This is a genomic window from Streptomyces albus subsp. albus (assembly GCF_000719865.1).
GTDB lineage: Bacteria > Actinomycetota > Actinomycetes > Streptomycetales > Streptomycetaceae > Streptomyces > Streptomyces albus_E.
Map to the genome: position 1 here is coordinate 1 of NZ_JOID01000014.1, position 165,124 is coordinate 165,124.

The 165,124-nt window shown below is 74.2% G+C and carries 169 protein-coding genes, 1 rRNA gene, 1 pseudogene and 3 riboswitches; of the genes and pseudogenes, 94 read left to right on the forward strand and 77 right to left on the reverse strand.

Annotated features, from left to right (window positions below):
• The 11 genes from rrf to IF83_RS0115080 all read left to right on the forward strand — a co-directional run.
• Positions 1-77 (forward strand): 5S ribosomal RNA (gene rrf, locus IF83_RS0115030); the annotation flags it as partial.
• Positions 78-228: 151 nt separating this feature from the next.
• Positions 229-837: a CDP-alcohol phosphatidyltransferase family protein gene (locus IF83_RS0115035; protein WP_030544678.1), complete on the forward strand. Its 609-nt coding sequence runs from the start codon at positions 229-231 to the stop codon at positions 835-837.
• A 129-nt stretch (positions 838-966) separates the two neighbouring features.
• Positions 967-3,462: a mannose-1-phosphate guanyltransferase gene (locus tag IF83_RS0115040; protein WP_030544679.1), complete on the forward strand. Its 2,496-nt coding sequence runs from the start codon at positions 967-969 to the stop codon at positions 3,460-3,462.
• A 109-nt stretch (positions 3,463-3,571) separates the two neighbouring features.
• Positions 3,572-4,504 (forward strand): DUF881 domain-containing protein, encoded by a 933-nt coding sequence (locus IF83_RS0115045; protein ID WP_030544680.1) that lies wholly within the window; start codon positions 3,572-3,574, stop codon positions 4,502-4,504.
• Positions 4,501-4,833, forward strand: coding sequence for a small basic family protein (locus IF83_RS0115050; RefSeq protein ID WP_030544681.1), 333 nt, complete (start codon positions 4,501-4,503; stop codon positions 4,831-4,833). Before IF83_RS0115045 ends, IF83_RS0115050 begins: the two co-directional genes overlap by 4 nt.
• A 5-nt stretch (positions 4,834-4,838) precedes the next feature.
• Entirely contained in the window at positions 4,839-5,819 is a 981-nt protein-coding gene (locus IF83_RS0115055; RefSeq protein ID WP_078843496.1) for a DUF881 domain-containing protein, read from the forward strand.
• A gap of 154 nt (positions 5,820-5,973) precedes the next feature.
• On the forward strand, positions 5,974-6,849 hold the full coding sequence (locus tag IF83_RS32090; RefSeq protein ID WP_394297326.1) for an FHA domain-containing protein: 876 nt from the start codon (positions 5,974-5,976) through the stop codon (positions 6,847-6,849).
• A 17-nt stretch (positions 6,850-6,866) separates the two neighbouring features.
• Positions 6,867-7,607: a transcriptional regulator FtsR gene (gene ftsR, locus IF83_RS0115065; protein ID WP_030544684.1), complete on the forward strand. Its 741-nt coding sequence runs from the start codon at positions 6,867-6,869 to the stop codon at positions 7,605-7,607.
• A gap of 62 nt (positions 7,608-7,669) precedes the next feature.
• The gene (locus IF83_RS0115070; protein ID WP_030544685.1) at positions 7,670-8,143 is read left to right on the forward strand and encodes a bifunctional nuclease family protein; all 474 of its coding nucleotides are present in this window, start codon (positions 7,670-7,672) and stop codon (positions 8,141-8,143) included.
• Positions 8,144-8,307: 164 nt separating this feature from the next.
• Positions 8,308-8,919, forward strand: a complete 612-nt coding sequence (locus IF83_RS0115075) for a MerR family transcriptional regulator (protein WP_030544686.1) — start codon at positions 8,308-8,310, stop codon at positions 8,917-8,919.
• A 78-nt stretch (positions 8,920-8,997) separates the two neighbouring features.
• Entirely contained in the window at positions 8,998-10,608 is a 1,611-nt protein-coding gene (locus tag IF83_RS0115080; protein WP_051722794.1) for a DNA polymerase IV, read from the forward strand.
• Here IF83_RS0115080 and IF83_RS0115085 read toward each other — a convergent pair.
• A complete protein-coding gene (locus tag IF83_RS0115085) occupies positions 10,521-10,901 on the reverse strand; it encodes a PRC-barrel domain-containing protein (RefSeq protein WP_030544688.1) in 381 nt (126 codons plus the stop codon). The genes IF83_RS0115080 and IF83_RS0115085 overlap by 88 nt on opposite strands.
• Positions 10,902-11,015: 114 nt before the next feature.
• Positions 11,016-11,114: riboswitch (glycine riboswitch) on the forward strand.
• A riboswitch (glycine riboswitch) is annotated at positions 11,115-11,239 on the forward strand.
• Positions 11,240-11,304: 65 nt separating this feature from the next.
• Here IF83_RS0115085 and gcvP point away from each other — a divergent pair.
• On the forward strand, positions 11,305-14,199 hold the full coding sequence (gene gcvP, locus IF83_RS0115090; protein ID WP_030544689.1) for an aminomethyl-transferring glycine dehydrogenase: 2,895 nt from the start codon (positions 11,305-11,307) through the stop codon (positions 14,197-14,199).
• 173 nt (positions 14,200-14,372) lie between these two features.
• Here the strand turns inward: gcvP and IF83_RS0115095 are convergent, their stop codons facing one another.
• Positions 14,373-14,579 carry a DUF5999 family protein gene (locus IF83_RS0115095; RefSeq protein WP_030544690.1) on the reverse strand — a complete coding sequence of 69 codons (207 nt, stop codon included), beginning with the start codon at positions 14,577-14,579 and terminating at the stop codon, positions 14,373-14,375.
• Positions 14,580-14,918: 339 nt separating this feature from the next.
• Complete coding sequence (locus IF83_RS0115100) at positions 14,919-15,506, reverse strand: hypothetical protein (protein WP_030544691.1); 588 nt, start codon at positions 15,504-15,506, stop codon at positions 14,919-14,921.
• A gap of 485 nt (positions 15,507-15,991) precedes the next feature.
• Between IF83_RS0115100 and IF83_RS0115105 the strand changes: the two genes are divergently transcribed.
• Positions 15,992-17,494 carry a glutamate-cysteine ligase family protein gene (locus tag IF83_RS0115105; RefSeq protein ID WP_030544692.1) on the forward strand — a complete coding sequence of 501 codons (1,503 nt, stop codon included), beginning with the start codon at positions 15,992-15,994 and terminating at the stop codon, positions 17,492-17,494.
• A gap of 95 nt (positions 17,495-17,589) precedes the next feature.
• A complete protein-coding gene (locus tag IF83_RS0115110; RefSeq protein WP_030544693.1) occupies positions 17,590-18,399 on the forward strand; it encodes a CPBP family intramembrane glutamic endopeptidase in 810 nt (269 codons plus the stop codon).
• Positions 18,400-18,505: 106 nt separating this feature from the next.
• Here the strand turns inward: IF83_RS0115110 and IF83_RS0115115 are convergent, their stop codons facing one another.
• Entirely contained in the window at positions 18,506-19,330 is an 825-nt protein-coding gene (locus IF83_RS0115115; protein WP_030544694.1) for a PhzF family phenazine biosynthesis protein, read from the reverse strand.
• Between the two features lie 349 nt (positions 19,331-19,679).
• On the opposite strand from IF83_RS0115115, the gene IF83_RS0115120 reads away from it, so the two are divergent.
• Entirely contained in the window at positions 19,680-20,225 is a 546-nt protein-coding gene (locus IF83_RS0115120; protein ID WP_037680096.1) for a Clp protease N-terminal domain-containing protein, read from the forward strand.
• Between the two features lie 221 nt (positions 20,226-20,446).
• Here IF83_RS0115120 and IF83_RS0115125 read toward each other — a convergent pair whose 3' ends face one another.
• Positions 20,447-20,821: a hypothetical protein gene (locus IF83_RS0115125; protein ID WP_030544696.1), complete on the reverse strand. Its 375-nt coding sequence runs from the start codon at positions 20,819-20,821 to the stop codon at positions 20,447-20,449.
• Between the two features lie 323 nt (positions 20,822-21,144).
• Between IF83_RS0115125 and IF83_RS0115135 the strand changes: the two genes are divergently transcribed.
• Complete coding sequence (locus IF83_RS0115135; protein ID WP_037680098.1) at positions 21,145-22,146, forward strand: EamA family transporter; 1,002 nt, start codon at positions 21,145-21,147, stop codon at positions 22,144-22,146.
• Positions 22,147-22,365: 219 nt separating this feature from the next.
• Positions 22,366-23,376, forward strand: a complete 1,011-nt coding sequence (locus IF83_RS0115140) for a DMT family transporter (protein ID WP_244177085.1) — start codon at positions 22,366-22,368, stop codon at positions 23,374-23,376.
• Positions 23,377-23,418: 42 nt separating this feature from the next.
• On the opposite strand, the gene IF83_RS0115145 is transcribed toward IF83_RS0115140, so the two are convergent.
• Positions 23,419-24,081, reverse strand: a complete 663-nt coding sequence (locus IF83_RS0115145) for a pyridoxamine 5'-phosphate oxidase family protein (RefSeq protein WP_030544699.1) — start codon at positions 24,079-24,081, stop codon at positions 23,419-23,421.
• 37 nt (positions 24,082-24,118) lie between these two features.
• Here IF83_RS0115145 and IF83_RS0115150 point away from each other — a divergent pair, with 37 nt between their 5' ends.
• Positions 24,119-25,450 carry an aminotransferase class I/II-fold pyridoxal phosphate-dependent enzyme gene (locus IF83_RS0115150; RefSeq protein ID WP_030544700.1) on the forward strand — a complete coding sequence of 444 codons (1,332 nt, stop codon included), beginning with the start codon at positions 24,119-24,121 and terminating at the stop codon, positions 25,448-25,450.
• Here IF83_RS0115150 and IF83_RS0115155 read toward each other — a convergent pair.
• The 3 genes from IF83_RS0115155 to IF83_RS0115165 form a co-directional block, all read right to left on the reverse strand.
• Positions 25,441-25,830, reverse strand: coding sequence for an EamA family transporter (locus tag IF83_RS0115155; RefSeq protein WP_078843498.1), 390 nt, complete (start codon positions 25,828-25,830; stop codon positions 25,441-25,443). The genes IF83_RS0115150 and IF83_RS0115155 overlap by 10 nt on opposite strands.
• 28 nt (positions 25,831-25,858) lie before the next feature.
• Positions 25,859-26,326, reverse strand: coding sequence for a pyridoxamine 5'-phosphate oxidase family protein (locus IF83_RS0115160; protein ID WP_030544702.1), 468 nt, complete (start codon positions 26,324-26,326; stop codon positions 25,859-25,861).
• 368 nt (positions 26,327-26,694) lie between these two features.
• Positions 26,695-27,210 (reverse strand): Rieske (2Fe-2S) protein, encoded by a 516-nt coding sequence (locus IF83_RS0115165; RefSeq protein ID WP_030544703.1) that lies wholly within the window; start codon positions 27,208-27,210, stop codon positions 26,695-26,697.
• Between the two features lie 163 nt (positions 27,211-27,373).
• Between IF83_RS0115165 and IF83_RS0115170 the strand changes: the two genes are divergently transcribed.
• The 7 genes from IF83_RS0115170 to IF83_RS0115200 all read left to right on the forward strand — a co-directional run bounded on the left by IF83_RS0115170 (position 27,374) and on the right by IF83_RS0115200 (position 32,712).
• On the forward strand, positions 27,374-28,156 hold the full coding sequence (locus tag IF83_RS0115170; protein WP_030544704.1) for a HipA family kinase: 783 nt from the start codon (positions 27,374-27,376) through the stop codon (positions 28,154-28,156).
• Positions 28,153-28,542: a DUF3037 domain-containing protein gene (locus IF83_RS0115175; protein WP_030544705.1), complete on the forward strand. Its 390-nt coding sequence runs from the start codon at positions 28,153-28,155 to the stop codon at positions 28,540-28,542. The genes IF83_RS0115170 and IF83_RS0115175 overlap by 4 nt, the downstream gene beginning before the upstream one ends.
• Before the next feature lie 510 nt (positions 28,543-29,052).
• Positions 29,053-29,814, forward strand: a complete 762-nt coding sequence (gene fabG, locus IF83_RS0115180) for a 3-oxoacyl-ACP reductase FabG (protein ID WP_030544706.1) — start codon at positions 29,053-29,055, stop codon at positions 29,812-29,814.
• A gap of 33 nt (positions 29,815-29,847) precedes the next feature.
• The gene (locus IF83_RS0115185) at positions 29,848-30,597 is read left to right on the forward strand and encodes an SDR family oxidoreductase (protein ID WP_078843514.1); all 750 of its coding nucleotides are present in this window, start codon (positions 29,848-29,850) and stop codon (positions 30,595-30,597) included.
• Between the two features lie 145 nt (positions 30,598-30,742).
• On the forward strand, positions 30,743-31,159 hold the full coding sequence (locus tag IF83_RS35650) for an aldo/keto reductase (RefSeq protein WP_030544708.1): 417 nt from the start codon (positions 30,743-30,745) through the stop codon (positions 31,157-31,159).
• A 197-nt stretch (positions 31,160-31,356) separates the two neighbouring features.
• Positions 31,357-32,025, forward strand: a complete 669-nt coding sequence (gene ung, locus IF83_RS0115195) for a uracil-DNA glycosylase (RefSeq protein ID WP_030544709.1) — start codon at positions 31,357-31,359, stop codon at positions 32,023-32,025.
• A gap of 216 nt (positions 32,026-32,241) precedes the next feature.
• A complete protein-coding gene (locus tag IF83_RS0115200) occupies positions 32,242-32,712 on the forward strand; it encodes a hypothetical protein (protein WP_030544710.1) in 471 nt (156 codons plus the stop codon).
• On the opposite strand, the gene IF83_RS0115205 is transcribed toward IF83_RS0115200, so the two are convergent.
• Together IF83_RS0115205 and IF83_RS0115210 are read right to left on the reverse strand one after the other, a co-directional pair.
• Entirely contained in the window at positions 32,700-33,152 is a 453-nt protein-coding gene (locus IF83_RS0115205) for a hypothetical protein (protein WP_051722795.1), read from the reverse strand. The two genes, IF83_RS0115200 and IF83_RS0115205, sit on opposite strands and share 13 nt — an antisense overlap.
• A gap of 104 nt (positions 33,153-33,256) precedes the next feature.
• Complete coding sequence (locus tag IF83_RS0115210) at positions 33,257-33,889, reverse strand: TetR/AcrR family transcriptional regulator (protein WP_030544712.1); 633 nt, start codon at positions 33,887-33,889, stop codon at positions 33,257-33,259.
• Between the two features lie 92 nt (positions 33,890-33,981).
• On the opposite strand from IF83_RS0115210, the gene IF83_RS0115215 reads away from it, so the two are divergent.
• Both IF83_RS0115215 and IF83_RS0115220 read left to right on the forward strand, forming a co-directional pair.
• On the forward strand, positions 33,982-35,364 hold the full coding sequence (locus IF83_RS0115215) for an FAD-dependent monooxygenase (protein WP_078843499.1): 1,383 nt from the start codon (positions 33,982-33,984) through the stop codon (positions 35,362-35,364).
• Complete coding sequence (locus IF83_RS0115220) at positions 35,358-36,299, forward strand: Gfo/Idh/MocA family protein (RefSeq protein ID WP_244177086.1); 942 nt, start codon at positions 35,358-35,360, stop codon at positions 36,297-36,299. Before IF83_RS0115215 ends, IF83_RS0115220 begins: the two co-directional genes overlap by 7 nt.
• On the opposite strand, the gene lnt is transcribed toward IF83_RS0115220, so the two are convergent.
• The 3 genes from lnt to IF83_RS0115235 form a co-directional block, all read right to left on the reverse strand.
• Entirely contained in the window at positions 36,205-37,812 is a 1,608-nt protein-coding gene (gene lnt / locus IF83_RS0115225; RefSeq protein ID WP_030544715.1) for an apolipoprotein N-acyltransferase, read from the reverse strand. The genes IF83_RS0115220 and lnt overlap by 95 nt on opposite strands.
• 164 nt (positions 37,813-37,976) lie before the next feature.
• Positions 37,977-38,888: a DMT family transporter gene (locus IF83_RS0115230; RefSeq protein WP_051722797.1), complete on the reverse strand. Its 912-nt coding sequence runs from the start codon at positions 38,886-38,888 to the stop codon at positions 37,977-37,979.
• 209 nt (positions 38,889-39,097) lie between these two features.
• Entirely contained in the window at positions 39,098-41,725 is a 2,628-nt protein-coding gene (locus tag IF83_RS0115235) for an ATP-dependent Clp protease ATP-binding subunit (RefSeq protein ID WP_078843500.1), read from the reverse strand.
• Positions 41,726-42,182: 457 nt separating this feature from the next.
• Between IF83_RS0115235 and IF83_RS0115240 the strand changes: the two genes are divergently transcribed.
• Both IF83_RS0115240 and IF83_RS0115245 read left to right on the forward strand, forming a co-directional pair.
• A complete protein-coding gene (locus IF83_RS0115240) occupies positions 42,183-43,709 on the forward strand; it encodes a BNR repeat-containing protein (RefSeq protein ID WP_078843515.1) in 1,527 nt (508 codons plus the stop codon).
• A 185-nt stretch (positions 43,710-43,894) separates the two neighbouring features.
• Positions 43,895-45,352: a benzaldehyde dehydrogenase gene (locus IF83_RS0115245; RefSeq protein ID WP_030544719.1), complete on the forward strand. Its 1,458-nt coding sequence runs from the start codon at positions 43,895-43,897 to the stop codon at positions 45,350-45,352.
• 112 nt (positions 45,353-45,464) lie between these two features.
• Here IF83_RS0115245 and IF83_RS0115250 read toward each other — a convergent pair whose 3' ends face one another.
• The 6 genes from IF83_RS0115250 to IF83_RS0115275 are packed head-to-tail and all read right to left on the reverse strand — an operon-like array spanning position 45,465 to position 50,768.
• Positions 45,465-46,598, reverse strand: coding sequence for a cytochrome P450 family protein (locus IF83_RS0115250; protein ID WP_244177092.1), 1,134 nt, complete (start codon positions 46,596-46,598; stop codon positions 45,465-45,467).
• Positions 46,580-48,031 carry a cytochrome P450 gene (locus IF83_RS0115255; RefSeq protein WP_244177087.1) on the reverse strand — a complete coding sequence of 484 codons (1,452 nt, stop codon included), beginning with the start codon at positions 48,029-48,031 and terminating at the stop codon, positions 46,580-46,582. The genes IF83_RS0115250 and IF83_RS0115255 overlap by 19 nt, the downstream gene beginning before the upstream one ends.
• A complete protein-coding gene (locus IF83_RS0115260; RefSeq protein ID WP_030544722.1) occupies positions 48,028-48,627 on the reverse strand; it encodes a GTP-binding protein in 600 nt (199 codons plus the stop codon). The genes IF83_RS0115255 and IF83_RS0115260 overlap by 4 nt, the downstream gene beginning before the upstream one ends.
• Positions 48,605-48,931, reverse strand: a complete 327-nt coding sequence (locus IF83_RS0115265) for a DUF742 domain-containing protein (RefSeq protein WP_037680103.1) — start codon at positions 48,929-48,931, stop codon at positions 48,605-48,607. Before IF83_RS0115265 ends, IF83_RS0115260 begins: the two co-directional genes overlap by 23 nt.
• 29 nt (positions 48,932-48,960) lie before the next feature.
• Positions 48,961-49,386, reverse strand: a complete 426-nt coding sequence (locus tag IF83_RS0115270; RefSeq protein ID WP_030544724.1) for a roadblock/LC7 domain-containing protein — start codon at positions 49,384-49,386, stop codon at positions 48,961-48,963.
• Complete coding sequence (locus tag IF83_RS0115275; protein WP_030544725.1) at positions 49,383-50,768, reverse strand: ATP-binding protein; 1,386 nt, start codon at positions 50,766-50,768, stop codon at positions 49,383-49,385. Before IF83_RS0115275 ends, IF83_RS0115270 begins: the two co-directional genes overlap by 4 nt.
• Positions 50,769-51,247: 479 nt before the next feature.
• On the opposite strand from IF83_RS0115275, the gene IF83_RS0115280 reads away from it, so the two are divergent.
• Positions 51,248-51,877 carry a flavin reductase family protein gene (locus IF83_RS0115280; RefSeq protein ID WP_030544726.1) on the forward strand — a complete coding sequence of 210 codons (630 nt, stop codon included), beginning with the start codon at positions 51,248-51,250 and terminating at the stop codon, positions 51,875-51,877.
• Between the two features lie 133 nt (positions 51,878-52,010).
• On the opposite strand, the gene IF83_RS0115285 is transcribed toward IF83_RS0115280, so the two are convergent.
• The 3 genes from IF83_RS0115285 to IF83_RS0115295 all read right to left on the reverse strand — a co-directional run bounded on the left by IF83_RS0115285 (position 52,011) and on the right by IF83_RS0115295 (position 55,228).
• On the reverse strand, positions 52,011-53,162 hold the full coding sequence (locus IF83_RS0115285; RefSeq protein WP_030544727.1) for an N-acetylmuramoyl-L-alanine amidase: 1,152 nt from the start codon (positions 53,160-53,162) through the stop codon (positions 52,011-52,013).
• A 251-nt stretch (positions 53,163-53,413) separates the two neighbouring features.
• The gene (locus tag IF83_RS0115290) at positions 53,414-54,289 is read right to left on the reverse strand and encodes an undecaprenyl-diphosphate phosphatase (protein WP_030544728.1); all 876 of its coding nucleotides are present in this window, start codon (positions 54,287-54,289) and stop codon (positions 53,414-53,416) included.
• Between the two features lie 237 nt (positions 54,290-54,526).
• Entirely contained in the window at positions 54,527-55,228 is a 702-nt protein-coding gene (locus IF83_RS0115295) for a TVP38/TMEM64 family protein (RefSeq protein ID WP_030544729.1), read from the reverse strand.
• 364 nt (positions 55,229-55,592) lie between these two features.
• Between IF83_RS0115295 and tuf the strand changes: the two genes are divergently transcribed.
• Entirely contained in the window at positions 55,593-56,765 is a 1,173-nt protein-coding gene (gene tuf / locus IF83_RS0115300; RefSeq protein ID WP_030544730.1) for an elongation factor Tu, read from the forward strand.
• A 134-nt stretch (positions 56,766-56,899) separates the two neighbouring features.
• Positions 56,900-57,763, forward strand: a complete 864-nt coding sequence (locus tag IF83_RS0115305; protein ID WP_030544731.1) for a spermidine synthase — start codon at positions 56,900-56,902, stop codon at positions 57,761-57,763.
• Positions 57,764-57,798: 35 nt separating this feature from the next.
• On the opposite strand, the gene IF83_RS0115310 is transcribed toward IF83_RS0115305, so the two are convergent.
• Together IF83_RS0115310 and IF83_RS0115315 are read right to left on the reverse strand one after the other, a co-directional pair.
• The gene (locus IF83_RS0115310) at positions 57,799-59,187 is read right to left on the reverse strand and encodes an MFS transporter (protein WP_030544732.1); all 1,389 of its coding nucleotides are present in this window, start codon (positions 59,185-59,187) and stop codon (positions 57,799-57,801) included.
• Positions 59,188-59,294: 107 nt separating this feature from the next.
• Positions 59,295-60,326 (reverse strand): membrane protein, encoded by a 1,032-nt coding sequence (locus tag IF83_RS0115315; RefSeq protein ID WP_030544733.1) that lies wholly within the window; start codon positions 60,324-60,326, stop codon positions 59,295-59,297.
• Positions 60,327-60,518: 192 nt separating this feature from the next.
• Here IF83_RS0115315 and IF83_RS0115320 point away from each other — a divergent pair, with 192 nt between their 5' ends.
• Together IF83_RS0115320 and IF83_RS0115325 are read left to right on the forward strand one after the other, a co-directional pair.
• Entirely contained in the window at positions 60,519-61,079 is a 561-nt protein-coding gene (locus IF83_RS0115320; protein WP_030544734.1) for a gamma carbonic anhydrase family protein, read from the forward strand.
• A 131-nt stretch (positions 61,080-61,210) separates the two neighbouring features.
• Positions 61,211-62,038, forward strand: coding sequence for an acyltransferase (locus IF83_RS0115325; RefSeq protein ID WP_078843501.1), 828 nt, complete (start codon positions 61,211-61,213; stop codon positions 62,036-62,038).
• 432 nt (positions 62,039-62,470) lie between these two features.
• Here IF83_RS0115325 and IF83_RS0115335 read toward each other — a convergent pair whose 3' ends face one another.
• Positions 62,471-63,343, reverse strand: coding sequence for a DMT family transporter (locus IF83_RS0115335; RefSeq protein WP_030544736.1), 873 nt, complete (start codon positions 63,341-63,343; stop codon positions 62,471-62,473).
• A 101-nt stretch (positions 63,344-63,444) separates the two neighbouring features.
• Between IF83_RS0115335 and IF83_RS0115340 the strand changes: the two genes are divergently transcribed.
• Positions 63,445-64,017, forward strand: a complete 573-nt coding sequence (locus IF83_RS0115340) for a helix-turn-helix domain-containing protein (RefSeq protein WP_030544737.1) — start codon at positions 63,445-63,447, stop codon at positions 64,015-64,017.
• Positions 64,018-64,080: 63 nt separating this feature from the next.
• On the opposite strand, the gene IF83_RS0115345 is transcribed toward IF83_RS0115340, so the two are convergent.
• Positions 64,081-64,494, reverse strand: coding sequence for a CoA-binding protein (locus tag IF83_RS0115345; protein WP_030544738.1), 414 nt, complete (start codon positions 64,492-64,494; stop codon positions 64,081-64,083).
• Between the two features lie 57 nt (positions 64,495-64,551).
• On the opposite strand from IF83_RS0115345, the gene IF83_RS0115350 reads away from it, so the two are divergent.
• Complete coding sequence (locus tag IF83_RS0115350) at positions 64,552-65,178, forward strand: YigZ family protein (protein ID WP_030544739.1); 627 nt, start codon at positions 64,552-64,554, stop codon at positions 65,176-65,178.
• A 382-nt stretch (positions 65,179-65,560) separates the two neighbouring features.
• Entirely contained in the window at positions 65,561-66,373 is an 813-nt protein-coding gene (locus IF83_RS0115355; RefSeq protein ID WP_078843502.1) for an HAD-IA family hydrolase, read from the forward strand.
• A gap of 140 nt (positions 66,374-66,513) precedes the next feature.
• On the opposite strand, the gene dhaL is transcribed toward IF83_RS0115355, so the two are convergent.
• Entirely contained in the window at positions 66,514-67,194 is a 681-nt protein-coding gene (gene dhaL / locus IF83_RS0115360; protein ID WP_030544741.1) for a dihydroxyacetone kinase subunit DhaL, read from the reverse strand.
• A 23-nt stretch (positions 67,195-67,217) separates the two neighbouring features.
• On the reverse strand, positions 67,218-68,216 hold the full coding sequence (locus tag IF83_RS0115365; protein WP_030544742.1) for a dihydroxyacetone kinase subunit DhaK: 999 nt from the start codon (positions 68,214-68,216) through the stop codon (positions 67,218-67,220).
• Positions 68,217-68,490: 274 nt separating this feature from the next.
• Here IF83_RS0115365 and IF83_RS0115370 point away from each other — a divergent pair, with 274 nt between their 5' ends.
• The gene (locus IF83_RS0115370; RefSeq protein WP_030544743.1) at positions 68,491-69,654 is read left to right on the forward strand and encodes an exonuclease SbcCD subunit D; all 1,164 of its coding nucleotides are present in this window, start codon (positions 68,491-68,493) and stop codon (positions 69,652-69,654) included.
• A complete protein-coding gene (locus tag IF83_RS0115375; RefSeq protein WP_030544744.1) occupies positions 69,651-72,662 on the forward strand; it encodes an AAA family ATPase in 3,012 nt (1,003 codons plus the stop codon). The genes IF83_RS0115370 and IF83_RS0115375 overlap by 4 nt, the downstream gene beginning before the upstream one ends.
• Positions 72,663-72,689: 27 nt before the next feature.
• Here IF83_RS0115375 and IF83_RS0115380 read toward each other — a convergent pair whose 3' ends face one another.
• The 5 genes from IF83_RS0115380 to IF83_RS0115400 all read right to left on the reverse strand — a co-directional run bounded on the left by IF83_RS0115380 (position 72,690) and on the right by IF83_RS0115400 (position 76,918).
• On the reverse strand, positions 72,690-73,061 hold the full coding sequence (locus IF83_RS0115380) for a hypothetical protein (RefSeq protein WP_019708304.1): 372 nt from the start codon (positions 73,059-73,061) through the stop codon (positions 72,690-72,692).
• 2 nt (positions 73,062-73,063) lie between these two features.
• On the reverse strand, positions 73,064-73,315 hold the full coding sequence (locus IF83_RS0115385) for a hypothetical protein (protein WP_030544746.1): 252 nt from the start codon (positions 73,313-73,315) through the stop codon (positions 73,064-73,066).
• A 45-nt stretch (positions 73,316-73,360) separates the two neighbouring features.
• Entirely contained in the window at positions 73,361-74,272 is a 912-nt protein-coding gene (locus tag IF83_RS0115390) for an ATP-grasp domain-containing protein (protein WP_030544747.1), read from the reverse strand.
• Positions 74,273-74,614: 342 nt separating this feature from the next.
• On the reverse strand, positions 74,615-76,303 hold the full coding sequence (locus IF83_RS0115395; RefSeq protein ID WP_030544748.1) for a DUF885 domain-containing protein: 1,689 nt from the start codon (positions 76,301-76,303) through the stop codon (positions 74,615-74,617).
• A gap of 141 nt (positions 76,304-76,444) precedes the next feature.
• Positions 76,445-76,918, reverse strand: a complete 474-nt coding sequence (locus IF83_RS0115400; RefSeq protein WP_030544749.1) for an Lrp/AsnC family transcriptional regulator — start codon at positions 76,916-76,918, stop codon at positions 76,445-76,447.
• Between the two features lie 60 nt (positions 76,919-76,978).
• On the opposite strand from IF83_RS0115400, the gene IF83_RS0115405 reads away from it, so the two are divergent.
• Positions 76,979-78,190, forward strand: coding sequence for a trans-sulfuration enzyme family protein (locus IF83_RS0115405; RefSeq protein WP_051722812.1), 1,212 nt, complete (start codon positions 76,979-76,981; stop codon positions 78,188-78,190).
• Positions 78,191-78,233: 43 nt separating this feature from the next.
• Here IF83_RS0115405 and IF83_RS0115410 read toward each other — a convergent pair whose 3' ends face one another.
• The 3 genes from IF83_RS0115410 to pdxR all read right to left on the reverse strand — a co-directional run bounded on the left by IF83_RS0115410 (position 78,234) and on the right by pdxR (position 83,184).
• Complete coding sequence (locus IF83_RS0115410; RefSeq protein ID WP_051722798.1) at positions 78,234-79,694, reverse strand: GNAT family N-acetyltransferase; 1,461 nt, start codon at positions 79,692-79,694, stop codon at positions 78,234-78,236.
• A 197-nt stretch (positions 79,695-79,891) separates the two neighbouring features.
• Positions 79,892-81,472, reverse strand: coding sequence for an alkaline phosphatase D family protein (locus IF83_RS0115415; protein WP_030544752.1), 1,581 nt, complete (start codon positions 81,470-81,472; stop codon positions 79,892-79,894).
• A 191-nt stretch (positions 81,473-81,663) separates the two neighbouring features.
• Positions 81,664-83,184: a MocR-like pyridoxine biosynthesis transcription factor PdxR gene (gene pdxR / locus IF83_RS0115420; protein ID WP_030544753.1), complete on the reverse strand. Its 1,521-nt coding sequence runs from the start codon at positions 83,182-83,184 to the stop codon at positions 81,664-81,666.
• Positions 83,185-83,330: 146 nt separating this feature from the next.
• Here pdxR and IF83_RS0115425 point away from each other — a divergent pair, with 146 nt between their 5' ends.
• Together IF83_RS0115425 and sigJ are read left to right on the forward strand one after the other, a co-directional pair.
• Positions 83,331-84,326, forward strand: coding sequence for a DMT family transporter (locus IF83_RS0115425; protein ID WP_078843504.1), 996 nt, complete (start codon positions 83,331-83,333; stop codon positions 84,324-84,326).
• A gap of 371 nt (positions 84,327-84,697) precedes the next feature.
• Entirely contained in the window at positions 84,698-85,585 is an 888-nt protein-coding gene (gene sigJ, locus IF83_RS0115430) for an RNA polymerase sigma factor SigJ (protein WP_030544755.1), read from the forward strand.
• Positions 85,586-85,688: 103 nt separating this feature from the next.
• Here sigJ and IF83_RS0115435 read toward each other — a convergent pair whose 3' ends face one another.
• Positions 85,689-86,435, reverse strand: a complete 747-nt coding sequence (locus tag IF83_RS0115435) for an SDR family oxidoreductase (protein WP_030544756.1) — start codon at positions 86,433-86,435, stop codon at positions 85,689-85,691.
• A gap of 179 nt (positions 86,436-86,614) precedes the next feature.
• Here IF83_RS0115435 and IF83_RS0115440 point away from each other — a divergent pair, with 179 nt between their 5' ends.
• Together IF83_RS0115440 and IF83_RS0115445 are read left to right on the forward strand one after the other, a co-directional pair.
• Positions 86,615-87,109 carry a hypothetical protein gene (locus tag IF83_RS0115440; protein ID WP_107046776.1) on the forward strand — a complete coding sequence of 165 codons (495 nt, stop codon included), beginning with the start codon at positions 86,615-86,617 and terminating at the stop codon, positions 87,107-87,109.
• A gap of 163 nt (positions 87,110-87,272) precedes the next feature.
• The gene (locus IF83_RS0115445) at positions 87,273-87,986 is read left to right on the forward strand and encodes an LPXTG cell wall anchor domain-containing protein (protein WP_030544758.1); all 714 of its coding nucleotides are present in this window, start codon (positions 87,273-87,275) and stop codon (positions 87,984-87,986) included.
• 270 nt (positions 87,987-88,256) lie between these two features.
• On the opposite strand, the gene mug is transcribed toward IF83_RS0115445, so the two are convergent.
• The 3 genes from mug to IF83_RS0115460 all read right to left on the reverse strand — a co-directional run bounded on the left by mug (position 88,257) and on the right by IF83_RS0115460 (position 91,179).
• Positions 88,257-88,829: a G/U mismatch-specific DNA glycosylase gene (mug, locus tag IF83_RS0115450; RefSeq protein WP_030544759.1), complete on the reverse strand. Its 573-nt coding sequence runs from the start codon at positions 88,827-88,829 to the stop codon at positions 88,257-88,259.
• A 59-nt stretch (positions 88,830-88,888) separates the two neighbouring features.
• Positions 88,889-90,322 carry an adenylosuccinate lyase gene (gene purB, locus IF83_RS0115455; RefSeq protein ID WP_030544760.1) on the reverse strand — a complete coding sequence of 478 codons (1,434 nt, stop codon included), beginning with the start codon at positions 90,320-90,322 and terminating at the stop codon, positions 88,889-88,891.
• A gap of 80 nt (positions 90,323-90,402) precedes the next feature.
• Complete coding sequence (locus tag IF83_RS0115460; RefSeq protein ID WP_030544761.1) at positions 90,403-91,179, reverse strand: SGNH/GDSL hydrolase family protein; 777 nt, start codon at positions 91,177-91,179, stop codon at positions 90,403-90,405.
• A gap of 261 nt (positions 91,180-91,440) precedes the next feature.
• On the opposite strand from IF83_RS0115460, the gene IF83_RS33160 reads away from it, so the two are divergent.
• Entirely contained in the window at positions 91,441-91,575 is a 135-nt protein-coding gene (locus IF83_RS33160; protein ID WP_107046777.1) for an SCO1431 family membrane protein, read from the forward strand.
• A gap of 256 nt (positions 91,576-91,831) precedes the next feature.
• Complete coding sequence (locus tag IF83_RS31225; RefSeq protein ID WP_051722799.1) at positions 91,832-92,377, forward strand: ATP-binding protein; 546 nt, start codon at positions 91,832-91,834, stop codon at positions 92,375-92,377.
• A 202-nt stretch (positions 92,378-92,579) separates the two neighbouring features.
• On the opposite strand, the gene IF83_RS0115475 is transcribed toward IF83_RS31225, so the two are convergent.
• The 4 genes from IF83_RS0115475 to IF83_RS0115490 form a co-directional block, all read right to left on the reverse strand.
• Positions 92,580-93,596, reverse strand: a complete 1,017-nt coding sequence (locus tag IF83_RS0115475) for a hemolysin family protein (protein ID WP_030544763.1) — start codon at positions 93,594-93,596, stop codon at positions 92,580-92,582.
• A complete protein-coding gene (locus IF83_RS0115480; RefSeq protein WP_030544764.1) occupies positions 93,593-94,936 on the reverse strand; it encodes a hemolysin family protein in 1,344 nt (447 codons plus the stop codon). Before IF83_RS0115480 ends, IF83_RS0115475 begins: the two co-directional genes overlap by 4 nt.
• 189 nt (positions 94,937-95,125) lie before the next feature.
• Positions 95,126-95,554: a GNAT family N-acetyltransferase gene (locus IF83_RS0115485; RefSeq protein WP_030544765.1), complete on the reverse strand. Its 429-nt coding sequence runs from the start codon at positions 95,552-95,554 to the stop codon at positions 95,126-95,128.
• 94 nt (positions 95,555-95,648) lie between these two features.
• Entirely contained in the window at positions 95,649-96,458 is an 810-nt protein-coding gene (locus IF83_RS0115490) for an ABC transporter ATP-binding protein (protein ID WP_051722800.1), read from the reverse strand.
• A 112-nt stretch (positions 96,459-96,570) separates the two neighbouring features.
• Here IF83_RS0115490 and IF83_RS0115495 point away from each other — a divergent pair, with 112 nt between their 5' ends.
• Together IF83_RS0115495 and IF83_RS0115500 are read left to right on the forward strand one after the other, a co-directional pair.
• Positions 96,571-96,795, forward strand: coding sequence for a hypothetical protein (locus tag IF83_RS0115495; protein WP_030544767.1), 225 nt, complete (start codon positions 96,571-96,573; stop codon positions 96,793-96,795).
• Complete coding sequence (locus tag IF83_RS0115500; protein ID WP_030544768.1) at positions 96,792-97,166, forward strand: hypothetical protein; 375 nt, start codon at positions 96,792-96,794, stop codon at positions 97,164-97,166. The genes IF83_RS0115495 and IF83_RS0115500 overlap by 4 nt, the downstream gene beginning before the upstream one ends.
• Before the next feature lie 70 nt (positions 97,167-97,236).
• Here IF83_RS0115500 and IF83_RS0115505 read toward each other — a convergent pair whose 3' ends face one another.
• The 4 genes from IF83_RS0115505 to bioB form a co-directional block, all read right to left on the reverse strand.
• Positions 97,237-97,911, reverse strand: coding sequence for a class I SAM-dependent methyltransferase (locus IF83_RS0115505; RefSeq protein WP_030544769.1), 675 nt, complete (start codon positions 97,909-97,911; stop codon positions 97,237-97,239).
• A gap of 186 nt (positions 97,912-98,097) precedes the next feature.
• Positions 98,098-98,820 carry a dethiobiotin synthase gene (gene bioD, locus IF83_RS0115510; RefSeq protein WP_030544770.1) on the reverse strand — a complete coding sequence of 241 codons (723 nt, stop codon included), beginning with the start codon at positions 98,818-98,820 and terminating at the stop codon, positions 98,098-98,100.
• Positions 98,821-98,954: 134 nt separating this feature from the next.
• Positions 98,955-100,298, reverse strand: a complete 1,344-nt coding sequence (locus IF83_RS0115515) for an adenosylmethionine--8-amino-7-oxononanoate transaminase (protein ID WP_051722801.1) — start codon at positions 100,296-100,298, stop codon at positions 98,955-98,957.
• Positions 100,291-101,586 carry a biotin synthase BioB gene (gene bioB, locus IF83_RS0115520; RefSeq protein ID WP_030544772.1) on the reverse strand — a complete coding sequence of 432 codons (1,296 nt, stop codon included), beginning with the start codon at positions 101,584-101,586 and terminating at the stop codon, positions 100,291-100,293. Before bioB ends, IF83_RS0115515 begins: the two co-directional genes overlap by 8 nt.
• Positions 101,587-101,731: 145 nt before the next feature.
• Between bioB and IF83_RS0115525 the strand changes: the two genes are divergently transcribed.
• The gene (locus IF83_RS0115525) at positions 101,732-102,913 is read left to right on the forward strand and encodes an 8-amino-7-oxononanoate synthase (protein ID WP_051722802.1); all 1,182 of its coding nucleotides are present in this window, start codon (positions 101,732-101,734) and stop codon (positions 102,911-102,913) included.
• A 98-nt stretch (positions 102,914-103,011) separates the two neighbouring features.
• Here the strand turns inward: IF83_RS0115525 and IF83_RS0115530 are convergent, their stop codons facing one another.
• From IF83_RS0115530 to IF83_RS0115540, 3 genes are all read right to left on the reverse strand, one after another.
• On the reverse strand, positions 103,012-103,581 hold the full coding sequence (locus tag IF83_RS0115530; protein ID WP_078843505.1) for a C40 family peptidase: 570 nt from the start codon (positions 103,579-103,581) through the stop codon (positions 103,012-103,014).
• Positions 103,582-104,082: 501 nt separating this feature from the next.
• On the reverse strand, positions 104,083-104,391 hold the full coding sequence (locus IF83_RS0115535; protein WP_030544775.1) for a hypothetical protein: 309 nt from the start codon (positions 104,389-104,391) through the stop codon (positions 104,083-104,085).
• A 3-nt stretch (positions 104,392-104,394) separates the two neighbouring features.
• Positions 104,395-105,030, reverse strand: a complete 636-nt coding sequence (locus IF83_RS0115540; RefSeq protein WP_030544776.1) for an ATP-dependent Clp protease proteolytic subunit — start codon at positions 105,028-105,030, stop codon at positions 104,395-104,397.
• Positions 105,031-105,119: 89 nt separating this feature from the next.
• Here IF83_RS0115540 and IF83_RS0115545 point away from each other — a divergent pair, with 89 nt between their 5' ends.
• Entirely contained in the window at positions 105,120-105,425 is a 306-nt protein-coding gene (locus IF83_RS0115545; protein ID WP_030544777.1) for a type II toxin-antitoxin system Phd/YefM family antitoxin, read from the forward strand.
• 265 nt (positions 105,426-105,690) lie between these two features.
• Here the strand turns inward: IF83_RS0115545 and IF83_RS0115550 are convergent, their stop codons facing one another.
• Positions 105,691-106,389, reverse strand: a complete 699-nt coding sequence (locus IF83_RS0115550; protein WP_030544778.1) for a lysophospholipid acyltransferase family protein — start codon at positions 106,387-106,389, stop codon at positions 105,691-105,693.
• A gap of 455 nt (positions 106,390-106,844) precedes the next feature.
• Between IF83_RS0115550 and IF83_RS0115555 the strand changes: the two genes are divergently transcribed.
• The 10 genes from IF83_RS0115555 to IF83_RS0115600 are packed head-to-tail and all read left to right on the forward strand — an operon-like array spanning position 106,845 to position 112,541.
• The gene (locus IF83_RS0115555) at positions 106,845-107,186 is read left to right on the forward strand and encodes a gas vesicle protein GvpO (protein WP_030544779.1); all 342 of its coding nucleotides are present in this window, start codon (positions 106,845-106,847) and stop codon (positions 107,184-107,186) included.
• Between the two features lie 13 nt (positions 107,187-107,199).
• The gene (gvpJ, locus tag IF83_RS0115560; RefSeq protein ID WP_030544780.1) at positions 107,200-107,694 is read left to right on the forward strand and encodes a gas vesicle protein GvpJ; all 495 of its coding nucleotides are present in this window, start codon (positions 107,200-107,202) and stop codon (positions 107,692-107,694) included.
• 3 nt (positions 107,695-107,697) lie between these two features.
• On the forward strand, positions 107,698-108,438 hold the full coding sequence (locus tag IF83_RS0115565) for a GvpL/GvpF family gas vesicle protein (protein WP_030544781.1): 741 nt from the start codon (positions 107,698-107,700) through the stop codon (positions 108,436-108,438).
• 1 nt (position 108,439) lies between these two features.
• Positions 108,440-108,709 (forward strand): gas vesicle protein GvpG, encoded by a 270-nt coding sequence (locus IF83_RS0115570; RefSeq protein WP_051722803.1) that lies wholly within the window; start codon positions 108,440-108,442, stop codon positions 108,707-108,709.
• Positions 108,709-109,578 (forward strand): histone H1-like repetitive region-containing protein, encoded by an 870-nt coding sequence (locus IF83_RS34310; protein ID WP_030544783.1) that lies wholly within the window; start codon positions 108,709-108,711, stop codon positions 109,576-109,578. Before IF83_RS0115570 ends, IF83_RS34310 begins: the two co-directional genes overlap by 1 nt.
• A 6-nt stretch (positions 109,579-109,584) precedes the next feature.
• The gene (locus IF83_RS0115580; RefSeq protein ID WP_037680108.1) at positions 109,585-110,655 is read left to right on the forward strand and encodes an SRPBCC family protein; all 1,071 of its coding nucleotides are present in this window, start codon (positions 109,585-109,587) and stop codon (positions 110,653-110,655) included.
• A gap of 9 nt (positions 110,656-110,664) precedes the next feature.
• The gene (locus IF83_RS0115585; protein WP_030544785.1) at positions 110,665-111,042 is read left to right on the forward strand and encodes a gas vesicle protein; all 378 of its coding nucleotides are present in this window, start codon (positions 110,665-110,667) and stop codon (positions 111,040-111,042) included.
• A 56-nt stretch (positions 111,043-111,098) separates the two neighbouring features.
• Positions 111,099-112,016 (forward strand): GvpL/GvpF family gas vesicle protein, encoded by a 918-nt coding sequence (locus tag IF83_RS0115590; RefSeq protein WP_244177088.1) that lies wholly within the window; start codon positions 111,099-111,101, stop codon positions 112,014-112,016.
• Positions 112,017-112,047: 31 nt separating this feature from the next.
• A complete protein-coding gene (locus tag IF83_RS0115595; RefSeq protein ID WP_030544787.1) occupies positions 112,048-112,263 on the forward strand; it encodes a gas vesicle protein in 216 nt (71 codons plus the stop codon).
• Positions 112,260-112,541, forward strand: a complete 282-nt coding sequence (locus IF83_RS0115600; protein WP_030544788.1) for a gas vesicle protein K — start codon at positions 112,260-112,262, stop codon at positions 112,539-112,541. Before IF83_RS0115595 ends, IF83_RS0115600 begins: the two co-directional genes overlap by 4 nt.
• Before the next feature lie 594 nt (positions 112,542-113,135).
• On the opposite strand, the gene IF83_RS34090 is transcribed toward IF83_RS0115600, so the two are convergent.
• From IF83_RS34090 to IF83_RS0115625, 5 genes are all read right to left on the reverse strand, one after another.
• Positions 113,136-113,294, reverse strand: coding sequence for a hypothetical protein (locus IF83_RS34090; protein ID WP_030544789.1), 159 nt, complete (start codon positions 113,292-113,294; stop codon positions 113,136-113,138).
• A gap of 84 nt (positions 113,295-113,378) precedes the next feature.
• A complete protein-coding gene (locus IF83_RS0115610; RefSeq protein ID WP_030544790.1) occupies positions 113,379-114,329 on the reverse strand; it encodes a cytochrome c oxidase assembly protein in 951 nt (316 codons plus the stop codon).
• Positions 114,330-114,473: 144 nt separating this feature from the next.
• Positions 114,474-115,499 carry a 6-phosphofructokinase gene (locus tag IF83_RS0115615; RefSeq protein WP_030544791.1) on the reverse strand — a complete coding sequence of 342 codons (1,026 nt, stop codon included), beginning with the start codon at positions 115,497-115,499 and terminating at the stop codon, positions 114,474-114,476.
• A gap of 215 nt (positions 115,500-115,714) precedes the next feature.
• A complete protein-coding gene (locus IF83_RS0115620) occupies positions 115,715-116,443 on the reverse strand; it encodes a type 1 glutamine amidotransferase (RefSeq protein ID WP_030544792.1) in 729 nt (242 codons plus the stop codon).
• Between the two features lie 31 nt (positions 116,444-116,474).
• Entirely contained in the window at positions 116,475-117,713 is a 1,239-nt protein-coding gene (locus IF83_RS0115625) for a Mur ligase family protein (RefSeq protein ID WP_030544793.1), read from the reverse strand.
• 199 nt (positions 117,714-117,912) lie between these two features.
• Here IF83_RS0115625 and def point away from each other — a divergent pair, with 199 nt between their 5' ends.
• A complete protein-coding gene (gene def / locus IF83_RS0115630) occupies positions 117,913-118,503 on the forward strand; it encodes a peptide deformylase (protein WP_051722804.1) in 591 nt (196 codons plus the stop codon).
• A 40-nt stretch (positions 118,504-118,543) separates the two neighbouring features.
• Here def and IF83_RS0115635 read toward each other — a convergent pair whose 3' ends face one another.
• Positions 118,544-119,188: a TetR/AcrR family transcriptional regulator gene (locus IF83_RS0115635; protein ID WP_030544795.1), complete on the reverse strand. Its 645-nt coding sequence runs from the start codon at positions 119,186-119,188 to the stop codon at positions 118,544-118,546.
• 154 nt (positions 119,189-119,342) lie between these two features.
• Between IF83_RS0115635 and IF83_RS0115640 the strand changes: the two genes are divergently transcribed.
• Positions 119,343-120,569 (forward strand): acyl-CoA dehydrogenase family protein, encoded by a 1,227-nt coding sequence (locus IF83_RS0115640; protein WP_030544796.1) that lies wholly within the window; start codon positions 119,343-119,345, stop codon positions 120,567-120,569.
• An 89-nt stretch (positions 120,570-120,658) separates the two neighbouring features.
• Here the strand turns inward: IF83_RS0115640 and IF83_RS34095 are convergent, their stop codons facing one another.
• From IF83_RS34095 to IF83_RS0115655, 3 genes are all read right to left on the reverse strand, one after another.
• Entirely contained in the window at positions 120,659-120,835 is a 177-nt protein-coding gene (locus IF83_RS34095) for a hypothetical protein (RefSeq protein ID WP_167343588.1), read from the reverse strand.
• 199 nt (positions 120,836-121,034) lie between these two features.
• On the reverse strand, positions 121,035-121,778 hold the full coding sequence (locus tag IF83_RS0115650) for a TIGR03943 family putative permease subunit (RefSeq protein WP_030544797.1): 744 nt from the start codon (positions 121,776-121,778) through the stop codon (positions 121,035-121,037).
• The gene (locus IF83_RS0115655) at positions 121,775-122,680 is read right to left on the reverse strand and encodes a permease (RefSeq protein ID WP_030544798.1); all 906 of its coding nucleotides are present in this window, start codon (positions 122,678-122,680) and stop codon (positions 121,775-121,777) included. Before IF83_RS0115655 ends, IF83_RS0115650 begins: the two co-directional genes overlap by 4 nt.
• 561 nt (positions 122,681-123,241) lie before the next feature.
• Here IF83_RS0115655 and IF83_RS0115660 point away from each other — a divergent pair.
• A complete protein-coding gene (locus tag IF83_RS0115660) occupies positions 123,242-124,315 on the forward strand; it encodes an NAD-dependent epimerase/dehydratase family protein (protein WP_030544799.1) in 1,074 nt (357 codons plus the stop codon).
• Here the strand turns inward: IF83_RS0115660 and IF83_RS0115665 are convergent.
• On the reverse strand, positions 124,290-125,438 hold the full coding sequence (locus tag IF83_RS0115665) for a sensor histidine kinase (protein WP_030544800.1): 1,149 nt from the start codon (positions 125,436-125,438) through the stop codon (positions 124,290-124,292). The genes IF83_RS0115660 and IF83_RS0115665 overlap by 26 nt on opposite strands.
• Positions 125,435-126,178 carry a response regulator transcription factor gene (locus IF83_RS0115670; protein WP_030544801.1) on the reverse strand — a complete coding sequence of 248 codons (744 nt, stop codon included), beginning with the start codon at positions 126,176-126,178 and terminating at the stop codon, positions 125,435-125,437. Before IF83_RS0115670 ends, IF83_RS0115665 begins: the two co-directional genes overlap by 4 nt.
• A gap of 114 nt (positions 126,179-126,292) precedes the next feature.
• Here IF83_RS0115670 and IF83_RS0115675 point away from each other — a divergent pair, with 114 nt between their 5' ends.
• Genes IF83_RS0115675 through IF83_RS33740 form a run of 3 tightly spaced genes read left to right on the forward strand, consistent with a single transcriptional unit; the run spans position 126,293 to position 128,369 of the window.
• The gene (locus IF83_RS0115675) at positions 126,293-127,051 is read left to right on the forward strand and encodes a glycosyltransferase family 2 protein (protein ID WP_037680114.1); all 759 of its coding nucleotides are present in this window, start codon (positions 126,293-126,295) and stop codon (positions 127,049-127,051) included.
• On the forward strand, positions 127,048-127,698 hold the full coding sequence (locus tag IF83_RS33735; protein WP_030544803.1) for a TIGR04282 family arsenosugar biosynthesis glycosyltransferase: 651 nt from the start codon (positions 127,048-127,050) through the stop codon (positions 127,696-127,698). The genes IF83_RS0115675 and IF83_RS33735 overlap by 4 nt, the downstream gene beginning before the upstream one ends.
• The gene (locus IF83_RS33740) at positions 127,695-128,369 is read left to right on the forward strand and encodes a class I SAM-dependent methyltransferase (protein ID WP_078843507.1); all 675 of its coding nucleotides are present in this window, start codon (positions 127,695-127,697) and stop codon (positions 128,367-128,369) included. Before IF83_RS33735 ends, IF83_RS33740 begins: the two co-directional genes overlap by 4 nt.
• Before the next feature lie 251 nt (positions 128,370-128,620).
• Here the strand turns inward: IF83_RS33740 and IF83_RS0115690 are convergent, their stop codons facing one another.
• Together IF83_RS0115690 and IF83_RS0115695 are read right to left on the reverse strand one after the other, a co-directional pair.
• Positions 128,621-129,214 (reverse strand): hypothetical protein, encoded by a 594-nt coding sequence (locus tag IF83_RS0115690; protein WP_051722805.1) that lies wholly within the window; start codon positions 129,212-129,214, stop codon positions 128,621-128,623.
• Entirely contained in the window at positions 129,178-130,473 is a 1,296-nt protein-coding gene (locus IF83_RS0115695; protein ID WP_051722814.1) for a molybdopterin-dependent oxidoreductase, read from the reverse strand. The genes IF83_RS0115690 and IF83_RS0115695 overlap by 37 nt, the downstream gene beginning before the upstream one ends.
• Positions 130,474-130,690: 217 nt before the next feature.
• Here IF83_RS0115695 and IF83_RS0115700 point away from each other — a divergent pair, with 217 nt between their 5' ends.
• Entirely contained in the window at positions 130,691-132,088 is a 1,398-nt protein-coding gene (locus IF83_RS0115700; RefSeq protein WP_030544807.1) for a hypothetical protein, read from the forward strand.
• A 125-nt stretch (positions 132,089-132,213) separates the two neighbouring features.
• Positions 132,214-132,624: an SH3 domain-containing protein gene (locus tag IF83_RS0115705; RefSeq protein ID WP_037680116.1), complete on the forward strand. Its 411-nt coding sequence runs from the start codon at positions 132,214-132,216 to the stop codon at positions 132,622-132,624.
• 90 nt (positions 132,625-132,714) lie between these two features.
• On the opposite strand, the gene IF83_RS0115710 is transcribed toward IF83_RS0115705, so the two are convergent.
• Positions 132,715-132,915 carry a hypothetical protein gene (locus IF83_RS0115710; protein ID WP_030544809.1) on the reverse strand — a complete coding sequence of 67 codons (201 nt, stop codon included), beginning with the start codon at positions 132,913-132,915 and terminating at the stop codon, positions 132,715-132,717.
• Between the two features lie 249 nt (positions 132,916-133,164).
• A riboswitch (cobalamin riboswitch) is annotated at positions 133,165-133,356 on the forward strand.
• 29 nt (positions 133,357-133,385) lie between these two features.
• Between IF83_RS0115710 and IF83_RS0115715 the strand changes: the two genes are divergently transcribed.
• From IF83_RS0115715 to IF83_RS0115755, 9 genes are all read left to right on the forward strand, one after another.
• Complete coding sequence (locus IF83_RS0115715; protein WP_030544810.1) at positions 133,386-134,093, forward strand: energy-coupling factor ABC transporter permease; 708 nt, start codon at positions 133,386-133,388, stop codon at positions 134,091-134,093.
• Positions 134,090-134,623: an energy-coupling factor ABC transporter substrate-binding protein gene (locus IF83_RS32110; RefSeq protein WP_078843508.1), complete on the forward strand. Its 534-nt coding sequence runs from the start codon at positions 134,090-134,092 to the stop codon at positions 134,621-134,623. The genes IF83_RS0115715 and IF83_RS32110 overlap by 4 nt, the downstream gene beginning before the upstream one ends.
• 6 nt (positions 134,624-134,629) lie before the next feature.
• Complete coding sequence (cbiQ, locus tag IF83_RS0115725) at positions 134,630-135,379, forward strand: cobalt ECF transporter T component CbiQ (RefSeq protein ID WP_030544812.1); 750 nt, start codon at positions 134,630-134,632, stop codon at positions 135,377-135,379.
• A complete protein-coding gene (locus IF83_RS0115730) occupies positions 135,376-136,248 on the forward strand; it encodes an energy-coupling factor ABC transporter ATP-binding protein (RefSeq protein ID WP_030544813.1) in 873 nt (290 codons plus the stop codon). Before cbiQ ends, IF83_RS0115730 begins: the two co-directional genes overlap by 4 nt.
• Positions 136,249-136,504: 256 nt before the next feature.
• Positions 136,505-137,557 carry a phosphatidylinositol-specific phospholipase C domain-containing protein gene (locus IF83_RS0115735; RefSeq protein WP_030544814.1) on the forward strand — a complete coding sequence of 351 codons (1,053 nt, stop codon included), beginning with the start codon at positions 136,505-136,507 and terminating at the stop codon, positions 137,555-137,557.
• A 129-nt stretch (positions 137,558-137,686) separates the two neighbouring features.
• The gene (locus IF83_RS0115740) at positions 137,687-137,932 is read left to right on the forward strand and encodes a DUF2277 domain-containing protein (RefSeq protein WP_030544815.1); all 246 of its coding nucleotides are present in this window, start codon (positions 137,687-137,689) and stop codon (positions 137,930-137,932) included.
• A 71-nt stretch (positions 137,933-138,003) separates the two neighbouring features.
• Positions 138,004-138,780: an alpha/beta fold hydrolase gene (locus IF83_RS0115745; RefSeq protein ID WP_078843509.1), complete on the forward strand. Its 777-nt coding sequence runs from the start codon at positions 138,004-138,006 to the stop codon at positions 138,778-138,780.
• A gap of 12 nt (positions 138,781-138,792) precedes the next feature.
• Complete coding sequence (locus IF83_RS30275) at positions 138,793-139,854, forward strand: hypothetical protein (RefSeq protein ID WP_037680118.1); 1,062 nt, start codon at positions 138,793-138,795, stop codon at positions 139,852-139,854.
• Between the two features lie 283 nt (positions 139,855-140,137).
• A complete protein-coding gene (locus IF83_RS0115755) occupies positions 140,138-141,232 on the forward strand; it encodes a S1 family peptidase (RefSeq protein WP_030544818.1) in 1,095 nt (364 codons plus the stop codon).
• A gap of 170 nt (positions 141,233-141,402) precedes the next feature.
• Here the strand turns inward: IF83_RS0115755 and IF83_RS0115760 are convergent, their stop codons facing one another.
• The gene (locus IF83_RS0115760) at positions 141,403-142,257 is read right to left on the reverse strand and encodes an IclR family transcriptional regulator (protein ID WP_030544819.1); all 855 of its coding nucleotides are present in this window, start codon (positions 142,255-142,257) and stop codon (positions 141,403-141,405) included.
• Positions 142,258-142,390: 133 nt separating this feature from the next.
• Here IF83_RS0115760 and IF83_RS0115765 point away from each other — a divergent pair, with 133 nt between their 5' ends.
• The 6 genes and pseudogenes from IF83_RS0115765 (at position 142,391) to IF83_RS0115790 (ending at position 148,198) form a co-directional block, all read left to right on the forward strand.
• Entirely contained in the window at positions 142,391-143,914 is a 1,524-nt protein-coding gene (locus IF83_RS0115765; RefSeq protein WP_030544820.1) for a sodium:solute symporter family protein, read from the forward strand.
• Positions 143,915-144,033: 119 nt separating this feature from the next.
• Positions 144,034-144,978 (forward strand): 5-dehydro-4-deoxyglucarate dehydratase, encoded by a 945-nt coding sequence (locus IF83_RS0115770; RefSeq protein WP_030544821.1) that lies wholly within the window; start codon positions 144,034-144,036, stop codon positions 144,976-144,978.
• On the forward strand, positions 144,975-146,231 hold the full coding sequence (locus tag IF83_RS0115775) for a glucarate dehydratase family protein (RefSeq protein ID WP_030544822.1): 1,257 nt from the start codon (positions 144,975-144,977) through the stop codon (positions 146,229-146,231). The genes IF83_RS0115770 and IF83_RS0115775 overlap by 4 nt, the downstream gene beginning before the upstream one ends.
• A 57-nt stretch (positions 146,232-146,288) precedes the next feature.
• A pseudogene (locus tag IF83_RS0115780) lies at positions 146,289-146,993 on the forward strand (MerR family transcriptional regulator); the annotation flags it as partial.
• A 238-nt stretch (positions 146,994-147,231) separates the two neighbouring features.
• On the forward strand, positions 147,232-147,654 hold the full coding sequence (locus IF83_RS0115785) for an Hsp20/alpha crystallin family protein (protein ID WP_030544824.1): 423 nt from the start codon (positions 147,232-147,234) through the stop codon (positions 147,652-147,654).
• A gap of 154 nt (positions 147,655-147,808) precedes the next feature.
• Positions 147,809-148,198 carry a DUF2267 domain-containing protein gene (locus IF83_RS0115790; RefSeq protein WP_051722807.1) on the forward strand — a complete coding sequence of 130 codons (390 nt, stop codon included), beginning with the start codon at positions 147,809-147,811 and terminating at the stop codon, positions 148,196-148,198.
• Positions 148,199-148,283: 85 nt separating this feature from the next.
• Here IF83_RS0115790 and IF83_RS0115795 read toward each other — a convergent pair whose 3' ends face one another.
• On the reverse strand, positions 148,284-148,586 hold the full coding sequence (locus tag IF83_RS0115795) for a hypothetical protein (protein WP_158711048.1): 303 nt from the start codon (positions 148,584-148,586) through the stop codon (positions 148,284-148,286).
• 224 nt (positions 148,587-148,810) lie between these two features.
• Between IF83_RS0115795 and IF83_RS0115800 the strand changes: the two genes are divergently transcribed.
• From IF83_RS0115800 to IF83_RS0115810, 3 genes are all read left to right on the forward strand, one after another.
• A complete protein-coding gene (locus IF83_RS0115800) occupies positions 148,811-149,164 on the forward strand; it encodes a PRC-barrel domain-containing protein (protein WP_030544827.1) in 354 nt (117 codons plus the stop codon).
• 30 nt (positions 149,165-149,194) lie between these two features.
• Entirely contained in the window at positions 149,195-149,374 is a 180-nt protein-coding gene (locus IF83_RS0115805) for a hypothetical protein (RefSeq protein ID WP_030544828.1), read from the forward strand.
• 259 nt (positions 149,375-149,633) lie between these two features.
• Positions 149,634-150,020 (forward strand): DUF2267 domain-containing protein, encoded by a 387-nt coding sequence (locus IF83_RS0115810; protein ID WP_030544829.1) that lies wholly within the window; start codon positions 149,634-149,636, stop codon positions 150,018-150,020.
• Between the two features lie 70 nt (positions 150,021-150,090).
• Here the strand turns inward: IF83_RS0115810 and IF83_RS0115815 are convergent, their stop codons facing one another.
• Positions 150,091-150,864, reverse strand: a complete 774-nt coding sequence (locus tag IF83_RS0115815; RefSeq protein WP_051722808.1) for a class I SAM-dependent methyltransferase — start codon at positions 150,862-150,864, stop codon at positions 150,091-150,093.
• A gap of 175 nt (positions 150,865-151,039) precedes the next feature.
• Here IF83_RS0115815 and IF83_RS0115820 point away from each other — a divergent pair, with 175 nt between their 5' ends.
• The 3 genes from IF83_RS0115820 to IF83_RS0115830 all read left to right on the forward strand — a co-directional run bounded on the left by IF83_RS0115820 (position 151,040) and on the right by IF83_RS0115830 (position 153,299).
• Positions 151,040-151,882 (forward strand): SAM-dependent methyltransferase, encoded by an 843-nt coding sequence (locus IF83_RS0115820; RefSeq protein WP_030544831.1) that lies wholly within the window; start codon positions 151,040-151,042, stop codon positions 151,880-151,882.
• A 162-nt stretch (positions 151,883-152,044) separates the two neighbouring features.
• Entirely contained in the window at positions 152,045-152,305 is a 261-nt protein-coding gene (locus tag IF83_RS0115825; protein ID WP_030544832.1) for a DUF397 domain-containing protein, read from the forward strand.
• An 82-nt stretch (positions 152,306-152,387) separates the two neighbouring features.
• Positions 152,388-153,299 carry a helix-turn-helix domain-containing protein gene (locus tag IF83_RS0115830; protein WP_051722809.1) on the forward strand — a complete coding sequence of 304 codons (912 nt, stop codon included), beginning with the start codon at positions 152,388-152,390 and terminating at the stop codon, positions 153,297-153,299.
• A gap of 67 nt (positions 153,300-153,366) precedes the next feature.
• On the opposite strand, the gene IF83_RS0115835 is transcribed toward IF83_RS0115830, so the two are convergent.
• Together IF83_RS0115835 and IF83_RS0115840 are read right to left on the reverse strand one after the other, a co-directional pair.
• On the reverse strand, positions 153,367-155,394 hold the full coding sequence (locus IF83_RS0115835; protein WP_030544834.1) for a CocE/NonD family hydrolase: 2,028 nt from the start codon (positions 155,392-155,394) through the stop codon (positions 153,367-153,369).
• Between the two features lie 3 nt (positions 155,395-155,397).
• Positions 155,398-156,663: an ATP-grasp domain-containing protein gene (locus IF83_RS0115840; RefSeq protein WP_051722810.1), complete on the reverse strand. Its 1,266-nt coding sequence runs from the start codon at positions 156,661-156,663 to the stop codon at positions 155,398-155,400.
• Positions 156,664-156,844: 181 nt separating this feature from the next.
• Here IF83_RS0115840 and IF83_RS0115845 point away from each other — a divergent pair, with 181 nt between their 5' ends.
• Positions 156,845-157,828 carry an aldo/keto reductase gene (locus tag IF83_RS0115845; RefSeq protein ID WP_030544836.1) on the forward strand — a complete coding sequence of 328 codons (984 nt, stop codon included), beginning with the start codon at positions 156,845-156,847 and terminating at the stop codon, positions 157,826-157,828.
• A 273-nt stretch (positions 157,829-158,101) separates the two neighbouring features.
• On the opposite strand, the gene IF83_RS0115850 is transcribed toward IF83_RS0115845, so the two are convergent.
• Positions 158,102-159,691: an SDR family oxidoreductase gene (locus IF83_RS0115850; RefSeq protein ID WP_051722811.1), complete on the reverse strand. Its 1,590-nt coding sequence runs from the start codon at positions 159,689-159,691 to the stop codon at positions 158,102-158,104.
• A 500-nt stretch (positions 159,692-160,191) separates the two neighbouring features.
• The gene (locus IF83_RS30280; protein ID WP_078843511.1) at positions 160,192-160,551 is read right to left on the reverse strand and encodes an STAS domain-containing protein; all 360 of its coding nucleotides are present in this window, start codon (positions 160,549-160,551) and stop codon (positions 160,192-160,194) included.
• Positions 160,552-160,607: 56 nt separating this feature from the next.
• Between IF83_RS30280 and IF83_RS0115860 the strand changes: the two genes are divergently transcribed.
• Positions 160,608-161,198, forward strand: a complete 591-nt coding sequence (locus IF83_RS0115860; protein WP_030544839.1) for a TetR/AcrR family transcriptional regulator — start codon at positions 160,608-160,610, stop codon at positions 161,196-161,198.
• A gap of 50 nt (positions 161,199-161,248) precedes the next feature.
• Positions 161,249-161,623 carry an RNA-binding S4 domain-containing protein gene (locus tag IF83_RS0115865; RefSeq protein WP_030544840.1) on the forward strand — a complete coding sequence of 125 codons (375 nt, stop codon included), beginning with the start codon at positions 161,249-161,251 and terminating at the stop codon, positions 161,621-161,623.
• 71 nt (positions 161,624-161,694) lie between these two features.
• On the opposite strand, the gene IF83_RS34100 is transcribed toward IF83_RS0115865, so the two are convergent.
• The 3 genes from IF83_RS34100 to IF83_RS0115880 all read right to left on the reverse strand — a co-directional run bounded on the left by IF83_RS34100 (position 161,695) and on the right by IF83_RS0115880 (position 163,712).
• Positions 161,695-161,871, reverse strand: coding sequence for a hypothetical protein (locus tag IF83_RS34100; RefSeq protein WP_167343589.1), 177 nt, complete (start codon positions 161,869-161,871; stop codon positions 161,695-161,697).
• Between the two features lie 332 nt (positions 161,872-162,203).
• Positions 162,204-162,878 (reverse strand): class F sortase, encoded by a 675-nt coding sequence (locus tag IF83_RS30285; protein ID WP_244177091.1) that lies wholly within the window; start codon positions 162,876-162,878, stop codon positions 162,204-162,206.
• Between the two features lie 45 nt (positions 162,879-162,923).
• The gene (locus IF83_RS0115880) at positions 162,924-163,712 is read right to left on the reverse strand and encodes a hypothetical protein (protein WP_030544842.1); all 789 of its coding nucleotides are present in this window, start codon (positions 163,710-163,712) and stop codon (positions 162,924-162,926) included.
• Between the two features lie 323 nt (positions 163,713-164,035).
• Between IF83_RS0115880 and IF83_RS0115885 the strand changes: the two genes are divergently transcribed.
• Together IF83_RS0115885 and IF83_RS0115890 are read left to right on the forward strand one after the other, a co-directional pair.
• Positions 164,036-164,350: a DMT family transporter gene (locus tag IF83_RS0115885; protein ID WP_030544843.1), complete on the forward strand. Its 315-nt coding sequence runs from the start codon at positions 164,036-164,038 to the stop codon at positions 164,348-164,350.
• A gap of 159 nt (positions 164,351-164,509) precedes the next feature.
• Positions 164,510-164,959 (forward strand): SRPBCC family protein, encoded by a 450-nt coding sequence (locus IF83_RS0115890; RefSeq protein ID WP_030544844.1) that lies wholly within the window; start codon positions 164,510-164,512, stop codon positions 164,957-164,959.
• The last annotated feature ends 165 nt before the right edge of the window (positions 164,960-165,124 follow it).

Consider the following 165,124-nt stretch of genomic DNA (forward strand, 5'->3'; position numbering starts at 1 on the left):
CGAACCCGGAAGCTAAGCCTTTCAGCGCCGATGGTACTGCAGGGGGGACCCTGTGGGAGAGTAGGACGCCGCCGAACTCCTTGTGAAGCCGGGTTTCCCGGGCCAGTTGTGGCCGGGAAACCCGGCTTTTTGCATGTCCGGACGGTCCCGCGACCCTCCGCACTCGCCGGCGCCGCGCAACGGTAAAGTCGGGGGGTAACGTTGAAACGTCCTTCCGGGAGGCCACGGGTGGAGCTCCAGGAGACCAGGGTCCAGACAGACCGTGTCCTCACCATCCCGAACATTCTCAGCATGGCGCGCCTGCTGGGCGTGCCCCTCTTCCTGTGGCTGATTCTGCTGCCGGAGTTCGGCGGGCCCAAAGCCGACGGATGGGCGTTGCTGGTCCTGGCGCTCAGCGGCGTCAGTGACTACCTCGACGGCAAGCTCGCCCGTCGCTGGAACCAGATCAGCAGCCTGGGGCGCATCCTCGACCCGGCGGCCGACCGCCTGTACATCCTCACCACGATCGTCGGCCTGACGTGGCGGGAGATCATCCCGCTCTGGCTGACCGCGGCGCTCCTTGCCCGTGATCTGATCCTTCTCGTGATGGTGGGCATCCTCCGCCGGCACGGCTATCCGCCGCCCCAGGTCAACTTTCTCGGGAAGGCGGCCACCTTCAACCTCATGTACGCCTTCCCGTTGCTGCTGCTGAGTGACGGAAGCGGATGGCTCCCGCAGCTCGCTGCTATTTTCGGATGGGCGTTCGCGGGATGGGGTACAAGTCTCTATTGGTGGGCAGGAACTCTCTATGTGGTTCAGGTCCGCCGACTCGTGAAGGCGGATACCTCGACCGGCTGAGCCTGCCCCGACGCTGTGGCCCCGGCTGAACGCCGGGTTTCCGCGTGCCAGTGCGGTGGGTGCCATCCCGGCGGACTGGCCGAGCTCGGTCGGTGTGACCGTCGTCTCTTCAAGGAGGACGCTTCCGACATGAAGGCCGTCGTGATGGCCGGCGGCGAAGGCACACGCCTTCGCCCCATGACCTCAAGCATGCCCAAGCCACTGCTGCCGGTGGCGAACCGGCCAATCATGGAGCATGTTCTGAGGCTGCTCAAGCGGCATGGGCTGAGCGAGACCGTGGTGACGGTGCAGTTTCTCGCCTCCCTCGTCAAAAACTACTTCGGTGACGGGGAAGAGCTCGGAATGGAGCTCACCTATGCCAACGAGGAAAAGCCCCTCGGCACCGCCGGCAGCGTCAAGAACGCGGAGGAAGCCCTCAAGGACGATTCCTTCCTCGTCATCTCCGGTGACGCGCTCACCGATTTCGACCTCACCGAACTCATCAACTTCCACAAGGAAAAGGGCGCACTGGTCACCGTCTGTCTGACCAGAGTGCCCAATCCCCTCGAATTCGGCATCACCATCGTCGACGAGGAAGGGAAGGTCGAGAGGTTCCTGGAGAAGCCGACATGGGGGCAGGTGTTCTCGGACACCGTCAACACCGGTATTTACGTCATGGAGCCCGAGGTCTTCGACTATGTCGAGGCCGACGTCTCGGTCGACTGGTCCGGCGATGTCTTCCCGCAGCTGATGAAGGAAGGCAAGCCGATTTACGGCTATATCGCCGAGGGCTACTGGGAGGATGTCGGCACGCACGAGAGCTACGTCAAGGCGCAGGCCGATGTGCTCGAGGGCAAGGTCGACGTCGAGATCGACGGTTTCGAGATCTCCCCCGGTGTCTGGGTTGCCGAGGGCGCCGAGGTGAGCCCGGAGGCGGTGCTGCGCGGACCGCTCTACATCGGCGACTACGCCAAGGTGGAATCCGGGGTCGAGATCCGGGAGCACACCGTCGTCGGGTCGAACGTCGTGGTCAAGAGCGGCGCCTTCCTGCACAAGGCCGTCGTGCACGACAATGTGTACATCGGTCAGCAGAGCAATCTGCGCGGCTGCGTCATCGGCAAGAACACCGACATCATGCGGGCCGCCCGGATCGAGGACGGGGCCGTGATCGGCGACGAGTGTCTCGTCGGCGAAGAATCGATTGTGCAGGGCAACGTCCGCGTCTACCCGTTCAAGACCATCGAGGCGGGCGCCTTCGTCAACACCTCGGTGATCTGGGAGTCCCGCAGCCAGGCGCAGCTCTTCGGCGCCCGCGGGGTGAGCGGCATCCTCAACGTCGAGATCACTCCTGAGCTGGCGGTGCGGCTGGCCGGGGCCTACGCGACCACCCTGAAGAAGGGGTCGACGGTCACCACGGCCCGTGACCACTCCCGCGGTGCCCGCGCGCTCAAGAGGGCAGTGATCTCCGCCCTCCAGACCAGTGCCATCGACGTGCGGGATCTGGAGAACGTGCCGCTGCCGGTGGCCCGCCAGCAGACAGCGCGCGGCAGTGCCGGCGGCATCATGATCCGTACGACACCCGGGGTCCCGGACTCGGTCGACATCATGTTCTTCGACGAGCGGGGGGCCGACCTGTCCCAGGCGGGGCAGCGCAAACTCGACCGCGTCTTCGCCCGCCAGGAGTACCGCCGTGCCTTCCCCGGTGAGATCGGTGATCTCCGCTTCCCGGCCAGCGTGTTCGACGCGTACACCGGTTCACTGCTGCGTGCCGTCGACACCACGGGTGTCGCCGAGGCCGGGCTGAAGATCGTGGTCGACGCGTCCAACGGCAGCGCGGGACTGGTCCTTCCCAGTCTCCTCGGACGGCTCGGGGTCGACGCTCTCACGATCAACCCGGGTCTCGACGAGTCGCGTCCCACCGAGACGGCGGACGCGCGCCGTTCCGGTCTGGTGCGGCTCGGCGAGATCGTCGCCTCGGCGCGCGCCGCGTTCGGGGTGCGCTTCGACCCCGTCGGTGAGCGGCTGTCCCTGGTCGACGAGCGGGGACGGATCGTGGAGGACGACCGGGCGCTGCTGGTCATGCTCGACCTGGTGGCGGCCGAGCGGCGCAGCGGACGGGTGGCGCTGCCCGTGACCACCACCAGGATCGCCGAGCAGGTCGCCGCCTACCACGGCACGCAGGTGGAGTGGACGACGACGTCACCGGACGACCTGACCCGGGTGAGCCGTGCGGAGTCCACTGTCTTCGGCGGTGACGGCAAGGGCGGTTTCATCGTCCCTGAGTTCAGCAGTGTCTTCGACGGTACGGCGGCGTTCGTCCGGCTGATCGCCCTGGTCGCCCGGACGCAACTGACGCTCAGTCAGATCGACGCGCGGATCCCGCGGGCCCATGTGCGGCGCCGGGACATCGCCACCCCGTGGGCGGTCAAGGGCCTCGTCATGCGCCGGGTCGTGGAGGCCGCCGGGGACCGGCACGTGGACACCACGGACGGCGTGCGGGTCGTTGAGGCCGACGGCCGCTGGATCATGGTCCTCCCGGACCCGGCGGAGGCCGTCACCCACCTCTGGGCGGAAGGGCCCGACGACGCCTCCGCGCAGGAGCTGCTCGACGAGTGGGCCGCGGTGGTGGACAGCGCCGGCCGCTGAGCCGTTCCCCTCCCGGGACGCCGGGGGTGGCCCGCCGCGCGCCGGCGGGCCACCCCCGATTGTCCGTATCGGTGGGCACATTCGGCGGTGACGGCCCTCACGTGCGACGATGTGCGGCATGTCGCAGCAGTCCCCCGATCGGAGCACTCCCGCGCGCCGGTCGCGCCCCGACGCGTCCATGTCACTGCTGACGAACGTCACGGAGCACAGCCTGGACGAGGGCTACGCGGAGGCTGCCGCCCGTCGTGCGGCCGACGGCTCGGCCGGCCTGCCGAAGACCCTGCGGTCGAAGCTGGGGCTCGCGGCCGGCCTGGTGCTCGCGGCGGTTGTCGTCACCGTCGGGGCCGCCCAGGCCAGAGTGGAGGCCCCGGTCCGTGCCAAGGAGCGCGAGGAACTGATCCAGCGGATCGAGGACGGGACGGAGCGTTCGGACGCGCTGGAGGAGAGCGTCGAGCGGTTGCGCCGGGAGGTCGGCGCGGCGCAGCGCGAGGCACTGGAGAAGCACGGGGGCTCCCAGGGGGAGCTGACCGCGCTGCTGGCGGGCGCGACCCCCGTGCACGGCCCGGGTGTGCGGCTGGTGGTGAACGACGCCGAGAGCACCGAGGCGGGCGGCGACGGGCCTCGGGAGAGCAGCAGCTTCGCCGACAGCGGCCGGGTTCGTGACCGGGACATGCAGCGCGTCGTCAACGGGCTGTGGGGGGCCGGGGCCGAGGCGGTCTCGATCAACGGCCAGCGGCTCACCGCGGTCTCGGCGATCAGAAGGGCCGGCGAGGCGATACTGGTCGACAACAGGCCGCTGGCGCCGCCGTACACGGTGCTCGCGGTGGGGGACGGGCAGCGGTTGCGCCAGGCCTTCCAGAACAGTGCCGACGGCCAGTACCTGAAGGTGCTGCAGGACAACTACGGCGTCCGTGCGAGCATCTCGGCGCAGGACCGGGTCGACCTGCCGGCCGCGCCGAGCCTGATCATTCGTAACGCGAAACCGCTGGGCGGTGGCGGCGCCGAGAAGAGCACCGCCGACACAGGGAAGGGCATATCGTGATCGCCGTACTGGGCCTCGTCGTGGGAGTCGTGGTCGGACTGCTGGTCCGGCCGGAGGTGCCCGCGGTGGTGGAGCCGTATCTGCCCATCGCCGTGGTGGCCGCGCTGGACGCGGTGTTCGGCGGTCTGCGGGCGATGCTGGACGGCATCTTCGACGACAAGGTCTTCGTGGTGTCGTTCCTGTCGAACGTGGTGGTGGCCGCTTTGATCGTCTTCCTCGGTGACAAGCTCGGAGTCGGCGCGCAGCTGTCCACCGGCGTCGTCGTGGTGCTCGGCATCCGGATCTTCTCCAACGCGGCCGCCATCCGCCGCCACATCTTCCGGGCGTGAGGCCGATGAACGACGACAGGACACCGGAGCGGGACGGCGCCGGCGCGGACCGCGGCCGGTCCCCGGAGGCCGGCGCGGAGCCGCGGCGCGAGCCGGGACCGGCGCGGCAGCCGCTGCCCGAGGAGAAGGCTCCGCGCCCGGACGGGGAACCGCGGGCCGGGGAGCCCTCGGCGGCCGGTGCCCCGTCGGGCCCGACCGCCTCCGCTTCCGGAGCCGGCGCGGAAGCGTCCGCCACGGCGCCGGAGGCCCCGCCGACCGGGGAGGCCATGACGGGGCGCCGGCGTCTGCGGGCCGCCCTGTGGCCGCCGCGGTTCAGCCGGGCGCAGCTCATCGTGGCGCTGCTGCTGTGCGTGCTCGGTCTGGGCCTGGCGATCCAGGTCCGGTCCACGAGCGACGCCAGCGTGCTCCGCGGCGCCCGCCAGGAGGATCTCGTCCGGATCCTCGACGAGATCGGCGATCAGACCCAGCGGCTGCAGGACGAGAAGCAGCGCCTGGAGGAGCAGCGCACCGAGCTGGAGAACAGTTCCGACCAGGCGGAGGAAGCGCGCCGTCAGACGGAGCAGAAGGAACAGCAACTCGGCGTGCTGGCCGGGACGGTGGCCGCCGAGGGCCCCGGGCTCACCATCGTCGTCAGCGCCCCGCAGGGGGCCGTCGACGCGGACAAGCTGCTGGACGCCATACAGGAGCTGCGGGCCGCCGGCGCCGAGGCGATCCAGATCAACGACGTCCGGGTGGTGGCGGGCACGTTCTTCACGCAGGACGGCGACCGGGTCCGTATCGACGGGCAGGGTGTGGAACAGCCGTTCCGGATCAAGGCGATCGGCGACCCGCAGGATCTGGAGCCCGCTCTCAACATTCCCGGGGGTGTGGTGCAGAGCATGGAAAAGGAGCAGGCCACCGTGTCCGTCAGCCGCGAGGAGAAGATCGTCGTGGACGCCTTGCGGGCAGCGGATCGGCCTGACTACGCTCGGTCGTCACCGCAGTGAGAGGCGGCCGGTCGCCGGGGCGCGGGCGGTACGCGCGAGGGGCTCGCCGGGCCGTTGCGGCTGCGGGGGGTCGGAGCACCGGGAGAGCGGTGCGTGGTGGAAACTGTCTGGTGGGCGCGGACGTTGTCTTCATGTCCGGGTCGGCACACGAAGTGTGCAACGAGGTTTCGTCCTGCCCCACGGGCGGGTCTGTTTCGGTCAAGGGGAATCGCCCGTGAAGTTGTTCGGGAAGTTGTTCGGTAAGAGTGCTCGGGAAGAGGCGGGCGGTGCCCGTCACCGGGCCGGGGGCCCGGAGGAGAGCGGCGGCCGGCAGGCGGAGCGGCCGCTGTTCCGCGACGAGGTGGCGGGGACCGGCGATGGCGGCGGCGCGTCCTCTGTTGACCCTGCCGCGTCCGGACGCATAGGTTCATCAACCTCAAGTGCGGGTGGAGAGTTCGGGTCCGGTCCGTACGCGTCCCAGGCCCCCGGTGGGCCGTCGCAGCAGGAGGCACAGTCCATGTCGGCCTTGCCGGTTTGTACGAGGTGCGGGCACCGGAACGCCGAGGCCAGCCGCTTCTGCTCCAACTGCGGTGCGCCGCTGCGCGGTGCGCCCTCGGAGCGCCCGTCGGAGACCACCTCGACGATCTCGATCTCGGGCCTGGAGGCCTACGAGGCGGAGGCCACGGGCCAGACCGTGCCGCCGCTCTCACCGGAGGCGCAGGCCGCCGTCGACGCCCTGCCGCCGGGCTCGGCCCTGCTGGTCGTGCGGCGCGGCCCGAACTCCGGCAGCCGCTTCCTGCTGGACGGCGAGCTGACCACGGCCGGCCGCCACCCGCAGAGCGACATCTTCCTGGACGACGTGACGGTCTCCCGGCGCCATGTGGAGTTCCGCCGCGGCTCGGACGGCGGCTTCACCGTGGCCGACGTCGGCAGCCTCAACGGCACCTACGTCAACCGGGAGCGCATCGACTCGGTGCCGCTGACCAATGGTGACGAGGTGCAGATCGGCAAGTACCGGCTGGTCTTCTACGCGAGCCAGCGGAGCATCTGACCGCCAGGGAAAGGCCCATGCGTCAGACACCGTCGGGCGGCGCCGGTTCCGGCGCCGCCCCCGAGAGCCGGTTGCTCAGCATCGGCAGGGTCCTGGGCCTTCTCCGGGAGGAGTTCCCGGAGATCACCATCTCCAAGATCCGTTTCCTGGAGGCGGAGGGCCTGGTCGAGCCGCGGCGGACTCCGTCGGGCTACCGCAAGTTCAGCCCGGACGATGTCGAACGCCTCGCACGGGTCCTGCGGATGCAGCGCGACCACTATCTGCCGCTCAAGGTGATCCGCGAGCATCTGGACGCCCTGGAGCGCGGTGAGCAGCCGGAGGTCCCCGCGCCGGGCCGGGCCCGGGACCTGCTGGAGGGTGTGCTGGACTCCGGTGACGCGGAACCGGCCCCGTGCCGGACGGATCGCGCCGGGCTGCTCGCCGGGGCCGGGGTCGAGGAGCGGGAACTGGCCGAATGGGAGTCGTACGGCCTGCTCTCGCCCTTGGAGGACGGAAGCTACGGTCCCGACGCCCTCACGATCGCCCGGCTGCTCGGGGAGATCGGCCGCTTCGGTCTGGAACCCCGGCACCTGCGGGTCATGAAGGCGGCCGCGGACCGTGAGGCCGGCCTGGTGGAACAGGTCGTCTCGCCGCTGCGGCGGCACCGCAACCCCCAGACGCGCGCGCACGCCGAATCCACCGCGCGCGAGCTGGCGACCCTGTCGCTGCGGCTTCACGCCGCCCTCGTGCAGGCGTCGCTCGGGGTGCGCCTGCGCTGACTGTGCGCTTCCGCGGGGTGCCCGACTACCCAAAACGGCCGGGCAGGTCCTAGGGTTGCTGTGTGAACGAGCTCGACGTCGTGGGTGTCCGGGTGGAAATGCCCTCCAACCAACCGATCGTGCTCCTGCGTGAGGTGGGAGGCGACCGGTACCTTCCCATCTGGATCGGACCGGGGGAGGCGACCGCGATCGCCTTCGCCCAGCAGGGCATGGCCCCGGCCCGGCCGCTGACGCACGACCTGTTCAAGGACGTGCTCGAAGCGGTGGGCCAGGAGCTGACCCAGGTCCGCATCACGGATCTGCGGGAGGGTGTCTTCTACGCGGAGCTGGTCTTCGCGAGTGGTGTCGAGGTGAGCGCCCGCCCGTCCGACGCCATAGCCCTCGCCCTGCGCACCGGAACGCCGATCTACGGCAGTGACGGGGTGCTGGACGACGCCGGTATCGCGATCCCGGACGAGCAGGAGGACGAGGTGGAGAAGTTCCGCGAGTTCCTCGACCAGATCTCGCCGGAGGACTTCGGTACCAGCAATCAGTGACCCGGGCGGCAGTCGCCGCGCATTCGCTGAGCCGTTCCCCGTCCGTGGTTACGGAAAACCACCCTCGGGGTGAGTATCACCCGGCGTGCCGAGCGCGGCGATCGTTGACGCACCCCCGGCTACTGCCTACCGTCGACAAGGCAGGTCAAGGACGGGAGGTCGGCGTGAGCAGCACCGGCGACGGTACAGCGGCGGGCGGTCCCATTCCGCTCCACGCGGGTGGCTCCGCTCCCCTCCAGAAGACCGCCGCGACGGGTCCCGTGCCGTCGCCCGGTCAGCCCTCCGAGAGGATCGGCTACCGCGGCCCCACGGCCTGCGCGGCGGCGGGCATCACCTACCGGCAGCTCGACTACTGGGCCCGTACGGGGCTCGTGGAGCCGAGCGTCCGCTCCGCCCAGGGGTCCGGCAGTCAGCGGCTCTACAGCATCGAGGATGTCGTCATCCTCAAGATCGTCAAGCGGTTCCTGGACACCGGTGTCTCCCTCCAGAACATCCGCGCGGCCGTCCGCCATCTGCGCACCCGTGAACGGGCCGATCTGGCGCGGATGACGCTCATGAGCGACGGAGCGACGGTCCACGAGTGCTCCTCTCCGGACGAGGTCGTCGGCCTGCTGCAGGGCGGCCAGGGGATGTTCGGCATCGCCGTCGGCGTGGTCTGGCGCGATGTGGAGTGCGCGCTGCAGCAGTTGCACGGCGAGCGGGTGGACACGGGGGAGACCCTGATCGGGCACCATCCCGGCGACGAGCTGGCCCGCCGCCGGAACCGGGCCGGCTGAGGCCGCTCCCCGCCCGCCGCGTCCTGCGGGAGGCGGCCGCCGGAGACGTTGTCGGTGCCGTAGGGCAGCATCAGTGCCGTGAGACCCGTTCCGACGATCCTGCATCTGGACATGGACGCCTTCTTCGCCTCGGCGGAGCAGGCGTCCAAGCCCAGTCTGCGCGGGAAGCCGGTCGTCGTCGGCGGTCTCGGACCGCGCGGTGTCGTCGCCACAGCTTCCTACGAGGCGCGGGTTTTCGGCGTCCACTCGGCCATGTCCACGGCCCAGGCCCGCAGACTCTGCCCCAACGCCGCCTATCTGACGCCCCGCTTCTCGCTGTACCGGCAGGTGAGCGAGGCGGTCATGGAACTGCTGCGGGAGCTGTCGCCGCTGGTGGAGCCGCTCAGTCTGGACGAGGCCTTCGTGGACCTGGAGGCGGGCGCGGCACCCCCGGCGTCGGCCGCCGCGGCCCGGGAGACCGGCGAGCGGCTGCGGGCCGCGATCCGTGCGCGGACCTCGCTCACCGGTTCGGTCGGCCTGGCCGGCTCCAAGATGCTCGCGAAGATGGCGTCCGAGCAGGCGAAGCCGGACGGCCTCGTGGTGATCGAGCCGGGGACGGAACGCGAACTGCTCGCGCCGATGCCGGTCCGGGTGCTGCCCGGTGTCGGTCCCGCCACGGCGGAGCAACTGCGCCGGGCGGGGATCGGCACCGTCGAGGAGATGGCGGGGGCGGGGGAGGCGGAGCTGGTGCGGCTGCTCGGCAAGGCGCACGGCACCTCGCTGTACGCCCTGGCCAGCGGCCGGGACGACCGCCCGGTGGTGGCGGAGCGGGACAGCAAGTCGGTCTCTGTGGAGGACACCTTCGATGTGGATCTGCACGACCGGACCCGGGTGTACGGGGAGGTGGTGCGGCTGGCCGGGCGGTGTGTCGCCCGGCTGCGGGCCGCCGGCCGGTCCGGGCGCACGGTCGTCCTCAAGGTCCGGCGCTACGACTTCTCCACACTGACCCGTTCGGAGACGCTGCGCGGGCCCACCGACGACCTGGCGGTGATCCGCGAGGCGGCGGTGCGCCTGCTCGACGGGGTGGACACCACCGGCGGTGTGCGGCTGCTCGGCGTCGGCGTCAGCGGGCTGGCGGACTTCACCCAGGAGGATCTCTTCGCGCAGGCCGCGCTCGAGGGCACCGGCCCGGCGGCCCCGGCCGTCCGCGCACGGACCGGGCCGGGCGGGGATGCGGACGCGGAGGCGGGTATGCGGCCCGACCGGCCGGAGGAGGCGCCGGGGGAGAGTCCCGCCGCGGCGGAACCGTCACCGGCCGGGCACGAGAGGAACGCCGGAGACCCGCGGGAGGGCGCCCACCGGTGGCATCCCGGGCACGACGTGCGGCACGCGGAGTACGGGGCCGGCTGGGTCCAGGGCAGCGGTCTCGGCAGGGTGACCGTACGGTTCGAGCAGCCCTGGTCGGAGCCGGGGCGGGTGCGGACCTTCCCCGCGGACGACCCGGCCCTGGAGCCGGCCCCGCCGCCGCCCCTGGTACGGCCGGCCGGCGGCACCGATCCCGGACCGGCAGGCCGCCCGGATCCCGGCCGGGGTACGGGCCGGGCACCCGGCCCGCCGGGCGGTCAGGCGCCGGATCCGGCGATCCGGCCGGAGCCCTCCCGGCCGGGGGCCTCCTCGTCGCCGTCCGGGAGCTCCGCCTCCAGTCCGTAGTGGTGGTAGAGCTGGATCTCCTGTTCCGGTGAGAGATGCCGGCCCACGCCGAAGTCCGGTGCGCTGCGGATCAGGGAGCGGCGGTAGGGCACGTGCAGGGTGCCGTCGACGAACTCGCTCGGCTCCAGCGGCACGAAGGCGTCCCGGCCGAACAGGCCGGTGCGCACGGCCGCCCACTCGGGCAGCCCGGTGGCGTCGTCGAGATACACCTCGTCCACGGTGCCGATCTTCGTACCGTCGCTGTCGAAGGCCTTGCGGCCGATGAGGCTCCGCGGGTCGGTCCCCGTGTGCACGGTTCCTCCAACTGGTCGGCGATGTCCCCGTGGGAACCACGTAAGGCCAGATCGGGCCGGGCGGCCACTCGGGGGACCGGTCCGGGGCCCCGCTGGTACGCTGGCCGTGGCCGCAGATCCCGTGCGGGAGAGTCCTCCGCCCCTCGGGGCCGGGGGCGCCGAAGGAGCAAATCCTCCCCGGAATCTCTCAGGCACCCGTACCGCACGGGCGAGGTCACTCTGGAAAGCAGGGCAGGTGCCGGGCCGTCCGTGCCGGAACCTTTCCTCACCGACGGTGAAAGCCGGACGCCGCAGTGCGGGTCCGGCGAAGCTCTCAGGTCGACGACAGAGGGGGAGGCCCCCGTTCGGGGTACCCGTCAGGGTGCCCCTTCGCAGGTCCGCGTCGACCAGGAGGCCTCCGCAGATGACAGCACCCCGCATTCCACTCTCCCGGCTGGAGCGTGGCACCCCGTTCGCGCAGCGTCACATCGGCCCCGGCGGCGAAGCCCTGGCCAAGATGCTCGCCCAGGTCGGCTACGGCTCCCTCGACGAGCTCACCGCGGCCGCAGTCCCGGACGTCATCAAGAGCACCGGGGCGCTGGCCCTGCCCGAGGCGCGCGGCGAGTCCGAGGTCCTGGAGGAACTGCGCGCCCTGGCCGGCCGCAACCAGGTCCTCACCTCCATGATCGGCCTCGGCTACCACGGCACCTTCACCCCGCCGGTGATCCTGCGCAACGTCATGGAGAACCCGGCCTGGTACACCGCCTACACCCCGTACCAGCCGGAGATCTCGCAGGGCCGGCTGGAGGCGCTGCTCAACTTCCAGACCGTCGTCGCCGACCTCACCGGTCTGCCCACCGCCGGCGCCTCGCTGCTGGACGAGGGCACCGCGGCCGCCGAGGCGATGGCGCTCTCCCGCCGCGTGGGCAAGGTGAAGGACGGGGTCTTCCTGGTCGACGCCGACTGCCTGCCGCAGACCATCGCCGTCATCGAGACCCGCGCCGAGCCCACCGGGACCGAGATCGTCGTCGCCGATCTGTCCGGCGGCATCCCCGACGAGATCGCCGAGCGCGGGATCTTCGGCGTGCTGCTGCAGTACCCGGGGGCCTCCGGCCGGATCACCGACCCGCGGGCCGTCATCGAGCGGGCGCACGAGCTGGGCGCCGTCGTCACCGTCGCCGCCGACCTGCTCGCCCTCACCCTGCTCACCTCGCCCGGAGAGCTGGGCGCCGACATAGCGATCGGCACCACCCAGCGCTTCGGCGTCCCGATGGGCTTCGGCGGGCCGCACGCCGGCTACATGGCGGTGCGGGACTCCTACGCCCGCAATCTGCCGGGCCGCCTGGTCGGCGTCTCCGTCGACGCGGACGGCGCCCCCGCCTACCGGCTGGCGCTGCAGACCCGCGAGCAGCACATCCGCCGGGAGAAGGCGACCAGCAACATCTGCACCGCGCAGGTGCTCCTCGCGGTGATGGCCGGGATGTACGCCGTCTACCACGGCCCGGACGGACTCGCGGACATCGCGCGCCGCACCCACCGCTACGCGGCCCTGCTCGCCGCGGGCCTGCGGGCCGGCGGGGTCGAGGTCGTCCACGGGGCGTTCTTCGACACGGTGACCGCGAGGGTGCCCGGCCGGGCCGCCGAGGTCGTCGCGGCGGCGCGTGACGCCGGGATCAACCTGCGGCTCACCGATGCCGACCACGTCGGCATCGCCTGCGACGAGACCACCGGCAGGGACCATCTGGCCGCGGTCTGGGCCGCGTTCGGCGTCCCGGCCGACGCCGCCTCCGTCGACGAGCTGGACGCCTCGGTGCCGGACGCGCTGCCCGGGGGGCTGCTGCGCACCGGCGAGTACCTCGGCCACCCCGTCTTCCACCAGCACCGCTCGGAGACGGCGATGCTGCGCTATCTGCGCCGGCTCGCCGACAAGGACTACGCGCTGGACCGCGGCATGATCCCGCTCGGCTCCTGCACCATGAAGCTGAACGCGACGACCGAGATGGAGCCCGTCACCTGGCCCGGCTTCGGCGCCCTGCACCCCTTCGCACCGGCCGAGCAGGCGGAGGGCTACCTCACCCTCATCCGGGAGCTGGAGGAGCAGCTGGCGGCCGTCACGGGCTACGACAAGGTGTCGCTGCAGCCGAACGCCGGCTCCCAGGGCGAGCTCGCCGGCCTCCTCGCCGTCCGCGCCTACCACCGCGCGCAAGGCCAGGAGCAGCGCACCGTCTGCCTCATCCCGTCCTCCGCGCACGGCACCAACGCGGCGAGCGCCGTGATGGCGGGCATGCGGGTCGTCGTGGTGAAGACCGCGGAGAACGGCGAGGTCGACACCGAGGACCTGCGCGCCAAGATCGAGAAGCACGGCGACGAGCTGGCCGTGCTGATGGTCACCTACCCGTCCACGCACGGGGTGTTCGAGGAGCACATCGGAGAGATCTGCGCGGCCGTGCACGACGCGGGCGGCCAGGTCTACGTGGACGGCGCCAACCTCAACGCCCTGGTCGGCCTCGCCGAGCCCGGCCGGTTCGGCGGTGACGTCTCGCACCTCAATCTGCACAAGACCTTCTGCATCCCGCACGGCGGCGGCGGGCCCGGCGTCGGCCCGGTCGCCGTGCGCTCCCACCTCGCGCCGTATCTGCCCAACCACCCGCTCCAGCCGGCCGCCGGCCCGGAGACGGGCGTCGGCCCGGTGTCCGCGGCGCCCTGGGGGTCGGCGGGCATCCTGCCGATCTCCTGGGCGTACGTCCGGCTGATGGGAGCCGAGGGGCTGCGGCAGGCCACGCAGGTGGCCGTGCTGAGCGCCAACTACGTCGCCAAGCGGCTGGAGCCGCACTATCCGGTGCTCTACACCGGCCCCGGGGGGCTGGTGGCGCACGAGTGCATCATCGATCTGCGGCCGCTGACCAAGGCGGCCGGGGTGAGTGTCGACGACGTCGCCAAGCGGCTCATCGACTACGGCTTCCACGCGCCCACGATGTCCTTCCCGGTGGCCGGCACGCTGATGATCGAGCCCACGGAGAGCGAGGACCTGGCCGAACTCGACCGGTTCTGCGAAGCGATGATCCGGATCCGCGCGGAGATCGAGCAGGTCGCCTCGGGGGAGTGGCCGGCCGAGGACAACCCGCTGCGCAACGCGCCGCACACGGCGGCCGCCCTGGCGGGGGAGTGGGAGCACCCCTACAGCCGGGAGACGGCGGTGTTCCCGCCCGGAGTCGGGGCGGGGGAGAAGTACTGGCCGCCGGTACGGCGCATCAACAGCGCCTATGGTGACCGCAATCTGGTCTGCTCCTGCCCGCCGCTGGAGGACTACGACTCCTGACCCGGCCGCCGCCGGCCGGGTCGGGCGGCGCGGTGCCGGCGGGGGCGTGAACACGAACGGGGCCGGTCCGGCGATCCGCCGGGCCGGCCCTGTGATCTCCGCACGGTGTGACTGTGCGGTGTGATCTGCGTGGTGTGATCTCTGTGTGGTGCCCGTCGTTACCGGCCGCCGGATCAGGCAGCGGTCATCACGTGCTCGATGCCCAGTGGCCGGTGCGGAGCGATGATCTGCCCGTCGGGCAGCAGTTCACCGGTGTCCTCGAAGAGCAGGACGCCGTTGCACAGCAGACTCCAGCCCTGTTCGGGGTGGTGCGCCACCAGCTGGGCGGCTTCCCGGTCGGCGGAGTCGGCTGTCGGGCACGGTGAGGAGTGCTGGCACATGGCAGGGATCTTTCGCTGTGGTGTGAGTGTCCTGCGGCCTGACGTAGTGTTCATAACCGCCCCCCGTATTCCTTTTCCTTGGTCGGTCCCAGTGTTGCCCGCGGAATGGTGTCTCGCAGGCATTTCGCCGCACCTGGCCTTCCAGGGTGATGACGCACCACTCTTGCGGACGGTTGCCGTCAAGAGGACGGCCCCTTCGGGTGGTTCGCCATGGCCGGAGCGGACTAGTCCGGTCGGGCCGGCGCGGTGGCGCGGTGGGGGCGCACAGCGGCGCCCCGCGGCCGGGGGAGCCGCGGGGCGCGTGTGTTCGGTGACGGGCCCTGTTCGGTGACGGGCCGGTCAGGCCGCCGGTGAGGCGGTCGCGTCCAGCAGGGGTGCCACCGGGCCCAGCCGGAGGGTGAGCACCGGCAGCAGGTCCGAGACCCGGTGCGGGCGGTGCGCGGCGATGCCGGGGGGCGCGGGCGCGAGGGGGACCAGCAGATCCGTGGGTGCGGGATGGCCCTCGGCGGGGTCCGCGGCGGTGTCGCCGTGCAGCCACAGGGTGAGCATGTAGAGCTCGGGCACCGACAGCAGACGCGGCTGGTACAGGCCCGACAGCGATTCGGCCTGGCGCAGGGCCCGCTCGGTGGAGGAGAGGTACGGGCCTCCGAAGAAGTGAGAGAAGGCCCAGCCGTCCGGCCCCGGCTTGGTCTCGGCGGCGGCCACCGCGCGGCCCCCGCTCCGTACCAGGAAGCGCCACGCGGTGAGGCGGGCCGCGGGCGGACCGTCCTGCCGGGTGATGCCCTCCATGACGTGGACCGGCAAGGGCGACTCCGGAGTGAGCGGGCCCGGATGCGAGCGGAGCACCGGCGCGGCGGTCGCAGAGCCGAGCGCCGCGAGGGTGCTGCGCCGGGCGTGCACGGGGGCCTGGAGGGAAAGCAGCGGCATGATGGTCGCCTCTCACTTCGGAGACACGGGTGATGCTGGGCACGTGCGGACGACAATGTCAGCATGACGGGGCGGAAGAGGGGCCGGAGCGGGGAATGCCGGCGACACGTACTCTCTGCCCGCGTACCCGGAGTTTATACGGTGCGTGTTCACGGCGCGTTTCGGCTAGCCGACGCGCGTATTACGGGCAAGACTGAAACCGGACCGTACCGGTGGGGGAAGTTCCGCCCTTCTGTCCGTTCGCGGAACCCGTGGCCTTGTGTTATGTAACGGAGGGCGGTCGGCCGAATCCCGTTGGTGTTTTTCACCACACCTTCGCGCCGCGACCTTTGCGCGATGCCCGCCCGGGCTCTCTTTATGCCCTTGGAATGTGCCCCCGGGGTGTAGTGCGCATCCCAGCGGGCAGATGCTGTCCGCCGGGGCGTCGCGGTCCGGCCGGCCGGGCATCATCCCGGGCACCGGTGCACTGGAGGAGGGACCCTTCGATGGGCGAGAAGGTCGAGGCGGACGGGTTCGACCTGGCGGATCCGCAGCGCTACCGCGCCAAACTGCACCAGTGCCTGGAGGGTCTGGGGCGGCTGCTGGAGGAGAAGAGGTTCGATCGCCCGAGGAATCTCATGGGGGTGGAGATCGAGCTGAATCTCGCAGGGGAGGACGGGATGCCCCGGATGATGAATGCGGAAGTTCTGGAGCGCATCCGCAGCGGGGATTTCCAGATGGAGTTGGGGCAGTTCAACCTCGAAGTGAACATTGTGCCGCACCGGTTGTCGGGGCGCGTTCTGGACCAGCTGGCCGAAGAGATCCGCACCGCCCTCGCATATGCCGACCGCAAAGCCCGGGAAGTCGACGCCGGGATCGTAATGATCGGAATTCTGCCGACTCTGGCCGGTCCGGACCTCGTCTCCGCCAACCTTTCCGAGGCCGACCGCTACACCCTGCTGAACGAGCAGATCCTGGCCGCCCGCGGGGAGAACCTGGTGCTCGACATCGAGGGCGTCGAACGGCTCCATTACACCAGCGCCTCGATCGCGCCCGAAGCCGCCTGTACCTCGGTGCAGTTGCACCTCCAGGTGACCCCCGGCCGCTTCGCCGCCGTGTGGAACGCCGCCCAGGCGGCGGCCGCCGCGCAGATCGCCGTGGGCGCCAACTCCCCTTTCCTCTTCGGCCGTGAGCTGTGGCGGGAGTCCCGGCCGCCGCTCTTCCAGCAGTCCACGGACACCCGGGCCCCGGAACTCAAGGCCCAGGGCGTGCGGCCGCGCACCTGGTTCGGGGAGCGCTGGATCGAGTCGGCGTACGACCTCTTCGAGGAGAACGTGCGCTACTTCCCCGCCCTGCTGCCCATCTGCGACGACGAGGACCCGCTCAAGGTGCTGGACGAGGACGGCGTCCCCGGGCTGCACGAACTCGTGCTGCACAACGGCACCATCTACCGCTGGAACCGTCCCGTCTACGACATCACCGACGGCCGTCCCCATCTGCGGGTGGAGAACCGGGTGCTCCCGGCCGGGCCCACCGTCGACGACGTCATCGCGAACGCGGCCTTCTACTACGGCCTGGTCCGCGCCCTCGCGGAGGAGAGCCGGCCGGTGTGGACCCGGCTGCCCTTCGGGGACGCGTCGCGGAACTTCGACAGCGCCTGCCGGTACGGCATCGACGCCACCCTGCGCTGGCCGCGCCAGGGCCGGGGCGGAGCGGTGGCGGAGGTGCCCGCCCCGCGCCTGGTCCGGGAGGAACTGCTGCCGCTGGCGGCCGCCGGCCTCGACGCCTGGGGCGTGGAGCCCGCGGACCGCGACCACTACCTCGGCATCATCGAGGAACGCTGCCGGCGGCGGGTGAACGGCGCCTCATGGCAGGCCGAGGCCTTCCGCCAGGCGCGGGAGCGCGGTCTCGACCGGCAGACCGCCCTGGCCGCGACCACCCGGCGCTACGCGGAACTCGCGCGCACCGGGAAGCCGGTGCACACCTGGCCCGCCGACCTGCCGGACTGAGCCCCCGGCCCCGCCGGGCTCCCCGGCGGGGCCGCGTGGTGGCGCCGCTTCCCCGGCGTGTAGAAAAGGGGAACGCGGCGGACCGGAGGCGGGTTGTGCGGGCAGAGTCGGGCAGGACGGACGGGGTGCCGGACGGCGCGGAGAGGCCGGCGCCGCGCTTGCTGCGGCAGGAGACGCTGCTCGTCCTGGCGCTCTCCGTCGGCGCCAGCGCGCTCTCGGCGGTCATCAGCTTCACCGGCTCCGTCACCGCCCCCGGCGATCTGCAGGACCGGGCGGCCACCCTCAACGGCTCCCAGGCGCCGGGCCGTCCCTGGCTCGATCTGGCCTGGCAGCTGTTCGGCATCGCCACCGCCCTGGTGCCCGTCGCGCTGGTGGCGCATCTGCTGCTCCGTGAGGGTGCCGGGGGACTGCGGGTGATCGGGCTGGACCGGCGCCGTCCCGGCTTCGACCTCGGCCGCGGCGCGCTCGTGGCGGCGGCCATCGGCGGCACCGGGCTGGTGTTCTACCTGGCGGTGTGGGCGACGGGGGCCAACCTCACGGTGGTGCCGGAGTCGCTCCCCGATGTGTGGTGGAAGTTCCCGGTGCTGATCGCGTCGGCGGTGCAGAACTCCCTGCTGGAGGAGGTCGTGGTCGTCGGCTATCTGCTGCGCCGCCTCGGGCAGTTGGGCTGGACCCCGGCGGCGGCGCTCGTCGCGAGTTCGGTGCTCCGCGGGACGTACCACCTGTATCAGGGCATCGGCGGGTTCGTCGGGAACCTGGTGATGGGCGTCGTCTTCGTGCTGCTCTACCGGCGCTGGGGGCGGATCGGGCCGCTGGTCGCCGCGCACGCGCTGATCGACATCGTGGCGTTCGGCGGCTACGCGCTGCTCGCGGGCGAGGTCGACTGGCTGCCGACGCCGCCGTGACGGGACCCGGTCCGACCCGGTCCGACCCGGTCCGGCCCGGCGCGTCCGGGCGGCAGTACGCACGGACGGACCGCCGGGGCCGGCCGCCACGCCGGAACGCCCGGCGTCAGCCCGGAGCGGTCAGCAGCTCTCCGTCGATGACGGTGACCGCGCTGCCGGACAGCAGCGTCCGCTCCCCGCGCAGCGCCGTGCGGACCAGCCCCGTGCGGGCCGACGCCTGAAGGCCCGTCAGTTCATCCCGGCCCAGCCGGGCGGCCCAGAACGGCGCGAGTGCCGTGTGGGCGCTGCCGGTCACCGGGTCCTCGTCGATCCCGACCGCCGGTCCGAAGAAACGGGAGACGAAGTCGTGGCCCGCCGCCGGGTCCTCGGCGCGCGCCGTCACGATGACGCCGCGGTGACCGAGCCGGGCGACGGCGCGAAGGTCGGGGGCGAGGTCCCGCACGGACCGCTCGTCGGGCAGCTCCACCAGCAGGTCGCCCACGGTCGGTCCGGTGTCGTGGGCGGACAGCGGCCGTGCGCCGAGGGCGTCCGGCACGTCCGGCGGCACCTCGACGGCGGTCAGCGGGGCGGTCGGGAAGTCCAGGGTGATCAGGCCGTCGTCCCCGGCGGTGGCGGTCAGAAGGCCGCCGCGGGTGGTGAAGCGGACCGTTCCGGTGGCGGCGCCGGTGGTGTGCAGGACGTGCGCGGTGGCCAGCGTCGCGTGGCCGCAGAGATCGACCTCCGTGGCGGGGGTGAACCAGCGCAGCGCCCAGTCCGCGTCCGCGCCGGGGCCGAGGCGGTGGGCGAAGGCCGTCTCGGCGAGGTTGACCTCGGCGGCCACCTGCTGGAGCCACGCTGCGCCGGGGAAGCCGTCGCCGTCGAGAAGGACGACCCCGGCGGGATTGCCGGCGAACGGGCGGTCGGTGAAGGCGTCGACGATACGAATCCTCATGGCCCGGACCCTAGGCCCGGGCGGGGACCGCGGGCCAAGGCCAATGCGCGGCCGGTGGACCCCGGGCGGCCCGTCCCCCCGGATCCGGCCGCGCTCCCGTCGTCCTTCCGCGGCCCTTCGGCCGTCATTGCGCCGTTTCCGGCATCCCCCCGGCGGGTGTTCGCGGTGCGGAGGGCTCCCGCGTGCCGCCGTCCGCACGGCGCGTCCGCCTGCCCGGCGCGCCCCCGCCCCGCGCGGCGCTCTCATCCGTGAGGAGGAGACGGTGAACGGGGCCGCCCGTCTGAGGACGGAGGCGGAGATGAGTATTCGCGCGGATGCCGGAGCGGCCGGGACCTGATGAGGTGGGAGGGTGCACAACCGTACGCCGAAGTCCGCGCCCACCTGCCCGCTCCGCCCCGCCCGCCCGGCCGGCCCCGCCGGGCCGCGCGTCGAACCGGCGTCCGTGGCCTCCGGCGCCCGCCGGCGCGCCGTACGCGACGGCGACCGGCAGACGGACACGGCGCATCTGCTGCACAGCCTCCTGGAGTGCGACCCGGACGTACGCGCCGCGTTCGACGGCGGCCCCGCGCAGGTCCTGCGGCTGCGCGGCTACCTGGCCCAGCGCAGCATCGGCTACGGGCTGCGCTGGCGGGGCGCGCCCGAGGGCTCCGGGGCACCGTTCCGGCCCCGTACGGGGAGCGCGGCGCCGCTGTCACCGGCAGCGGCCTCGGCCGTCGAGGGTGCGCTGACGCGGGCCCTCGCCCGGGGAGCGGACCGGGCGACGGGAACGGACCTGCTGGCCGCCCTGGCCGCCGACCCGGAGTGCCGGGCCGCGGAGGTGCTGCGGCGGGTCGGGGTCGCCCCGGAGCGGCTGGCGGAGCGGCTGGAGCGCTGTCCCGTCGGGGACGGTGGCTGAGCGGCCGGACGGGTCGCGCGTCGTCGTCGTGCTCGTGGCCCGGGCGGGTGGCGGGATGGGAGGGCGTTCCCGGTGCCTCACCCGGTGCGACGGGTGGCGCTGCGGGATGGCCGAGCGGGCCGGGAGCCCAGGGCGCGGCGTGGCGGCGGCCGCGGGCGGGTCCGCGTACGGGCGTCCCCGGCGGAACGGGCCTCCGCCGGGGACGCCGGACCGACGGTGCGTCAGCAGGTGACGACCTTGCCGTAGGAGCCGCGGCCCCAGTGCCCGGTCCAGGTCTCACCGTGCTGGTAGGTCAGGCACGGCAGGTCCCGGCCGTGCTTGATGACCACCTTGACGTGCATGGTCCGGCCGCAGGTGTTGGTGACGGTGACCTTCTTCCGGTGCTTGACCACGTCCCGCCGGACACATGCCGGGGCCGTGCCCTGTGCGTCCGCCGCCGCGGCCGGAGCCATCCGCTCCGCGGCGCCGGCGGGTGCCGCGAACGCGGGGGTGGCGGGGAGGGCGAGCCCGCCCGCGAGGGCCGCGGCGGCGGCGCCGAGTGCGAGGCGCCTGCGGGCGGTCGCTGCGTGCGGGCTCGTCCTGTGTGCGTTCGTCATGGGTCCGGAGTCCTTTCCGATGGTCCGCTGGACGGACGGTCTGGAGGCCCGGCAGCCGGACGGGCTGCCGCTCGGCCGGGCCTGCTTCCGGTGACGAGCCTGGGGGTTCGAAGGCCGAACTGTCCATAATGCGCGGGGAAATGAGGTAATCATGGGACATGTGCCCCGCTGAACTGCGGGGACGACCGTCCCCGGGACGGTTTCCGGGGACGTCTCCGGTGCCGCCCGGGGCGGCGGGGTCGCGTGGGACGGCCGCGGTGCCGTCAGGTGTCAGCCGCAGTGACACTCGTGACAGGCCTGAACGGTGCTGACATCATGAGGGGATGCTGTCCCGTGGAGGATCCGCCGGTCTCGGACTCGCCCTGGTCTCGGCGCTCGCCTTCGGCGGCTCGGGCGTCGCGGCCAAGCCGCTGATCGAGGCGGGGGTGGACCCCCTGCACGTGGTGTGGCTGCGGATCGCGGGCGCCGCTCTCGTCCTGCTGCCCCTCGCCTGGCGCCACCGCGCGCTCCTGCGCAGGCGTCCCGCGCTGCTCACCGGTTTCGGCCTGCTGGCCGTCGCCGGTGTGCAGGTCTGCTACTTCGCCGCGATCTCGCGCATCCCGGTCGGCGTCGCCCTGCTCGTGGAATACCTGGCCCCGGCCCTGGTGCTCGGCTGGGTCCGGTTCGTGCAGCGGCGTCCGGTGACGCGTGCGGCGGCGCTCGGGGCCGTCCTCGCGGTCGGCGGACTGGCCTGTGTGGTGGAGGTCTGGGCCGGGCTGGGCTTCGACGCGCTGGGGCTGTTGCTTGCGCTTGGCGCGGCTTGCTGCCAGGTCGGCTACTTCGTGCTGTCGGACCACGGCGGCGGTGGCGACGACGCGGCCGATCCGGCCGGTGTCATCGCGTACGGGTTCCTGATCGGCGCGGCCGCGCTGACCCTGCTCGCCCGGCCGTGGGCCATCGACTGGCACCTGCTCGCCGGGCGCGCGGAGCTGGCGGACGCGGCGGTGCCCGCGGCGCTGCTGCTGGGCTGGATGGTGCTGGTGGCCACCGTCCTGGCCTATCTGACCGGGGTGGTGGCCGTACGACGGCTGTCGCCGCAGGTGGCCGGGGTGGTGGCGTGCCTGGAGGCGGTGGTCGCCACCGTGCTCGCCTGGGTGCTGCTGGCGGAACACCTTTCCGCGCCCCAACTGCTGGGCGGCGCCGCGGTACTGGCGGGCGCCCTCATCGCCCAGAGCTCGGTGCCCAGGGCCGACGCGGGAGTGGTGGCGGGGACGGCGGCGGCCGGTGGTGCCGGTGGTGCCGGTGCGGAGGCGGGGGGCCGGTGCGTCCGGGAGGGAACTGGCTAGAGTGCTGCCCGTGCACCTCATGGTTCTGCCGCCTCCGCCCGCGTAGGGCGGGCGGCCTCCGCCGAAGACCAGCCCGGCCGGCCGCCGGGCCGGTTGCCGCTGCCCGCGTCATGGAGTTCCGCGGCCACCGTCCTCGTCTTCCGTGGAGAACCTCACGTGCGCTCCTCCCCCCTTCTTCCCTCGCTTTCCCTCCCGTCCCCGGCGTCCTCCGGTCCGTCCGTGGGCCGGGCCCTCCTCTCCCTCGTCGTGGCCGGTGCCGCCTGGGGCACTGTCGGAGCGGTCGCCGCCCTGCTCCACCGTGCCGGTGATCTCGGCCCCGTCGCGCTGTCCTTCTGGCGCTGCGCCGGCGGGCTGCTCCTGATGCTCGGCTGGTCGGCGCTGCGTGCCGCGCGGCCCGCTCGGTCCGCACGGCGGACGCCGGCGGCTCCCGAGTCCCGGGGCCGGCGGTGGCTGCGCGTCCTCGGCACCGGGTGCGGTATGACGCTGTTTCAGACCGCCTACTTCGCCGCCGTGCTGGAGACCGGACTCGCGGTCGGCACCGTGGTGACCCTCGGTGCCGGCCCGGTGCTGATCGCCGCCGGCGCCCGGCTGCTGATGGGCGAGCGCCTCGGGCGCGGCGGCCTGGCCGCGGTGGCCGGGGCGCTCACCGGCCTCGTGGTGCTCGTGCTGGGCGGCGGCGGGGGCACGGTCCGGCCGGCGGGTGTGGCTCTGGCGCTGCTCTCCGCGACCGGATACGCCGGGGTCGGTCTGCTCGCCCGGTGGCTGGGCCGGGACGGGGCACGGGCGGATCACCGTTCCACGACGACCTGGGCGCTCGCGGTCGGCATGGTCTGCCTGCTGCCCTGGGGCCTGTCGGAAGGCCTGCTGCCGCACATGGAGGAGCCCGTGCGGGTGCTCGGCCTGCTGGGGTACATGGCCGCGGTGCCGACCGCGCTGGCCTATTCCCTGTACTTCGCCGGCGCGGCCGTCGTCCGGGCCGCCACCACCGCGGTCGTCATGCTGATCGAACCGGTCGCCGCGGCCGTCATCGCGGTGGCCGTCCTCGGTGAGCGGCTCACCGGCCCCATGCTGCTGGGCACCGGGCTGCTGCTGGCGGCGGTGGCCGGGCTGGCCGTCGCGGAGACGCGGACAGCGGCTCCGGTCCGCGGCCCGGCGGACGGCCCGGCCCGCCCGGGCGGTCCCGGACGCGGCGGGCCGCGCCGGTCCGGGACCGCCGTGCGGCGGCGGTGAGTTCCGTGCCCCCGCCGCGCGGGCGCCGCCGCCGGCGGGGGCTCAGCGGGCCGTGAGGTAGGCGGGGACAGCGACCGACGGGGCCAGGTCCGCGGACGGCTGGGGGACGCCGCGGGTGGTGGAGACCGGGACGACCCCGCTCCAGTGGGGGAGGTCCAGGTCCTCCGGGTCGTCGTTCGGCCCGCCGGTGCGGATCTTCGCCGAGACCTCCCGCAGGTCGACGGAGATGACGGACGTGGCTGCGAGTTCCTTGGCGTTCGGCGGGCGCGTGTCCCGGGAGCGGCCGGCCACGGCCTGGTCGACCAGGGCGTCCAGGGCCGCGGCCCGCTCCTCCTCGCCGAGGACGCTCCGGGCGGTGCCGTGGACCACCACGGAGCGGTAGTTGACGGAGTGGTGGAAGGCCGACCGGGCCAGCACCAGGCCGTCGACATGGGTCACGGTCACGCACACCGGCAGGCCGGTCCCGCTCTCCTCCGTCGCGCGCAGCGGGCGGGAGCCGGTCGAGCCGTGCAGATACAGGCGCTCGCCGACGCGGGCGTAGATCGTCGGCAGGACGACCGGCGCGCCGTCGCGGATGTAGCCGAGGTGGCAGACCCAGCCCTCGTCGAGGATCGCGTGCACCACCTCGCGGTCGTACGAGGCCCGGTGGCGGGCCCGGGTCGGGGTGGTGCGCTCGCTCGGTTCGTAAGGGACTGGCCCCGGCATGGTGCGCTCTCCTTTGTATTAGTGCATACTATGTTTTGTGCTAGGAGATTACCGGATCCAGGGGCGGCGCGCAGCCGAGATCGTGACGAGCGTGGAGGAGGGCGTGGGCGCCGGAGCCCTCGCCCCCGGGGAGCGGCTGCCGCCGCTGCGGGAGCTCGCCGGGGAGCTGGGCGTCAACCCCAACACGGTCGCCGCCGCCTACCGCCTGCTGCGCGAACGCGGCGTGATCGAGACGGATGGCCGGCGGGGCAGCCGGGTGCGCGCCCGCCCGGCCACCACCCCCCGGGAATCCCTCCGGGTCGAGGCGCCCCCGGGCGGGCGGGATCTGTCCACCGGCAATCCCGACCCGGCCCTGCTGCCCCCGCTGGGCCCCGCGCTCGCCGAAGCCGCCCGCCGCTCCGCGCGGCGGCCGGTCCTGTACGGGTCCCCGACCGTGGACCCGGACCTGGCCCGGGCCGCCCGCGCGCAGCTGGACGCCGACGGAGTGCCGGACGGGCCCGTCGGCGTCACCTCCGGCTCCCTGGACGCGATCGAACGCGTGCTCGCGGCCCATCTCCGGCCCGGCGACGCGGTGGCGGTCGAGGACCCCGGCTGGGGCGGCATGCTGGACCTCGTGCCGGCGCTCGGCATGCGCGCGGTGCCCGTCGCGGTCGACGACGAGGGGCCGCTGCCCGGCGAGGCGGGCCGCGCGCTGCGGGAGGGAGCGCGGGCGCTCGTCGTCACCGGCCGCGCCCAGAACCCGACCGGGGCCGCGGTGAGCGCGGCGCGGGCGGCGGAGCTGCGCGCCGTCCTCGCCCGCCACCCGCGCACCCTGCTCATCGAGGACGACCACGGGCACGGCATCGTCGACCTGCCCCTCCACCCGCTCGCGGGAAGCGTGCCGCACTGGGCCCTCGTCCGCTCCACCGCCAAGGCCTACGGCCCGGACCTGCGGCTCGCCGTGTTCACCGGGGACCCGCTCACCGTCGACCGGGTGCGGGGCCGGCAGCGGCTCGGCCCGGGCTGGGTCAGCCATCTGCTGCAGTACACCGTGACGGAGCTGTGGCGGCCCGGCGCGGTGGACCCGGCGGCCGTCGCGCGGTCCTACGGGGCCCGGCGCGAGGCCCTGGTGGCGGCGCTGCGACGGCGGGGGATCGCGGCGCGCGGCCGGAGCGGGATGAACGTCTGGGTGCCCGTCCCCGACGAGACCGGCGCGGTGGCCCGGCTGCTCCGGGCCGGCTGGGCCGTCGCTCCCGGCGCGCGCTTCCGCACGGCCTCGCCGCCGGGGGTGCGGGTGACCGTGTCGCCGCTGTCCCGGGACGAGACCGAGGAGGTGGCGGAGGCGCTGGCGGCGGCGGCCGGCCCGCCACCCGCGGGGCGCTACGCCTGAGAGCGGCGGCGGGGCCGGCTCTGCGCCGGCGCCGCCCCGGCCGGCACGACCAGCGCCCCGGCCGGCGTGTTCCGGTCGAGGCGCTCGTCGAGCAGCGCCACACCGGCGGCGGTCGCGATGACGGGGATGAAGTACGTGACCATCCGCGCGGTCGTCGGCCCCACCTCCGCGACCAGCCCGTACTGGACCAGGCAGGCCGCTCCGGTGCCGAGCGCGCCGAGCGCGGTCACGGCCGGCAGCGGCACCAGCGGGAAGGAGGACGGGGCGGAGGTGAACAGCGGTGTGACGAGCGCCGGTTGCGCGGTGCCCAGCAGCAACCGGACGCTCGGCATGGCCAGACGGGATTCGGTGCGGTCGGCCGGGCTGCGCCGGACGCGGATCCAGCCGACGGCGTAGCTCGCGGAGGCCTCAGGTCTGCGGGATCTTGCGGAAGTCCCAGGAGGCGACGGCCTCGGGGGTCAGCCGCAGCCAGCCGTGCCGCCCGTCGTGCGGCAGCTCGTCCAGTCCGAAGTACTTGGCGGCGAAAAGCCGTTCGGGTGCGTCGAGCTCGGGGCACGGCTCGCCCGTGCGCGGCACTTCCCCGACGAACTCCGCCGTCCCCGACAGCTCGGCGCCGCGCAGCTCGCCGTACTCCTCGCCGTCGTCCACGATCACGGCGACCCGCGGATCGCGGCGCAGCTGCGCCCAGCGGCGGCTGCGGGTGAGCGAGTAGAGCCAGAGGGACGTGCCGTCCCAGCAGAACCAGAGGGCGCTGACGTGCGGACGGCCGTCCGCGCCGACCGTGGCCACCCGGCAGGTGCGCTGCCCGGCGAGGAAGACGTCCAGCTCCTGCGGGCTCATCATGATCCGGCGGCCCCGCCGCTGGGTGGCGGTCATCTCGTCCGTCCTCCGTGCTGGTGGTGATCAGGGGTCCGGACAGCATGCGGTCTCGGCGCGGGGTGCGCAATGCCGGCCCTGCCGCACCGGGGGCGGGGGAGACCCGCGGCGGGGTTCGCGGGCCGAGGCGCCGGTGGCGCGGGGGTGCCGTTGGAGGGGGACGCCGTGCGGAAGCCGTGTGCGCGGGGCCGTGGGCCCGGCGACGCGACAGCGCCCGTGGCCTTCCCCTCCCTTCCCCTTCTTCTCTCGTCCGCCCTTCCGTTGCCCCTCTCCCCGGGGCGCGCCGTGCCGCACCGTGCCCTCCGCGGCCACCACGGGCGGCTTGCTCCGCACCGGCGGGTCCCCGCCCGAGGGGCGGCCGGGAGGACTCAGCCCAGCATCACCGAGTCACCCTGGACGGTGATCTTCGCCGGCGGCAGCGGCTTCGGCGCCGGTCCGCCCTTGACGCTGCCGTCGAGCGCGCTGTATTTGGCGCCGTGGCAGGGGCAGTTGATCAGGCCGTCGGTCACGTCCTTGACCGCGCAGCCCTGGTGGGTGCAGGTCGCGGAGAAGGCCTTGAACTCACCGGCGGTCGGCTGGGTCACGACCACCTTCTGGTCCGGGAAGACCTTGCCCCCGCCCTCGGGGATGTCCGCCGTCTTCGCCAATTCCGTACCGCCGCCGGCCACCTCCCCGCCGGCTTCCCCGCCCGCCTCGCCGGCACCGGCACCGGTGTCCGCGCCCGCCTCGGGCGCCCCGGCGTCGCCGGCCGGCTGCTGTGCCCCGGCCCCGGAGTCACCCGAGTCGCCGCAGGCGGCGAGGGCCGCCGTGAGACCGGCGGCCCCGGCGGCTGCGACCACGGCGCGGCGGCTGGTGCTCCGCGCGGAGCCCTGAGATCCCGTCATGGTGAGTACGTCCCTTTCGCTGAGGCGCTGTACGCGACCTGCCCCGGTGACAGCCGCTCCCACCGACCTGTACGCAGCGGGGCCGCGCGGTGTTCACCGCCCGTGCGGGCCCCGCCGCCGGGTCCGTGCCGGGCCGCCCGGGCCGGCGCCGTAATCTGGGGGGATGCTGCGCGACGTCACCGCCACCCGCTACATCGCACCGCTGCGGGAGGGCGGTTCGCTGCCGGGCCTCGTCGAAGCGGACGACACCGGCCTCTGGGTGGTGAAGTTCGCCGGGGCCGCGCAGGGCCGGAAGACCCTGGTCGCCGAGGTGATCTGCGCGGAGCTGGGCCGCCGGCTGGGGCTGCGCGTCCCGGAGCCGGCCGTCGTCCGGCTCGACCCCGTGCTCGGGCTGGGGGAGCCCGACCCCGAGGTGCAGCACCTGCTCAAGGCCGGCGGGCCGAACCTGGGGGTCCGCTTCCTCTCCGGCGCCCTCGGCTTCGACCCGCTGGGCTGGGAGATGACACCCGCCGACGCCGGCCGCGTCGTCTGGTTCGACGCGCTCGTGGGCAATGTCGACCGCTCCTGGCGCAACCCCAATCTGCTCGTGTGGCAGGGGGAACCCTGGCTGATCGACCACGGAGCGACCATGATCTGGCACCACCACTGGCCCTCGGCGCCGAAGGCCGCGGCGCGGCCGTACGACGCCTCGGACCACGTCCTCGCCCGGTTCCGCCCCGACGTCCGCGGGGCCGCGGCCGACCTCGCGCCCCGGGTCACCGCGGAGCTGCTCGCCGAGGTCACCGCCCAGGTGCCCGACGCGTGGCTGGACGGCGAGCCCGGCTTCGACGGCCCGGAGTCGCTGCGCCGCGCCTACGCCGAGATCCTGCTGCGCCGGTCCCGCACCGTCCACGAGAACCTCCTGCCCGCCCCCGCGGGCCGGGACGGCGAGAGGGCGGCCCGGTGAGCGCGGGTGCGGAGGGGCGCGACGTCTTCGAGTACGCGCTGCTGCGGGTGGTGCCGCGGATCGAACGCGGGGAGTGCCTCAACGCGGGCGTGGCCGTCTACTGCCGGGCGCGGTCCCTCGTCGTGGTCCGCACCCACCTCGACGAGGCGCGGCTGCGGGCCCTGGACCCGCTGGCCGACACCGCGGGCGTGCGGGCGGCGCTCCGCGCTGACGAGGAGTTCTGCCAGGGCGGGGCCGGGCGGGCCGCGGAGGAGGACCCGGGCCGGCGGTTCCGCTGGCTGGTGGCCCCGCGCAGCACGGTGGTCCAGCCCGGTCCGGTGCACACCGGGCTGACGGCCGATCCCACCGCCGAGGCGGAGCGGTTGCTGGAGCTGCTGGTGCGGTGAGGCCTGCGGCCGGCGTTCGTGTACGGGTGCGGGGCCGCTTCTTCGCGCTGCGCGCGGGTGCTGCCCTCCCACCCGCCCGTTACAGTCCGCATCCCGGCGGGGCGGGGCCTGCGGCCGGGATGCGTGGACGGGTGCGGGGCCCCGTCCTCGCGCTGCGCGCGGGGGCTCCCTGGAACCCTGGGACCTGAAGGTGCGGGCCGTCTTCGCGCTGCGCGCGGGGTGTTTCCCTCCCTCCCACCCGCCCGTTGCCGCTCGCTGCTCGCCGAAGCACCGGGCGGGGCCGTGCGGGTGTCCCGGCAGGGCCGGTGGGGCAGAGAGCGGCCGTTCTCCGGGCTGTGACATGCGCGCCTCGCGGCGACAGGCCGTTGACACGGAGTGCCAGGGCTTCTAGCGTTTCGCCGAAGACCTACTAAGCGGTTGCTCACCTGCTCGGCCCGCAGTGCCCGCGCCCGCCGGCGCGGCCGGCCGGCCGGTGGGCCGGACCCGCATCCGAGCGCGAGGAGAACCCGCATGTCCACCACCGAGCAGCGCGTCGCCATTGTGACGGGCGGTGCCCGCGGCATCGGCGCGGCCACCGCCGTACGCCTGGCCGAGGAGGGCCGCGCCGTGGCCGTCCTCGACCTCGACGAGGCGGCCTGCAAGGACACCGTGGAGAAGATCACGGCCGCCGGCGGCACCGCCCTCGCCGTCGGCTGCGACGTCTCCGACGCCGAGCAGGTCGAGGCCGCCGTGACGCGGGTGGCCGAGGAGCTCGGCGCGCCGGTCGTCCTCGTCAACAACGCCGGGGTGCTCCGCGACAACCTGCTGTTCAAGATGTCCGAGGGCGACTGGGACACCGTGATGAACGTGCACCTCAAGGGCGCGTTCCTGATGACCCGCGCCTGCCAGAAGTACATGGTCGACGCCAAGTTCGGCCGGGTCGTCAACCTCTCCAGCAGCTCGGCGCTCGGCAACCGCGGCCAGGCCAACTACGCCACCGCGAAGGCGGGTCTGCAGGGCTTCACCAAGACCCTGGCCAAGGAGCTCGGCAAGTTCGGCGTCACGGCCAACGCCGTCGCCCCCGGCTTCATCGTCACCGAGATGACCGCGGCCACCGCCGCCCGCGTCGGCATGGGCTTCGAGGACTTCCAGGCCGCGGCCGCCTCGCAGATCCCCGTCCAGCGCGTCGGCCGGCCCGAGGACATCGCCAACGCGATCGCCTTCTTCACCGGCGACGCCGCCGGATTCGTCTCCGGCCAGGTCATGTACGTGGCCGGCGGCCCGCTCAACTAACCAGCAGGGGAACGGAAAGAGATGACTGCCGACGTGCAGGACAGCGGAAAGACCGCGATCATCACCGGAGCGAGCCGCGGCATCGGCTACGGCATCGCCGAGGCGCTCGTCGCCCGCGGCGACCGGGTGTGCATCACCGGGCGCACCGAGGAGACGCTCAAGGAGGCCGTGGAGAAGCTCGGCGCCGACCGGGTCATCGGCGTGGCCGGCAAGGCCCACGACCCGGCTCACCAGGCGGAGGCCGTCGAGCGCACGATGGAGGCTTTCGGCCGGGTCGACTACCTCGTCAACAACGCGGGCACGAACCCCGTCTTCGGGCCGATCGCCGACCTCGACCTCAACGTGGCGCGCAAGGTCTTCGAGACCAACGTCGTCTCGGCGCTCGCGTTCGCCCAGCTCACCTGGAAGGCCTGGCAGCGGGAGAACGGCGGCGCGATCGTCAACATCGCCTCCGTCGCCGGCGTCTCCGCCTCGCCCTTCATCGGCGCCTACGGCATCAGCAAGGCCGCCATGGTCAACCTGACGCTCCAGCTCGCGCACGAGTTCGCGCCCTCCGTGCGGGTGAACGCGATCGCCCCCGCCGTCGTCAAGACGAAGTTCGCGCAGGCGCTCTACGAGGGCCGCGAGGAGGAGGCCGCGGCGGCCTACCCGCTCAAGCGGCTCGGCACCCCGGAGGACATCGGCGGCGCCGCCGAGTTCCTGCTCTCGGACCGGGCCGGCTGGATCACCGGGCAGACGCTCGTCGTCGAGGGCGGCATCTTCCTCAACGCGGGCGTCGGCTGAGACCCCCGGAGGTCCGCGGGCACGCCGTCGCTTGACCTCGTGTGCGCTCCAACCGGCACAGTCCTCGGTGCGGGCCCGTCCGGGTCCGCACCGAGGGGCTTTTCCGGCCCCCGGTCCGGCACGGTTCCCGGAGGGACACGCGCACATGCGGTACCAGAAGCCCGCCGGCGGCGCCGGGCCCGAGGCCGGCGCCCTCTGCCTGGGCGTCATGACCTTCGGCACCACCGTCGACGAGGAGACGTCCTTCGCGATCCTCGACCGGTTCGCGGAAGCGGGCGGCACCTTCCTCGACACCGCGGACAGCTATCCCTGCTGGAGCGACGGCGTCACCGGCGACGAGGCCGAACTCCTGCTCGGGCGCCTACACCCGCGAGGACAAGGAGCTGCCGCCGCAGTACGCGCACCACCCCGAATCAGGTGGTGCGGGCCTGGATGCTCGGCGGGCGCGTGCCCGTGCTGCCGGTCCTGGGGGTCAGCAGCGGTGGCCCAGCTGGACGAGCTGCTGGCCGCCGCCGAGCTGGACCCGGACCCGGAGGCGCGGGCCCGGCTGGACGCGGCCTGACGGGGGCGGGGACGGGGAGTGGGGGGACGGGGAAGCGGGACGGCGAGCGGGGCGCGGGGCGGAGAGGCCGGGGCGCCGGCCCGTTCTCCCGCCGTCCCGGGGGTCTTCTCCCGCACCCGGGCGGGGCGTTGTCAGTGCGCGCCGGTACGTTCTGGGAACCGTTCCGATCGACCCCGGAGGTTGTTGACGTGACCGACATGCTGCCCGAGTCCTGGCGAGGCGTCCTCGGCGAGGAGCTGGAGAAGCCGTACTTCGCGGAGCTCATGGCCTTCGTCGAGGAGGAGCGGGCGGCCGGGCCGGTGTACCCGCCGCGCGAGGAGGTCTTCGCGGCGCTGCACGCGACGCCCTACGACCGGGTGAAGGTGCTCGTCCTCGGGCAGGACCCGTACCACGGCGAGGGCCAGGGCCACGGGCTGTGCTTCTCGGTCCGCCCCGGGGTGCGGGTCCCGCCCTCGCTGCGGAACGTCTACAAGGAGCTCAAGGAGGACCTCGGCCACCCGGTCCCGGACAACGGCTTCCTGATGCCCTGGGCCGAGCAGGGGGTGCTGCTGCTCAACGCGGTGCTGACCGTCCGGGCCGGTGAGGCGAACTCCCACAAGAACAAGGGCTGGGAGCGCTTCACGGACGCCGTGATAAGCGCCGTCGCCGCGCGGCCCGACCCGGCCGTCTTCGTGCTGTGGGGCAACTACGCCAAGAAGAAGCTCCCGCTGATCGACACCGGGCGGCACACCGTGGTGCAGGGGGCGCATCCGTCGCCGCTGTCGGCGAAGAAGTTCCTCGGCAGCCGGCCCTTCAGCCAGATCGACAAGGCCGTCGCCGACCACGGCCACAGCCCGATCGACTGGCGCATCCCGGACCTGGGCTGAGCGCCGCCCCCCCTCCGGCCCGTCCGCTGCGCCGGGTGGGCCGGTGACCGGGCGGGGTTCCGGCGGGGTGGCTAGCGTCGGAGGGAGCGGGACGGAACGGTGGAGGACGGAGTGACGGTGGCCCAAGGGGACGACGGAGCACGGGAAGGACCGGAGGCGGCGGTGGAGGAAGAGCAGCGGGGGCGTGCCGAGCGGGAGAGCGGCGGCGAGGACCCGATGATGACGCGGATCGGGCAGGTGGTCATGCTCCTGCACGCCGGGGACCGCGAGGAGGCCCGCAACCGCTTCGCCCTCTTGTGGGAGGAGACCGGCGAGGACGGCGACGCCCTGCACCGGTGCACCATCGCCCACTACATGGCCGACACCCAGGACGATCCCGAGCGCGAGCTGGAGTGGGACCTGCGGGCCCTGGCCGCGGCGGACTCGCTCTCGGACGAGCGGGTGCGGCAGCACGACGCGGCCGTGCGGCTCCGCGGCTTCTACCCCTCGCTGCATCTCAACCTCGCCGCGGACTACGCCAAGCTGGGCCGGCCGGAGCGGGCGCGGGCCGAGCTGGCCCGGGCCCGCGCCGCCTCGGCCGTTCTCGACACCGGCGATGCCGCCACCGGCCCGTACGCCGCGGGCGTGCTCTCCGCGATCGACCGGCTGGAGACGCGGCTGGCGGACGGCGCCGGTCAGTCGCCGTAGAAGTGCCGGCAGATCCGGGCCTGCCTGCTGCCCGGCTCCCAGCGGCCGTAGCGCTCCCCGAGCTCGCAGACGCCCGCGCCGGGGCGGGGCGGCGGCGGAATCCGGGTGGCGGACCGCTGCGGTGCCGGCCGCTCGGCCGGGCGGGGATGCTCCGGCCGGGGCGGGCCGGCGGGGGACGGCCGCTCGTCGGGGCGGAGGGCTTCCGGGAGCGGCGGGCCGGGGCGGGGGCGCGCCGGCGGCGGAGCGCCGGTCCCGCGCGGCCCGCGCGGGGTGGCGTCCGGATCGGCCGTCCCCAGGGACTCACGGGGGACTGCGGGCCGTGGTGCGCGGGCCCCTGTGGGGCCGGGGCCCGGGGTCGCCGCCGCCGGATCCGCGCCGCGGCTCACGGCGGCCGTCGGCTCGCCGGAGACGGAGACGCAGCCGGCCAGAAGCGGGGTCATCAGAAGGAACGCTGCTGTTCGTGGGCGCACGGGATCAGCGTGCTGCGCCGCCCTCCGGACCGGTGCGGGGCGCCGGGAAAGGCGCCCGGTGGAGTGACGGCCCGTCACCCGTACGGCGCAGCGTCGTGCCGCGGCCCGGAGACGAGCATTCCGCCCAGCAACTCCCGGATGCTCTCCCGGAGTTCCTCCCGGTCGGGTCGGGTGGTGTGGAAGGACCCTGCCGTGCAGGAGAAGAGGATCCCGTCGCACCAGGCGACCAGGGAGAGGGCGTGGCGCCGCGGGGCGCGGGAGCCGGCGGCGGCCAGCATCCCCTCCGCCATCTCCCGGAACACCCGGCCCCGGGCGTCGTAGACGGCCCGCAGCTCCGGCCGGCGGGTGGCCTCCAGGGCCAGTTCGTAGCGGGCGACCAGCAGCCGGCGGTGCCCGGAGAGATAGCCGTCGAGGGCTGCGGCGAGTGTGTCCGCCAACCCCTCGAGGCCACCGGACGGGGAGAGCGTGCCGTCGCCCGGCACGAGGACGGCGCGCTCGCGCTCCGCCAGCCGCTGGACGGTGAGCTCCAGCAGCGCTGCCCGGGTGCGGGCGAGATTCGAGGTGGAGCCCTGCGGCAGCCCGGCCGCCTCGTCCACCGCCCGGTGCGTCAGTCCGCGCAGACCCCGCTCCGCGAGCAGGCCGATCGCCGCGTCGGCGACCAGGGCGGGGCGGGAGGCGCGGGGAGCTCCGCGTGTTCCGGTGACCATGCCGCCCAATCTACCGCTCTCACTACAGCTGTAGTACGCTCCGGCTTGTCAACTACACCTGTAGTGAAGTCGTGGGAATCCATGGAGGGACCATGTCCCAGCCCCGAGCCGTCGTCATCGGCGCCGGAATCGGCGGGCTCACCGCCGCCGCCGCACTGCACCGCCACGGCTGGTCCGTGACCGTCCTCGAACGCGGTGCCGCCCTGGAGCCCGTCGGAGCGGGCATCGCGCTCGCGCCCAACGCCCAGCGTGCGCTGGACGTCATCGGCGCGGGCGACGACGTCCGCGCGATGTCCGCGTGGCAGGCGGGCGGCGGGCTGCGGCTGCCCGGCGGCCGCTGGCTCTCCCGTACGACGAGCGACGCGGCGGCCGAGCGCTTCGGCGGCCCGGTCGTGATCGCCCACCGCGCCGCCCTCGTCGACCTGCTGCGCTCCCGGCTGCCCGCCGGTTCCGTGCGGACAGGGGTCGCCGGGGAGGTCACCGACCCCGGCGGTCCGGACCGCCCCGCCCGCGTCACCGTGACCGCCGCGGGAGCCGGCGCCGCAGCCGGCCGGGACGGCGGTAGCTCCGCCCCGGCCGGGCCCACCGGCACGGAGGCGGCATCCCCGTCCGGCGCCGCGCCCCCCGCCGCGCTGGACGCCGAACTCGTCGTCGCCGCCGACGGCATCCACTCCGCCGCCCGGCGCGCCCTCTTCCCGGACGCGCCCGGGCCCCGCTACGCGGGGTTCACCGCCTGGCGCTTCGTCGCTCCCACGCCCGAGCAGCCCTTCGAGCCCCACGAGACCTGGGGCCGCGGCCGTCTCTGGGGGACGGTCCCGCTGCACGACGGCCGGGTCTACGCCTTCGCCACCGCCGCCGTCCCGGCCGGCGGCAGGGCGGCCGACGACGAGCGGGCCGAGCTGCTCCGGCTCTTCGGCGGCTGGCACCACCCCGTCCCGGCGCTTCTCGCCGCCGTCCCGCCGGGGGACGTCCTGCGCAACGACGTGTACGCCGCCGCGACCGCACTGCCCGCGTACCACCGCGGCCGGGTGGCCCTCGTCGGGGACGCCGCCCACCCCATGACACCCAACCTCGGCCAGGGCGGCTGCCAGGCCGTCGAGGACGCCGTCGTCCTCGCGCTCCTCACCGCCCGGGCGACGCCCGGCGGCCTTGCCGGCGGCACCGGCCCGGAGGACACCGTCCGCGCCCTGGCCGCCTATACGGAAGCCCGGCTGGACCGCACGATGGACGTCGTGCGGCGCTCCGGCCGCGTCGGCCGGCTCACCACCTGGTCGTCGGCCCCCGCCTGCGCCCTGCGCTCCGTCCTCTTCGCGGCCGCCGGCAAGCTCGGCTCCCGCCTGGTCCTGCGCAGCCTCGACGGCATCGCCGACTGGAGCCCGCCGCGTCCCCCGTATGCTGACCGCCCACGGAACCCTCCGGCCGTCCGGGGCCGGCGGGACGCAGGACACGAGGGACCGGGAGCAGAGCCTTGGTGAACACCTCCCCGCTCAGAGTCGGCTGCATCGGGCTCGGGGACATCGCGCGCAAGGCCTATCTGCCGGTGCTCGCCGCCCAGCCGGGCGTCGAACTCCACCTCCACACCCGCTCCCCGGAGACGCTGGCGCGGGTCGGCGACAGCCACCGCGTCCCGGAGCGGCAGCGCCACGCCACCCTGGACTCCCTCCTCGGAGCCGGCCCGGACGCCGTCTTCGTCCACGCGCCGACGAGCGCCCACGCCGGGATCGTCACCCGGCTCGTCGAGGCCGGGGTGCCGGTCTACGTCGACAAGCCGATCGCCTACCACTACGCCGACTCCGAGCGGATCGTCCGGCTGGCGGCCGAGCGGCGGGTCAGCCTCTTCGTGGGCTTCAACCGCCGCTTCGCACCCGGCTACACGCAGTGCCGCGACCATCCGCGCGACCTGATCCTGATGCAGAAGAACCGGATCGGCCTGCCCGAGGACCCGCGGACGTTCGTCCTGGACGACTTCATCCACGTCGTGGACACCCTGCGCTTCCTGCTGCCGGGCCCCGCCGAGCACGTCGACGTCCGCACCCGGGTCCGGGACGGGCTGCTCCACCACGCCGTGCTCCAGCTGTCCGGCGACGGCTTCACCGCCCTCGGCGTGATGAACCGGATGAGCGGCTCGGCGGAGGAGATCCTGGAGGTCTCCGGGCAGGACACCAAGCGCCAGGTGGCCAACCTCGCCGAGATCACCGACCACAAGGGCCAGCCCAGTGTGCGCCGCCGCGGCGACTGGGTGCCGGTCGCCCGGCAGCGCGGCATCGAGCAGGCGGCGCTGTTCTTCCTGGACGCCGTGCGCGCGGGCGAGCTGCTCACCGCCGAGGACGCCCTGGCGACGCATGAGCTGTGCGAACGGGTGGTGACGGCGGCGTCGGGGACGGGCGGCGGCGGGACGGCCGCCGGATGACCTCCCGGAGGCAGAACAGGGCGAGCGCCAAGACGGCTCCGTACACCGCCCAGTCACCGAAGCGCACATACGGGCTGGTGCCCCGGGCGAGCGGCACCTCGTAGACGGCGGCCGTGCCGCTGTCCGTGCCGAGCCGGACGCCGATCCGCTCACCGCGCGGCCCGTGCACCGCGCTGACCCCGGTCAGGGTCGCGTGCACGAAGGGCCGCCAGGTCTCCGCCGCGCGCAGCGCCGCCAGCGAGGCGTGCTGCCGCGGGGCCCAGCTCTCCTGGAACGAGGAGGTCGCCGACTGAGCGATCACCACCTCGGCGCCCTCGTGGACCAGATGGCGGCTCATGTCCGGGAACGCCGACTCGAAGCACACCAGCGGCCCGATCCGAAGCCGCTCGCCGGAGGCCCGCACGGGCGCGGGCGTCTCCGTCACCACCGGGGCGGTGCCGCGGCGGCGGTCCTCGGTCGCGGCCTTCCCCACGGAGGTGGCCCAGCCGAGCAGGGAGCGGGCCGGGACGTACTCGCCGAAGGGAACCAGCCGCATCTTGTCGTAGCGCTCCCCGGTCACCCCGTCCGGGCCGACCAGCACCGAACTCTTGTAGATCCCCGGCCGGTCGGAGCGGCGGGCGTCCACATTGACGAGGATCCCGGCGCCCACCTCGCGGGAGAGGGCCGCCAGCCGCCGTTCCAGGTCCGGGCGGTCCCGCAGGTCCCGGCCCACGCTGCTCTCGCCCCAGACCGCCAGGTCCACCCGGCGCCCCGCCAGCCGGTGGGTCAGTCCGGCCTCCCGGTCGAAGCGCCGGTCCACACTGCCCACCCCGTCGACGATCCCCGGCTGGACGAGGCCGATCCGGGCCTGCCCCGCGCGCTCCGGCAACGGCGCCGCCACCCAGGCCGCACCGGCCATCGCCGCGCACACCAGGACGCCCGCCAGCCCCGCACGGCGGGCGCCCGGCACCGCGATCAGTACGGCGAGCGCGGTGTTCACCGCCACCAGCAGCAGGCTCACCAGCCACACCCCGCCGAGCGAGGCCAGCCGCAGGGCGGGCGGCACCTGCCACTGCCCGGCGCCGAGCAGCCCCCACGGACCGCCCAAGTACTCCCAGGAGCGCACCAGTTCCACCATCAGCCACCCGGACGGCACCAGCACCAGGGCGGCCGCCACCGGACCGGCGCCGGGCCGGCCGGCCAGCAGCCGCCGCACCAGCAGTCCCCAGGGTGCCCAGAGCAGTCCCAGCAGCCCGGCCAGCAGCAGGATGAAGACATGCAGGCTCGGCATCAGCCAGTGGTGGACCGCCAGCAGGAAACCCGCGCCGCCCAGCCAGCCGTCGAGCGCCGCGCGGCGCCCCGTGGGGGCGGAGCGGATCAGCAGCAGCCACGGCACGAGGGCGGCGTACGCGAGCCACCACAGCCCCGGCGCCGGAAAGGTCAGGGCCGGCAGTGCCCCCGCCGCCAGTGCGGCGGCCCCCCGCCACCAGGGGGAGCCGAGTGGACTCCCCTTGCCGCCGCCCGTCACCCGCATGCGTCCTCCCTGCGTACCGGCCCGCTGCCGGTGTGCGGACAGTGTCCGGCACAGCGGCGGCGGGGGACAGCCCACCGTCTCCGTCCGGGTGTTCCCGCCGTGAACGGATGCACGCGCCCGTGCCGCACGGGTAAGGGGACCGGGCCGGTCCGGGGCGCGGCGTCTCAGGGCCGGGACGCCGGTACCAGTGCGTGGGGGAGCGGGGGCCGGTCCGGCTCCGCCGCGGCCCGGCCGCCCGTCGCCCCCTCCCGGCGCACCGTGAGCACGACCAGGCCGTACACGGTGACCACGGCGGCGGCAAGCACCGGCAGGGCTCCCGCCGCCCCGTAGCGGAAACCCTCGCCCAGCAGGGCGATACCGGCCGCCGAGGCCACCACCGGATTGACGACGGTCACCGTGGCCAGCGGCGCGGCCAGCCCGCCGTCCCGGTACGACGCCTGGGAGGCCAGCAGCCCGATCACCGCGAGCGCGGCCGTCACGGCGACGGCCGGCGTCCGCTCCACCAGGGCCGCCGGGCTCCAGTCGGCGGCCACGGTCTTGGTGAACACCGAGGCGGTCCCGAAGGCCGCTCCGGCCGCCGCCGCCATCAACGCGCTCCGCACCCCCGGCCGTTCGGTCCCCCAAGCCGTCACCACCAGCGCCAGGAAGACCACCAGGGTCACCACGGCCAGGGTCAGCTGGTCCGGGCCGCTCAGCGTCCGGGCCGGCCGTGCGGCGGTCAGCGCCAGCAGCCCGGCCAGTCCGGCGGACACCAGCAGGGCCCCGCGCCACCCGGTCCGGCCCGCCCGCCGGCCCACCCAGAGCGCGGCCAGCGGCAGCACGAAGACGAGCGTCAGCACGCCCAGCGGCTGGACGACCGAGAGCGGCCCGAACCCCAGCGCCAGGACGTGCAGCACCGAGCCCGAGCCGTTGAGCGCCACCGAGCCCCACCAACGGGTGCTCCGCCACAGCGGTTTCCGCCCGGGCGGCCCCGGCCGCCGGGCGGCCGCCGCGACCCGCTCCTGGAGGACGGCCGCGGCCGCGTAGCAGACGGCCGACACGGCGGCCAGGACGACAGACAGCACCAGGTCGCTCATGCCGGCCGCCCCCGGAGCGGTCCGCCGCGCGCCTGTCCCCGTCTGCCGTTGTCATCCATGACCCAAGACTTCCGGGTCCCGGCCGCGTTGTCGTCGTCCCACCGTGGTGACCGCGTGTACCGCCGGGGGAGTACGGCCGGGGCGCCGGTCAGCCCGGAGGGGGAGACCGGCGCCCCGGAGGGAACGCGGCGCGCGGTCCGGTGGGACCCTCAGGTCTCCGTCCCGGAGCGGGAGCCGGAGCCGGAGTCGGAGCCGGAGTCCGGCCCGGCCCCGGAGCCGCCCTGCCCCGCCCCGCCGCCGGAGCGCTCGAAGACCAGGCCGCCGTCGCCGGCCGCGACCCGCACCCCGCTGTGCGGGCTGAGTTCGCCGCGCAGCAGCATCCGGGAGAGGGTGTTGTCCACCTCCCGCTGGATCGTGCGGCGCAGCGGGCGCGCCCCGTACTCGGGCTGATAGCCGCGGTGCGCCAGCCAGTCGACGGCCTCCGGCGTGAACTCGACGCCGATGTCCTGGGCGTGCAGCCGCCGCCGGGTCTCGTCGAGCAGCATGTCGGTGATCCGCCGCAGCTGCTCGTCGGCGAGCCGGCGGAAGATGACGACCTCGTCGATGCGGTTGAGGAACTCCGGCCGGAAGTGCTCGCGCAGCGGGCGCAGGACGCGCTCCCGGCGCGCCTCCTCGTCGGTGTCCGCGCCGGGGGCCCCGAAGCCCAGGGAGGTGCCCTTGGTGATCGCCTCCGAGCCGAGGTTGCTGGTCATCACGACCACCGTGTTGGTGAAGTCCACCGTGCGGCCCTGGGCGTCGGTGAGCCGTCCGTCGTCCAGCACCTGCAGCAGCACGTTGAAGACGTCGGGGTGCGCCTTCTCCACCTCGTCCAGGAGCAGCAGCGAGTACGGGTGCCGGCGCACCGCCTCCGTGAACTGCCCGGCCTCCTCGTGCCCCACGTAGCCGGGCGGCGCGCCGACCAGCCGGCTGACGGTGTGCTTCTCCTGGTACTCGCTCATGTCGAGCCGGACCATCCGGTCCTCGCTGCCGAACAGCGCCTCCGCCAGCGCGCGGGCCAGCTCCGTCTTGCCGACACCGGTGGGGCCGAGGAAGAGGAAGCTGCCAATGGGGCGGTCGGGGCTGGCCAGCCCGGTGCGGGAGCGCAGCACGGCGTCGGCGACGGCGGTGACGGCCTCGTCCTGGCCGACGACCCGGTGGTGCAGGTGCTCCTCCAGGCCCAGCAGCCGGTCCTTCTCCTCCTGGGTGAGGCTGCTGACGGGGATGCCGGTCTGCCGGGAGACGACGTCGGCGATGTCCTCGACGGTGACCTCGGGGATCCGGCTGCCGGAGGGCTGCTTCTTCTTCTCCCGGCTCCGGCCCTCGGCGATCCGGCGCTCCACCTCCGCCATCCGGTCGCGCAGCTGGGTGGCGCGTTCGTACTCCTCGGCGGCGACCGCCTGGGCCTTGTCCAGGGCGAGCTGCTCGGCCTCCCGCTCCAGGGCGCGGACGTCGGTGCCGCGGGTGGAGGAGCGCAGCCGGACCCGGGCGCCCGCCTGGTCCATCAGGTCGATCGCCTTGTCCGGCAGGAAGCGGTCGGTGAGATAGCGGTCGGAGAGTTCGACGGCGGCGACCAGGGCCTCGTCGGAGTAGCGCACCTGGTGGTGCGCCTCGTAGCGGTCGCGCAGGCCGCGGAGGATCTCCACCGCGTCGGCGGTGTCCGGCTCGGGCACCATGATCGGCTGGAAGCGGCGGGCGAGCGCCGCGTCCTTCTCGATGTGCCGCCGGTACTCCTCCAGCGTGGTCGCCCCGATGACGTGGAGCTCGCCGCGGGCCAGGGGCGGCTTGAGCATGTTGCTCGCGTCCATCGGGCCGCTCTCGGATCCGCCGCCCGCGCCGACGACGGTGTGCAGCTCGTCGATGAAGATGATCAACTCGTCGGAGTGGGCCCGGATCTCCTCGATGATCCCGGTCAGCCGTTCCTCGAAGTCGCCGCGGTAGCGCGTGCCGGCCACGACACCGGCCAGGTCGAGCTGCATCACGCACCGGCCGAGGAGGACGTCGGGGACATCGCCGTCGGCTATGCGCTGCGCCAGTCCCTCGACCACGGCGGTCTTGCCGACGCCGGCCTCTCCGACCAGCACCGGGTTGTTCTTGCCGCGCCGGGCGAGCACCTCGATGGTCTGCTCGATCTGCTCCTCCCGGCCGATCACCGGGTCGATCCGCCCCTCCCGGGCCTGCTCGGTGAGGTCGCGGCCGTACTTGTCGAGGTTCGGGGTGTTCCGTTCCTGCGGCCCCGGAGGGCTCTGGGTGTGCTCGGGGGCTCCCGGCGCGGCCGTCGCGCCGTGCTGCGCGCCGTGGTTGGGGTCGAAGTGCGCGGCGTCCAGGATCTGCCCCGCCGCGGAGTCGCGGTTGATGGCGAGGGCCATCAGGACGTGCTCCGGGCCGATGTACGAGGCCCCGGTGGACCGGGCGACCTCGTGGGCGTCGAGCAGGGCGCGCTTGACGGCGGGGCTCACCGACACGGTGTTCCGCGGCGGGCCCTCGTCGGCGATCCGGTCGATCTCCTCGACGATCTCGTCCGGGTCGGCGCCGGCCCGCGACACCATGGCGCGGGTCGGTTCGGTGGTGAGGGCCGCCCGCAGCAGATGCTCCGTGTCCAGATCGGGGCTGCCGTGCTCGGCCGCGTACGTGGCCGCGCTGGACACGAGCCGCCTGGCCGGCTCGCTCATGAGGCGGCCGAAGTCCAGATACCGGGGACCGGGCGGCCGCCCGGCCGCCGCGGCGCCGAGGAAGCGCGCGAGGAAGTCTCCGATCGGGTCCCGGCCGTAGTCCTCCGGACCCGTGTATCCGCTGGTCATAGGCCATCCGTCCCGCCGGCCCACCACGTGCGGGGCCGGTCTGTCGTCGATCAGTGCGGCTTCTGCGCGGGTTTCCCGCTCAGCCGCGCCGACACCTCCGCCGGGCCGCCGATCCCGGTCCGGCCCGGCCGGGAAGCGCCGCGGGACGCCCCGGACGAAGAGGGCGGGAGGGGGCGGGAGGGGGCGGGAGGGGGCGGCCCTCTGCCGTCGCGGGGCCGGGCGTGGAAGAGTCCGCCCGGGGCACCGCCCGGGCGCCCCGCCGGGACGGGCCCCGGCGGGTGTGGCCCGGCGGCCGTGGCCCGGCGGGCCCGGGCCCCCGGCGCCCGTGCCCGGCCCGGAGGCGCGGGTCCGGGGGCGTGGCCCCGTCCTGCGACGGACCCCGTTGCCCGCGTGCACCGGCATCCGCTCCCGCCACCCCATCACCCCCGCCCTCACCCCCCACCCCCAGGAGACCGCGATGAGGACGCCCAGGACCCCCAGGATCCCGCGAGCCGCCCGGACACCCGCCGCCCACCGCACCCGGCGGGCCGGGAGCGGGCCGAGGACGCCGCGGACCCTCACCCTCGCCACCGCCCTGCTCGCCGGGGCGCTGCTCTCGGCCGCCACCGCCTTACCCGGGGTCGCCGGCTCCGCGCGGGCCGCCGCCCCCGGCCCGTCCGTCCGGCTGATCTCGGACACCCGGCTCGACGAGCGGGCCCTCTACTTCGTGTCGTACAACGGCCTCGTCAACAACAACTCGTTCCAGAAGAACGGCCTCCTCACCCACCGCGGCCACCAGTACGCCGCCTGGTACACCGCCGACCGCAGCGCCGTCATCGCCCGCCGCGCGCTCGGCACCACCGACTGGCACACCCTGACGCTCGACCACAAGCTGACCGCCGACGACTCCCACAACGTCATCTCCATGGGGGTCTCCGCGGCCGACGGCCGGCTGCACATCCTGATGGACTCGCACAGCGACGGGCTGTACTACGTCAAGTCGGAGGCCGGCCTGATGAGCGAACCCGCCGCGCGGGCCTGGCGGCGGGACGCCCTCGGCCCCGTGCAGAGAAGCCTCGACGGGCTGCGCCTCACCGAGCGGTTCACCTACCCGCAGTTCATCGCCGCGCCCGGCGGTACGCTCCAGCTCAGCTACCGCGCCGGGGTCTCCGGCAACGGCCGCAACGGCCTGGCCGAGTACGACGGCGGAAGCTGGCGGGCGCTCGGCGAGTGGAGCAGCTCCACCGGCACGTACACCGGCGAGCACGGCTCCAGCACCACGCGCAACATGTACCTGCACGGCATCGACTACAGCGCCGACGGCACCCTGCACGCCTTCTACACCTGGCGGGAGGGGAACAGCGCCGTCCTGTGCGCCGGCGGCGGGCTCACCAACCACGACACCGGCTATGTCCGCTCCACCGACCGGGGCCGCACCTGGCGCAACGCGGCCGGCACGGTCGTGGGGACCACCGGCGGCGGCGACCGGGTCGCGGTCGGCGACCCCGGAACCATCGCCGACCCGCTGGGCCCCGACCACGCGCTGATGAACCAGGAGAGCCAGGCCACCGACTCGCGGAACCTCCCGCACGCGGTCATCAGTTACGTCCCCGGCCGGTTCGGCCGGTGCAGCACCGACTACGTCCGCGACCGGGTGGACCACGGCCGGGCCTTCCACGTCCGCCGCGACGCCGCCGGCACCTGGCACAAGACGGAGATCCCGGAGCCCCTGCGGTCCAGCCAGCGCACCAAGCTCGCCTTCGACGGCCACGACAACGCCTACGCGATCCTGCCCTTCGGCCGGATCGCCGCCGCCTCCGCCGCCTCCGGCTGGACCGACTGGAAGGTCCTGTACGACGCGAGCGGGCTGAACGCCTTCGGCGAGGTGGTCCTCGACGAGACCCGGCTCGCCCGGGACGGCGTGCTCTCCTTCCTGTACCAGGAGAGGTCCACCGGGACCACGCCCTCGCCCCTCCACGTCATCGACTTCGCCCTGCCCGGCTGAGCGGGCCCGCGCCCCGCACCGGCGCCGGAGTCCCGCAGCCCCGGACGGCGGCATCACCGGCCGTCCCGGGCCGCGCCCGGCCGGGGACCGTGAGAGCGTTGACGGGCACGGCGGGGGTACCCGCACCGTACGGCGCGCCCCCGTGCGGGCACGACACAGCCGGTCACGCGAAGGAGCGTCGGGTCATGACCCTGCTCGATCCCCTGGCCTGGAGCGGCCAGGGCTGGACCGGAAGCTGGGAACGGCTGTCCGGCGGCGAGATCCCGGTCAAGGAGCCGGCCACCGGCGAGATCATCGGCAACTCCGGCTTCGCCGACGCCGCCGACATCGGCCGCTCCGCCGAGGCCGCGGCCGCCGCGCAGCCCGCGTGGGCCGCCGCCCCGTTCCACGAACGCGCGGCGGTACTGCGGCGGGCCGGCGACCTCTTCTACTCCGGTGCCGGGGAGATCGGCGACTGGCTGGTCCGGGAGGGCGGCAACGTCCCCGGCAAGGCGGAGTTCGAGATCCATGTGGCGGCCCAGGAGTGCTACGAGGCCGGGGCCCTCGCCTCCCGCCCGCCGGGGCAGCTGCTGCCGACCGAGGTGCCGCGCCTGTCGTTCACCCAGCGCGTCCCGGTCGGCGTCGTCGGCGTGATCGCCCCGTTCAACGCGGCGCTGATCCTGGCGATCCGTTCCGTCGCGCCCGCGCTGGCGCTCGGCAACGCCGTGGTGCTGAAACCCGATCCGCGCACCCCCGTCTGCGGCGGGTTCGCCATCGCCCGGGTCTTCCAGGAGGCGGGCCTGCCGGCCGGGCTGCTGCACGTCCTGCCCGGGGCGGCCGAGGCCGGACAGGCGATGGTGGAGCATCCCCGGGTGCCCGTGATCTCCTTCACCGGCTCCACCGCGGCCGGGCGGGCCGTGGGGGAGACCGCGGGCCGCCACCTCAAACGCGCCCATCTGGAACTCGGCGGCAATTCCGCCCTGGTGGTGCTGCCCGACGCGGATCTGGACGCGGTGGTCTCCTCCGCCGCCTGGGGCTCCTTCTTCCACCAGGGTCAGATCTGCATGACCACCGGCCGCCACCTGGTCCACGAGTCCGTCTACGACGAGTACGTCCGGCGGCTCGCCGCCAAGGCCGAGGCCATGACCGTCGGGGACCCCGCCCGGGAACCGGCGGTCCACCTCGGCCCGCTGATCGACGAACACCAGCGGGACCGGATCCACGGGCTCGTGAACGACAGCGTGCGGGCGGGCGCGCGGCTCGCGGCCGGCGGCACCCACGAGGGCCTCTTCTACCGGCCCACCGTCCTCGCCGACGCCGGCGACACCCCCGCCTACGACCAGGAGGTCTTCGGGCCCGTCGCCCCGGTGCGGTCCTTCCGGGACGAGGACGAGGCCGCGGCCCTCGCCGCCGCCTCCGAGTACGGCCTGTCCCTCGGCATCGTCACCCGCGACGCGGCCCGCGGCCTGGAGCTGGCCCGCCGCATCCCGACCGGGATCGTGCACATCAACGACCAGACGGTCAACGACGAGGCCGTGGCGCCCTTCGGCGGGGTGGCCGCCTCCGGCACCGGCTCCCGCTTCGGCGGTGACGCCAACCTCGATGCCTTCACCAGCCTTCGCTGGCTCACGGTCCGCTCCACGACGGCGGCCTATCCGTACTGAACCGCGAGCCGTACCGAGCCGCGCCGGGGCGTACCGGGACGGACGACGGCCCCGTCCGTCCGGCAGGCAGCCGGACGGACGGGGCCGTCGTGGACCTGGAGGCAACCGGGCCTCAGCCCGCGCCGTTCCCGGCTCCGCCGAGCCGGACCGGCAGGCCGCGGTGGCCGTTGGAGATGAAGGACGCCACGGGCCGCAGTTCGTCCTCCGCGCAGCCGAGCTCCATCTCCGGGAAGCGCTCGAAGAGGGCCGGCAGCGCGATCTGCGCCTCCAGCCGGGCCAGCGGAGCGCCCAGGCAGAAGTGCACGCCGTGCCCGAAGGCGAGGTGCTCCTTGTCGGCCCGGGTGAGGTCGAACCGGTCGGCGTCCGCGCCGTGCGCCTTGGGGTCGCGCCCGGCCGCCGCGTAGGCGGCGAGGATCGCGTCCCCCTTCTTGATGGTGACGTCACCGGCCCGGATGTCCTCGACCGCGTAGCGCAGCGGCAGGCTCGCGACCGGGGACTCGACGCGCAGCGCCTCCTCGATCACGTCGTCCCAGGACGCCCGGCCCTCGCGGACCAGGGCCCGCTGCTCCGGGTTGGTCAGCAGCAGGTGGATCGCGTTGTCCAGGAGGTTGACCGTGGTCTCGTGCCCGGCGCTGATCACCAGCAGCAGGGTGTCGATCAGCTCCGGCTCGGTCAGCCGGGAGCCGTCCTCCTCCCGGGCGGCGATGAGCAGACTGGTCATGTCGTCGCCCGGCTCGCGCCGCTTCAGGGCGACCAGTTCGCTGAGCAGCGTGTGGACGCCCTCGAAGGTGGCGGCCACCTCCGCCGCGTCCGCGGTGGTGTTGAAGATGCTGTCCACGAGGGTGCGGAACCGCTCCCGCATCCCCTCGTCCTCGACGCCGAACAGCTCGCAGATGACCTGGATCGGGATCGGGTAGCAGTACTCCTCCCGGAGGTCCGCCACCTCGCCCGCCGGCACGGCCGCGAGCTTGTCGAGCAGACCGGAGGTCAGCTCCTCGATCCGGGGACGGAGCGCGCCCGTGCGGCGGGCGGTGAACGCCGGGGCGACGAGCTTGCGCAGCCGCCGGTGGTCGGCACCGTAGGCGGTGAACATGTTCGTCACCGCGACCCAGGTGAACAGCGGCCACTCCGGGGTTATCTCCCCGTTGATCCAGGCCGGCCAGTGCTGCCGCGGGTCCTTGGAGACCCGCGGATCGGTCAGCAGTTCCTTGAGCAGGGTGGGGTCACTTACTGCCCACGCCACCACCTCGCCAGGGAGTTCCACCAGCGCGACCGGCCCCCGCTCCCTGATACGGGCTGCCTCACCGTGGATGTCGCTGCCGGAAGGATCGATGACGACGGGGCGGGTTGTGGTGTCCATCCACTGTCTCCATTTTTCTTGTCTGCGACCGCGGGTGAGGCGACCGGAGGAAAGCGAACCGGAAGGGCGGCCAGTGCCCGGTGGAAGGGCCCCGGACGCCAACTCAACTGCTCTACCCCGACTGCGAGTTCGACATCCGGAAGACGATCGAGAAGTTTTTCGACCGCGACGGCCGCGATCAGCCGGGCCGGGTCCTTGGCCGGGCAGCCGTGCGGTCCGGCGCTCCACGCGAGATGCGCGCGGTTGCCGCCGCGGCGATCGGAGACCAGCGTGGGATCGGTGTTCGCGGCGGACAGGCTGACGAGCACGGGCTCTCCCGGGCGCAGCGTGTGACCGCCGAAGTCCTGCTCGTGCAGCGGGTAGTGGACGCAGTAGTTCGCCATGGGCGGGTCGTGCCACAGCACCTCGTCGAGTGCGTCCTCGACGGGCATGCTGCCGCCCGCGAGGTCGCCGGCGAAGCGGTCGTCGGAGAGGAGCAGCCGCAGGCCGTTGCAGATCAGGTTCTGCTGCGGCTCGGTTCCCGCGCCCATCAGCAGGATGAGCTGGTGCATCATCTCCTCGTCGGTGAGCGCCGAGGGATGGGCCATCATCCAGGACGTCACATCCGGCCCCGGCTCGGCCCGCTTGAGGGCCACCAGCCCGGCGACGGCCTCCAGGAGCAGCTGGTTGGCCTTCTCCGCGTCGGCCTCCGAGTCGAAGATCCCCGACATGCCCTCGACCAGCTTGGACCCGATGTCGGGCGGGCAGCCGAACAGCCGCTCGAAGACCAGCAGCGGGAGGCGCGCGCCGTACTCGGCCAGCAGATCGGCCTCGCCCCGGGGGCCGAAGCGGTCGATGAGGGTGTCGGCGCTGTGCTCGACGTAACCGCGCAGGGCGTTGGGGTCCACCCGGTCGAGACTGTCGGTGATCGCGCCGCGCAGCCGCGCGTGCTCCGCCCCGTCCGTCCACAGGGCGTTCGGCCGGTACATCATCATCGGGACGACCGGGCTGTCCGGCGCGACGGTCCCCTCGGCGAGGGCGCGCCAGCGCCGCGAGTCCTTGGAGAAGCGCTCCGGGCTGCGGAGCACGTCCAGGGCCCCCTCGTAGGAGGTGACCAGCCACGCCTCGACGCCCTCGGCGAGCTCCACCGGGGCGACGGGGCCGTAGGTCCGCAGCCGCGCGTAGGCGGCCTCCGGGTTGGCGGCGAACTCGGGGCCGTAGAGGCGCTCGACCCCGCTCCGGGCCCCGCCGGCGGCCGGCTTCGCGCCGGTCTCCCCGGCGTGCACCGGGCAACCGGGCGGCGGCGGCTGGGTGTCGGACCCGGATGGTTGAGTGGTCACATGGGCTCCTGCGCGAGACGGGTCTGGAGGTACTGGACGAGAGCGATCAGAGCGTGCGTGGAGGAGATCCGGTCCCGGGCGTCACAGGTCACCAGCGGGGTCTCGGGGAGCAGGTCGAGCGCTTCCCGTATCTCCGCGTCGGGATAGGAGGGGGCGTCGTCGAAGCGGTTGACCGCCACGGCGTACGGCACCGCGTGCTCCTCCAGCAGCCCCATGACGTCGAAGGACTGGTCGAGTCTGCGGGTGTCGGCGAGCACCAGCGCGCCCAGGGCGCCGTGGGTCATGTCCCGCCAGAGCCGGGTGAAGCGCTTCTGCCCGGGCGCCCCGAACAGATAGAGCACCAGCTCCTCGCTGAGCGTCAGCCGGCCGAAGTCCATCGCCACGGTGGTCGTGGTCTTCTGCGGGACCCCCGCGAGGTCGTCGATGTGGGCACCGGCCTCCGACAGCGTCTCCTCGGTGCGCAGCGGCCGGATCTCCGAGAGGGTGCCCACGAAGGTGGTCTTGCCGACGGCGAAGTGCCCGACAACGAGGATCTTGGCCGCGGTGCTGACCGTATCGGGGAGATAGACGTGGTCAGAGGCGAGCGCGGAGCCCATCGAGCACCTCCTGCAAGAGCTGGGCCTGGGGGAGTTGAGCCCTGGGGACGGGGGCCCGGGTGGTGATGTGGCCGCTGTCGATCAGATCGCTGAGCAGCACCTTGACGACACTGACCGACAGCTCCAGATGGCCCGCCACCTCGGCGACCGACAGCGCGCCGCCCCGGCAGAGCTCCATCAGGCGCTTCTTCTCCGGGCTCAGCCCGCTCAGCGGCCGGTCGTTCATCGCCATGACCAGGGTGACTAAATCCAGCGTGTTGCGCGTCGGGTGCGCCCGGCCGTCCGTCACCACATACGGGCGCACGAGTCCCCGCTCCCTCCTGCGGGGCGGGTTCACGCCGGGCCGCCGGCGTGGGAGACCGCGTCGTGCCGGGGCGGACTGGTCAGCTCCTTGCCCAGGCGGTCGACGAGCTTGTGCATGCGGTAGGTGACAGCCTCCATGTCCACGTCCGGGGAGGCGGAGACCGCGAGGTAGGCACCCGTGCCGGCGGCGATCAGGAAGACGTAGCCGCTGGAGAACTCGACGAGGGTCTGCTGCCAGGGGGATTCGTCCCGGGCGCAGAACTCGGCCGTGCTGCGGCTGATCGACTGGAGCCCGGAGAGCGCCGCGGCCTGCCGGTCGGCCTCGTCGCGGGTGATGCCCTCGGAGTGGGCCCGGAGCATGCCGTCGGCGGAGAGCAGGATGGCGTGCCGGGCTTCCGGCACCTTCAGCACCTCGTCGAGCATCCAGCCCAGTTCATTGGCCGTACGGGGGTTCATCGCTGGGGGGTCCCTTCATCGTCCGGAGAGGAGAGACGGCCGGAACGGGTGCCGCGCGCGAAGGCACCCATGCGGGAGGCGGTCTCGTGAGCCGGGCGGGCCGGGGCCGGCTCGGCGCCCGGCTGCGCCGCGACAGGGGCGCGGGTGGCGGCGACGTGCTCCGGCACGGGCTCCCGGCGGCGGCGCTTGGGCAGCCCGAGGGCCGTGGAGGCGGGCGCCGGCTCGGGCTCCTCCGGTGGTGCGGACGCGGCCGGCGCGGGTGCCGGGGCGGGGGCCGCCTCCGGCGCGGCGGGCGCGGGCGCGGCGGTGACGGCGGCGGGAGCGGCGGCCGGGGCGGCGGCCACGGGCCCGGTCCGCTCGCCCGCCGCGTCGGGGGTCTCGGTGATCACGCTGGTGAGCAGCTCCTTCGGGAGGAACAGCACGGCCCGGACACCCCCGTAGGGTGACTGGGTGTCGACGGAGACGCTGAACCCGTACCGGGCCGCGAGGACGCCGATCACGGCGAAGCCGAACTGGGGCGGGTCGCCGAGCCGGTTGATGTCGATGTCCTGGCGGCCGGAGAGCAGCAGGGTCGCCTTCTGGATCTCCCGGTCGTCCATGCCGACACCGGCGTCGTCGATCACGATGGCGGTGCCGTTGTGCGCGGCCCGGAGGGTCACCTCGACCTGGGTGTTGGGCTGTGAGTGGCGCGCGGCGTTGTCGAGGAGTTCGGCGACGGCGAGCACCACCGGTTCCACGGCCCGGCTCACCACGGCCAGGTCGACCTGCGCGTGGACCTCCACCCGGCGGTAGTCCCGGATCCGGCCCTTGGCGCCGCGGACGACGTCGACCAGCGAGGAGGCGGCGCGCTGCCGGCCCGGCCAGGACCCGCACAGCACCGCGATGCCCTGGGCACGCCGGCCGAACTGGGCGTTCGCGTGGTCGATCTCCAGCAGGTCCTGGAGGACGTGTGGATTGTCGTGGTGGTCCTGCATGTCGGTGATGGCGAGCTGCTGCTCGTTGGCCAGACCCTGCAGGGCGCGCATCGACGCCTTGAGCGCGGCCTTGGCCGACTGGTCGGCGCGGGTCCGGGCCCGGTCGGCGGCGCCCGTGAACAGGTCGATCACCGTCTGCAGGCTCTCGGCGAAGGCGGTGCCTTCGAGCCGGTCGTGGAGCAGCCCCGGCATGGGGCCCGGCTGGGCCTGGGAGGATTCCATCGCGGGGAGGCGGACCTCCACCAGATGCCGGGCCTCTTGGTCACGGGCGCGGAGACCGTCCTCCAGTGCTGTCGCGTGCCTGCGCAGGGCCTTGGTGATCCCCCGCTGGCGGACCAGCAGGACCAGGGCGGCGAGCAGACCGGCGACCAGGCACCAGAAGACCGCCTCCGGTGCGTATTGAGTCATCGGATCCTCGTTGCTTGGGGGGCGAGGGAAGACCGGGGGAGATGCGACGACGGGAGAGCCGCCGGTACGGGGTCCGTCCGGATCCGGACAGGGGCACCGGCGGTCGGCACACGGGACAGGTGGGCCCCGCAGTCGGCGTCCGCCACGGAAGCGCTGATGTGTTCATCATCTTAATCATGGATCGACGTGCCAAGTGGCCAGGGGTTTTGTAAAGTTGACGTGCAGACAGACCGTGACAGCCGGTGCTGCGACGGGGTGGTGAAGGGCCTGACCGGAGCCCTTTCCCCGGTGTCGCGACGGGATGATCCGGACGGTTCCGGGAGGAATACCGGCCACATCCGGAAGGCCGCCCTCCGGTGACGGTCACGGACGGCGAACCCCTGCACGCGGCCCCGCCGGCCGGTGTGACCGGGGACACGGAACCCCGCCGGCGGAGGCCCTCCGCGGGGCTGCCCTCCCGGACCGGGGATACTGCGCCCATGCGCATCGACTTCGATCCCGCCGCCCTCGGCAGAACTCCGTTCTACAAATTCATGAACGCGGTGGTCGTGCCCCGGCCGATCGCCTGGATCTCCACGACGTCGGCGGACGGCGTCGACAATCTTGCCCCGCACTCCTATTTCACCGTCTCCTGCATCGACCCGCCGATCGTGCAGTTCACCTCCGTCGGCCGCAAGGACTCGCTCAACAACATCGAGGCGACCGGCTCGTTCGTGGTCAACCTCGCCCCGGAGCACCTCTTCGAGCAGATCAACGCCACGTCCACCGACTTCCCGCCCGGCATCAGCGAGTTCGACGCCGTGGGCATCGCCCGTGAGCCCAGCACGCGGGTCAAGCCGCCCCGGGTGGCCGCCTCCCCGGCCGCGCTGGAGTGCGAGCTGCACAGCACCGTCCGGCTCGGCGACAGCACAGTCGTGTTCGGCCGTGTGGTGCACGCCGCGGTCTCCGACAGCGTGCTCGTCGACGGACACCCCGAGGTGACGAAGATGCGGCCGCTCACCCGGCTCGGCAAGGACGAGTGGGGAACCATGGGCGAGCTGCTGGAGATCACCCGTGTCCCCTACGCGGAGTGGCGCGACGGCGCGGGCCGCACCGGCGGCGCCGGCTGACGGCACCCGGCTTCCGCTCCGGGCGCCCGGCGTACCAGGCGCTCCGGGCGGGTCCGGACACGGTGAGGCCGTCCCGGGCGGGGCGCGGCCCGGGACGGCCTCACGTCGGGGGCGGCGGCGCGGCCGCCGGGGCTCAGCCGCCGTTCACCAGCTCCAGGTAGCGGTCCCAGTCCCAGTGCGGGCCGGGGTCGGTGTGGCTGTTGCCGGGCACCTCGGTGTGCCCGACGATGTGCTCGCGGTCCCTCGGGATGCCGTGGGTGTCGCAGAGATGAGCGGTCAGGGCGGCCGAGGCCCGGTACATGGCGTCGGTGAACCAGGTGGCGTCGGCCACGTAGCCCTCGTGCTCGATGCCGAGGGAACGGGGGTTGGCGTCGCGGGCGTGCCAGGCGGTGTCCCCGTCCCGCACCGTCTGCGTCACCTCGCCGTCCGACGAGCGGACGACGTAGTGGGCGCTGACCCGCGAGGCCGGGTTGCGGAACCAGTCGACGGTGCCGGCGTACGTTCCCTGGGCGACATGGACGACCACCATGTCGATCGCGGCCGAGCGGCCTTCGCGGTAGTTGCCGGGGTGGGCGGGGATCCAGCGGGCGGACGGGTAGTCCGGGCCGTGGGTCTCCGGCTCGTGCGAAGGCGCCTGCGAAGGCTCCCGCGAGGGCTCACGAGCGGGCGGGCGGACGTCCGTGTAGCGGCCGCGCTCGGGCCGCACCCGCTGCCCGGGAGTGATGACCGGTTCGCCCTCGCTGGTGCGGGCGCGGACCCCCTCCTCCAGGATCTCGTAGACGGTGTCGGCGTAGAAGCGGCCCAGCCGGTGGTCGTCCGGGCTGCCGTACCGGGCGACGGCCGGATACCAGGCCGCGGCCCGGTCCCGGTCGCGCTCCTCCACGCCCGTCCGGTCCGCGTACGACTCCAGCACGGCGGCGCCGCCGCGGATGTTGGCCGCGGTGTCGTGGCGCAGTTCCCGCTCGGAGGCGCCGGTGAGATCGGCCGCCTCCTGGAGGGTGTGCCGCCGGGGGCTGCTCACCAGGTGCATCACCCCGTAGCCGCCGGCGTGGCTGGGCTCGCCGTCGTGCCCGTCCAGCCGGGTCTCCCCGAAGGCGACGGCCACGAGCAGGTCGCGCGGTACGCCGTACTCCTCCGCGGCGCGTGAGAAAGCCCGGTTCACCGGCCCGGGCCCGGTCTCCGGGGCCGCCGCGGCGGAGGGAGCGGTGAGGGCGAGGGCCGTGGCGGCGGCGATGCCGAGCAGGGCCTTGCGTCCGCGTTTCCGCGGGAGGGTGCCGGGGCGCATGGGGCGTTTCCTCTCTGTTCCACCGGCCGGGCGGGAGAGGAAGGGGGAGGGCCCGCCGGGCCGGTCGGCGCGTGCGGGTCCGCACGCCGTGGCTGACGCAGGTCATTACACGACGCTTCGTCCCGGTATCGCCGGGCGGCGCGCACGGCCGCGGCCCCGGTGTCCCGCGCACGGACGCAGCACCGGGAAACGGAAACGGCCGTCCCGCGCCGGAGGGCACGGAACGGCCGCCGCTGCGCGGGCCGCGCGGATCAGCCGGCGGACTCGCCCGCGAGGGGGTCGAGGACATCGGTACCGATCAGCACGAAGAGGATGGCGCCGAGGGCTATCCGGTAGATCACGAAGGGCATGAAGCTCTTGGTGGTGATGAACTTCATGAACCAGGCGATCACGGCATAGCCGACCACGAAGGCGACGATCGTGGCCAGGATCGTCGGCCCCCAGGAGACGTGGCTGTCGCCACCGATCTCCTTCAGCTCGTAGGCACCGGAGGCCAGCACCGCCGGAATGGCCAGCAGGAACGAGTAGCGGGCCGCGGCCTCGCGGGTGTAGCCCATGAAGAGGCCGCCGCTGATCGTCGCGCCGGACCGGGAGACGCCGGGGATCAGCGCCATGGCCTGGCAGAAGCCGAAGATCAGGCCGTCGCGGACGCCGAGGTCCTTCAGGGTCTTGCGCTCCCTGGCGACCCGGTGCCGGCCGCCCGTCTCGTCGCGGGCCGCCAGCCGGTCGGCGATCCCCAGGACGATGCCGAGCACGATGAGGGTGGTGGCGATCAGCCGCAGATCGCGGAACGGCCCCTCGATCCAGTCCTTGAGGGTCAGGCCGAGCACACCGATCGGGACGGAGCCGACGATCACCAGCCAGCCCATCTTGGCGTCCTGGTCGGAACGCATCTCCTTGTCGGTCAGCGACCGGGTCCAGGCGGAGAGGATGCGCCCGATGTCCTTCCGGAAGTAGATCAGCACCGCGGACTCGGTGCCGATCTGGGTGATCGCGGTGAAGGCCGCTCCGGGATCCTGCCAGTTGGCGAAGGCCGCGGTGAGCCGCAGATGCGCACTGGAGGAGATGGGAAGGAACTCGGTCAACCCCTGGACGAGCCCGAGGATGAGTGATTCGAACCAGGACATGGAGCTTGTGCCACCCAAGGAAGGATCATGTGCTGACCGCTGGAGCCGCGGCTCGGGTCAGGAAGACGGAATGCCGGACAGGATGCGTTGCTCGATAGGCGCAGGGGAGGGCGGCGGCGACCGGTGATCGCGCGCCGACCCGGGGCAGCGTAGCGCCCCCGGGTGAACACGTGTCGGGCGGCCGGGGCCCGGGGGAGGACCGGTGGCCCCCGGTGGGAGGCGGGTGGCGCCCGCGGCTCAGGCGGAGCGCAGCCGTCCGCGTTTGCGCCAGGCGACGACCAGGGCGGTGAGCCCGCTCAGCGCGATGAACCCCATCGCGATCAGGAAGGCCGGCGAGGTCGGGGTGGCGGCACGGCTGCCGGCGATCACGTAGGCGGCGGTGTTGGGGATGCTGCCCAGACCGGTGGCGAGCAGGAACGGCAGCAGCCGCGTCCGGGACACCGCGGCGCAGTAGTTGGCCGCCGCGAAGGGCACCCCGGGGAAGAGGCGCACCGCGAGGACGGAGCGGAAGCCGTGGTCGCTGAGCTGCCGGTCGGCCGCCGCCAGCCAGCGGCCGCGCAGCAGCGGCCGCAGGGCGTCCCGGCCCAGGGAGCGGCCGAGGACGAAGGCGATGCCCGCGCCGATCACCGTGCCGGCGATGGCGGCCATCAGTCCGAACTGCGAGCCGAACAGGGCACCCCCGGCCAGATTCAGCACCGGACGGGGCAGCAGTGCCGCCGTGCACAGCCCGTAGGCGGCGGCGAAGAGCGCCACGGCGCCACCGCCGGAGACCCGCGGCGGCCAGCCGGCGGTGAGGAGTCTGTGCGGCTCCAGCAGGGCGACGGCCGTCGCGGCGCAGCCGACGATGACCACGAGCAGGACGAGCCGCGACCACGGGGAGAGCAGGACCCTGGCCGTACGAGCGGGGAGACCGAGGGGCTGTGGGGCGGGGTGGTGCATGCGGGGAGCCTAACCGAACACCCGTGGTGATCGCCTCACAAGTGTGCTCCAGGGACGGCGAGAAGAAGTGCCGTCGCCGCCAAATCCGGTGGACGGGCGCACGGTTCGGCCGGGATGCTGGTCGCATGGTCCGGCACACCTTCTTCCCGGTCGGGTCCGCGGTCGCGGACCCTCCGAAGGCTGCCGTCGATCACCTTCCTGCCGGTGCCGGTGCCGGTGCCGCGCCGGCCGTCGCGGCCCCTGCCGCCACAGCTCCCGGCGGCGCCCGAAGCTGACCCTTCCCGGATCGTCCGGCGGACCCCGCAGGGGGAGGGTCGGCAGGCCGAGGGGTCCCGCTTCCACTCCGCACATCCGGGGATGAACCATGCCCAAGCAGGCATATGTCCGCACCAAGCCGCACCTGAACATCGGCACCATGGGCCATGTCGACCACGGCAAGACCACCCTCACCGCCGCGATCACCAAGGTCCTCAGCGAGCAGGGCTCCGGCTCCTTCGTGCCGCTCGACCGCATCGACCGGGCGCCCGAGGAGGCGGCGCGCGGCATCACCATCAACGTCGCGCACGTCGAGTACGAGACCGGCACCCGGCACTACGCCCACGTCGACATGCCCGGCCACGCCGACTACGTCAAGAACATGGTCACCGGGGCCGCCCAGCTCGACGGGGCGATCCTCGTCGTCTCGGCGCTCGACGGGATCATGCCGCAGACCGCCGAGCACGTCCTGCTCGCCCGGCAGGTCGGGGTCCGGCACATCGTCGTCGCGCTCAACAAGGCGGACGCCGGTGAGCCGGAGCTGACCGACCTGGTGGAGCTGGAAGTGCGCGAACTGCTGTCCGCGCACGGCTTCCCCGGCGACACCACTCCCGTCGTCCGGGTCTCCGGGCTGCGGGCGCTGGAGGGCGACCCGCGCTGGACCGCCGCGATCGAGGCGCTCCTCGACGCGGTCGACACCTACGTGCCGACGCCGGACCGCGTCACCGACGCGCCGTTCCTGCTCCCGGTGGAGAACGTCCTGACCATCACCGGGCGGGGAACGGTCGTCACCGGCGCCGTCGAGCGCGGCCGGGTACGGATCGGGGACCGGGCCGAGGTGCTCGGCGCCGGGCTGGAGAGCGTCGTCACCGGGATCGAGACCTTCGGCAAGCCGATGGAATCGGCCGAGGCGGGCGACAACATCGCGCTGCTGCTGCGCGGGGTGCAGCGCGACGCGGTCCGCCGCGGGCACGTCGTCGCCGCGCCCGGCAGCATCACCCCGCGGCGGCGGTTCACCGCGACCGTGCGCGTGCTCTCCGCCGCCGAGGGCGGCCGCAGCACGCCGGTGACCGGCGGCTACCGGCCGCAGTTCCACATCCGCACCGCGGACGTGGTCGGCGAGCTCGGCCTCGGCGGGGCGGCCGTCGCCCTGCCGGGCGAGACGGTCACCGTGACCGTGGAGCTCGGGCGCGCGGTTCCGCTGGAGCCCGGCCTCGGCTTCGCGATCCGTGAGGGCGGCCGCACGGTCGGCGCCGGCACGGTGACGGCCGTCGCGGAGTAGGCGCCCCCGCCCGCGGGCGGATGACGGAGGGCCCGGCCCCACGGGCCGTCCGTCACCGCCCGCGGTCCGGGCCTCTCTCGCAGCCCTGGCCCGCGGCCGGAACGCCGCCGGCCGGGGGGCGGCACAATGGGCGGGTGGACGAGCCGATACCGGTGACCCGGGCCGTGGACCACGGCACGGCGAAACTCATGCCCGACACCGACCGGCCGCGCGCCTGGCTGCTCACCGTGGACGGCGCGCCGCAGTCGTACGTCGACCTCGACGCGCCCGAGCACCTGGAGTTCGAGTACGCGCGGCGGATCGCGCACGTCCTCGACACCGCCCGCGCGGGCGCGGAGGACGCCCGGGCCGGAGCGCCGCCCGACGTGCTGCACCTCGGCGGCGGCGCGCTCTCGCTGCCCCGCTACGTCGCGGCGACCCGCCCCGGCGCCCGGCAGACCGTTGTCGACGCCGACCGGGCCCTGCTCCGCCTCGTCACCGACCACCTGCCGCTCCCCCCGGACAGCGGTGTCGAACTCCACGCCGCCGACGCCCGCGCCTGGCTGGAGAGCGCACCCCCGGCGGCGTACGACGTGCTGGTCGCCGACGTGTTCGGCGGCTCCCGGGTGCCCGCGCACCTCACCTCCGTCGAATACGTCCGCGCGGCCGCCCGGGTGCTGCGCCCCGGCGGGGTCTACACGGCCAACCTCGCCGACGCGGCGCCGTTCGGCTTCCTCCGCTCCCAACTGGCCACGCTCGGGGACGTCTTCGAGCATCTCTGCCTGATCGCCGAACCCGCCGTGCTGCGCGGCCGGCGGTTCGGGAACACCGTGCTGGCCGCCTCCCGCGAGGAACTGCCGGTGGCGGAACTCGCCCGGCGCTGCGCCGCGGACCCCTTCCCCGCCCGGGTCCGGCACGGCGGAGCGGTGGCGCGGCTGACCGCCGGCGCGGCCGTGGTGCGGGACGGGGCGGCCGCGCCGTCACCCGTTCCGCCGGAGGGCGCCTTCAGCGTCGGCTGACCGCGCACCCGTGGCCGCCCGCGGTCACCGCCCCGTCACCGGGACCCGCGCTCGCCGGCCTTCCCCGTCCCGCCGGTTTCCCCGCTCTCTCCGCGGTCCCCGGCTCCGGAGCGCGGTACGGGACCCGGGACCGCCGGTACGGGACCGGCGGCCGGGCCCGCGAGGACATCCGCCGGCGGCCCGTGCCCGCCGTGTTCCCGGCGGGTCAGCCGCCGTACGTCCGGCACCGTCAGCACGGCCGCCGTCAGCAGGACGATCAGCGCCGAGCAGCCCCACAGCGCCGCGCTCCGCCCGAACACGCCGGCCACCGGGCCCGCGAGCGCCACCGCGACCGGCACCATCGCGACCGAGCCGAACATGTCGTAGGACGACACGCGCGACAGCTTCTCCTCCGGGATCTCCTGGTGCAGGGCCGTCATCCAGGTGACCCCGAAGACCTCGATCGAGATGCCCGTCACGAACATCACCGCGCTCAGCGCCGGGGCGGAGACCGGAACCGCGAGCGCCGCCGAGGGCAGGGCCAGCACGAACACCGACAGCGCCCCCGTGAGCAGCAGGCGCCGGGGTTTCCAGCGGGTCATCAGCAGGGCGCCGAGGACCGTGCCGGCGCCGAGCGCCGCCAGGGCGAGGCCCCACGGCCGGGCGCCGCCCAGATGCTCCTCGGCGACCAGCGGCCCGTAGACCGCCTCCGCCGCGCCGATGACCGCGTTGACCACCGCGAACTGGAGGACGACGCTCCACAGCCAGGGCCGCGCGGAGACCTCCCGCCAGCCCTCGCGCAGATCGGACACCAGGCCCCGCCCGGGGGCGCGTTGGGGCATCCCGCGCAGATCGAGGAAGGCGCGGAGCGCGGCGGCCACGGCGAAGGCCGCGCCGTCCAGGACCAGCACCCAGCCGGGGCCGGCCGCGGCGACGAGTACGCCGCCGAGGGCCGCGCCCCCGATGTTCGCCCCGTTCACGCCCATCCGGAAGAACGCGAAGGCGCGCCCCGCCTGTTCACCGGTAACGCTGGAGAGCAGCATGCCCTCCGCGGCCGGGGCGAAGAACGCGTGACCGGTTCCGCCGAGGGCGGACAGCAGCATCATCTGCCACAGCCCCGGCTCGCCGGTGAGCACCAGCAGCCCGAAGGCGCCCTGGGAGAGGCAGTTGAGCAGGTTGGCCGCCACCATCACCCGGTGCCGGGGCAGCCGGTCCGCCACGGCACCGCCGACGAGGAGGAAGAGGACGAGCGGGACCGTGCGGGCCGCGGCGACGAGCCCCACGTCCGTACCGCTGCCGCCCGCTTCGAGCACCGCGAACGCCGCCGCGACCAGGGCCCCTGAGCTGCCGAGGCCGGTGACCACGGCGGCTGCGGTCAGCAGGCCGTAGTTGCGGCCCGTCCACGCGGGGCGGGCGGGGCGGCGCGGTGCGCGGGGTGGCGGCATGGCCGGATCCTCGGCGTGATCGCGCCCGTCCCGCCGGTGGTTCCCACCGGCGGGACGGGCGGCGTACGGCGGGCCGCGGTCGGCGGCTCAGGACGGTTCGGGGCGGCTCAGGAGGATTTGAGCGGCCGCAGCGTTTTCATGATTTTCTTGATGGTCGCGTCCGCGAGCTCGTCCTCGACGCCCTTGGCGGCGTAGAGGCACCAGATCGCGTAGTCACCGTTCTCCGCCTTGTAGGCGACGGTGTACGCCTTGCCGTCCGAGGAGCACTTGTTCTCCTTCTTCACCCCGGTGACCGTGGCGGAGGCGGTGTAGCCCTCGAGGCCGTGCTCACTGGTGAAGGGCTCCGCCTTCGTCACCTTGCGGGTGCCGGTCTCGTCCTGGTCGAAGGCGGCGAACACCCAGACCTCGGCGGCCGTCTCGGCGGCGTTCTGCAGGCTCTTGGCGCCCTGGGCGCCCTTGGTGCCGACGCCCGCCAGATCGGAGGTGTCGTCCCCGACGGTGCACCAGTCCTCTCCGTAGAAGGCCGGCGCGCTCATCATGATGACGGGCTTGGGGATGTCTTCCTTGCTGTTGGCGTCCTCGAAGCCGATGGAGAGGGTCGGGGACTCGACCTTCCACTCCGAGGGGACGTCGAAGGCGTTCTGGCGCTTGGCGCTGACGACGGTCTGCCAGCCGTCGATCACGGGCTCGACCGCGGGGTTGCCACCGCGCGGGTTGTCGATATCGCCGCCGGGCTCCTCGCTCTCGGTGGGGGACGGCGAAGCGGACACGGACTTCTCCGGCCCCGGGTCGCCGCCCGCCTTCTGCTCGTCGTCACCGCCCAGGACCAGGAAGCCGGTGACTCCGGCGGCGATCAGGACCGCGAGTGCCGCGCCGATCGCGACGAGCTTCGTCTTCTTGCCGTCGTCGGGCGCCTTGGGAGCACCGGGCGTCCCGGGCGTTCCGGGCGCCGCCCACTGAGCGGTCGGCTGCTGGTACGGATTCGGCTGCTGGTACCCCGGCTGCTGGTACGGGCTCGGCTGCTGGAATCCCGGCTGCTGATAGGGATTCGGCTGCGGTTGCCCCGGCTGCTGGTACGGATTCGCGTTCGGGTCCTGCGGGTTCTGCTCGCCCCCGGGCGGCTGCTGTCCTGGCCACATGGCCGTAACCATAGAGCCGCCGGGCACCGGGCTGCCACGCCGGTCCGGACAACGGCACCCGCGCACCGTGCGCGGGGGCCGGTGCCGTCCGGCGGGCCGGGCCGCCGTACGGTACGCGGGACCACGCGCACCCGGCCCGCGCCGCGGTGCGCCGGAGGCGGTGCGGACGAGGCGGATGAGAGGGAGAGACCCATGGCGGAACGGGCGTTGATCGCGGCGGTGGCCGGCCGGGAACCGGAGATCCACGAGCGGGCGTTCACCGCGCCCACCTCGGTCGTCCTGGGCGAGGTGACCATGGCGGCGGGCGCGAGCGTCTGGTACCACACCGTGCTGCGGGCCGACTGCGGGCCGGTGGTGCTCGGCGCGGACAGCAACATCCAGGACAACTGCACCGTCCATGTCGACCCCGGCTTCCCGGTGACCGTCGGCGAACGGGTCTCCGTCGGCCACAACGCCGTCCTGCACGGCTGCACCGTCGAGGACGACTGCCTGATCGGCATGGGGGCCACGGTCCTCAACGGCGCGCACATCGGCGCCGGTTCGCTGGTGGCGGCGCAGGCCCTGGTGCCGCAGGGCATGCGGGTGCCGCCGGGCTCGCTGGTGGCCGGGGTGCCCGCGAAGGTGCGCCGGGAGCTGACGGCGGAGGAGCGGGAAGCCCTCCAGCTCAACGCCGCGATGTACCTGGAGCTGGCGAAGGCCCACCGCGAGGCCGCGGACGTCCCGCGCGACGGGGACGGCGGCGGCGCGCGCTGACTCGCCGCCGGGACCGGCCCGTCGGCCGCCCGGCCGGATGCCGTGGGAGCGCCGCGTGCGGGCGCCGTGTGGGGTGAAGGTCACAACCGGTTCCGGGCCCCGGCGGGGCTACCGCTGAGTACCGTGGCCGGGTGCCGAAGAAGCAGAACCTGATCTCCGCCCTCGCGGCCTGGCGCCGCCGGACGCTCTCGCGGGCCGTGCACCGCGGCGCGCGCTGGGTGCGGGAGGCCGGCGCCGTCACCGCGGACCGCCCCGGCCCGTACCGCTTCGGCCGGATCGGGGAGGGCACCCGGCTCGCCTACCCCCAGGGCACGGTGTTCGGCGAGGAGTGGATCCGCCTCGGCGAGCACTGCGTGATAGGCGAGCAGGTCACGCTGACCGCCGGGATGATGCCGGGGCTGGATCTCGGCCCCGACCCCGTGCTGACCCTGGGCAACGGCGTGGTGCTGGGACGCGGGAGCCATGTGGTGGCCTCGCGGCCGGTGGTCTTCGGCGACGACGTCTTCTGCGGCCCGTACGTCTACGTCACCAGCGACAACCACTCCTACGACGACCCCGGCACCCCGGTGGGCCGCCAGTGGCCGCGCACCGCGCCGGTCGAGATCGGCTCCGGCAGCTGGCTCGGCGCGGGCGCGGTGATACTGCCCGGGGCGCGGCTCGGGCGCAACGTGGTGGTGGCCGCGGGCTCGGTGGTGCGCGGTACGGTCCCGGACCACGCGGTGGTGGCCGGGGCCCCGGCCCGGGTGGTCCGCCACTGGGAGCCGGGCGCGGGCTGGCAGCCGCCGCTGCGGACCCCGGCGCCCGTCCCGCCGCCCGAGGACGCCACCCCGGAGCAGCTCCGGGCGCTGGAGGGGGCCACGCCCGAGCAGTTGCGCGCGCTGGCCGCGCTCGGCTCCCTCACCGGTGACCTCCCGGCCGGGGAAACGGACGCGGCGGACCGGGCCCCGGCCGGCCGCTGACCCCCGGGGCACCCGGCGCGGGTACCCGGTACGGTCACGGGCACGGGCACGGACCCACGGACCCGCGACCCCACGGGCGGGGGCCCGTGGTGCGGGAGGAGGAGGGGAGATCCGGCATGAGCAACCGCAGACTGCGGATCCTGCTGGCCGTGGCGGTCGCCGTCCAGGGGATCGCGCTGCTGCTGTACGCGCTCCGGCGCCACTGACCGGGTGCGACACCGGAACGCGTCCGCGCACCCTTGCCCCGGGACGGTTCGCGAGCGGGGGACGACCGCGGCGAACGGGACGCCCGGGGGCTCCGCGACGCCCGCACCCGTGAGGTCTGTGCCCGCGGTGCCCGTGGCCGTGGCGAACGGCGGGTCCGCCCCGAACGGCACGATCACCGCGGCCGGCAGGAGGCCCGGGACGCCCGCGGGCCCGCGCCCCGGGCCGTCAGCCCGCCGTCAGCAGCGTGGTGCCGAGCAGGGCCAGCCCCGCGCCGACCGCCTGCACCCCCAGCAGCCGTTCCTTCAGCAGCCCGCGCGCCGCCAGCGCGGTGACGACCGGGTAGAGCGAGGCGAGCACCGCCGCGACGGTGACCGGCCCGTGCTGGGCGGCGAGCGCGTACGTGCCGTTGGCCGCGACATCGGCGAGGCCCACGAACGCCAGGGACGGCAGCGCGGCGCGGACCACGCCCGCGCCCCCCTCGGCCGCCGGCGGCAGAGCCGCGCCGCCGCGCCGTACCGACACCAGCAGCGAGGTGCCGCCGACCGCGATGTTCGCCAGCCGCTGGACGAAGAGGGCGAGGAACAGGCCGTTCAGCGTCGAGGACGCCTCCGCGATCAGGGCCATCACGGCGCCGAAGCCGACCGCCGCCACCAGGGTGTAGAGGATCGCGCGCCGCTGCACCGGCGCCCCGCGCAGCTCCGGTCCGCCCGCCAGCAGCACACCGGCGACGGCGACGAGGATGCCCGCGGCCTGCAGCGGACCCGGGCGCTCGCCCAGCACCAGGCCCACCCCGACCGGCACGGCGACCCCGAGGGACCCGAGCGGCGAGACGACGCCCATCGGGCCGAGGGCGAGTGCCTTGTAGAAGGCGAACATGGCGGCGGGCCCGGCCACACCCGCGGCCACCGCGAACCACAGCTGCGGGCCGGCCTCCCGCCAGGCACCGGTGATCAGCACGATCACCCCCAGCACCAGCGCCGCGATGGTCTGGGAGACCACGACCACGGTGAGCGCGGGGATGCGGCGGGTCAGCAGCCCGCCGCCGAAGTCGGCGAGCCCCCAGAGGAGACTGGAGGCGAGAGCGAGGACCGCGGTCATGTGTTCCCCCGAAGTACAGTGCGATGGGCGTTCCGGTACACCGCACAGTAGTACAGGAAACTGAACCAAAACATCAAACAGATTGGACTCAAGGACCCGCTGTGACGGATCTCGACCACCTCACCCAGTCCCTGGCGCGCAACCTCAAGCGCCGGCGCGGCGAACGGGGCTTCACCCTCGACACCCTCGCCGCCCGTGCCGGGGTCAGCCGGGGAATGATCATCCAGATCGAGCAGGCGCGGACCAATCCGAGTGTCGGCACCACGGTGAAGCTGGCCGACGCCCTCGGCGTCAGCGTCACCGCCCTCCTCGACTACGACGAGGAACCCAGGGTCCGGGTCGTGAAGTCCGATGAGGCGGTGCGCATGTGGTCCACCGAGGCCGGCAGCGCCACCGTGCTGCTCGCCGGCGCCCAGACCCCCGGGCCGCTGGAGCTGTGGGGGTGGACGCTGATGCCCGGCGAGGGCACCACCTCCGACGCGCACCCCGCCGGCACCCAGGAACTCCTGCACGTCCGGGCGGGGGAGCTGACGCTGGTGCTGGACAAGGAGGAGTACCGGGTTCCGGCCGGATCGTCCGCCGCCTTCGAGGCCGACGTGCCGCACGTCTACCGCAACGACGGGACGGAGACCGTCGAGATGACCATGGTCGTGTCGGTCCCGCCGGTCCGCTGAGCCGCCTCCCGGGGAGGCCCGCCCCGGGCGTCCTCGCGGACCGTCCCGGGGCGGAGGAGCCGGTCAGCCCAGCCGCGGGATCTCGATCGCCGGGCAGCGGTCCATCACCATGTCCAGACCGGCGGCGCGCACCCGCTCGTACGCCTCCTCGTCCACCACGCCGAGCTGGAACCAGACCGCCCGCGCGCCGATCGCCACCGCCTCGTCGGCGACCCGCCCCGCCAGTGAGCTGTTGACGAACACGTCCACCACGTCCACCGGGAACGGGACCTCCGCCAGGGAGGCGTAGCCCCGCTCGCCGTGCACCGTCTCGGCCTTCGGGTGCACCGGCACGATCCGCTTGCCGAAGCGCTGCAGCACCCCCGCCACGCCGTGGGCCGCCCGGGACCGGTTCGAGGACAGCCCCACCACGGCCCAGGTGTCGCCGGTGCCGGTCAGGATCCGGCGGATCGTCTCCGTGTCTGCGTCTGCGTGCATGCCGTCACGAACAGGCCACGTTCCGGCGGCATTCCCGGCAGCCCGTAGGCTGACCGGATGGAGCAGCGGTACCGCACGGTGGCACGCGAGGGCGAACACGAGATCGAGATCAAGAAGTCCCGTTTTCTCACCACGCTCGCCCCCGCCGCCACCGAGGAGGACGCGCGGGCGGTGATCCGCCGCGTCCGCGAGCGGCATCCCGGCGCCACCCACCACTGCTGGGCCTATGTCATCGGCGCCTCCGGCGGCGTCCAGAAGTCGAGCGACGACGGTGAGCCCGGCGGGACGGCCGGGGTGCCCATGCTGCAGATGCTGCTGCGCCGCGAGGTGCGCGACATCGTCGCGGTCGTCACCCGCTGGTTCGGCGGGGTGCAGCTCGGCGCGGGCGGCCTGATCCGGGCCTACGGCGGCGCGGTCGGGCAGACGCTGGACGAGCTCGGCACCGTCGCCCGGCGGCCGCTGCGGCTGGCCACCGTGACCGTCGACCACCAGCGCGCCGGGAGGCTGGAGAACGATCTGCGGGCTACCGGCCGCGCCGTGCGCGAGGTGCGCTACGGCGACCGCGTCCGCATCGAGGTCGGCGTGGCCGAGCGGGACCTCGACCGGTTCCGCGGCTGGCTCGCCGATGTCACGGCCGGGACCGCCGGCCTGGAGCTCGGTGGCGTGACGTACGTGGAGGGCTGAGCTCCGCCCCGGCGGCCGGCCTCCCCGGCGCCCTGCCGGCGTCTCGCGGCCCCGGCCCGGGCTCCTCTGCAATTTCCTTTTCGGTGGAATGCTAATCGGACCTTTAGTCGCGCATTTCGCCGTGCATAGCCATATCACTTAACCTTATTTAGCCGGGGCCAATTGACGGGATCGCGGTCGGGAATTTACCGTTGTTTTTGCAATGTCCCCTCTATTTCATGGGTGACATGACAGAAGCATGGCTGCCCCATTCCGGGGCGTCAGTTCCCTGAACGCGGTGGCGGCCGACCGTGTGGAAAAATCCTTTCTGTTGACCGGGAAAGGCGACGGAGAGACCGGCCGCAGTCCACAAGACCAGACCCCCTCGAAGAAGGTCGGAAAAGTGACAGCAGACCGGATTCTCACCTGGACCCCGACGGCCGTCGTCTTCGACTGCGACGGCACCCTGATGGACACCGAACGCCACTGGCAGGAGGCCCGCCGGCAAGTGCTCCGGGAGTACGGAGTCACCCCCGGAGCCGAATTCGCCGAGCGCGCCAAAGGAATTCACTACACCGACTGCGGCCGCCTGCTGGCGGAGACCGCCGGCCGTCCGGAACTGACCGGAAAAATGACCGAAGAGTTGCTGGAAAATTTCCGGTCGCTCGTGGCCGAGGATCCCGTGACGGCGCCCGGGGCGGTGGAAATGGTGGCGCTGGCCCATGAGTTCGCCCCGCTCGCGGTGGCCAGCAACTGCCCGCGCGATGTCGTCGAGACCTGCCTGGACACGGCGGGACTGCTGCTCTATATCGACCATATCGTCGTGCCGGGGGAGGGGATGCCACCGAAGCCGGACCCGGACGTCTATCTCGCCGCCGCCGAGGCGTGCGGTGCCGATCCGAAGGCGTGCATGGCGGTCGAGGACTCCCTCTGCGGCATCCAGTCCGCCGTCCGGGCGGGCATGCGGGTCGTCGGGGTCGGTCCGCGGCCCGATGAGGAGGCCGCGGCCCTCGTCGATCTCTGGGTGCCCTCGCTCGCCGAGCCCCGGCTCGTCGCCTGGGCCGAGAGCCGTCCCGCGATCCCCGAGGGAGCGTCCGGCGGCACGCCGCCGCGCGTCGTGCCGCCCCGCCCCGCGTCATCCGGAGCCGCGGCTCCGGAGGCGGCCCCGCGGGGGAGGCCCTCTCCCGGCCGGGGCTCCTCCGGAACGGCGTCCTGACGGGCCGGGTCCGGTCCCCCGCCGTATCCGCGTCGCCCCGGCCACCCGGCCCCCACCGGCCGGCGGCCGGGGCGCCCGCGCCCCGCGCCCCGGCGACGGGGGCGGGGGCGGGGCGGCGGGCGAGACGGGCCCGGGGCCTCTCATCGCGGCCGGCGGTCCCCGAGGAACGGGGCGAGCGTGCGGACACCACCGTCCGCCGAGGCGTAGAGCAGGCCGATGCCCACCGCCCCCGGGTCCGGCACCCCGGAGACCCGGTCACCGAGGTAGCTGGCGCGCCCGCGCCGGGCCCGGAGCAGCGCGCTGGTCCGCACGCCCTCCCAGGCGCCCTCGGCGGCGCGGGCGAGGGCTGTGTCGGGGAGCACGTCCGGCGTGCAGGCGCCGAGCGCGCGGGCGGCCGGGGCCAGGGCATCGACCAGCGTCTTGTCCCCGGCCCGGGCCTCGCCGACCCGCTGGATGACCGCCAGCCCCTCCCGGGTACCGGCCGCGAGGCCGGCGGTGGTGAGGGCGGGCCCGGTGTCGCGGACGGCGCCGGCCAGCCGCTGGAAGAGCAGGCCGAACAGCGGGCCGCTCGTGCCGCCGACGCTGTCCAGGAAGGCCGTCGCCGTGGTGAGCAGCGGGGCGGAGGCGTCCTGCGGCTCCCCGTCGGCGGCGGCCTCGTCGAGCATCCGCAGCGCGGTCGTCAGCCCGGTGGAGAGGTTGACGCCGAAGTCGCCGTCCCCCGCCCGCTGGTCCAGGGCGGTGAGTTCCGGTTCGGTGGCCCGCACCGACTCGGCGAACCGCCGGATCCACCCGCCGGTGAAGGCGGCATCGTAGCTCGTCATGGGATCAGCCCCTGGGGTCGTGACTACCGGCGCCATGCCGGAGTGTGCGCGGGCGCGTCGTACCAGTCCGTGACCGCGTCGTCGGCGAGGAGCAGCGTCAGGGAGAAGCCCCGCATGTCGAGCGCGGTCACGAAGTGCCCCACGAGGGCGCGTCGCAGTTCGACGCCCTGGCGGTCCAGGAGGCGGCCGAGCTCCCTCGCGATGGCGTACAGCTCCAGACCGGTCACCGAGCCCAGACCGTTGACCAGGGCGATCACGGAGTCCCCGCGGCCCGGTGACAGGGAGCCCAGCAGGGTGTCCGTCATCAGCTCCAGCAGGTTGTCCAGCGGCTCGTGGAGGACCATGCGGTTCGCCCGTTCGCCGTGGATGCCGACGCCGAACTCCAGCCTGCCGCCGGGGATGTCGAAGGCCGGGGCGCCGTCCGCCGGCGTGGTGTGCGCGGCGGAGGCGACGGCCAGGCTGCGGCAGCGTCCCGCCAGCGAGGCGCCGAGGTCGGCCAGATCGGCCAGGCCGGCCCCGGAATCCGCGGCCGCGCCCAGAATCTTCTCCAGCAGGACGGTCGCCCCGGTGCCGCGCCGGCCCACGGCGATGTCCTCGGACTCCGAGGCGAGGTCGTCGTCGATCAGCACCCGGGCGACGGGGATGCCCTCGTCGGCCAGCCGCTCGGCGGCGATACCGAAGTTGATCTTGTCTCCGGTGTAGTTCTTGACCAGGTGCAGCACACCGTCCCGGCGGGCGACGGCCCGCGAGGCGGCGAACACCTGCCGGTTGTGGGGTGAGGTGAAGATCATCCCCGGGGTGGCGGCGTCCAGCATGCCGGCCCCGACGAAGCCGATGTGCAGCGGTTCGTGCCCGGAACCGCCGCCCGACAGCAGCCCGACCCTGCGGTCCGGGGAACCGCGCAGGGCGCGGACGAATCCGCCCTCGGCGTCGTGCTCGATCAGATCCCGGTGCGCCCGGGCGAAGCCCTCGAGGGCGTCCGACACCAGTGATTCGGGTGCTCTCGCGAAGTACGGGGCCATGGCGACTCCTGTGGTGATCACGGCCAGGATGTCCTGACGGTGCCTCCGACTCCCGCTGTCCGACCATCGTGCGGCGGCGGGTGGACCGCGGCAACTCGTGGCCGCCGCGGCACCCCGCCGCGGCGCGGCCCTACCACAACGCGGTGGTTCGCGCCCGCCGGCCGCCCCGGTGCGGGTGGGGCCACTAGAGTGTCCGGTGCCAGTGAGCCGGCCGTGGCGGCCGGTCCGACCGACGAGGACGCGGGGGACGACAGGTGCGCGTGGGGGCCCCGCTGTGAGATTCCTGCACACCTCCGACTGGCATCTCGGCCGCTCGTTCCACCGGGTCGGCCTGCTCGACGCCCAGGCGGCCTTCATCGACCACCTCGTCGGCACGGTGCGGGAGGAGCGGATCGACGCCGTCCTCGTCGCGGGCGACATCTACGACCGGGCCGTACCGCCGCTCGCCGCCGTCGAGTTGTTCGACGACGCGCTGCACCGGCTGGCCGCGCTCGGCGTTCCCGTGGTGATGATCTCCGGCAACCACGACTCGGCCCGCCGGCTGGGCGTCGGCGCCGGGCTCATGGAGCGGGCCGGGGTCCATCTCCGCACCGATCCGGCCGGTATCGGCACCCCCGTCCTCCTGGCCGACGAGCACGGCGAGGTCGCCTGCTACGGGCTGCCCTACCTCGAACCCGCCCTGGTCCGCGAGCGGCTGGACGCCGGGAAGGCCGGGCACGCCGCCGTCCTGGGCGCCGCCATGGACCGGGTGCGCGCCGACCTCGCCGCCCGTCCCGCGGGAACCCGGTCCGTCGTCCTCGCCCACGCGTTCGTCTCCGGCGGCGCGGCCAGCGACAGCGAGCGCGACATCACCGTGGGCGGTGTCGCCGCCGTCCCCGCCGGGGTGTTCGACGGCGTCGACTACGCCGCGCTCGGCCACCTCCACGGCTGCCAGACCATCACCGAGCGGGTCCGCTACTCCGGTTCCCCGCTCGCCTACTCCTTTTCCGAGGCCGCCCACCGCAAGAGCATGTGGCTCGTCGACCTCGGCGCCGGCGGCGCCCTCGCCGCCGAGCGCGTCGACTGCCCCGTGCCCCGCCCGCTCGCCCGGATCCGCGGGCGCCTCGGCGAACTCCTGGCCGATCCGCGGCTGGAGGCCGCGGAGGACGCCTGGGTCGAGGCCACCCTCACCGACCCCGTCCGCCCGCACGAGCCGATGGCCCGGCTCGGCCGGCGCTTCCCGCACCTCCTCACCCTCGTCTTCGAGCCCGACCGCGCCCCGGACGACCAGCGCGCCTCCTACGCCGAACGGCTCGGCGGGCGCACCGACCAGCAGATCGCGGAGGACTTCGTGGGCCACGTCCGCGGCGGCGGCCCGGACGAACACGAACGCGCCGTGCTCCGCGACGCACTCGACACCGTCCGGGCCGGCGACACCCTCGGCGAGGCGGCCCGATGAGGCTCCACCGGCTGCGCGTCAGCGCCTTCGGCCCCTTCGGCGCCACGCACGAGATCGACTTCGACGAACTGTCCGCCGCCGGGCTCTTCCTGCTGCACGGCCCGACCGGAGCCGGCAAGACCTCCGTCCTCGACGCGGTCTGCTACGCCCTGTACGGCGGTGTGCCCGGCGCCCGCCAGGCGAGCCTCCCGTCGCTCCGCAGCGACCACGCCGAACCCGGCACCCCGACGGAGGTTCAACTCGAACTCACGGCCGGGGGACGGCGGCTGGAGATCACCCGCGGCCCCGAGCAGCTCCGGCCCAAGAAGCGCGGCACCGGTTCCACCAAGGAGAAGGCCTGGACGTGGCTGCGCGAACGCGGCCCGGACGGCTGGAAAGGGCTGAGCCGGTCCCACCAGGAGACCGCCGAGGAGATCCACCAGCTGCTGGGGATGAACAAGGAGCAGTTCTGCCAGGTCGTGCTGCTCCCGCAGGGGGACTTCGCGCGCTTCCTCCGCGCCGACGCCGAGGCGCGCGGCAAACTGCTCGGACGCCTCTTCGACACCCGCCGCTTCGCCGCCGTCGAGGAACGCCTCGCCGAACTGCGGCGCGCCGCCGAGCGCCGGGTGACCACCGCGGACGAGCAACTCCTCGCCCTCGCCCACCGGATGGCCCAGGCCGCCGGGGAGGCCGCCGACCCGGCCGACCACCCCCTGCCGGATGCCGTCCCCGGACAGCCCGGTCTGGCGGCCGCCGTCCTGGAGTGGGCCGCCGTCGCCCGGACCCACGTCCGGGAGCGGCACGAGATCGCCGCTTCGGCCGTCCGCGCGGCCGAGGCCGCCCACCGGGCCGCGGAGCGGGAGAGCGAGAGCGCGGCCGAACGTGCCCGGCTGCAGCGGCGGCACGCCGACGCCCGGCGGCGCGCCGCGGCGCTGGAGGAGGCGGCGGCGGAGCGCGCGGAGGTACGGGCCCGGCTGGACCGGGCGCGGGCCGCCGCGCGGGTCGTCCCGGCCCTGGAACTCCGCGACGCGGCCGGACGGGACCACCGCGCCGCGAGCGAGACGGAGCGGCGGCTGCGGCGGGAACTGCCCCCCGGAGTCGCGGAGGCCGGCGCGGGCCGGCTCGCCGCCCTCGAACGGGAACGCCGGGAGGAACTCGGCCGGCTCACCGCCGCACGGCGCGCCGAGGACCGGGCCGCCGGGATCGCCCGGGAACAGCGGACGCTCGACCGGGAGGCCGAGGCCGACGACGAGGCCCTGGCGGAGACCGACGGCTGGCTCCGCGCCTGGGAGAGCACCCGGGACGCCCACCGGCGGCGGATCGACACCGCGCGGGAAGCACTCACCCGCGCCGAGACGCTGCGCGCCGAGACCGGCCCGGCCGAACGCCGGCTGGAGGCCGCCCGGCGCCGCGACGACCTCACCCTCCGCGCCGAGGCCGCCCGGGAGCGGCTCAGTGAACTCCGCGACCGGGCCGGCGACGCCCGGCAGCGATGGCTCGACCTCCGGGAACGCCGGCTGCTCGGCATCGCCGCCGAACTCGCCGCCGGGCTCGCGCCGGGGACGGAGTGCGCCGTCTGCGGCTCCACCGAACACCCCCGGCCCGCCCCGAGGACGGAGGACCACGTCGGCCGGGCCGAGGAGGAGACGGCCCACGCCGCCCACCGCGCGGCCGACGGCCGCCGGGAGGAGGCCGAACGGGACCTGCGGTCCCTCACCGAGGCGCTCGCCGCCGCCACCGCCGAGGCGGACGGGGCCGGCACCGAGGCCCTCCGGGAGACCGTCGAACGGCTGCGCCGCGACCACGCGGAGGCCCGTGCCGCGGCCGCCGGCCTGCCCGCCGCCCAGGAGGCGTTCGAGCAGGCCGAGCGGGAACGGGAACGCCGGCTGGCCGAGCAGCGGGAGACCGAGCGGCGCACCGCCGCGCGCGCCTCCCGGCGGGAATCGCTGGCCGACGAACTCGCCTCCCTGCAGGAGGAGTTGACGCGCGCGCGAGGAGAGGCCGGGAGCGTCGCCGAACGCGCAGCCGCCCTGGAGCGGGAGGCCGACGCGCTGGCCGGGGCCGCCGGGGCCGTCCGCGCCGCGGAGGACGCGGCGCGCCGGCTGAAGGAGGCCGACGCGCGCCTCGCCGACGCCGCCTACGGTGCCGGCTTCGACACCCCGGCCGCGGCCGCCGCGGCCGCGCTCGGCGACGACCGGCGCCGGGAACTCCAGGGCCGCCTGGACGCCTGGCAGGCCGAGACCGTCGCCGTCGCCGCCGAACTGGCCGACCCGGAGGTCGCCGCGGCCGCCGGCCTGCCGCCCGCCGACACCGGTGGCGCGCGCGCCGCCCTGGAGGCCGCCACCGCACGGCTGCGGGCGGCGTCCGCCGCCGAGGCCGAGGCGGAACGCCGCCGCACCGAGCTGGACCGGCTCTCCGCACAGGCCCTCGACGGGGCCCGCCGGCTCGCGCCGCTCCGCCGGGACTACGAGCGGGTGGCGCGGCTCGCCGGGCTGGCCGCGGGCACCTCCGCCGAGAACGTACGCAAGATGCGCCTGGAGTCCTATGTGCTGGCCGCCCGCCTGGAGCAGGTGGCGGCGGCGGCGAGCGTCCGGCTCCAGCGGATGTCCGCCGGGCGCTACACCCTCGTCCACTCCGACGCCCGCGCCTCCGGCCGCGGCCGCTCCGGCCTCGGCCTGCACGTTATCGACGCCTGGACGGGCCGCGAGCGCGACACCGCCACCCTCTCCGGCGGCGAGACCTTCTTCGCCTCGCTCGCCCTGGCCCTGGGGCTCGCCGATGTCGTCACCGACGAGGCGGGCGGCGCCCGTCTCGACACCCTCTTCATCGACGAGGGCTTCGGCAGCCTCGACGAGCAGACCCTCGACGAGGTGCTGGACGTCCTCGACTCCCTCCGGGAGCGGGACCGCGCGGTCGGCATCGTCAGCCACGTTCCCGACCTGCGCCGGCGCGTCCCCGCCCAGCTGGAGGTCGTCAAGACCCGCACCGGCTCGGCGGTACGGCACCACACCTTCGGGGCGGGGGCCTGACGCACCGCGCCGCGCCGGCCGGGCCGTTCAGATGCGCCAGGAGCGGATGAGCTCGGCCGCGCCGTAGACCGTGGCGTCGGCCGACTGGAGATCCTTGACCAGCTCGATCAGCGCGCCGTACGGCGGGTCGATGCCCTCGTGCGAGGCGTGCATGTAGGCGACCGCGATACCGCAGGCGAAGAGCGCGTTGCGGGACGGCAGCGGCTTCAGCTGGACGATGGTGTGGAGCAGCGCGGCGGCGCGCCAGGCCGCGTCGGCGTGCTCCCCGAGGCGGGGCGTGTTGACCCGGTGGCGGGCGACGGCCGCCGCGAGCGCGGAGTAGTCGTCGACGCCGGGGTCGGTGGGCAGGATTTCCGTCTGCCGGGCGAGAAGCCAGCGGACGTCGATGAGGAGATCCACGCTCAGGCGGCTCCCCGCCCGCTGCCCGCGGCCCCCGCCGGAGCGTCCTCCGGGAAGGCCGCGTCGAAGGCGTCGGCGTTGTTCACGACGAAGGACCGGAAGATCTGGCTCGCCTCCGACATGGCACGCCGCCGCGCCAGGTCGTCGGTCACGGCCTCGCGCACCAGGGCCTTGAGCGTGACGCCTCTCTCCCGGGCGGCCTCGCGGAGCTCGGCGAGCTCCTCGTCGCTGAAGTCAATGTTGAGTGCGGGCATGCCGCCACGGTACTGCGCCGGTACCCCAATGCACAGAGGCACAGGTCAGCGCGGTGTCGATCGGGTACCCGCGGCGTGGACCAGGGCGCGGAACAGCCGTTCGCCTCCGGCGGTTCCGGCGGTCCCGGGCGGCAGGTCGCTCACCTGCCCGTCGCCGGCCTCCACGACGTGCGGGACGCCGTCGCGGCGGAGGGCCAGATCCGTGGTCACGAAGCGGCAGCCGAGCTCCGCGACGAGCGGCGCCAGCCGCGGTCCGGCGGCGGTCAGCGCCGCGGCGGGGCGGATCCCGGGGTGGTCGGGATGGGCGGTGGTGAGGACGGGCACGCCGTCCACCCACCACATGCGGGCCTCGCCCGGGTCCGGGTATTCCTCGAAGCGGCGGATCACGACACCGCCGGTCAGAAAGCCGTCCTGCAGTTCCACCATGCGGCGGGCGACAGCGGCCAGCCGCCCGCTGTCCGACAGGTCGGGTGTGTAGCAGGCCTCGTGCCACTCGTGTTTGCGGGACTTCACGTAGTCCTTGACGATGCCGGGCCCGCCGCCGAGCGGGGCCGCGGCCGCGGCCAGCGCGGACTCGGCCGGCGGCTCGCCGGGCGTGGCGGGAAGCCAGGCGCTGCGCGGGGTGACGGCGGCGAACGTGCCGTACCAGCCGGGGAGTTCATGGGCGCGGCGGTACGCCTCCGGTCCGGTGAGCAGGGTGACTCCGCGCCCGGCGAGGGCTTCCGCCAGCTCGGCGTACCGCCCCGCGGGGATCATCCAGCCCCGGTACCAGGCGGCGCCCGCGCCGCGCGGCACCCGGGCGACCGCCGCCGCGGTGTCACCGGCCAGCAGCGCGTCGTGGTCGATCAGGGCGGTCGCGGCTCCCGCCGCGCGGGCCGCGCGCACCTCGTCCGCGACGTGCGGATCGGCGCTCCGCGGCCGGAGCGGATCCGCGCAGAAGATGAACAGGGCCCCCATGGGCGCAGGGTATCCGGCGGGCGGCGGGCGGGCCCCGGATCCCGGCCCCGGCACCCCGGATCCCGGCCCCGGCACCCCGGATCCCGGTCCGGCACCCTGGCCCCCGGTCCGGGCCCCCGGGTCCCGGATCCCCGCCCGGCACCCGGGAACCCCGCCCGGCCCCCGGAATCGACGCCGCGCACCGGCCGGGCCACGCGGCGTCCGAGGCCCGGGCCGTGCTGCCCCTGCCCCGGCCGTGCCCGGACTTCGGCGGCACGGGACTCCGGCGGCACGGGACTCCGGCGGCACCGGGCGCCGGCGGCACCGGGCGCCGGCCGGGCGGCGCCCCGCGCAGCCGTGCCGTCAGAGCCGGGCCAGTTCCTCCTCCAGGTCGTCCAGGCCCAGCGAGCCCAGGGAGAGGGCGGCCATGTGCCACCGCTTGAGCTCGAAGGCGTCCCCGTGCGCCGCGCGGGCCGCCTCGCGGCCGCGCAGCCAGGCGCGCTCGCCCAGCTTGTAGCCGATGGCCTGGCCGGGCATCCCGAGGTAGCGGATCAGCTCGCTCCGCACGAACTCCTCCGGCCGCCCGGAGTGGCGCCCGAAGAATTCCTCGGCGAGTTCCGGGGTCCAGCGCTCACCGGGGTGGAAGGGGGAGTCCGCCGGGATCTCCAGTTCCAGGTGCATCCCGATGTCGATGATCACGCGCACGGCGCGCATCATCTGCGCGTCCAGATAGCCGATGCGGCGCTCCGCGTCGGTGAGGAAGCCCAGCTCGTCCATGAGCCGCTCGGCGTAGAGCGCCCAGCCCTCCGCGTTGGCGCTGACCATGCCGATGGACGCCTGGTAGCGGGAGAGCCGGTCGGCCACGTGGGTCCACTGCGCGAGCTGCAGATGGTGGCCCGGCACGCCCTCGTGGTACCAGGTGGAGACCAGGTCGTAGACCGGATAGCGGTCCTCGGCCGTGGCCGGGAGCCAGGTCAGGCCCGGCCGGGAGAAGTCCGCCGAGGGCTGGGTGTAGTACGGGGCGGCGGCGCTGCCGGCCGGGGCGATCCGGGACTCCACCCGCTTCACCCGCTCCGCGAGGTCGAAGTGGGTGCCGTCCAGTGCCCCGACGGCCTCGTCCATCAGCTCCTGGAGCCAGCCCCGGGCCGCCTCCACGCCCTCCAGGTGCTGGCCGTGCTCGTCCAGGTGGGCGATGGCCCGCCACGGGTCCTCCGCGGCGCCGGGCAGGATCTTCTCCGCCTCGGCGCGCATCTCGCCGAGCAGCCGGTGGAACTCCGACCAGCCGTAGGCGTACGCCTCGTCCAGATCGAGGTCGGTGCCGTTGTAGTGGCGGACCCAGCGGGCGTACCGTTCGCGGCCCACGATGTCCGGGGTCCCCTCGACGGCCGGGGCGTAAGTGTCGCGCAGCCAGTCGCGCAGGTCCTCGAAGGCGGCGGTGGCGTGGGCCGCGGCCGAGTCCAGCTCGCTGCGCAGCTCCGCCGGTCCGTCGGAGACGAACGTGGCGAACCAGCTGCGGTCGGTGCCCACCCACGCGTCGAGCTGCCCGATGACGGTGGACACCTGGCGCGGACCGGCGGGGAGCTGCCGCTTCAGGCCCTCGGCCAGCGCGGCGCGGTAACCGTCCAGGCAGTCGGGCACGGCCCGCAGCCGCTCGGCGAGCCTCGACCAGTCCCCGGTGGTCTTGTTCGGTGTGACGGTGAAGATCGCACGGATGGCCTGCGGCGGCGAGAAGAGGTTGTTGAGGTTGCGCAGCCCGTCGCCCGCTTCGTGGACGGCCAGTTCGGCGGTGAGCCGCTCCCGGAGCAGGCGTGCGCAGCGGCGCTCTGCCTCGTCGTCCGCGCCCGGCAGGGCCTCCGCCCCGGCCAGCCGGTCCAGGGTGGTGCGTGCCAGATCGGCGACGGCCTCCTGGCCGGCGGGGGAGAGGTCCGGCAGACGGGAATAGCTCTCGGTGACACCGAGGTAGGTGCCCGCGAGGGGATTCAGTTCGACGAGGGCGTCGACGTAGGAGTCGGCGATCTGACGGGGTAGCGGGCTGCTGGTGGTATCGGACATGCGGCCATCCTCGTACGGCGGCGGCCGTCCCGTCACCACCATCCGGCGGCATGATCCTGTCGAGGGGTGTCCGATATTCGATACGGAAAATTCGGTAGACGGTGCTCATGGGTGCCGATCCCGCCTCCGGCGGCACCCGGCTCAGCCCGGGGGCAGCAGCGGCCCGCACTCCCACTGCTGGAAGATCAGCCGGGTCTCGACCCGGGCCACCTCCCGCCGGGAGGTGAACTCGTCCAGCACCAGCCGCTGCAGATCCGCCGTGCCCGTCACCGCGACATGGACCAGATAGTCGTCCGGTCCGGTCAGATGGAACAGCGCCCGCGACTCCGGCAGCGCCCGCACCCGTTCGACGAACGGACCGATCAGCTCCCGGCGGTGCGGACGCACCTGGACCAGCAGCAGTGCCTCCAGACCCCGGCCCAGCTTCGCCGGGTCCAGCCGCAGCGCGTTGCCGAGGATCACGCCGCTGCGGCGCAGCCGCGCCACCCGGTCCAGGCAGGTGGAGGGGGCCACGCCCACCTCGGCCGCGAGGTCCCGGTACGTGGTCCGGGCATCGTTCTGCAGCAGCCGCAGAATATGGAGATCCACCGGATCCAGAACCACCGAATCGGACATCGGCCGAACGTAGCACGGGATCCGCCCCCCAGGGCCCGGCCGGTGTTCAGTATGCGGTCCATGGAGACACCCTCCGGGCCCACCCCGCCCGTCCGCCGGTCCCTGTCCACCGAGGCCGTCCACGCCGGCCGCGAAGACCTCGCGGAACTCGGTCTGCACGCGCCGCCGCTCGACCTGTCCACCACCTACCCCTCGTACGACAGCCGGGCCGAGGCCGCCCGGATCGACGACTTCGCCACCACCGGCGCCCGGCCCGACGGCCCGCCGGTCTACGCCCGTCTGGACAACCCGACCACGGCCCGTTTCGAGACGGCCCTCGCCCGGCTGGAGGGCACCGAGAGCGCCGTCGCCTTCGCCAGCGGCATGGCCGCGCTGACCGCCTGCCTGATGGTGCGGAACAGCATGGGCCTGCGCCATGTCGTCGCCGTCCGCCCGCTGTACGGATGCAGCGACCACCTGCTGACCGCCGGGCTCCTCGGCAATGAGGTCACCTGGGTCGACCCGGCCGGCATCGCCGACGCGATCCGCCCCGACACCGGCCTCGTCCTCGTCGAGACCCCGGCCAACCCGACCCTCGCCGAACTGGACCTGGCGGCGGTCGCCCACTCCTGCGGAGCGGTGCCGCTGCTCGCGGACAACACCTTCGCCACCCCCGTGCTCCAGCGGCCCGCCGAGCAGGGAGCGCGGATCGTGCTGCACAGCGCGACCAAATACCTGGGCGGGCACGGCGACGTGCTCGGCGGCGTCGTGGCCTGCGACGAGGAGTTCGCCCGCAAGCTGCGGCAGGTGCGCTTCACCACCGGCGGTGTGCTCCACCCGCTCGCCGGGTACCTGCTGCTGCGCGGCCTGTCCACGCTCCCGGTGCGGGTCCGGGCGGCGTCGGCGACGGCCGCGGAGCTGGCGCGGCGGCTGGCGGACGACCCGCGCGTGACGCGGGTGCACTACCCGAGACTGGGCGGCGCCATGGTGGCGTTCGAGACGGCCGGCGACCCGCACGAGGTGATCGCCGGAGTCCGGCTGATCACCCCGGCGGTCAGCCTCGGCAGCGTGGACACCCTCATCCAGCACCCCGCGTCGATCAGCCACCGCATCGTCGACGCGGGCGACCGGCACGCCTCGGGGGTGAGCGACAAGCTGCTGCGGATGTCGGTCGGCCTGGAGGACGCCGACGACCTCTGGGCCGACCTCGACCAGGCCCTCGACCGCGCCGTGCGGACGGGCGGCCTGGTCTCCGGCGGCGCGGCCGGTGCGGCGGGTGACGCCGCCGGGTAGGTCAGGCGCCACCGCCGGGCGGGGCGGTGCCCGCCCGGCGGGATCAGCGCCCCGCCGGCGCGTACGGGCCGTGCGGCGGGCGCGGGCCCGGGGACTCCGGGCGGGCCGCGGTCCGGACGAGGCGGGCGGTGATGACGAGCGTGCCCTCCTCGACCTGGTAGTCGAGGGGAAGACCGAGACCGCGCATGGCGGCGACCATCCCGGTGTTGCCGGACTGGGTGACGGCGTACACGCTGTCGCAGCCCGCCTCCTCCGCCATGGCGACCAGCCGGCGCAGCAGCTCACCGCCGATACCGCGGCGCTGCCAGGCGTCCTCGACGAGCAGCGCGACCTCGGTCTCGTCCCCGTCCCACATCAGATGGCCGAGCGCCACCAGCCGGCCGGACGCCGTCTGCACGGCCAGCGTGCGGCCGAAGCGCGGGCTGAGCAGATGCCCCAGGTAGCGGTCGGCGTCCTTGACCGGGCCGTGGTACCGCTTCCGCAGGGTCTCGGGGGAGCAGCGCTCGTGCATCTCGCGGGCGGCGGGGATGTCGGCCGTGTCGGCCCGGCGCACCGTGATCTCTCTGCCGCTTGGCAGCGTCCACACATCGCGGCCGCGCGGCATCCGGGGGCCGAGCCGCGCGTCGAGCCCGACGAGCGCGCGGGCGCGGGCGAACTCGGCCGGTGTGAACGGCAGATTTGGGCGCTCGATGCTGATCGTGCCGCCCGAGGGGTCGCGCAGCCGCATGACGGTCCCCTCCAGGGAGCCCTCGCGCGCGATTTCCTCCTCGGCCCCATCGTCCCGCGAGGAGCCGGCGGACGCCCGCCGCGGCTGCGACCGGATGGTGCAGCGGCCGAGCAGTTCCCGCAGGGCGAGCGGGAGTTCGGCGGCGTCCAGGGCGGTGCGGGTGGCGAGGTTCAGCACCCGGGTGGGGGTGTCGACCAGGTCGTGGGCGTCGGCGCGCTCGGTCCAGATGTCGCGGCCGCCGGCCGCGGAGATCTCCCGGGCGAGGTCCGCGGGGGCGAGCTCCGCGGGCGCGCGGAGCAGGAACTCGTCGACGGTGCCGTCGGAGAGCGGATGCGTCTGCAGAGCCAGGATGTCCACCCGGCCGCGGGCCAGCGCGGTGCACAGCGCGGCGAGGCTGCCCGGGGTGTCCCGCACCGTCGTCCGCACCCGCCACAGGGTGGTGGCGTGCACGGCGGTGCCGTCGCCCTCGCCGTTCCCGTGGCCGTCGCCGGTGGCCGCGCCGGTGAAGGAGCCCTCCGTGCCGCCCGGTTCACCGGCGGCCGCGGTCCCCGGGGGCGAGTGGCCGTGCCGGTGGGACCACCAACTGTGGAACGCGGCCGTGGCGGCGAGGGCGACCGCCGAGGCGACGAGCAGCACCGGGCCGTCGGGGCCGTGAACGATCAGCTTCGCGATCGAGTCCGCGACCGCGACGGCGGTGAAGAGCGCGGCCAGTTCGACGAGGTCCCGCCGCCAGTGATGGGGGCGGCGGGCGGGCTTCGAGGGTGTCACATCGGTCATGGACCCACCGTGACCCATCGCTGTTGCGTGATCACGAACGAACTGTGACCGCCTGGTTAAGCCGCCTTCCGGACTTCGTACGCCGATGGCGAGGAAAGCGGCCAACGCGGCGAAACGTGCCGTTCGGCGGCCGGGGCGGTGAGCGCGGCCGGGGAGGCCGCGATCACCGCCGTGCCCGCGACGGCGCGGCTTCGCGGTTACTGGCCGACCAGGCCCGGCTGGAGGACCTTGGTGAAGTGCACCGTGCCGCCCTCCTCGATCAGCCGCACCGTCAGTTCACCGCTGTCACCGTCGATCTCCACCTCGCCGTAGTGCTGGCCGCCCTCCAGCGGCGACACGTTGGCCCGGTCGGGGGCGTTCACGAAGACCTGGTCCGGGCCGAAGGTGGCGTCCAGGCCGACCGCCGGGAAGCCGCCCGCGTTGAGCGGACCCGACACGAACTCCCAGAACGGGGCGAAGTCCTGGAAGGCGGCCCGTGACGGCTCGTAGTGGTGCGCGGCGGTGTAGTGCACGTCGGCGGTCAGCCAGACCGTCCCGGTGATCCGGTGGTGCCGGATGTGCCGCAGCAGTTCCGCGATTTGCAGCTCGCGGCCCAGCGGCGCCCCCGGGTCGCCCTGGGCCACGGCCTCGTAGTCGGCCGCGCCGTCGGCCACGACCAGCCCGAGCGGCATGTCCGAGGCGATCACCTTCCACACCGCCCGGGAGCGGGACAGCTCCCGCTTGAGCCAGGCGAGCTGCTCCGCGCCGAGGATGCCCTGCTCCTCCCGCGGCTGCCGGCCGGGGGAGTTGGCGTTCCGGTACGTGCGCATGTCGATCACGAAGACGTCGAGCAGCGGGCCGTGGCGCACCACCCGGTGCAGCCGGCCGTCACCGTCCGGGCGCAGGGTGCGCACCGGGAAGTACTCGGCGAACGCGCGCCGGGAGCGGGCCGCGAGGACGTCCACGCGCTTCTCGGTGTAGCGGTCGTCGGTGAGGATCTCGCCCGGGTACCAGTTGTTGACCACCTCGTGGTCGTCCCACTGGACGAGGCCCGGCACGCGGGCGTTGAACCGGCGCAGGTTCTCCGCCAGCAGGTTGTAGCGGAACGCGCCGCGGTACTCGTCGAGCGTCTCGGCGACCTTCGACTTCTCCTCGGTGGTGACGTTCCGCCAGATCCGGCCGTCGGGAAGGGTGACGGCCGGCTGGACCGGGCCGTCCGCGTAGACCGTGTCGCCGCTGTTCAGGAAGAAGTCCGGGTCCCGGCGAAGCATCTCGTCGAAGATCGGCAGGCCGCCCCGGTCGGGGTTGATCCCCCAGCCCTGACCGGCCAGATCGCCCGACCACAGGAACCGCACCCCCTGACGGCGGCGGGCCGGGGCCGTGCGGAAGCTGCCGTACACCGGCTCGCCGGTGCGCCGCGGGTCGTCCGGGTCGGCGAGCAGCACCCGGTAGTGGATCTCCTGGCCGGCCGGCAGCCCCTGCAGCGGCGTGGTGCCCGTGAAGTCCGTGCCGGGGCCCAGCAGCGGGCCCGTGCGGCGCCGGACGTTCCGGAACGACTCGGTGGCCGAGGTCTCGACGATCATCCGCGCCGGCCGGTCCGAGCGGACCCACACCAGCCCGGAGGAGGTCGTCACATCACCGGTCTGCACCCCCCACCGCGCGGCCGGCCGCCCCGACCGCGCCTGGGCGGGCGCCGCCGCGAGCCCGGCCGCCCCCGGCAGCGCGAGCGCGGCCGACGCGGCCGCACCCCCTCGCAGAACCGACCGCCGCCCGACGATTCCCCCGGGTTCCCGCGCCATGTGGTGCCTCCTGTCGTACCGGTCCGCCCGCCGCCTGCGGCGAACGGTGCGGTGTCTGCCGTGCAAGGGGATTGCTATCGGCGCCGGATGCCGCACGCCCGAACGGACAGTGAACAACCGGGTGCCGCCCGGCGGAAGGACGCCGCCCGGCGCGGCGGTCGCGCGCGGCCCGGCGGCTCCGCACGGGCCCGTCAGCCGGCCGGCAGCAGCCCCACCGCCCGTTCGATCCCGTCCGGCGGCAGATGCGCGTAGCCGAGCACGAGCCGGACGGCCCCGTCCCCGTCCGGTGCCGTCCCGAAGTCGGACAGCGGGCGGACCGCCACCCCGGCCGCCGCGGCCCGGGCCAGGAAGCGCGGCTGCGGGCCGTACCGCGGCGGCAGCCGGACGATGACATGCAGACCCGCCGCGATGCCGGTGACGACGGCTCCGGGGAAGCGCCGCCGCAGGGCCGCCACCAGCGTGTCACGGCGCTGCCTGTACGCGCGCTGACAGCGCCGCAACTGCCGGTCGTAGGCCCCGCAGGCGATGAAATCGGCGAGCGCGGCCTGGTCGAGCACGGGATTGCCGAGGTCCAGGGTGCGCTTGCGGGCGGTGACCTCCGAGGCCAGCCGCTCCGGGACCACGAGCCAGCCCAGACGCAGCCCGGGCGCCAGCGACTTGCTCACCGAACCGGTGTAGGCCACCCGGTCCGGGTCGAGCCCCTGGAGGGCGCCGACGGGCGCGCGGTCGTAGCGGAAATCGCCGTCGTAGTCGTCCTCGATCACCAGCCCGTCCACCGCGCGCGCCCAGCCGAGCAGCCCCGCCCGCCGGTCCGCCGTGTACGCGATCCCCGACGGGAACTGGTGCGCCGGCGTGGTGACGATCGCGCGGGCGCCCGAGGCGGCCAGCGCCCCGAGGCGGGGCCCGTCCGCGTCGACCGGGACCGCCACGGTGCCCAGGCCCGCCGCCGCGAACAGCCCCTCGGGCTCCGGGCTGCCCGGATCCTCCAGTGCCACCGCCGGCCGGCCCCGGTCGCGCAGCACCAGGCCGAGCAGCGTCAGCGCCTGCGCCACCCCGGAGGTGACCACCAGGCACGCCGGGTCGGCGGCCACACCCCGGCGCCGGGCGAGCAACGCGGCCAGCGCCTCGCGCAGTTCGGGCAGGCCGCGGGGATCGGGATAACCGAGCCCCCGGTTCGGCAGCCGCGCCAGGACCCGGCGCTGCGCGGCCGACCACCCGGCACGCGGGAAGAGCGACAGATCGGGCGTCCCGGGCCGGAAGTCCGCCACGGGCACGGACCTCCCGGCGCCGGAGGGCACCGGGCCCGCCGCGCCCGTTCCGGCTCCGCCCGGGCCCTCGGCCGGCCCGCCCCCGTCCCGCGCGCCGTGGGCGCCGGGACCCGCCGACGCCCCGACCCAGGTGCCCGAGCCCCGGCTGCCGCGCAGATATCCCTCGGCCGTCAACTGCTCGTACGCGTCGGTGACCAGACCCCGCGACACCCCGAGGTCGGCCGCCAGCGCACGGCTCGAAGGGAGCCGGGTCCCGGGTGCCAGCCGGCCACTGCGCACCGCCTCGCGCAACGCCGCCTGCAGCGTCCGGCCGCGCTGCCGGGGCGGGGCCGTCGCGGCCGGCAGCAGGAGTTCCCAGGCGGCGGTCCACGGCCGGTCGCGGCGCGGCCCGCGGCCGGACGGGACCGGGCCGCGGGAGGTGGAAGTGGTCCCCGAACCAGGCATCGGAGTGGACCTTAAACCAGTCCGGCCGGCTCCGTAGCGTCGATCCCGCGACCCGGCCCCGCGCCGGCCGGCCGCCCGGTCCGCGCGACGGCGGGTGCCGGGCCCTTCCCCTTCCTCTCGTCCAACTCCTTTTGAGGACAGAACCGTTGACCGCTTCCCCTGTGCGCGGAGCCCTGCTCGCCGCCTTCGCCTGCGTCCTCGTCGGCGCGTCGTTCACCGCCAACAGCCTGCTCACCGCATACCCGTACCCGGCGGGGCAGGCGCTCCGCTACGGCGTGGCCTTCCTCCTTCTGCTGCCCCTGTGCGGCACCGGCGCGACGGCGGCGGTCCGCCGGCTCACCGCACGCCAGTGGGCGCGGCTGGCGCTGCTCGCCGCCACCGGCATGGTCGGTTTCAACCTCGCCGTCCTGGCGGCCGAGCGGACCGCCGAGCCCGCGGTGCCCGGCGTGTTCGTCGGCTGCGCGCCGGTGGTCGTCGCCGTTCTCGTGCCGCTGCTGAGCCGGCGGCGGCCGGCACCGGTCGTCACGGCCGGAGCGCTGGTCGTCGCGGTGGGGGCCTTCACCGTGCAGGGCTGGGGCCGCACGGACGGGGCCGGGCTCGGCTGGTCGGCCGCCGCGCTGGCGGGCGAGGTCGGTTTCGCGGTGCTCGCGGTGCCGCTGGTGCGTCCGCTCGGCCCGCGGCTGCTGTCGGCGGTGGTGTGCGGCGTCGCCGCCCTGGAGGCCGGGGCGCTCGCCCTGGTGTCCGACGGCCTCGCCGCCTTCCGGATGCCGGATCCCGTCGAGGCGGCCGCGCTGCTGTGGCAGGCCGTCGTGGTCACCGTCGTCGGCTTCGTCTGCTGGTACGCGGCGATGCGCCGGATCGGCGCCGAGCGGGCCACTCTTTTCTCCGGCCTCATCCCGGTCTCCGCGGCGCTCACCGCGCCCCTCGCCGGCACCGGGGGCTACGGGGCGGCGCAGGCCGCGGGGAGCCTGCTGGTGGGGTGCGGGGTGGCGCTCGGCGCCGGGCTGCTGGGCTCCGTACGCCGTGGCCTGCCGGGCACGGGGACGCGTCCACCGGCGGTCCGCGCGGAAGGGACTGACGGGACGCCGGGGGTGGCGGTGGCGACGGCACCGGTGACGCGGACCGCGGGCACCGGCCCGTGACGGGACGGCCGTGCGGCCCGCCGGGCCGCGTCCGGCGGCTCGACGCCGGTTCCGGGAGCCGCTGAGGAGCGGTTGGACCCTTGCCGTACCGGTCACCGTGCGCACGGCAGCGCACCGCAGCGAGCCCCCACGGGGCCGCGGACCTCCGCGGCCGGACCGCGCCGTGTCCCGGCCCCGAGCCGTCGGGCACCGGAGGCGCGAGGGGACCGCCGTGACGCGCCGGCCCCTGCGCCGCCCCGTGCCGGCAGGGCACGCCGACGGACCGACCGCCCGGCACCGGCCGGCCCGGCGGGGCCGGAACCGGGGCCGGGGGAGCGGGCCACGGCCCCGGCGCCTGGACAACTCCCGTGCCCGTCCGCTGGGATGGGGCCGTGGCCACCGATACCGCGACCGATGTCTTCGAGGAGCACCGTCCGCTGCTGACCGGCGTCGCCTACCGGATGCTCGGCCGCGCCGCCGACGCCGAGGACACCGTGCAGGAGGCCTGGCTGCGCTGGTCCGCCGCCGACCGCACGGAGGTCCGCGAGCCGCGGGCCTACCTCGTCCGGGTCACCACCCGGCTCGCACTCGACCGGCTCCGCACGCTGCGCGCACAGCGCGAGACCTACGTCGGGCCCTGGCTGCCCGAGCCGGTCGGCCCCGAGTTCGCCGGGACCGTGCCGGACGCGGGGGACCGCGCGGTGCTGGCGGAATCCGTCTCGTTCGCCGTGCTCGTCGTCCTGGAGTCCCTGTCGCCGCTGGAACGGGCGGTGTTCGTGCTCCGCGAGGCCTTCGGCTTCCCGTACGCGGAGATCGCCCGGGTGCTGGACCGCGAGCCGGCGGCCGTACGGCAGCTCGCCGCCCGCGCCCGGCGCCACGTCGGCGAGCGCAAGCCCCGCTACCGGGCCGACCCGGACCGGCAGCGGGAACTCACCGAGCGGTTCCTCGCCGCGGCCGCCGGCGCCGACCTCGGCGCCCTGCTGCAACTCCTCGCCCCGGACGCTCGGCTGGTCGGCGACAGCGGCGGACGGGCCAAGGCCCCGCTCCGCGTGCTGGAGAGCGCCGGGAAGATCGCCCGCTTCCTCGCCGCCGTGGCCGGGGGGCTCGACGGCGCGGACGTGGACTTCGTACGGCGCGAGATCAACGGGGCGCCCGCGGTCCTGGTCCTGGTGGGCGGCAGACCGGACACGGTCGTCTCCGTGGACGTCACCGCCGAGGGCCGGATCGCCTGCGTCTATCTGGTCCGCAATCCGGAGAAGCTCGGCGCCGTCACGGCGTAGCCGGCGCGGGGCGGCGGGTCCGGTCCGCGGACCGGCGGCCCGGCCGTTCCCTCGCGTCCGCCCCCGCCCCCGCTGCCCCTGTCCCGGCCGTTCCACCGCCGGCTCAGAGACCGCCCGAGACACGCAGCACCGCCCCCGTCGTGTAGGACGCCTCGGGGGACAGCAGCCAGGCGACGGCGCCCGCGATCTCCTCCGGTTCGCCGGGTCGCCGCATCGGCACCCGGTCCGGGTTCCGCCAGGGACGCTCCGGATCGCCCATCGCGGCGTGCATACCGGTGAGGATCATCCCGGGCTGCACCGAGTTGACGCGGACCCCCTCGGCCGCCACCTCCCTGGCCAGCCCGTTCGTCAGCGCGTCCACGGCGGCCTTGGTCGCCGCGTAGTGGACGTACTCGCCGGGGCTGCCGGTGGTGGACGCGCACGAGGAGATGTTGACGATCGCGCCGCCGGCACCGCCGTAGCGCGTCGACATGTCCCGCACCGCGCGGCGCGCGCACAGCAGGGTGCCCATGACGTTGACGTCGACGACCCGCCGCATCACCTCCACGCCGGTCTCGGCGAACCGGCCCAGCGGCCCCGTGATCCCGGCGTTGTTGACGAGACCCGTCAGGGGGCCGAGTTCGGCGGCCACCGTGTCGAACAGCGACTCGACCTGCTCCTCCGCGCTGGTGTCCACCCGCACGGTCACACAGGCGACGCCCTCGGCGCGCACCTTCTCCGCCGTCTCCTCCGCCGCCTCCCGCGCCTTCTCGTAGCCGATGCCGATCGCGTGACCGGCCCGCGCGAGACGGACGGCGACCGCCGCCCCGATGCCGCGCCCGCCTCCCGTGACGACGGTGACCTGACCCATGCCCCCACCTCCGTGTGCTCCTTGATGGCCGGAAGCCTGTCACACGGGACCGGAGACCCCGGAGGCGTCCGTCCGGGGCCGACGGGGAAGACCGCGTTCCCGGATGCGGGCGCCGACCGGAACGCCCGACTCCGTTACATGGAGCGCCCGTTGTCGGTGCCGGGTAGTTCACTGGACCCATGAGCACAGCGGAGCAGCTCGCGGCGGTCGACCGGCTGCGCGCCCGCCCTCTCCCGGCGGGGCGCGGCGGGCCGTCCGGCGGTGCGGAGGGCGGACCGGGTTTCCATCTGGCCGATCTGCGGGTGAGCGAGGAGTTCTGGGAGGACGACGGCTCCCGGATGCGGGAGGCGGAGGAGCAGTTCGCGGCCGAGTGCGAGGCGCTGGTCGTCCTGCTCTCCCGCCGCTGGGGCGAGCCGCGGGAGCTCGATCTCACCGAGCACCTCATACGGTCGGCCGAGGGCGAGCCGGTGCCCGAGCCGCTGGCGACGCTCTGCGGCTATGTCGGTGTGCTGCACACCTGGCAGGCCGGCGACCGCTGGCTCGCCGTCGGGATCGGCCGGCAGGCCCGCGAGTTACCGCTCCACCTGCTGGCGGTCGTGGCGGAGGAGGACCCGCGGGGCGCCGGCGGACGGCCGCCGTCCGCCGCCTCCGATGTCCTCTTCGAGCGGATCTAGGTCGAACGAGCGCCCTAGGCCGAATCGTTACCGGTGACCAAAGGGGCATCACGGGGCCAAAGGGTCCCGTGGTCCGCTCGGTTGGCTTGACCGATACGAACAGATGGCTGGAAGCTGAGGCGTCACCCCCCGCTTCCGGCGCTTTTCGAAAATCTGGTGATCCATGCGCAGCCTCACTTCGGCGTGTGCGGTGGCAGTGGCCGCGGCGGCTTCCCTGCTGCTGGCCCCCGTCGCGTACGCCACCCCGCCCGGTGACAACGGGACCGTCAAGATCCACGACGCCGAGACCGGCGAGGAGTTCGTCAAGAACGAGCCGCACGTCTGCGTCTTCTACCTGGACGCGTTCAAGTTCGACGCCGGCCAGAAGATCGAGTGGAAGATCGTCGAGATGCCGCCCACCGGCACCCGGGGCACGGAGGCCGAGGCCGGCACCCTGACCCTCGACGCCGAGGGCCACGGCCGCAGCGACGACCTGACGCTGCCCGACGGCCACTACAAGCTCCTCTGGAACTTCGAGGGCGAGAACGGCAAGGCCAAGCAGAAGGTCTTCTGGACCGACTGCGAGGAGGAGGACGACGAGGAGAGCGGGGGCGGCGACGGCGGGACGTCCGGCGGCTCCTCCGGCGAGCCGTCGCAGGAGCCCTCGGGCAAGCCGTCGGACGAGCCCGCCGGCGAGGCGGGCGGGGAGACCGGCGAGCCGTCGAACGAGCCGACGGCCGCGGACACCGCCGGCCAGAACCCGTCGGACGGCGGCAAGGAGGACCTCGCCGAGACCGGTGCCTCCGCCGTCATCGGCACCTCCGCGGTGGCCCTGGTGCTGCTGGGCGCCGGTGGCGTGCTGCTGATGCGCCGCCGGACGGCCCGCGGCGAGAGCTGACGGAGCACCACACCGCGGCACCCGGCGCGCACCGGTGCCGGACCCCACCTCGTCGGGGTCCGGCACCGGTGCCGCCGGTTCCGGGGGCCTGCCGCCTCCGCCGGTGCCCCACCGGCTTCCGGGCCGGTCCTGGGCACTCCTCCGCGTCTGTGCCGGCCGGCCCGCGCCGCCGCGGCCTCCCGCAAGGATTCTTCGGAGGTGCCCCCGTTCACAGGTGCACGGGGCGCCCCGGCCGGGCCCGGGCCACGGCGGCCGGGGAGCCGGCCCGTCTCAGAGTTCCGGCGGACCGGGCCGGCCGTCCCGCTCGGCGGCCTCGCGCAGGCGGGCGAACTCCTCCGCCATCGTCGCCGCCGTCCAGTGCGCGTTGAGCCCGCTCGGGTTGGGCAGCGCCCAGATCCGCGTGCCGCCGATCACCCGGTCCTGCGGGCCGATCACCGCCGCCTTGTCCCGGAACGCCACCCGGTAGGCCGTGATCCCCAGCACCGCGAGCCAGCGCGGCTCGTAGCGCAGCACCTTCTCCGCCAGCAGGCGGCCGCCCTCGCGCATCTCCTCGTCGCTCAGCTCGTCCGCCCGCGCCGAGGCGCGGGCGGCGACATTGGTGATGCCGAGCCCGTGGCCGAGCAACTCCCGCTCCTCGTCCGGCCGCAGGAGCCGCGGGGTGAAACCCGAGGCGTGCAGCACCGGCCAGAAGCGGTTGCCCGGCCGGGCGAAGTGATGACCGGTCGCCGCCGACATCAGACCGGGGTTGATACCGCAGAACAGCACCCGCAGACCGCCCGCGATCACATCGTCGACGGTGCGGTCCCGTGCCGCCTCCAGTTCCTGCGGACCCGGGCGGGGCACCGGACGACGGGCCGGACGCCGCCGCGCCGCCCCGGGCCCCCTCCCGGACTCCGCGCGGGTCAGAGGATCGCTCCCGGGGTGTACGCGGCGGCCTCCGGACGAGCGGCCGTGATCTCCCCGATCCGGGCGACGACCGAGGCCACCTGGTCCGCCGCCGCACCCGTGAAGGAGAGGCGGTCCGCCATGAGCGCGTCCAACTGCGCGCGGTCCAGCGGGATGCGCTCGTCGCCCGCGAGCCGGTCGAGCAGCTCGTTGCGCTCGGCGCCCTTCTCCCGCATCGCCAGCGCCGAGGCGACCGCGTGCTCCTTGATGACCTCGTGCGCGGCCTCCCGGCCCACCCCGGCCCGCACGGCGCCCATGAGCACCTTGGTGGTCGCCAGGAACGGCAGGTAACGGTCCAGCTCGCGGGAGACGACGGCGGGGAAGGCGCCGAACTCGTCGAGCACCGTCAGGAAGGTCTCCAGGAGGCCGTCGAAGGCGAAGAACGCGTCCGGCAGGGCCACGCGGCGCACCACGGAGCAGGACACGTCGCCCTCGTTCCACTGGTCGCCGGCGAGCTCGCCGGTCATCGAGGCGTAGCCGCGCAGGATCACCATGAGGCCGTTCACGCGCTCGCAGGAACGGGTGTTCATCTTGTGCGGCATGGCGGAGGAGCCGACCTGGCCGGGCTTGAAGCCCTCGGTGACCAGCTCGTGCCCGGCCATCAGCCGGATGGTCTTGGCGAGCGAGGAGGGCGCGGCGGCCAGCTGCACCAGCGCCGTGACGACGTCGTAGTCCAGCGAGCGCGGGTAGACCTGGCCGACGGAGGTGAAGGCCCGTCCGAAGCCGAGGTGGCCGGCGACCCGCCGTTCCAGCTCGGAGAGTTTCGCGGCGTCGCCGCCGAGGAGGTCGAGCATGTCCTGCGCGGTGCCGACGGGGCCCTTGACGCCGCGCAGCGGGTAGCGGCCGAGGAGGTCCTCCAGCCGTCCGTACGCCACCAGGAGTTCGTCGGCGGCGGTCGCGAACCGCTTGCCGAGGGTGGTCGCCTGCGCGGCCACGTTGTGCGAGCGGCCGGCGATCACCAGCTCGGCGTGGTCGGCGGCCAGCCGCCCCAGCCGCGCCAGCACGGAGACGGCGCGGTCCCGGGCCAGCTCCAGGGAGAGCCGGATCTGCAGCTGTTCGACGTTCTCGGTGAGGTCCCGGGAGGTCATGCCCTTGTGGACGTGCTCGTGCCCGGCGAGGGCGTTGAACTCCTCGATCCGGGCCTTCACATCGTGCCGGGTGACCTTCTCGCGCTCCGCGATCGACGCCAGGTCCACCTGGTCGAGCACCCGCTCGTAGTCGGCGAGGGCCTGCTCCGGCACCTCGATGCCGAGATCCTTCTGCGCGCGGAGGACGGCCAGCCACAGCCGGCGCTCCAGCGTCACCTTGTACTCGGGGGACCACAGGGCGGCGAGCTCCGCGGAGGCGTAGCGGCCGGCCAGGACGTTCGGAATGCGGGGCTTGGAGGTCACGTGACGGCATTCTACGGGCCGGTCCGGCCCGGCCTCCGTCCGCCTCCGCCCGCGGTCCGCCGCCCCGGCCGGCGGCGGGTTCAGAGTTCGTACGGATACGGCAGGAGGTCGCCGCGCTTGGGCAGGAGCCCGTCACCGGAGGAGCGGCCGGTCAGCCGGCGGCCGATCCACGGCAGCAGATGTTCGCGCGCGAACCGCAGATCACCGCTCCGCCGCCGGTACCAGCTCTCCGGCACCACCGGCGGCAGCGGCTCCGTCCAGTCCCGGCGCGGCTCCAGGCCGATCGTCTGCCAGACCGCCTCCGAGACCCGCCGGTGGCCCTCGGTGGTGAGGTGGAGCCGGTCGACGGCCCACAGCCGTTGGTCGCCCAGCGCCCCGGAGCCGTAGAGGTCCACGACGAGGGCGCCGTGCGCCTCGGCCAGCTCGTCGATGAAACCGAAGAGCTGCTCCATCCGCGGGCGGAAGCGCTCCATCACCGGGCCGTTCCGCCCGGGGCTGCGCATCAGCACCAGACGGCCGCAGTTGGGGGCGAGCTTGGTGACGGCCTCCTCCAGCCGGGCGCGGACCAGGCCCATGTCGCACTTGGGCCGCAGGGCGTCGTTGAGCCCGCCGACGAGGGTCACGAGGTCCGCGTTCATCGCGGCCGCCGTGTCCACCTGCTCGTCCACGATCTGGCCGATGAGCTTTCCGCGCACCGCCAGGTTGGCGTAGCGGAAGCCGGGCGTGCGGGCGGCCAGGTCCGCCGCGAGGAGGTCGGCCCAGCCGCGGTAGCTGCCGTCCGGCAGGCGGTCGGACATGCCCTCGGTGAAGGAGTCGCCCAGGGCGACGAAACTGGTGTAGGAGGCATTCATCTGCATGACGCCGGAAATCCTACGCCCGCCGGGGGAGTGGGAGGGTGCCGGGACGGGTGAGGCCCAGGTCACAGCGAGCCGCGTGATTCGGGTCTATTGTCGCCCGACCGGTACCGGTATGGGTGCTGTTCCGCGGCTCCGTGCCGCCCCCGCCCGCGCCGGGAACCGTCCGTTCCCGTTCCCGTTCCCGCAAGCGTCCCGCCGGCCCGTACCGCCGCCTCACGGCGTGGTCCACGGGCGGGGCCGACCGGCAAGGAGTGTGCGCAGATGACCGCTGCCGCTGTTGTGGCCGCCCGGACCGGCGGACCGCCCGACGAGGACCACCCGATGCTGGAGCAGATCGCCGGCTGGGTCCTCACCATCCTGCTGGCCGTGTTCATCGCACGGTTCGGTCCGCTCTGAGACCGGAAAACTCGCGGCCTGCCCGATCATGATCGACAGAGTGTCCGGAACGGACCGGTCATGGACGCTTTACTTCCCGGTAGACGCATTTTATTGTTTTACGCGGAAGTAATCCGCAGCTGCCCTCTGCCCGGACGCACCGGGAGAACAGCCGCGCGGAAGCCTCGCAGCGTCGCGGGCCTTCCCGTGCCGCATCCGGCACGCTCGATCCGCTGAGCCCTTGTCGTCGGACAGCGGGGCCGTAGTGGAGATCCCCATGTACCACCCGCACTCCGGTGGGCCCGCCGAGGTCACGCTGCCTCACCCGGCCCCCGTGCCCGTGTGCCGCCCGGCCTCCGAGCCGGCGGTACCGGAGCCCGACACCGGCCGGGCCGGCCCCTGGCCGCTGCCGCGGTCGGGCGAGGCGTGCGCGCTCGCCCGCCGGGCCGTGCGCCACACCCTGTCCCGCTGGGGACTCGGCGATCTCGCCGACACCGCGGAACTCCTGGTCAGCGAGCTGGTCGCCAACGCGCTGCGGCACGCGCAGGGCCCCGTCCACCTGACCCTCGTCCGCGGCAAGTCCGTCTGCTGCCAGGTCGGCGACGGCAGCCGGGAACTGCCCCGGGTCCGCCGGGCCGCCGCGGACGACGAGAGCGGCCGCGGGATGTCGATGGTGGACCTGATGGCCTGCGACTGGGGTGCGGACCGCACCCCCTGGGGCAAGGAAGTCTGGTTCTCCCTCCCCGCCCCGGCCGTCGGCGCCCCGGCCCTCCCGGCCGCCGTCGTCCCGGCCCCGGCGCCGCCCGCCGACGAGCGGGACTGACTCCGGACACCGGCCGCCGCCACCGGCGGCCGGAAAGGCCCGGCCCGGACCACGCGCCGGCACTCGCACTCGGAGCCCCCGAGCACCACCCCGAGCCCTCCGCGCACACCGGAGCCCCCGCGCCAGGGGCCCGGGTGCCGGTGTTCCCCGGCACCCGGGCCCCAGTGAGCCGGCGGGAGAGCTCCGTGACAGACCTCCGTGATCAGGCGGGTGTGCGCCCGACCAGCTCCCGCAGCACGTCCTCCATGGTGACCAGGCCGGCCAGCTTGCCGTCCGCCCCGATCACCGCCGCCAGATGCGTACTGGAACTCCGCATCGCGGCCAGCGCGTCGTCCAGCGGCGTCTCCGCCCGGATCCGGGCGATCGGCCGCATCGCGGCCACCGGGAAGGGCAGATCCCGCGGCCGGGCGTCCAGCGCGTCCTTCACATGCAGGTAGCCCAGGATCCGGCGGCTCGAGTCGACCACCGGGAAGCGGGAGAACCCCGACTCCCACGCCAGCGTCTCCAGACCCTCCGGCGTGACGCCGAGCGGGGCCGCGACCACGTTGGCCACCGGCTTGACGACCTCCCGCACGGGCCGGCGGCCGAGCTCCAGAGCGTCCCGCAGGCGCTCCGTCGACCGCTTGTCCAGCAGCCCGGCCTCACGGGAGTCGGCCACCATGCGGGCCAGCTCGTCGTCCGAGAACGTGGCCGCGACCTCGTTCTTCGGCTCCACGCGCAGCAGCTTCAGCAGCGCGTTGGCGAAGGCGTTGATGGTGAAGATCACCGGGCGGAGCGCCCGGGACAGGGCCACCATCGGCGGGCCCAGGGCCAGCGCGGTCCGCACCGGCGCGGCGAGCGCGATGTTCTTGGGGACCATCTCGCCGAAGAGCATGTGCAGATACGTCGCCGCCGCCAGTGCGATGACGAAGGAGATCGGGTGCACCAGGCCGTGCGGCACGCCCACCGCGTCGAACAGCGGCTCCAGCAGGTGCGCGATCGCCGGCTCGGCGACCACACCCAGGATCAGCGTGCAGAGCGTGATGCCCAGCTGCGCGGCGGCCATCAGCGCCGACACGTGCTGCAAACCCCACAGCACGCTCTTGGCACGCCGGTCGCCCTCCTCGGCGAGCGGCTCCACCTGGCTGCGCCGGACCGAGATCATCGCGAACTCGGCACCGACGAAGAAGGCGTTGGCGATCAGGGTCAGCAGACCCACGAAAAGCTGGATCGCGGTCATCGGGCGGTCTCCTCGCGGCGCTGTTCACCGTGCTCGGGCAGGGGGGCGTGCAGCAGCACGCGTGCCGCCCGGCGGCCCGACGCGTCCACCACGTCGACCCGCCAGCCGGCGACCTCCACCCGGTCGCCCTCGGCCGGTATGCGGCCGAGCTCCGTGGCGACCAGCCCGGCCAGGGTCTCGTACGGCCCTTCGGGGGCGCGCAGGCCGATCATCTCCAGCTGGTCGGTACGGGCCGCGCCGTCCGCCGTGTAGAGCGCCCGGCCCTCCTCGTCCGTGCCGGCCGGAGCCAGGTCGGGCGCCTCCAGGGGGTCGTGCTCGTCGCGGACCTCGCCGACGACCTCCTCGACGATGTCCTCCAGGGTGACGACCCCGGCGGTGCCGCCGTACTCGTCGATGACGACGGCCATGCTGCGCTTGCCGGACAGCCGGTCGAGCAGCCGGTCCACGGTCAGCGACTCCGGTACGAGCAGCGGCTCGCGCAGCAGTTCGGTCACCGGGTACCGCGCGCGGCGCTCGGCGGGGACCGCCAGGACGTCCTTGATGTGCGCGATGCCGACGACCGTGTCGAGGCTGCCCCGGTAGACGGGGAAGCGGGAGAGGCCGGTGGCGCGGGTGGCGTTGGCGACGTCCTCCGCGGTGGCCTGCACGTCGAGCGCCATGACCTGTACCCGAGGCGTCATGACGTTCTCGGCGCTCAGCTCGGAGAGGTTCAGCGTCCGCACGAACAGCTCGGCCGTGTCCGGCTCCAGGGCCCCCTCCTTGGCGGAGTGCCGGGCCAGGGCCACCAGCTCCTGCGGGCCGCGGGCGGACGCCAGCTCCTCGGCCGGCTCCAGGCCCATCCGGCGGACGAGGCGGTTGGCGGAGTTGTTGAGGTGGCTGATCAGCGGGCGGAAGGCCGCGCTGAAGGCGCGCTGCGGGGTGGCGACGGCCTTGGCCACCGGCAGCGGACTGGAGATCGCCCAGTTCTTGGGGACCAGCTCGCCGACCACCATCAGCACCACGGTCGACAGAGCCGTGCCGGTGACGAGGGCGACGGAGCCCACGGCCCCCTCGGGGACCCCGACGGCGGTGAGCGGTCCGCGCAGCAGCGCCGCGATGGAGGGCTCGGCGAGCATGCCGATGACCAGGTTGGTGACGGTGATGCCCAGCTGGGCGCCCGAGAGCTGGAAGGTCAGATTGCGGACGGCCTTGAGGGCGCTCTCCGCGCCGCGCTCACCTTTTTCGACCGCCTGTTCCAGGCTGCCGCGCTCCAGGGTGGTCAGCGAGAACTCGGCCGCCACGAAGGCGCCGCACGCCAGCGACAGGAAAAGGGCCAGGGCCAGAAGCAGAAATTCGATCATCGGGTTCACCTCCTCCCATGGTGGGCCGGGAAACGGAGGATCGCGCGATGGTCGCTACTGGGAGGCTCGCCCATGGGCGGACGCTCACACCTTTCGTCATACGGGACGGGGGCCGCGAGGCCCGGGAGAACCACCATAGTAAAGGCTCAGCAAAACGGCGGACGGAGCGGCGGCACGCGGGAGGAGCGGTCAAGGGCGGTCCAGCGGCTTCACCCAGCGTCGCCAGTGATCCTGCCGGTGGTAGCCGGCGGCGGCCCACGCCTGGTGGGCACGTTCATTCGCCTCCAGCACCATGGCGTCGGCACGCCGGCCGCCGAGCGCGGCGAACCGCTCCTCGGCAGCCCGCAGAAGGGCGGTCGCCACGCCCTGCCGGCGGTGGGAGGGGAGGACGGCGAGGCGGTACAGGCTGCACCGCCAGCCGTCGTAGCCGGCTATGACGGACCCCACGAGAAGCCCCGCCGACTCGGCCAGCAGCAGGGCCCCCGGATCCCGTGCGATGAGCCCGGTCACCCCTGCCTCGTCGTCGCTGACGCTCGTCCCCTCGGCTGCCGTCTTCCAGAAGGCCAGTACGTCGGCGGCGTCGGACGGGCGGGCGCTGCGGATCTCCAGACCGGTCATGACCGGCAGCGAAGCATGCCGGCGGCTGCCCGGGCCACGTGATTCCGCGGACCGGGACGCGGAGGTCCGCGCCGTGCGGGGGCTGTGCGGGGGCTCAGTTCCCCGTGCCGCCGTCCTCGGCGGGTGGCGGGGGGCCGGGGGAGAAGAGGCGCATGCGCTGCAGCACGCGTTCGGCGGTCGGCTCCGCCATCTCGTCCACGATGCGGCCGTCGGCCAGGAACAGCACCCGGTCGGCGTAGGCGGCGGCGTTGGGGTCGTGGGTGACCATCACGACCGTCTGCCCGAGCTCGTCCACGGCCTCGCGCAGGAAGCGCAGCACCTCCCGCCCGCTCCGGGAGTCGAGGTTGCCGGTCGGCTCGTCCGCGAAGATCAGCTCGGGGCGGGAGGCCAGGGCCCGCGCGCAGGCCACCCGCTGCTGCTGGCCTCCGGAGAGCTGCGACGGGCGGTGTGCGAGCCGGTCCCGCAGATGGAGGGTGTCGATCACCCGGTCGAGCCAGGCGCGGTCCGGCTTGCGGCCGGCGATGTCCATCGGAAGCGTGATGTTCTCGGCCGCCGTCAGCGTCGGCAGCAGGTTGAACGACTGGAACATGAAGCCGACCCGGTCGCGCCGCAGCCGGGTGAGGTCACGGTCCTTGAGTCCGGTGATCTCCGTGCCGCCCAGCCAGACCCGGCCCGCCGAGACGGTGTCCAGGCCGGCGAGGCAGTGCATCAGCGTGGACTTGCCGGAGCCGGAGGGGCCCATCACCGCCGTGAACCGGCCCCGCTCGATCGTCACGTCCACGGCGTCCACGGCGATGACCGCCGTCTCGCCGGAGCCGTAGGCCTTGGTGAGCGACTCGGTCCGGGCGGCCGGGGGCCGTCCGTCCGCGGAGTCGCGGGTGGTTTCCTGCGCAAGCGTGGGCATGGCCGCCTCCCGGCTCGGTGTGGCGTCCCCCGAGGACTCCCGAGGGTAGGGGCCCGCGGGGCGGGGCGGATACCCCTTGCCGATGATAGCGGAGAAGTGCTAGCTTGGCAGGGTGGCCAAGACCCAGCTGAACGTCCGTGTGGACGAGACGACCGCCGAGACCGCGCGGGAGCGCGCGCTCCAGCGGGGCATGAGCGTGAACCGCTACATCGAGGAGCTCGTCCGGCAGGACGCGGGCGAGGCCGGCCGGACCTTCGTCGAGGCGGCCGCCGACTTCATGAAGCAGTACGAGTCGGTCTTCGCCGAGGAGTTCGGCGAGGAGCGCACCCGCCGTTGACCCTCCGTATCGACCTCTCCTGGCTGCTCATGGTGGCCGAGCGGAACACCCCCGGCGATCCGGCCGTGACCGACTGGGGGGCTCTCGTCGCCGCCGTCAGCCGGCACGAGGCGCAGATATTCGGCGTCCCCGTCTACACCGATCCGCAGAGCCGCGCGGCAGCCTTGCTGCAACTGCTGCTGCACGTACCGGCGCTGGAGCGGTCCAACGCCATGTTCGCCTCGGCCGTCGCCTACGCCTATCTCGCCGCGAGCGGGCTGAAGATCAGCACGTCACCCGAGCAGGTCCGCGATCTCGCCCGGCTGGTCAAGGACGGGACCGCCGGAGTGGAGGCCATCGCGGAGGAGTTGCGGAGCTGGAGCCTGCCGTAGCGGCAGCCGTTGCTGTGGGCGTGGCCATGGAGGTGGCGTGGTCTCGTTGCCGTCCGGGCCCGCCCCGGGTTCACTCCGGGCGCCGTGCCGTGCCCAGGACGTGAGGGGAGCAGGGCATCGGCAGCCCTCGCGCCGGGACCCGCAGCCGGCGGTGAGGGCCGATCTCGAACCCCGCGGCGGCGATCGCCGCCAGGGTGTCCCGTCCGGTGTGGCAGCCGCCGAACAGCACCGGCCACACCGTGCGGTCCAGGGCCCGCTGCACCCGGTCGGCGGCCGGGCGGCCGGCTCGCCCGTGCTCGTAGAAGCGCAGTTCGCCGCCCGGGCGCAGGACCCGGCGGATCTCGGCCAGAGACCGCGGCAGGTCACGCACCGAGCACAGCACCAGCGAGGCCACGGCCGCGTCGAAGTGCCCGTCGGCCAGGGGCAGTTCCTCGGCCGTTCCCGGCATCACGTCAACGGGGACCGCGGCGTTCCGCGCGGCCGCCGCGGCGAGCCGCCGCAGCCGGGGCTCCGGCTCGACGGCGACCACCCGGGTGACGCCGGACGGGTAGTGGGCGAAGTTGAGGCCGTTGCCCGCGCCGATCTCGGCGACCCGGCCGGAGAGTCCGGACAGCAGTTCGGTGCGGTGGGCGGCGATCTCCCCCTGCTTCTCGGCGAGGACGCTCAGCCGCGTGTAGAACCGGGCGAAGAGCGGGTGGTGCACGGTGTCACGCGCGTCCCCGCCGTTCCTGCTGAGCCGCGGCATGGCCGATTCCTTCCGGTGATGGTGACGGTGACGGTGACAGTGGTGGTGGCGGCAGGGTGACGGTGGTGAACGGTCCGGCCGGACCGCTCTTCCGCATTGTCCCCTCCGGCGTCCCCCGGCGCGGCAGGGGAGGCGGCCGCACGGGTCCGGCGCGCCCCGGTCCGCACAGCCGCCGGGCGCGGCTGCTCAGTGCGCCGGACGGTGCCGTGCGGTGAACTCCGCCGCGTCCCAGGTGCCTCCCAGGGCGGGGGCGAGCCAGTGCCCGGCGCGGGCGCGGAACTCCGCGGGCGGCAGCGCGCCCGCACCGTGCGGGACCGCTCCGAGCAGCGGGGCTCCGGCCGCGGCCGGCAGATCCGCCAGATTGCAGCGTTCCGCCAGGCCCGGCCCGGCCGGCCAGCTGCCCACGAGGACACCCGCGCAGACCAGGCCCCGGGCGCGCAGGGCCTCCGCCGTCAGCGCGGTCGCGTTCAGGGTGCCCAGTCCGGCGCCGGCGACCACGAGCACCGGCGCGCCCAGCAGCCGGGCCGCGTCCGCCAGCGTCGCGCCCTCCCCGTCGTACCGGACCAGCAGCCCGCCGGCGCCCTCGACCAGGACGAGATCGTGGCCGGCGGCCAGCTTCTCCGCGGCTTCGGCGACATCCGGCGGCCGCACCGGAGGCAGCCCCGCCCGCCGGGCGGCCGTCTCCGGGGCCAGGGGTTCCGGGTAGCGGGCCAGCTCGGCCGTGGTGACGGGGCCGGCGAGGCGGGCGGCCTCCGCCGCGTCCCCCGGCTCACCGGGCGCGATCCCGGTCTGGGCCGGCTTGAGCACGGCGACGGTGCGGCCCGCCGCCAGCGCCACGGCGGCCAGCGCCGCGGTGGCCACCGTCTTGCCGATCTCGGTGCCGGTGCCGCTGACGACGGTGATGGCCATGGGGTTCCCTCGCTCCGTTCCCGCTGTGCTGCCGTGCTGTCCTGCTGCCGCGCGTGATGCGCTGCCGTGCCCGGTGCGCGTACTCGCGCGCCCGGGTGTGCCGCGCCGCCGGATCCCGCCCCGGCCCGGTGCGGTCAGCCCGCCGCTGCCGCCGCGCGGACCGCCGCGCAGATCCGGGCCACGTCCTCCTCGTCCGTGACATACGGCGGCATCGTGTAGACGAGGTCGCGGAACGGCCGCAGCCAGACGCCCTCGCGCACCGCGGCGCGTGTCGCCGCCGCCATGTCGATCTCGTGGTCGAGCTGGACGACTCCGATGGCGCCCAGGACCCGGACCTCCCGCACGCCCGGCAGCTCCTCCGCCGGGGCCAGCCCTTCCCGCAGGCCGCGCTCGATGCCGCGCACCTCGGCGCGCCAGTCCCGGGCCAGCAGCAGATCGACGGAGGCTCCCGCGACCGCCGTGGCCAGCGGGTTGCCCATGAAGGTCGGCCCGTGCGCCAGCACCGGTACCTCGCCGCGCGAGATGCCGTCCGCCACCTCCGCGGTGCACAGTGTCGCCGCCAGCGTCATCATGCCGCCGGTCAGCGCCTTCCCGAGGCACATCACGTCGGGCGCGACGCCCGCGTGGTCCGCGGCGAACAGCTCGCCGGTGCGGCCGAAGCCGGTCGCGATCTCGTCCAGCACCAGCAACACGCCGTGTTCGTCGCACGCCTCGCGCAACACCCGCAGATAGCCGGGGGAGTGGAAGCGCATGCCGCCGGCGCCCTGCACCACCGGTTCGACGACGACGGCGGCCAGTTCATCGGCGTGCTCCGCGATCAGCCCGCGCAGATGCTCCGCGTACGCCGGGTCCACGCCGGCGCCGAAGCCGGGAGGTGGCGCGTCCGCGAAGACCTGCCGGGGCAGCACCCCGGACCACAGGTGGTGCATACCGCCGTCCGGGTCGCACACCGACATCGGCTGCCAGGTGTCGCCGTGGTAGCCGCCGCGCCAGGTCAGCAGCCGCTGCTTGCGCGGCTTCCCGCGCGAACGCCAGTACTGCAAGCACATCTTGACGGCCACTTCGACGGACACCGAGCCCGAGTCGGCCAGGAAGACGTGACGCAGCGGCTCCGGGGTGATCTCCACGAGCCGGGCGGCGAGCCGCACGGCCGGCTCATGGGTGAGCCCGCCGAACATCACATGGCTCATCCGGTCCAGCTGCGCGTGCGCGGCGCCGGTCAGCGCCGGATGGCCGTAGCCGTGCACGGCCGACCACCACGACGACATCCCGTCGATCAACTCCTCCCGGCCATGGGCCGGTTCGGCCAGCCGCAGCCGCACCCCGGAGGCGGACGCCACGACGAGCGGGTCCGTACGGCCCGGCATCGGGCCGTACGGGTGCCACACGTGCCGCCGGTCCAGCTCCAGCAACTCGGCCGTGGACAGCGGCGCCGGCGCGGCGGGCCCGGCCGGTGGGGGCGGGAGCCGCTCAGGCATTGGGCGGCAGATCGGTGCCCGCCCCGCGGCGGCGCACCGCCACCAGGCCGGTACGGGCGGCACCCGCCGGCGCGCCCGCGGGAGCGCCGGCCGGCGCGGGTGCGGAAGCGGGCGCGGAGACGGAAGCGGGCGCGGAGGCCGGGGCCGCCGCCGCGTCGCCCGGAGCGGCGTCCGCCCGGTCCGGGCCCTGAGCCCCGGCCGGGGCCGCGTCCTCCCCCGCCGCCTCCCCGCAGGGTGCGCAGGCGCCGCCGTCGTGGCCGCCGCAGCCCGCCCCGGCCGCGCCCGCCCGGTGCTCCGGAAGCGTCACGGTGTCCGAGCCCTCCACCACGAAGCCCGCGTCGGCGATCATGTCGAGATCCGCCTGCCCCGCCTGTCCCTCGCTGGTCAGATAGTCGCCCAGGAAGATGGAGTTGGCGAGATGCAGCGCGAGCGGCTGCATCGACCGCAGATGCACCTCGCGGCCGCCCGCGAGCCGTACTTCCACATCCGGGCAGACGAAGCGGACCATGGCCAGGATGCGCAGGGCCCGCTGCGGGGTGAGGTTCCACTCCTCGGCCAGCGGGGTGCCCTCGAAGGGGATCAGGAAGTTGACCGGCACCGAGTCCGGGTCCAGCTCGCGCAGCGCGAACACCACGTCGACCAGGTCCTCGTCGGACTCGCCCATACCCGCGATCAGGCCGGAGCAGGCCGACAGGCCCGCGCCCTGCGCCTGCCGCACGGTGGAGACGCGGTCGGAGAAGTCGTGCGTGGTGCAGATGTCCTGGTAGGTGGCCTCGGAGGTGTTGAGGTTGTGGTTGTACGCGTCCGCGCCGGCCCGCCGCAGCCGCTCGGCCTGCCCGTCGGAGAGGAGACCGAGGCAGGCGCAGACCTCCACGCCCTCGTTCTCCTCCTTGATGGCCGCGATGGTGGCCGACACCCGGTCCACGTCCCGTTCGGTCGGCCCGCGCCCGCTCGCCACCAGGCAGACACGCTTGGCGCCGCCGGCGACTCCGGCACCGGCGGCCGCGGCGGCCTCCTCGGGCTTCAGCCAGGTGTACTTGAGGATCTCGGCCTTCGAGCCCAGCCGCTGCGAGCAGTACGAGCAGTCCTCCGGGCACAGCCCCGACTTGAGGTTGACCAGGTAGTTGAGCTTCACCCGCCGCCCGAACCACTGGCGGCGCACCCGGCCCGCGGCCGCCACCACGTCGAGCAGGTCGTCGTCGGAGGTCGCCAGCACGGCCAGCGCCTCGTCCCGCGTGGGCGGCTCGCGGCGCAGCCCCTTGTCCACCAGCGTTGTCAGCAGATCCATGGCGGAGATCCTCGCGTACCGGAGGGGGCGCGGCCAAGGAGGGATCCCACAACACCCCCGGATCGGGGTGTGGGTATCGCCACACCGTGTCGCGCCCGTGGCCGGGCTAGGTTTTGGGCAGACCCAACAGACGCGAGGATGGCCGATGCCCCAGGACGAGGAGCAGGACCGGGACCAGGATCCGGACGCCCGGGACCCGTTCGGATGGATCGACGAGGAGGCGGCCGCCCGGCGGCGGGCCGGCCTCGTCCGCGCGCTGCGCCCCCGTCCCGCCGTGTCCCCGCTGCTGGACCTGGCGTCCAACGACTACCTCGGGCTGGCCCGCCACCCCGTGGTGACCGCCGCCGCCGCCGACGCGGCGCGGCTGTGGGGAGCCGGTGCGACCGGTTCCCGGCTGGTGACCGGCAGCACCGGGCTCCACGCCGAACTGGAGGCCGAACTGGCGGACTTCTGCGGCGTCGAGGCCGCGCTCGTCCTGTCCTCCGGCTACGCGGCCAACCTCGCCGCCGTCACCGCCCTCACCGCGCGGGGCACCCTGATCGTCTCCGATTCCGCCAACCACGCCTCGCTGATCGACGGCTGCCGGCTGTCCCGCGCGGACACCGCCGTCGTTCCGCACGCCGACCCCGGCGCCGCGGCCAAGGCACTGGACGGGCACGCGGGGCGCGCCGTCGTCCTCACCGACGCGGTCTTCTCCGTCGACGGCGACGCCGCGCCGCTGGACCGGCTCGCGGCCGTCTGCCGTGAGCGCGGAGCGGCCCTGCTCGTCGACGACGCCCACGGGCTGGGCGTGCTGGGGGAGGGCGGGCGCGGTGCCGCGTACGCCGCCGGGCTCGCGGGCTCCGCGGACACGGTCGTCACCGTCACCCTGTCCAAGTCCCTCGGCAGCCAGGGCGGCGCCGTGCTGGGACAGGCCCGGGTGATCGAGCATCTCGTGAACACCGCACGGGCGTTCATCTTCGACACCGGGCTGGCGCCCGCCGCCGCCGGCGCGGCGCTCGCCGCCCTGCGGCTGCTGCGCCGGGAGCCGGAGCGGGCGGCGCGGGCCCGTGCCGTCGCCGCCTCGCTGCACGAGCGGCTGACGGCGGCCGGCCTGGCCTCCGTCCGTCCGGACGCGGCCGTGGTGTCCGTGCGGGCGCCGTCCCCGGAGGCGGCGTTGCGCTGGGCGGCCGACTGCCGGGCCGGCGGGCTGGCGGTGGGCTGCTTCCGCCCGCCGTCCGTGCCCGACGGCGTCTCGCGGCTGCGGCTCACCGCCCGCGCCGACCTGACGGAGGAGCAGGTCGACCGGGCGGTGGCCGTCGTCGTCGCGTCGGCGCCCTCCGGCTGACCGGTCCGGCCGGGCTCCTCGCGTGGCCGGGCCCGCCGCCCGGCCGGTCCGCGTCCCGTCCGCCCCTTCGCGGCGGGCGGGACGCGGACCGGCGGTGCTCAGCGCACGCGGCCGTAGCGGACGCTCTTCGTCCAGATCTTCTCCAGCTTCACGACGGAGCCGGCCTTGGGTGAGTGCCAGACCTTGCCGCTGCCGGCGTAGACCCCCACGTGGTAAACGCTGCCGCCGGAGTGGAAGAACACCAGGTCGCCCTTGGCCCGCTTGGCGGCGGAGACCCGGCTGGTGTCGTTGTACTGGGCCTGGGCCGTGCGCGGCAGCTTCTTGCCGGCCTTCTTGTACGAGTACAGCGTCAGGCCGGAGCAGTCGAAGCGCTGCGGGCCCGCGGCGCCGTACTTGTAGGGGTCGCCCTTCTGCGCCGCGGCGACGTTGAGCGCTTTCGCCCTGACCGTGGCCGCCTGGGCCTCGGAGGCCGCGCCCGGCGCCAGCACGGTGCCGGTGACCGCGGCGAGGGTGAGCGCCGATACGGCGCCGGCGCGGGTGACGCGCGCGGTGGCGCCGGCGGGCTTCCGGCGGGTGCCGGTGGTGTGCGGGGCGGTGCCGGTGGCGCTGTCGGTATGGGTGGTGCCGGTGGTGCTGTCGTGCGTCTGGACGTGAACGTGCGCGGACATGCGCAACCCTTCGTCAGCCGCCTGTGAAGGATGACCTGTCGGGTTCGGGCAGAACGAAGATGCCCGGCCGCGTCGCGGCTTCACCCCAAGGGCCGGCCGGAGGGATCCGGCCGGGCCCGGCTTGCCCGGGTCCTCCACTCCTGCCGGTCCACAATCGACCTGTCGCCCGGGACGGTGGCAGGACTCGGCGTCCGCCCGGACCGCCCCGCCTCGGCGGCGGGGGCTTGTCGTCAGCGATGGTTACGCACTCCAGGCCGATTTTCGTCACCGATCCGGCGCTATGTGAAAGTTCTCACTCTTGCCCCAACCGGGTGGATTGGGGGCCCTGTTGAGGGTCAAACCCGTCCCGTGGCCCCGCCGTGACCAGGCTCGATGCCGGAAACGGCCGACGGCTCGCGCGCGCCCGGCGCAAGCCGCACGGTCCGTCACGTCCGGTGGACGGTAGCCCGGTTGGGGGAGACCGATCGGTGATCCGTGTCACGGTGCGCCCGCGACGGTCCGTCAGCCGGAGCTCTCCGGCGGGAGGGTGACGCGCCGTGTCCGCCGTTCCCCGTCGAGCACCCGCAGGGCCCGGCCGAGGGTGGCCGTGTGCAGCTCCGTCTCGCCGCGTTCGTGCATCAGGGCCAGCGCGTCGCGCAGCCGGACGGCCCGGTCGACCAGCGCCTGCGCCGCGCGCAGACCGCCGTAGGTGTGGGAGCTCCGGGCGGGGTTGATCCGGCCGAGCAGATCCACGGTCTCCAGGTAACGGTCGATCAGCTCACCCTCGGCGCGCGTGAGGGCGGGCAGCGGCGGCAGTTCGGGCAGCGGCACGGCTCACCTCCGGCTCGCCGGTGAGGTGGACCCCTTGCGGTTCTCGACGATCCTGTCGGCCAGGCCGTACGCCACGGCCTCGCCGGCGGTGAGGATCCTGTCCCGTTCGATGTCCGAGGCGACGCGCTCCGCCGGCTGCCCGGTGTGCCGCACCAGCATTCCCTCCAGCATGGCGCGGGCCCGGCCCAGCTCGCGGGCCCTGATCTCCAGATCGTCCACCTGTCCTTCCACGGGCTCGGCCAGGGACGGCTGGCGGAGCACGGCCCGGGAGCCCGGAAGCATCAGCCGCCGGCCGGGCTCACCCGCGGCGAGCAGTACCGCGGCCTCCTCGGCCGCCTGTCCCAGGCAGATCGTCTCGATGGCGCAGCCGACGAAGAGCATCGTGTCGTAGATCGCGGTCATCGCGGTGAGCGAGCCGCCGGGGGAGTTGATGTACAGCGAGATGTCGCGGTCGGGGGCGGCGTGCTCCAGATGCATCAGCTGCGCGATGACGTCGTTGGCCGAGGTCTCGTCGACCTCGGTGCCGAGAAAGACGATGCGCTCCTCCAGAAGCCTGGAGTACGGGTCCAGCGTGCGGATTCCGCGGCTGGTGCGCTCGGTGAACTGCGGCAGCACGTAGCGGGCGGTCGGAGACTCCACGGCTGCTCCCCCTTCTTCCGTTGTCCTGATCGCCGTTCCGGCGAAAATGTACGTTCTGTTCGTCCTGTACGTCTCGTACGATGGGGAGCATGGCTTATGAGATTCCGGTGACGCAAGCCCGCGCGGAGCTGGCCGAGTTGATCAACCGCGTCGTCTACGGCGGTGAACGTGTGGTCGTGACGCGGCACGGCAAGCCGCTCGTGGCCCTGGTATCGGCCGCTGACCTGCGGCTCCTGGAGTCGGAGGAAGCCGCCGCGGAGGAGCCGGTGATCAGCACGGTGTCGGTCTTTCGCCCCGGTGTCCCGTCCGCTGCGGGCGAACGGGGCGGGTTCGGGATCGCGGCGGAGCACCGGGGCCCGGAGCCGGGCAATCCGCCGGGGCGGCAGGAGAACTGACGCGGAGTCGACGGGGCCGGGCGCGGTCACCGGGCCGTCGGATCGCGGGGGAAGGGGCCGGCGTCCGGCGGTCGCCGTCCGCGCCGGCGCGGCCCCGGCGGAGCGGCGCGAGGAGCACGGCGGCCGGCCCGGCCACCGTCCAGACCGTGAGGGTCGGGGCCGCGCCGCCCGGCGGCAGCCGAGGGCTCCGGGTTCCGGGCCGGCGCCGGCCGGTTTTCCGGAAGGCCACCGCGGCGGGTCAGGCGCGCCGGGCGGCCGGTTCCGGTCACTCCCCGGAGCCGGACCGGCCCTTCTGCTCGGCCTTGGCCTCGTTCGCGTAGCGGTCCACGTACTCCTGGCCCGAGAGCTTCATGATCTCGTACATGATCTCGTCGGTCACGGCGCGCAGCACCGCCCGCTCGCCGTCCATGCCCGCGAACCGGGAGAAGTCCATCGGCTCCCCGAAGCGGATCGTCACCCGGCCGGGCCGGGGCAGCCGGCGGCCGGGCGGCTGGATCTCGAACGTCCCCTGCATGGCGCACGGCACCACCGGCACCCCCGCACGGAGCGCCATCACGGCCACGCCCACGCGGCCCTTGTAGAGCCGCCCGTCGTGCGAGCGCGTGCCCTCCGGATAGATGCCGAGCAGCTCGCCGCTCCGCAGCACCTTGAGCCCTTCGGTGATGGCGGCCTGCCCGGCCTTCCCGCCCGACCGGTCCACCGGGATCTGCCCCACGCTGCGGAAGAAGGCGGCCGTCAGCCGGCCCTTCAGGCCGGGCCCCGTGAAGTACTCCGCCTTGGCGAGGAAGGTGATGCGGCGGGGGAGGATGGCCGGCATCAGGAAGTGGTCCGAGAAGGACAGATGATTGCCGGCGACGATCGCCGCCCCGTCCTCGGGCACATGCTCCAGGCCCTGGATCCGGGGGCGGAATGTCAGCCGCAGCAACGGCCCGAGCAGCACGTACTTGAGCACGTAATAGAACACAGGTCGGCTCCCGACTGCTCCGTATCGGCCCTGGGCTGCGTCCCGTGAGGTCCAGGGTGGAAGGCAGGAGATCAGTTTATGGGCAGGTGTCGCCGTCTGTGACCACTTCTGACCGGCCCTATGCCGGGCCCGTTCGGCACTGGTAACAGGACGTCAGAAGTGCCGGGGCGGCGCCCTTCAGCGGGGTCCGGGGCCGTCGCCTCCGGCGAGGCGGGCGGCGGTGGACCGGCGGGGGTGCGAGGGCCGGCCTCGCCCGCCGTCCGCGCCGCCCTCGGGGGGGCAGGAGTGCACCGTCGGCCCGCAGGATCTCCCGGGCGGCCCGGGCCGCGGTTCCGGCGCCCGGGTGTGCGCACCGCGGGGAGCCGGCCGGCCGGACGCGCGGGACGAGGCCCCGGTGATCCGTCCGGCCCATCAGCGTGTGCGGCCCCGCACGCTTCGTGAACACACTGGTGCGCATGGCAGCAGAGCAAAAGGTACGGACCCGGCGTACCGGTACCAAGACGGCTGAATCGCAACGAGAGTCCCGGACCGGGCCGGTTCAAGCGGCCCGGAACGCGTGCCGCGATCTGTCCGGTCTGATCGGTTACCCGGCGGAAGGCGTGTCCGCGGTGTGCCGGACCGAGGAGGGCTGGCGGGTCGACATCGACGTCCTGGAACTCCAGCGCGTCCCCGACACCACCAGCTTGCTCGCCACCTACCAGGTGGATGTCGACCAGGCAGGAGAACTGCTCCAGTACCGCCGGGTCCGCCGCTTCCGGCGCGGAGCGTCGGACGACTGGCCCGCCGGCCACCCCTGAGAGGACTCCCCTCATGACCACGACCACCTACAACGACGGCATGGTGTGCGTGCCGCGCGCCGGCACGCTCTACGACACCCTCGAACTGATCCTCGATCGCGGCATGGTGATCGACATCTTCCTCCGGGTCTCCCTGGTCGGCATCGAGATCCTCAAGATCGACGCGCGCATCGTGGTGGCCAGTGTCGACACCTATCTGCGCTTCGCCGAGGCCTGTAACCGCCTTGATCTGGAGTCCGACAACCGGAGCCGGACCGTCCCCGAACTCTTCGGCGGTGCCGGCGGCGTGGCGGGCGCGGTCGGCAAGAAGAAGGCGAGCAAGGCCGCCGGATCGCTCGGCGAGAAGGTGCGGCAGGTGGTCGGCGGCGAGTCCGGGGAGGACGAGGAAGAGGAGGGCGGGACGGAGGCGGCGGAGGAGCGGCCCGCGCCCCGCAAGCGCACCGCCGCCCGGAAGCGCACCGAGAGCCGCGGTACCTCCCGCAGCCGCTCGACGTCGAAGAAGGGCTGACCCATGACCGCAGCGGGCCTCTACGTCTACGGCGTCGTCCGGACCGGACACCCCCTGCCCGCCGGGCGGCGGGGGGTCGGCGACCCGCCCGGACCGCTCCGGCTGATCCGCCACGGCGCGATCGCGGCGGTCGCCGGCCCGGCGCCGCCCGGTCTCCGGGCCCGGCGCCGGGACCTGTTGGCGCACCAGGAACTCCTGCTGGCGCTCGCCGCCGACGGCCCCGTCCTCCCGATGCGCTTCGGCATGGTGGCCCCCGACGAGGACACCGTGCTGCGGGACCTGGCCGCCGGCGAACAGGAGCGGTCCGCCGCGCTGACCCGCCTCGACGGCCGGTGCGAACTCAACCTCAAGGCCTCACCGGTGGAGGACGGGCTGGCCGCCCTCCTGCGGGAGGACGAGGGGGTCCGGCGGCTCCGGGACGAGGTGCGCGGCCGCCCGAGCTACCAGGGCAGCCTCCGGCTGGGCGAATCGGTGGCCGCGGGGCTCACCCGCCGCGCGAAGGCCGCCGTCGAGCAGGTGCTGCGCGCCTGTGCCCCGCTGGCCGAACAGCTCGTCGAGGGCCCGGACGTACAGGGGTGCGTACGGAACGTCTCCTTCCTCGTCGGCCGGGACAACGAGGCCCCGTTCCGGGCGGCGGTGGAGCGCTTGGCCGCCGAGCACCGGGACGCGGTCGAGCTGCGGCTCACCGGACCGCTGCCCTGCTACAGCTTCGCCGACCCCGGCTCCGTACCGGCGACGGCCTGACATGGGACTGCTGACCGAACTGGCCCTGCTGCCGCTGGCCCCCGTGCGGGGCGTCGTGTGGATCGCCAACCGCATGACGGACGCCGCCGAGGACGAACTGCACGATCCCGCGGCGGTCCGCGCGCGGCTCGTCGTGCTCAACCAGGCGCTGGAGAACGGGGAGATCGGCATGGAGGAGTTCGAGCGCGAGGAGGAACGACTGCTGGATCTGCTGGAACGGCGATCCGGACCGGCCGTGGTAGGAGCGGAAAGAGGAACGGGACACCACTGATGAACGAGAACACCAAATCCGCACTCGCTGCGGGCGTCGTGGGCGGCTACATCCTGGGACGGACCCGGAAGGCGAAGCTCGTCCTGGGGCTGGCCTCCTTCCTCGTCGGCCGGGGACTGGGGATCAGCCCGCAGAGCATCGTCACCGACGGCGTGCGCAAACTGACGTCGTCCCCGCAGCTCGGTTCACTGGGCGAGCAGGTGCGCGGGGAACTGCTGTCCGCGGGCAAGGCGGCGGCCGCGGCCGCCGCCAACCGCCGGCTCGACTCGCTGGCGGACGCCATCCAGGAGCGGACCCGGGCCCTCCAGGAGGACACCGAGGAAGGCGAAGAGGGAGAGGAAGAAGAGCCGGAGGAGGAGGGGCCCGAGGCCGAGGAGGAAGAGGAGGAGGGCCCCGAGGCCGAGGAGGAAGAAGAGGAAGAGGAGCAGGAGGAGGAAGAAGAGGGCCCCGAGGCCGAGGAGGAAGAAGAGGAGGAGCCCGAAGAGGAGGAAGAGGAAGAGGAGGAGCCCGAAGCCGAGGAGGAGCGGCCGGCCCGCAAGACCGGCCGAAAGCCGGCACGAAAGAAGCCGGAAGCCCGGAAACCGGAGCAGAAGAAGGCCGCGCAGAAGAAGCCCGCGGAGAAGAAGCCGGCGCGGAAGAAGGCACAGCCGAAGAAGGAAACCGCCGAGAAGCCGGCTGCCAAGAAGCAGGCCGCCAAGAGAGCCCAGAAGAAGGCTCCGGCAAGGAAGGCTCCGGCGCAGAAGAAACCGCAGGGGAGAAAAGCACCCGCCAAGAAGACCGCTCCGGCGAAGAAGACCGCAGCGAAGAGGACATCTGCCCGCAAGGCCACGGCGGAGAAGTCGGCCGCCCGGTCCGGCCGTCGGAGGTAGCGGATCATGCCCGATAAGGACCAGAACGGGAACGGATCCGGTATCGACCGGCTCCGTAAGGAGTTCGGCGACTACCTCGGCGCCAAGTCGCAGCGGTTGGTGGAATCGGCGGGCGGTCGGTTGTCCGACCTCACCGGACGTCTCACCGACGCGGCCGAGAACGGCGGCACGCTGCCCAAGGTCGGCGCCCGCGTGCTGGGCGGGGAATCCCCGGCGAAAGCGTTCATGGGCGAGAAGGCCAAGGGAGTAAAGGACACCATCGTGGGCAAGGCCAAGGACGCGGTCGGCGCCGGGGGTGGCGAGGGCAAGGGCAAGAAGAAGCCCGGCGACGTCAAGGTCACGAACATCGTCGAAACCCTCGACGTCGGCCTCTCGCTGCGCACCTGCTACGACTACTGGTGCCAGTTCGAGGACTTCAGCGGCTTCATGAAGGGCGTTCGCCACGTCTCCAAGTCGGACGAGGTGACCTCGGACTGGAAGGCCAAGGTCGGCCCGTCGACCCGCGGCTGGCAGGCGACGATCGACGAGCAGATCCCGGATGAACGCATCGTCTGGAACTCCGAGGGCGCCAAGGGCACCACCCGGGGATGCGTCTCCTTCCACGAACTGGCGCCGAACCTCACGCGCATCGTGGTCGTCGTGGAGTACTACCCCTCCGGCTTCTTCGAGAAGACCGCCAACATCTGGCGGGCCCAGGGCCGCCGGCTGCGGCTCGACCTCAAGCACTTCCAGCGGTACGTGACGCTGGGCGCCGAGGAGGAGCCCGAGGGCTGGCGCGGTGAGATCCGCGACGGCGAGGTGGTCCGCAGCCACGAGGACGCGATGGAAGAGGAGGAACGCGAGGGCGAGGAGGAGGAGCCCGAGGGCGAGGAAGGCGAGGAAGAGCAGGAGGGCGAGGAGGAGCCCGACGGCGAGGAAGAGGACGAGGAGGAAGAAGGAGAGGAGGACGAGGAGGACGAGGAGGACGAGGAAGAAGAGGAAGAAGAGGAAGAAGAGGACGACGAGTACGACGAGGACGGGGAAGAGGGCGACGAGGAGGACGAGGAGTACGAGGCGGAGGACGAGGAAGAGGAGTGAGCGGGCGCGATGACCACGACGATTGAGACCCCGCACACGCCGGGTTCGGGAGCCTGCTGTACCTACGGCCCCACCACGGCCAACCTCGCCGACATTCTCGAACGCGTGCTGGACAAGGGCATCGTGATCGCCGGTGACATCAAGATCGATCTCCTCGACATCGAACTGCTGACGATCCGGATCCGGCTCTTCGTCTCCTCCGTCGACACGGCCCGCAAGGCCGGGATCAACTGGTGGGAGACGGACCCGGCACTCTCCACCCGCGCCCAGCAGGACCAGCTCGCCGAGGAGAACCAGGTCCTCCGGGAACGGATCGCGGCTCTGGAACGGGGCTCCGGAGAGCCGGAGGAGCGGGGCGCCGGGCAGAGGGAGCGTGCCCGGGTATGACCTCGCCCCCGGCCCCGCTTCGGGCCTCGTACCCGTCCGTGACCCCGGCTCCGACCGTGACCGCGACCGATCCGGCCGCCGGCGCCCCCGCGACCCGGGTGGCCCCCGCCGCCGTCCCGGCCGCCCCGGCGGCCGTCTCCGCCGGCTCCACGCTCACCTGCGTCTTCGTGGTCTGCCGGGACGGCGATCCCGCCCCGGCTCTCGCCACGACCCCCGGCCACCGCGGCGGCGGACCTCTTCGCACTCTCCCGGTGGGCCCGTTGACGGCGGTCGTGCAGGACGTGCCCGCGGCGGAGTTCTCCGAGGAGGCCCTGCGCAAGCGGCTGTCCGACCCCGGCGAGCTGGAGCTCTGCGCCCGGGGACACCACGCGGTGGTGGCCGCGGTGGCCGGCCGATCGTCCGCGATCCCCTTTCCCCTCGCCACCCTCTACCGCGAGGACGGGCGCGTCCGCGCGGCGCTGCGGGCCAAGGAGCAGCGGCTGCACGCCGTGTTCGACCGGATCGCGGGCCGCGTGGAATGGGGCGTCAAGGTCTACGCCGCCCCGCTTCCCGCCAACGCCGGCACCGCCCCCGCGACCGGCACGGCCCCGTCGACCGGCACGGCCCCGGACGCCGAGGCGCCCGCCCCCGGCGCGGGCCGCGCCTATCTCGCGCGGGTACGCGGCCGGCACCGTGCCCGGGAGGACCGGCAGAACGCCGCCCTGCGTGCCGCCGAGCAGGTGGACGCCGCCCTGCGCGGCGTCTCGGCGGCCGCCCGGCGCCTGCGGATCCACGATCCCCGGCCGGCCGGCGACCCGCGCGCACAGCTGCTGAACGCGGCCTATCTGATCGACCGGGACCGCGACGAGACCGTCGCCGCCGTCCTCCAGCGGCTGCGGGCGGACCCCGGTACCGCCAGCGTGCACATCGAGGTCACCGGACCCTGGGTGCCCTACTCCTTCGCAGCCACCGGGGAGGACGAGGGTGACGGCTGACACGGTCGCCGGGACGGCCCCGGCACGCACGCTGTCCTGGGACGAACGCCCCGAGGGAGCCGTCGGCCCGATCGGCGTACCGCTGGTGGACCTCCTGGACCGGGTCCTGGCCACCGGTGTCGTCATCAGCGGCGACATCGTCATCGCCATCGCCGAGGTGCCCCTGGTGCGGGTCTCGCTGCACGCGCTGCTCTCCTCGGTCAGCGAGCGGATGCCCGCCCCCTGGCCCGACGGAGGACCGCTGTGAGCGGCGGCCGCCGGCTGGACGTGGAACCCGACACCGTCGGGCGGGACCTGGTGGCCCTCGTCCTCACCGTCGTCGAACTGCTCCGGCAGCTGATGGAGCGGCAGGCGATCCGCCGCGTCGAGGAGGACGACCTCACCGAGGACCAGATCGAGCGGATCGGGACGACCCTGATGCTGCTGGAGGAGCGGATGGCCGAACTCCGCGAGCGGTTCGGGCTGCGCCCCGAGGACCTCAACCTCGACCTGGGCCCGCTGGGGACCCTGCTGCCCCGCGACTGACGGTGCCGGGCTGTGCCCGGGAGCCGAAGCCGCCCATCGGGAGCGGCGGCCCGCGGCCCGCGCCGCGCTCGCGCGCACCGGGCCGAGGGTCCGACGGCCAGTGGCCGAGGACAGGGCGGCGACGGCGAGGGGGGGCGGGGTTCCGGCACGGTGCGCAGTGGGGCGGGCAGGCGGTGCGGACCCTGCTCGCCCTCAGGGCTGCCCGTTCGCCCCACTCCCCGCGGCCCGGTGCGGAGGGGGGTGCAGCATCGTCCGAGCGGTTCGGGCAGGCCGACGGGTGCCGGTCCGCTCTCGTCCCGGAGCGGGTCCTCCGGTGCCCCGTCGCCGCGCGGCGGCCGGAGCGCGCCGGGCTCACCGGGCGCGTGACGGAATGACGCCGGTCACCAACGGTGCCCGCGGTCCCCGCGGCCGCGCCCTCCCCGCAGGCGGAACCGGGCATAAGCGCTCCGTGCGCCACTGCGCACCGTGCCGGAACCCCATCCCCACCCCCACCGCCACCCCTGGCGCTACAGGACGGCGGGGGAGCCGCGGCAGCCGAACGGCGGGACAGAGACAGTGCGGGCAGTGCCCGGGCCCGACGATCGCCGGGCGCCCTCAGCGGCCCCGCAGGGCCACCATGCCGGCCGTGACCCCGGCCAGCACGATCCAGCCGAACCACAGCCAGCCGCTGCCGCCGAGGGCCACCGTGTACGCGGTCACCACGACCAGGGCGGCCACCGTGGCGATCGTCATCGCCTTCACAGATGGGGGCATGCCGCATCCTCCTCCCGGCCGTCCCCGCGCGGACGCGCGGACCGCGGCCAGGAGACCATCGTCACCCGGAAGCGGCCTCCACCGCTACCGACCGCGTGACTGGAGTGACGCCAGGTAGGCGTTGTAGGCGGCCAGCTCCTGGTCGCCGTCCCGGTCCGCCGCCCGGTCGGAGCGCCGGGCCTGCCGCTCCTCCGAGCCGTGCCACTGGTAGAGCAGGGCCACCAGCACGATCACCGAGGGGATCTCGCTGAACGCCCAGGCGATGCCGCCCGCCGCCTGCTGGTCGGCCAGCGCGTCGAGTCCCAGCGACACGGGCGGGTCGGCGTACGTCCCGACCATCGGCGCGGTCGCCATCATCAGCGCGATGCCGAAGAACGCGTGGAACGGCATCCCGGCGAAGAGTTCGAGCATGCGCATGATGTAGCCCGGACGGTGCGGCCCCGGGTCCACGCCCATGATCGGCCAGAAGAAGGCCAGGCCCACCGCCAGGAAGTGGACCATCATCGCGATGTGCCCGGCCGTGCTGCCCATGAGCCAGTCGAAGAGCGGGGTGAAGTAGAGACCGTAGAGACTGGCGATGAACATCGGGATGGTGAACGCCGGATGCGAGATGATCCGCACATAGCGGCTGTGCAGCAGCGCCACCAGCAGCTCGCGCGGGCCCTTGTGGCCGCGGGGCGCCGTCGGCAGGGCGCGCAGCGCGAGGGTCACCGGCGCGCCGAGCAGCAGCAGGATCGGCGAGACCATGCTGATCACCATGTGCTGCACCATGTGCACGCTGAACATGACCATGCCGTACTCGTTGAGCCCGGTGGACATCACCAGCACGATGCTGGCAAGACCCGTGACCCAGGCGACCGTACGCCCCACGGGCCAGGCGTCGCCGCGCCGCCGCAGCCGGAGCACGGCCCAGCCGTAGAGGGCCAGCGCGACCAGGCAGGCGGCGAGGAAGAACGGGTCGCCCGTGAACTCCAGGCCGCGGGCGAGGGTGAAGGGCGGCAGATCCATGGTCATGCCGTGTTCGCCGTGATCCATCCGCTCTCTCCTCTTGCGCGGGAATACCGCTTTCGCGGGGGTTCCGCGCGATCCGCGCCCTCCGCAGCCACCAGAGTAGAACCGCCCCCGGCCGGGATCCCGGCCGGGGGCGTTCCAGAGGGTTCCGCAAGCGTTCCGGCCGGTCTACAGCACGGTCTCGGCCTCGGCGTACCGCTCCCGCGGCACGGTCTTCAGCGACTCGACCGCCTCGGCTATCGGGATCAGCCGGATGTCGGTGCCCCGCAGCGCGGTGATCCTGCCGAACTCCCGGCGGTGCACCGCCTCCACGGCGTGCCAGCCGAAGCGGGTGGCCAGCACCCGGTCGTACGCGGTGGGGGTGCCGCCGCGCTGGACGTGGCCGAGGATGACCGGGCGGGCCTCCTTGCCGAGCCGGTGCTCCAGCTCGGTGGAGAGCTGCCGGGCGACGCCGGCGAACCGCTCGTGTCCGTAGATGTCCTTGCCGCCGATGTCGAAGTCCATCGAGCCGGCGCGGGGCTTGGCGCCCTCGGCGACGACGACGATCGCGAACTTCTTCCCGGCCAGGAACCGCTTGCCGACCCGGGCGGTCAGCTCGTCGATGTCGAAGGGCCGCTCGGGGACGACGATGGCGTGGGCGCCGGCCGCCATGCCGGAGTGCAGCGCGATCCAGCCGGTGTGCCGGCCCATGACCTCGACGATCAGCACCCGCTGATGGGACTCGGCGGTGGTCTTGAGCCGGTCCAGCGCCTCGGTGGCGACGCCCACCGCGGTGTCGAACCCGAAGGTGACGTCGGTGCCGGCGATGTCGTTGTCGATCGTCTTGGGCACCCCGACGATCGGCAGCCCGGCGTCGGAGAGCAGCCGCGCCGCCTTGAGCGTCCCCTCGCCGCCGATCGGGATGACGGCGTCCAGGCCGAGCTCCTCGACATGGCCGCGGGCCCGCTCCACCCCGTCCACCAGGTGGGCCGGCTGGACGCGGGAGGAGCCGAGGATGGTGCCGCCGCGGGCGAGGATGCCGCTCACCGCGTCCAGGTCCAGCGTGCGGTAGTCGGCCTCCAGCAGGCCCTTCCAGCCGTCGTTGAATCCGATGACCTCGTCGCCGTGGTCCGCGACGGCGCGGTGCACGACCGAGCGGATGACGGCGTTCAGACCGGGGCAGTCGCCGCCGGACGTGAGCACACCAATACGCATGGCGTATCCCAACCTCTGCAACTCAACCGGAGACCGGACGCCGTCGTCCGGTTGGATCCCCGCCACCCTACAAGCGCGGGGTGGCGGGGCGCGGCGTTGTCCGAGGAGCGGACCGGACTGTTCATCCCGCCGTCAACCGGCACCGGCCCCGGAAGCCGGAAGCCGACCACCCGCGGCCGGCGGCCGGCCCGGCGGCGGCACACTCCCGTCCCGGCTCAGGCGGGCTGGGTCGCCGCGGCGATCCGCTCCTGGCGCAGCGCCTCGTACCAGCGGTCGTCGGTCGGCGGCAGCGCGTTCACGTCGAGGGCCAGCTTGAGCAGCAGATCGGCGATCTGCGGATTGCGGGCCAGCACCGGGCCGTGCATGTACGTGCCGAAGACGGTGTCGTTGTACGCGCCCTCCGTGCCGTCGCCCGTGCCGTTCCCGTTGCCGAAGCGGACCCGCGCGAAGGGGCGCGCGGTCGGGCCGAGGTGGGTGACGCCCTGGTGGTTCTCGAAGCCCGTCAGCGGCGGAAGATTCAGCCGGCCGTCGATGTCGGCCAGGACGTCGCCGACGCACCGGGCGGCCTCGCCCCGGGTGCTCACCACGTCCAGCAGGCCGAGCCCCGGCTCCTTCTCGCCCAGGTCGTTGATGAACTCGTGGCCCAGGATCTGGTAGCCGGCGCAGACCGAGAAGACGATCGCGCCGTTGGCCACGGCCCGGTTCAGGCCGCCGTCGCGGCGCAGCCGCTCGGCCGCCAGCCGCTGCGGCCGGTCCTCGCCGCCGCCGATCAGATAGATGTCGCCGGAGGTGGGCACCGGCTGGTCGCTGCGGACGTCCACGCGGGAGACCTCCAGGCCCCGCTGGCGGGCCCGCCGCTCCACCACCAGGGCGTTGCCCTGGTCGCCGTACGTGCTCAGCAGGTCCGGGTAGACCCAGACCAGGCGCAGGCTGCTGTCGCTCATGCTCGCATTCCTCAAGGGGGTCGGGGCGGGGTCAGTTGCCCACGCGGCGGCGCAGGTCCTGGAAGGCCGTGTAGTTGGCGATCACCTCGATGCGCCCGGGCGGCGCCTGCCGCACGGCCTCGTCGGCGTTCTCGCAGACGCGGAAGTCGAGCCCCGCGACCTCCAGCCGCACGGCCAGGTCCAGCTTGCGGTCGCCGATGACGAAGATCGGGTGGCCGGCGAGCTGGGTGTAGTCCACGTCCCACAGCCAGGAGGTGTCCGTGCCGTCCGCGCCGCGGGCGTTGACGGAAAGGATCACCGGGGTGGGCGGCGGGTCGATGAGGGAGAAGGTCTCCAGCCAGCCGGCCGGGTTCTTGGCCAGCAGCAGCCGCAGGTCGCGGTCCAGGAACCGGACGACGTCGTAGCGGCCGGCGACGGCCTGGACCTCGTACATCCGCTCCAGCGCCACCTGCGGGGGGACCCCGAAGTGCGCGGCGACGGCGGCGGAGGTCGCGGCGTTGGCCTTGTTGGCCCGGCCGGGCAGCCGCAGCCGGATCGGCCAGGCCGAGCCGTGCGGGTCCACCACGTGGTCGCCGGCCAGCGCCCAGCTCGGCATCGGGCGGCGGAAGCCGCACTCGGAGCAGAACCAGTCGTCGGAGGGCCGCTGGAGCACACCGCCGCAGGACGGGCAGGACCAGGCGTCGTCCTTCCAGGCCTGGCCCGCCGCGACCCACACCACATTGGGGGAGGAGGAGGCGGCCCAGGCGATCAGCGGGTCGTCGCAGTTGGCGATGACCGTCGCCTTGTTGCCGGCCAGGCCCTCGCGCCACTTCTCGGCGAGCATCCGGGTCTCGGCCGCGCGGTCGAGCTGGTCGCGGGAGAGGTTGAGCAGGGCGATCGCCTTGGGGGTCACGTCCCGCGCGACCCCGGCGAGGTACTTCTCGTCCACCTCGATGACGCCGTACTTGGCGTCCGAGCCGCCGGCCAGCGCCGAGGTGATGCCCGCGGGCATGTTGGCGCCCAGCGCGTTCGACACCACGGGACCGCTGGCGCGCAGCGCCTCGGCGATCAGCCGGGTGGTGGTCGTCTTGCCGTTGGTCGCCGAGACCAGGACCACGTCCAGATGCCCCGCCAGCCGGGCCAGCAGATCCGGGTCGAGCCGCAGCGCGACCTTGCCCCCGATCACCGACCCGCTGCCGCGGCCCACCGCCCGTGATGCCGCCGCCGCGGCCCTGCCCGCCGTCACGGCCAGCTTGGCCCGCGGCGACAGCGGGTCCGAGTTGCCTGCCATCGTTCTTGCTCCTCCTCGCATCCGGCGCCGCACCCCCGCCCCCGGCCGGCCGGGTGGTACGCCCCCTCCGCGCCGAATCACCAGCCGGGAGGGATCGGTCGACGCTCAGCCTATCGAGATCCGGGCGCGGCCCTTAACCTGCCACCCTGCTGTTACCCGCCGTACCGGGCCGGAGGGGCCGGTCCGTAGGCTGGCCGGTATGCGACATGGTGCGATCCCCGGCAGTTCGGGTTCCGTCCGACCGGTGCGGCTGCTGGGCGATCCGGTGCTGCGTACGCCCGGTGCGGAGGTCACGTCCTTCGACGGGGAACTGGCCCGGCTGGTGGAGGACCTCTTCGCGAGCATGTACGCCGCCCGCGGCGTCGGCCTGGCGGCGAACCAGATCGGCGTACCGCTGCGGGTGTTCGTCTACGACTGCCCGGACGACGAGGACCGCCGGCACCTCGGCCACGTGGTCAACCCCCGGCTGGTGGAGACCGGAGGGGTGTCGGTGACCGGCCCGGAGGGCTGTCTCTCGCTGCCCGGTGTCGAGGCCGGGACGGGCCGCTGGGACCACGCCGTCGTCGAGGGCACGGACCGTACGGGCGCTCCGGTGCGGGTGACGGGCAGCGGCTTCTTCGCTCGCTGCCTCCAGCACGAGACGGACCATCTGGAGGGCGGGATTTATCTGGACCGGGTCGCGGGCCTGCGGCGCCGCCGCGCGCTGCGGGCGGTCCGGCGGGCGGCCTGGAACCGGGAGCCCGACCGGGCCGCGGCAGCGGCGGCGGTCCCGGCGGGACGGGGCTGTTGAGCGGCCCCGGGCGGCCGGCCCGGCGGAAGCCGTCGGGCCGTCAGAAGCCGGGCGCGCCCACCCGGTCGCCGGCCTCGGCCAGCCGCCCCCATAGCAGCTCGGCGAGATGGCCCACCAACTGAGCGCGGGGGACGGGGCGTTCACGCAGCCACCAGTCGCCGGCCGCGTGCATCATGCCGACGATGCCGTGCCCCCAGACCCGCGCCCGCTCGTCACCGTCGGACCCGAGGTCGACCCGCTCGGCGATGACCTGGGCGAGCTCCTCGCCCATCCGGCGCAGCAGCGGGGCGGAGTGCCGGGTGTCGAAGCCCTGCTCGGAGGTGCTGGGCTCCTCGCCCGGGTGCATGAGGAAGCGGTAGACCTGCGGTCTGGACTCGATGGCCGCAAGATAGGTGTCGAGGGTGCGCTCGACGCGCTCGCGGCGGTCGGCCGCCGGGGCGTCGAGGGCGGCGCGCAGGCCGGCGAGCAGGGCGTCGGTGTGCCGGACGGCGAGGGCCCGGTAGAGGCCGCTCTTGTCGCCGAAGTGCCGGTAGAGGATGGGTTTGGTGATCCCGGCCTCGGCCGCGATGGCGTTCATCGAGGCACCGGGGCCGTCGCGCAGCACCACCCGGTCCGCGGCCTCCAGCAGTTCCTTGCGCCGGCGGCGGGCCGCCCGCTGCTGGTCTTCCCGCTGACTGGTCTCCATGGCGTCTCTCCCACCCCGTCCTTCCTGCTGGGTCCCCCGCGACGCAACGTAACACTTCGCCCGGCCGGGGGCCGGACGGGCGACCGGGCTTGACAGGGCTTACCAGTCGGTAACAGGGTATAGTTACCGCAAGTAACAAGCAGGTGGAGGGGACATGGCAGAGTTCGCGCTCGATCTCAACGACGAGCAGAAGGCCGTCCGGGAATGGATCCACGGTTTCGCCGCGGACGTCATGCGGCCGGCCGCGGCCGAGTGGGACGAACGCGAGGAGACCCCCTGGCCCGTCATCCAGGAGGCCGCCAAGATCGGCCTCTACTCGCTGGACTTCTACGCCCAGCAGTTCTTCGACCCGACGGGCCTCGGCATCGCCATGACGATGGAGGAGCTGTTCTGGGGCGACGCCGGCATCGGCCTGTCGATCGTCGGCACCGGCCTCGCGGCCGTCGGCGTGCTCGCCAACGGCACCGAGGAGCAGATCGGCACCTGGGTTCCCCAGATGTACGGCGACGCGAACGACGTGAAGGTCGCCGCCTTCTGCTCCTCCGAGCCCGACGCGGGCTCCGACGTCTCCGCCATGCGCACCCGCGCCGTCTACGACGAGGCCAAGGACGAGTGGGTGCTCAACGGCACCAAGACCTGGGCGACCAACGGCGGCATCGCCAACGTGCACGTCGTCGTGGCTGTCGTCGACCCCGAGCTGGGCTCCAAGGGGCACGCCTCCTTCATCGTCCCGCCGGGCACCAAGGGCCTCTCGCAGGGCCAGAAGTTCAAGAAGCACGGCATCCGCGCCTCGCACACCGCGGAGGTCGTGCTGGAGGACGTCCGGATCCCCGGGAGCTGCCTGCTGGGCGGCAAGGACAAGCTCGACGAGCGGCTGGCCCGTGCCCGCGAGCGCGCCAAGAGCGGCGGCGAGCGCGTGAAGAACGCGGCCATGGCCACCTTCGAGGCGTCCCGCCCGGCCGTCGGCGCCCAGGCGGTCGGCATCGCCCGCGCCGCGTACGAGGTGGCCCTGGACTACGCGAAGACCCGGGTGCAGTTCGGCCGCCCGATCATCGACAACCAGGGCGTCGCCTTCCAGCTCGCCGACATGCGCACCCAGATCGACGCCGCCCGGCTGCTGGTCTGGCGGGCCTCCTGGATGGCGGCCTCCGGCAAGCCCTTCACGGCGGCCGAGGGCTCGATGTCGAAGCTCTACGCGGGGGAGGTCGCCAAGACCGTCACCGCCCAGGCCATGCAGATCCTCGGCGGCAACGGCTACACCCGGGAGTACCCGGTGGAGCGGATGCACCGGGACGCGGCGATCTACACGATCTTCGAGGGGACCAGCGAGATCCAGCGCCTGGTCATCGCGCGGACGCTGTCGGGAATGCCGATCCGCTGACCCGGATCGGCGCGGCCGGCTCCGGCGCACCGGGACGGGTGCGCCGGAGCCGGCCGCGGGGCGTTACGGGGCCGTGCCGGCCGGCGGGCTCAGGCGGCCCGGGTGATCTCCTCGCGGAGGGCGCGCCGCCACTCCGTGCGGAGCCGGTCGAGCTCCGCGAGATCGGCTGCCGACCACGAGGTGCGGCCCGCCACGAAAGCGCGGATCGCCGCGTTCGCGTGGTCGGCGGCCGGACGCGCGGGGACAGAGGGTCCAGAGGTAGACATGTCCTCCAGAATACGGGCCCGGTATGACAACCGGTTCCCGCCGGGGTGACGCTCCGCGACCTCGCGAAGAATTCCCCGGAACCCGGAACCTTTTCGCCGGATCTCCCGTTCTCCGGAGTGAGGCCCCGCGTTCTCCCCCGTGCGCGGGGCCTCGCCAATGCCCGCGGCCGGGCGCCGCACCCCCGTGAAATCCGGTGTTTCACCTGGTCGGAGGCGGTGCCGTGTCCTGGTAGGGATTGGCCGGCTCGGGCACGGGGCGCACCATCTCCGCGTCGATCTCCACCTCCCGTGTCGCCGGCCCGGGGCGCCAGTGGCCGGTGACCCGCACCCAGGAGTCGGCGGGCGGCGCGACCGCCCCGCGGACCTTGATCTTTACCGCCCGGGAGTCCGCCGCACAGCAGCTGACCAGCAGCCTTGACAGAAACCACCCCCCGTCCCGGGCGGGTGTGACGAATCCCATGAGCGCCACCGTGCGGTCCTCCAGGCTCCGCGACCGGTCCTGCCGGGCGCGCAGCCGGAACTCGGTCAGGGTCAGCGGCACGGACGACCCCGCGGGCAGTGGGGCGAAGTGCCGTACCGGCTCCTCGGCGGGCGCCCCCGTCTCCCGCGCCGCCGTGTACGCGCCGAGCGCGGGCGGGGTGAAGAACAGCAGGCTGAGCGCGGGGAAGAAGAGCAGCCAGGCGATGCCCGGGCCCCGGGCGTGATCATGGCCGTGGTGGCCGCCGTCCGCGGCCCGGCCGCCCGCCCGGGGCCGCCGGTCGTACGGGAAGCCGTCCCGGGCCGCCGCCACCAGACCGAGCAGCACCAGGACCGCTCCGGACAGCACGAGCGCCGGGCGCAGCCCCTCCTTCACGAACCGCAGGCAGACGTCCGTCAGCAGCGAGATGTGCAGCAGCCCCGCTCCCGACAGCACCAGCAGCAGCACCTGGACGTTGCGCCTCACAGCAGCCACCATCCCGTCAGCGCGCTCGCGGCGACGGCCACGACGGCGGTCGCGGTCGAGAACCGGACGGCGAAGGCCCGGCCGAAGGTGCCGGACTGGAGCGCGATCAGCTTCAGGTCGACCATCGGCCCGACCACCATGAACGCCAGCCGGGCGGTGGGGGAGAAACCGGTCAGCGAGGCGGCGACGAAGGCGTCGGCCTCGGAGCAGACCGCCAGCACGACCGCCAGCCCGGCCAGGAAGAGCACCGAGAGCCAGGCCGAGTCCGCGAACACGTCCAGCACGGAGCGCGGCACCGCGACGTTGAAGGTGGCGGCGGCCATGGCGCCCAGCACCAGAAAGCCTCCGGCGTGCAGGAAATCGTGCTGGAAACCGAGCCGGAACTCCTCCCACCGGCTGTGCCCGGGCCGGTGCCCGCCGCGGCGGGACGGGAGCCGCAGCCACTCCGCGCGGCCCAGCCGCAGCCAGAGCCAGCCCATGGCGGCCGAGACCAGCAGCGAGGCCAGCAGCCGGGCCGCCACCATCTCCGGCGCGCCGGGGAAGGCCACGGCCGTGGCGGTGAGCACGATCGGGTTGACGGCGGGTGCCGACAGCAGGAAGGCCAGCGCGGCGGCGGGGGCCACCCCGCGCCGGATGAGGCTTCCCGCCACCGGCACGGAGGCGCACTCACAGCCCGGCAGCACCATCCCGGCCGCGCTCGCCACCGGTACGGCCAGCGCGGGCCTGCGCGGCAGCATCCCGGTGAACCACCGTTCCGGCACGAAGGCGTTGATCGCCCCGGACAGCGCCGTGCCCAGCAGCAGGAAGGGGACGGCCTGGACGGCGATGGCGACGCACACCGTGCGCCAGGCCTGCACCGCCGGATGGGTCGCCCACGGCGAGGCGGCGACGACCAGGACCACCGCCGCGGCGCACCCCGCGAGGGGGCCGGCCGCGGGCAGCCGCCCGGCGAAGCCGGTGAGGGCCCGGCCCGCCGCGCCGCTCCGGAACGGGGGACCCGGAGGTCTCGCGGCCGGGGACGTGGACGGCGGTGGCTCCGGGCTGACCAGCTCTTCCGCGCTCTGCACACTGACCTCGAACGTCGGCTACGGGGGGTGCTCACCCTAGTCACCGAGCAGGGCGGAACCGGGCAGTTCGGCACGGTTTCAGCCGATCGTGGGGGGCTCCGTGCTGCTGTCCGGGGGCCGGCACGGGCCCGTCCGCCGGTGCCGCGGGGGGCTCCGGGAACGGGCCACCATTGGCGTAAAACCGAATACGTTTTTGCCGCATAAGACGGCCGTGATGCGGTAGAAAGGTCATGTGCCCGTCCGGTGTGCATCCCCCGTCGCACCGGACGGGCCTCTCTTGTGCCGGGCCTCCCGCGCCGGCCCGGCCGCGCGTCCCGCGCGCCGGTCTCTTACGAATCCGTGACCGCCGGGCGCGGAGCGGCCCGCTGAGCGGCTCTGTCGCCTAGCGTCACCGTCATGCGCGTACTCGTCACCGGAGGAGCCGGGTTCATCGGCTCGCACATCGTCACCGCCCTCGCCCGCGCCGGGCACGAACCCGTCGTTCTGGACAGCCTGCATCCGCGGGCCCACGCCGGCCGCCCGCCGGCCGCGGACGCCGGTCTGATCCGCGCCGACATCCGGGACCGGGCCGCCGTGTCCGAGGCTCTGCGCGGTGTATCGGCCGTCTGCCACCAGGCCGCGATGGTCGGACTGGGCAAGGACTTCGCCGACGCGCCGGAGTACGTGGGCTGCAACGACCTCGGCACGGCCGTCCTGCTGGACGCCATGACGGCGGCCGGGGTGTCCCGGCTGGTGCTCGCCGGCTCGATGGTGGTCTACGGCGAGGGACGCTACGACTGCCCCCGGCACGGCACCGTGCGGCCCGGCCCCCGCGCACCGGCCGATCTCGCCGCCGGCCGTTTCGAGTGCGCCTGCCCGGAGTGCGGTCTGCCGCTGGAGCCCGGCCCGGTCACCGAGGACGCGCCGGCCGATCCGCGGAACGTCTACGCGGCGACCAAGCTGGCCCAGGAGCATCTCGCGGCGGCCTGGGCCCGGGCCACCGGCGGCCGCGCGGTCTCCCTGCGCTACCACAACGTCTACGGGCCCGGGATGCCGCGCGACACCCCGTACGCCGGGGTCGCCTCGCTCTTCCGCTCGGCCCTCGCCCGCGGGGAGGCGCCGCGGGTCTTCGAGGACGGCGGCCAGCGGCGGGACTTCGTCCACGTCCGTGACGTCGCGGCCGCCAACCTCGCCGTGCTGGAGGCGCTGCCCGGCCGTCCCGAGGGCGGCTTCCGCGCCTACAACACCGGCAGCGGCACGCCGCGCACCATCGGCGAGACGGCCGCCGAGCTGGCCCGCGCCTGCGGCGGTCCCGAGCCGGTCGTCACGGGGGAGTACCGGCTGGGCGACGTGCGGCACATCACCGCCTCCTCGCGGCGGCTGATGACCGAGCTCGGCTGGCGGCCCGCGGTCGGGTTCGCCGCGGGCATGGCCGAGTTCGCCCGCGCGCCGCAGCGCGAGCCCGTCACCGCGGGGCGGCCGGCAGGGTGACCTCGAAGCGGCAGCCACCGCGCACATTGCGCACGGCGGCCCGCCCGGCGTGCGCCTCGACCAGGCCCCGGACGATGGCCAGGCCGAGGCCCGCGCCCGCCGGGGGGCCCTCGCCCGCCGGAGGGGTCCGGGCGTGGCTGCCGCGCCAGCCGGTGTCGAAGACCCGCGGGAGGTCCTCCTCCGGGATGCCGCCGCACCCGTCGGTGACGGAGAGCACCACGGAGGCGTCGTCGCCGCCGCGCCGCGCGGACACCGCGACCGTGCCGTCGGCCGGCGTCCTGCGAATGGCGTTGATCATGAGGTTGCCGAGGACGCGGGACATGGCCTGCGCGTCCACCTCGACCGCCATGGCGTCGGCCGCCGTCTCGTCCCGCTCGCCGACCAGCCGCACGCCGTGCTCCCGGGCCAGCGGGACCACCCCGTCGAGCGCCTCGCCCACGAGTTCGGCGGCGGAGACCCGGACCGGGCTGAGTGGCAGTGCCCCGGCGTGGATGCGGGAGAGTTCGAAGAGGTCGCCGACCATGGCGTTGAGGTGGTCCACCTCGGTGCGGATCTGCCGGAAGTAGCGGTCCGGGTCGGCCGCCATGCCGTCCTCCAGCGCCTCGGCCATGGCCCGCAGCCCGGCCAGCGGCGTGCGCAGGTCGTGCGAGATCCAGGCGACCAGTTCCCGGCGGGAGGACTCCAGGGCCCGCTCGCGCTCCCGGGACGCCTCCAGCTTCCCGCTGGTGGCGGCCAGTTCGCGGACCAGGGCGTCGATCTCCGCCGTCCCCGGTGCCTCGGGCGGGACGAAGCCGCCGTCCTCGCCGAAGGAACGGGCGGCGAGCGCGAGGGCGTTGCTGCGGGCCACCACCCAGCGGCCGAGCAGCAGCGCGGTGGCCAGGGACACCACGGCGGCCATGGCGCACACCGTGGTCACCGCCCACAGGTCGTGCGGGGAGAGGAACATCGCCCAGGCCACGGCCAGCGTCCCGGCCAGCATGGCGGTCACCGCCACGGCGGCCACGACGGTCAGCGAGAGGGCGACCGAGCGATGGCGCAGCAGCCGCAGGGCGAGGGCCCCCGCCAGGCCGGCGGCGGCCGCGCCGAGGAAGGCGAACAGGGCGATCAGCAGGGTGTCCGTCACGGCCGGGCCCCGCTCTCCGCCCGTGCCGGGCCGGCCTGCGGGTCGTCGAGGCGGTAGCCGACCCCCCACACCGTGGTGATCAGGCGGGGCGCCGCCGGGTCGGGCTCGATCTTCCCGCGCAGCCGGCGGACGTGCACGGTGACGGTCGACAGATCGCCGAAGTCCCAGCCCCAGACCGCCCGCATCAGCTCCTCGCGCCCGAACGCGCGTCCGGGATGCCGCATCAGAAAGGCCAGCAGGTCGAACTCCCTTACCGTGAGCGCCACTTCCGTCCCGTCCCGGACGACGCGCCGTGCCGCCGGGTCCAGTTCGATCCCCGCGCGCGCCAGGAGCGGGCCGGGCGGCGGGAGGCTGCCCGCGGCGGTGCCGCGGCGGAGCACCGAGCGCACGCGCAGGGCCAGTTCGCGCGGGCTGAAGGGCTTCGTCACATAGTCGTCGGCCCCGGTCTCCAGGCCCAGGATGCGGTCGTCCTCCTCGCCGCGCGCCGTGAGCATGATGACGGGGACGGGGCCCCGTTCGCGCAGGCCGCGGCAGACCGCGAGCCCGTCCATGCCGGGGAGCATGAGGTCGAGTACGACAAGATCGGGCGGGCGGTCGTCCGCGCGGGCCAGGGCCGACGGGCCGTCCGCCGCGCGGTCGACGACATGGCCGTCGCGTTCGAGGTAGCGCGTGACGACCTCGGCGACGGTGGGGTCGTCGTCCACCACGAGGACCCGGGTTCCCGGTGAAGTCTGCTCCATCCGGCCAGACTCGCAGCCCGGCGCGGCGGCCGGGAGCGGATGCGGGCCACCGGGGGCCGGCGTCCCGGTTTCGTAAGAAGTCAAAGTCTCTTATGCGGCATTTGTCTTCGTAGGGTGGGGGCCGTGACCGAATCGACAACGCCTGCAACCAGCCCGCCCGTGACCGGCCGCCCGCGCGTGGACGTCGTGCTGCCCTGCCTGGACGAGGCCGGGGCCCTGCCCTGGGTCCTCGGCCGCGTCCCGGCCGGCTGGCGCGCCCTGGTCGTGGACAACGGCTCCACCGACGGCTCGGCCCGGATCGCCCGCGAGCACGGCGCCACGGTGGTGGCGGAGTCCCGGCGCGGCTTCGGCGCCGCCTGCCACGCCGGGCTGCTCGCCTCCGACGCCGACATCGTCTGCTTCTGCGACTGCGACGCCTCCCTCGACCCCGGACTGCTGCCCGGCCTCGTGGCACGGGTCGCCGCGGGGGAGGCGGATCTCGTGCTGGGCCGCAGACGGCCGGCCGGGCGAGGAGCCTGGCCGCTCCACGCCCGGGCCGGCAACACCGTCCTGGCCCGGATGATCCGCCGCCGCACCGGAGTCGCCCTGCGCGACCTGGGCCCGCTGCGGGCCGCACGCCGGGAGGCCCTGCTGGAACTCGGCCTCACCGACCGGCGCAGCGGCTATCCGCTGCAGATGGTCGTACGGGCCGCCGACGCGGGCTGGCGGATCGAGGAACGGGACGTCCCCTACCGGCCCAGAACCGGCGCCTCCAAAGTGACCGGCACCTGGCGCGGCACGCTCCACGCGGTCCGCGACATGCGCGCCGTCCTGCGGGAGCCCGCGGCCGGCCCCGGCGCCCAGGCGGCGCCCGCGGGGGCGGGGTGCCGATGAGCGCGCCGCAGGCCCCGACCACCCTGCTCGTCATCGCCAAGGAGCCGGTGCCCGGCCGCGTCAAGACCCGGCTGACGCCGCACTACACCCCGTACGAGGCCGCCCGGCTCGCCGCCGCCGCCCTCCGCGACACCCTGGAGACCGTGCTCGCCGCGCCCGCCCGGCGGCGGATCCTGGTGCTCGACGGCCGCCCCGGACCGTGGCTGCCGCCCGGCATCGAGGTGGTCCCGCAGGGCGCGGGCGGGCTCGACGAGCGGCTCGCAGCCGCCTTCGCCCACGACGACGGCCCGGCCCTGCTCCTGGGCATGGACACTCCGCAGATCACCACCCGCCTCCTGGCGCCCGCCCTGGCCCCCGGCGCCTGGGAGGACTGCGACGCCTGGTTCGGGCCCGCCGAGGACGGCGGCTTCTGGGCGCTCGGCCTGGCCCGGCCCGCGCCGGAACTGCTGCGCGGCGTCCCGATGTCCACGGCCGTGACCGGCGCCGTGCAGCGGCGGCGGCTGACGGACGCCGGTCTGCGCGTCCGCGACCTGCCCGCGCTGCGCGACGTGGACACCCCCGAGGACGCGGCCCTGGCGGCCGCCGCCGCACCGGACGGGCACTTCGCCGCAGCCCTGGCCGGACTGCTCCGGGCGCCCGCCCGGTGACCGCCCGGGACCCGGCCCCGGAGACCACCCGTACGGACCCATGGCACGCGGGGCCGTACGACACCGCGCTCCGCTCCGGCGGCGGCCCGCTGTTCCTGCGCCGGGACGACGGCGGGCTGCTCCCGCTGGAGGTGGAGCGCTGGTGCTCGCGCGCCGACGCCGCCGACATGACGGTGCTGCGCCGCTGCGAGGGCCCCGTCCTCGACATCGGCTGCGGCCCCGGCCGGCTCGTCGCCGCCCTCGCCCGGCTGGGGCGGCCCGGGCTCGGCATCGACCCCAGCCCGGCGGCCGTCGCGCGGACGGTCCGCGCGGGCGGCACGGCGCTGCGCCGGTCGGTGTTCGACCGGCTGCCGGGGAGCGGCCGCTGGGGCACGGCGCTGCTCATCGACGGCAACATCGGCATCGGCGGCGACCCGTCGGCGCTGCTGCGGCGGGTGGCGCAGATCGTCGTCCCCGGCGGGCTGCTGCTCGTCGAGACGGCGGGCACGGACGTCGACGAGCGCGCCCGGGTCCACCTGGACGACGGCGGCGGCGCCCGGGGCGCCGTCTTCCCCTGGGCGCGGATCGGCGGCCCGGCCCTGGCCCGCAGGGCGCGGGCCGAGGGGTGGCGCGTCACGGAGGAATGGACCGCCTCCCGCCGCCACTTCACCGCCCTGCGCCGCGCGCCCTGAACGGCGCGGGGGCGGCCGTTCCCGAGGGCGGCCGGGGCGGCGCTTCGACGCTGCCTCCCGGTCCCGGCCGCGCCGGCTGCCGCCCTTCCGCTCCGGCCGTACGGGCTTCGGCCGCGGCCCTCCGTGCCCCGGCCGCCCGCCGTGCGGCGTTCCCGTGTGGTTCGCCCGCCCCGCGCGGTCGCCGCCGGGGCGGGCGGACGGGGCCCCGGTGTCATCGCCCCGGGCCCGGCGGGGCGGCGCCGGCGGCGTCCTCAGTGCCGGGCGCGGCGCAGGGCGGAGAGCAGGGCCCAGCCGGCGGACACCGCGAAGAGCGCGGCGGTCACCAGCAGCCAGCGTTCCGTGAAGCCCTCCCCGCTCAGGCCGGTGTACCGCTCGAACCGCGCCGGCGGGCCGGTGACCAGCGGCCACCAGACGAGCAGCAGCAGCCCCGACAACAGGGCGGGGATCCGGAGATGATTGATCCCCGCCCGGTACGGAGCCCCCGCCCCGTGCGGAGCCCCCGCCCCGTGCGGAGCCCCCGCCCCGTGCGGAGCCCCCGCCCGGGTGACGTCCGACGGTGTGGTTCCGCCCTTCGCCCCGGGCCGGCGCCGGCGCGGCAGCAGCGCCCCGGCCGCGCGGTCGGCCGCGGTGTACAGCGGGAGCAGCACCAGGTCGTGCAGGAGGGCCGCTCCGGTGATCCACAGCACGACGCCGAGCGGATCGTCACCGCCCAGCAGGCGCGTCCCCGCGTACAGGGTCAGCGCGAACGAGCACAGCAGCAGCGGCGGGTACCACGGCGGTTCGCCGGCCCGCAGCGGCGGGAGGCGCCTCACGGGTTGCCCCCGAAGGTGAGCCGGGTGACCCATTTGGTGTTGTGCACCCCGGGGTTCGCGGGCACGATCACCCGCGCCGGACGGCCGTGGTCGGCCGAGAGCTCCGCCCCGTTGACCCGCAGGGCGAGCAGGGAACGCGGGTCGCGCACCTGGTTGGCGCGGAGCGCGGCCGACCGGAAGGTGCCGGCGCGTTGCGCGGACTCCACGAACACCCCGGGCGCGTCCCGCTCCCGGCCCGCCAGCGCCGCCAGATCCGCCAGCCGGACCCCGCTCCACAGCTGGTCGGAGGTCGACCAGCCCTCCACGCAGGCGATGGGCAGCGCGGCTTGGCGCTGCGGCAGCTCCAGCAACTCCTCGAGAGTGAACACCAGTTCGCGCGATCCGCCGCGTACCGTCAGCCGCCAGTCCGTACCGATGTCCGCGGCGCGGATGCCCGCGGCGGCGGCCGTCTTGTTGATCTGGAAGCCGTTCGGGCCGCCGCCGGGCTCCCGTCCGCGCGGCGCGAGGAGGGCGGTGGCCCGCAGCGGCCCGCCGAGGCTCTGCCCGGCCGTGGTGGCGGCCAGCAGCAGCGAGCCCGCCCCCACCGCGGCGAGCGCGCCCCGGCGGGACAGGGTCGGCGCGGCCGGCTCGGGAGCGGCCAGGGCGGTCATGGCGGCGGCCTCCTCCTCCGTCCGGGCCCGGCGGCCGCGCAGCACCCGCAGGGCGCGCGGCACGCGGAGCGCGGCGTGCGCGGCGAAGGCGGCCGTGAAGACCCAGGAGCCGTAGAAGTGCAGCGGGTAGAACGAACCCGGGAAGACGTACTCCAGCTGGATGTTGAGGATCCCGGTGGCGAAGACGAACAACCCGCCGCCGACGAGCAGCAGCAGCGACAGCCGGTCCAGGGCATGGGTGAGGGAACGCACCGGGGGCCAGGCGAACAGCCGGGGGATCACCGACCAGAGCTTGGCCAGCAGCACCGGCACCAGGGCCACCCCCAGCGTCACATGGACCCCCTGGGTGAACCGGTAGAGCCAGTGCGGATCCGTCGGCCAGGGGAACAGGAAGAAGCCGAGCAGCCCCTTGTCCGGTGTGCGGTCGTTCCCGGCCAGACCAGGGTTGTACGCCGCGTACGACAGCAGCCCCGTCACGAACAGGACGCTCACCCCGCACAGCAGGACGAGCCCGAGGACGGACGTCAGCCGGGGCCCGCGCAGCGGACTGCGCCAGAAACCGGGCCGGAAGGGGCCGCCCGGTGCCCGGCCGGCCCGCCCGTCGGGCACCGTTCCCCGTACCGTCTCCCCGCCGTCGTCCATCGCGCAGCCGCCCTCCATCGCCCAGCCTTCCGTGTGGTGGTCCCGCGGGAGGCCCGCGTCCGCCGTCCACGACCGTAGGCCCGCCGGAGCCCGCGGCCACGGCCCCGGCCCGTGACGAAACGCTGACATCACACGGCGGGCGGCGTGGATCTGACGGAACGGTGACACCGGGCGTGTGCCCGGCCGCACGCGCCGGAGCGGCCCCTAGCGTGACGGCGTGACCCACCTCCGCACCCCCGCGCCCGCCCGTGAGCGCCTGTGTCCCCGGCGGTCCGCCGCCCGCGCGGACCTCCTCACCGCGGCGGCCGCCGCGCTCTTCGTCGCCGCGGTCGCCGTCGCCGGCATCCTGATCCAGCGCTCCGTGGACGTCCTGTACGTGGAGTGGCCGCCGCTCTACGCGCACTGGATGCCGCACGCGGGCCCCGGCACGGTGGCGGCACCCGCCGTGGCGGCCGCCGTCATCGGGTACGGCCCGGTGCTCGCCCGGCGGCTGCCCTGGCGCCGGCTGCTCCTCTCGACCTGGGCGGCCTCGCTGGCCTGGACCCTGTCGCTGGCGCTGATCGACGGCTGGCGGCGCGGTGTCGCCGGCCGGCTCACCGCCAAGCACGAGTACCTGCTCGCCGTCGACCGCATCGCCGCCGATCCGGCCGCGGCCGTGCGCACCTTCACCGATCACATCCTGCTCACCTCGCCCGACTACTGGCCCGCCCATGTGGCGGGCCACCCGCCGGGCGCCGTGCTCACCTTCGTCGGCCTCGACCGCATCGGGCTCGGCGGCGGCGCCTGGGCCGCCGTGTGGGTGCTGCTCGCGGGCAGCTCGGCGGCCGCGGCGGTCCTGGTGACGCTGCGCGCGGTGGCGGGGGAGCGGTGGGCGCGCCGGGCCGCGCCGTTCACCGTGCTCGCCCCGGCGGCGGTCTGGGCCGGCGTCTCCGCTGACGCCTACTTCGCGGCCGTCGCCGCCTGGGGGATCGCGCTGCTCGCCCTGGCGTGCCGGCCGGCGGCGCGCCGTCCGCTGAGCACCGCGCTGGCGGCCGGGCTGCTGCTGGGCCTCACCGTCCATCTCTCGTACGGGCTCGTGCTGATGGCCGTCCCGGCGGCCGCCGTGCTGCTGCACGGCCGCACCGTGCGCCCGGTGCTCCCGGCACTCGCCGGCGTGGCCGCCGTCACCGCCGCGTTCACCGCCGCCGGCTTCTGGTGGTACGAGGGATACGACCTGCTGGTCACCCGCTACTACCAGGGAGTGGCCAGAATCCGCCCGTACAGCTACTGGTTCTTCGGCAATCTCGCCAACGCGGTCGTCATCGCCGGGGCCGCTTCCGTCGCCGGGCTGCGCCGCGCCCTGACCGGCACCGCCGAGACGGCCCGCCGGCTGCGGTCGGGACGCGCGCTGGACGCCTGCGGTGTGGTGCTGCTCGCCCTGGCGGGTCTCTGCATGATCGCGGCGGCGGACCTCTCCGGGATGAGCAAGGCCGAGACGGAACGGATCTGGCTGCCCTTCGCCCTCTGGCTCCTCCCGGCCGCCGCTCTCCTCCCGGCCCGCCACCACCGCCGCTGGCTGCTGCTCCAGGCGGCGACAGCGCTCTTTCTCAACCACTTTCTGCTCACGGGTTGGTGACGACACGTCGACCCGGAATTGACCGGTATCACCCTCTGGGTGGACCTTGCCCCGCTTTCGGTTTCATGCCCGGGTCGAAAGGAAAGCGACGCCTTGTCACATTCCTGGCAGAACAGGAGTTGCCCATGTTCAACACGCTCAAGTCCCGCACCGCGGGGCTCGCGGCCGGCGCCGCGGCGTCGGCCGTACTGGTCGGCGGTTCGCTGCTCGCCGCGGCGCCCGTCCAGGCCGACCCGCACCACCCGCACAAGCCGTACGGGGTCGTCAAGGCGAACGTGCTCAATGAGCGCCAGTACCCCAGCACCGACTCCTCGGTGGTGGGCCAGCTCCACCGCCATGAGAAGGTCGGCATCAAGTGCAAGGTGCGCGCCCAGGTCATCCACGGTGACCCGATCTGGTACCACCTGCGCCACAAGGAGGCCTGGGTGAGCGGGCACTACGTGCACGTCCACGGTCATGTGAAGTGGTGCAAGGACGTCCACCGTCACCACCACCCGCTGACCAACAGCAGGAAGGCCCGCATGGCGAAGGGGTGACCCCACCTCTTCACACCCGGGTGTGAGACAGGGCCCGGTCCCGGCGGAGACAGTCCGCCGGGACCGGGCCCGCCGCCGTTCCGGCGGCCGTCAGCCGAGGCTTTCCGGCCGTTCACCCTTCGGTCCGAGACCGCGTGCGGTCCGCGGCCCCCGGCTCCGCATGGACGGGTCCTTCTGGAGCGTCTTGTCCGCCGCCTTGTTGGCCTGCTGGTCGGGCACTCCGCTGTCCTCGGCCTCCTTGCGCAGCCTCGCCCGTTTCCTGTCGTACTTCTTGCTGCCGGGCTCCGGCATGGCCGTCACCTCCTCGTCGGTAGTGCGGGCAGAGCCCGCCGACGCCGGACGTGTGCCCAGGGCGAAAGGTGTGAAACGGGCGAAAATATCCGGCGGGTGCCCGGCCGCCAGGCCGCTCGCGGGGGGTTGCGGCGGCCCCCGCGGTGCCGGTGCCTCCTCCCGTGCCTCCGGATGCCGCCGGCCCCCGGGCGCCGTCCGGTGTGGGATGTGCCGCAGGGCGACCGGCTTGTCCTCCTCGCGCGCGGCGCACTACTGTCACAGGGCCTTGGTGCACGGGAAACCGGTGAAGAACCGGTGCGGCCCTCGCCACTGTGATCGGGAAGTCCGGTTCCACCCTCTGGGAGCCACTGGGATGCCGCGGAGCACCGCGGCGCCCGGGAAGGCGGAGTCCGGGCGGCATGACCCGTAAGCCAGGAGACCGGCCAGGGCGCGTCGTCCATCCACGAGGTGCTGGAGAGGTCCGCTTTCCCATGCATATAGCCGAGGGCTACCTGCCCCCCTGGCACGCGGTCGCCTGGAGCGCCGCCGCCGCCCCCTTCGTCCTCCACGGCGTACGGTCGCTGAACCGCGAGGTGAGGAACAATCCGGAAAGCACCCTGCTGCTCGGTGCCTCCGGAGCCTTCACCTTCGTCCTGTCCGCGCTGAAGATCCCCTCCGTGACGGGGAGTTGCTCGCACCCGACCGGCACCGGGCTCGGTGCCATCCTGTTCCGGCCGCCGGTCATGGCGGTGCTCGGCACCATCACCCTGCTCTTCCAGGCCCTGCTGCTGGCGCACGGCGGACTCACCACCCTGGGGGCCAACGTCTTCTCGATGGCCGTGGTGGGCCCATGGGCCGGATACGGGGCCTACCGGCTGGCGAGGAGGCTCGGCGCGCCACTCGCCGCCGCCGTGTTCGGCGGTGCCTTCACCGCCGATCTGAGCACCTACTGCGTCACCAGCGTCCAGCTCGCCCTGGCGTTTCCCGACCCGACCGCCGGACTGCCCGGCGCCCTCGTCAAGTTCGGCTCCGTCTTCGCCGTCACCCAGATCCCCCTCGCCGTCAGCGAGGGCATTCTCACCGTGCTCGTGATCCGGCTGCTGAGCCAGGCCGACGGGACCGCACTGGCCCGGCTCGGCCTGCCGGCCGCCGCCGGGGGCGCCCGTCCGGAGCGGCCGGAGAAGGCGGTGACCCGATGAGCCGGAACACCCGGACCAACCTTCTGCTGCTGGCGGTTGTCGCCCTGCTGGCCGCCCTCCCGCTCGTCCTCGGGCTCGGTGACGGCATGGAGGAGCCCTTCACCGGCAGCGACGCGCAGGCCGAGACCGCGGTCGAGGAACTCCGGCCCGGCTACGAACCCTGGTTCGCCCCGCTCTACGAACCCCCGTCCGCGGAAGTGGAGTCGGCGCTCTTCGCCCTGCAGGCGGCGATCGGCGCCGGGGTGCTGGCCTACTGCCTCGGGCTGCGCCGCGGACGCCGCCAGGGGGAGGCGCGTGCCGCCGCGCGAGCGGCGGGAACGGCCGGCCGCGGCACGGCCGCGGCGGGTACGGAGGGGGCGGCCGGTACCGGACACGCCGCAAGCGGCCCGGGCCCCGGAGCGGGAGCGGCCGCGGAGGTGCCCTCGGCCGGCGGGGCCACGGGCGTCACGGGGCCGGCCCCCGGGGCTCCGGCGTCCGGGGAACGGGACGGCGGGGGGCCGTCCGGGCCCGGCGGCCGCCCGGCCGCGTAGCCCCGCGTGCTGCCCATCGACGCGGCGGCGCACAGCAGTCGCTGGCGCCGCCGCCACCCCGTGGACAAGGCGGTCCTCGCCCTCGGCCTGACCGTCCTGGCGGTGGCCCTGCCGCCCTGGCCGGGCGCGCCGCTGATCGCCGCCGCCGCGCTCACGGCGCTCCTCGGACCGGCCCGGGTGCCGCCGCGCCGGCTCTGGCGGGCGTACCGCGTGCCGTTCGGCTTCTGCGTCACCGGCGCGCTGCCGCTCCTCGTCCAACTGGGCGGGGAGCCCGGCCTGCTGTCCCTCGCCCCGCACGGCCCGGCGCAGGCCGGACGGCTGCTGCTGCGCACCTCGGCCGCCTCCCTCGGCGTGCTGCTCTTCGCCTTCACCACGCCGCTGTCGGATCTGCTGCCGCGCCTCACCCGGGCCGGTGTGCCGCCCGCCGTGACCGACGTCGCGCTGGCCACCCACCGCATCACCTTCCTCCTGCTGGACACCCTCGCGCAGGTGCGGCAGGCCCAGGCCGCCCGCCTCGGCCACAGCACGCGCGCCGCCGCTTGGCGCTCCCTGGCCGGGCAGGGAGCGACGGTGTTCCTGCGCGCGTTCTCGCGCGCGGCCCGGATGCAGGAGGGGCTCGCGGGCCGGGGCTACGACGGGACGCTGCGCGTCCTGGTCACCGGCGCGCCCGTCTCCCGGCGCTTCGTCGCCGGCTCCGTGCTGCTGCTCGCCGCGCTCGCGGCGGCCACCCTCGTCCTCGAAAGGCACCTGCCGTGACCGCCGTACCGCCCGTGGTGGAACTCGCCGACGCCGGATATGCCTACGAGGACGGCCCCCCGGTGCTGACGGGGGTCACCTTCGGCGTCCGCCCCGGCCGCGCCCTGGCCCTGCTCGGCCGCAACGGCAGCGGCAAGACCACGCTGCTGCGGCTGCTCACCGGCGGTTTGCGGCCCTCGGCGGGCGAACTCCGCCTCGACGGGGCCCCGGTCGGCCGCGGCCGGGCCGCGCTGACGCGGCTGCGCACCTCCGTGCAACTCGTCCTCCAGGACCCCGACGACCAGCTCTTCGCGGCGTCCGTGGGCCAGGACGTGTCCTTCGGACCGGTCAACCTGGGACTGCCCGAGGAGGAGATCGGACGGCGGGTGACCGAGGCCCTGGCGGCGCTCGGCATCGCGGCGCTCCGCGACCGTCCCACCCATCTGCTCTCCTATGGCCAGCGCAAGCGGGCCGCCATCGCCGGGGCGGTGGCGATGCGGCCCCGGGTGCTCGTCCTCGACGAACCGACCGCGGGCCTCGACCCGCACGGCCAGGAGCAGTTGCTGGAGGTGCTGGCCCGGCTGCGGGCCTCGGGCACCACGGTCGTCATGGCCACCCATGACGTGGACCTCGCGCTGCGCTGGGCGGACGACGCCGCGATCCTCACCCCGGAGGGCCCGCGCACCGGCCCGGCCCCCGGGCTGCTCGCCGACAGCGCGCTGCTGGCCTCGGCCGGGCTGCGCCGGCCCTGGGGGCAGGCGGCGGCCCGCGTGCTGCGCGCGCACGGGCTGCTGGGCGAGGAGGCGGAGGGCCCGCGGACGGCGGAGGACCTGATGCGGTGGGCCGCACCGGGCCCGGGACCGGCTCGCGGGCCGGGACGGCGGCCGTGAGCGCGAACGCACCCCTTTCCGAGGCCCCTTGGGCTGCGGCGCCGCGCCGGGCACGGCCGGCCGGAGCGGACCGAGTGGCCGGCTCACGCCGCGGCCCGGCCGGGAGAACGGCCGGCGGGCGGGGGACGGCCCGGCCGTGACGGCCGGGGGAACAGCCCGGCGGAACCGGACGGCCCTCTGCCGTCACCCGCGCAACACCCCTAACCTGTCGTGCACCTGACCACCCCTCACTTTTCCGACAGGCGGGTACAGCAGCATGAGCAGAATCCGTACCGGTGCCCTCACCGCGGCCGCCGCCGCGACACTCCTGGCCTCCCTCCCCGCGGCGGCCGCGGCGGCGCCGGGCGGCGCCGGAGCCGCCGGCCCGTCCTACGCGGCCACCACCTCCGTGGGCGTGCACAACGCCTACGAGAAGGCGAAGTACCGGTACTTCGCCGACGCCCTCGACTCCGGCGCCTCCCTGCTGGAACTCGACGTCTGGACCAACGCCCTGGGCCGCGGCTGGCGGGTCTCCCACGAGAACCCGCTCGGCAACGACAACAACTGCGAGAACGCCGCCTCCGCCGCCGAACTGCGGACCAGGTCCCGCAACCAGAGCCTCGCCGGCTGCCTCGCCGACATCCGCGCCTGGCACGACGCCAACCCCGGGCACCGCCCGGTCGTGCTCAAGGTGGAGATGAAGGACGGCTTCGCCGCCAACCGCGGCCGGGGACCGGACGAGTTCGACGCCCTGCTCGGCGAGAAGCTCGGCGACGCCCTGCTCCGCCCCGCCGACATCCGCGGCGGCCACGCCACCCTGGACGACGCGGTCCGGGCCGGCGGCTGGCCCTCCCGGGACGAACTCGCGGGCAAGTTCCTGGTCGAACTCATTCCCGGGACCGTCGAGGAGGAGAACCCCCTCGACACCCTGTGGACCGACCGCGAATACGCCACGCACCTCCGCGACCTCGCCGCCGCCGGCACCTTCGACCGGGCCGGCGCCTTCCCCGCCGTCCACCACGCCGAGGCCGGCGACCCCCGCACCGGCCGCTACGGGGACGCGTCGCTGCGCCCCTGGTTCGTCGTCTTCGACGGCAACGCGGGCGACTACGCGTCGGGCGCCATCGACACGGCCTGGTACGACCAGCGGCACTACCTGCTGATCATGACCTCGGCGCACGGCGTCGCCCCCGCCATCGACGCCGTCAACCCCTCCGAGGCGGAGGCCCGGGACCGGGTGGCGCTGCTCGCCTCCCGGCACGCCAGCATCGTCACCTCCGACTGGTACCCGCTGCCGCAGGTGCTGTCCCTGGTCGTCCCCCGGGGCTGAGCGCAGCCGCCCGCGGGCACGGGACCGGGCGGTCCCGCTCGCGTGTTCCCGTCCCGGCGTGCCGGTACGGCCTCCGCGGATCCGCGCGGAAGCCGTACCGGCCGGCCCGCACGGGGGCAGACTGGAGCCATGTGCCGCAGCATCAAGACCCTCCGCCCGCCGTTCACCGAGGACGCCGGGGAGGACGACATCCGGGCCGCCGCCCTGCAGTACGTGCGGAAGATCTCCGGCTTCCGCGCCCCGGCGGCGCACAACCGGGCCGCGTTCGACGAGGCCGTCGAGGCGGTGGCCGCCGCCACCCGGGAACTGCTGGCCGGCCTGGAGGTCCGCGGCCGCACCCCCCGGGCCGGCGAGGGCACCCCGCCGCCCCGCTGACCGGCGGCCGCCGTTCGGCCGGTGGTGAACTCCCTTACGGCGAGGGGAAACAGCCGCGTACGGTCGGCCCCATGGCCGAACACAGCAGCGTCGTCGCCCGCACCACCGGCGTCCGGCTCGCCTACCGCACCGCCGGTGACCCCGGCGCCCCGCCACTGGTGCTCCTCCACGCCCTCGGGGAGACCTCGGCGGACTGGGAGGCGGTGGCGGCCCGCTTCGCCCGCCACTGGCACGTCCACGCGCCGGACCTGCGCGGCCACGGGCGGAGCGACTGGCCCGGCGACTACGCCGTGGAGGCCATGCGTGACGACGTGCTCGGCTTCCTCGACGCGCTCCGGCTCGGCCGGGTGGACCTCATCGGCCACTCCCTGGGCGGTGTGGTCGGGTATCTGCTCGCCGCCGCCCACCCGGACCGGGTCGCCCGGCTGGTCCTGGAGGACGTGCCCGCGCCGCTCCCGCGCGAGCCGGCGCCGTTCACCCGGCCCGACGGCCCGCTGCCCTTCGACTGGGCGGCCGCGACCGCCGTACGGCGCCGCATGGACCGGCCGGACCCGCGGTGGTGGGACCGGCTGCGGGACATCACGGCCCCGGTGCTCGCGGTGGCCGGAGGACCACAGAGCCCGGTGCCGCAGGACCGGATCGGCCTCATGGCCGAACGGATCCGGGACTTCCGGACGGTCACCGTCCCGGCCGGACACCTGGTGCACGCCACCCGGCCCGCCGAGTTCACCGAAGCGGTCCTGCGTTTCCTCCGGCCGGAGGGCACGGCCGGCCGGCCGGCACAAGCGGCCGGGCACGGTTGTCCTGAAGCTGCCACGGGCGGACGGCCGAAATCCGTCCCGTCCTGAGACCATGTCCCCATGGGTGTCGACGAGCTGGCCGAGGAGCTCTACGCGCTGCCACCGGGAGACTTCATCGCGGCCCGCGACCGGGCCGCGGCCGCAGCGCCCCGGGGCGAGCGCGGCGCGATCCGCGCGTTGCGCCGTCCCTCCCTGGCGGCCTGGGCCGTCAACCTGCTGGTCCGTGAGGACGCGTCCCGCACCGAGTCGCTGCTCCGGCTGGGTGCGGAACTGCGCATAGCGCACCAGCAGCCGTCCGGTGCCGGCCGGTTGCGCGAACTCATCGGCCAGCAGCGTCAGTTGGTGGCCGCGCTGGCCAGGCGGGCCGGTCAGCTCACGGCGGACGCCGGCCGGCCGGTGTCGGACGCCGTGCTGCGCGAGGTGGAGGACACCGTGCACGCGGCCCTCGCCGACCCGGCCGCGGCCCGGCAACTGGCCCGCGGCCGGCTGACCAAGGCCTTCCCGCCGCCGGCGGGCTTCGGCGTGCTTCCCGAGGCCACCGTCCACCAGCTGCGTCCGCCGTCCGCCGTGTCCGCCGCCCGCGGGTCCGCCTCCGGCCGGCGCGCCGCGGGCGGCGGATCCGGCGCGGACGGGGCCGGCAGGGACAGACCCGGCGCGGACGCGGCCGGTGGGGAGGCGGACGGCGCGGAGAGCTCGGAACGGCGGGCGTCGGTCACGGACATAACGGAACGGGCCCGCGCCCAGGAACGGGCCGAGCGCGAGCGGCGTCAGCGGCTGCGGCAGGCGCGCGGGGAGGCGGAGGAACTGGCCCGTACCGCGCGGGGCAGCGCGGAGGAGGCCACCGCCGCCGAGCGCGAACTCGCCGACGCGCGGCAGCGGTTGCGGGAGGCGCGCGAACAGGTGCACGGGCTCACGGAGGAGCTGCGGCGGGCGAAACGTTCGCTCTCGGCGGCGGAACGGGCCGAGCGGGCGGCCCGCGGCCCGGCGCAGCGGGCGCGGCAGGCGGCCGAACGGGACCGCAAGCGGGCCGAGGCGGCCCGCGCCGAGGCCGACCGGCTCGCCCCGGACCCGGCGCCGCGCCCCGGCCGGCGCGGCAGACGACGGCCGGGCGCGTCACCCTAGGGCGTCTTGCGACAGTCCCGCCTGCCCGGCGGCGTCGTGGAGGAGCGCGCACTCGGCGTGCCGGCCGTCGCGGCGAGGCCCGACGCGCGCCGCGCCCGCCGGAAGGGGGACCTGATCACCCGTTTGGCATTGCGGCAGGGCGCCGGGGGCGGCGCCGCGTCAGGATCGGGTGTACAACGGGCCCTCGGCTGCGGGGAGCTGCCGTCCACCCCCCGCGCACCCACCACCTCAGGACCCGCTCGCGTCGCCCGCGGCCGGGCCCGCCCCCACAGGAGGCCGTGAGTTGAAGCACCGTATTCCCCGGTTCGCCCGGCGCCCGAGCACCCGTGCCGTTCTCGCCGGCGCGGGCGCCGCGGTCCTCGCCCTCACGGCGCCGGCCCTTCCACGGGCCGGCGCCGCCGTACCCCGTCCCGCCCCGGCCGTGATCTCCCCGGCCGCCGCCGGAGCCCTCTCGGCCCAGCTCGCCGGCCGGCTCGGGAACGAGGCGGCGGGCGCCTATTACGAAGCGGGAAGCGGGCGGCTGGTGGTCAACGTCCTCACCGAAGGCGCCGCGGACACGGTGCGCGCGGCCGGTGCCGAGCCGAAGCTGGTGCGGCACTCGGCGGCCGAACTCGACGCCGCGCGGCGGGTCCTGCGCGAGCGGGCCACGATCCCGGGCACGGCGTGGTCGGCCGACCCCCGGGCGAACAAGGTTGTCGTCACGGCCGACCGCACCGTCACGGGCGTGCGGCTCGACCGGCTCCGGGACGTCGTCGACCGGCTCGGCGCGATGGCCACCCTCGAACGGACGGACCATGAGCTGAGGCCGCTCATCATGGGCGGTGACCCCATCTGGACGGGGCGGGAACGCTGTTCGCTGGGGTTCAACGTCACCGTGAACGGCAGCCCGCACTTCCTGACCGCCGGGCACTGCGGCGGCCGGGGCACGAGCTGGTCCGCGTCGCGCGGCGGACCGCGGATCGGCGTGGTCACGCACGCACGGTTCCCGGGCGAGGACTACGCGCTGGTCCGGATCACCTCCTCGCTGGTCGAGACCCCCAGCCGGGTCGGCCTGTTCTGGGGGCAGACGCAGCGGATCACCCGGGCCGCCGCTCCGGTGGTCGGTCAGCGGGCGCGGCACAAAGGCAGCACCTCCGGACTGCGGACCGGCAGGGTCACCGGCGTCGGTATCACCGTCAACTACCGGCAGGGCTCGGTGCACGGCCTGATCGAGACGAACATGTGCGCGGAGCCCGGAGACAGCGGCGGGCCGCTGTTCGCCGGCACGACGGCGCTCGGCCTGACCTCGGGCGGCATCGGCGACTGCACCCGGGGCGGGATGACGTACTACCAGCCGGTGGCCGGCGCGGTCCGGGCGACCGGCGTGACCATCGGCTGACGCCTCCGCCCCACCCCGGTACCGGCCCGCCCCCGGAACGCCGTCCCCGCGTCCGGGCGGCCCCGGCGGCGAGCGGACCCCGGCACACCACCCGTGCCGGGGTCCGCCGCGTGCCGGTGCGCGGGGGAGGGGGGATAGGGCCGGGCGGGAGGCGGGCGGGGGCCTCCGCCTCAGCGGATGCCGGCCCGCCGCAGCCGCCGGCCCAGATCCCCGGCCACCTCGGTCAGCAACTCGCCCACCCCGGCGACCGCTTCCTCGGTGACCTGATCGGTCGGCATGGAACAGCTGATCGCGTCGGTGGCCGGGATGCGGTACGGGACGACCGCGGCGGCGCAGCGTACGCCCGGGGTGCCCTCCTCCGTCTCCAGGCCGTAGCCCCGTTCCCGGGTCTCCGCGCAGGCCGCTTCCAGCGCCTCGGGGGTGGTGAGCGTGTTGGGGGTCAGCGCGGGCAGGGTGGCCGGCATCAGCCCGGCGATCTCCTCCTGGGTGAGTTCGGCCAGCAGGACCTTGCCCAGAGCGGTGGCGTGCGCCGGCAGGGCGCGGCCGACCCGGGACACCAGATGGGAGGGGCGGCGCGACTCCCGGGTCTCCAGATAGACCACCTGGCCGCCGTCGCGGCGCGCGTAGTGCGCGGTGAAACCGGTCTTGTCGCGGACGGTCTCCAGCGCCTCGGTGGCGTACGGGATGACGGGGTCGCGGTCGAGGTAGGCGGTGCCGCAGATGAGGGCGCGCACCCCGAGCCGGTAGCCCCCGGCGCCGTCGGTCTCCAGCCAGCCGGACTCGTGGAGGGTGCGCAGCAGGCCGTGCAGGCTGGAGCGCGGGAGCCCGGTCGTGGCGTGGAGCCCGCCGAGCGTCAGCCAGCTGTCGTGGGCCGCGAAGGTCTCCAGGAGATCGATGGCCCGGCGGGCCGATTTCACCCCGGCCGGTTCGGATCTGTCCCCGGCCGGCCCGGTGCGGGCGACGGCCGGAGCAACGGCCGGGGGAACGGCCGAGGGGGCGGCCGAGGGGGCGGTCGGTCGCGGCATGGTGCTCCTTTGTCCGAACCGTTGACACGTGATCCACGTCATACTAGCTTCCCCGAACGCCATTCAGGTGTGCGAACTCTGTCCGCCTGAGTGACTCCATTCACATATGTGAAATCTGAGAGGGGTCGCTGCAGTGCACATACTCGACTGGATCATGGTGAGCGGGTACTTCCTGGTGATGGTGGGCATCGGGTGGTGGTCCCACCGGAGGGTCCGCACCGTCCGGGACTTCTACATCGCCGGCCGCAAGATGCCCTGGTGGCTGGCGGGCATCTCGCATCACATGTCGGGCTACAGCGCGGTCATGTTCGTCGCCTTCGCCGGCGTCGCGTACACCGACGGCATCACCGTCTACTTCTGGGCGTTCGCGACCATCGGCATCGGGGTCGGCATCGGCAGCTGGCTCTTCGCCGCCCGCTGGAACCGGCTCTCCTCCCGGCTCGGCGTCGCCTCACCGCTCGAGTACCTGGCCCGCCGTTACAACGTCCCCACCCAGCAGGCCCTCGCCTGGAGCGGCAGCCTGCTCAAGGTCTTCGACGTGGCCTCGAAATGGTTCGCGGTCGCGGTGCTGCTGAACTCCTTCGCCGGAGTGCCACTGGTGCTCGGCATCGTCATCACCGGCACCGTCACCATGATCTACTGCACCGCGGGCGGACTGTGGGCCGACGCCCTCACCGACTTCGGGCAGTTCCTGATCCAAGGGCTCGCCGGACTCGTCATGCTCTGGGTCGTCCTCGGCAAACTCGGCGGGTTCTCCTCCCTGTTCACCTTCTGGGGCGACCTGCCGGAGGGTCACCTCAGCCCCACCACGTCGAAGTACACCACCGTCTTCCTGCTGGTCTACATCCTGGTGAAGACCCTTGAGTACAACGGCGGGATGTGGAACCTGGCGCAGCGCTACATGGCCGCGCCGAGCACGCACGCCGCACGGCGCGGAGCCGTCCTCTCCTCCGCCCTCTACCTGGTCTGGCCGTTCGTCCTGATGATCCCGATGTTCGCCGCGCCCCTGATCGTCCCCGGCCTGGAGGACCCCACCACCTCCTACGCGGAGATGACGACGACCCTGCTGCCCGCCGGCATGGTCGGCCTCGTCCTCGCCGGCTTCTTCTCGCACACCATGGCGATGGTCGCCTCCGACGCGAACGCCATCTCCTCCGTCATCACCCGGGACATGCTCCCCGTGATGTGGCGCCGGGCGCGCGACTTCTCCCCGGGCGAGAAGCTGCTGGCCGCGCGGATCGCCACCTTCTCCTTCATCGCCCTCAGCATGATCGTCGCCACCCAGGCGAAGAACCTCGGCGGCGTCCTGGCCATCGTCGTCTCCTGGGTCGCCGCGCTCATGGGCCCGATCTCCATTCCGCTGCTGCTCGGCATGCTGCCCTGGTTCCGCCGCTGCGGCTCCCGCGCCGCCCTGGTCTCCTGGGCCGCCGGGCTCGCCACCTACGCGCTCGTCTACTACGGGCTCGACAGCACGCAGACGACCATCGTGGCCGCGCCCATCCTGGTGTCGCTGGTCCTCTACTCCGGGCTCGGCCTGCTCGCGCCCGAACCGAGCGAACGCGCGGACGAGATCATCGAGACGGCCGGCCGCAAGGACGAGGACGAGGGCCCCGGCGGCTCCGGGAGCTCGTCCCAGGACCCGGTCGTCGCCGTATGACGCACGGCTGAAACCGACGCCGGCCGCGTCCGCCCGCGCCCGGCCCGAGGCCGCCGGCCCGGAACCCCCGTGCCCGGAACCCCCGTGCCGGAACCCGACCCGAGGAGAGAACGGACCCGATGACGCAGTCCCCCGCAGAACTGAACGGCCTGCTGGCCTTTCCGTTCACCCCCTTCACCGATGACCTCGAACTCGACCTCGACGCCTTCGCCGACCACGTGGAATTCCATGTGGCGGCGGGCGCCGGAGCCCTGTTCGTCGGGTGCGGTACCGGCGAGTACAGCTCGCTCGCACCGGACGAGCTGAACGCTCTGGTACGGACCGCGCTCGACGTCGCCGGCGGACGGGTCCCCGTCTGGGCCGGGGCCGGAGGCGGCGCCGCGACCGCCCGCGCGGGTGTCGCGGCGGCCGCGGCGGCCGGGGCCGACGGCGTGCTGCTGCTGCCCCCGTACCTCGTGACCGGGCCGCCCGACGGCCTCGTCGCCCATGTCCGGTACGCGGCCGGCGACACCGGTCTTCCGGTCATCGTCTACCACCGCGCCACCGCCGTCCTCACCGAGCGTTCCGCCGTCGCGCTGCTCTCCGTCCCCTCCGTGACGGGCATCAAGGACGGCCACGGGGACATCGAGCGGATGAGCCGGATCGTCACCGCGGTCCGCGCCGCCGGCGGCCGGGGACGGGACTTCCTCTTCTTCAACGGACTGCCCACCGCCGAGGTGTCCGCCCGCGCCTACGCCGCCATCGGCGTCGAGCGCTACTCCTCCGCCGTCCACGGCTGCGTACCGGAGATCGCCCAGCGCTTCCACCGGGCCCTGGCCGAGGGAGACGGGGCCACCATGGACACCCTGCTGAACGGCTTCTACCTGCCCCTGGTGGCCCTCCGCGACGAGACCCCCGGGTTCGCCGTCTCCCTGGTCAAGGCCGCCGCCCGGCTGCGCGGCCAGAAGGTCGGCCCGGTCCGGCCGCCGCTCGCCGAGCCCACCGACGGCCAGCTCCGGCGGCTGGAACAGATCATCGACCACGGCCTCGGCGTCCTCGCCGGTCTGGAGGCGGGCGGCCGATGAGAATACGGGAGGCCCTCCTCACCCCCGTCGCCTTCGCCGACCCCCCGCTGCTCAACGCCATGGGCGTCCACGAACCGTACGCGCTGCGCAGCGTGCTGCGGCTCGTCGGCGAGGACGGCGTGACCGGCCTCGGCGAGTCCTACGGCGACGAGGCGTTCCTCACCCAGGCCCGCCGCGTCGCCGAACAGCTCACCGGCTGGGACGTGTTCGACCTGCCGGGTCTGCGGCGCACCGTCGAGCGCGTCGTCGGCGAGACCGTGTACACCGATCTGCACGGCCTCACCGGCGGCTTCTCCACCGGCAAGACCCTCGCCAGCGTCTACTCGCTCTTCGAGGTGGCCGCCCTCGACGCCCAGGGGCGGCTCCTCGGCCGCCCCGTCTGCGACCTGCTCGGCGGCCGGGCCCGGGACGAAGTCGAGTTCTCCGCCTACCTCTTCTACAAGTACGGCGCCCATCTGGACGCGGAGCCCGACGACTGGGGCGAGGTCCTCACCCCGGAAGCCCTCGTCGGCGAGGCCCGGCGCATGGTGGACACCTACGGCTTCCGCTCCCTGAAGCTCAAGGGCGGTGTCCTCCCGCCCGAGCACGAGACCGAGGGCATCCGGGCGCTCGCCGCCGCCTTCCCCGGCCACCCGCTGCGCATCGACCCCAACGGCGCCTGGAAACCCGACACCGCGATCGAGGTGGCCCGCGAACTGGACGGCGTCCTCGAATACCTGGAGGACCCGACCCCCGGCATCGCCGGCATGGCACGGGTGGCCGAGCAGGCGGGCATGCCGCTCGCCACCAATATGTGCGTGGTCCGCTTCGACGACCTCGAACCGGCCATCCGGGCGAACGCCGTGGGCGTCGTCCTCTCCGACCACCACTTCTGGGGCGGCCTGCGCGACACCCAGGCCCTTTCCGTCCTCTGCCGGTCCTTCGGCATCGGCCTGTCCATGCACTCCAACAGCCACCTCGGGATCAGCCTCGCCGCGATGGTCCACCTGGCCGCCGCGACCCCGCATCTCAGCTACGCCTGCGACACCCACTGGCCGTGGAAGGAGTCCGACGTCATCGTCCCCGGGGCGCTGGAGTTCCGCGACGGGGCCGTCAAGGTGCCCGAAGGGCCGGGACTCGGCGTCGAACTGGACGAGGACGCCCTCGCCCGGGCCCACGAGGACTACCTCCGCTGCGGTCTGAGGAAGCGCGACGACGCGCGCTACATGCGCCGCTACGTGGAGGGCTTCCGGCCCAACACGGAACGCTGGTAACCACGGCACCCCGGTCCACCGCACCACCCACGGCGGGCGGGCGCCCCGCCCCCGAGGCACCGCTCCTACGAGGCGGGACAGCTGTCCCGGCTCAACCGCGTCCTGGCCCTCAAGGATCTCGGCTTCACGCTCCGGCAGGTGCGGCAGATCCTCGACGAGGACGTCGGCGCCGAGGAACTGCGCGGCATGCTCAGGCTGCGCCGCGCGGAACTGGAGGAGGAGGCACGGGCGGCGGCGGGCCGGCTCGCCCGGGCCGAGGCGAGGCTCCGTCTCATCGAGAGCGAGGGGCACATGCCCGCCGACGACATCGTGGTGAAATCCCTCCCGGCGGTCCGCGTGGCCGAACTGACCGCCGTCGCACCGGGGTTCCGACCGGAGGACATCGGACCGGTGATCCAGCCGCTCTTCCGGGAACTGCACCAGCGGCTCGGCGCGGCGGGCGTGACCCCGTCCGGCCCGGACCTGGCCTTCTACGAGGAACACCCCGACGGGACGGTCACCGTCCACGCCGCGGCACAGGTCGGCTCGGTCCCCGGCGGCCACGGCCTCGCCATCGTGGACCTCCCGGCGGTGGAGAAGGCGGCGACCGTCGTGCACCGCGGCTCCATGGACGAGGTGATGCCCGCCGTCCAGGCCCTGGCGCGCTGGATCGACACGAGCGGGCACCGCTCCGCCGGCCCGCCCCGCGAGCTCTACCTCTCCTGCGAGGGCGGTCCCGAGCACTGGGTCACCGAACTCCAGGAACCGGTCACCCCGGCCTGATACCCCTCCGCCGGGCCCGGCCGCCGGACGGAACCGTTTCCGTCCGGCGGCCGGGGTGGTTGGGGTGCGGGGCGGGGGAGCGGGGGAGCGGGGACCCAGGGTCCCACCTTGCAAAAGACCCGTTTGACCTGCGGAAAGAGCTGACTTGAGCGTCTGGTTGTCAAGTTTTCTCGTGCGGTGTATATAAGAAGTGTGTAGGGCATCGCAAGCAGTGCCACACGGAGGGAGATGACCCGTGATGCTCATGCGTACCGACCCGTTCCGCGACCTGGACCGGTTCGCCCAGCAGATGTTCAACAGCGTCACCCGGCCCGCGGGCATGCCGATGGACGCGTACCGGTCGGGCGAGGACTTCATCGTCCACTTCGACCTTCCGGGGATCGACCCCGAGAGCATCGACCTCGACGTCGAGCGCAACGTCCTCACCGTGCGGGCCGAGCGCCGGTCCCCGGCCCCCGAGGACGCCGAAGTGATCGCCGCCGAGCGTCCCGCCGGCAGCTTCAGCCGCCAGCTCTTCCTCGGTGACACGCTCGACACCGAGCGGATCGAAGCCTCCTACGAGGCGGGTGTGCTGACGCTCCGGATCCCCGTCGCCGAGCAGGCCAAGCCGCGCAAGATCCAGATTTCGGGCGGCAGCGAGCGCAGGGAGATCCGTTCCTGAACCGCCACGGGGTGCCGCGGCCGCGGTGACGGCCGCGGCACCGGCCTGTGTGCCGTGCCGCCCGTGCCGTGTGCCGTCGTCGTCGTTCAGTCGTCGTCAGTCGTCAGTCACCAGTCGTCGTTCGTCGTGAGGAGAAAAGAGGAGGAGCGCGCGCATGCGCTGGAGTGAGTTCGCCGAGCTGGTCCGGGAACGCGGGGAGTACCCGACCCGGCGGGAAGCCGAACGGGTGATCCGGGACGTTCTCGCGGCCCTGGGCGGCCAGCTCGGCCGGGCGGAACGGAATCTGCTGGCCCGCCGGCTGCCGCTGGAAGCGGCCCGGGTGCTCGTCGCGCAGCGGTCGGCGAGCCGGCCGCTCACCGCCGCGGAGTTCGTGGACGGGATCGCCGCCCGTGTCGAGGGAGCGACGTCCGCGACCGCCCGCTGGGACACCAGCTCGGTCCTGAGCGTCCTCGCCGATGTGACGGACCGTGAGCTGCTGGACCGGATCATCGACCGGCTCCCCGGCGGCTACGCGCTGCTGTTCGGCCGGGCGCAACTCGTGTGACCCGCAGCCGGCCCGGCCCTCCCGGCGCTACCGCGCTCCGGGGCGGCCGGGCCGGCGGCGGCTGCCGGACGGACCGCACGGTTCGTCAGCCCCGCTCCTCCTGCTGTCCGTTCGCCGCTCCGGGCGCTCTCCGCGGGCGGGCGGGCGTACGGCGCCGGGTCTCGCGGGCCGCGCCCGCTCTTCTCTCCCGGCCGGCCAGGTCGATGACGGCCGCGCTCCCGGCCTCACCCGGCTCCCCGGCTTCCTCCGCGCCGGGGTCCGGGTCCGTCCGGTCCTCGGGCCCGGTGCCGGCGGCTCGGCCTTCCAGGGCGGCCAGAGCCTGTTCGAAGCTCTCGCCCGTCACCCGCATGCGTATCCGCGCCAGGCGCCGCACTTCTTCGTTCGCCACCCGGAAAGCATAGGCCCTGGCGGTACTCGCTTCCGGCCACCGTCCGGACGGGTGGCCCGGCCACGGGCCGGATCAGGCCAACCGCCCGCCCGCTCCCGTCCCGATACCTCGTCAGGCGTATGGACGCCGCCGCTCGCGCCTCCCCGGCGCGCGGATCGCGCCGGGTCCGGATAGGACGGAGGGGACGGGACCGGACGGCGCCCGCGAAGGACGGAGGACATGCGATGTTCGAGGCCGAGAACATCAGGGACTGGCGCGGCCACGCCGTGGTGGACAGCGAGGGCAGCAGGATCGGGGAACTGGAGTCGATCTACGTTGACACCTCCTCCGACCAGCCGGCCTTCGCGACCGTCTTCGTCGGCCTGCCGACCCGGCGCCGGCTTGCGTTCGTCCCGCTGGACGGGGCCACCGTCGGGCCGGGCCATGTCAAGGTCCGGGTCCTGAAGAGGCAGGTCAAGAGCGCGCCCTCGATCGACCGGGACGGCGAACTCCCGGCCGAGGAGGAGGCGGCGGTATTTGCCCACTACGAACGCCCCTACCAGCACGGATCCGGTGAACGCCGGCTGGCCCGGCGCTGAACCGCCTCGCGCGTCGCATCGGAGAACCTCATGGCCCTGTTCCTGTTCCTGGTCATCGTCGCCGTCGGACTCGGCATCGCCGGTGTGGTCGTCGAGGGGCTGTTCATCCTGCTCGTCATCGGAGTGGCCGTCTTCCTCGTCAACCTGGTGCTGCTCGGCATGCGGCTGGGCCGGCGGCGGAACCCGCCCCGGCACCGTCTGGGGCGGTGACCGCGGGCGGACGCCGCGCCCGGCGGCACGCGCCGTCGGGCCCGGCCGGCCGCCCGCCGCACCCACCGCCCGCCGCGTCCCCCGGGAGGGCCGGGCAGCCGGGCGAAAGCTGTTTGAAGCGGGTGGCCCCTGGTACCTCTAGAAGGACATTCACCGCGGACGGTGCGAATCGCCGCGGGTCCGTCCGATCGCCCCGGGTCCGCCCGGCTTCCCCGCGACCGGGCCCGGATATCCGCCCACACAAGGAGTGAGCCATCCCATGCCGTACGGAGCTTTCCTCGCGGCCGTGCGCGAGCGCGGCGGATACAGCGCGGACGAAGCGGAGATGGTCACCGGGGCCGTCCTCACCGCGCTGGGCACCCGGCTGACGCCCGATTCCGCGGGCCACCTGGCCGACCAACTGCCCGAGCCGCTCGCGGACATGATCAACGACGCGGAGGCGGCGGCCCGGGACTGGGGGGTGCGGACGTTCGTCACCCATGTGGCCGAGGCCATCGGGGAGGACGAGGAGGGCGCCGAGGTGGCCACTCGCGCGGTGCTCTCCACGCTGGCCGACCGGATCGGCCGCGGGGAGCGGGACGCGCTGCTCAGCCGGCTGCCCGCGGAGTACGCCGGCCTCTTCGGCTATCCCGAACTGGCCGGCTGACCCGCCCGGGCGACGGCGCGCCGGGGCCCGCCCCCGCCGGGGCGGGGCAGGTGCCGGGCCCTGCCGCGGTTCACGCGCCCACCCCGTGCCCCTCTCCGCCGCCGCCCCCGGCGCCCCCGGCGTCCCCGCCACCGCCCGGCCGCCGGGCCAGGAAGGTGTGCACGATCCCGCGCTGCCAGCCCGTCACCGGGGCGGTCCGCACCGGTGACAGCCCGGCCCGCACGAGCCGTTCGCGGAAGGCGCCCGCGGTGTCGAAGTCCAGCACGCTGCGCCACAGATGACGGTAGAGAGAGGCGTCCCCCCTGGGCAGCGACCCGGCCGGGATCACGATCCCCCAGCACACCGCCGACCAGACCAGCCGGTGGAACGGGCTCCCGGTCAGCGTGTACTCGTGCACGGCCAGCCGCCCGCCCGGGCGCAGCAGCCCCCGGAGGGTCCGCAGCACGGCGTCCGGGTCCGCCACGTTCCGCACCAGATAGGCCGCGAAGACGGCGTCGAAGGGGCCCTCCGCTCCCGCGCACGGCAGATCCTCCGCGGCGGCCCGGACGAACTCGACGTCGCCGTCCCAGCGCTTGGCGGCCGCCTGCCGCAGCATGCCCTCCGAGGCGTCGACCGCCGTGATCCGGGCGCGCGGCGCGGCGGCGAGCAGCGCGGCCGTCGAGGCGCCCGTGCCGCAGCCCAGATCCAGTACCCGCAGCCCCGCCCCCTGCCCCGGCAGTGCGAGCCGGCGAGCGGACAGCCGCAGATGGGCGTGGTAGCCCGGGTTGGCGGCGACGAGACGGTCGTACGAGCCCGAGGCCCGGTCGAAGGCGGCGGCGAGGGCGCCGTCCTGGAGTGTGGTCATGGCCCCAGGGGTTCCCCGGAGGGGGTGCCGGTCAAACGGAATCAGGAGTACCGCTTCGGCTCGCCCGCGTGATGGCCGGTCCGCCGGAGCACGCCCGTCGAGGAGGTCAACACAGTAGGCTGCGCAACATAGTTGACGGTCCGTCCGGCATCGGGCGGCGGGGAGGGAGCGGCGCATGACGGACGCGGAGGAATGGATGCGGGCCCGGTCCAGGCCACCGGTCGAACTCCACACCGACCGGCCCCACGCCGCGCGCGTGTACGACGTCCTGCTGGGCGGCAAGACCAACTACCCGGAGGACCGGAAGGCGGCCGAGCAACTCCTGGAGACCATGCCGGTGGCTGGTCTGATGGCGCATCAGAACCGGGCCTTCATGCACCGGGCCGTGCGGTATCTGGCCCGGGAGGCCGGGGTCCGCCAGTTCCTCGACATCGGGACCGGCATCCCGACCCCGCCCAACCTCCACGAGGTCGTCCAGCAGGCCGACCCCGCCTGCCGGGTCGTCTACACCGACAACGACCCCATCGTGCTGGCCCATTCGCGCGCCCTGCACGAGAGCACCCCCGAGGGCCGGACCGCCTACATCGAGGCCGACCTGTGCGACCCCGAGGGCATCCTGAGGCACCCCCGGCTGCGCGCGACGCTCGATCTCGGCCGGCCCGTCGCGGTGACCCTGGTGGCCGTCCTGCACTGGCTTCCGGAGCACGCCGACCCGCACGGCATCGTGGGCCGCCTCCTCCGGGATCTTCCCTCCGGCAGTCATCTCGTGCTGAGCCACGCCACGAACGACTTTGAACCGGCCACGCTCAAAAAGGTTTCGGACAACTTCAAGGCCAAGGGGTCGAACGTCACGCCGCGCAGCAAGGGAGAGGTGCTGCGCTTCTTCGACGGTCTCGAACTCGTCGAGCCGGGCCTCCGGATCGTCCACCGCTGGCGCCCCGATCCGGTCGATGTGGGGGCGGACACCCTCGCGGACACCGACATCCCGCTCTACGTGGGCGTCGCCCGCAAACCCTGACCCGGCGCACGCCGCGCGCGGAGGGGCGCTTCCGGCCGCCGTGCCCGGCTGGTGCGGTGCACGCCGCCGCACTTACAGTCTCGTGTGCGGCATATGAGGGCCCGTGCGGCGGGCTTCCGGGGCGGGCGCGGAGCCGTCCGCCCACCGGCGGAGGAGGCTGGGATGGCGGGGACCGGCGACGGCGAACGGCCCGACCGGGCGGACGACATGGAGAACGCGGTATGGAGGAAAAGCCACCGCAGCGCGCCGGGCGGCAACTGCGTGGAACTCGCGGCCCTGCCCGGGGGCAGGATCGCGGTGCGCAACTCCCGTTACCCGGGAGGCCCCGTGCTGGTCTGGACCCGGGCGGAGATGGCGGCCTTCCTGCGCGGGGCCAAGGACGGGGACTTCGACGCCCTCGCGCGCGGAGAGCAGCCGGTGTGACCGGTCGGGTGGCCGCCCGGAGTGCCGCCGAGCGCCGCCTCCCCGGGGCCGGGCGCCCGCGCACCGTGCCGGAGGTGCCGCGGTGACCACACCCACCGGAGCGGACGAGGCCTTCCCCGTACGGCGCTATCTGGACCGGCCCGAGGCCGGGCCCACCGTGCTGCGGATCGTCGTCGGTGCCCAGCTGCGGCGGCTGCGCAGGGAACGCGGTATCACCCCCGAGACGGCCGGCCGCGCCATCCGCGCCTCGCACGCGAAGATCAGCCGTCTCGAACGCGGCCAGGTGGGCTTCAAGATCCGCGATCTGGAGGATCTGCTCACCCTCTACGGCGTCACCGACCCCGACGAGCGCTCGGACTACCTCGCCCTCGGCCGCAGGGCCAACCGCCCCGGCTGGTGGCACGAGTACAGCGACGTCCTGGAGGACTGGTTCGAACTGCACATCGGCCTGGAGGAGTCCGCCTCGCTCATCCGCACCTACGAGGTGCAGTTCCTCCCCGGCCTCCTCCAGACCGAGCCCTACGCGCGGGCCGTGACCCGGCTCGGCTACCCGGACGCCCCCGAGCGCAAGATCGACCGCCTGGTGGACCTGCGGCTCGCCCGGCAGCGGCTGCTCACCCGTCCGAACGCCCCCAAGCTCTGGGCCGTCGTGGACGAGGCCGTGCTGCGCCGGCCCTTCGGCGGCACGGCGGTGATGCGCGCGCAGCTGGAGCACCTGCTGGCGGTGACCGAGCTGCCGAGCGTGTCGCTGCAGGTGGCGCCGTTCAGCGTCGGCGCGAACGCCGCCGCCGGCACCCCCGTCACCCTGCTGCGCTTCCCGGAGCCGGACCTCCCCGACAAGGTCTATCTGGAACAGTTGACCGGAGCGGTGTACCTCGACAAGCGGGAGGACGTCGACCAGTACGGGCTGATCATGGAGCGGCTGTGCGCGGAGGCCGAACCCCCGGAGGAGAGCCGGGAGTTCCTCCGGGCCCTGCTCGAGCGGGAGTTCTGACCGGCACCCCTGCACCCCGGCGCCCGGCGGGGAGTGATCCCGCCGGGCGCCGCGCCGGAGAGCCCGCTCAGAGGTGGTCGCGGGGCACCGTCTCGTTCCAGGTGCGGGAGAACACCCGCTCCTCGCCCTCGTAGCCGTCGAGCGTCGCGTGGAGCAGGAACTCCTCCTCGGTGGAGCGGAGCACCGTACGGGTCACGGTCCGCACCTCCCAGTCGTCCCGGCGGAACGTCATCGTCCAGGCCGACTCGCCGCGCACCGACTGGAAGTCGTCGGCGACCGAGTCGTACCGCTCGTAGGCGCGGCGGCTCGCTTCGAGGCCGATGTCCTCGTAGCGCACGGTGCCGTTGTCCTTGACGATCTCCAGTGAGGCGTTGTAGCCGACGAGGTCGCGGGAGACGGTCCAGCGCTGCTCCGGCGGGGACACCTGGGTGGTCGCCGGCGGAGGCGTGCCCTCCGGCTCGTCGAAGGGCCGCGCCGTGACCTCGTCCGGCTCGGCGGCGGGGCGCACCGGCAGCGTCAGCGCGCTGGAGCCGGAGTGCACCGTCAGCAGCACCGGCCGCGGCGGCGGCCAGGCCAGCGGCCAGTACGAGGTGGACAGCGACAGCCGGATCCGGTGCCCCGGCGGGAAGGCCTGCGCCGTGCCGTTGAGCTGTACCACCGCCCGGTAGCGCTCCCCGGGCACCAGCGGCTCCGGCGCCGCCCGGCCGTCCCGGCGGGTGAGGTTCAGCAGCCCGTAGCTGACGCGGGTGGCGCGGCCGTCCGGTGCCACGTCCGACAGGCGCGCCGCCACCATCGCCACCGGCTCGCTGACGGACAGGTCGAGTTCCACCGTCGGCGCGCCCAGGATCTCCAGCCGCTCGGGCAGCGGGTCGGTGTCGAAGACCATCGACCCGCCGTCCTCCTCCCGCTGGTCGTAGGGCAGGTCCGGCGGGGCGTTGTACGAGGCCCACTTGCCGGCGAACTGCCCGACGGACAGCGGCGACTGCACCGTCATCTCCGTCTCGCCGGCCACCGTCTCGCCCGGCGCGCCGATCCGGTGCGGGCTCAGCGGATGGGACAGCCGCTCGATGTGCGGCGAGGGCCAGGCCGGCTCGCCGACCCAACGGCCGGGGCGTTCCTCGTAGGAGGTGGAGGGCGGCACGCTCTCCTGCATCCAGGTGCGCAGCATCGGCCCGTCCATGGCCTCGTTGTCCACGCCCTTGAGCCAGTGGTCCCACCAGCGGACGACCTCCTGGAGGTAGCCGATGGCCGGGCCCGGCTCGCCGAGGTGCGGGTACTTGTGCGACCAGGGGCCGATCAGTCCGCGGCGGGGGACTTCCAGGTTCTCCAGCAGCCGGGTCACGGCGTTGGAGTAGCCGTCCGCCCAGCCGCTGGAGGCCAGCACCGGCACCTGCACGGCGGAGTAGTCCTCGCAGACCGAGGCGTGCCGCCAGTACGCGTCGCGCCGCTGGTGGCGCAGCCACTCCAGGGCCCAGGGGCGGGCGTTCTCCAGGCGCTCCCGCCACATGTCGCGCCAGCGGTCCCCGACGAGGGCGGGGTCCGGGGGGCAGGTGGCGTAGGCGAACATGGTGCCCGCCTCGGCCAGGTTGTCCGAGAGCAGACAGCCGCCCATGTAGTGCATGTCGTCGGCGTACCGGTCGTCGGTGAACGACGCGATGACGATCGCCCGGAGGCTCGGCGGCCGGCGGGCCGCGACCTGGAGGGCGCTGAACGCCCCCCAGGAGATGCCCATCATGCCGGTGCGGCCGTCGCACCAGGGCTGCTCGGCGAGCCAGGCGAGGACGTCCTCGGCGTCGGTCTGCTCCACCTCCAGGTACTCGTCGGTGAGCACGCCCTCGGACTCGCCGGTGCCGCGGATGTCCACCCGGACGCAGGCGTAGCCGTGACCGGCCATATAGGGGTGGTGGATGGAATCGCGCACGGAGCTGAGGTCACGCTTGCGGTACGGGATGTACTCCAGCACCGCGGGCACCGGCTCGTCGTCCGAGGCGGTCGGCCGCCAGATCCGGGCCGACAGCCGGGTGCCGTCCGAGGCCGGGATCCAAACGTGCTCTTCTTCCTTGATCGCGCAGGGCAGGCTGGTGACGGCTCGCATGAATCAGTCGCGCTCCTCCTCGGGTGCGGCGTCGAATTCGAAGGGAAGCGCCGCCACACACCGGTCGTACTTCTCGCAGAGCTCTTCCTCGCTGTCCGCGCCGATGAAGAGGTGGGCGAGTTCGAAGCTGTAGCTGTCCTGGCCCGGGAGGTCCGAGAGCCGCTGTCCCTTCTCGGGCACGATCTCGATCTTGACCCCGGGGATCTCCTCCTGCAGGCGCTCGATCTCCTCTTCCGTCGGCACCCGCCGCGCCACACCGTCCTCGAAGCGCCGGTAGTACCACTTGGCGGCCACCTCGTACGGGCCCTCGCCCTGCGGCAGGCGCGGATCCTGCCCGAGAGCCAGGCTGAGCATGCAGTGGTGGTTGGGCACGCCGTCGACGAACTCGAACATCTCGGCGTGCGACTGCGAATGCCGTGGATTGATCTCCAGCAGATTCAGCTCATCGGTCTCCTTGTCGTAGAAGTATTCGATGCTGAACGTCGCGGAATCCATCCCGATCTGCGTGATGACCCGCTTCGACACGTCCTTGATCCGCTCCACGACGGACCCGGGCAGCAGCTGGGAGGGGTACTGGTGGCGGAGGAAGCAGGGGGAGTCCGGGTAGTTGACGGAGTCGAGGACGCCGTACACGGTGACCTCGCCGTTGTGGACGTAGCCCTCGGCGGCGAACTGCTCGCCGCTCAGCGACTCCTCGGCCAGACACGCCTGCCCGCCGGCTTCCTCGACCTCCGCGGGCAGTTCCAGCTTGTCGAGGATGTACTCGAAGGGCTTTCCGATGCGGGAAATGCCCTCGCGTATCTCGCCGATCGCCGCGTGGAACTCCTTCTCGTCCTTGACGCCGAAGGCCAGCTCGGAGGAGAAGGACTTGACCGGCTTGAGCCACATCGGGAAGGACAGGCCCGCGGGCGGCTCGGGCTCCGAGAAGGGGTCCAGCACCGCGAATCGCGGGTGCTCGTCGATGACCTTCCGCTGCTCCAGCCGGCTCCAGTACTTGTGCTCGCACTTGACGATGGATTCCAGGCTCGTGCTGTGCAGTCCATAGCGCTCGCAGAGAATGGGCACGAGCGTGCTCACCGGGAAGTCCCAGTAGCCGACGATGGCGTCGATGCTTCCCTCGAACGCGTCGAGCTGCGCCTGCGCCTTTTCGATCAGTTCCACCACGGGAATGTCGCCGACCTGGAGTTCCTGAATGGTCAGCAGGGGATGGAAACGATAGTTCACGGCCAGCGGGACGTCCTCGAGCGTGTCCAGATTTCCCTCGTCCATCCCGATGACGAAAATATTCGCTTGGCTCACCAGTGCCTCCGCCCTGTGGAAAACTCCGTACAAACGCTGCGGCTACCCTGGCCTTCACGGCGCAATCTTCCCGGTCAGCGGCCCCGCCCCGGCCGCGCCGCCGCTCCGCCGGCCGGTCCGGACCCGCTTGGGCGAACGTAGGATCGAACCCATGGAACAGCGAGTACTGGGCAGGACGGGCCGCGAGGTGTCCGTCGTCGGACTGGGAACATGGCAGCTCGGAGCGGACTGGGGCGAGGTCCGGGAGGAGGACGCCCTCGCCGTGCTGGACGCCGCGGTGGAGTCCGGCGTCACCTTCTTCGACACGGCGGACGTGTACGGTGACGGCCGCAGCGAGCAGCTGATCGGCCGGTATCTCCGCGAGCGCCCCGACGCCGGGATCTTCACCGCCACCAAGATGGGCCGCCGGGCGGAGCAGCTTCCCGAGCACTACAACCTGGACAACTTCCGCGCCTGGACCGACCGTTCACGGGCCAACCTGGGCGTGGACACCCTCGACCTGGTGCAGCTCCACTGCCCGCCCACCCCGGTGTACTCCTCGGACGCCGTCTTCGACGCCCTCGACACCCTGGTGGCCGAGAAGCGGGTGGCCGCGTACGCGGTGAGCGTCGAGACCTGCGAGGAGGCGCTGGCCGCCATCGCCCGGCCGGGGACGGCGAGCGTGCAGATCATCCTCAACCCGTTCCGGCTCAAGCCGCTGGAGCGGGTCCTCCCCGCCGCCGCCGAGGCCGGCGTGGGCATCATCGCCCGGGTGCCGCTGGCCTCCGGGCTGCTGTCCGGCCGCTACACCCGGGACACCGTCTTCTCCGCGGACGACCACCGGACGTACAACCGCCACGGTGAGGCGTTCGACCAGGGCGAGACCTTCTCGGGTGTGGACTTCGCCACCGGGGTCGAAGCCGCCGCCGAGTTCGCGGAGCTGGCCCCCGAGGGCGCCACACCGGCCCAGACGGCGCTCCGCTGGATCATCCAGCAGCCCGGCGTCACGTCGGTGATCCCCGGCGCCCGTTCGCCCGAGCAGGCGCGGGCGAACGCGGAGGCCGCCGCGCTGCCGCCGCTGTCGCGGGCCACCCTGGACGCGGTCGGCGAGCTGTACGACCGGCACATCCGCACGCAGGTGCACGGCCGCTGGTGACCGCTCGTTGGTGAGTTCCCGCCGGTGACACGGGCGGCGCGGCGCCCGCCCGCCCCGCTCCGGCCCCGCCCCCGCCCGCGCCCGTAGCCGGGCACGGCGGACGGCGGACGGAGCGGGGCGGCGGGCCCCGGGCCGCCCTGCCGGCGGCCCCGGGCGAGGCCGCACCCCGCGAGCCGTCAGTCCCGGCTCCGGGAGCCGCCCGGCCCGCCCGCCGCCGCGCGAGACGAGGGACACGATCCCGGAGGCGGGCCCCGGCGCCCGCGGCCGGCCGGATCACCTGCTGTGCGCGGACGCGCCGCTCCGGCCGCCTCCGGCGCCCCGGCGCCTCCCTCCGAAGAGCCCGTCCGTCCCGGCCTCGACGCGGGCGGACCGCTCGGCGGCGCCACCGATGTTCCGGGCCATTCCGCCGAACACCAGGGCGTGGAAGGGGGAGACGCTCCACCAGTAGAGGCGGCCGGCGAAGCCGTGCGGATGGAAGAGCGCGCGCTGCCGGTACACGGTCCGGCCCCGGTCGTCGCGGTCGGCCGTCATCTCCAGCCACGCGAGCCCCGGCAGGCGCATCTCCGCGCGCAGCCGAAGCAGCCGGCCCGGCTCGATCTCCTCGACCCGCCAGAAGTCGAGCGAGTCGCCCACGCGCAGCCGGTGCGGGTCCCGGCGCCCGCGCCGCAGCCCGACCCCGCCGACGGCCCGGTCGGCCCAGCCCCGCACCGCCCAGGCCAGCGGGAAGGAGTACCAGCCGTGCTCACCGCCGATCCCCTCGATCACCCGCCACAGGGCCTCGGGCGAGGCCTCGACGAGCCGCTCCCGGTGGTCCGTGTAGAGATCGCCGCCGGCCCAGTCCGGGTCGGTCGGCAGCGGGTCGCTGGGGGCGCCGGCAACGGAGGCGGAGGACCAGCGGGTGGCGACGTCGGCCTCCTTGATCCGCTGGAGGGCCAGCTCCAGCGCCCGCCGGAAACCGGTCAGCCCCTCCGGCGGGTCCGGGACGTACCGGGCGATGTCGTGCTCGTGGCAGACCACCTCGTGGCGCAGTGACTCGGTGAGCGGGCGGGCCAGCGGCGCGGGAACCGGCGTGACCAGCCCGATCCAGTGGCTGGACAGCCCCGGGGTCAGCAGCGGCAGGGTGACGATCAGCCGCCGGGGCAGCCCGGCCACTCGCGCGTACCGCCGCATCATCTCCCGGTACGTCGTCACCTCCGGGCCGCCGATGTCGAAGGCCCGGTGCACCTCCGCGGGGAGCCGGGCGCAGCCCACGAGGTACCGCAGCACGTCCCGTACGGCGATGGGCTGGATCCGGGTACGGACCCATCGGGGCGTGACCATCACCGGCAGCCGCTCGGTGAGATGCCGCAGCATCTCGAAGGAGGCCGAGCCGGAGCCGATGACGACCGCCGCCCGCAGGACCGCCGCCGGCACCTCGCCGTCCAGCAGGATCCGCCCCACCTCGGCCCGGGACCGCAGATGCGGCGAGAGCTCCCGCTCGGGCACCCCCTCGGGCGTCAGCCCGCCCAGATAGACGATCCGCGAGACACCGGCGCGCCGCGCCTCCTCGGCGAAGATCCGGGCCGCACGGCGGTCCGTCTCCTCGAACCCGGCTCCGGCGCCGAGGGCGTGCACGAGGTAATAGGCCACGTCCACCCCGCTCATCGCGGCCCGGACCGACTCGGCGTCGGTCACGTCCCCCCGTACTGCCTCGACGCGGGCGGCCCAGGGGTGGTCGCGGAGCTTTCCCGGGGTGCGCGCCAGGCAGCGTACGGAGAATCCCGCGGCCAGCAGTTCCGGCACCAGCCTGCCGCCGATGTATCCGGTGGCCCCGGTCACCAGGCAGCGCGGCGCGGGCCCGTCCCCGTCCGTCCCCGTCCCCACATCGGCCTCCCGGAGTCGGCCCGCCGCCGGCGGCAGCGGCGGGTGTCGGCGCGGACGCGGGCGGGCGTGCCGCGCCCCCACTCTGGCACGCCCGGCGCGAGGCGCCAGCCCGGCTCAGCCGAACGGGGAGTGGGCGGACCCGCGCCGGACGACGCGCGGAAGCCGGGAACTGCGCGGAAGGAGAACCGGGGACGGACCGCGCCGGGCGAAGCGGGCGGTCCGGCCCGCCGGACTGCGCGGAAAGCGGCCGGGAGCACGGCCGGAAAGTCCGGGAGGAAGGGGGGGAGGTGCGCGGGAGCACCGCGAGAAAGAGGGGGCACCCGGCGGGCCGGCGGTGTGCGCGCGGCGGGGGCGGCGGTGTGCGGGGGATCAGCCGGTGCCGGGGGCTCGGGGGCCCGCCCGGCGGCGTTCGTGTGCGGCGGCCGGACGCGTGGGCGCTCTCAGCGCCGTCCCGGTCCAGCGGCCCCGGTGATGGGGGGGGAAGAGTCGGCGGCGGTGGGTCAGCGGCCGGCCGTGAGCGGCGGCTCGTCGATCAGCGACCCGGCCAGGGTCAGCACGCGCTGCGGCTGGCGGCCCCAGTTGACCGTCGTGATCAGCCTGCGGTGCTCTTCGCCGTAGGAGTGCAGGAATCGGAGGAAGTGCAGTCCGGCGATGTCCATGAAGGTGACGTCGGCCATGTCCAGGACCACCCTGCCGTCGCCGGAGGTCAGCCCGTTCACGGCCCGGTAGAGGAGGGGCGCGGAGTCGTAGTCGACCTCTCCCCACGGCGCCACGACGGCATCACCTCCGGGGGCCCGGATGCTGGTGTGGACCCCCGCGTGGACGCGGGGCGGGGCAGACCGGTCTGTCTCTGAAGTCATGGCCTCATGATGCTCACAGTTCCGGGCTCCTGTCCACGTTTACACTGGGTCCCACCATGACCACAGGGATTGCAGATTCCGTCTCTTCCGCAGCGGCCCGCGAGCGCATTCTGGGCACGGCCTATGAATTGTTCTCCCGCCGCGGTGTCCGGGACGTGGGCATCGACGAGGTGATCCGCCGCTCGAAGGTGGCGAAAGCCACCCTCTACCGGCATTTTCCGTCGAAGGACGCCCTGGTTCTGGCGTTTCTGGAGATGCGCGAGAAAAACTGGACGCTCGGTTTTGTCGAGGCGGAGGCCCGTCGTCTCGGGAACACCCCGGAGGAACGCCTGCTGGCGATCTTCGACGTCTTCGACGGATGGTTCCGGAGCGCGGATTTCGACGCCTGCGCGTTCATCAACGTGCTGCTGGAAATGCGGTCGGAGCACCCGCTCGGCCGGGCCTGCATCCAGTACCTGGCCACCATACGGAGCGTCGTGCGCGTCCTCGCAGACGAGGCCGGTCTCCGGGACACGGAGGACTTCGCTCGCTCCTGGCACATTCTGATGAAGGGGTCGATCATCTCCGCGACCGAGGGGGACCCCGATGCCGCCCGCCGGGCCCGGGCGATGGCCCGCCTCCTGATCGAACAGCACCGCCGGGGATGACGCCCTCCCGGTCAGGGCACGGCCGAGGACGCCGACGGTAGGGTCGGGGCATGGTTTCGGACGAGGGAGCCGTACGCGTCGACAGCTGGATCTGGTCCGTACGGCTGACGAAGACCCGCTCGATGGCCGCCTCCGCCTGCCGGGCCGGCCATGTCCGGGTCAACGGCGAGCGCGTCAAGCCCGCCCATCCCGTCAAGGCGGGCGACGAGGTGCGGTTGCGCGCCGCCGGCCGAGAGCGGGTCGTCGTCGTGACGCGCCTGCTGCGGAAGCGGGTCGGGGCGCCCGTCGCGGCGGAGGCCTATGTGGACAACAGCCCGCCGCCGCCCCCGCGCGAGGAGCTCATGGTGGCCCCGCGCCGTGATCGCGGCGCGGGGCGCCCCACCAAGCGGGAACGGCGGGAGACGGAGCGGCTGCGCGGCCGGTGAACCGCGCCGGCTCCACCGGGCCGCCCCCGCCCGCCCCGGGAGGGTCCCGGGGTGGCGCGGAGCCGCGTGGATCAGCGGCCCTGTTCCCGTATCCGGCGCTGGCGGTGGATGCCGGGACCGTTCCAGTCCAGCGCCTCGGCCGCTTCGCGCAGGATCTCCTCGGCGGCGGCCCGGGTGTCGGCGAGGATGTCGCCCTGTTCGTTCACCAGCTGCTGGTAGATCGGGGGATGGGCGGCCGTCGTGGTCACTGTGGTGGTCCTTCAGGGGTCGGGTCACGGAGCATTCCGTGCTGTACAGCGACCATGATCTCGCAAACGTTTCCGCGTCCGGGGGGCGCCCGGGTGGGCGGGCGGGCGCCCGGGCCGCGCCGCGTCACCGTACGGCCGCGGAGCCCGCGCCGGATACACGGCGCGGACCGTACCGCACACGCCCGGTGCGGCTGCCGGGGGAAGTCCGGCGGCCGCACCGGCCCCGGCCGGCCATGGGGGGAGCCGGCCCGTGGAGGGGATCGCCGGCGGCGGCCGCCGGCTCCGGTGGCCCGCCCGGCCGCACGTCCGCGGCGGCGGGCCGGGGCGGGTGGTCAGGCGCGGCTGCCGGCCAGGGAGGCGAAGACGACCACGTTGTCGGAGTAGCGGTTGTCCGACTCGGAGAATTCGCCGCCGCAGGTGATGAGGCGGAGTCCGGCGTGGTCGAGATTGCGGTACACCTCGACGGTCGGGAACTCGTTCTTCGGATACTGGCCGATCTTGTCGACCGTGAACTCGGCTGTCTTTCCGTCCTCCCGGGCCACCTCGATGCGGTCGCCCCGCTTCAGCGTGGACAGCTTGTGGAAGACCGACGGCTCGCCGTTCCAGGTGACGTGGCCCGCGATGACGGCCGGTCCCATGGCGCCGGGCGCCGGCCCGGGCTCGTACCAGCCCGCCTTGAACGGGTCGCGCGGGGTCTTCATCTCCCCGTCGGCGCCCAGGTTCAGCTTCTCCAGCGTGGAGGTGACGCCCAGCTCGGGTATGGAGATCCGCTGCGGCCGGGAGGCCCCCAGCGGCTCGGCGCCCCCGGCCGGCCCGCCGGCGGGCTGCTCGCCGCCCTCGGCCGCGCCGTTCCCGGCCGCCCCGTTCCCCGGAGCGGCGGGCGGGGCCGTGCCGGCCGCCTCGTCGGACGAGGCCCGGCTCTGGACGGTCAGGATCAGGCCGACAAGGGTCGCCGACACCACGACGAACACGAAGACGAACAGGGCGCGCTTGCGGCCACGGTTCACGGGGGACCTCCGGGGGTTCGGGTAGCTGCTCATGCCGGCCTCGGGTCAGCCATCCTGCGCGGCACGCCTGCGCCGGGTCACCACGACGGTGCCCGCGGCCGCGACGAGCGTCGCCGCGCCGACGGCGGCCATGCCGCGGCTCTGGACGCCGGACGGGGAGGCGGCCGCCGTCCCGGTCTCCACGCCGCCGGCGGGTACGGAGCCGACCGCGGCGCCCTTGACCAGGCCGCAGGCCGCCGGTGCGGTGGCCTCCTGCGGAAGCTTCGGGTCCAGGTCGCTCTTGCCGACGCCGAAGTCGTACTTGTTGTTGCCGTTGGGGTCGATGCCGTGCTGCACCACGTGCAGGTCCTGGATGTGGTCGGCGACGTCCTGGGAGACCGTGATGGTGCGCTCGTAGGAGAGCGTGCCGTCGGCCTCGGCCACGGGCATCCGGTCGACGGCGAGGCCGCTGTCCGGGGTCGTGTCACCGTCCACGGTCAGCGAGATGTTGATGTTGCCGTAGACGGGCAGCCCCTCGCTGGTGGTGACGATGCCGTCCCCGTCCTTGTCGGCGGTGATGTCCGGGCAGGTGAAGTCGTGCCCTTCCGTGGAGCCGTGGATGTGCTGCGCGTGCGGCTGACCGGGTGTCAGGCCCTGCGACTCGATCTTGACGGTCAGTTCGGTGCCGTCGAGGCTCAGCATGGCGGTGCCGGACGCGCGGGAGTTGTTGAGCTGCGAGAGGTCGATCTGGAAACCCTTCGGCCCGGCGGCCGTCGCGGCCGACGAGGTGCCCAGGGCCAGGGCCATGGGGAGGGCGACGAGGGCCGCAAGCCGTGTGGTGCGCTTGGCTGTCATGTCTGGTGCATCCCTTCCGGTGGCCCCTGCGGTGCAGCGGCCGGTGCGCGGTCTCGGACGCGGACCCGGTTGAGTGATCCGCCTGCATCCCTCATTCGGAACCGGCGGCGGGGCGGATGGGTGGGTGCCGGAAGTTTTTTTCTCCGGCGCCGCCTCCCACCGCCGCGCCCGGTGCTCCGGCGCCCCGCCGCGGGTGCCGTACGCGCTGGTCGCGGCGCCCTCGGCCGGGCCGGGCCGCCGCCGTGTGAGATGTTGGCCGGGAAGGCGGCCGGCCCCGGAGCGGACCGGTCCGCGGCGGCGAGACGGCGTGCGGGGAGTGGGCGATGGCCTGGACGGTGCTGATCCTGTCCGGTGTGCTGGAGGCGGTATGGGCCACGGCGCTGGACCGGTCCCAGGGGTTCAGCAGGCTCTGGCCCAGCGTGGTCTTCGCGGTGGCGCTGGCGCTGAGCATGGCGGGCCTCGCCTACGCCCTGCGGGAGGTGCCGGTCGGCACCGGCTACGCGGTCTGGGTCGGCATCGGCGCGGTCCTCACGGCGGGCTGGGCAATGGCATCGGGGAGCGAGACGGTGTCCCCCGTCAAGCTGCTGCTGCTCGCGGGGATCGTCGGCTGCGTGGCGGGTCTGAAGCTGCTCCACTGACGCACCGGTGCCGCACCGGACGGCGGCCCCGGCAGACCGGTGAGCGCCCGGCGGCGGACCTCATGACCGGATTCCTGCATTCCGGTACGCATCGGCCGCCGGCCCCGGGGCAGGCGGAGCCGTGTACACGGAATCCCCCGAGGTGAGGAGCACACCGACATGTCGAAGGTCGAGGAATCCGTCGAGGTCGACGTCCCCGTGCGCACCGCGTACGACCAGTGGACCCAGTTCGAGGACTTCCCGCAGTTCATGGAGGGCGTCGAGCGGATCGAGCAGCGGACGCCGACCCGGACGCACTGGGTGACGGAGGTCGCGGGCGTCAAGCGGGAGTTCGACGCCGAGATCACCGAGCAGATCCCCGACGAGCGCGTCGCCTGGACCACCGTCGAGGGCGAGGTCAAGCAGGCCGGCGTGGTCACCTTCCACCGCCTGGACGACAAGCGGACGAAGGTCATGCTCCAGCTCGACCACGACCCGCAGGGCATCACCGACAAGGTCGGGGACAAGGTGGGCTTCGTGAAGAAGCAGGCCAAGCAGGACCTGGGCCGCTTCAAGTCCTTCATCGAGTCCCGCGGCGTCGAGACCGGTGCCTGGCGCGGCCAGGTCTGAGCGGCACACCCGGGCGGCGGAGCCGCGGCTCCCCTCACTGACGGCCGGCCGCCCGGAGCAGCCCCGGAAGGGGCGCGAACGCAGCGGTGGGGGCCCCGGCCGGCAGGCCGGGGCCCCCACCGCTGCGTTCGCGCCCGAGCCACCCGCCCCGGAACCGGGGCCCCG

Coding starts and splice junctions, on each gene's coding strand:
- IF83_RS0115710 (WP_030544809.1), bottom strand. CDS start 132,915: ATGCCGGAGCCCGGCAGCAAGAAGTACGACAGGAAACGGGCGAGGCTG.
- IF83_RS0115290 (WP_030544728.1), bottom strand. CDS start 54,289: ATGTCCTGGTTCGAATCACTCATCCTCGGGCTCGTCCAGGGGTTGACC.
- IF83_RS0115810 (WP_030544829.1), top strand. CDS start 149,634: ATGCCGTACGGAGCTTTCCTCGCGGCCGTGCGCGAGCGCGGCGGATAC.
- IF83_RS0115320 (WP_030544734.1), top strand. CDS start 60,519: ATGGCGGAACGGGCGTTGATCGCGGCGGTGGCCGGCCGGGAACCGGAG.
- IF83_RS0115515 (WP_051722801.1), bottom strand. CDS start 100,298: ATGCCTGAGCGGCTCCCGCCCCCACCGGCCGGGCCCGCCGCGCCGGCG.
- pdxR (WP_030544753.1), bottom strand. CDS start 83,184: ATGCCTGGTTCGGGGACCACTTCCACCTCCCGCGGCCCGGTCCCGTCC.
- IF83_RS0115385 (WP_030544746.1), bottom strand. CDS start 73,315: ATGCCCGCACTCAACATTGACTTCAGCGACGAGGAGCTCGCCGAGCTC.
- IF83_RS31225 (WP_051722799.1), top strand. CDS start 91,832: ATGTACCACCCGCACTCCGGTGGGCCCGCCGAGGTCACGCTGCCTCAC.
- IF83_RS0115400 (WP_030544749.1), bottom strand. CDS start 76,918: ATGTCCGATTCGGTGGTTCTGGATCCGGTGGATCTCCATATTCTGCGG.
- IF83_RS33160 (WP_107046777.1), top strand. CDS start 91,441: ATGACCGCTGCCGCTGTTGTGGCCGCCCGGACCGGCGGACCGCCCGAC.
- IF83_RS0115705 (WP_037680116.1), top strand. CDS start 132,214: ATGTTCAACACGCTCAAGTCCCGCACCGCGGGGCTCGCGGCCGGCGCC.
- dhaL (WP_030544741.1), bottom strand. CDS start 67,194: ATGACGAGCTACGATGCCGCCTTCACCGGCGGGTGGATCCGGCGGTTC.
- IF83_RS0115545 (WP_030544777.1), top strand. CDS start 105,120: ATGGCTTATGAGATTCCGGTGACGCAAGCCCGCGCGGAGCTGGCCGAG.
- lnt (WP_030544715.1), bottom strand. CDS start 37,812: ATGCGGGTGACGGGCGGCGGCAAGGGGAGTCCACTCGGCTCCCCCTGG.
- IF83_RS0115095 (WP_030544690.1), bottom strand. CDS start 14,579: ATGTGCCAGCACTCCTCACCGTGCCCGACAGCCGACTCCGCCGACCGG.
- IF83_RS0115240 (WP_078843515.1), top strand. CDS start 42,183: ATGAGGACGCCCAGGACCCCCAGGATCCCGCGAGCCGCCCGGACACCC.
- IF83_RS0115660 (WP_030544799.1), top strand. CDS start 123,242: ATGCGCGTACTCGTCACCGGAGGAGCCGGGTTCATCGGCTCGCACATC.
- IF83_RS0115365 (WP_030544742.1), bottom strand. CDS start 68,216: ATGGCCCCGTACTTCGCGAGAGCACCCGAATCACTGGTGTCGGACGCC.
- IF83_RS0115205 (WP_051722795.1), bottom strand. CDS start 33,152: ATGACCCCGCTTCTGGCCGGCTGCGTCTCCGTCTCCGGCGAGCCGACG.
- IF83_RS0115145 (WP_030544699.1), bottom strand. CDS start 24,081: ATGCCGGGGCCAGTCCCTTACGAACCGAGCGAGCGCACCACCCCGACC.
- IF83_RS0115865 (WP_030544840.1), top strand. CDS start 161,249: ATGGTTTCGGACGAGGGAGCCGTACGCGTCGACAGCTGGATCTGGTCC.
- IF83_RS0115125 (WP_030544696.1), bottom strand. CDS start 20,821: ATGACGAACGCACACAGGACGAGCCCGCACGCAGCGACCGCCCGCAGG.
- IF83_RS0115435 (WP_030544756.1), bottom strand. CDS start 86,435: ATGGGTCAGGTCACCGTCGTCACGGGAGGCGGGCGCGGCATCGGGGCG.
- IF83_RS0115315 (WP_030544733.1), bottom strand. CDS start 60,326: ATGTGGCCAGGACAGCAGCCGCCCGGGGGCGAGCAGAACCCGCAGGAC.
- IF83_RS0115390 (WP_030544747.1), bottom strand. CDS start 74,272: ATGGGGGCCCTGTTCATCTTCTGCGCGGATCCGCTCCGGCCGCGGAGC.
- IF83_RS0115405 (WP_051722812.1), top strand. CDS start 76,979: ATGGAGACACCCTCCGGGCCCACCCCGCCCGTCCGCCGGTCCCTGTCC.
- IF83_RS0115695 (WP_051722814.1), bottom strand. CDS start 130,473: ATGGACGACGGCGGGGAGACGGTACGGGGAACGGTGCCCGACGGGCGG.
- IF83_RS0115785 (WP_030544824.1), top strand. CDS start 147,232: ATGCTCATGCGTACCGACCCGTTCCGCGACCTGGACCGGTTCGCCCAG.
- IF83_RS0115840 (WP_051722810.1), bottom strand. CDS start 156,663: ATGGACGAGGGAAATCTGGACACGCTCGAGGACGTCCCGCTGGCCGTG.
- IF83_RS0115485 (WP_030544765.1), bottom strand. CDS start 95,554: ATGACCGGTCTGGAGATCCGCAGCGCCCGCCCGTCCGACGCCGCCGAC.
- IF83_RS32110 (WP_078843508.1), top strand. CDS start 134,090: ATGAGCCGGAACACCCGGACCAACCTTCTGCTGCTGGCGGTTGTCGCC.
- IF83_RS0115375 (WP_030544744.1), top strand. CDS start 69,651: ATGAGGCTCCACCGGCTGCGCGTCAGCGCCTTCGGCCCCTTCGGCGCC.
- IF83_RS0115555 (WP_030544779.1), top strand. CDS start 106,845: ATGGCAGCAGAGCAAAAGGTACGGACCCGGCGTACCGGTACCAAGACG.
- IF83_RS0115890 (WP_030544844.1), top strand. CDS start 164,510: ATGTCGAAGGTCGAGGAATCCGTCGAGGTCGACGTCCCCGTGCGCACC.
- IF83_RS0115525 (WP_051722802.1), top strand. CDS start 101,732: ATGCCCCAGGACGAGGAGCAGGACCGGGACCAGGATCCGGACGCCCGG.
- IF83_RS0115745 (WP_078843509.1), top strand. CDS start 138,004: ATGGCCGAACACAGCAGCGTCGTCGCCCGCACCACCGGCGTCCGGCTC.
- IF83_RS0115635 (WP_030544795.1), bottom strand. CDS start 119,188: ATGGAGACCAGTCAGCGGGAAGACCAGCAGCGGGCGGCCCGCCGCCGG.
- IF83_RS34095 (WP_167343588.1), bottom strand. CDS start 120,835: ATGTCTACCTCTGGACCCTCTGTCCCCGCGCGTCCGGCCGCCGACCAC.
- IF83_RS0115310 (WP_030544732.1), bottom strand. CDS start 59,187: ATGCCGCCACCCCGCGCACCGCGCCGCCCCGCCCGCCCCGCGTGGACG.
- IF83_RS0115170 (WP_030544704.1), top strand. CDS start 27,374: ATGCTGCGCGACGTCACCGCCACCCGCTACATCGCACCGCTGCGGGAG.
- IF83_RS0115490 (WP_051722800.1), bottom strand. CDS start 96,458: ATGCCCACGCTTGCGCAGGAAACCACCCGCGACTCCGCGGACGGACGG.
- IF83_RS0115585 (WP_030544785.1), top strand. CDS start 110,665: ATGACCACGACGATTGAGACCCCGCACACGCCGGGTTCGGGAGCCTGC.
- IF83_RS0115880 (WP_030544842.1), bottom strand. CDS start 163,712: ATGACAGCCAAGCGCACCACACGGCTTGCGGCCCTCGTCGCCCTCCCC.
- IF83_RS0115835 (WP_030544834.1), bottom strand. CDS start 155,394: ATGCGAGCCGTCACCAGCCTGCCCTGCGCGATCAAGGAAGAAGAGCAC.
- IF83_RS0115160 (WP_030544702.1), bottom strand. CDS start 26,326: ATGACCGCCACCCAGCGGCGGGGCCGCCGGATCATGATGAGCCCGCAG.
- IF83_RS0115100 (WP_030544691.1), bottom strand. CDS start 15,506: ATGCCGCTGCTTTCCCTCCAGGCCCCCGTGCACGCCCGGCGCAGCACC.
- IF83_RS0115345 (WP_030544738.1), bottom strand. CDS start 64,494: ATGCACGCAGACGCAGACACGGAGACGATCCGCCGGATCCTGACCGGC.
- IF83_RS0115440 (WP_107046776.1), top strand. CDS start 86,615: ATGAGCACAGCGGAGCAGCTCGCGGCGGTCGACCGGCTGCGCGCCCGC.
- IF83_RS0115690 (WP_051722805.1), bottom strand. CDS start 129,214: ATGGGTCACCCGGCTCACCTTCGGGGGCAACCCGTGAGGCGCCTCCCG.
- bioD (WP_030544770.1), bottom strand. CDS start 98,820: ATGGCCATCACCGTCGTCAGCGGCACCGGCACCGAGATCGGCAAGACG.
- IF83_RS0115395 (WP_030544748.1), bottom strand. CDS start 76,303: ATGTCCGATACCACCAGCAGCCCGCTACCCCGTCAGATCGCCGACTCC.
- IF83_RS0115215 (WP_078843499.1), top strand. CDS start 33,982: ATGTCCCAGCCCCGAGCCGTCGTCATCGGCGCCGGAATCGGCGGGCTC.
- IF83_RS0115625 (WP_030544793.1), bottom strand. CDS start 117,713: ATGGCAGGCAACTCGGACCCGCTGTCGCCGCGGGCCAAGCTGGCCGTG.
- IF83_RS0115445 (WP_030544758.1), top strand. CDS start 87,273: ATGCGCAGCCTCACTTCGGCGTGTGCGGTGGCAGTGGCCGCGGCGGCT.
- IF83_RS0115200 (WP_030544710.1), top strand. CDS start 32,242: ATGATGACGCGGATCGGGCAGGTGGTCATGCTCCTGCACGCCGGGGAC.
- gvpJ (WP_030544780.1), top strand. CDS start 107,200: ATGACCACGACCACCTACAACGACGGCATGGTGTGCGTGCCGCGCGCC.
- IF83_RS0115410 (WP_051722798.1), bottom strand. CDS start 79,694: ATGACCGATGTGACACCCTCGAAGCCCGCCCGCCGCCCCCATCACTGG.
- ftsR (WP_030544684.1), top strand. CDS start 6,867: ATGCGTCAGACACCGTCGGGCGGCGCCGGTTCCGGCGCCGCCCCCGAG.
- IF83_RS0115885 (WP_030544843.1), top strand. CDS start 164,036: ATGGCCTGGACGGTGCTGATCCTGTCCGGTGTGCTGGAGGCGGTATGG.
- IF83_RS0115040 (WP_030544679.1), top strand. CDS start 967: ATGAAGGCCGTCGTGATGGCCGGCGGCGAAGGCACACGCCTTCGCCCC.
- IF83_RS0115295 (WP_030544729.1), bottom strand. CDS start 55,228: ATGCACCACCCCGCCCCACAGCCCCTCGGTCTCCCCGCTCGTACGGCC.
- IF83_RS0115775 (WP_030544822.1), top strand. CDS start 144,975: ATGAGAATACGGGAGGCCCTCCTCACCCCCGTCGCCTTCGCCGACCCC.
- IF83_RS0115615 (WP_030544791.1), bottom strand. CDS start 115,499: ATGCGTATTGGTGTGCTCACGTCCGGCGGCGACTGCCCCGGTCTGAAC.
- IF83_RS34310 (WP_030544783.1), top strand. CDS start 108,709: ATGAACGAGAACACCAAATCCGCACTCGCTGCGGGCGTCGTGGGCGGC.
- IF83_RS0115275 (WP_030544725.1), bottom strand. CDS start 50,768: ATGACTCAATACGCACCGGAGGCGGTCTTCTGGTGCCTGGTCGCCGGT.
- IF83_RS0115640 (WP_030544796.1), top strand. CDS start 119,343: ATGGCAGAGTTCGCGCTCGATCTCAACGACGAGCAGAAGGCCGTCCGG.
- gcvP (WP_030544689.1), top strand. CDS start 11,305: ATGACAGCACCCCGCATTCCACTCTCCCGGCTGGAGCGTGGCACCCCG.
- fabG (WP_030544706.1), top strand. CDS start 29,053: ATGTCCACCACCGAGCAGCGCGTCGCCATTGTGACGGGCGGTGCCCGC.
- IF83_RS0115800 (WP_030544827.1), top strand. CDS start 148,811: ATGTTCGAGGCCGAGAACATCAGGGACTGGCGCGGCCACGCCGTGGTG.
- IF83_RS34090 (WP_030544789.1), bottom strand. CDS start 113,294: ATGCCCCCATCTGTGAAGGCGATGACGATCGCCACGGTGGCCGCCCTG.
- IF83_RS30280 (WP_078843511.1), bottom strand. CDS start 160,551: ATGACTTCAGAGACAGACCGGTCTGCCCCGCCCCGCGTCCACGCGGGG.
- IF83_RS0115760 (WP_030544819.1), bottom strand. CDS start 142,257: ATGCCGCGACCGACCGCCCCCTCGGCCGCCCCCTCGGCCGTTCCCCCG.
- IF83_RS0115820 (WP_030544831.1), top strand. CDS start 151,040: ATGACGGACGCGGAGGAATGGATGCGGGCCCGGTCCAGGCCACCGGTC.
- IF83_RS0115280 (WP_030544726.1), top strand. CDS start 51,248: ATGCGCATCGACTTCGATCCCGCCGCCCTCGGCAGAACTCCGTTCTAC.
- def (WP_051722804.1), top strand. CDS start 117,913: ATGCGACATGGTGCGATCCCCGGCAGTTCGGGTTCCGTCCGACCGGTG.
- IF83_RS0115620 (WP_030544792.1), bottom strand. CDS start 116,443: ATGAGCGACAGCAGCCTGCGCCTGGTCTGGGTCTACCCGGACCTGCTG.
- IF83_RS0115825 (WP_030544832.1), top strand. CDS start 152,045: ATGGCGGGGACCGGCGACGGCGAACGGCCCGACCGGGCGGACGACATG.
- ung (WP_030544709.1), top strand. CDS start 31,357: ATGCTGCCCGAGTCCTGGCGAGGCGTCCTCGGCGAGGAGCTGGAGAAG.
- IF83_RS0115270 (WP_030544724.1), bottom strand. CDS start 49,386: ATGAACCCCCGTACGGCCAATGAACTGGGCTGGATGCTCGACGAGGTG.
- IF83_RS0115230 (WP_051722797.1), bottom strand. CDS start 38,888: ATGAGCGACCTGGTGCTGTCTGTCGTCCTGGCCGCCGTGTCGGCCGTC.
- tuf (WP_030544730.1), top strand. CDS start 55,593: ATGCCCAAGCAGGCATATGTCCGCACCAAGCCGCACCTGAACATCGGC.
- IF83_RS0115740 (WP_030544815.1), top strand. CDS start 137,687: ATGTGCCGCAGCATCAAGACCCTCCGCCCGCCGTTCACCGAGGACGCC.
- IF83_RS0115580 (WP_037680108.1), top strand. CDS start 109,585: ATGCCCGATAAGGACCAGAACGGGAACGGATCCGGTATCGACCGGCTC.
- IF83_RS0115245 (WP_030544719.1), top strand. CDS start 43,895: ATGACCCTGCTCGATCCCCTGGCCTGGAGCGGCCAGGGCTGGACCGGA.
- IF83_RS30275 (WP_037680118.1), top strand. CDS start 138,793: ATGGGTGTCGACGAGCTGGCCGAGGAGCTCTACGCGCTGCCACCGGGA.
- IF83_RS0115530 (WP_078843505.1), bottom strand. CDS start 103,581: ATGTCCGCGCACGTTCACGTCCAGACGCACGACAGCACCACCGGCACC.
- IF83_RS0115735 (WP_030544814.1), top strand. CDS start 136,505: ATGAGCAGAATCCGTACCGGTGCCCTCACCGCGGCCGCCGCCGCGACA.
- IF83_RS0115565 (WP_030544781.1), top strand. CDS start 107,698: ATGACCGCAGCGGGCCTCTACGTCTACGGCGTCGTCCGGACCGGACAC.
- IF83_RS0115610 (WP_030544790.1), bottom strand. CDS start 114,329: ATGGATCACGGCGAACACGGCATGACCATGGATCTGCCGCCCTTCACC.
- IF83_RS33735 (WP_030544803.1), top strand. CDS start 127,048: ATGAGCGCGCCGCAGGCCCCGACCACCCTGCTCGTCATCGCCAAGGAG.
- IF83_RS0115285 (WP_030544727.1), bottom strand. CDS start 53,162: ATGCGCCCCGGCACCCTCCCGCGGAAACGCGGACGCAAGGCCCTGCTC.
- IF83_RS0115480 (WP_030544764.1), bottom strand. CDS start 94,936: ATGATCGAATTTCTGCTTCTGGCCCTGGCCCTTTTCCTGTCGCTGGCG.
- IF83_RS35650 (WP_030544708.1), top strand. CDS start 30,743: ATGCGGTACCAGAAGCCCGCCGGCGGCGCCGGGCCCGAGGCCGGCGCC.
- IF83_RS0115415 (WP_030544752.1), bottom strand. CDS start 81,472: ATGGCGCGGGAACCCGGGGGAATCGTCGGGCGGCGGTCGGTTCTGCGA.
- IF83_RS0115105 (WP_030544692.1), top strand. CDS start 15,992: ATGGGCGAGAAGGTCGAGGCGGACGGGTTCGACCTGGCGGATCCGCAG.
- IF83_RS0115135 (WP_037680098.1), top strand. CDS start 21,145: ATGCTGTCCCGTGGAGGATCCGCCGGTCTCGGACTCGCCCTGGTCTCG.
- IF83_RS0115715 (WP_030544810.1), top strand. CDS start 133,386: ATGCATATAGCCGAGGGCTACCTGCCCCCCTGGCACGCGGTCGCCTGG.
- IF83_RS0115055 (WP_078843496.1), top strand. CDS start 4,839: ATGAACGACGACAGGACACCGGAGCGGGACGGCGCCGGCGCGGACCGC.
- IF83_RS0115770 (WP_030544821.1), top strand. CDS start 144,034: ATGACGCAGTCCCCCGCAGAACTGAACGGCCTGCTGGCCTTTCCGTTC.
- IF83_RS0115165 (WP_030544703.1), bottom strand. CDS start 27,210: ATGACGGGATCTCAGGGCTCCGCGCGGAGCACCAGCCGCCGCGCCGTG.
- IF83_RS0115570 (WP_051722803.1), top strand. CDS start 108,440: ATGGGACTGCTGACCGAACTGGCCCTGCTGCCGCTGGCCCCCGTGCGG.
- IF83_RS0115260 (WP_030544722.1), bottom strand. CDS start 48,627: ATGGGCTCCGCGCTCGCCTCTGACCACGTCTATCTCCCCGATACGGTC.
- IF83_RS0115670 (WP_030544801.1), bottom strand. CDS start 126,178: ATGGAGCAGACTTCACCGGGAACCCGGGTCCTCGTGGTGGACGACGAC.
- IF83_RS0115860 (WP_030544839.1), top strand. CDS start 160,608: ATGACCACAGGGATTGCAGATTCCGTCTCTTCCGCAGCGGCCCGCGAG.
- IF83_RS0115845 (WP_030544836.1), top strand. CDS start 156,845: ATGGAACAGCGAGTACTGGGCAGGACGGGCCGCGAGGTGTCCGTCGTC.
- IF83_RS0115475 (WP_030544763.1), bottom strand. CDS start 93,596: ATGACCGCGATCCAGCTTTTCGTGGGTCTGCTGACCCTGATCGCCAAC.
- IF83_RS0115790 (WP_051722807.1), top strand. CDS start 147,809: ATGCGCTGGAGTGAGTTCGCCGAGCTGGTCCGGGAACGCGGGGAGTAC.
- IF83_RS0115045 (WP_030544680.1), top strand. CDS start 3,572: ATGTGCGGCATGTCGCAGCAGTCCCCCGATCGGAGCACTCCCGCGCGC.
- IF83_RS0115350 (WP_030544739.1), top strand. CDS start 64,552: ATGGAGCAGCGGTACCGCACGGTGGCACGCGAGGGCGAACACGAGATC.
- IF83_RS0115505 (WP_030544769.1), bottom strand. CDS start 97,911: ATGCCGCGGCTCAGCAGGAACGGCGGGGACGCGCGTGACACCGTGCAC.
- bioB (WP_030544772.1), bottom strand. CDS start 101,586: ATGGATCTGCTGACAACGCTGGTGGACAAGGGGCTGCGCCGCGAGCCG.
- IF83_RS0115805 (WP_030544828.1), top strand. CDS start 149,195: ATGGCCCTGTTCCTGTTCCTGGTCATCGTCGCCGTCGGACTCGGCATC.
- IF83_RS0115335 (WP_030544736.1), bottom strand. CDS start 63,343: ATGACCGCGGTCCTCGCTCTCGCCTCCAGTCTCCTCTGGGGGCTCGCC.
- IF83_RS0115210 (WP_030544712.1), bottom strand. CDS start 33,889: ATGGTCACCGGAACACGCGGAGCTCCCCGCGCCTCCCGCCCCGCCCTG.
- IF83_RS0115815 (WP_051722808.1), bottom strand. CDS start 150,864: ATGACCACACTCCAGGACGGCGCCCTCGCCGCCGCCTTCGACCGGGCC.
- IF83_RS0115115 (WP_030544694.1), bottom strand. CDS start 19,330: ATGAGGATTCGTATCGTCGACGCCTTCACCGACCGCCCGTTCGCCGGC.
- IF83_RS0115235 (WP_078843500.1), bottom strand. CDS start 41,725: ATGACCAGCGGATACACGGGTCCGGAGGACTACGGCCGGGACCCGATC.
- IF83_RS0115460 (WP_030544761.1), bottom strand. CDS start 91,179: ATGCAGATGAATGCCTCCTACACCAGTTTCGTCGCCCTGGGCGACTCC.